At 60.3% G+C, this 222800-nt stretch carries 234 protein-coding genes, 1 tRNA gene, 3 pseudogenes and 2 riboswitches (1 of these 240 running past the window's edge); of the genes and pseudogenes, 127 read left to right on the top strand and 111 right to left on the bottom strand.

Translation table 11 applies throughout. The features are described from left to right. On the bottom strand, positions 1-626 hold the 5' portion of the coding sequence (locus tag H7847_RS01185; RefSeq protein WP_227267551.1) for a class I SAM-dependent methyltransferase. It extends 433 nt beyond the left edge of the window; the window shows 626 of its 1059 coding nt (coding positions 1-626); it begins with the start codon at positions 624-626; its stop codon lies off the left edge, out of view. Beyond that, positions 623-1507 (bottom strand): prolipoprotein diacylglyceryl transferase, encoded by an 885-nt coding sequence (gene lgt, locus H7847_RS01180; RefSeq protein ID WP_227267550.1) that lies wholly within the window; start codon positions 1505-1507, stop codon positions 623-625. Before lgt ends, H7847_RS01185 begins: the two co-directional genes overlap by 4 nt. A 93-nt stretch (positions 1508-1600) precedes the next feature. On the opposite strand from lgt, the gene H7847_RS01175 reads away from it, so the two are divergent. The 5 genes from H7847_RS01175 (at position 1601) to H7847_RS01155 (ending at position 4807) form a co-directional block, all read left to right on the top strand. Then, on the top strand, positions 1601-1843 hold the full coding sequence (locus tag H7847_RS01175; RefSeq protein WP_227267549.1) for an accessory factor UbiK family protein: 243 nt from the start codon (positions 1601-1603) through the stop codon (positions 1841-1843). 325 nt (positions 1844-2168) lie between these two features. Continuing rightward, positions 2169-2669 carry a type III secretion system chaperone family protein gene (locus H7847_RS01170; RefSeq protein WP_227267548.1) on the top strand — a complete coding sequence of 167 codons (501 nt, stop codon included), beginning with the start codon at positions 2169-2171 and terminating at the stop codon, positions 2667-2669. Between the two features lie 41 nt (positions 2670-2710). Further along, positions 2711-3526, top strand: coding sequence for a pyrroline-5-carboxylate reductase (proC, locus tag H7847_RS01165; RefSeq protein ID WP_227267547.1), 816 nt, complete (start codon positions 2711-2713; stop codon positions 3524-3526). Then, positions 3519-3857, top strand: coding sequence for a tRNA-binding protein (locus H7847_RS01160; protein ID WP_227267546.1), 339 nt, complete (start codon positions 3519-3521; stop codon positions 3855-3857). The genes proC and H7847_RS01160 overlap by 8 nt, the downstream gene beginning before the upstream one ends. 11 nt (positions 3858-3868) lie before the next feature. Continuing rightward, positions 3869-4807 carry a 2-hydroxyacid dehydrogenase gene (locus tag H7847_RS01155; protein WP_227267545.1) on the top strand — a complete coding sequence of 313 codons (939 nt, stop codon included), beginning with the start codon at positions 3869-3871 and terminating at the stop codon, positions 4805-4807. Between the two features lie 92 nt (positions 4808-4899). Here the strand turns inward: H7847_RS01155 and H7847_RS01150 are convergent, their stop codons facing one another. Further along, complete coding sequence (locus tag H7847_RS01150; RefSeq protein ID WP_227267544.1) at positions 4900-5493, bottom strand: thymidine kinase; 594 nt, start codon at positions 5491-5493, stop codon at positions 4900-4902. 285 nt (positions 5494-5778) lie between these two features. On the opposite strand from H7847_RS01150, the gene H7847_RS01145 reads away from it, so the two are divergent. Further along, complete coding sequence (locus H7847_RS01145; protein WP_227267543.1) at positions 5779-6243, top strand: hypothetical protein; 465 nt, start codon at positions 5779-5781, stop codon at positions 6241-6243. 16 nt (positions 6244-6259) lie between these two features. On the opposite strand, the gene H7847_RS01140 is transcribed toward H7847_RS01145, so the two are convergent. Both H7847_RS01140 and H7847_RS01135 read right to left on the bottom strand, forming a co-directional pair. After that, a complete protein-coding gene (locus H7847_RS01140; protein WP_227267542.1) occupies positions 6260-7384 on the bottom strand; it encodes a beta-ketoacyl-ACP synthase III in 1125 nt (374 codons plus the stop codon). Between the two features lie 100 nt (positions 7385-7484). Next, a complete protein-coding gene (locus H7847_RS01135) occupies positions 7485-7775 on the bottom strand; it encodes a hypothetical protein (protein WP_227267541.1) in 291 nt (96 codons plus the stop codon). Positions 7776-7973: 198 nt separating this feature from the next. Here H7847_RS01135 and H7847_RS01130 point away from each other — a divergent pair, with 198 nt between their 5' ends. Next, positions 7974-8195, top strand: a complete 222-nt coding sequence (locus H7847_RS01130) for a hypothetical protein (protein ID WP_227267540.1) — start codon at positions 7974-7976, stop codon at positions 8193-8195. Positions 8196-8269: 74 nt separating this feature from the next. On the opposite strand, the gene carB is transcribed toward H7847_RS01130, so the two are convergent. Continuing rightward, positions 8270-11629: a carbamoyl-phosphate synthase large subunit gene (carB, locus tag H7847_RS01125; RefSeq protein ID WP_227267539.1), complete on the bottom strand. Its 3360-nt coding sequence runs from the start codon at positions 11627-11629 to the stop codon at positions 8270-8272. 258 nt (positions 11630-11887) lie between these two features. Next, positions 11888-12643, bottom strand: coding sequence for an alpha/beta fold hydrolase (locus H7847_RS01120; RefSeq protein WP_227267538.1), 756 nt, complete (start codon positions 12641-12643; stop codon positions 11888-11890). 85 nt (positions 12644-12728) lie between these two features. On the opposite strand from H7847_RS01120, the gene H7847_RS01115 reads away from it, so the two are divergent. Beyond that, positions 12729-13097 carry a hypothetical protein gene (locus H7847_RS01115; RefSeq protein WP_227267537.1) on the top strand — a complete coding sequence of 123 codons (369 nt, stop codon included), beginning with the start codon at positions 12729-12731 and terminating at the stop codon, positions 13095-13097. A 90-nt stretch (positions 13098-13187) separates the two neighbouring features. Here the strand turns inward: H7847_RS01115 and glyA are convergent, their stop codons facing one another. Further along, on the bottom strand, positions 13188-14483 hold the full coding sequence (gene glyA / locus H7847_RS01110) for a serine hydroxymethyltransferase (RefSeq protein ID WP_227267536.1): 1296 nt from the start codon (positions 14481-14483) through the stop codon (positions 13188-13190). A gap of 222 nt (positions 14484-14705) precedes the next feature. On the opposite strand from glyA, the gene H7847_RS01105 reads away from it, so the two are divergent. The 3 genes from H7847_RS01105 to H7847_RS01095 all read left to right on the top strand — a co-directional run bounded on the left by H7847_RS01105 (position 14706) and on the right by H7847_RS01095 (position 17011). Then, positions 14706-15467, top strand: a complete 762-nt coding sequence (locus tag H7847_RS01105) for an NAD kinase (RefSeq protein ID WP_227267535.1) — start codon at positions 14706-14708, stop codon at positions 15465-15467. After that, a complete protein-coding gene (locus tag H7847_RS01100) occupies positions 15467-16675 on the top strand; it encodes a Coenzyme F420 hydrogenase/dehydrogenase, beta subunit C-terminal domain (protein WP_227267534.1) in 1209 nt (402 codons plus the stop codon). The genes H7847_RS01105 and H7847_RS01100 overlap by 1 nt, the downstream gene beginning before the upstream one ends. Before the next feature lie 126 nt (positions 16676-16801). After that, positions 16802-17011, top strand: coding sequence for a CsbD family protein (locus tag H7847_RS01095; RefSeq protein WP_227267533.1), 210 nt, complete (start codon positions 16802-16804; stop codon positions 17009-17011). Positions 17012-17065: 54 nt separating this feature from the next. On the opposite strand, the gene H7847_RS01090 is transcribed toward H7847_RS01095, so the two are convergent. From H7847_RS01090 to H7847_RS01080, 3 genes are all read right to left on the bottom strand, one after another. Further along, positions 17066-18958 (bottom strand): propionyl-CoA synthetase, encoded by a 1893-nt coding sequence (locus H7847_RS01090; protein WP_227267532.1) that lies wholly within the window; start codon positions 18956-18958, stop codon positions 17066-17068. A 253-nt stretch (positions 18959-19211) separates the two neighbouring features. After that, a complete protein-coding gene (locus tag H7847_RS01085; RefSeq protein WP_227267531.1) occupies positions 19212-19469 on the bottom strand; it encodes a hypothetical protein in 258 nt (85 codons plus the stop codon). Positions 19470-19576: 107 nt separating this feature from the next. Beyond that, on the bottom strand, positions 19577-21850 hold the full coding sequence (locus tag H7847_RS01080) for an NADP-dependent malic enzyme (RefSeq protein ID WP_227267530.1): 2274 nt from the start codon (positions 21848-21850) through the stop codon (positions 19577-19579). 172 nt (positions 21851-22022) lie between these two features. Between H7847_RS01080 and H7847_RS01075 the strand changes: the two genes are divergently transcribed. The 7 genes from H7847_RS01075 (at position 22023) to H7847_RS01045 (ending at position 28190) form a co-directional block, all read left to right on the top strand. Beyond that, complete coding sequence (locus tag H7847_RS01075; protein WP_227267529.1) at positions 22023-22691, top strand: hypothetical protein; 669 nt, start codon at positions 22023-22025, stop codon at positions 22689-22691. After that, a complete protein-coding gene (locus tag H7847_RS01070; RefSeq protein WP_227267528.1) occupies positions 22688-23779 on the top strand; it encodes a cupin domain-containing protein in 1092 nt (363 codons plus the stop codon). Before H7847_RS01075 ends, H7847_RS01070 begins: the two co-directional genes overlap by 4 nt. Positions 23780-23857: 78 nt before the next feature. Further along, the gene (locus tag H7847_RS01065) at positions 23858-24247 is read left to right on the top strand and encodes a cytidine deaminase (RefSeq protein WP_227267527.1); all 390 of its coding nucleotides are present in this window, start codon (positions 23858-23860) and stop codon (positions 24245-24247) included. A 1-nt stretch (position 24248) separates the two neighbouring features. Beyond that, entirely contained in the window at positions 24249-25559 is a 1311-nt protein-coding gene (locus H7847_RS01060) for a thymidine phosphorylase (protein ID WP_227267526.1), read from the top strand. Beyond that, a complete protein-coding gene (locus H7847_RS01055; RefSeq protein ID WP_227267525.1) occupies positions 25559-26749 on the top strand; it encodes a phosphopentomutase in 1191 nt (396 codons plus the stop codon). Before H7847_RS01060 ends, H7847_RS01055 begins: the two co-directional genes overlap by 1 nt. 71 nt (positions 26750-26820) lie before the next feature. Then, positions 26821-27453 carry a uracil phosphoribosyltransferase gene (gene upp, locus H7847_RS01050; RefSeq protein WP_227267524.1) on the top strand — a complete coding sequence of 211 codons (633 nt, stop codon included), beginning with the start codon at positions 26821-26823 and terminating at the stop codon, positions 27451-27453. Positions 27454-27545: 92 nt separating this feature from the next. Next, positions 27546-28190 (top strand): hypothetical protein, encoded by a 645-nt coding sequence (locus H7847_RS01045; RefSeq protein ID WP_227267523.1) that lies wholly within the window; start codon positions 27546-27548, stop codon positions 28188-28190. 16 nt (positions 28191-28206) lie between these two features. On the opposite strand, the gene H7847_RS01040 is transcribed toward H7847_RS01045, so the two are convergent. After that, positions 28207-29220: a hypothetical protein gene (locus H7847_RS01040; protein ID WP_227267522.1), complete on the bottom strand. Its 1014-nt coding sequence runs from the start codon at positions 29218-29220 to the stop codon at positions 28207-28209. A gap of 77 nt (positions 29221-29297) precedes the next feature. Continuing rightward, positions 29298-30923, bottom strand: coding sequence for an AMP-binding protein (locus H7847_RS01035; protein WP_227267521.1), 1626 nt, complete (start codon positions 30921-30923; stop codon positions 29298-29300). 132 nt (positions 30924-31055) lie between these two features. On the opposite strand from H7847_RS01035, the gene H7847_RS01030 reads away from it, so the two are divergent. Then, entirely contained in the window at positions 31056-31706 is a 651-nt protein-coding gene (locus H7847_RS01030) for a sulfotransferase family 2 domain-containing protein (protein ID WP_227267757.1), read from the top strand. Between the two features lie 190 nt (positions 31707-31896). Next, positions 31897-32562 carry a Hint domain-containing protein gene (locus tag H7847_RS01025; protein WP_227267520.1) on the top strand — a complete coding sequence of 222 codons (666 nt, stop codon included), beginning with the start codon at positions 31897-31899 and terminating at the stop codon, positions 32560-32562. Positions 32563-32649: 87 nt separating this feature from the next. On the opposite strand, the gene H7847_RS01020 is transcribed toward H7847_RS01025, so the two are convergent. From H7847_RS01020 to H7847_RS00985, 8 genes are read right to left on the bottom strand one after another with little or no spacing between them, the layout of a single operon-like run. Beyond that, positions 32650-34848 (bottom strand): 3-hydroxyacyl-CoA dehydrogenase NAD-binding domain-containing protein, encoded by a 2199-nt coding sequence (locus tag H7847_RS01020; protein ID WP_227267519.1) that lies wholly within the window; start codon positions 34846-34848, stop codon positions 32650-32652. Next, positions 34845-35336 (bottom strand): cupin domain-containing protein, encoded by a 492-nt coding sequence (locus H7847_RS01015; protein ID WP_227267518.1) that lies wholly within the window; start codon positions 35334-35336, stop codon positions 34845-34847. The genes H7847_RS01020 and H7847_RS01015 overlap by 4 nt, the downstream gene beginning before the upstream one ends. 4 nt (positions 35337-35340) lie before the next feature. Then, positions 35341-36552, bottom strand: coding sequence for an acetyl-CoA C-acetyltransferase (locus H7847_RS01010; RefSeq protein ID WP_227267517.1), 1212 nt, complete (start codon positions 36550-36552; stop codon positions 35341-35343). 40 nt (positions 36553-36592) lie between these two features. Next, positions 36593-37231: a glutathione S-transferase family protein gene (locus H7847_RS01005; protein WP_227267516.1), complete on the bottom strand. Its 639-nt coding sequence runs from the start codon at positions 37229-37231 to the stop codon at positions 36593-36595. A gap of 40 nt (positions 37232-37271) precedes the next feature. Then, positions 37272-38420: an acyl-CoA dehydrogenase family protein gene (locus H7847_RS01000; protein WP_227267515.1), complete on the bottom strand. Its 1149-nt coding sequence runs from the start codon at positions 38418-38420 to the stop codon at positions 37272-37274. Between the two features lie 18 nt (positions 38421-38438). Beyond that, positions 38439-38651, bottom strand: a complete 213-nt coding sequence (locus H7847_RS00995) for a hypothetical protein (protein WP_227267514.1) — start codon at positions 38649-38651, stop codon at positions 38439-38441. 49 nt (positions 38652-38700) lie between these two features. Beyond that, positions 38701-40482 (bottom strand): acyl-CoA dehydrogenase C-terminal domain-containing protein, encoded by a 1782-nt coding sequence (locus tag H7847_RS00990; RefSeq protein WP_227267513.1) that lies wholly within the window; start codon positions 40480-40482, stop codon positions 38701-38703. Positions 40483-40518: 36 nt separating this feature from the next. Beyond that, entirely contained in the window at positions 40519-40920 is a 402-nt protein-coding gene (locus H7847_RS00985; RefSeq protein ID WP_227267512.1) for a MerR family transcriptional regulator, read from the bottom strand. Between the two features lie 220 nt (positions 40921-41140). Here H7847_RS00985 and H7847_RS00980 point away from each other — a divergent pair, with 220 nt between their 5' ends. Next, a complete protein-coding gene (locus H7847_RS00980; RefSeq protein ID WP_227267511.1) occupies positions 41141-41887 on the top strand; it encodes a helix-turn-helix transcriptional regulator in 747 nt (248 codons plus the stop codon). A gap of 127 nt (positions 41888-42014) precedes the next feature. Next, the gene (locus H7847_RS00975) at positions 42015-42209 is read left to right on the top strand and encodes a hypothetical protein (protein WP_227267510.1); all 195 of its coding nucleotides are present in this window, start codon (positions 42015-42017) and stop codon (positions 42207-42209) included. Here H7847_RS00975 and H7847_RS00970 read toward each other — a convergent pair. Further along, positions 42206-42577 carry a MerR family transcriptional regulator gene (locus H7847_RS00970; RefSeq protein ID WP_227267509.1) on the bottom strand — a complete coding sequence of 124 codons (372 nt, stop codon included), beginning with the start codon at positions 42575-42577 and terminating at the stop codon, positions 42206-42208. The genes H7847_RS00975 and H7847_RS00970 overlap by 4 nt on opposite strands. A gap of 129 nt (positions 42578-42706) precedes the next feature. Between H7847_RS00970 and H7847_RS00965 the strand changes: the two genes are divergently transcribed. Genes H7847_RS00965 through H7847_RS00955 form a run of 3 tightly spaced genes read left to right on the top strand, consistent with a single transcriptional unit; the run spans position 42707 to position 44971 of the window. After that, positions 42707-43129 carry a PaaI family thioesterase gene (locus H7847_RS00965; RefSeq protein WP_227267508.1) on the top strand — a complete coding sequence of 141 codons (423 nt, stop codon included), beginning with the start codon at positions 42707-42709 and terminating at the stop codon, positions 43127-43129. Then, entirely contained in the window at positions 43126-43632 is a 507-nt protein-coding gene (locus H7847_RS00960) for a PaaI family thioesterase (protein WP_227267507.1), read from the top strand. The genes H7847_RS00965 and H7847_RS00960 overlap by 4 nt, the downstream gene beginning before the upstream one ends. Before the next feature lies 1 nt (position 43633). Further along, complete coding sequence (locus tag H7847_RS00955) at positions 43634-44971, top strand: MATE family efflux transporter (protein ID WP_227267506.1); 1338 nt, start codon at positions 43634-43636, stop codon at positions 44969-44971. 18 nt (positions 44972-44989) lie between these two features. Here H7847_RS00955 and H7847_RS00950 read toward each other — a convergent pair whose 3' ends face one another. Beyond that, positions 44990-46033, bottom strand: coding sequence for a quinone-dependent dihydroorotate dehydrogenase (locus H7847_RS00950; RefSeq protein WP_227267505.1), 1044 nt, complete (start codon positions 46031-46033; stop codon positions 44990-44992). Beyond that, positions 46030-46383 (bottom strand): DUF952 domain-containing protein, encoded by a 354-nt coding sequence (locus H7847_RS00945; protein ID WP_227267504.1) that lies wholly within the window; start codon positions 46381-46383, stop codon positions 46030-46032. The genes H7847_RS00950 and H7847_RS00945 overlap by 4 nt, the downstream gene beginning before the upstream one ends. Positions 46384-46521: 138 nt before the next feature. Here H7847_RS00945 and H7847_RS00940 point away from each other — a divergent pair, with 138 nt between their 5' ends. Together H7847_RS00940 and H7847_RS00935 are read left to right on the top strand one after the other, a co-directional pair. Next, a complete protein-coding gene (locus H7847_RS00940) occupies positions 46522-48078 on the top strand; it encodes a bifunctional metallophosphatase/5'-nucleotidase (protein ID WP_227267756.1) in 1557 nt (518 codons plus the stop codon). A 104-nt stretch (positions 48079-48182) separates the two neighbouring features. After that, positions 48183-48848, top strand: coding sequence for an SOS response-associated peptidase (locus H7847_RS00935; RefSeq protein ID WP_227267503.1), 666 nt, complete (start codon positions 48183-48185; stop codon positions 48846-48848). 43 nt (positions 48849-48891) lie between these two features. Here H7847_RS00935 and H7847_RS00930 read toward each other — a convergent pair whose 3' ends face one another. Then, the gene (locus H7847_RS00930) at positions 48892-49275 is read right to left on the bottom strand and encodes a hypothetical protein (RefSeq protein ID WP_227267502.1); all 384 of its coding nucleotides are present in this window, start codon (positions 49273-49275) and stop codon (positions 48892-48894) included. Between the two features lie 178 nt (positions 49276-49453). Continuing rightward, on the bottom strand, positions 49454-50341 hold the full coding sequence (locus H7847_RS00925; RefSeq protein WP_227267501.1) for a LysR substrate-binding domain-containing protein: 888 nt from the start codon (positions 50339-50341) through the stop codon (positions 49454-49456). A 113-nt stretch (positions 50342-50454) separates the two neighbouring features. Between H7847_RS00925 and H7847_RS00920 the strand changes: the two genes are divergently transcribed. The 17 genes from H7847_RS00920 to H7847_RS00845 all read left to right on the top strand — a co-directional run bounded on the left by H7847_RS00920 (position 50455) and on the right by H7847_RS00845 (position 67277). Further along, on the top strand, positions 50455-51678 hold the full coding sequence (locus H7847_RS00920; RefSeq protein ID WP_227267500.1) for an acyl-CoA dehydrogenase: 1224 nt from the start codon (positions 50455-50457) through the stop codon (positions 51676-51678). A 323-nt stretch (positions 51679-52001) separates the two neighbouring features. Then, positions 52002-53081 carry an ABC transporter ATP-binding protein gene (locus H7847_RS00915; RefSeq protein WP_227267499.1) on the top strand — a complete coding sequence of 360 codons (1080 nt, stop codon included), beginning with the start codon at positions 52002-52004 and terminating at the stop codon, positions 53079-53081. Positions 53082-53163: 82 nt separating this feature from the next. Next, on the top strand, positions 53164-54381 hold the full coding sequence (locus tag H7847_RS00910; protein WP_227267498.1) for an ABC transporter substrate-binding protein: 1218 nt from the start codon (positions 53164-53166) through the stop codon (positions 54379-54381). A gap of 129 nt (positions 54382-54510) precedes the next feature. After that, a complete protein-coding gene (locus H7847_RS00905; RefSeq protein WP_227267497.1) occupies positions 54511-55536 on the top strand; it encodes a carbohydrate ABC transporter permease in 1026 nt (341 codons plus the stop codon). Continuing rightward, positions 55536-56693, top strand: coding sequence for a carbohydrate ABC transporter permease (locus H7847_RS00900; RefSeq protein WP_227267496.1), 1158 nt, complete (start codon positions 55536-55538; stop codon positions 56691-56693). The genes H7847_RS00905 and H7847_RS00900 overlap by 1 nt, the downstream gene beginning before the upstream one ends. Continuing rightward, positions 56693-56824 carry a hypothetical protein gene (locus H7847_RS26660; RefSeq protein WP_264479410.1) on the top strand — a complete coding sequence of 44 codons (132 nt, stop codon included), beginning with the start codon at positions 56693-56695 and terminating at the stop codon, positions 56822-56824. Before H7847_RS00900 ends, H7847_RS26660 begins: the two co-directional genes overlap by 1 nt. Beyond that, positions 56821-57366, top strand: a complete 546-nt coding sequence (locus tag H7847_RS00895; protein WP_227267495.1) for an ester cyclase — start codon at positions 56821-56823, stop codon at positions 57364-57366. The genes H7847_RS26660 and H7847_RS00895 overlap by 4 nt, the downstream gene beginning before the upstream one ends. Next, entirely contained in the window at positions 57363-58691 is a 1329-nt protein-coding gene (gene hisD / locus H7847_RS00890) for a histidinol dehydrogenase (RefSeq protein ID WP_227267494.1), read from the top strand. The genes H7847_RS00895 and hisD overlap by 4 nt, the downstream gene beginning before the upstream one ends. Positions 58692-58747: 56 nt before the next feature. Beyond that, positions 58748-59794, top strand: a complete 1047-nt coding sequence (locus tag H7847_RS00885; protein ID WP_227267493.1) for an ester cyclase — start codon at positions 58748-58750, stop codon at positions 59792-59794. Beyond that, entirely contained in the window at positions 59791-60552 is a 762-nt protein-coding gene (locus H7847_RS00880; RefSeq protein WP_227267492.1) for an SDR family NAD(P)-dependent oxidoreductase, read from the top strand. The genes H7847_RS00885 and H7847_RS00880 overlap by 4 nt, the downstream gene beginning before the upstream one ends. Before the next feature lie 17 nt (positions 60553-60569). Next, on the top strand, positions 60570-61586 hold the full coding sequence (locus H7847_RS00875; RefSeq protein WP_227267491.1) for a LacI family DNA-binding transcriptional regulator: 1017 nt from the start codon (positions 60570-60572) through the stop codon (positions 61584-61586). Next, entirely contained in the window at positions 61583-62551 is a 969-nt protein-coding gene (locus tag H7847_RS00870) for a nuclear transport factor 2 family protein (RefSeq protein WP_227267490.1), read from the top strand. Before H7847_RS00875 ends, H7847_RS00870 begins: the two co-directional genes overlap by 4 nt. Before the next feature lie 24 nt (positions 62552-62575). Next, positions 62576-63181, top strand: coding sequence for a pyridoxamine 5'-phosphate oxidase family protein (locus H7847_RS00865; protein ID WP_227267489.1), 606 nt, complete (start codon positions 62576-62578; stop codon positions 63179-63181). Positions 63182-63184: 3 nt separating this feature from the next. Further along, positions 63185-64150: a cupin domain-containing protein gene (locus tag H7847_RS00860; protein ID WP_227267488.1), complete on the top strand. Its 966-nt coding sequence runs from the start codon at positions 63185-63187 to the stop codon at positions 64148-64150. 81 nt (positions 64151-64231) lie between these two features. Beyond that, positions 64232-65431, top strand: coding sequence for a hypothetical protein (locus H7847_RS00855; RefSeq protein WP_227267487.1), 1200 nt, complete (start codon positions 64232-64234; stop codon positions 65429-65431). 26 nt (positions 65432-65457) lie between these two features. Then, entirely contained in the window at positions 65458-66582 is a 1125-nt protein-coding gene (locus tag H7847_RS00850) for a cobalamin-independent methionine synthase II family protein (RefSeq protein ID WP_227267486.1), read from the top strand. After that, entirely contained in the window at positions 66582-67277 is a 696-nt protein-coding gene (locus H7847_RS00845; RefSeq protein ID WP_227267485.1) for an RraA family protein, read from the top strand. The genes H7847_RS00850 and H7847_RS00845 overlap by 1 nt, the downstream gene beginning before the upstream one ends. 28 nt (positions 67278-67305) lie before the next feature. Here H7847_RS00845 and H7847_RS00840 read toward each other — a convergent pair whose 3' ends face one another. The 10 genes and pseudogenes from H7847_RS00840 to H7847_RS00795 form a co-directional block, all read right to left on the bottom strand. Further along, positions 67306-68187, bottom strand: coding sequence for a lysophospholipid acyltransferase family protein (locus H7847_RS00840; RefSeq protein ID WP_227267484.1), 882 nt, complete (start codon positions 68185-68187; stop codon positions 67306-67308). Between the two features lie 267 nt (positions 68188-68454). Then, on the bottom strand, positions 68455-69687 hold the full coding sequence (locus H7847_RS00835) for a mandelate racemase/muconate lactonizing enzyme family protein (RefSeq protein ID WP_227267483.1): 1233 nt from the start codon (positions 69685-69687) through the stop codon (positions 68455-68457). A 34-nt stretch (positions 69688-69721) separates the two neighbouring features. Next, a complete protein-coding gene (locus H7847_RS00830; RefSeq protein ID WP_227267482.1) occupies positions 69722-70813 on the bottom strand; it encodes a zinc-binding dehydrogenase in 1092 nt (363 codons plus the stop codon). Between the two features lie 100 nt (positions 70814-70913). After that, positions 70914-72119 (bottom strand): TCR/Tet family MFS transporter, encoded by a 1206-nt coding sequence (locus H7847_RS00825; protein WP_227267481.1) that lies wholly within the window; start codon positions 72117-72119, stop codon positions 70914-70916. A gap of 105 nt (positions 72120-72224) precedes the next feature. Continuing rightward, positions 72225-72659, bottom strand: a pseudogene (locus H7847_RS00820) (adenylosuccinate lyase family protein); the annotation flags it as partial. A 42-nt stretch (positions 72660-72701) separates the two neighbouring features. Continuing rightward, positions 72702-73373, bottom strand: a pseudogene (locus H7847_RS00815) (alpha/beta fold hydrolase); the annotation flags it as partial. Continuing rightward, positions 73366-74169 (bottom strand): 3-oxoadipate enol-lactonase, encoded by an 804-nt coding sequence (gene pcaD, locus H7847_RS00810; protein ID WP_227267480.1) that lies wholly within the window; start codon positions 74167-74169, stop codon positions 73366-73368. The pseudogene H7847_RS00815 and the gene pcaD, both read right to left, overlap by 8 nt. Positions 74170-74199: 30 nt before the next feature. Then, a complete protein-coding gene (locus H7847_RS00805) occupies positions 74200-75186 on the bottom strand; it encodes a threonine ammonia-lyase (RefSeq protein WP_227267755.1) in 987 nt (328 codons plus the stop codon). After that, positions 75183-76007: an alpha/beta fold hydrolase gene (locus tag H7847_RS00800; protein ID WP_227267479.1), complete on the bottom strand. Its 825-nt coding sequence runs from the start codon at positions 76005-76007 to the stop codon at positions 75183-75185. Before H7847_RS00800 ends, H7847_RS00805 begins: the two co-directional genes overlap by 4 nt. Beyond that, positions 76007-76693, bottom strand: coding sequence for a haloacid dehalogenase type II (locus tag H7847_RS00795; protein ID WP_227267478.1), 687 nt, complete (start codon positions 76691-76693; stop codon positions 76007-76009). The genes H7847_RS00800 and H7847_RS00795 overlap by 1 nt, the downstream gene beginning before the upstream one ends. Positions 76694-76876: 183 nt before the next feature. Between H7847_RS00795 and H7847_RS00790 the strand changes: the two genes are divergently transcribed. Both H7847_RS00790 and H7847_RS00785 read left to right on the top strand, forming a co-directional pair. After that, positions 76877-77311, top strand: a complete 435-nt coding sequence (locus H7847_RS00790) for an FKBP-type peptidyl-prolyl cis-trans isomerase (RefSeq protein ID WP_227267477.1) — start codon at positions 76877-76879, stop codon at positions 77309-77311. Positions 77312-77468: 157 nt separating this feature from the next. Further along, on the top strand, positions 77469-77975 hold the full coding sequence (locus tag H7847_RS00785) for a hypothetical protein (RefSeq protein WP_227267476.1): 507 nt from the start codon (positions 77469-77471) through the stop codon (positions 77973-77975). Positions 77976-78000: 25 nt separating this feature from the next. On the opposite strand, the gene H7847_RS00780 is transcribed toward H7847_RS00785, so the two are convergent. From H7847_RS00780 to fabA, 4 genes are all read right to left on the bottom strand, one after another. Next, positions 78001-78333, bottom strand: a complete 333-nt coding sequence (locus H7847_RS00780; protein ID WP_227267475.1) for a hypothetical protein — start codon at positions 78331-78333, stop codon at positions 78001-78003. Positions 78334-78396: 63 nt separating this feature from the next. Beyond that, positions 78397-79188: an enoyl-ACP reductase FabI gene (locus H7847_RS00775; RefSeq protein ID WP_227267474.1), complete on the bottom strand. Its 792-nt coding sequence runs from the start codon at positions 79186-79188 to the stop codon at positions 78397-78399. Positions 79189-79194: 6 nt separating this feature from the next. Beyond that, positions 79195-80424 (bottom strand): beta-ketoacyl-ACP synthase I, encoded by a 1230-nt coding sequence (gene fabB, locus H7847_RS00770; RefSeq protein ID WP_227267473.1) that lies wholly within the window; start codon positions 80422-80424, stop codon positions 79195-79197. Between the two features lie 31 nt (positions 80425-80455). Next, positions 80456-80965, bottom strand: coding sequence for a bifunctional 3-hydroxydecanoyl-ACP dehydratase/trans-2-decenoyl-ACP isomerase (fabA, locus tag H7847_RS00765; RefSeq protein ID WP_227267472.1), 510 nt, complete (start codon positions 80963-80965; stop codon positions 80456-80458). Between the two features lie 193 nt (positions 80966-81158). On the opposite strand from fabA, the gene irr reads away from it, so the two are divergent. Next, the gene (gene irr / locus H7847_RS00760; RefSeq protein ID WP_227267471.1) at positions 81159-81578 is read left to right on the top strand and encodes a Fur family transcriptional regulator Irr; all 420 of its coding nucleotides are present in this window, start codon (positions 81159-81161) and stop codon (positions 81576-81578) included. Between the two features lie 98 nt (positions 81579-81676). Here the strand turns inward: irr and H7847_RS00755 are convergent, their stop codons facing one another. Then, the gene (locus H7847_RS00755) at positions 81677-82546 is read right to left on the bottom strand and encodes a hypothetical protein (protein ID WP_227267470.1); all 870 of its coding nucleotides are present in this window, start codon (positions 82544-82546) and stop codon (positions 81677-81679) included. A gap of 111 nt (positions 82547-82657) precedes the next feature. Here H7847_RS00755 and miaB point away from each other — a divergent pair, with 111 nt between their 5' ends. The 19 genes from miaB to H7847_RS00660 all read left to right on the top strand — a co-directional run bounded on the left by miaB (position 82658) and on the right by H7847_RS00660 (position 100949). Beyond that, entirely contained in the window at positions 82658-83983 is a 1326-nt protein-coding gene (gene miaB / locus H7847_RS00750; protein WP_227267469.1) for a tRNA (N6-isopentenyl adenosine(37)-C2)-methylthiotransferase MiaB, read from the top strand. Positions 83984-84041: 58 nt separating this feature from the next. Further along, positions 84042-84740 carry an OmpA family protein gene (locus H7847_RS00745; protein ID WP_319799733.1) on the top strand — a complete coding sequence of 233 codons (699 nt, stop codon included), beginning with the start codon at positions 84042-84044 and terminating at the stop codon, positions 84738-84740. An 11-nt stretch (positions 84741-84751) separates the two neighbouring features. After that, positions 84752-85060 (top strand): hypothetical protein, encoded by a 309-nt coding sequence (locus H7847_RS00740; RefSeq protein WP_227267468.1) that lies wholly within the window; start codon positions 84752-84754, stop codon positions 85058-85060. Positions 85061-85210: 150 nt separating this feature from the next. Next, the gene (locus H7847_RS00735) at positions 85211-86227 is read left to right on the top strand and encodes a PhoH family protein (RefSeq protein ID WP_227267467.1); all 1017 of its coding nucleotides are present in this window, start codon (positions 85211-85213) and stop codon (positions 86225-86227) included. Positions 86228-86257: 30 nt separating this feature from the next. Continuing rightward, complete coding sequence (gene ybeY / locus H7847_RS00730) at positions 86258-86752, top strand: rRNA maturation RNase YbeY (RefSeq protein WP_227267466.1); 495 nt, start codon at positions 86258-86260, stop codon at positions 86750-86752. A gap of 43 nt (positions 86753-86795) precedes the next feature. Continuing rightward, a complete protein-coding gene (locus H7847_RS00725; protein WP_227267753.1) occupies positions 86796-87692 on the top strand; it encodes a hemolysin family protein in 897 nt (298 codons plus the stop codon). Then, entirely contained in the window at positions 87689-89221 is a 1533-nt protein-coding gene (gene lnt, locus H7847_RS00720; protein WP_319799732.1) for an apolipoprotein N-acyltransferase, read from the top strand. Before H7847_RS00725 ends, lnt begins: the two co-directional genes overlap by 4 nt. 37 nt (positions 89222-89258) lie before the next feature. Continuing rightward, a riboswitch (SAM-SAH riboswitch) is annotated at positions 89259-89310 on the top strand. A gap of 4 nt (positions 89311-89314) precedes the next feature. Then, complete coding sequence (metK, locus tag H7847_RS00715) at positions 89315-90496, top strand: methionine adenosyltransferase (protein ID WP_227267465.1); 1182 nt, start codon at positions 89315-89317, stop codon at positions 90494-90496. Between the two features lie 137 nt (positions 90497-90633). Then, entirely contained in the window at positions 90634-91335 is a 702-nt protein-coding gene (gene trmB, locus H7847_RS00710; RefSeq protein ID WP_227267464.1) for a tRNA (guanosine(46)-N7)-methyltransferase TrmB, read from the top strand. A gap of 84 nt (positions 91336-91419) precedes the next feature. Then, on the top strand, positions 91420-92772 hold the full coding sequence (gene aroA, locus H7847_RS00705) for a 3-phosphoshikimate 1-carboxyvinyltransferase (protein ID WP_227267463.1): 1353 nt from the start codon (positions 91420-91422) through the stop codon (positions 92770-92772). 15 nt (positions 92773-92787) lie between these two features. Further along, positions 92788-93402, top strand: a complete 615-nt coding sequence (locus H7847_RS00700; protein WP_227267462.1) for a (d)CMP kinase — start codon at positions 92788-92790, stop codon at positions 93400-93402. A 113-nt stretch (positions 93403-93515) separates the two neighbouring features. Next, positions 93516-94061: a hypothetical protein gene (locus H7847_RS00695; RefSeq protein ID WP_227267461.1), complete on the top strand. Its 546-nt coding sequence runs from the start codon at positions 93516-93518 to the stop codon at positions 94059-94061. Positions 94062-94317: 256 nt separating this feature from the next. Then, positions 94318-95997 (top strand): 30S ribosomal protein S1, encoded by a 1680-nt coding sequence (rpsA, locus tag H7847_RS00690; RefSeq protein WP_264479409.1) that lies wholly within the window; start codon positions 94318-94320, stop codon positions 95995-95997. Between the two features lie 111 nt (positions 95998-96108). Beyond that, on the top strand, positions 96109-96849 hold the full coding sequence (locus tag H7847_RS00685) for a DUF4344 domain-containing metallopeptidase (protein WP_227267460.1): 741 nt from the start codon (positions 96109-96111) through the stop codon (positions 96847-96849). A gap of 240 nt (positions 96850-97089) precedes the next feature. Beyond that, positions 97090-97374, top strand: coding sequence for an integration host factor subunit beta (ihfB, locus tag H7847_RS00680; RefSeq protein WP_011569978.1), 285 nt, complete (start codon positions 97090-97092; stop codon positions 97372-97374). Beyond that, positions 97374-97724 (top strand): lipopolysaccharide assembly protein LapA domain-containing protein, encoded by a 351-nt coding sequence (locus H7847_RS00675; RefSeq protein WP_227267459.1) that lies wholly within the window; start codon positions 97374-97376, stop codon positions 97722-97724. Before ihfB ends, H7847_RS00675 begins: the two co-directional genes overlap by 1 nt. A gap of 40 nt (positions 97725-97764) precedes the next feature. Beyond that, the gene (locus H7847_RS00670; RefSeq protein ID WP_227267458.1) at positions 97765-98412 is read left to right on the top strand and encodes a phosphoribosylanthranilate isomerase; all 648 of its coding nucleotides are present in this window, start codon (positions 97765-97767) and stop codon (positions 98410-98412) included. A 122-nt stretch (positions 98413-98534) separates the two neighbouring features. Continuing rightward, positions 98535-99767 (top strand): tryptophan synthase subunit beta, encoded by a 1233-nt coding sequence (gene trpB / locus H7847_RS00665; RefSeq protein ID WP_227267457.1) that lies wholly within the window; start codon positions 98535-98537, stop codon positions 99765-99767. Between the two features lie 132 nt (positions 99768-99899). Next, a complete protein-coding gene (locus tag H7847_RS00660; RefSeq protein WP_227267456.1) occupies positions 99900-100949 on the top strand; it encodes a hypothetical protein in 1050 nt (349 codons plus the stop codon). Between the two features lie 62 nt (positions 100950-101011). On the opposite strand, the gene H7847_RS00655 is transcribed toward H7847_RS00660, so the two are convergent. From H7847_RS00655 to H7847_RS00640, 4 genes are all read right to left on the bottom strand, one after another. Then, positions 101012-101422, bottom strand: coding sequence for a DUF2237 family protein (locus H7847_RS00655; RefSeq protein ID WP_227267455.1), 411 nt, complete (start codon positions 101420-101422; stop codon positions 101012-101014). 79 nt (positions 101423-101501) lie between these two features. Beyond that, complete coding sequence (locus H7847_RS00650; protein WP_227267454.1) at positions 101502-102542, bottom strand: DUF2332 domain-containing protein; 1041 nt, start codon at positions 102540-102542, stop codon at positions 101502-101504. Further along, on the bottom strand, positions 102539-103237 hold the full coding sequence (gene pth / locus H7847_RS00645; RefSeq protein WP_227267453.1) for an aminoacyl-tRNA hydrolase: 699 nt from the start codon (positions 103235-103237) through the stop codon (positions 102539-102541). The genes H7847_RS00650 and pth overlap by 4 nt, the downstream gene beginning before the upstream one ends. A 101-nt stretch (positions 103238-103338) precedes the next feature. Continuing rightward, entirely contained in the window at positions 103339-103986 is a 648-nt protein-coding gene (locus H7847_RS00640; RefSeq protein ID WP_227267452.1) for a 50S ribosomal protein L25/general stress protein Ctc, read from the bottom strand. 149 nt (positions 103987-104135) lie between these two features. Here H7847_RS00640 and H7847_RS00635 point away from each other — a divergent pair, with 149 nt between their 5' ends. Beyond that, positions 104136-105308 (top strand): MFS transporter, encoded by a 1173-nt coding sequence (locus tag H7847_RS00635; RefSeq protein WP_227267451.1) that lies wholly within the window; start codon positions 104136-104138, stop codon positions 105306-105308. Here H7847_RS00635 and H7847_RS00630 read toward each other — a convergent pair. Both H7847_RS00630 and H7847_RS00625 read right to left on the bottom strand, forming a co-directional pair. Next, the gene (locus H7847_RS00630; RefSeq protein ID WP_227267450.1) at positions 105295-105909 is read right to left on the bottom strand and encodes a hypothetical protein; all 615 of its coding nucleotides are present in this window, start codon (positions 105907-105909) and stop codon (positions 105295-105297) included. The genes H7847_RS00635 and H7847_RS00630 overlap by 14 nt on opposite strands. Before the next feature lie 19 nt (positions 105910-105928). Continuing rightward, complete coding sequence (locus H7847_RS00625) at positions 105929-107098, bottom strand: alpha-hydroxy acid oxidase (protein ID WP_227267449.1); 1170 nt, start codon at positions 107096-107098, stop codon at positions 105929-105931. A gap of 132 nt (positions 107099-107230) precedes the next feature. On the opposite strand from H7847_RS00625, the gene H7847_RS00620 reads away from it, so the two are divergent. Further along, positions 107231-108352 (top strand): Acg family FMN-binding oxidoreductase, encoded by a 1122-nt coding sequence (locus tag H7847_RS00620; protein ID WP_227267448.1) that lies wholly within the window; start codon positions 107231-107233, stop codon positions 108350-108352. Next, the gene (locus tag H7847_RS00615) at positions 108345-108824 is read left to right on the top strand and encodes a MarR family winged helix-turn-helix transcriptional regulator (protein WP_227267447.1); all 480 of its coding nucleotides are present in this window, start codon (positions 108345-108347) and stop codon (positions 108822-108824) included. The genes H7847_RS00620 and H7847_RS00615 overlap by 8 nt, the downstream gene beginning before the upstream one ends. On the opposite strand, the gene trpA is transcribed toward H7847_RS00615, so the two are convergent. Further along, complete coding sequence (trpA, locus tag H7847_RS00610; protein ID WP_227267446.1) at positions 108816-109607, bottom strand: tryptophan synthase subunit alpha; 792 nt, start codon at positions 109605-109607, stop codon at positions 108816-108818. The two genes, H7847_RS00615 and trpA, sit on opposite strands and share 9 nt — an antisense overlap. A gap of 141 nt (positions 109608-109748) precedes the next feature. Between trpA and H7847_RS00605 the strand changes: the two genes are divergently transcribed. Continuing rightward, positions 109749-109940 carry a hypothetical protein gene (locus H7847_RS00605; RefSeq protein ID WP_227267445.1) on the top strand — a complete coding sequence of 64 codons (192 nt, stop codon included), beginning with the start codon at positions 109749-109751 and terminating at the stop codon, positions 109938-109940. Between the two features lie 70 nt (positions 109941-110010). Further along, positions 110011-111108, top strand: coding sequence for a redox-regulated ATPase YchF (gene ychF, locus H7847_RS00600; protein WP_227267444.1), 1098 nt, complete (start codon positions 110011-110013; stop codon positions 111106-111108). Here the strand turns inward: ychF and H7847_RS00595 are convergent. Both H7847_RS00595 and H7847_RS00590 read right to left on the bottom strand, forming a co-directional pair. After that, on the bottom strand, positions 111105-111524 hold the full coding sequence (locus H7847_RS00595) for a hypothetical protein (protein ID WP_227267443.1): 420 nt from the start codon (positions 111522-111524) through the stop codon (positions 111105-111107). The genes ychF and H7847_RS00595 overlap by 4 nt on opposite strands. 22 nt (positions 111525-111546) lie before the next feature. After that, positions 111547-112749, bottom strand: coding sequence for a pyridoxal phosphate-dependent aminotransferase (locus tag H7847_RS00590; protein WP_227267442.1), 1203 nt, complete (start codon positions 112747-112749; stop codon positions 111547-111549). A gap of 85 nt (positions 112750-112834) precedes the next feature. Here H7847_RS00590 and H7847_RS00585 point away from each other — a divergent pair, with 85 nt between their 5' ends. From H7847_RS00585 to H7847_RS00575, 3 genes are all read left to right on the top strand, one after another. Then, on the top strand, positions 112835-113242 hold the full coding sequence (locus H7847_RS00585; protein ID WP_227267441.1) for a helix-turn-helix domain-containing protein: 408 nt from the start codon (positions 112835-112837) through the stop codon (positions 113240-113242). Continuing rightward, positions 113226-113492 (top strand): FAD assembly factor SdhE, encoded by a 267-nt coding sequence (locus H7847_RS00580; RefSeq protein WP_227267440.1) that lies wholly within the window; start codon positions 113226-113228, stop codon positions 113490-113492. Before H7847_RS00585 ends, H7847_RS00580 begins: the two co-directional genes overlap by 17 nt. Before the next feature lie 92 nt (positions 113493-113584). Next, complete coding sequence (locus H7847_RS00575) at positions 113585-114097, top strand: MarR family winged helix-turn-helix transcriptional regulator (RefSeq protein ID WP_227267439.1); 513 nt, start codon at positions 113585-113587, stop codon at positions 114095-114097. Here H7847_RS00575 and H7847_RS00570 read toward each other — a convergent pair. Genes H7847_RS00570 through H7847_RS00560 form a run of 3 tightly spaced genes read right to left on the bottom strand, consistent with a single transcriptional unit; the run spans position 114091 to position 115944 of the window. Then, on the bottom strand, positions 114091-114840 hold the full coding sequence (locus H7847_RS00570) for a DUF1194 domain-containing protein (RefSeq protein ID WP_406675951.1): 750 nt from the start codon (positions 114838-114840) through the stop codon (positions 114091-114093). The genes H7847_RS00575 and H7847_RS00570 overlap by 7 nt on opposite strands. Then, entirely contained in the window at positions 114809-115522 is a 714-nt protein-coding gene (locus H7847_RS00565) for a DUF1194 domain-containing protein (RefSeq protein WP_227267438.1), read from the bottom strand. Before H7847_RS00565 ends, H7847_RS00570 begins: the two co-directional genes overlap by 32 nt. Then, entirely contained in the window at positions 115516-115944 is a 429-nt protein-coding gene (locus tag H7847_RS00560) for a VOC family protein (protein ID WP_227267437.1), read from the bottom strand. Before H7847_RS00560 ends, H7847_RS00565 begins: the two co-directional genes overlap by 7 nt. Before the next feature lie 182 nt (positions 115945-116126). Between H7847_RS00560 and thyX the strand changes: the two genes are divergently transcribed. Together thyX and H7847_RS00550 are read left to right on the top strand one after the other, a co-directional pair. Then, positions 116127-117056, top strand: coding sequence for an FAD-dependent thymidylate synthase (gene thyX / locus H7847_RS00555; protein ID WP_227267436.1), 930 nt, complete (start codon positions 116127-116129; stop codon positions 117054-117056). A gap of 88 nt (positions 117057-117144) precedes the next feature. Then, a complete protein-coding gene (locus tag H7847_RS00550) occupies positions 117145-117651 on the top strand; it encodes a hypothetical protein (RefSeq protein WP_227267435.1) in 507 nt (168 codons plus the stop codon). A 494-nt stretch (positions 117652-118145) separates the two neighbouring features. Here H7847_RS00550 and H7847_RS00545 read toward each other — a convergent pair whose 3' ends face one another. Together H7847_RS00545 and H7847_RS00540 are read right to left on the bottom strand one after the other, a co-directional pair. Next, complete coding sequence (locus H7847_RS00545; protein WP_227267434.1) at positions 118146-118703, bottom strand: hypothetical protein; 558 nt, start codon at positions 118701-118703, stop codon at positions 118146-118148. Positions 118704-119213: 510 nt separating this feature from the next. Next, positions 119214-119420 (bottom strand): cold-shock protein, encoded by a 207-nt coding sequence (locus tag H7847_RS00540; RefSeq protein WP_227267433.1) that lies wholly within the window; start codon positions 119418-119420, stop codon positions 119214-119216. 189 nt (positions 119421-119609) lie between these two features. Between H7847_RS00540 and H7847_RS00535 the strand changes: the two genes are divergently transcribed. Beyond that, positions 119610-119927, top strand: a complete 318-nt coding sequence (locus H7847_RS00535) for an arsenate reductase family protein (RefSeq protein WP_227267432.1) — start codon at positions 119610-119612, stop codon at positions 119925-119927. Between the two features lie 14 nt (positions 119928-119941). On the opposite strand, the gene H7847_RS00530 is transcribed toward H7847_RS00535, so the two are convergent. From H7847_RS00530 to thrS, 5 genes are all read right to left on the bottom strand, one after another. Continuing rightward, complete coding sequence (locus tag H7847_RS00530; RefSeq protein ID WP_227267431.1) at positions 119942-120490, bottom strand: DoxX family protein; 549 nt, start codon at positions 120488-120490, stop codon at positions 119942-119944. Beyond that, positions 120487-121245, bottom strand: coding sequence for an HvfC/BufC family peptide modification chaperone (locus H7847_RS00525; RefSeq protein WP_227267430.1), 759 nt, complete (start codon positions 121243-121245; stop codon positions 120487-120489). Before H7847_RS00525 ends, H7847_RS00530 begins: the two co-directional genes overlap by 4 nt. Next, entirely contained in the window at positions 121242-122096 is an 855-nt protein-coding gene (gene bufB / locus H7847_RS00520) for an MNIO family bufferin maturase (RefSeq protein WP_227267429.1), read from the bottom strand. Before bufB ends, H7847_RS00525 begins: the two co-directional genes overlap by 4 nt. A gap of 84 nt (positions 122097-122180) precedes the next feature. Then, positions 122181-122483, bottom strand: a complete 303-nt coding sequence (locus H7847_RS00515) for a BufA1 family periplasmic bufferin-type metallophore (RefSeq protein ID WP_227267428.1) — start codon at positions 122481-122483, stop codon at positions 122181-122183. 201 nt (positions 122484-122684) lie between these two features. Then, complete coding sequence (thrS, locus tag H7847_RS00510) at positions 122685-124643, bottom strand: threonine--tRNA ligase (protein ID WP_227267427.1); 1959 nt, start codon at positions 124641-124643, stop codon at positions 122685-122687. Between the two features lie 192 nt (positions 124644-124835). Here thrS and H7847_RS00505 point away from each other — a divergent pair, with 192 nt between their 5' ends. Continuing rightward, positions 124836-125081: a hypothetical protein gene (locus tag H7847_RS00505; RefSeq protein ID WP_227267426.1), complete on the top strand. Its 246-nt coding sequence runs from the start codon at positions 124836-124838 to the stop codon at positions 125079-125081. Here the strand turns inward: H7847_RS00505 and H7847_RS00500 are convergent. Together H7847_RS00500 and H7847_RS00495 are read right to left on the bottom strand one after the other, a co-directional pair. After that, positions 125078-125524: an MAPEG family protein gene (locus H7847_RS00500; RefSeq protein WP_227267425.1), complete on the bottom strand. Its 447-nt coding sequence runs from the start codon at positions 125522-125524 to the stop codon at positions 125078-125080. The genes H7847_RS00505 and H7847_RS00500 overlap by 4 nt on opposite strands. 3 nt (positions 125525-125527) lie before the next feature. Beyond that, positions 125528-126286, bottom strand: coding sequence for an ArsR/SmtB family transcription factor (locus H7847_RS00495; protein WP_227267424.1), 759 nt, complete (start codon positions 126284-126286; stop codon positions 125528-125530). Between the two features lie 120 nt (positions 126287-126406). Here H7847_RS00495 and H7847_RS00490 point away from each other — a divergent pair, with 120 nt between their 5' ends. Together H7847_RS00490 and H7847_RS00485 are read left to right on the top strand one after the other, a co-directional pair. Continuing rightward, positions 126407-127162: an alpha/beta fold hydrolase gene (locus tag H7847_RS00490; RefSeq protein WP_227267423.1), complete on the top strand. Its 756-nt coding sequence runs from the start codon at positions 126407-126409 to the stop codon at positions 127160-127162. Positions 127163-127306: 144 nt separating this feature from the next. Continuing rightward, a complete protein-coding gene (locus H7847_RS00485) occupies positions 127307-128017 on the top strand; it encodes an alpha/beta fold hydrolase (protein ID WP_227267422.1) in 711 nt (236 codons plus the stop codon). An 11-nt stretch (positions 128018-128028) separates the two neighbouring features. Here the strand turns inward: H7847_RS00485 and phaZ are convergent, their stop codons facing one another. Further along, positions 128029-129321 carry a polyhydroxyalkanoate depolymerase gene (gene phaZ / locus H7847_RS00480; protein ID WP_227267421.1) on the bottom strand — a complete coding sequence of 431 codons (1293 nt, stop codon included), beginning with the start codon at positions 129319-129321 and terminating at the stop codon, positions 128029-128031. Between the two features lie 111 nt (positions 129322-129432). On the opposite strand from phaZ, the gene H7847_RS00475 reads away from it, so the two are divergent. The 3 genes from H7847_RS00475 (at position 129433) to phaR (ending at position 132537) form a co-directional block, all read left to right on the top strand. Further along, positions 129433-131238: a PHA/PHB synthase family protein gene (locus H7847_RS00475; protein WP_227267420.1), complete on the top strand. Its 1806-nt coding sequence runs from the start codon at positions 129433-129435 to the stop codon at positions 131236-131238. 141 nt (positions 131239-131379) lie between these two features. Then, positions 131380-131826 carry a phasin family protein gene (locus tag H7847_RS00470; RefSeq protein WP_227267419.1) on the top strand — a complete coding sequence of 149 codons (447 nt, stop codon included), beginning with the start codon at positions 131380-131382 and terminating at the stop codon, positions 131824-131826. 135 nt (positions 131827-131961) lie between these two features. Further along, positions 131962-132537: a polyhydroxyalkanoate synthesis repressor PhaR gene (phaR, locus tag H7847_RS00465; protein WP_227267418.1), complete on the top strand. Its 576-nt coding sequence runs from the start codon at positions 131962-131964 to the stop codon at positions 132535-132537. Between the two features lie 11 nt (positions 132538-132548). Here phaR and H7847_RS00460 read toward each other — a convergent pair whose 3' ends face one another. The 18 genes from H7847_RS00460 to secG all read right to left on the bottom strand — a co-directional run bounded on the left by H7847_RS00460 (position 132549) and on the right by secG (position 150293). Then, positions 132549-133853 carry an NAD(P)/FAD-dependent oxidoreductase gene (locus H7847_RS00460; protein ID WP_227267417.1) on the bottom strand — a complete coding sequence of 435 codons (1305 nt, stop codon included), beginning with the start codon at positions 133851-133853 and terminating at the stop codon, positions 132549-132551. Positions 133854-133869: 16 nt separating this feature from the next. Then, positions 133870-135228, bottom strand: a complete 1359-nt coding sequence (locus H7847_RS00455) for a glutamine synthetase family protein (RefSeq protein ID WP_227267416.1) — start codon at positions 135226-135228, stop codon at positions 133870-133872. Further along, complete coding sequence (locus tag H7847_RS00450; RefSeq protein ID WP_227267415.1) at positions 135228-135905, bottom strand: type 1 glutamine amidotransferase; 678 nt, start codon at positions 135903-135905, stop codon at positions 135228-135230. The genes H7847_RS00455 and H7847_RS00450 overlap by 1 nt, the downstream gene beginning before the upstream one ends. A 3-nt stretch (positions 135906-135908) precedes the next feature. After that, on the bottom strand, positions 135909-137243 hold the full coding sequence (locus tag H7847_RS00445; RefSeq protein ID WP_227267414.1) for a glutamine synthetase family protein: 1335 nt from the start codon (positions 137241-137243) through the stop codon (positions 135909-135911). An 89-nt stretch (positions 137244-137332) separates the two neighbouring features. After that, positions 137333-138139 (bottom strand): ABC transporter permease, encoded by an 807-nt coding sequence (locus tag H7847_RS00440; protein ID WP_227267413.1) that lies wholly within the window; start codon positions 138137-138139, stop codon positions 137333-137335. Further along, complete coding sequence (locus tag H7847_RS00435; protein WP_227267749.1) at positions 138136-139020, bottom strand: ABC transporter permease; 885 nt, start codon at positions 139018-139020, stop codon at positions 138136-138138. Before H7847_RS00435 ends, H7847_RS00440 begins: the two co-directional genes overlap by 4 nt. A gap of 77 nt (positions 139021-139097) precedes the next feature. Continuing rightward, positions 139098-139823 carry a transporter substrate-binding domain-containing protein gene (locus H7847_RS00430; RefSeq protein ID WP_227267412.1) on the bottom strand — a complete coding sequence of 242 codons (726 nt, stop codon included), beginning with the start codon at positions 139821-139823 and terminating at the stop codon, positions 139098-139100. A 32-nt stretch (positions 139824-139855) separates the two neighbouring features. Then, positions 139856-140605: an ABC transporter ATP-binding protein gene (locus H7847_RS00425; protein ID WP_227267748.1), complete on the bottom strand. Its 750-nt coding sequence runs from the start codon at positions 140603-140605 to the stop codon at positions 139856-139858. A gap of 158 nt (positions 140606-140763) precedes the next feature. Next, positions 140764-141498, bottom strand: a complete 735-nt coding sequence (locus H7847_RS00420; RefSeq protein ID WP_227267411.1) for a phosphate/phosphite/phosphonate ABC transporter substrate-binding protein — start codon at positions 141496-141498, stop codon at positions 140764-140766. Further along, complete coding sequence (locus H7847_RS00415; RefSeq protein WP_227267410.1) at positions 141498-141935, bottom strand: tellurite resistance TerB family protein; 438 nt, start codon at positions 141933-141935, stop codon at positions 141498-141500. Before H7847_RS00415 ends, H7847_RS00420 begins: the two co-directional genes overlap by 1 nt. A gap of 37 nt (positions 141936-141972) precedes the next feature. Then, positions 141973-142410, bottom strand: a complete 438-nt coding sequence (locus tag H7847_RS00410) for a tellurite resistance TerB family protein (protein ID WP_227267409.1) — start codon at positions 142408-142410, stop codon at positions 141973-141975. 424 nt (positions 142411-142834) lie between these two features. Beyond that, positions 142835-143620: a 23S rRNA (adenine(2030)-N(6))-methyltransferase RlmJ gene (locus H7847_RS00405; RefSeq protein WP_227267408.1), complete on the bottom strand. Its 786-nt coding sequence runs from the start codon at positions 143618-143620 to the stop codon at positions 142835-142837. 261 nt (positions 143621-143881) lie between these two features. After that, a complete protein-coding gene (locus H7847_RS00400) occupies positions 143882-145714 on the bottom strand; it encodes a methyl-accepting chemotaxis protein (protein WP_227267407.1) in 1833 nt (610 codons plus the stop codon). Beyond that, positions 145711-146010, bottom strand: coding sequence for a hypothetical protein (locus H7847_RS00395; RefSeq protein WP_227267406.1), 300 nt, complete (start codon positions 146008-146010; stop codon positions 145711-145713). The genes H7847_RS00400 and H7847_RS00395 overlap by 4 nt, the downstream gene beginning before the upstream one ends. Before the next feature lie 144 nt (positions 146011-146154). Next, entirely contained in the window at positions 146155-147039 is an 885-nt protein-coding gene (locus H7847_RS00390) for a sulfotransferase domain-containing protein (RefSeq protein ID WP_227267405.1), read from the bottom strand. A gap of 114 nt (positions 147040-147153) precedes the next feature. Then, complete coding sequence (locus H7847_RS00385; RefSeq protein WP_227267404.1) at positions 147154-147864, bottom strand: VPLPA-CTERM sorting domain-containing protein; 711 nt, start codon at positions 147862-147864, stop codon at positions 147154-147156. A gap of 243 nt (positions 147865-148107) precedes the next feature. Further along, positions 148108-149751, bottom strand: a complete 1644-nt coding sequence (locus tag H7847_RS00380; RefSeq protein ID WP_227267403.1) for a CTP synthase — start codon at positions 149749-149751, stop codon at positions 148108-148110. A 176-nt stretch (positions 149752-149927) separates the two neighbouring features. Next, positions 149928-150293, bottom strand: coding sequence for a preprotein translocase subunit SecG (secG, locus tag H7847_RS00375; protein ID WP_227267402.1), 366 nt, complete (start codon positions 150291-150293; stop codon positions 149928-149930). A gap of 505 nt (positions 150294-150798) precedes the next feature. Here secG and nthA point away from each other — a divergent pair. The 3 genes from nthA to H7847_RS00360 are packed head-to-tail and all read left to right on the top strand — an operon-like array spanning position 150799 to position 152413. Then, on the top strand, positions 150799-151425 hold the full coding sequence (gene nthA, locus H7847_RS00370; RefSeq protein ID WP_227267401.1) for a nitrile hydratase subunit alpha: 627 nt from the start codon (positions 150799-150801) through the stop codon (positions 151423-151425). Further along, a complete protein-coding gene (gene nthB, locus H7847_RS00365) occupies positions 151422-152096 on the top strand; it encodes a nitrile hydratase subunit beta (RefSeq protein WP_227267400.1) in 675 nt (224 codons plus the stop codon). Before nthA ends, nthB begins: the two co-directional genes overlap by 4 nt. Further along, a complete protein-coding gene (locus tag H7847_RS00360) occupies positions 152093-152413 on the top strand; it encodes a nitrile hydratase accessory protein (RefSeq protein WP_227267399.1) in 321 nt (106 codons plus the stop codon). The genes nthB and H7847_RS00360 overlap by 4 nt, the downstream gene beginning before the upstream one ends. Before the next feature lie 7 nt (positions 152414-152420). On the opposite strand, the gene H7847_RS00355 is transcribed toward H7847_RS00360, so the two are convergent. After that, positions 152421-152816, bottom strand: coding sequence for a DUF6524 family protein (locus H7847_RS00355; RefSeq protein WP_227267398.1), 396 nt, complete (start codon positions 152814-152816; stop codon positions 152421-152423). Positions 152817-152991: 175 nt separating this feature from the next. On the opposite strand from H7847_RS00355, the gene H7847_RS00350 reads away from it, so the two are divergent. Then, positions 152992-154287, top strand: coding sequence for an adenylosuccinate synthase (locus H7847_RS00350; RefSeq protein WP_227267397.1), 1296 nt, complete (start codon positions 152992-152994; stop codon positions 154285-154287). 10 nt (positions 154288-154297) lie between these two features. Next, a complete protein-coding gene (locus H7847_RS00345; protein WP_227267396.1) occupies positions 154298-154522 on the top strand; it encodes a DUF2842 domain-containing protein in 225 nt (74 codons plus the stop codon). An 81-nt stretch (positions 154523-154603) separates the two neighbouring features. Here H7847_RS00345 and H7847_RS00340 read toward each other — a convergent pair whose 3' ends face one another. Continuing rightward, positions 154604-156736, bottom strand: a complete 2133-nt coding sequence (locus H7847_RS00340; RefSeq protein WP_227267395.1) for a hypothetical protein — start codon at positions 156734-156736, stop codon at positions 154604-154606. 137 nt (positions 156737-156873) lie between these two features. Here H7847_RS00340 and H7847_RS00335 point away from each other — a divergent pair, with 137 nt between their 5' ends. Next, a complete protein-coding gene (locus H7847_RS00335; protein WP_227267394.1) occupies positions 156874-157569 on the top strand; it encodes a thiamine diphosphokinase in 696 nt (231 codons plus the stop codon). Here the strand turns inward: H7847_RS00335 and H7847_RS00330 are convergent. From H7847_RS00330 to H7847_RS00320, 3 genes are read right to left on the bottom strand one after another with little or no spacing between them, the layout of a single operon-like run. Next, positions 157523-158428 (bottom strand): DMT family transporter, encoded by a 906-nt coding sequence (locus tag H7847_RS00330; RefSeq protein ID WP_227267393.1) that lies wholly within the window; start codon positions 158426-158428, stop codon positions 157523-157525. The two genes, H7847_RS00335 and H7847_RS00330, sit on opposite strands and share 47 nt — an antisense overlap. A gap of 50 nt (positions 158429-158478) precedes the next feature. Next, positions 158479-159855 carry an L-serine ammonia-lyase gene (locus H7847_RS00325; protein ID WP_227267392.1) on the bottom strand — a complete coding sequence of 459 codons (1377 nt, stop codon included), beginning with the start codon at positions 159853-159855 and terminating at the stop codon, positions 158479-158481. Position 159856: 1 nt separating this feature from the next. Beyond that, positions 159857-160546, bottom strand: coding sequence for a glutathione S-transferase family protein (locus H7847_RS00320; RefSeq protein WP_227267391.1), 690 nt, complete (start codon positions 160544-160546; stop codon positions 159857-159859). 201 nt (positions 160547-160747) lie between these two features. Here H7847_RS00320 and rpiA point away from each other — a divergent pair, with 201 nt between their 5' ends. From rpiA to H7847_RS00280, 8 genes are all read left to right on the top strand, one after another. Beyond that, positions 160748-161536 carry a ribose-5-phosphate isomerase RpiA gene (gene rpiA / locus H7847_RS00315; protein ID WP_227267390.1) on the top strand — a complete coding sequence of 263 codons (789 nt, stop codon included), beginning with the start codon at positions 160748-160750 and terminating at the stop codon, positions 161534-161536. A 116-nt stretch (positions 161537-161652) separates the two neighbouring features. Next, a complete protein-coding gene (locus H7847_RS00310) occupies positions 161653-163110 on the top strand; it encodes an FAD-dependent oxidoreductase (protein ID WP_227267389.1) in 1458 nt (485 codons plus the stop codon). A gap of 74 nt (positions 163111-163184) precedes the next feature. After that, positions 163185-164348 (top strand): FtsH protease activity modulator HflK, encoded by a 1164-nt coding sequence (gene hflK, locus H7847_RS00305; RefSeq protein ID WP_227267388.1) that lies wholly within the window; start codon positions 163185-163187, stop codon positions 164346-164348. After that, a complete protein-coding gene (gene hflC, locus H7847_RS00300; RefSeq protein ID WP_227267387.1) occupies positions 164348-165244 on the top strand; it encodes a protease modulator HflC in 897 nt (298 codons plus the stop codon). Before hflK ends, hflC begins: the two co-directional genes overlap by 1 nt. Beyond that, positions 165241-165438 (top strand): DUF2065 domain-containing protein, encoded by a 198-nt coding sequence (locus H7847_RS00295; RefSeq protein WP_227267386.1) that lies wholly within the window; start codon positions 165241-165243, stop codon positions 165436-165438. Before hflC ends, H7847_RS00295 begins: the two co-directional genes overlap by 4 nt. Before the next feature lie 183 nt (positions 165439-165621). Further along, a complete protein-coding gene (locus tag H7847_RS00290) occupies positions 165622-167085 on the top strand; it encodes a DegQ family serine endoprotease (protein WP_227267385.1) in 1464 nt (487 codons plus the stop codon). A 153-nt stretch (positions 167086-167238) separates the two neighbouring features. Continuing rightward, positions 167239-167562 (top strand): 2Fe-2S iron-sulfur cluster-binding protein, encoded by a 324-nt coding sequence (locus H7847_RS00285; protein ID WP_227267384.1) that lies wholly within the window; start codon positions 167239-167241, stop codon positions 167560-167562. Beyond that, a complete protein-coding gene (locus H7847_RS00280; protein WP_264479407.1) occupies positions 167559-168314 on the top strand; it encodes an FG-GAP repeat domain-containing protein in 756 nt (251 codons plus the stop codon). Before H7847_RS00285 ends, H7847_RS00280 begins: the two co-directional genes overlap by 4 nt. 12 nt (positions 168315-168326) lie before the next feature. Here H7847_RS00280 and purD read toward each other — a convergent pair whose 3' ends face one another. Further along, a complete protein-coding gene (gene purD, locus H7847_RS00275; RefSeq protein WP_227267383.1) occupies positions 168327-169592 on the bottom strand; it encodes a phosphoribosylamine--glycine ligase in 1266 nt (421 codons plus the stop codon). Between the two features lie 79 nt (positions 169593-169671). Here purD and xseA point away from each other — a divergent pair, with 79 nt between their 5' ends. Further along, positions 169672-171213: an exodeoxyribonuclease VII large subunit gene (xseA, locus tag H7847_RS00270; RefSeq protein ID WP_227267382.1), complete on the top strand. Its 1542-nt coding sequence runs from the start codon at positions 169672-169674 to the stop codon at positions 171211-171213. Between the two features lie 4 nt (positions 171214-171217). On the opposite strand, the gene H7847_RS00265 is transcribed toward xseA, so the two are convergent. Both H7847_RS00265 and H7847_RS00260 read right to left on the bottom strand, forming a co-directional pair. Continuing rightward, a complete protein-coding gene (locus tag H7847_RS00265; protein WP_406675950.1) occupies positions 171218-171643 on the bottom strand; it encodes a hypothetical protein in 426 nt (141 codons plus the stop codon). 6 nt (positions 171644-171649) lie between these two features. Beyond that, positions 171650-172717: an alkane 1-monooxygenase gene (locus H7847_RS00260; protein ID WP_227267381.1), complete on the bottom strand. Its 1068-nt coding sequence runs from the start codon at positions 172715-172717 to the stop codon at positions 171650-171652. Between the two features lie 219 nt (positions 172718-172936). Between H7847_RS00260 and H7847_RS00255 the strand changes: the two genes are divergently transcribed. The 4 genes from H7847_RS00255 (at position 172937) to H7847_RS00240 (ending at position 177704) form a co-directional block, all read left to right on the top strand. Next, a complete protein-coding gene (locus H7847_RS00255; protein WP_227267745.1) occupies positions 172937-174637 on the top strand; it encodes an NAD(P)H-dependent oxidoreductase subunit E in 1701 nt (566 codons plus the stop codon). 78 nt (positions 174638-174715) lie between these two features. Beyond that, positions 174716-176116, top strand: a complete 1401-nt coding sequence (gene ftsY / locus H7847_RS00250; RefSeq protein WP_227267380.1) for a signal recognition particle-docking protein FtsY — start codon at positions 174716-174718, stop codon at positions 176114-176116. Between the two features lie 49 nt (positions 176117-176165). Further along, entirely contained in the window at positions 176166-177074 is a 909-nt protein-coding gene (locus H7847_RS00245) for an EamA family transporter (protein ID WP_227267379.1), read from the top strand. Positions 177075-177089: 15 nt separating this feature from the next. Then, complete coding sequence (locus H7847_RS00240; protein ID WP_227267378.1) at positions 177090-177704, top strand: inner membrane-spanning protein YciB; 615 nt, start codon at positions 177090-177092, stop codon at positions 177702-177704. Here the strand turns inward: H7847_RS00240 and H7847_RS00235 are convergent. From H7847_RS00235 to H7847_RS00225, 3 genes are all read right to left on the bottom strand, one after another. After that, positions 177701-178432 carry a cyclic nucleotide-binding domain-containing protein gene (locus H7847_RS00235; RefSeq protein ID WP_227267377.1) on the bottom strand — a complete coding sequence of 244 codons (732 nt, stop codon included), beginning with the start codon at positions 178430-178432 and terminating at the stop codon, positions 177701-177703. The genes H7847_RS00240 and H7847_RS00235 overlap by 4 nt on opposite strands. 103 nt (positions 178433-178535) lie before the next feature. Next, the gene (locus H7847_RS00230) at positions 178536-179240 is read right to left on the bottom strand and encodes a glutathione S-transferase N-terminal domain-containing protein (RefSeq protein WP_227267376.1); all 705 of its coding nucleotides are present in this window, start codon (positions 179238-179240) and stop codon (positions 178536-178538) included. Continuing rightward, on the bottom strand, positions 179224-180216 hold the full coding sequence (locus H7847_RS00225; RefSeq protein ID WP_227267375.1) for an alpha/beta hydrolase family protein: 993 nt from the start codon (positions 180214-180216) through the stop codon (positions 179224-179226). The genes H7847_RS00230 and H7847_RS00225 overlap by 17 nt, the downstream gene beginning before the upstream one ends. Before the next feature lie 115 nt (positions 180217-180331). Beyond that, positions 180332-180408, top strand: a riboswitch (SAM riboswitch). Between the two features lie 64 nt (positions 180409-180472). Between H7847_RS00225 and metZ the strand changes: the two genes are divergently transcribed. The 5 genes from metZ to H7847_RS00200 all read left to right on the top strand — a co-directional run bounded on the left by metZ (position 180473) and on the right by H7847_RS00200 (position 186435). Further along, complete coding sequence (metZ, locus tag H7847_RS00220; protein ID WP_227267374.1) at positions 180473-181654, top strand: O-succinylhomoserine sulfhydrylase; 1182 nt, start codon at positions 180473-180475, stop codon at positions 181652-181654. Between the two features lie 166 nt (positions 181655-181820). Further along, positions 181821-182924 carry a GTP cyclohydrolase FolE2 gene (gene folE2, locus H7847_RS00215; RefSeq protein WP_227267373.1) on the top strand — a complete coding sequence of 368 codons (1104 nt, stop codon included), beginning with the start codon at positions 181821-181823 and terminating at the stop codon, positions 182922-182924. Between the two features lie 161 nt (positions 182925-183085). Continuing rightward, positions 183086-183322: a DUF1127 domain-containing protein gene (locus tag H7847_RS00210; RefSeq protein ID WP_227267372.1), complete on the top strand. Its 237-nt coding sequence runs from the start codon at positions 183086-183088 to the stop codon at positions 183320-183322. A 70-nt stretch (positions 183323-183392) separates the two neighbouring features. Next, complete coding sequence (locus tag H7847_RS00205; protein ID WP_227267744.1) at positions 183393-184841, top strand: TrkH family potassium uptake protein; 1449 nt, start codon at positions 183393-183395, stop codon at positions 184839-184841. A 1-nt stretch (position 184842) separates the two neighbouring features. Beyond that, complete coding sequence (locus H7847_RS00200) at positions 184843-186435, top strand: thiamine pyrophosphate-binding protein (RefSeq protein ID WP_227267371.1); 1593 nt, start codon at positions 184843-184845, stop codon at positions 186433-186435. A gap of 3 nt (positions 186436-186438) precedes the next feature. On the opposite strand, the gene H7847_RS00195 is transcribed toward H7847_RS00200, so the two are convergent. Together H7847_RS00195 and H7847_RS00190 are read right to left on the bottom strand one after the other, a co-directional pair. Continuing rightward, positions 186439-186714: a hypothetical protein gene (locus H7847_RS00195; RefSeq protein WP_227267370.1), complete on the bottom strand. Its 276-nt coding sequence runs from the start codon at positions 186712-186714 to the stop codon at positions 186439-186441. Positions 186715-186856: 142 nt separating this feature from the next. Then, on the bottom strand, positions 186857-188641 hold the full coding sequence (locus tag H7847_RS00190) for a serine protease (RefSeq protein WP_227267369.1): 1785 nt from the start codon (positions 188639-188641) through the stop codon (positions 186857-186859). Positions 188642-188800: 159 nt separating this feature from the next. Between H7847_RS00190 and H7847_RS00185 the strand changes: the two genes are divergently transcribed. From H7847_RS00185 to glmM, 8 genes are all read left to right on the top strand, one after another. Then, positions 188801-189742 (top strand): glycine--tRNA ligase subunit alpha, encoded by a 942-nt coding sequence (locus tag H7847_RS00185; protein WP_227267368.1) that lies wholly within the window; start codon positions 188801-188803, stop codon positions 189740-189742. Beyond that, complete coding sequence (locus H7847_RS00180; protein WP_227267367.1) at positions 189739-190260, top strand: DUF6446 family protein; 522 nt, start codon at positions 189739-189741, stop codon at positions 190258-190260. The genes H7847_RS00185 and H7847_RS00180 overlap by 4 nt, the downstream gene beginning before the upstream one ends. Continuing rightward, positions 190260-192575, top strand: coding sequence for a glycine--tRNA ligase subunit beta (glyS, locus tag H7847_RS00175; RefSeq protein WP_227267366.1), 2316 nt, complete (start codon positions 190260-190262; stop codon positions 192573-192575). The genes H7847_RS00180 and glyS overlap by 1 nt, the downstream gene beginning before the upstream one ends. A gap of 59 nt (positions 192576-192634) precedes the next feature. Next, on the top strand, positions 192635-195202 hold the full coding sequence (locus H7847_RS00170; RefSeq protein WP_227267365.1) for a putative PEP-binding protein: 2568 nt from the start codon (positions 192635-192637) through the stop codon (positions 195200-195202). A 226-nt stretch (positions 195203-195428) separates the two neighbouring features. Further along, on the top strand, positions 195429-195992 hold the full coding sequence (locus H7847_RS00165; RefSeq protein ID WP_227267364.1) for a cell wall hydrolase: 564 nt from the start codon (positions 195429-195431) through the stop codon (positions 195990-195992). A gap of 94 nt (positions 195993-196086) precedes the next feature. Beyond that, entirely contained in the window at positions 196087-197010 is a 924-nt protein-coding gene (locus H7847_RS00160) for a dihydroneopterin aldolase (RefSeq protein WP_227267363.1), read from the top strand. 3 nt (positions 197011-197013) lie between these two features. Further along, positions 197014-198027, top strand: coding sequence for a dihydropteroate synthase (gene folP / locus H7847_RS00155; protein ID WP_227267362.1), 1014 nt, complete (start codon positions 197014-197016; stop codon positions 198025-198027). Continuing rightward, positions 198020-199369, top strand: coding sequence for a phosphoglucosamine mutase (gene glmM / locus H7847_RS00150; protein ID WP_227267361.1), 1350 nt, complete (start codon positions 198020-198022; stop codon positions 199367-199369). The genes folP and glmM overlap by 8 nt, the downstream gene beginning before the upstream one ends. On the opposite strand, the gene H7847_RS00145 is transcribed toward glmM, so the two are convergent. Further along, positions 199366-200286: a DMT family transporter gene (locus H7847_RS00145; protein WP_227267360.1), complete on the bottom strand. Its 921-nt coding sequence runs from the start codon at positions 200284-200286 to the stop codon at positions 199366-199368. The genes glmM and H7847_RS00145 overlap by 4 nt on opposite strands. Before the next feature lie 69 nt (positions 200287-200355). Next, on the bottom strand, positions 200356-201378 hold the full coding sequence (ilvC, locus tag H7847_RS00140; RefSeq protein WP_406675949.1) for a ketol-acid reductoisomerase: 1023 nt from the start codon (positions 201376-201378) through the stop codon (positions 200356-200358). Between the two features lie 135 nt (positions 201379-201513). On the opposite strand from ilvC, the gene H7847_RS00135 reads away from it, so the two are divergent. The 3 genes from H7847_RS00135 to H7847_RS00125 all read left to right on the top strand — a co-directional run bounded on the left by H7847_RS00135 (position 201514) and on the right by H7847_RS00125 (position 203631). Next, complete coding sequence (locus H7847_RS00135; protein WP_227267359.1) at positions 201514-201969, top strand: Lrp/AsnC family transcriptional regulator; 456 nt, start codon at positions 201514-201516, stop codon at positions 201967-201969. Continuing rightward, positions 201966-202421: an Lrp/AsnC family transcriptional regulator gene (locus H7847_RS00130; RefSeq protein WP_227267358.1), complete on the top strand. Its 456-nt coding sequence runs from the start codon at positions 201966-201968 to the stop codon at positions 202419-202421. The genes H7847_RS00135 and H7847_RS00130 overlap by 4 nt, the downstream gene beginning before the upstream one ends. A gap of 82 nt (positions 202422-202503) precedes the next feature. Next, positions 202504-203631 carry an aminotransferase class V-fold PLP-dependent enzyme gene (locus H7847_RS00125; protein WP_227267357.1) on the top strand — a complete coding sequence of 376 codons (1128 nt, stop codon included), beginning with the start codon at positions 202504-202506 and terminating at the stop codon, positions 203629-203631. Here H7847_RS00125 and H7847_RS00120 read toward each other — a convergent pair. The 3 genes from H7847_RS00120 to H7847_RS00110 form a co-directional block, all read right to left on the bottom strand. Beyond that, entirely contained in the window at positions 203624-204823 is a 1200-nt protein-coding gene (locus tag H7847_RS00120; protein WP_227267356.1) for a UbiH/UbiF family hydroxylase, read from the bottom strand. The two genes, H7847_RS00125 and H7847_RS00120, sit on opposite strands and share 8 nt — an antisense overlap. Positions 204824-204886: 63 nt before the next feature. Further along, complete coding sequence (locus tag H7847_RS00115; RefSeq protein WP_227267355.1) at positions 204887-205135, bottom strand: hypothetical protein; 249 nt, start codon at positions 205133-205135, stop codon at positions 204887-204889. Between the two features lie 83 nt (positions 205136-205218). Then, complete coding sequence (locus H7847_RS00110; RefSeq protein WP_227267354.1) at positions 205219-205863, bottom strand: pyrimidine 5'-nucleotidase; 645 nt, start codon at positions 205861-205863, stop codon at positions 205219-205221. 108 nt (positions 205864-205971) lie between these two features. On the opposite strand from H7847_RS00110, the gene H7847_RS00105 reads away from it, so the two are divergent. After that, positions 205972-206619 carry a GntR family transcriptional regulator gene (locus H7847_RS00105; RefSeq protein ID WP_227267353.1) on the top strand — a complete coding sequence of 216 codons (648 nt, stop codon included), beginning with the start codon at positions 205972-205974 and terminating at the stop codon, positions 206617-206619. Here H7847_RS00105 and H7847_RS00100 read toward each other — a convergent pair. Together H7847_RS00100 and carA are read right to left on the bottom strand one after the other, a co-directional pair. Continuing rightward, on the bottom strand, positions 206604-208679 hold the full coding sequence (locus H7847_RS00100) for a glycosyltransferase family 2 protein (protein WP_227267352.1): 2076 nt from the start codon (positions 208677-208679) through the stop codon (positions 206604-206606). The two genes, H7847_RS00105 and H7847_RS00100, sit on opposite strands and share 16 nt — an antisense overlap. A 101-nt stretch (positions 208680-208780) precedes the next feature. Continuing rightward, positions 208781-209941, bottom strand: coding sequence for a glutamine-hydrolyzing carbamoyl-phosphate synthase small subunit (carA, locus tag H7847_RS00095; RefSeq protein WP_227267351.1), 1161 nt, complete (start codon positions 209939-209941; stop codon positions 208781-208783). Between the two features lie 220 nt (positions 209942-210161). On the opposite strand from carA, the gene H7847_RS00090 reads away from it, so the two are divergent. After that, positions 210162-210620 (top strand): GatB/YqeY domain-containing protein, encoded by a 459-nt coding sequence (locus H7847_RS00090; RefSeq protein WP_227267350.1) that lies wholly within the window; start codon positions 210162-210164, stop codon positions 210618-210620. 274 nt (positions 210621-210894) lie between these two features. Beyond that, the gene (locus H7847_RS00085) at positions 210895-211593 is read left to right on the top strand and encodes a helix-turn-helix transcriptional regulator (RefSeq protein ID WP_227267349.1); all 699 of its coding nucleotides are present in this window, start codon (positions 210895-210897) and stop codon (positions 211591-211593) included. A gap of 6 nt (positions 211594-211599) precedes the next feature. Here H7847_RS00085 and H7847_RS00080 read toward each other — a convergent pair whose 3' ends face one another. The 3 genes from H7847_RS00080 to ctaD form a co-directional block, all read right to left on the bottom strand. Next, the gene (locus tag H7847_RS00080; protein WP_227267348.1) at positions 211600-212082 is read right to left on the bottom strand and encodes a DUF2244 domain-containing protein; all 483 of its coding nucleotides are present in this window, start codon (positions 212080-212082) and stop codon (positions 211600-211602) included. 208 nt (positions 212083-212290) lie between these two features. Beyond that, a complete protein-coding gene (locus H7847_RS00075) occupies positions 212291-213166 on the bottom strand; it encodes a delta-class carbonic anhydrase (protein WP_227267347.1) in 876 nt (291 codons plus the stop codon). A 323-nt stretch (positions 213167-213489) separates the two neighbouring features. Continuing rightward, entirely contained in the window at positions 213490-215160 is a 1671-nt protein-coding gene (ctaD, locus tag H7847_RS00070) for a cytochrome c oxidase subunit I (RefSeq protein WP_227267346.1), read from the bottom strand. Positions 215161-215442: 282 nt separating this feature from the next. Between ctaD and H7847_RS00065 the strand changes: the two genes are divergently transcribed. Together H7847_RS00065 and H7847_RS00060 are read left to right on the top strand one after the other, a co-directional pair. Then, positions 215443-216732, top strand: a complete 1290-nt coding sequence (locus H7847_RS00065; RefSeq protein WP_227267345.1) for a sensor histidine kinase — start codon at positions 215443-215445, stop codon at positions 216730-216732. After that, positions 216729-217160 carry a response regulator gene (locus H7847_RS00060; protein WP_227267344.1) on the top strand — a complete coding sequence of 144 codons (432 nt, stop codon included), beginning with the start codon at positions 216729-216731 and terminating at the stop codon, positions 217158-217160. The genes H7847_RS00065 and H7847_RS00060 overlap by 4 nt, the downstream gene beginning before the upstream one ends. On the opposite strand, the gene lipB is transcribed toward H7847_RS00060, so the two are convergent. Then, a complete protein-coding gene (gene lipB / locus H7847_RS00055) occupies positions 217130-217834 on the bottom strand; it encodes a lipoyl(octanoyl) transferase LipB (RefSeq protein ID WP_227267742.1) in 705 nt (234 codons plus the stop codon). The two genes, H7847_RS00060 and lipB, sit on opposite strands and share 31 nt — an antisense overlap. 139 nt (positions 217835-217973) lie before the next feature. Between lipB and H7847_RS00050 the strand changes: the two genes are divergently transcribed. Further along, a tRNA-Leu gene (locus H7847_RS00050) sits at positions 217974-218059 on the top strand. Between the two features lie 223 nt (positions 218060-218282). Further along, positions 218283-218597, top strand: a complete 315-nt coding sequence (locus H7847_RS00045) for a hypothetical protein (RefSeq protein WP_227267343.1) — start codon at positions 218283-218285, stop codon at positions 218595-218597. 6 nt (positions 218598-218603) lie between these two features. Here the strand turns inward: H7847_RS00045 and H7847_RS00040 are convergent. From H7847_RS00040 to H7847_RS00025, 4 genes and pseudogenes are all read right to left on the bottom strand, one after another. After that, positions 218604-219587, bottom strand: a pseudogene (locus H7847_RS00040) (recombinase family protein); the annotation flags it as partial. Then, positions 219584-219880, bottom strand: a complete 297-nt coding sequence (locus H7847_RS00035) for a hypothetical protein (protein ID WP_227267342.1) — start codon at positions 219878-219880, stop codon at positions 219584-219586. The pseudogene H7847_RS00040 and the gene H7847_RS00035, both read right to left, overlap by 4 nt. A gap of 228 nt (positions 219881-220108) precedes the next feature. Next, positions 220109-220405 carry a type II toxin-antitoxin system RelE/ParE family toxin gene (locus tag H7847_RS00030; RefSeq protein ID WP_227267341.1) on the bottom strand — a complete coding sequence of 99 codons (297 nt, stop codon included), beginning with the start codon at positions 220403-220405 and terminating at the stop codon, positions 220109-220111. Further along, complete coding sequence (locus tag H7847_RS00025) at positions 220402-220653, bottom strand: type II toxin-antitoxin system ParD family antitoxin (RefSeq protein WP_227267340.1); 252 nt, start codon at positions 220651-220653, stop codon at positions 220402-220404. The genes H7847_RS00030 and H7847_RS00025 overlap by 4 nt, the downstream gene beginning before the upstream one ends. Positions 220654-220717: 64 nt before the next feature. Between H7847_RS00025 and H7847_RS00020 the strand changes: the two genes are divergently transcribed. Further along, positions 220718-220927 (top strand): hypothetical protein, encoded by a 210-nt coding sequence (locus H7847_RS00020; protein WP_227267339.1) that lies wholly within the window; start codon positions 220718-220720, stop codon positions 220925-220927. A gap of 91 nt (positions 220928-221018) precedes the next feature. Here H7847_RS00020 and H7847_RS00015 read toward each other — a convergent pair whose 3' ends face one another. Both H7847_RS00015 and H7847_RS00010 read right to left on the bottom strand, forming a co-directional pair. Next, on the bottom strand, positions 221019-221312 hold the full coding sequence (locus H7847_RS00015) for a hypothetical protein (protein ID WP_227267338.1): 294 nt from the start codon (positions 221310-221312) through the stop codon (positions 221019-221021). Positions 221313-221327: 15 nt separating this feature from the next. Next, entirely contained in the window at positions 221328-221834 is a 507-nt protein-coding gene (locus H7847_RS00010) for a hypothetical protein (RefSeq protein ID WP_227267337.1), read from the bottom strand. A 185-nt stretch (positions 221835-222019) separates the two neighbouring features. Here H7847_RS00010 and H7847_RS00005 point away from each other — a divergent pair, with 185 nt between their 5' ends. Beyond that, positions 222020-222541: a recombinase family protein gene (locus H7847_RS00005; RefSeq protein WP_227267336.1), complete on the top strand. Its 522-nt coding sequence runs from the start codon at positions 222020-222022 to the stop codon at positions 222539-222541. The last annotated feature ends 259 nt before the right edge of the window (positions 222542-222800 follow it).

Genomic DNA, 222800 nt, shown 5'->3' with positions numbered 1-222800 from the left:
TGTTCGACCAGATCACCGTCCTGTGTATCTGCCATCCGCCGATCCAGCGCGGGTTGCGCGGTTTCGGGCCCAAGACCGAAGGTCAGCGATCCGTCAGCCACACCGATCTGACGCTCTCTCCAAGCAGTGGGGGTGCGCAGGAACTGGCGGATCGGCAGCGCGTCGAAGAACTCGTTGGCGACGAGGAAGAGGGGAGCGTCAGGCAAATCCCCGGCAGAGCGCAGGAAGTGAACGGGATGTTCCTCAAGGCTCTGGCGCTGGATTTCTTGCAAGCGGGATGACGCTTCGACCAGCGAAACCTGTGCTGCTTTCCGAAAGCCCGGTATCCGGGAGGTTGCGCGCAGGATATCGGCCATGAGCGTGCCGCGTCCGGGCCCCAGTTCCGCCAGGGTGAAGGGGGCTGGACGGCCCTGGTCAACCCATGTTTGCGCCAGACAGAGGCCAATGACTTCGCCGAACATCTGGCTGATGTCCGGTGCGGTGATGAAGTCTCCCTCTGTGCCAAAAGGGGTCTGCGTCGTGTAGTAGCCAAGCGTTGGATGCAGCAGGCATTCGGCCATGTAATCCGCCACACTGATAGGGCCGCTTGCCAGAATGCGCCCCACGATGTGGTCGGTAAGGGTCATGCGGCTGGGCGGGCCCGAAAGATGAGCCACAGCCCCAAAAGGATCATCGGCGTCGAGAGGATCTGCCCCATCGTCAGACCCCAGCCACCGACATGCCACGCAAGGCCCAAAGGGTTTTCGGGGGTGATGAACTGCGCATCCGGTTGGCGGAAAAACTCGACGAAAAAGCGCGCCATGCCATAACCGGCAAAGAATGTGCCCGCGATCAGTCCCGGTTTTTTCAGCGCCCCGCGCCACCAGACGAGCCAGACGAGCAAAAGGCCGAGCACCAGACCTTCGAGCCCCGCCTCGTAAAGCTGTGAGGGATGGCGGGCGCAAAGGCCTTCGACGCCCGCGCAATCCTGCGCCGCAGCCCCCGGAAAAACCACACCCCAGGGCATCTCTGTCGGGCGGCCCCAGAGCTCACCGTTGATGAAGTTTGCCACCCTGCCCAGCAGCAGCCCGGCAGGGACGCCAAGAGCGATCAGATCGGCCGTGCTCAGCTGGGCGATCTGATGGCGCTTTGTGTATATCCACCCCGCACAGATTACCCCAAGTAAGCCACCATGGAACGCCATGCCCCCCTGCCAGACCGCAAGGATTTCCGCTGGGTTTTGCAGATAGTATCCCGGCTGGTAGAAAAACACATAGCCCAGCCTGCCGCCCAGAATGATGCCGAGAATGATCCAGGTCAGCAGGTCTTCGATCTGTGCCGCGCTCATGACGGGTGTTTCTGCGCGCCACAGGTTCGGCTGACCAGCCGCCCGCACCGCCAGCCGCCAGGCCACCACGATGCCCACGATATAGGCCAGCGCATACCAGCGCAGCGCCAGCTCAAAGCCGAAGACGGTGATCGAAAAAATCTCTGGTGAGATATCCGGAAAGGGGATCATGGCACGCATGGGGCATGCATGCCCCCGGTCATCGGCGGAAGTCAACCTTGCACATAAGGGGGTACGGGTCCATATAAAGGTCAGGCAAATCGGAGACAGCACATGCAAACGCGCAACAAGATGTTCGATGACATTTCGCAACTGATGACAAATGCGATGGGCGTGGCTCAGGGCGCGCGCGACGAAGCTGAAACAGCGATAAAAAGCATGATGGACCGCTGGTTGGCAGATCGCGATTTTGTGACCCGTGAAGAGTTCGACGCTGTTCGCGCCATGGCCCAGAAGGCGCGGGAAGAGAACGAGGCGCTCAAGGCACGTCTTGACGCGCTTGACGCCAAGGATTGATCCTGCGCTGATCATGTGGATATGACCCGCCTGTGCGGTCGGGTGATCCTTTCGCAACGTCTTCCTCCTGTATTTTATGAACGTTTGGTTACCGCCAGCGGCCTTTTGCCGTGATTTCTTAACACACGCCGAGAAATTGGGCCGGTTTTTGGGCTATCCACAACTTATTGTGTTTACCCACAAGAATAGGGGTTGCCAGATGCAGTTTGAGACCGCACCATATATTGTAGCAGATCGGGGGATCGCCCCGCACTGTAGAGCAGGCACCTAGGATTGGGGGCTGTCAAAAGCCTCAATCGCTAGAGCGATAAAAAGAGGTGGCACCATGGCCTTGTCCGAACAATACCTTGAAGACGACATTCACCCCATCGACATCGTTGAACATCTGGCAGCTCACCACGAGTGGGATTTTGACCGGATTTCCGACGAGCAGATCGCCATGGCGGTGGAGGGTCAGTGGCGAACCTATTCGCTGACCCTCGCGTGGTCGGCTTATGACGAGACGCTCCGCATGGTTTGCACCTTCGACATGGAGCCACCGGACGCAAAGCTGCCGGGGCTTTTTGAACTCCTCAACCACGTGAACGACCAATGCTGGGCGGGTGCATTTACCTATTGGGAAGAGCAGAAACTGATGGTCTATCGGTATGGTCTCATGCTCGCAGGGGGCAATGTGGCCAGCGCCGAGCAGATCGACACGATGATTACCGCCGCCGTCATGAGCGCGGAGCGGTATTACCCTGCGATGCAACTGCTGATCTGGGGCGATCAGTCGCCACAGCAGGCATTGCAGGTCGCCATTGCAGAGGCATACGGTCGCGCGTAACACTTTCCTCCGAAATATCTGATTTCGGGGGAGGTGCCTTCATGAAAGACAGCAGAATAGCAGCCGGTGGGCTGGTGCTTCTGGGCTGCGGTAAAATGGGATCCGCGATGCTGGCCGGCTGGCTCGAACAGGGCCTGCCGGTTGGATCCGTCTGGGTGGTCGATCCAAATCCCTCGGAATGGTTGCAAGGCACGGGCGTGGATCTGTCGGGCAATCTGCCTGAAAGACCGGCCATCGTGCTGGTCGCGGTCAAGCCGCAAATGATGGCAGAGGCGCTGCCGACGCTGAAGCGGATGGGCGATGGAGACACGCTTTTCGTCAGCGTCGCGGCGGGTATAACGCTTGCCTATCTTGAAGGGATTTTGGGGGCGAACACACCGGTTGTGCGCGCAATGCCAAACACTCCTGCGGCCATTTCTCAGGGGATTACGGCCATTGTGGGCAATAGTGCAGCGGGTGCAGACGCCATGGCGGAAGCGGAAACGCTTTTGGAGGCTGTCGGCCAGGTTGTCCGCCTGGAGGATGAGCAACAGATCGACGCGGTGACAGGGGTCAGCGGATCAGGTCCGGCCTATGTGTTTCACATGATCGAAACCATGGCGGCGGCGGGTGAGGCACAGGGGCTGGACGCGGAGATTGCCCTGCAGCTTGCCAAAGCAACCGTCGCAGGCGCAGGTGCTCTGGCGCTCACTGCGGAGGAAAGCCCGGCGCAATTGCGGGTGAATGTGACCTCGCCGAACGGGACCACCCAAGCCGCTCTTGAGGTCTTGATGGACCAGGAGCAGGGGTTTCCCGCTCTTTTGGCGCGGGCGGTCGCGGCTGCGGCAGATCGGTCGAGGGAACTGGCAAATGGATGAGATTACTTTTGACGACTTCATGAAGGTTGATGTGCGCACGGGCATCGTGACCCGCGCCGAACTCTTTCCCGAAGCGCGCAAACCCTCGCTCAAGCTTTGGATCGATTTTGGGCCGGAGATCGGCGAAAAGAAGACATCCGCCCAGATCACGGTACATTACACCCCGCAGACCCTTGTCGGCAAACAGGTGATGGCGGTTGTGAACTTTCCACCGCGCCAGATCGGACCGTTCATGTCCGAAGTGCTGGTGCTGGGTGTGCCGGATAAGGACGGTGCAGTGGTGCTGCTCAGCCCGGACCAGGACGTTCCTGCCGGAGGGCGCATGCATTGACCAGGGTTCTGATGACACGCCCCCTGCCTGAGAGCGTACAGGCCGCAGCCCGCGCAACCTATGATCTGACGGTCCGCGACATCACAACGCCAATGTCGCACGATGAAATGTGCGCCGCCCTGCGCGATTATGACGGTGTGGTGCCGACGCTGGGGGATATGTTCTCGGCAGAAGTTTTTGCGGCTGTCGACGCCCCGATGTGTCAGGTTCTGGCCAATTTCGGCGTGGGCTATAATCATATCGATGTGGCGGCGGCCAAAGCCGCGGGGATCGCGGTCAGCAACACGCCCGGCGCTGTGACGGATGCGACTGCCGATACGGCCATGTGCCTGATGCTGATGAGCGCGCGCCGCGCAGGTGAGGGGGAGCGGATGGTGCGGGCCGGCGATTGGACCGGCTGGCACCCCACGCAGCTTTTGGGCATGCATCTGAGCGGCAAGACCGTAGGGATTATCGGTATGGGGCGCATCGGGCAGGCGATTGCGCGTCGCTGCCACTTTGGCTTTGGCATGTCTGTCGCCTACCATAGCCGGTCTCGCAAGGAGTTGGATTTTCCAGCGCAGCCTGCAGCAGACCTCCTGTCTCTGGCTGCTGCGGTTGATGTTCTTGTGATTGCTGTGCCAGGCGGTGCCGAGACGCATCATCTGGTCAACGCCGAGGTGCTGGCCGCGATGCAACCGCACGCCCATCTCATCAACATCGCGCGGGGTAACGTGGTGGAAGAGGCAGCCCTTGTCACAGCCTTGCAGCGCGGCCAGATCGGGGGCGCCGGACTGGATGTCTATGAATTTGAACCGACCGTTCCCGACGCTCTGATTGCGATGGAAAACGTCACGCTGCTACCCCATCTCGGCACCGCCGCGCTGGAAGTGCGCGAAGATATGGGGATGATGACCCTAGCCAATCTGGACGCCTTTTTCGCCGGTGACCCTCTTCCGAACGCGGTATGAGACTGGCCAATCCGCGGGTCTTATCTGGGCGGGCAGGCCCGACCCTGCAGACTTCGCGGATTGGATGTGTCAGAGCCTTGCAGGTACGCCGCCTAGGACGTTGAGGCTCTGTCCCCCACCGCTTCGCGCCAATGGCGGCGACAGAGCGAGACATAGGTCTCATTCCCGCCAATCTGAACCTGCACGCCATCCTTCAGGGCAATGCCATCGGCGTCTTGCCGGATGACCATGGTGGCTTTCTTGCCGCAATGACAGATGGTTCGGACCTCCCGCATCTCATCCGCAAGGGCGAGCAGTGTGGCTGAGCCCGGGAAGAGCTTGCCACGAAAATCGACCCGCAGACCAAAGCACATGACCGGGACCTTCAGGTCATCGACTGCACGGGCCAGTTGCCAAACCTGTGCCTCGGTCAGGAATTGCGCCTCATCCACAAAGACGCAAGCGACAGCGCTTGTCTCCAGGCGCGCGGTCAGCCTGGCAAAGAGATCATCGGTGTCATCAAAGGTATCGGCTGGCTCCCCGATGCCGATGCGCGAAGCGATGCGCCCGTCGCCTGCCCGGTTGTCGAAGCGCGCGGTCAGCAGGTAGGGCGCCATCCCGCGCTCTTTGTAGTTGTGTGCGGCTTGCAACAGGACGGTCGATTTACCCGCGTTCATCGTAGAGTAGTGGAAATAGAGCTTGGCCATGGCGCTTGATAAGCACACGGGCGGGGCGCTGCAAGCGCGGGCCGTATCGGGAACAGGCCATCGCGCGACTGTCATTGTGGACTGACCTGCCGGTTCCCAGTCGGCAGAACGCGAAGTGGCCCCTAACCAAAACCGGCGGCGGGTCTTGCCGGTTACTCGTCATCCCCCGAACAGCTGGGATTATTGTTATAAACGACATTTCCCAAACATCTGATTAATGGGTGAAAGCGTTGCGTTCTGGCCGTAAAGAGGGCGTAATCGGTGCCGCATAGAGGAGACCCATGGATGACAGCTGTCGGCGGATATCTGAAAAAGCACACCGAAACACTGGTGAAAGACGTCGGCATCGAACAGGCCTGCGCCCTGACCGGAAAATCCAAGGCGACACTGGGGCGGTATTATTCGGATCATGACGAGCACCGAGATCGCTTTATGCCAATCGAAGCGGTGGCGCTGCTAGAAAAGGCGGCGCGGTATCCGCATGTCACCGGGGCATTGGCAGAGCTTTCAGGCACCTCGCTGCACTACGACGAACGGCGTCCCAATCAGGAGCGTCCGGGCGGCGTCAACGCTGATGTCATCGCCCTCAGCCAGCGCTTTGCGATGCTGATGGCAGAATATCAGCAGTCCATGGACGACGGTAAAATCACCGTGACCGAGGCCAAACGTCTGCTGAAAGAAACAACCCTGCTGCAACAGGTCCTGATCGACATCAAGCTGCATCTTGAGCAGGACCACGGGGCGGTGTGATCCTTTGCCGGCATCTTTACCCGTGTCTTTGGAGCACAACGGACCCTACAGAATACCCTGCACCGAATGAGCAGATCAGGCCCGTATCGCCTTCTGTCAAATCCGAGGAGTATTTGGAAAACGCGATGATCGACCCGGCGGAAGACGTGTTTGCATAGTCCTGCAGGATGTTAGGCTGCTCATGCGCCTTTGGTGTGCGGCTCAGAACCTTGCGGCCAATGAAATCATTCATCGTCTTATTGGCCTGATGCAGCCAGAGCCTTTTCAGATCGTCCGCCGCAACCCCTTCTGCCGCCATATGCGCTGCGATGTGATCGGAGACCATTGGCAGCACTTCCTTGAAAACCTTGCGTCCGTTTTGCATGAACTGCATGTCGCGCCGGTCTGCCATGCCGGCAGGACGGGATCGCCGCAGATATCCGTTGTTGTTGCGGATGTTATTGGAGAAAACCGTCGCACAACGTGTGGATTTGACCTCAAAGAACGCGCCTGAGGCCGCCTTAGCCCGTTCGATGAAGGTTGCTGTCGCCACGTCACCGAAAATGAAATGGCAATCCCTGTCGCGCCATTCCAGGTGGGCCGAGCAAATCTCGGGGTTGATGACCAATGCGCCGCGGATGCTGCCCGAGCGGATCATGTCTGCCGCGGCCTGAATGCCAAAAGTGGCGGACGAGCAGGCGACATTCATGTCAAAGGCAAAGCCCTGAACGCCCAGAAGCTCCTGTATTTCGATCGCAACCGCTGGGTAGGCCCGCTCCATGTTGGACGCCGCACAGATCACCAGATCGACGTCGGTGGCCGTTTTTCCCGCCTCCGCAAGGGCCTTGCGGGCCGCATCAAGCCCCATTTCGGCCATCAGAGAGGGGGCCTCATCTGCACGTTGTTCGAGCAGCGGGTGCATGACGTGCGGGTCGAGAATTCCAGATTTGTCGATCACATAACGTTGCTGAATGCCCGAAGCCTTGAGGATGAACTCCTCGGAGGAGTATTCCTTTGCTGCCAGCCTTCCTGCCGCGATGTCAGCCGCATGATCAGCGTTGTAGAGGTCCACATAGGCGTTGAAGGCCGCAACCAGTTCGGCGTTGCTGATCGTGTTTTCCGGTGTAAAGACACCGGTTCCGGTAATCGCTGGTGTATGCATATCTGGCCTCTGACAATCCAGCAGTTCTGACCGGATATCTGCCCTAGGGTCAAGCGGAAGTGCGATATGACGCAGCGTCGAGGGCGCGGTGTCTCAGAGGTTATCCGCCATTCGGTACCGAATAGACGATATAGCCGTCCTGGCGAAAGACCTCGATCGCGTCGGTCTCCGTTACGAAAACACCGAGGTTTTCCATCGCTTCGGGACACCCCACGAGGTCCGCCGTGTGATCGAGATATTCAGCCGTTGCCGCGCTCTCGCCCAGACGTCGACATTGGTCGCCGTCCGCACGGTAGCCGCCACCAAAGAAGGGGAGCGAAGTCTTGGTCAGGGGATCAGGGGCGCAGGCCAGAAGCAGGCCAAAGCTGGAGATGAACAATACCAATCGCACGGCAAGACCCTCTTTCAAATATCGGATTTTCAACGGGGCGACGCTGAGACGACCCCGCAGCTAGGCAGAAAGGTATTCCGGATTGCGCGGGATTCTGCTGCTTTGGGTCCAGTCTCCCGCAAGGAATTAACCAAGACTCGCCAATATTTGGTCATAAAGCGAGCCCAAGGTGAAAGAGCCTTTGAGGAGAATGCCTTGATGAAACGATCCGCTGATATATCCTTGTCCGACAACCTGATGGCTGGCCCTCGGCTCTATGCGGCATTCCGGGAGAACGACAGAGAGGCATTAATGCTCCGGGCATCTGTTGCCCTTTGCTGGGCCGGCGGTGCCGTTGCCGCTTTGCAGGTCGCCCACCATGTGTTTGACCTGCCGGGCCTGCAGTATGCCTGGGAACTTTTCCTGTCGCTTTGTGCCTGAGCAGCAGCCTTTTTCCGCATGCAGGTTTCGATGCAAGGGCGTGGCTGGCGTCACCAAGTCACCAAAACCGCCCCTCAGCCCTGCAAAGCCTTAACACCGACATCACCATCCGCCTGCGCATGGATCGCAAGCGCTGCTGCATAACTGGCCGCAGCCGTGGTGAAATAGGGGATTTTGTCGTAAAGCGCTATCGAGCGGATCGACCGTGAATCCTCCACCGCCTGCGCGCCTTCGGTGGTGTTCATCACCAGATGGATCGCGTCGTCCTTCATCATATCCGTGACATCGGGGCGTCCCTCGTAAACCTTGTTCACCACGCCGCAGGCCATGCCGTGATCGACCAGCCATTTGGCGGTGCCGCGCGTGGCCACAAGTGTAAAGCCCTGATCCAGCAGAATGCGCGCCGTGCTCAGCATGTCTTCGGTCTTGTCTGCATCCTTGATGGAGATGAACGCGCAACCCTCGGAGGGCAGCACCATGCCCGCGCCCATCTGTGCCTTGAGAAACGCGCGGGGGAAATCGCGGTCCCAGCCCATGACTTCGCCGGTCGAGCGCATCTCGGGACCAAGGATCGTGTCCACGCCGGGAAAGCGCGCAAAGGGCAGGACCGCTTCCTTGACGGAAAACCACGGCATGTTCGGATCGGCCAGCGTCATCGGATCGCCGAGCGGCAGGACATCCTCATAGGCCGCATTGGCATCATAGGGCGCGCGCTGGGGAAAGTTCGACAGCGGCTCTCCCGCCATGATCCGCGCGGCGATAGAAGCAATGGCACTGTCGGTCGCCTTGGCCACGAAGGGCACCGTCCGCGAGGCGCGGGGGTTGACCTCGATGAGGTAAATCTCACCCTCCTTGATGGCGAACTGAATGTTCATCAGGCCCACGACGTGCAATGCCCTGGCCAGCGCAAAGGTCTGTTTTTCGACCTCTGCGATGGTCTCACGCGAGAGCGAGTAGGGCGGCAGGGAGCAGGCGCTGTCGCCTGAATGTACCCCGGCCTCTTCGATGTGCTGCATGACACCGGCCACGTGCACATCCTTGCCATCACAGAGCGCATCAACATCCAGTTCAACGGCTCCCGCCAGATAGCTGTCGAGCAACACAGGGCTGTCGCCCGAGACCACAACCGCCTCAGAGATGTAGCGCTCAAGGTTGGCCTGATCGCGCACGATCTCCATCGCGCGCCCGCCCAGCACGTAGGAGGGGCGGATCACCAGGGGGAAGCCGATCTCTGCCGCGATCTCAAGGGCCTCTGCATCCGAGTGGGCAATCCCGTTGCGCGGCTGCTTGAGGCCAAGCCCCTGCACAAGCTGCTGGAAGCGCTCGCGGTCCTCGGCCAGATCAATGGCGTCGGGGGTGGTGCCCAGGATCGGGATACCCTCGGCATGCAGGGCCGCTGCAATCTTCAGCGGGGTCTGGCCGCCGAACTGCACAATGACGCCATGCAGCGTGCCATTGTCCTGCTCCACCCGCAGAATCTCCATCACATGTTCAAACGTCAACGGCTCAAAGTAGAGCCTGTCGGAGGTGTCGTAGTCGGTCGAGACCGTCTCGGGGTTGCAGTTCACCATGATCGTCTCAAAGCCTGCGTCGGTCAGCGCATAGCAGGCGTGACAGCAGCAGTAGTCGAACTCGATACCTTGCCCGATGCGGTTGGGTCCGCCGCCCAGAATGACAACCTTCTTGCGGGCTGTTGGGCGGGCCTCGCACTCCGCCTCGTCAAAGACCGGGGTTTCATAGGTGGAATACATGTAGGGGGTTTGCGCTTCGAATTCGGCGGCGCAGGTGTCGATGCGTTTGAAAACTGCCGTGACCCCGCGCGACAGGCGCGTCCGGCGCACGTCCTGTTCGGTCTGTCCTGTCAGCTCCGCCAGACGCGCGTCGGTGAATCCCATCATCTTGAGATGGCGGAGCCCCTTGGCGCTCTCGGGCAGCCCGTCGGCACGCAGCGCCTTTTCAACCTCGATGATCTCGCGGATGCGGGCAAGAAACCAAGGATCAAACATCGTGACCGCGTGAATGTCGTCATCGCTCAGCCCGTGACGCATGGCCTGCGCAATCGTGCGCAGACGGTCGGGTGTCTGTCGGCTGATCGCCTTGACGATGGCAGCCTTGTCGGCTCCTTCCGTCGCCCAAGGGCCTGCGTTGACACCGGGAATGTCGATCTCGTTGAACCCGGTGAGGCCTTCTTCCATGGAGGCCAGCGCCTTTTGCATCGACTCGTGGATCGTGCGCCCGATCGACATCGCCTCACCCACGGATTTCATCGCCGTGGTCAGATCGGGCGTGCTGCCGGGAAACTTCTCAAAGGCGAATTTCGGGATTTTTGTAACGACATAGTCGATTGTCGGCTCAAAGCTCGCCGGGGTCACCTTGGTGATATCATTGTCGAGCTCATCCAGCGTGTAGCCGACGGCCAGTTTCGCCGCGATCTTGGCGATGGGAAAGCCCGTGGCCTTGGAGGCCAGCGCGGAGGAGCGGGAGACGCGCGGGTTCATCTCGATCACCACCATGCGGCCATCGGCGGGGTTCACGGCCCATTGCACGTTCGAGCCGCCCGTTTCCACCCCGATCTCGCGCAGAACCGCGATGGAGTGGTTGCGCATGATCTGGTATTCCTTGTCGGTGAGCGTCAGCGCCGGGGCGACGGTGATGCTGTCGCCGGTGTGCACGCCCATCGGGTCCACGTTCTCGATGGAGCAGACGATGATAGCATTGTCCGCGGTGTCCCGCACCACTTCCATCTCGTATTCCTTCCAACCGAGCAGGCTCTCATCGACGAGGATCTGCCCTACGGGCGAGGCATCCATGCCAGATCGGCAGATCGCCTCATAGTCGTCCCGGTTATAGGCAACCCCGCCGCCGGTGCCGCCCATGGTAAAGGCGGGGCGGATGATGGCGGGCAGCCCCACCTCTTCGAGGATATCCATCGCCAGACGCACCCCTTCGGCCAGATCCTTTTTGCCATTCTTGTCCTTGGGGGCCGTGACAATCGCCGCCCGCGGGTTTTCGATGCCCAACCTGTCCATCGCTTCGCGGAAAAGCTTGCGGTCTTCGGCCATCTCGATGGCGTCACGCTTGGCACCGATCATTTCGACGCCGAATTTGTCCAGAACACCCATTTCCTCCAGCGCAAGCGAGGTGTTCAGCCCGGTTTGCCCGCCCATGGTCGGCAGCAGCGCATCGGGGCGTTCCTTTTCGATGATCTTGGCGACCATCTCGGGGGTGATGGGCTCGATGTAGGTGGCATCCGCCAACCCGGGGTCTGTCATGATCGTCGCGGGGTTGGAATTGACCAGAATGACGCGGTAGCCTTCCTCCTTGAGGGCCTTGCAGGCCTGCGCGCCGGAATAGTCGAATTCGCAGGCTTGCCCGATCACGATGGGGCCTGCACCGATAATCATGATGGAGTTGATGTCGGTTCTTTTCGGCATGGTGCGGCCCCTTGGTTTTTGAACACCCCCGTGTGTCCAAATTGTTCTGCGTTATAGGCAAGCGCAGGCCCGGCGCAAGGGGGACGCCGTATTTTTGCCTCTGCAGCCCCGAGGGATGCGTCAGGCGCCTCTTCCAACATCCCCTGGGGGCACCAAACGCGTGTTCGTTCTCTGCCAGAAAGGCGTTGTGATTGGCATATACAGGCTCGAGGTCGGGTCATCACAGCGACCCGGTCTGCCTGTCGGCAAATTCGGCACTCAGGCTGCCATGAAAGCGCGTACGGCCGCCTCAAAGGCACGCGGCTGATCGGCATGTAACCAGTGTCCCGCGCCTCGCAACTTGGCAAAGCGTGCCTTGGGAAATAGGGCTTTGATGGCCGGACGGTGCTCTGGCAGCACATAGTCCGATTGCGCGCCCGTCAGAAACAGGACCGGCTTTTCATAGCTGCCGGTGAGATCGGGAAAGGACATGATCTTGTCCATCTCGGCCGCGAGCGTGTCGAGGTTCAGACGCCAGCGTTTTTCGGTCAGATCCAGCGACTGTGTGAAAAAGCTGCACAAGGCAGGCGCGACGCCCTGTGCGGCCAGCTGCGCCTCGGCGTCGGACCGGCGGTTGACCGTGCTCAGGTCGACGGCTTGCATGGCGTGAATAAAGGGCATCTGGCTGTGCGTATAGGGGGCAGGGGCAATGTCTGCGACGATCATGCCCGACACCAGCGCCGGTTGGGTCAGGGTCAGGGTCATGGTCGCCTTGCCGCCCATGGAATGGCCCACCAGACGCATCGGACCGCCCAGATGCGCGATCAGCTCGGCAAGGTCTTGCGCCAGTTCGGGATAGCTGTGGGTCGCGGTATGGGGGCTGAGGCCATGATTGCGCAGATCAACCGTATAGACCCGCGCGGCATCGGACAGCCGCTTGGCAATCACACTCCAGTTGCGGCCCGATCCATAAAGGCCGTGCACGATCATCACCGGGGGCGCAGAGGGATCGCCAAATTCCGAATAGCTGAGCATGGGGCAGGGCTAGCGGATTTTACGCGGCTCTGCCAGAAGGATTGTGGCAGGGCGTGAAACGCGAGGTAGAGGAAAACTGATGCAAATGGCGAGTGATGTTGCACAGAAAGCGCAGCTGCTGCGGGCAATGATCGAAAAACAGATGGGGGTCAGCGCACCCAGTCTTGAACAGGCGGTTCGCCGCGCAGGCCGGCGGCTCCCCCGGCGTTTGCGAAAGCAAGCGGCACTCTGGGTGGAGGCCGAGACCTGGGCCGCGCATCCCAAGCTTGCCCGGCGGATCGATGGACCGCCGCTCGAGCAGGCCTATCAGGATCTCGCAACGCATCTGCAACAGCTTGATCCGGCGGAGGAGCGCAAGACCCGGCGGTTGAACACACTCGCCGGGATCGTGTTGAACCTGCTGCTCTTTGGGGGGCTGGTGAGTGTGCTGCTGCGATGGCGCGAGCTGATCTGAGGACCGGTCCCTTTCAGACAAACAGAAAGCCCCGCAACAAGGCTGCGGGGCTGATGGGGTTCCGGCGTCCTAAAGGTTAAGGCGCGAGGTTTACAGATTGGGGTACATCGGGAACCGGGCGCAGAGCGCCGCCACCTCGGCTTTGACCTTTGCCTCAACGGCCCCGTTGCCCTCCTCTCCGTTGGCGGCCAGACCGTCCACGACCTCGATGATCCAGTCCGCGATCTGACGGAATTCCGGCTCCCCAAAGCCACGGGTCGTGCCTGCCGGGCTGCCCAGACGGATACCGGAGGTCACCATCGGCTTTTCCGGGTCGAACGGCACGCCGTTCTTGTTGCAGGTGATATGGGCGCGGCCGAGCGCCTTTTCCGTGGCGTTGCCCTTCACGCCCTTGGGGCGCAGATCAACCAGCACCACATGGGTGTCTGTCCCGTGGGTGATCGTATCAAGCCCGCCTTTGATCAACTGATCCGACAATGCCTGCGCGTTGGTGATGACCTGGCTGATATAGCCTTTGAACTCGGGCCGCAGCGCCTCCCCGAAGGCCACGGCCTTGGCCGCGATCACATGCATCAGCGGGCCGCCCTGAATGCCGGGGAAGATGGCGGAGTTGAACTTCTTGGCCAGCGCCTCGTCGTTGGTCAGGATCATGCCGCCGCGCGGGCCGCGCAGGGTTTTATGCGTGGTTGTGGTGGCCACATGCGCGTGCGGGAACGGCGAGGGGTGCTCGCCCGCGGCCACCAGACCTGCAAAATGCGCCATGTCAACGTGCAGATAGGCCCCCACCATATCGGCGATCTCGCGCATGCGGGCAAAGTCGATCTGACGCGGGATGGCCGAGCCACCCGCGATGATGAGCTTGGGCTGATGCTCCTTGGCAAGGGCTTCGACCTGATCGTAATCGAGCAGGTTGTCTGCGCGACGCACGCCGTATTGGATCGCGTTGAACCATTTGCCCGACTGGTTCGGGCGCGCGCCATGCGTGAGGTGGCCGCCAGCGTCCAGCGACATGCCGAGGATCGTGTCGCCAGGCTGCAACAGCGCCTGAAACACCCCCTGGTTTGCCTGGCTGCCCGAGTTCGGCTGCACATTCGCAAACCCACAACCAAAGAGGTCGCAGGCCCGCTCAATCGCGAGGTTTTCGGCAACATCCACGAATTGGCACCCGCCATAGTAGCGCCGGCCCGGATAACCTTCGGCGTATTTGTTGGTCATGATGGAGCCTTGCGCCTCCAGCACGGCGGCCGAGACGATGTTCTCGGAGGCAATCAGCTCGATTTCGTCGCGCTGGCGGCCCAATTCATCCGTGATGGAGGCAAAGATCTCCGGATCACTCTGAGCCAGAGAGGTTGTGAAAAAACCGGGGGCGCGGTGCGGGGCATTCATAATGGTGTCTCCCTTGGACAGGATTGCAATGGGCCGTTTCCTATCGGAAACTAGGGTGCCGGGGAAGGTGGTAAAGCGGCGATTGCTGGAATAGCTGCGCCTTCTTTAAAGGGCGCGCCGCTGCGGTGCAATCCACTCAAAGGGAGAGGGACCGCAGCGATACTGGTCAACAGGGGGCATATGTGGTTGTTTCGGATCAATAAGACCCCGATCGGAAACCAGATGCTCGATAAGATCGCCTTTACCGCCAGCCGCGCGGATGTTGCCCAGACGGCCCGCGCGGCCCTCGTGACCCGCTATGGCGATGTGCCCATGAAAGAGGCAGAGGTGATCGTGGCGCTTGGCGGGGATGGTTTTATGCTGCAGACCCTGCATGCCACGCAGAAACTGTCCGCCCCGGTCTATGGCATGAACCGGGGCACCATCGGCTTCCTGATGAACACCTACGCCGAAAGCGATCTGACCGTCCGTCTTGCGGCGGCAGAAGAGGCTGTCATCAACCCGCTCAGCATGACAGCCGTGACGGCAGATGGGACGACCCGGCAGGCACTTGCCATCAATGAAGTGTCCTTGTTGCGCTCAGGTCCGCAGGCGGCCAAGCTCAAGATCACGGTTGATAACCGCTTGCGCATGGCGGAGCTGGTCTGTGACGGCGCGCTGGTCAGCACGCCTGCGGGCTCTACCGCCTACAATTACTCCGCGCACGGGCCAATCCTGCCCATCGGCTCTGAGGTTCTCGCGCTGACCGCGATGAGCGCTTTTCGCCCCCGACGCTGGCGCGGTGCTTTACTGCCCACCAATGCGGTTGTCCGCTTTGATGTGCTGGAGCCGGACAAACGCCCGGTGATGGCGGAGGCGGATGCACAATCGGTGATGGGCGTGACATCCGTTGAAATACGATCCGAACCGTCTGTGTCGCATCGCATCCTCTTTGACCCCGGTCACGGGCTGGAGGAACGGCTTATCAACGAGCAGTTTACCTGATGAAGACGCCCGCCTTCCGTGATCCGGCCCCGCGCGGTCTGTGCACCGATTGCGGGGTGTCGCGCATGGCCGACCCAAGTGCCTGCGGCAAAGCCTGTCAGTTCATTGCGCCCGACTATCCTGGGCTGGAGCAGGCCGTGCACGGTCGGGCGCGTGGCGGCGGTGACGAAACCTTTTTTGGCCCTTTCAGGTCGATGCACCGCGCCCGCATGGCGGCCCCGCAAGATGGCGCACAATGGACCGGGATCACCACCTCCCTGGCCGCAGATCTGCTGGCACGCGACAAGGTTCAGGCGGTGCTGACAATGGTCCCGGACGATACGGATGTCTGGCGGCCCAGACCTGCGATGATCACCGATCCGTCAGACATGGCGCGGGCGCGAGGGATGCGGATGGGCTACGCGCCGCTTTTGGCGCTGTTGGAGGAGGCGCAGGCGGAAGGCTTTACCCGGCTGGCTGTCATTGGAATTCCGTGCCAGATTTACGCGTTGCGCCAGCTCGAGGCAGACCTTGGGCTGGAGCGGCTCTATGTCATTGGCACGCCCTGTTCGGACAATACCACGACCGAAAACTTTCACAGCTTTCTGGCGCTGTTGGACGAAGAGCCGGGCAGCATCACCTATCTGGAGTTTCGCGCAGACTACAAGGTCGAACTGCGCTATGCCGACGGGCGTCAGCGGCTGATCCCGTTTCTGTCCTTGCCCATCTCCGATCTGCCGCGCGATTTCTTTCCACTGACCTGCCGGACCTGCGTGGATTATACCAATGTGCTGGCAGATATTACCGTCGGCTACATGGCGGGCGAAGGCGATCAATGGGTTGTGGTGCGCAACGCGCGGGGCGCGGAAATGCTGGAGGGTCTGGGCGACCGCGTTGTCTTGTCCGAACCGGGCTCGGCTGGCAAGCGCGCCTCGGCGGTTAAAGGGTTCATTGCAAATACGGCGCGGGCGGCGGGCGGGCTGCCGTTGCGCCGGATGCCAGACTGGCTGCGCCCGATTGTAAGCTGGCTGCAACCCCGGATCGGCCCGCGCGGTCTCGAATTCGCCCGCGCCCGGGTGGAGATGAAAGCCGCCGAGACGATCCTCCATCTGCGCCGGGAGGAACCGGCAAAGATGAAGAACATGGTGCCTGAGCATGTCTGGAAGATCGCGGCCCCTTATGATCTGACGCCAGAAGAAACAGAGCAACATCCTGAAAAAGAAGAGTAACTCTCTGGCCCGTTAATTGATGTCAGATTTCCGGGAACTTTTTGTCGGGCGCGCGGGTTGTCCTTCCAAGAGCATATGACGACCATGTGCTTGGCTCAACTGAGACGCAAGACGAAGGAGAGACCAATGAACTGGGATATTATCAAAGGCAACTGGTCGCAGCTGACCGGAGAGGTAAAGAGCACCTGGGGTAAGCTGACCGACGACGAAATTGATCAGGCCGCAGGCGAGCGCGAAAAGCTCTCCGGCCTTATCCAGGAAAAATATGGCATGCTGAGAGAAGACGCTGAGCGTGAAATCGACGCCTTCGTTGCACGCCATAAATCCGCCGCCTGAAGCAAAATGGCTCTTACGGGCCAGGGGCTGTCCTTCAATAGGACGGCCCCTTTTCTATCCCTTTGCGTAGCCGATGGTCTGCAGGGCTTCCTTGATTTCGTCCAGGATTGCAGGATCATCGATGGTCGCGGGCATTTTAAAGTCCTCACAATCCGCGATCTTGACCACCGTGCCCCGCAGGATCTTGCCCGACCGCGTTTTTGGCAGACGCTCCACCACCAGCGCGTTCTTGAAGGCGGCAACCGGGCCGATCTTGTCACGGATCAGCTTGACGCACTCTGACCGGATTTCGTCATGCGGGCGGTTGACGCCCGTCGTCAGGCACACAAGCCCCAGGGGCGATTGGCCTTTCAACTGATCCGTCACCCCCACGACCGCACATTCGGCGACGTCGGGATGGGTTGCCAGTACCTCTTCCATCGCACCGGTCGACAGTCGGTGGCCTGCCACGTTGATGACATCATCGGTGCGTGCCATGATGTAAAGGTATCCATCCTCGTCAACCATGCCCGCATCGCCGGTTTCATAGTATCCGGGGAAGGCATTGAGATAACTTTTCACAAAGCGATCCCGCGCGTTCCAAAGCGTCGGCAGGGTGCCGGGCGGCAACGGCAGCTTGACCGCAATAGCGCCCAGTTCGCCTGGTGCCACCGGATGACCCGCCTCGTCGAGAATCTGTACGTCATAGCCCGGCATCGCCACGGTCGGAGAGCCGATTTTCACCGGCAGCGCCTCGCACCCGGCGGGGTTGCCGGCGATGGTCCAGCCGGTCTCCGTTTGCCACCAGTGATCGTAGACCGGTACCTCCAGCAGATCGCTCGCCCACTCGATGGTGTCGGGGTCGGCGCGTTCTCCGGCCAGATAGAGGGCCCGCAGACAGGAGAGATCGTATTTCTGCCGTTCGACACCCTTGGGGTCTTCACGGCGGACAGCGCGGATCGCCGTGGGGGCGGTGAAAAAGCTGCGCACATTATGCTCTGAAATCACCCGCCAGAAAGTTCCCGCATCGGGCGTGCCCACGGGTTTGCCTTCAAACACGACCGTGGTGTTGCCGTGAATGAGCGGGGCGTAGCAGATATAGCTGTGCCCTACGACCCACCCCACATCCGAGGCCGCCCAGAACACATCGCCGGGATCGACGTTATAGATGTTCTTCATCGTCCAGTTGAGCGCGACAAGGTGGCCTGCCGTGGGGCGGACAACACCCTTGGGCGCGCCGGTGGTCCCCGAGGTATAAAGAATATAGGCGGGATGGTTGCCCTCAACCGGCACACAATCTGCGGGGGGGACGCCTTCTTGCGCTTCGTGCCAGTCCAGATCGCGGCCGGGTGTCAGCTCGGCCAGCTCCTCGGGGCGTTGCAAGATCAGACAAACCTCGGGGCTGTGCTCTGCGAGCTCAATCGCGCCATCCAGCAAGGGTTTGTAGTGAATGATCCGGCCCGGTTCGATCCCGCAGGAGGCGGCAAGGATCGCCTTGGGCTGGCAATCATCGATACGAACGGCCAGTTCATTGGCGGCGAAGCCCCCGAAAACCACCGAATGGATCGCCCCGATCCGGGCACAGGCCAGCATCGCTTCCAGCGCCTCCGGGACCATCGGCATATAGATGATGACGCGATCGCCCTTGCCAACACCCTGCGCTACCAGCGCCCCCGCCAAAGACGCGACCCGGGTCTGGAGCTCGGCATAGGTGAGCGTGGATTTGCTGTTCGTAATCGGGCTGTCGTAGATAATCGCGGGCTGGGCGCCGCGACCGGCCTCCACATGGCGATCCACGGCATTGTAGCATCCGTTGACGAGCCCGTCGGCAAACCACTCGTAGAGATGTTCGCCACGATCAAACAGGGCCTGAGAGGGTTTTCTGTCCCAGTCGATTGCCTCTGCCGCCTGCATCCAGAAAGTTTCCGGATCGGCCAGACTGGCCTGATAGATTTTCTTATACGTCACGGCTGAGATGCCCCCCCCTAAATCCTTTGGGGGTATGGTTACGCCTGCGATTCCCTCAGGGCAAGGCTATGGCGAGTCAATAGCGCCGCAATCTGCCACGTTAACGCTCGCAACCCGGAAACACGTGATTTCACCGGGTAAATCCTGTTGCCAATGCCTGTCAGCCCGCTTTGGGAACACGGGGTTCTTCAGGATCATCGGTCTGGGGGAAGAGATCGAGGCTGACGCAAGCCTTGACGATTGCGTCTTTGGGTCACCGGTCATCGAAGCGGTCCTTGCCATATCTCACGGCCGCCTCGCAATCGCCAGGGCTGTCGGGCCTGCAGGTGAACGGCAGGTTGCCCACGATCACATCCGTTTGCTCGAACGTGCCGCCCGCTCCTTCAATAACGCGGGTGCGTAGCTCGTAGATCTCACCATTCACCGAAACGGTGCCCGAGGTTTCGCTGACAACCGTGGCGCAAGCGGCCAGGGTGAAGGCGCCGAGCGTGAGCATAATTTTTGCGGTCATCAGTCTGTCCTCTCTCTTTTGGTTGCTTCCTTTAATGTAGGACGGGTCGCGCACCTAAAAACCCCACTGCACCGCAGATTCTGGCTGCCCCGACCCTCGTTTATGACTTAGCCGTAATGATCCACCGGTGTTCCGGCGATGGCGGACACGTTCAACAAGCCGCGTGCCGTGATGGACGGCGACACGATATGCGCACTGTTGCCCATGCCCATGAGGATCGGGCCAACTTCCAGCCCGCTGCCCTTCATTTTCAGGATGTTGCGTACCCCGGACGCCGCGTCCGCATGCGCAAAGATCAGCACATTAGCGGCCCCCTCCATCCGGTTTGACGGCAGGATTCGGGCGCGCAGTTCGGGGTCGAGCGCGGTGTCGATGTTCATCTCGCCCTCATAGCAGAAGTCATGACCGCCCGCGTCCAGCAGTTGCAGCGCGCCGCGCAGCCGCCCCCCGGTTCCTTCGCCCTTGTTTCCGAATTGAGACTGAGAACACAATGCAATCTTCGGCTCGATCCCGAAGCGGCGCACATGGCGGGCCGCGCCGATAGCGATTTCGGCGATTTCCTCGGGGCTGGGATGCAGGTGCACCTGTGTATCAGCAATGAAAAGCGGCCCGTCCTCAAGGATCATCATCGAGAGCGCCCCAACGGGGTGCAGGCTTTTGGTGCCAAGAATTTGCTGGATGTAGTTCAGATGCCAGCTAAATTCGCCGAATGTCCCGCAGATCAGGCTGTCGGCTTCTTCGCGGTGCACCATCACCGCGCCGATCGCGGTGGTGTTGGTGCGCATGATGGCGCGCGCCAGATCCGGCGTGACACCGTTGCGCGCGCGCAGGGTATGATAGCTTTCCCAATAGTCGCGGTAGCGCGGATCGTTCTCCGGGTTCACAAGGTCAACGTCCTGTCCCAACCGGATGGTCAGACCGGCCTTGGCGATGCGCATTTCGATCACCTCGGGCCGTCCGATCAGAATGGGTCGTTCGGTTGTTTCCTCCAGCATGGCCTGACTGGCGCGCAACACGCGCTCATCCTCGCCTTCGGCAAATACGATGCGGCGGGGCGATTGGCGCGCGGCATGAAAGACAGGCCGCATCAGCAGGGCAGATTTAAAGACCGATCCATTCAGTTTTTCGCGGTAGGCATTCAGGTCATCGATGGGGCGCGTGGCGACCCCGGTCTTCATCGCAGCCTCCGCCACCGCAGACGAGACAACACCGACGAGCCGCGGGTCAAAGGGCTTGGGGATCAGGTAATCGGCCCCGAATGTCATCTCTTCGCCCTGATAGGCGGCGGCGGCCTCAGCGGAGGTCGTGGCGCGGGCCAGTTCTGCGATGCCGTCGATACAGGCCAGTTGCATCTCGTCGTTGATGGTGGTTGCGCCAACGTCCAGTGCCCCGCGAAAGATGAACGGAAAGCACAGCACGTTGTTGACCTGATTGGGAAAATCCGACCGACCCGTGGCCATGATCGCATCCGGCACAACCGCGCGCACAGCGTCGGGCAGAATCTCGGGTGTGGGGTTGGCAAGGGCGAAAATAATCGGACGTTTGGCCATGCGGCTGACCTGTTCGGGGCTCAGAACGCCGGGGCCCGAAAGGCCAAGAAAAAGGTCCGCACCATCAATCACATCGTCAAGTGTGCGCAGATCAGAGGCTTGCGCAAATTCCGATTTGATCGGGTTCATATCGACATCGCGCCCTTGGTAGACCAGCCCGTGGATGTCGCACAGCCAGACGTTCTCACGTTGGACGCCGAGCTTGAGCAGCATGTTCAGACAGGCAATCCCCGCAGCCCCGCCGCCGGTGGAGACGATCTTGATGTCCTCGAATGTCTTGCCCGCCACATGAAGCGCATTCTTGGCCGCCGCCCCCACGACAATGGCCGTGCCATGCTGGTCGTCATGAAAGACCGGGATGTTCATTCGTTCGCGACAGATCCGCTCAACGGTAAAGCAGTCCGGCGCCTTGATGTCTTCGAGGTTGATCGCGCCAAAGGTCGGCCCGAGCGCGCAGACAATCTCGGCCAGTTTCTCGGGGTCCGGCTCGTCCACCTCGATATCGAAGCAATCGATGCTGGCAAACTTCTTGAACAGCACCGCCTTGCCTTCCATCACCGGTTTGGAGGCCAGCGCACCGATGTTTCCCAGACCCAGTACCGCCGTGCCGTTGGTGACAACGGCCACGAGATTGCCGCGTGAGGTATAGCGCGCCGCCGTGGCGGGGTCGCTTTGGATTTCCAGACAGGCCTCTGCGACGCCAGGGGAATAGGCGCGGGCCAGATCACGCCCATTCGCAAGCGGTTTGGTCGCGCGTATTTCCAGTTTTCCGGGCTTGGGAAACGCATGATAGTCGAGCGCGGCCTGCCGCAGATTCGGTGTGTCTGACATATGCGTCCCCTCCCGTTGAACGGATAGTTTAGTATTAAACTATCTTGTCGTTGGTGCCATCACACTGATTAAGTGACCCAGAGGCAAGAGTACAGCACATGTTTGCAATAGTGCGCCGGGCAGCTTAAGGATCTTCACACCAAAAGCGAGCCCAAAAGCAGCAGAGCGATTTATGACAAAACAGCAGGGCAGATCAGACGCGGATGGCGGCATCGGCTATCTGCTCAAAGCGTTCCTGTTGTGCTTGACGCTTATCTTCGGGTTCATCGCGGTTGATCTGGTTTTCTTTGCACAGGGCGCGTCCTTCAAACGCGAGGGTGGCGGTCTGGAGGCTGTCTCTGCCGTGCTGTATGGTGTTGCGACGGCCTTGTTCTTGGCAGTGGCCCCCAGACGCGTCTGGGTCTCTCTCTTTCATGTGCCTGCCGTGATGATCCTCTTTGCACTGCGCGAGCTGGATTACGACAAGGCCTTTACCGGGTCGGGTATCCTGTCGTTGCGCCTTTACAGTGGCGATGCACCTCTGGCGACCAAGCTTATCGGCGGGGCGGTGGCGGCATTTGCGGTCTATGTGATTTTACGCAACGCATGGCGTGGCACGCCGGCCGCATTCCGGGCGCTGCGCAACAAGGAGATTTGGCCGTGGTTTGCGATCCTGGCCGGCGTGCTGGTGGTGGGTTCCAAGTCCATCGACGGTCTGGGGCGCAAGCTTTTGGAATTTGGTATCGCCATCTCCGACGATCTGGATGCAACCGCTTCTCTCGTCGAAGAAGTGGCTGAAGCATTCATTCCGGTTTGCGCGATCCTGGCGATCCTGGCCTATTTCAAAGGCGCGCGCCGGTGACTGGCATCAAGGCCGAAATTCGGCTGCCCACACAGGAATTACGCGACGATATTCCGTTTTTCACCAAGGTGCTGGGGTTGCGTCTGGATATGATCTACCCGGCCGATAATCCCTCTGTCGCGGTCTTTTCCGGTTACGGGATCCGGGTGCGCATCGAAAAGGACGCGCCAGAGCCTGCCGGAACGCTCAGGATTTTGACCGATGATCCGGAAGGGTTTGCTGAAGGCGCACGTCGCCTGACGGCCCCCAATGGTACGCAGATCGAAATTGCGCCGCTGCGTGCGCCTTTGGTGTTGCCGGAGACGGTCCATGGCTTTGTGGTGCGCCGGCTGACCGATCAGGCCCCCTGGATAATCGGGCGGGCTGGCATGCACTACCGGGACCTCATTCCTGACCGGCTGGGCGGGTCGATCATTGCCAGCCACATCCGCATCCCCGATGGCGGGCCGGTGCCGGATATGGTGCATTATCACACGGTGGGGTTTCAGCTGATCTTTTGTTACCGGGGGTGGGTGGATCTGGTTTATGAGGACCAGGGTGCCCCGTTTCGGCTGCATGCGGGCAACTGCGTGATCCAGCCGCCGGAAATTCGCCACCGGGTGCTTTATGCCTCGGACAACATCGAAGTCATTGAGATCGGCGTCCCGGCGGAACATGTCACCACAATCGATCACGAGATGAGTTTGCCCAATGGACCGGCCAATCCGAACCGGGTGTTTCAGGGGCAGCGCTTTGTTCATCATCAGTCGGATCAGGCGGTCTGGGCTCCGTTCCGCATTGCGGGATTTCAAAGCCGCGACACGACCATCGCGGCCCATACGCAGAACGTCGCGGGTGTGCATGTGATCCGCCGCAGCGCGGGGGCAACCGACTGGAGCTCTCATGACAGCGACATCCTCTTTACCTTCGTGATGGATGGCACCATGACGCTTGAGGCCGAGGGGCGCGATCCGCATGCCTTGCAGGCAGGGGATGCTTTTGTGATTCCACCCGGCATGCTGGTGCGCTACGGCGGACCCTCCGACGATCTGGAACTTTTGGAGGTTTCGCTGCCCGGCGTCTTCAAAACGCATCTGGGGACGGGTTAAAAATTTGCCAGGGCTCTTGCATTGGGCCGCATTGACCGACACGCTGATGCGATGGTCTGACAAAGACGAGGAGGCACCATGTCCCTGAAAGAAGCCGCAACAAAGGTCCGGGAAAATGCCCATGTACCCTATTCGAAGTTCAAGGTGGGGGCGGCGGTGAGAACCGCGTCGGGGGCTGTCTTTGTCGGGTGTAACGTTGAAAATGTCGCCTATCCCGAAGGCACCTGTGCCGAAGCGGGGGCGATTGCCGCCATGGTCGCGGCGGGTGAGACGGAAATCGTCGAAGCTTATGTCATCGCAGGCTCGCCCATGCCGGTGACCCCCTGCGGCGGGTGCCGCCAAAAGCTGGCCGAATTCGCCAAGGGCGATGTCCCGGTCACAATGGCCACCACCGGCGGGCGTGAACAGAAGACGACCGTGGGCGACCTGCTGCCCGGTGTCTTCAGCTCCGCCCATATGGAAAGCTGACATGACGGATGCGCGTTCCGTTCTGGCGCGGTTGCGTCATGGCCTGCCGTTGTCGCAGGCAGATATGGTCTGGACGGCGGCCGCTCTGGCGGATGGCGTCTTGAGTGATGCACAGGCCGGTGCCTTTGCCATGGGGGTCTGCACGCGGGGCCTTGAGGAGCCTGAACGCGTCGCGCTGACCCTGGCGATGCGCGACAGCGGCAAGGTGTTGGCCTGGGATGTGAACGGCCCGGTGTTGGACAAGCACTCTACCGGCGGGGTGGGCGATTGTGTGTCTTTGCTGCTTGCGCCGGCCCTGGCGGCCTGTGGGGCTTATGTCCCGATGATCTCGGGGCGCGGTCTTGGGCACACTGGCGGGACGCTGGACAAGCTGGAGGCCATTCCGGGCCTTGTCACGCAACTGGATGAAGCGCGTTTTCACGCCGTTGTGGCCGAGGTCGGATGTGCCATCGTGGGGGCCAGCGCGGACATCGCCCCGGCAGACAAACGGCTCTATGCGGTGCGGGATGTCACCTCGACCGTCGACAGTCTTGATCTGATAACCGCGTCGATCCTGTCCAAAAAGCTCGCGGGGGGGCTGGAGGGGCTGGTGCTTGATGTCAAGGTGGGCAGCGGGGCCTTCATGAAAGACATCGGGGCGGCGCGGGATCTGGCGCAGGCGCTGGTCAGCACCGCCAATGCTGCGGGTTGCAAGACAACAGCCGTTATCAGCGACATGAGCCAACCGCTGGCGCCAAGTCTCGGCAATGCGCTGGAGGTTGCTGACGTGATGCGGGTTCTGACCGGCAAACCCACAGGACCGCTGGTGGAACTCTCGGCGGTGCTGGGGGGTATTCTGCTGGCCGATGCCGGGCTGGCAGAGGATGTCCAGGCGGGCGCGGACGCCGTCGTTGAGGTGCTGGGTGACGGGCGGGCTGCCGACCGCTTCGGACAGATGATTGCCGCAATGGGCGGCCCCGTTCATTTCGTTGACAACTGGCAGCGGTTCTTGCCGGAGGCCAATGTGATGCGCGAGATTTCAGCCCGACAGGCGGGATATGTCACCGCAATCGATGGCGAAGCGCTGGGGCTTGCGGTGGTGTCGATGGGCGGCGGACGTCGCGTTCAGGCGGACAGGATCGACCCTGCCGTGGGGCTGGGGCAGGTGGTGCGTCTGGGCCAACGGGTGGAGCGTGGACAACCCCTGGCGGTCGTCCATGCCGCGCGCCCGGATGCAGCGGACAGGGCCGCAGCGACGGTCCGCGCGGCGATCACCATCCATCCTGAGGATGCGGCCAAAGCGCCTGATCTCGTGCACGAAAGGATCGGCTGATGGCGCGTGCGTTTCTCGTGGTGATGGATTCTGTGGGCATCGGAGGCGCGCCCGACGCGGCGGATTACTTTAACGGTGACCTGCCCGATACCGGGGCCAATACGGTCGCCCATATCGCGCAGCTCTGTGCCCGTGGTGCGGCTTGCGAAGGTCGTGAAGGACCTTTGAACTTGCCCAATCTGGACCGTTTGGGACTGGGGCGTGCGGTGCAGCTGGCCAGCGGAGATATTGCAACAGGCCTGGGGCGCGAGCCAGAGGGGCTTTGGGGGGTGGCAACAGAGGTCTCTCTGGGCAAAGACACGCCATCGGGTCATTGGGAACTGGCCGGTTTGCCGGTTCCCTGGGCCTGGCATCACTTTGACCAAAAGGAAAATTCATTTCCCCAGGATGTCATCGACCGGGTCTGTGCGCTGGCAGAGACGGACGGCATTCTGGGCAACTGCCACGCCTCCGGCACGACCATTATCAAGGATCATGGTGCCGAACATATCCGGTCGGGCTGGCCGATTTGCTACACCTCTGCGGATTCGGTGTTTCAGATCGCGGCCCATGAAGAGCACTTTGGCCTCGACCGTCTGCTGTCGCTCTGCGCGGGGCTGGCTCCGATGCTGCATGAGATGAAGGTGGGCCGCGTGATTGCCCGACCCTTTGTCGGCACGGTCGAAGGGGGCTTTGCCCGCACAAAGAACAGGCGGGACTATGCGATGCGCCCGCCCGGTCCCGTGCTGACAAACTGGGTTCAGGAGGTCGGAGGGCGCGTCTATGCCGTTGGCAAGATCGGAGACATCTTTTCCATGCAGGGCATAGATGTGCTGCACAAGGGTACGGATGCGGAATTGATGACCCATCTGTCGGATCTGGTCGGAACCGCGGAAGACGGCAGCTTGACATTTGCGAACTTCGTGGAGTTCGACAGCCTCTACGGCCACCGTCGCGATGTGGCAGGGTACGCCCGTGCGCTGGAATGGTTCGACAGCCGGATCGGCGCGGTGATCGCGCGGCTGCGCCCAGGCGATATGCTGCTGCTGACGGCGGATCACGGCAATGACCCCTCATGGCGCGGCACGGATCACACCCGCGAGCGGGTGCCAGTGCTGATCGCGGGGCAGGGGACAGGCTCTTTGGGGCTCATCGGATTTCGGGATGTGGCAGGTCTTGTCGCAGGCCATCTGGGCGTGCGGGTGCCCTAGGCAGCGATGCGGTCTTGCGAGGCCCTGCCTTGCCGGACTAAACCAAGAGGTGAATTTGAAGGAAGTGCCCCATGTCTGACCATCTGACCGTCGTTGATCACCCGTTGGTGCAGCACAAACTGACGATCATGCGCGACCGGGAGACGCCCACGGCGGTCTTCCGGCAGCTGCTGCGCGAGATCAGTCAATTGCTGGCCTATGAGGTGACGCGGGGCCTGCCGATGACCACCAAAAAGATCGACACCCCGATGGAGCCGATGGACGCCCCGACACTGGACGGCAAAAAGCTTGCGCTGATCTCGATCCTGCGGGCGGGCAACGGGTTGCTTGACGGGGTGCTGGAACTGATCCCGTCGGCGCGGGTCGGCTTTGTCGGGCTCTACCGGGACGAAGAGACTCTGCAACCGGTCCAGTACTATTTCAAGGTGCCCGAAGCGCTCGAAGATCGTCTGGTGATTGCCGTCGATCCGATGCTGGCGACGGGCAATTCCTCGGTTGCGGCCATTGATCTGCTGAAAGGGGCAGGGGCCACCAATATACGGTTCCTCTGCCTGCTGGCCGCGCCCGAAGGGATCGCGCGGATGCAAGAAGCGCACCCGGATGTCCCGATTGTCACCGCTGCGGTTGATACCAAGCTCAACGAGGTTGGCTACATCGTGCCGGGGCTTGGTGATGCGGGCGACCGGATGTTCGGCACCAAGTGAGCCGACGGCCTGTCCGGGGGGCTAGGTGTCTGGTTCAGCTTGCCTGCGGGATTGGTTTCGGGCAGTGTCGGGGGATATATAGCGGGGAATTTATGAAAAAGACCAATGTGATCGCTGGTATTGCCCTGTCACTTTCCCTTACGGGGGTCAACTCGGCCAGCTGGGCACAGCAAACGCTGATGACACCGGCCGAACTGCCCCCGGCCTCGTTTGACGGACCGCAATATGTCGACAGCACCGGCTGCGCTTTCATCCGCGCAGGGGTGGGAGGGACCGTCACCTGGGTGCCTCGGGTGACACGAGACCGCCAGCAGGTCTGCGGCTTCCAGCCGAGCTTTCCAACAACGGCCAATGCCCCCGTGGCAACCCAACCGCCCGCGCCGGAGGTGCAGGTGCTGACCGTGCCGCAACCCCAGCCCCCGCGTGCAGATCCCGTGGTCATGCGACCTGCTTCAGTGGCGCGCACGCAAGCCAAAGCGCCGCCAACTGCCGTGGCCGGGCTGGTTGTCACCCCGTCAAATGCAGCGGCAAAGGGTGTTTCACCCCAGGCCCGGGTTTTGCCGAAGCACGTCTATGAGCAGCGCAAGGCCGTCCGCCCGGTTAAAACACCCAAAGGATATCGCGCCGCATGGCAGGACGACCGGCTCAACCTGCGCCGCGCAGAACAGACGCTGGCCGGGCACGCTGAGATGCGCCGTATCTGGACAAACACGGTGCCCCGCCGGTTGATCGACTGACGCAGGGGTCGGGCGCTCAGCCGCCACATATGCTTTGCAATCGCAGCCAGTCCGCATCGCTCAGCAGCGGCACCGGGGGTCGGCCTGCCATTGGATCGGCCTCGATCAGCGTCAGGACGGTTTCGCCGGTGACGTCGCGGGCATAGGCGTAGGGGGTGCTGCGCACCTCGCGCTCGGCAAATGCGGTCAACAGGGGACCCACAGCCGGTGGCAGGCGCTCCTGCGTCAGCAGGACTTCTGCATACCGATCCAGCGTTTCGCCTTTCAGACGCCCTGTGGTCAGCAGATGAAAGCTCGCCGCCGGTCCCATCGTTTCAAGCAGATCCCGCAGCGGGTCAGCGGAGGTGGCCAGCGTCTGCTCGGCCAGCACAAAACCCGCGGCAACATCCGGTTCTTCGAAATCCTCGACCAGGGCCTTGTCGAGCAGGATGACGCCACCGGGCAGGTGCAGGCTGGTCGAGATTGTCCCCGGCACGATATGGATCGGCCCGCTGCCAAGCCGCGCCCGCAGTTGTTGCAGCGCGCGTACCCCCGCAACATCCGCGCAGGACGGGCCGGTAATGCGTTCGATGCGCAGCAGGAGCGCCGCCCCGATCTCGGCGCGTTTGACAACCGGCACCACGGACACCGTGTGGGTCAAAAGCGCGCCCGGAAGCCAAAAGATGACAAGGGCCGCAACGACCAGCACCGAGGCCAGCATGCCCAGCCATCGCAGCCTGCCGGGGCGCGGGCGGGCGCGTTCCACCGCCCGCCGCAATTTCTCGATGGCGTCGATCATCTGCGCTTCCTCGGGGGCCAGCTCCAGCGTCTCGCCGGGGTCGCCTTCGGGATGGAAAATCGCAGGGCGCGTGCCCGGATTGGCGCGTTGCACCGCTGCCAGGGACCAATGTGTAATGGCCTGATCGCGCATGTCCGAAACGATCAGGGTAGCGTCCCCGATCGAGACGATCACCTCGCGCCGCTGGTCATCGGGCGAGGCCCGCCACAAGGCGCTGGCTTCAAGACGCGCGTATTTTTTCAGGGCCGTCATTGCGGAGTGCTGCTGCTCGGTTTTTGCTGCTGCATCTTAGCAGGTGAAAAGGTACGGGCAATGGCCCCCAAGCCGCGCTACAGGCTTGCGGCCAGCTTGCGCAGTTCGAACTTTTGGATCTTGCCGGTCGACGTCTTGGGCAGTTCCTGAAAAACGACCTGCTTGGGTGTCTTGAAACCTGCCAACGTCTGCCTGGCGTGGGCAATCAGCCCGGCGGCATCGACGGTCGCATCCGGTTTCAGCTCGACAAAGGCGCAGGGCACCTCGCCCCATTTATCATCGGGTTTGGCCACCACGGCGGCCAGCATCACGTCATCATGCGCCATCAACACGCCTTCGACCTCGACGGAGGAGATATTCTCGCCCCCCGAAATGATGATGTCCTTGGCCCGATCTGCGATCTGGATGTAGCCATCTGTATGTTGCACCGCGATGTCGCCTGAATGGAAATACCCACCGGCAAAAGCCTCCTGCGTGGCTTCCGGGTTCTTGTAATAGCCTTTCATGACCGAATTGCCGCGCACCATGATTTCGCCCTGGCTCTTGGCGTCGCGGGGGACCTTGCGCAACGCCTCATCCATGACGGTGATCTCTTCCATCATGGGAAAGGGCACGCCCTGCCGCGCTTTGATGGCGGCGCGTGCAGCGCTGTCCAGTGCATGCCAGTCCGAGGCGCGCCAGAGGCATTCGGTGACATGCCCGTAGGTCTCCGTCAGACCGTAGACCTGTGTCACGTTGAAACCCAGCGCTTCGATCTTGGAGAGGGTCGCGGGCGCAGGGGGCGCGCCTGCGGTAAAGATCTCCACCACATGATCGAATGCGCGCCGCTCTTTTTCGGGCGCATTGACGACCATGTTCAGAACAATGGGAGCCCCGCCGAAGTGGGTCACGTTTTCCTCGGCGATGGCGTCATAGATGGCGGCCGCCGTGATATCGCGACAGCACACCAACGTGCCGCCGATCAAGGGCATCATCCAGGCGTGGTTCCAGCCATTGCAGTGAAAGAGCGGCACAATCTGCATGAACGTCGGGTGCAGGACCATACGCCAGCTGATGACCGTGCCCATCGTCATCAGATAGGCGCCGCGGTGGTGATAGACGACCCCCTTGGGCCGCCCCGTGGTCCCGGAGGTGTAGTTCAGTGCAAGGCTTTCCCACTCATCTTCGGGCATGATCCATTCAAACCCCGGATCACCCGTTGCAAGCAGCGCATCGTATGTCAGATGCCGCCCGGAGGCCATCACCCCGGCCACCTCATCGGAGACTTCGACGAGGGTCGGGGGCCTGGCCAATCCGGCGCAGGCTGCCTCTGCCAGATCCAGAAACTGCGGATCGACCAGTACGTGCTTTGCCTCTCCATGCGCCAGAATGTAGTGGACGGTATCCACGTCGAGCCGGGTGTTGATGGTATTCAAGACCGCCCCGCAGGCCGGTACCCCGAAATGCGCCTCGACCTGTGCGGGGATGTTCGGCAGCAGGGTGGCCACCACGTCTCCGGGCCTGATGCCCTGTGCGGCGAGTGCTGAGGCCAGTCGCGAGCATTGCGCGTAAAAGGCTTTATAGTTTTGTCTGTGGGGGCCGTAGACAACGGCGGTGTAGTTTGCAAACACCTCTGCGGCGCGCTGCAAATGCGACAACGGCGTTAGCGGCACATGGTTTGCGGCGCATTTGTCCAGCCCGGTTTCATCGCTCATCCAGCCCATTGGTTCACTCCCCCCGTATCCCTTTGCGCCCTCTTCGCGCTGCGGCTAGTAAGATATTGCATTTGTCAGATTTGCAAAGCGAATTGTAAGACAATTGGAACCGTGTCGAAGGGACTGGGGGGAGACTATGCGGTGATCGTATCCAAAGGCCGCAACTACATCTTTGTTCACATCCCGAAAACCGGGGGAACATCGCTCGCACAGGCGCTCGAGGAACGGGCCATGCGGGATGATCTGTTGATTGGCGACACGCCCAAGGCGCGCCGCCGCAAGCGCCGTCTGCGGGGCATCAAGACGGCGGGGCGGCTTTGGAAACATGCGACCCTGGCGGATATTGACGGCTTGCTGAGCCCGGAGGAGGTGGCGGCGTTCTTTACCTTCACGCTGGTGCGGAACCCTTGGGACCGGGCGGTCAGCTACTACCACTGGCTCAGAGCACAGAGCTTTGCGCATCCGGCCGTCGGTCTTGCCAAAACCCGCGCTTTTGCGCCGTTCCTGAGAGAGCCGTCCATCCAGAAGGCCTTTGCTGAGACGCCGGCCCGGCGTTATATGACCGATGCGCTTGGGCACGAGCAGTGCGACGCCTACATCCGCCTTGAGCATTTCACGCAGGATGCGGCCCCGCTTTTTGACCACCTCGGTTTTGCCGTCACCCTGCCGCACGTAAACGCCTCCGCCCGCACGCAGGAGTATGGTACCTACTATGATGCCGAGACCTCTGCGATTATTGCTGACGTCTGCGCGGCGGATATCGCGCGCTTTGCCTACAGCTTTGACGGGTAGCATCAGCGCTTTGTTGCGCAAAACATGACAGTTTGTTGTTTGACGTAGGAATCCGCCGAAAACTAGGAACAATATCCCCAAATTGCCCATATGAAGGCCAAGAGCAGTCAAACTTTAACAATTAGTTAATACCCACGACCACAAAGCGTGATTGCGGGAACCGCGATGGCGCAGAACAAAGGAGCGCATTATGTACGGGTGGAGCATTTACGTTGGGGCCGACCCGATCACAACCGTACCCCTGCGCCGTGCAGGTTCGGGCGAAGAAGTTCACGGGGTCATGGCGGGCACGGCGATTGCATCCTGCAGCGGCTGGCGACCCGTCGAAGCGCTGGCGGTTGGTGATCGTGTCTGGACCTTTGACAACGGGCTGCGTCCTATCCTCGAGATCAGGCGGACGGTTTTTGGCCGGACCCAACTCGACCGCGAAAAGGCGCCCGCACCTTTGGCGATACCTGCGGCGGCCTTGGGAAACGAGGCCGATATCACCTTGCTCCCCCATGTCGGGTTGCTGCTGGAATGTGAAAACGCCAGCGATGCGATGGGCGATCCCTTTGCGGTCATCCCGATCGCCGCCCTTGATGGCATCTGCGGCATTCACCGTGCGCCAGCGCAGCGCAGGATGGAGATTTTTACACTGATATTTGCCGAGGAAGAGGTGATCTATATCGACAGTGGTCTTTTGATCCATTGCCCCCTGCCGGACGCGGATGGGTCATCTAACGAGGCGTTTTATGACGTGAAAACACCCCAGGCTGCCAAGGCGATATTGACGGATCTCGATTTGGCGGAACTGGCCCTGCGCGAAGCCAACGAAGAGTTTTTCGGCATACCGGACATCGAGCGTGTTGCCTGAAGCATCGCTCCGCTGCAGCGTTCTTTAGAATACACTGACTTAAAAAAAGGGGCCGGACCGCCCCCTTCTCATGGTATATTAAGGCCTCTAAGCCGCTTTGGACTGCTGGCCGAACCGCCCGTAGAAGCTTTGTTTCTTTGCGGCCATCTCGCGCAGGAGGTCCGGGCAGGCGAACCGCGCGCCAAAGCTGGCGGTCAGCGCGTCGCAGCGGTCTGCCGCATAGGCGGCACCCAGCATGTCGAACCAGCTTAGCGGGCCACCGGACCAGGGGGCAAACCCCCACCCGAGGATCGCGCCCACGTCGCCTTCGCGGATGTCCATCAGCACCCCTTCTTCCAGCGCGCGCACGGCCTCCAGGGACTGCGCAAAGAGCAGGCGATGCTGCACATCGATCAGATCAGGTTGCGTCTCGGCGACAGGGTATTTCGCGGCCAACCCGTCCCACAGCCCCTGCCGTTTGCCTTTGTCATCATAAGCATAGAAGCCCGCAGCCGATTTGCGGCCCAAGCGACCTTCGCCTTCCATCCAGAAGATGACCTCGTCGACGGCCGCGTCCGGATAGGTGTCGCCCATGGCCGCCTTGGTGGCACGCGCGATCTTGGCGCCCAGATCAATGGAGGTCTCATCGACCAGTTGCAACGGCCCCAGCGGCATGCCGACCAGCCGTGCGGCGTTCTCGATGAGCGCGGGTTCGACGCCCTCGGCCACCATGCGGATGCCCTCGTTGATGTAGGGGATGATGCAGCGGTTGGCGTAGAAAAAGCGCGCGTCGTTCACGACAATGGGTGTCTTGCGGATCTGGCGCACGTAGTCGAGCGCCTTGGCCACGGCGCGGTCACCGGTGCCCTTGCCCTTGATGATCTCGACCAGCAGCATCTTCTCGACCGGCGAGAAGAAGTGGATGCCGATGAACTGCTCTGGCCGGGCGCTCGCCTTGGCCAGCTCCGTGATCGGCAGGGTCGAGGTGTTGGAGGCAAAGATGCAATCCTCGGGGATCACCGCCTCGACTTTCTGCGTCATTTCCGCCTTGACCTTGGGGTCCTCGAAAACCGCCTCGATGATCAGATCGCAGCCTTTCAGCGCGTCCAGATCGGTGGTCGCGGTGATGCGGCTCAGGAGCTGTTCTTTCTTCTCAGGCGTGGTCTTCTTGCGCTGGATACCCTTGTCAGCGTAGCTGGCGGTATAGGCCTTGCCCTTGTCAGCGGCTTCCTGCGTCTGGTCGATCAGCACCACCTCGATCCCCGCCTGCGCGGACACCAGCGCAATCCCCGCGCCCATCATGCCAGCGCCCAGCACGCCGAGTTTCTTAACCCGCTGGTCTGGCACATCCGCCGGGCGCACGGCGCCTTTTTCAAGCGCTTCCTTGTTGATGAAGAGCGAGCGGATCATCGCCTCGGAGGAAGGGTTCATCAGCACGGAGGTGAACCAACGCGCCTCGACCTTCAAAGCTGTGTCAAAGGGTACCAGTGCCCCTTCGTAGACGGCCGAAAGCAGCGCCTTGGCGGCGGGGTACACCCCTTGGGTCTTGCCGTTGACCATGGCCGAGGCCCCCACAAAGGTCATGAAGCCCGCCGGGTGATAGGGCGCGCCGCCGGGCATCTTGTATCCCTTTGCATCCCATGGCTTGACCAGATCGGCATCCTTGGCGCTCAGGGCCCAAGCCCGCGCATCAGCCATCGGATCATCGGACACTTCGTCAATCAGCCCTGCCGCCTTGGCCGCCGCAGGCGCGACAAGCTTGCCTTCGAGCAGGAAGGGCGAGGCCGCCATCGCGCCCATCTTGCGTACCAGCCGGGTTGTCCCACCCGCACCGGGGAAGATACCCACCATGATCTCGGGTAGGCCGATCTTGGCCTTTGGGTTTGGTGCGGCAAAAATGCGATGTGTCGAGAGCGGGATCTCCAGCCCGATGCCCAGGGCGGTCCCCGGCAGAACGCAGGCCGTCGGTTTGCCGCCCTTGAGGGTCTTGGGGTCCATGCCTGCACGTTCGATTTTGCGCATGATGCGGTGCGCGTTCATGATGCCGTCAAAGAGGCCGCGCGCCGGGTCGTCGCCTGCCATCTCTTTCATCTTGGCGATGACGTTCAGGTCCATCCCGCCGGCAAAGCTGTCCTTGCCGGAGGTGATGATGATACCCTTGACCTCTGTGTCGGCGAGCGCCGTGTCGATCAGGCCTTCCAGCAGGTCCCAGGCCTCCAGGGTCATCACATTCATGGACTTCGCCTTGACGTCCCAGGTGATGGTCGCGATGCCCTCTGCATCAGTGTTCATGGTGAAATCTGTCATTCTTGATCTCCTGCCGGCGATGGCCGGTCGTTGTCTTCCCATGGCTGCCCGTCCAGATGGACAAAGCCGTCAGGCGTGGCTTTCAGATCCAGCCCAGGGTAGTTGCAGATGTCTTCTTCGGTGTTGCGGGTGCCCACGATCAGGTAGCGCACGGGGGTTTGCGTGTGATTGCGCAGGCAATGCGCGGTCTCGTCCCCCGCTTTCCAAGCACAGGCGTCGCCCGGGACGATCTGTGTTTCCACCCCGTTCTCTACCACGGTCAGCGTACCGTCGAGCACGAAGAGAAACTCGTCCTCATGGCTGTGCCAGTGCATCTGTGAGGATTGCTTGCCCGGGTGCAGTGTCTCCACTGAGGCGCCGTATTGCGTCAACCCGCCCGCGTCCGAGAGCGGCAGGTAGCTAAGGAAACCGCGCCCCAGATTGTAGGGGCCGGGATAGCCGCTGACCGCCTCCACGGGGTCGACAGACCCTTTGCGGATGATCGCCATGCGCTCAGACCCGCTCGATGATGGTGGCGGCTCCCATGCCGGAGGCGATGCAGAGCGTGGCAAGGCCAACTTCCTTGTCAGCGCGCTCCATCTCGTCCAGCAGGGTACCGATGATGATCGCACCGGTGGCACCAAGGGGGTGCCCCATGGCAATCGATCCGCCATTCACGTTGACCTTGTCATGGTCGACCTCAAAGGCCTGCATGAAGCGCAGCACCACGGAGGCAAAGGCTTCGTTGACCTCAAAGAGATCGATGTCCTTGATGTCCATGCCATTGTCCGCGAGAATCTTCTGCGTCACAGGCACCGGGCCGGTTAGCATGATCGTCGGATCGGTGCCGATCTTGGCCGTGGCGCGGATGCGCGCGCGGGGCTTCAACCCATGCTTTTCGCCGAAGCCCTTGCTGCCGATCAGCACCGCAGCAGCCCCGTCCACGATGCCCGAGGAATTGCCCGCATGGTGGATATGGTTGATCTTTTCCAGATGCGGGTACTTCATCAGCGCCACCTTGTCGAAGCCGGGCATGACTTCTCCCATGGCCTGAAAGGCGGGGTTGAGCGCGCCGAGGCTCTGCATGTCGGTTTGCGGGCGCATGTATTCATCATGATCGAGGATTTTCAAACCGTTCTGGTCGCGAATTTCGATGATGGATTTGGCAAAGCGTTTCTCGTCCCAGGCCTGTTTGGCCCGGCGCTGCGATTCAACGGCCAGCTGATCGGCCGTGTCGCGGGTAAAGCCGTATTCGGTCGCGATGATATCCGCGCTGATGCCTTGGGGGACAAAGTATTGCTCCATCGCGATGGAAGGATCAACGGCAATTGCGGCGCCGTCGCTGCCCATCGGCACCCGGCCCATCATCTCGACACCGCCGGCGATATAGGCCTCGCCCGCGCCGCCCTTGACCTGATTGGCCGCAAGGTTGACGGCTTCCATTCCGCTCGCGCAGAACCGGTTGATGGCCAGGCCGGGGATACTTTCGTCAAGATCAGACGCGAGCACCGCAGAGCGCGCCAGGCAGCCGCCTTGTTCCATCACCTGCGTGACGTTGCCCCAGATAACATCCTCAACGGCGTGCCCTTCGAGGTTGTTGCGTTCCTTGATGGCATTCAGCGTCTGGGCCGACAGCCGCAGGGCGGTTACCTCATGCAGGCTGCCGTCCTTGCGGCCCTTGCCACGAGGGGTTCGGAGCGCATCATAGATGTAGGCTTCGGTCATTCTGATCTCCTTTCGGTGCCGGGTCTGGCACCAATGCGTGTTACGTGTGGTCGGCAGGGGAGCCGGGCATCAGGTCGTAGGGGGCTTTCCAGCCCGGTGTTTCAGACAACCGCGTGAGCCACGCGTCGATGTGGGGCCAGTCGGCGCGCACAAAGCCGAAGGGTTCGGGATAGTAGAGATACCCGCAACAACTGATGTCGGCGTTGGTCAGCCCGTCGCCTACAATCCAGTCGCGCCCCGATAGATGGTCGTTGAGCACCTGATAGGCCGCCTTCAGGCGCGCCTGGTGGAAGGCGATGACTTCAGCAGGGCGTTTGTCTTCGGGCAGAAAGTTCATCAAAAAGCGGGTCATGCCCGCGCCTGAACTCAATTTATGATTGTCCCAGAGCACCCAGCGCAGCACTTCGCGCGCCTCGGTGGCATCCTTGCCACCGAATTTGCCGGATTTTTCGCTCACATATTGCTGGATCACACCGGACTGGGTCAACTTGATGTCGCCGTCAATCATCACCGGCGCTTCACCCATTTCATTGATATCCTTGCGGTATTCGGGGCTGCGCGTCTCGCCGCCAAAAAAGTCCACCTTCACAGGTTCCCAATCCAAACCGGAAAGTTCCAGTGCGAGGGCTGCTTTATAGGCGTTGCCGCTTTCGCCAAAGCAGTAAAGTTTGATCGTCATTTGGTTGTGCCCCTCCCCGTGGCGGATGGTGATGTGCCGATCACAGGGATCGCGCAATCAGTTCTTTCATGATCTCGTTGGTGCCGCCGTAGATGCGCTGCACCCGTGCGTCTGTCCACATCTGCGCGATGTCGTATTCCTGCATGAAACCGTAGCCCCCGTGCAGTTGCAAGCAGTCGTCGATCACTTCGCCCTGCGTATCGGTCAGCCAGTACTTGGCCATTGCGGCTTTCTCGACCGAAAGCGCGCCGCGCAGGTGCTCGGCCATGCATTCGTCCAGAAACGCCCGCGCCACGGCGGTCTTGGTCTTGCATTCGGCCAGTTTGAAACGCGTGTTCTGGAACTGCGTGAGCGGTCCGCCAAAGGCTTCGCGTTCCTTGCAATAGGTAATGGTCCGTTCAACCGCCCCCTCCATCGCGCCGACCGCGCCGCAGGCGATGATCAGGCGTTCCTGCGGCAGTTGCTGCATCATCTGGTAGAATCCCTGACCTTCGGTGCCGCCAAGAATGTTCTCAGGCGGGATTGCCACATCGTCAAAGAAAAGCTCTGACGTGTCAGAGGCATGCAGCCCGATCTTTTCAAGATTGCGGCCGCGTTTGAACCCCTCGGCCCCCTCGGTTTCGACCACAACAAGCGAGACACCTTTGGCGCCTTCGGCTGGGTCTGTCTTGGCCGCGACAACAATCAGGTCGGCGTGCTGCCCATTGGTGATAAAGGTCTTTTGCCCTGACAGCCGATAGGCATTGCCGTCGCGCAGCGCCCTGGTCTTGATGCTTTGCACATCAGAGCCGGTGGAGGGCTCCGTCATCGCCAGCGCCCCCACCATCTCGCCGGACACCATCTTGGGCAACCAGCGTTTTTTCTGATCCTCGGTCCCGTAGGCCAGCACATAGTGGGCCACGATCCCGGAATGGATCCCATGACCCCAGCTTGACAGATTGGCGCGCGCGGCCTCGATCAGGATGGCCGCCTCATGGCCAAAATCACCGCCCGCCCCGCCGTACTGTTCCGGGATCGACGGGCAAAGCAACCCCAGCGCGCCCGCCTCAAGCCAGGTGTCCCGGTCCATCTGACCCTGTTCCCGCCACCTGGCGAATTTCGGAGACCATTCGTTGCTGATGAACTGCGCGGTCATATCGGCAAGCATCTGATGCTCGTCGGTCATCCAGGTGGACACATGCTGGTTCATGACGACTCCCCGTTCTCTTTATTTCTTGCGTGCATCAAGTTCGGCATTGAACAGACGCAGCCTGTGGCCAAAGGTTTCCTCGTTCAGCACGCTGTCGAAATTCTCGAACAGAAATGACAGCGCCTCCCCTTCATCAAGACCGGCCTCCGCCGAGAACCGTTTCAGCCTGCGGTAACCGTCCTCGGTCATTGCGACATTGAAACGGCGGGTGGCACGAAAGCGTTTTGGCATCGGTCAGATCCTTGCTGTGGAGCGGGAAGGGCATGTGCCCACCCTTGCCTCAGAAGTTCGCCGCGTCCAGTGCCATCACAGGCTCGGCTCCCGACTGAATGCGGCTCAAATGCAGCGCTGTCGCCGGCAATTGCCGCGCCATGTAGTACCGACCCGTGGCGATCTTGGTCTCGTAGAACCCCGTATCGCTCGTGCCGTTTGCCAGCGCCTGCTTTGCCGCCTTGCCCATTTTGGCCCACATGAGCCCGAGGCAGACATGCCCGAACATATGCATGAAATCATAGGAGCCCGAGAGCGCGTTGTTGGGGTTCTTCATGCCGTTCTGCATGAAGTACATGCCCGCCGCCTGCAGGTCCTTGGAGGCCGCTTTCAACGGATCAAGAAACGCGCGGTCGAATGCCGCATCCTCGCCTGCGGTCTCCTTGATGAAGGATTTGACCAGGTCAAAGAAGGCCATCACATGCTTGCCGCCATCCTGAGCCAGTTTGCGGCCCACCAGATCAAGCGCCTGCACGCCATTGGCTCCTTCGTAGATCATGGCGATCCGCGCATCGCGGGTGAACTGGGACATGCCCCATTCCTCGATGTAGCCGTGCCCGCCATAGACCTGCTGAGCCTTGATGGTCATGTCGTAGCCCTGATCGGTCAGAAAGCCCTTGATGACCGGAGTCAGCAGGGACACCAGACCGTCCGCGGCCTGGTCTTCCGCGCGGTGCGCGGCGTCGATCAGTGTCGCCCCCCAGAGGATAAAGGCGCGGCCCGCTTCGGCAAAACTTTTCTGGTCCATCAGCGCGCGGCGGACATCGGGGTGAACAATGAGCGGGTCCGCAGGCCCTTGGGGGTTTTTCACGCCCGTCACGTCGCGGCCCTGCAACCGATCCTTGGCGTATTCCAAGGCGTTCTGGTAGGCGACCTCTGCCTGGCTGAGCCCTTGCATGCCCACGCCAAGGCGCGCCTCGTTCATCATGGTGAACATCGCGCGCATGCCCTTGTGTGGCTCGCCCAGCAGATAACCTGTGGCTCCGTCATAATTCATCACGCAGGTTGAGTTGCCGTGAATGCCCATCTTTTCTTCAATCTTGCCGACGGCCACCGGATTTCGTTCGCCCAATGTGCCATCTTCCTTGACGATGAACTTTGGCACGATAAAGAGCGACACGCCCTTGATCCCTTCAGGGCCCCCCGCGATCTTGGCCAATACCAGATGGATGATGTTGTCGGACATATCGTGCTCACCGGCGGAGATGAAGATCTTCTGGCCGGTGATCTTGTAGCTGCCGTCGTCCTGCGGCTCGGCCCTGGTGCGCATCAGACCCAGATCGGTGCCGCAATGCGGCTCGGTCAGGTTCATCGTGCCGGTCCATTCGCAGGACACCATCTTGGGCAGGTACTGGTCCTTCTGCGCGTCGGTCCCATGCGCGAGAATGGTCGACGCCGCGCCATGGGTCAGACCCTGATACATGGTAAAGGCCATATTGGCCGAGGAAAACATCTCGCCCACTGCGGTGCCGATCACGCAGGGCATGTTCTGCCCGCCGTAGGCTTCGGGCATGTCCAGACCCGGCCAACCGCCTTCACGCACCTTGTCAAACGCCTCTTTGAATCCTGTCGGGGTGCGCACGACACCGTTTTCAAGCCTGCAGCCCTCGGTGTCGCCAACCACGTTCAGGGGGGCAAGCACCTCGGACGTCAGCTTGCCGGCTTCTTCGAGAATGGCAGAGGTGAAATCCGCCTCGAGATCCTCATAGCCGGGGATCGGTTGAGTGGTGACCTTCAAAACATCGTGCAGCACGAATTGCAGGTCTTTGGTGGGGGCGGTGTAGCTTGGCATGGTGTTCTCTCCCTGAAAACGTCCGGAGGTTTTAACTTATTCGGCAGCCTCACGCGGGTTGCGCAGGGAGGTAACCATCTCCTCGCCCCACTTCAGCTGTTCCTTGAGCTCTTCGATGGCGCCATTCAACTCGTCGCGCTGATCGATCAGGTCCGCGAGCCGGTCTTTCGCGATTTCAACGGCGCGGGACAATTGGGTCTGTTGCTGGTCGCCCATGTCGTAAAGGTCGAGCAGCTGGCGAATCTCTTCGAGGCTGAAACCAAAGCGCTTGCCGCGCAGAATCAGCTTGAGCCGCGCGCGGTCGCGGCGGGTAAACAGGCGCTTCTGGCCTTCACGGATCGGGAACAGAAGCTCCTTGGATTCGTAAAAGCGCAGCGTGCGTGGCGTCACCTCGAAGGTGTCGCACATTTGGCGGATCGTCATAATCTCATCGGTCATCAAATTCGTCTTTCATCATCGGGATGACATAAAGGTATGGGCTGAGGGAGGTGCTACAACACTTGCGCAGGTTTACGTAACTCAGACGTTGCGTCACTTTGCGAGACCTGTGGGCTGGGGGATTTCGGCATTTTTTTGCAGTTTGTGCAATTTTATGCTGAAATGGCCTGAAAGAGTTCTCGTAATAGGAAGGCCTTCGGAACAAAGGGGCACCTTGGCCATGGCTGTATTTCCAACCCTGAATGACTTTGTCATCAAATGTCGTGAGATCACCCGCGTCTCTGAACTTTGGCACAGTTCGTTGGACTTCCTATATGAGCGCAAGATAAAAATGGTCAGCTATCACAGTGACGATGCCCAAAAGCCGGGGTCCAAGCCTTTGGGAATGGTGATCGACGGCTTTCCCGACGCCTGGATTTGCGAGTACCTCGAAAAGGAGCTTTTCCGGATCGATCCGATACCGCATCTGGCCTCGGTAACGTCGCGTCCTTTCCGCTGGTCCGAGGCCTCCGAGCTCGTCCGCCTGACGCCCGAAGGCCGACAATACATGAAACGGCTGGCGACTGCCGGAATTGGCGATGGGTTGGCGATCCAGGTCTTTGGGCCCAACATGCGGAACGCTTACGTGGGTCTGGGCTTTGGACCGGACGATCCCAACATGACCGCCGATGAAATCTTTGAGCTGCAATGCGCCGCGCAGATCGCCCATCTGCGCTATTGCGAGCTGACAGAGCAGCGCCAGCAATCCAGTGAACACCTCTCACCGCGCGAGATCGAGATCTTGCAGTGGATTGCGCGGGGCAAGAGCAACTCGGTGATTGCCGATATTCTTGGGATCTCACGCCACACCGTGGACACCATCACCCGGCGGATATTTGACAAGCTCGACGTCAACGACCGAACCACCGCCGCGATCCGGGGACTTGGCTCGGGGCTGGTGCGATACCGGCGCGGCGGCGTGGTGTAACGTAACTGCGTGACAGACGGTTCTGGGGCAACTGACTAGGAAAACAGCTTGTTGCATCAGTTGAACAGAGTGTATCATGTCTTCATATCGACCCATACCCCGAATTGTATTTTCAGCAGCAGATCCAATGACGGGTCCAAGCGTCAGCGACAGACAGGACAGTGGTGCCAGCGCCCTGCGTCGGGCCGCCAAACTGGTCGAGAACACAGCATTTTCCGAAGCAGGCGATCAGCCGGCGTCGGTGATCTCGCAGCTTATTCTGCTCTCTGCCGACCTGGAACGCCTGGCCCAGACGCTGGAGCGGTCGGAGCCCGATCGCTAGGTCTCAAGGGCCGCGGCCGTATCGTCGCGCAGGCGTTTCAGCTCGTTTATCGCCTCATCGAGCTGCGCGCGCTCTTCTGCCAGTTGATCCAATTGCCCATTTGCAAGTTCGATCCAGGCCCGCATCTGCGCTTCGGTGCCTTCCTTTTCATAGATAAGCAGCCATTGCCGGATGTCTTCGAGTTGAAAACCGAACTTGCGGCCCCGTAAAATCAGCTTCATGCGTGCCCGCTCCCGGGGACCATAAAACCGGGATCGGCCTTCGCGATCCGGTGTCAGCAATTCGATATACTCGTAATATCGCAATGTCCGAGGCGTGACGTCAAATTCGGTGCACATTTCCTTGAACGTCAAACGATCCGATGTCATGTCGTGTCTCTCCCTTGCAGCTAGGCTAGGGCTCAATTTCGGTGAGCGCAACAGCGCCTCTTGCTCTCTGGCGCGGACTGCGCTGATAAAGGGGCCTCAGTATTTTGCGGAAACCGGGCGGGGCCGACCATGGTAACGAAAGATAACATCGCGAGACAGTTCATCGAGGCGATTCCGCACAGCCGGGCGCTGGGGATGCGACTGACCGAGATGCAGGATGGCGAAGCCACCATTGACATGCCTTATGACGAAAAATTGGTAGGGGACCCTGAAACAGGCGTAATCCATGGCGGGGCGGTGTCGGCCCTGATGGACACCTGTTGCGGGGCAGCGGTTATGTGCCATCCAGACAATCGGGGCGGGACGGCAACAATTGATTTGCGCATCGACTACATGCGCGCCGCCACCCCCGGACAGCGGATCAGGGCGCATGCGGTGTGCTATCACGTCACGCGCACCGTCGCCTTTGTGCGCGCCACTGCGACCGATGATGACGCCGAAAATCCGGTTGCTGCTGCAACCGGCGCGTTCACGGTGGAGGGCACCTCATGAGAGCACCGCGCAGCAAGCCAGAGCCGGTGCAGGTGATCAAAAAGCGCCGCGACGCGACCCTGCGCGCGCTGGTGGATGGGGTACCCTACATCCGGTTTCTGGGGATCGAATTGGAGCGTCGGGGGGACGAGTTGACAGGCATTTTGCCGTTCGACCCCAAGTTGATCGGGAACCCGCTGCTGCCGGCGATCCATGGCGGTGTGACGGCGGCCTTCCTCGAGGTAACCGCCATCATCACCCTCAGCTGGACCTACCTGTGGGAAGATGTCGAATCCGGTGCGATTGACGCGACGGGTCTGGCCGAAAAAGGCCTGCCACGGCTGCCAAAAACAATCGATATTTCAACTGACTACCTACGCTCCGGCTTGCCGCGGGACGCCTATGCGCGGGCCCGGATCACCAGATCCGGGCGGCGATATGCCAGCGTGCATGTGGAGGCGTGGCAGGATAACCGCGACCGCCTCTTTGCACAGGCAACGGGTCATTTTCTGATGCCACAATAACGTGACCCAGACCGCTAGCCCCTCGCCCGCAGAAGTCACCCACAAGCGCGTGCTCAAGATCGCGCTGCCGATTGTTTTGTCCAATGCAACGGTGCCGATCCTCGGGGCAGTGGACGTTGGTGTCGTGGGGCAGATGGGGGAGGCCGCGCCCATCGGGGCTGTGGCGCTGGGCGCGATCATCCTGTCCAGCGTGTACTGGATATTCGGCTTTCTGCGCATGGGCACGGTGGGCCTTGTCGGTCAGGCCGAGGGGGCGGGCGACAAGGCCGAGGTCTCCGCCTGGCTGACACGGGCGCTGGTCGTCGCCCTCTGTGGAGGGCTTTTGCTGATTGTCCTTCAGCCGCTGATCTTCTGGGGGGCGATGCGGCTGGCCCCGGCCAGCGCCGAAGTGGAGAGCCTCGCCCGGCAGTATCTGATGATCCGGATATGGACCGCGCCTGCGGCCATTGCGGTTTATGCGCTGACCGGGTGGCTCGTCGCGATGGAGCGGACCGCAGGCGTTTTCTGGGTCCAGCTCACCATGAACAGCGTCAACATCCTGCTCGATCTGCTTTTCGTACTGGTGTTCGATTGGGGGGTGCCGGGCGTGGCCATTGCCACGGTGATTGCAGAGATTACCGGGGCTGCGCTCGCGCTCTGGTTCTGCCGCAATGCCTTCAGCCGTCCGGACTGGCGCGACTGGCCCAGAATCTTCGATCGCGCCAAGCTGATCCGCATGGCGCTGCTGAACACCGACATCCTGATACGGTCGGCGATGTTGATGATTATCTTCTCTTCCTTCGTTTTTATTGGCGCGCGGTTCGGCGACGTGACCCTGGCAGCGAACGAAGTGCTCATTCAATTCATGTATGTCACGGCCTATGCGATGGATGGTTTTGCTTTTGCCGCAGAGACGCTGATCGCGCGGGCTGTCGGGCGCGGTGATCGTGCACAGGTCCGGCGCAGCGCGGTGATGACCAGCGCCTGGGGGGCCGTGATCTGCGTTGTGATGGCGTTGTCCTTCGCCTTGGCGGGGGAGTGGATCATTAATGTGATGGCCAAGAACGTTGAGGTGCAACGCGCCGCGCGCGCTTTCCTACCCTATATGATCGTGGCGCCGCTTGTGGGATGTGTGGCATGGATGATGGACGGTATCTTTATCGGCGCCACGCGCAGCAAGGACATGCGCAATATGATGGCGCTGAGCTTTGCGATCTACTGGGCGGCTATTTTCATCCTGTTGCCGGTGCTGGGAAATCACGGGCTCTGGCTGGCCCTGCTGATTTCCTTTGCCGCGCGGGGGATCACCTTGACGGCGCGGTACCCTGCCTTGGAACGCGAGGTGCAGAACGCGGGCTGAAACGCGGCCAGCCCGAGGTCAGAGCCACCGCTCCCGATCTGTTCCGCAAGCCTCGGCCACCGTGCCAAATCCGTCTTCTTGCAGCAAGGTCTCAAGGTCTGTCGCGATACGTCTTGCCAGCGACAGACCACCGTAGACAAGGCCCGTGTAAAGTTGCACAGCCGACGCGCCCGCGCGGATTTTCGCATAGGCCTGCGCGCCGCTGGCCACGCCGCCGACACCGATCAGGGGGATGTCTGTCAAGGTCGACAGACGTGCGAGAACCCGTGTTGATTTGTCAAACAGAGGCTGACCTGACAAGCCACCGGCTTCGGTTTTGTGGGGGCTCCGCAGCGCCTCGCGATCCAGCGTGGTGTTGGTGGCAATGATCGCGGCCACACCGCTGTGCTGCGCGACCCTTGCAATCTGCTCAAGCTCCGCTTTGGTCAGGTCGGGGGCAATCTTGAGGAAAACCGGTGTGTCGCCCCGCACCTTCATCACCCCCTCGAGCAAGGCCGACAGCGCCTCCGGCCCCTGCAGATCGCGCAGTTTTTCTGTATTGGGCGAGGAGACATTCACCGTGGCAAAGCTCACATGAGGCGCCAGATGCGCCATCACGGTAGCAAAATCGGCGGCCCGGTCGGTGCTTGTCTTGTTGGCTCCCAGGTTGATGCCGACAGGGACCTGCGCGTGTTGTGTGGCCAGCCTCTCGCCGATGACGGTCATGCCGTCGTTGTTAAACCCGAACCGGTTGATCGCCGCTGCGTCCTCGGTCAGCCTGAACAGCCGGGGTTTGGGATTGCCCGGTTGTGCCAGCGGTGTGGCGGCACCCACTTCGATAAAGCCGAAACCTGCGCGCGACAGGGCCGGGATTGCTTCGGCGTTTTTGTCGAAGCCAGCGGCCAACCCCACCGGGTTGGGCAAATCCAGCCCTGCAATGCGCGTTCGCAGCCTTGAAGAGGTCACCGGGCCCGGCTGACTTGCAAGACCCGCCTTGAGCGCCTTGAGCGCCAGCCCATGCGCTGTTTCGGGATCCAGCCTGCGCAGAAGGCCGAGCCCGAGCGCTTCGGCGGTGCGCCTCATTCTGCGCTGGCCTCACCCAGCCCTGCGGGAAACTGGTGCAGGCCGCCCACGAGCGGCAAGGGCTGTGCCCAGGCCACGTCCTCCAGTCGCAGGTCGCGATAGAGATGCGGGAACAATTGCTCGCCCCGCGATTTTTCCCATTTGAGCGCCTCGCCGAGAGGCCCGACCTCAATCCCCAGCAGCATCAGCCCGTCCTGGCCTGCAAAATGCTTTGTGGCGGTCTCTTCTACCTGTTCCGCGGTTGAGAAATGCACATAGCCGTCCGCCACATCAATCGGCGCGCCTTGGGTTGTCCCGTCGCGGCGCAGTGCGGCCCATTCGTCGGTGCGAAAAATCTTGAATATCATCATGGAGGGCGTGATGCCCCGCACATGGTGCCGGGTCAAGAGGCAGGTGACGTCAGGATAGCGCAGATCTTTCCATTGAAGCTTTGACAGTGCCCTTCGCGCGCGCCACCATGAGGTATTGCTATTTTGAGGGGAAAAATGATGAGATACTTCCTGACCGCCACGGCCGCCCTGGCCGTGACCAGCAGCATGGCAGCGGCGGACTACACGCTGACGATCCTGCACACAAATGATTTCCACGCGCGCTTTGAACCGATCAGTCGGTTCGACAGCGGATGCTCGGCGGAGGATGACGCGGCCGGCGAATGCTTTGGCGGCTCTGCCCGCCTTGTCACGGCAATTGCCGAGGCCCGCGACCGTGCTGAAAATTCGATCCTCGTGGATGGCGGCGATCAGTTTCAGGGCACACTCTTTTACACCTACTACAAGGGCGCGCTGGCCGCCGAGATGATGAACAAGATGGGCTATGATGCGATGACCGTGGGCAACCACGAGTTCGATGACGGCCCCGAGGTGTTGCGCGGCTTCATGGACGCGGTGAACTTCCCCGTTCTGATGTCGAATGCGGATGTCACGCGTGAACCTTTGCTGGCCGACAAGTTGCCAAAGTCGATTGTGATCGAGCGTGGCGGGGAAAAGCTGGGGCTGATTGGTCTCACCCCGGAGGACACTGATGAGCTGGCTTCTCCGGGGGATAACATCACCTTTTCTGACCCGGTTGCGGCGGTGCAGGGGGAAGTCGACAAGCTGACCGCAGAGGGCGTGAACAAGATCATCGTGCTCAGCCATTCGGGTTACGGGGTCGATCAACGGGTCGCTGCCGAGACCACGGGCGTCGATGTCATCGTCGGCGGACACTCCAATTCGCTGCTGTCCAACACCGCTGAGGATGCGGTCGGACCCTATCCGACGATGGTGGGCGATACTGCGATCGTGCAGGCCTATGCCTATGGTAAATTTCTGGGCGAGTTGAATGTGACCTTCGACGATCAGGGCAATCTGACCGAAGCTGTGGGCGAGCCCCTTATCATGGATGCGGCGGTCCCGGCGGATGCGGCAACCGCACAGCGAATTGCCGAGGCCGCAAAGCCCCTGGATGAGATCCGCAACCGTGTCGTGGCCGAAACCGCAACCGAAATTGTTGGTGTGCGCGAAGAGTGCCGCGCGCAGGAATGTGCGATGGGCAATCTGATTGCAGATGCGATGCTGGCCCGCGTGAAGGACCAGGGCATTGACGTGGCAATCCAGAACGGGGGCGGCATTCGCGCCAGCATTGATGCAGGCGAGGTCACGATGGGGGAGGTTCTGACCGTTTTGCCTTTCCAGAACACGCTGAGCACCTTTCAGGTGACAGGGGACACGATTGTTGCAGCTCTCGAGAATGGCGTCAGCCAGCATGAAGAGGAGGCAGGACGTTTTCCGCAGGTCGCAGGCATGAGCTACGCCTTTGACATCACGCAGCCCGCAGGCAGCCGGATCAGTGATGTGATGATCGGTGGCGCGCCGATCGAGATGGATAAGCTCTATGGCGTTGTGTCAAACAATTACATCCGCAATGGCGGGGATGGTTATGATATGTTTAAGGATGCGCAAAACGCATATGACTTCGGTCCTGACCTTGCCGATGTCACAGCGGAGTTTATCGCGGCGAACGCCCCATACACCCCTTACCTAGATGGGCGGATCACCAAGAAGTAACGGGATATCGGTGCAAATTCGAAGCGCGTCCGGTCAAAACCGGTCGCGCTTTTGCATACCAAAGGCTCTGGTCTGCGCCACCCCGCCGTACTACCAAAGGTGCTATGTGCGGACGATTTTCCATCACCATGCCCAGCGACGAGATCGCGCAGCTGTTCGAGGCGATACCGGATAACAACCTGCCGGACGTGCCGAACTACAATGTCTGCCCGACGGTGGACATCCATGTGGTCACCGGGGGCAGTGAGGCACCGCGCCGCCTGACGGCCATGCGGTGGGGATTTGTGCCCGGGTGGTATAAAAAGAGCAATGATGGTCCGCTGCTGATCAATGCGCGCGCTGAAACCATCGCGGAGAAACCGGCCTTTCGCGAGGCGGCACGGCAGCGGCGCGGGCTGATCGTTGCATCCGGGTTTTACGAATGGACAAAAACACCGGAGGGCGCGCGCGCGCCCTGGTACATCTTTGCGCGAAGCGGTGCTCCTTTGGTGATGGCTGCGGTTTGGCAGGTCTGGACGGGGCCTGACGGGGCGGCCCAGCGGACCTGCGCAATCGTGACCACCAAGGCAAATGAAACAACGCGCCATATTCACCACCGGCTGCCTGTACTGCTCGAACCGGCGGAATGGCCGCTCTGGCTTGGAGAGGCGGGGCATGGGGCCGCGCGCCTTATGCGTCCCGCCCCTGAGGACGCGCTGCAGGTGCACCGGGTAGACCATGCCGTCAATTCGAACCGGGCGGTGGGCGCAGATCTGATTAAGCCGATCTGAAAAACGGGAAACTGGCCCCACACTGCGGCAGGGCCGATACTCGTTACTCAACCTGTTTGTCTGTTGCATCCCCCTGCAACAGATAGAGCTGTCCTGTGATCCACCGCTTGGCCACGCCATGAAACGCGCCTGTCATCCCCGGCTCGATCAAAACCAACAACTCGTCACCTGGCGCGATGGGGGCTGTCGCCCATCGGCCATTTGTATGGAAAATCTCGTGCGCCGACCCGCTTTCATTGACGAAGCGCACGACATCCCCATGTTCTAAAATGATTTTCTGGGGAAAATAGGTGGCCTCCAGAATAATCACGATATGCTCTTCCGCCTGGCTCTGAAGAGCGCTCAAAGAGGCCAACCCAAGAGATAACAAGGCAACTCGCGGAACAAACTTAAACAACACAACACACAGCCCTTGGATCGGCCCCACCCAAAAGCGGATGCCTCTTTTCTAGCCTTGAATTGAGACGGAATATGGTCTGGCCAGCGGCGTGGCAGCGGCAAAACCCACTGGTACAGAGTGTTTCCAAAAAGCGGATAATTGCGCAATTGTGGCGGCAATACCCGACAGACGGGAAAACGATGCGCCGCCCGTCCAAATGCTGTGGTTATGTGTCGGTTTGGTGGCACAACCACGTGCGAAATGAGGTGAGCGCGGGGCTTTCCGACCGCTCCAGGGGCCAGACCAGAAAGTAGCTGCCGATGCTTTGGGTGGTGTGAGGAGAGGCCAGCACAAGCTGGCCCCCCTTGAGATAGGGGTCTGCAAAGAAAGTCGGCAAAAGGGCGATGCCAAGACCGTGGATCGCCGCCTGTGCCATGGTAGCGAATTGATCAAAGATCATGCCGGGGGGCAGGGGCTCTTCAATATCGAGGGCCTGCAACCAGCGGGCCCAGCCGCGCGGACGGGTATCCAGATGCATCAGATCAAAGCCGAGCACGTCGCGCGGGTTTGTCAGTGGCGCGGGAACCAGAGACGGGGCGCAGACAGCCACAACGGTTTCCGGCATCAATGGCAGATAACCGACGCCGGGCCAGTCCCGGCGTCCGAAATGAATGGCGGCGTCAAAGGGTGCGCCGCGGAAGTCGAACGGCGCCAGCCGGGTCGAGAGGTTCACCGTGACCTCGGGATGCTGGCGGGCAAAACCGCTCAGACGCGGGGCCAGCCAATGCATGCCAAAGGCGGGCAGGATCGACAGGTTCAGCGGGCCGCCCCCGGCCTCTGTCCGCACCCGGATCGAGGCCTGCGTCAGCTTTTGCAGGATATCGCGGACCTCCCGGACGTAGGTCTCTCCCTTGGGTGTCAGGCTCAGCCGCCGCCCGTGCCGGGCCAGCAGGGGCGCGCCCAGTTGCGCCTCCAGCGTTTTGAGCTGTCGACTGACAGCACTTTGCGTCAACGACAGTTCGGCTGCGGCACGTGTCGCAGTCCCCAGACGTGCCACGGCCTCAAAACACATCAGCGCCGAGACAGAGGGCAGAAACCGTCGGGACTGGTTCATATGAGTTTTTCTCATGTATTTCAGACTAAACCGTCGTTAGCCTTTTGCTGCCGGATTTGCAATAATGGCAAGAATTCACCTGTTGTGGTCTGCCAGGAGCGAAAGGAAACGTCATGAATGTCGAAGCCCCCATTCTCAAAGCAAAGGACGCGCCGGATCTTGGGGCGTTCGATTGGTCTGATCCTTTCCGCCTGAACGGCCAACTGGCCGAAGATGAGCGGATGATACAGCAAAGTGCGGCGGCCTACGCACAGGAAAAGCTGCAACCGCGGGTGATTGATGCCTATGCGACCGAAGCGGTCGAGCCCGAGGTTTTTCGCGAGATGGGCGAGATGGGGTTGCTGGGCATCACCCTGCCCGAAGAGTACGGGGGGCTGGGCGGCTCCTATGTGTCTTATGGCCTTGTCGCGCGCGAGATTGAGCGGGTCGATTCCGGTTATCGTTCCATGATGTCGGTGCAGTCGTCGCTGGTGATCTATCCGATTTATGCCTACGGCTCGGAAGCGCAGCGCAAGAAATATCTGCCCAAGCTCTGTTCTGGTGCGTGGATTGGATGTTTCGGTCTGACGGAACCGGACGCAGGCTCCGACCCGGCGGGGATGAAAACCCGCGCTGAGAAGACAGCGACCGGATACAGGATCACAGGCTCCAAGATGTGGATTTCAAACGCGCCCATCGCGGATGTTTTCGTGGTCTGGGCCAAGTCTGACGCGCACGATGGCAAGATCCGGGGCTTCGTGCTGGACAAAGGCACGCCGGGGCTGTCCGCGCCCAAGGTGGGCAATAAGCTCTCGCTCCGCGCATCCGTGACGGGAGAGATTGTCATGGACGGTGTCGAGGTGGGCGAGGAGGCGCTGCTGCCCCATGTGCAAGGTCTCAAGGGTCCCTTTGGCTGTCTCAATCGGGCGCGCTATGGCATCAGTTGGGGCGTCATGGGTGCGGCTGAGTTCTGCTGGCATGCGGCGCGGCAGTATGGGCTCGACCGGCATCAGTTCGGCAAACCGCTTGCGGGCACACAGCTTTTTCAGAAAAAACTGGCGGACATGATGACCGAAATCGCGCTGGGGCTACAAGGTGCCTTGCAACTGGGCCGGCTGATGGATGCAGCCCAGGCGGCCCCTGAAATGATCAGCATCATGAAGCGCAACAATTGCGGCAAGGCGTTGGATATCGCGCGCCATGCGCGTGACATGCATGGGGGCAACGGCATCAGCGGCGAGTTTCAGGTGATCCGCCATATGATGAACCTTGAAACGGTCAACACATATGAGGGTACGCATGATATTCATGCCCTTATCCTGGGCCGCGCGCAGACGGGTATTCAGGCCTTTGTCTGACCGTCCGACATGGCCCTTCTGTCCCGCCTGTAGCAGAGATGAGAGCCTGCCGATGCACGGCTGAACCGCGACTCGATTCGCGTCTTTGGTGTATCTGAGATAGTCTGCGCAGGGTGCTTTTGCGCAGCCTGACGCTGTTGATGTCTTGAATTCTGCGCCACGAGCCTCTGACAGGAAAGCTGTTTAATGCCCTGAAAAAGGGCAAAAAATACCAATACAACGCACCCTTGCACACGTGTGCAAATTTTCCTTGCCAAAGACCTTCCAAGGTGACTAGCGTCAGAGATGGCGTGCAGAAAGCAGCCAGCGACAGTGGGGGCACTATGGCTGAGATACAACTGCGTAAAGTCAACAAGCGCTGGGGCAGCTTTGTCGGCGTCGACAATTTTGACCTTACCATTGCGGATCAGGAGTTTCTGGTGCTGCTGGGGCCGTCGGGCTGTGGCAAGACCACAACGATGCGCATGATCGCAGGGTTGGAGGATGCCACAGACGGCGAGATCATCATCGATGGAAAGGTCGTGAATGATCTCGATCCAAAGGACCGCGATGTGGCGATGGTGTTTCAGTCCTACGGGCTCTACCCAAACATGAACGTCTACGAGAACATTCGCTTCCCGCTCAAGGTGCGCAAAGTGCCGGAGGCCGAACATGACGAGCGGGTGCGCCGGGCCTCCGCCATGGTCGAGCTCGACGATTTCCTGCACCGTAAACCTGCGGAACTGTCGGGCGGGCAGCGCCAGCGCGTTGCCCTCGCCCGTGCCATCGTGCGCGAACCAAATGTCTTTCTGATGGACGAGCCGCTGTCGAACCTCGACGCAAAGCTGCGCGTCTCGACCCGTGCTCAAATCAAGAACCTCAGCCACGAACTGAAGGTCACCACCGTCTATGTGACCCACGACCAGATCGAGGCGATGACACTGGCCGACCGCGTGGTGGTGATGAAGCAGGGCAAGGTCCAGCAGGTGGGCACGCCCACCGATATTTATGACCACCCCGCCAACACTTTCGTGGCGAGCTTCATCGGCAGCCCCGCCATGAACCTGATGGAGGGTGAGCTGCGGGCCGGTACATTTACCGGCGACAACGTCTCCATCTCGGGGCTGACAGGTCCCGATGGTCCGGTCACGCTGGGCTTTCGGGCGGAAGACGCAGCGCTGGCGACAGATGGCGCAGGTCAGATCACCGCGCCGATTTATACCATCGAGCTTTTGGGCGACGCCACGATGCTGACGGTCCGCGCGGGGCGCCAGCTGGTCTCGGTCAAGGCACATAAGGAATTCCGAGCCGCAATCGGCGACATGGTCTCCTTTACCGTGCCAGTGCCGATCTGCCATTTGTTTGATCAGCAAAGCGGGATGCGGATCGACCAGCAACCCGGGATGCGGGTTGCCGCGACCTGAGTTTCTAACGCCCTTTCGGGGCCAACAAGGGGGTGCAGCCTTGCAAGATGCACCCGACCCAACTGCAACAGGGAGTTTGCATATGTTTTTGAGAAAAATTGCACTGGCGGGCGCCGTCTCGCTGATGGGAAGCGGGGCGCTGGCGTGTTCTTACGAAAACGAGGTGCCGATCAAATCGCTGAGCGCGGGCTTCGAAGCATGGAAAGCCCTCACCGACGCGATGGCGGAATGCGGGAATTTCCAGGCCGAGCTGGATCAGGAGTTCCGCACCAAGCAACCGGCGGCTTTCGAAGCCAATCCCGCGCTTTATCAGATCGGGGGCGTGGCGAACGGCACCATCACGCCTTTGTTGAATGCGGGCACGATCCGCCCGTTGGATGATCTGGTTGAAAAGTACGGACAAAACCTCAAACCCAATCAGCTCATTCGCATCAACGGTCAGATCATGGCGGTGGCGATGATGGTGAATACGCAGCACCTGATGTACCGCTCCGACGTGCTGGCGGATCTGGGGATCGAGACGCCGACGACCTGGGACGAGGTGCTTGCCGCCTCCGCCAAGATCAAGGAGGCGGGGGTGATGGAGTATCCGCTGGGGGCGACGTTGAAGTCCGGCTGGAACATCGCCCAGGATTTCAACAACATGTACACCGGGTTTGGCGGCACGTTTTTCAATGAGGACAACACGACGGCGGTGAACAGTGACGCGGGGATCAAAGCGCTGGAGATGATGAAGGCGATGACGGAATATACCGATCCGGAAGTTCTGGTGTCGGATTCCACCTATGTTCAGCAACAGTTCCAGCAGGGCAAGATCGCGATGGCAAACCTCTGGTCGAGCCGGGCAGGTGCCATGAACGATGAAACAGAGAGCCAGGTGGCCGGAAAAGTGGTCATGGCGGCGGCTCCCAAGGCAATGGAGGGCGGCGCGCCTGCAACCACGATGTGGTGGGACGGTATCGTGATTGCCAAGAACATCTCTGACGCAGAAGCCGAGGCCGCCTTCCGCCTGGCGATGGAAGGGATGAACGCGGAAATGGTGCAGGGTGCCAACGACGCTGCGATCTGGCTGGTCGAGGGGTACGAGCCCAATGACCTCGCCCAGGGTGTCATTGAAACCGCAACAGCAATCCCCCCGCCCCCTGCCTATCCGTCGACCACGCAGATGGGTCTGCTGCACTCCGCCTTGGGCAATGAGTTGCCAGCCTTCTTTACCGGCGAGCGGGACGCTAAGGCGACACTGGTGGCCATCACGGAAGCCTATACGACCTCTGCAAAAGAAGCGGGCGTTCTCAAGTAATCAATAACGCGGGCCGGGGGTATCTCGGCCCGCGTGTTTCCACCGGGACGTTTTGTCAAACGCGAAACGGCATGCGTTTTGCAAAGCCTGCCGGGCAATTTGCAACCGTGCTGCCGCGAGGAGTGCACCATGAAATTCAAGACATTTGCCGCCTTTGTCGGCCCATCGGTCTTTATGATGCTTTTGTTCATCGCGGCGCCGCTTGTCAGCGTGCTCATCCAGAGCTTTCAGGTAACGCAGCCCATTCTGGAACAGGTGGAGGTGGAGACCTGCACCCCCGGCTTTCTGACGCAAACCTGCGTCACGGAGGTGAAAACGGTACCGGTGCTGGATGAGAATGGCGCGACAGTGACCGAAACCCGCTGGGTTGGTCTGCAGAGCTACCAAAACGTGCTGCAGATGAACAAGGTCTGGGAAGCTGTCGGTAACGGCAGCTGGAACGACATCATGCAGATCGACTTCTGGAAGGCGCTGCGCTTCACCTTGACCTTTACGCTGCTTACCCTGCCGCTTGTGATCGGCGTCGGTCTCGCCATTGCGCTGGCGGTGAACAACGCGACGCGTGCGATCCGGGGGCCGGTTATCTTTATCTCGCTCTTGCCCTTTATCATCACACCCGTCATCGGCGCGCTCTCGATCTACTGGCTCTTTGTGGGCGACGGCATCCTGACGGCGATGCTGGAGCGTTGGACGGGCACAAATATTTCGATGTTCGCACAGGGCTGGACCATCGAGATATTGATGTATTTCTTCCAGGTCTGGCACGTGGCCCCCTTTGCCTTCGTGATCTTTTATGCCGGGCTGCAGACCGTGAACATGGACACCCTGGAATCCGCCGTGATCGACGGGGCCAGCCGCTGGGAGCGCCTGCGCCATGTGATTGTGCCGCATCTGATGCCGCTCATCATCTTCATCGCGCTCATCCATCTGATGGACACCTACCGCGCCTTCGAGGTCATTGTCGGCTTCCGCAGCCAGGCGCATGTGATCTCGCTGCAATGGCTGACTTATGACTTCATGACGCCGGACGATGCGGGCAACCGTGCAATCTCGCGCGCTTCGGCCTCTGCCATGCTGACCATGATCGGCATCGTTTTCCTGCTGATCCTGCCACTGCGCCGCACCTGGCGTGACCACAAGGGGAGTGCGCACTGATGTCGACCTCAAAAGCCATGCAGCAGTCTTTCGCACTGCGGTTTTCGTCCGGTGCCTTTCTGGCCTTCTGGTGCCTTTTGGCCGCTTTCCCGATTTTCTGGATCGCGATCATGAGCTTTAAATCGCCGGTGGATGCCTTTGCGGCGAGCCCCTGGGATGTGATCACCGGGCCTGCAACCCGTGCAAATGGCGATGGCCTTTCGATCCTTGATATCGTCCTCGGGCTTTGCGTGCTCTATTTCGCTGTCCGCTGGGCCTTTACCCGCTTGCCGGAGCTGGTGCGGCACTACTGCCCGCCTGGGATCATCGCCCTGGGCTGGATTTTTGGCGCCTTGATTTATGCCATCGGCTTTGTGCTCATCTTCTTTGGTCTGCTGCCTCTGATCCTTGGCCCGTTAAACGGCCTGCTCGGTCCCTTGGGCACGCCGGTCCTGGGCCTGACCACCGAACATTACGTTGCGGTCTGGGCCGAAAACGAATTCTACCGCAATTTTCTGAACTCCATGCTGGTCACGGCCGGTGTCGTGACGGTCTCGCTCACGGTCGGCACCCTTGCCGGCTACGGGCTGGCGCGCTCAGGCTCTGATCTGGCGTTCTGGCTGCTCATTCTCGCGCTGATCTTTCGCGCGTTGCCGCATTCGGTTCTTGTGGCGGGCTATCTGCCGGTGTTCATCAACTCCTCTGAAATCCTGGCTCCCATCTTCGGCGAGGGCGCGCCCACCCTCTATGGCCAGCCCTGGGCCGTTATTGCGGTTCTGGTCGCGATCAACCAGCCCTTCACCATCTGGATGCTGCGGTCGTTCTTTCAGAATATTCCTGCGGAATTGGACGAGGCCGCGCGGGTCGACGGGTGCTCGCATTTTCAGGCGTTCCGCCGGGTCATCATGCCGGTGATGTGGCCGGGCGTTATCACCACGGGGCTGTTTTCGTTCCTGCTGGGATATAACGACTTTCTGGTGACCTCGCTGCTGCTGGATGCACAAAATCAGACCATGGTTCCGGCCATTGCAGGCTATTTCAACCGCGAGACAACCACCACCGACCAGGTCGAGGCCGTGGCCGCCGCCGTGTCGATCACCGCGCCGCTGTTTTTGCTGGTCATGATATTCCAGCGCCAGATCGTCAGCGGTCTGACAGCGGGGGCGGTGAAGGGCTGATGAGCAAACAGGCCAGATCCGGGCTGATGCAGCGCCACCCTGCGCTCAACCGGCTGCTCAGGGATTTCATCTTGAAGCGTGCGGGGGCTGCCGCGCGTTTTCAGGTTCAGGATGAAGGGAAAACCCCATGAAGGGATCAAGACCAGAGCAGGCCGTGCTGACCAAAGACACGGATATGAGCAAGACAGACGAGACCCGTGCCGTGATCGAAGCGATGGTCGACGGGCTCAACGACCACCGCATCGACGATATCGGGGCCTTTTTTGCGGAGAATTTCCGTTGGAGGGGCAATCAGGGCTGCGGCACGAAAAACGGGTTGCAGCAGTTTCAGGACAACTGGCAGCGCCCGTTTCAGGCGGCCTTTTCCGACAAGGTCTGCGTGGATGAGGCGCGGCTTTACATGGGCGAGTGGGCGGCGGCCTTTGGTCGTCAGGAGGCGACGCATTCGGGAGCTTTTATGGGGCTGGCCCCAACCGGTAAGCGGGTTGAGATCCGCTATATGGATTTCTGGAAAGTCGAAGACGGGCGCATCACCGACAATTGGGTGATGGTCGATTTTCCGCATGTGTTGGCCCAGTTGGGCTGTGATGTATTTGACGGGATGGGGTGGGAGACCTTTGATCAAGGGCGCGCGGTACCGCCCCGCCCCGAAGAGGGAGGCGCAGAGAGATGACAATCGATTATCTGAAAAGCGGCAAGCCGGAAGCGGCACGCGCCGAAGATGACGCAAAGGTCCGCGCGTCGGTGGAGGCCACGCTGGCGGATATCGAGGCGCGGGGCGATGCTGCGGTGCGGGCGCTGAGTGAAAAGTTCGACAGCTACGCGCCTGCGTCCTTCCGATTGAGCCCGCAGGAGATCGACGATCTGATCGCGCAACTCAGCCCGCAAGAGCTGAAAGATATCAAATTCGCGCAAGAGCAGGTGCGCAATTTTGCCCGGGCCCAGCGGGATTCGATGCTCGATATCGAAGTGGAAACCCTGCCCGGCGTGATCCTGGGGCACAAGAACATCCCCGTACAATCGGTGGGCTGTTACGTGCCGGGCGGCAAATTCCCCATGGTCGCCTCGGCGCACATGTCGGTGGCCACGGCCAGCGTGGCCAAGGTGCCGCGCATCATCGCCTGCACGCCCCCCTTCAAGGGTAAACCCAACCCGGCGGTAATTGCCGCGATGCATCTGGGCGGTGCGGATGAGATTTACGTGATGGGCGGTATTCAGGCGGTGGGGGCCATGGCGCTCGGCACCGAGACGATTGACCCCGTGCATATGATCGTGGGGCCAGGCAACGCCTTTGTGGCCGAGGCCAAACGCCAGCTTTTCGGGCGTGTCGGCATCGATTTGTTCGCAGGCCCGACCGAGACCATGGTCATCGCGGATGACACCGTGGATGCGGAGATGTGCGCCACCGACCTGCTGGGCCAGGCGGAGCATGGCTATAACTCGCCCGCCGTGCTCCTGACCAATTCGCGCAGGCTTGCCGAGGACACGCTGGCCGAGATCGACCGCATCCTGCAGATCCTGCCGACCGCGGAGACAGCCCGCGTAAGTTGGCAAGACTACGGTGAGGTGATCCTCTGTGATACCTATGACGAGATGTTGAAGGTGGCCGATGACGTGGCCTCTGAACATGTGCAGGTCATGACCGACCGCGATGACTGGTTCCTGGAGAACATGACCTGCTATGGGGCACTCTTTCTGGGGCCGCGCACGAATGTGGCCAACGGCGACAAGGTGATTGGCACCAACCATACGCTGCCCACCCGGAAGGCGGGGCGCTATACCGGCGGGCTCTGGGTCGGCAAGTTCCTCAAGACGCACAGCTACCAAAAGGTCACCACGGATGCCGCTGCTGCAGAAATCGGTGCCTACGGCTCACGCCTGTGCATGTTGGAGGGGTTCGTGGGACATGCGGAGCAATGCAACCTGCGGGTCCGGCGCTACGGCGGGCAAAACGTACCCTATGGCGCGGGGGCGGAACCGCTGGAGGCTGCGGAGTAGGGCGACGCCCAAGGCGCATGGTCGTCTTTCCCAACTGCTGAAGAACAGAGAAATAGATGGACAGGCATTCCACCCATAAAGACCTGATCGCCCCGCTGCGGGTGGCAATGTATGATTTCGAGCTCCAGGCGGTGCGCGCGCTCCTGCATGAGATTTGTGCGCCGGATGTGGTCTTCCGGCTGGCCTTTCCGTTTGAGACGATCCAGGGCGTGGACGCTTATGTGGACCGGGCCTATGCGTCGCTTGCGCGGGCCTGGCCCGATCTGGAACGGCGCGATTACATTGTGATGGCGGGACCCACGCCCGAGGGCGCGGACTGGATCGGCTGCGGCGGGTATTACACCGGAGCGTTCATGACCCCCTGGCACGACATCCCCGCGACAGGCCACATGGCGCATATGCGGTTTCACGAGTTTTACCGCTTTGAGGACCGCAAGATCACCGAGATGCAGGCGCTTTGGGACTTGCCCGAGGTGATGATGCAGGCGGGAGCCTGGCCGATGAGCCCGTCTTTGGGGCGCGAATGGCATGTGCCGGGGCCTGCCACCTGCGATGGTTTGGTGCCTGCGCCTCATGACGCCGCGCAGGGCACCGCGACCTGCGCCCATATCATCGAGATGCTTGAGTACCTCAAGAAGCACCCCGGCGAAGGCGGGCCGGAGGTGATGGAGATGGACCGCTTCTGGCATCCGCGCATGTCCTGGTACGGGCCTGCGGGGATTGGCACCGGACGCGGACAGCGCGGGTTCCGGCATTGGCACCAGATCCCCTTTCTCAAGGCGATGCCGGATCGGGGGCAACATCTGGATGAGATCGCGTACCACTTTTTCGGGGATCGCAATTACGCTGCCGTCACCGGCTGGCCGGACATGGTGCAGTCGATCACGCAGGGCGGCTGGCTTGGGATTGCGCCGGTGGGTAAGAAGATCGAGATGCGCTCCTTGGATTTCTGGCGGGTTGAGGCCGGTTTGATCCGGGAAAACTGGGTGATGGTTGATCTGCTGCATATGTATGACCAGATCGGTGTTGATGTGTTGGGACGCCTGCGCGAATTCAACAAGGCAAGACCGGGATTCGATCCCGAAACGGGAGAGGCGCTGTGACCAATCTGCCAAGAACGCCACGGTTCGATCTGACCGGCAGCCGGGCGCTTGTGACCGGGGCGTCCTCCGGTATCGGGCTGGGCTGTGCGGTGGCTTTGGCTGAGGCGGGCGCGCATGTGGTCTGTGCCGCGCGGCGATCCGGGCCCTTGCAGGGCTGCGTCGATGCCATCGCATCCGGGGGCCTGTCCGCCGAGGCGATGACTTTCGACCAGACTGACCTTGACGCCATGGCGGAGGCCTTTGAGGCGCCTTTTGACGTGGTGATCAACTCCGCAGGGCTCGCGCGGCACACGCCCGCGGTGGAGACGACCCCCGCAGATTTCGACGCGGTGATGAACATCAACCTGCGCAGCGCCTATTTCCTCTCGGCCTCTGCCGCCAGAGCGCTGCAAGCGGCAGGGCGGCCCGGATCGATCATCCATATCTCAAGCCAGATGGGCCATGTGGGTGGGGTCGACCGGGCGGTCTATTGCGCGTCCAAACACGCGCTCGAAGGGATGGTGAAAGCAATGGCCATCGAATGGGGAAAATCAGGCATCCGCATCAACACGATCTGCCCGACCTTCATCCGCACGCCCCTCAGCCAGGCCACCTTCGACGACCCGGACAGGCTGGCGTGGATCATGGACAAGATCAAGCTGCCCCGCGTCGGCGAGGTCGAAGACATCATGGGGGCGGCCGTCTTTCTGGCCTCTGATGCCTCGGCGATGGTGACAGGCACCTCGATGCTGATCGATGGCGGCTGGACGGCGGGCTGATGGGCAGGGAAGACAAAATGGGTAAAGTGACTTCCCTCGACGTGGCTGCAAAGGCAGGCGTCAGCCGCTCCGCGGTGAGCCGGGTGTTCACGCCGGGTGCCTCTGTCAGCCAGAGCACGCGCGACAAAGTGCGCCAGGCCGCCGCTGATCTGGGCTACCGGCCCAATGTGCTGGCCCGGTCGCTCAACACCGGGCGCAGCCGGATCATCGGGTTGGTGGTCGCCTATCTCGAAAACCAGTTCTACCCCGAAGCGATCGAACGGCTGTCCAAATCGCTACAGGCGGAGGGCTACCATGTGCTGGTCTTCATGGCCTCCAACGATCATGCGGCGACGCAATCTGTCATTGATGAATTGCTGGACTATCAGGTCGACGCGATCATTGCAGCCTCGGTGGGTCTGTCCAATGATCTGACCCAGCGTTGCGAGGGTCTTGGCATTCCCATCATCCTTTTCAACCGCCACCAATATGATGATCGCATGACATCCGTCACGTCTGACAATGTTGCGGGCGGGCGCAAACTGGCGGCGTTTCTGGTGGCCGCCGGGCATCAGCGCATCGCCCATATCGCGGGCTGGGAAGGAGCGTCGACCCAGATCGACCGGGAAGCAGGCTTTCGGACAGGTCTTGAGCAGGCGGGCGTCACGCTTTACGCACGCGGGCTAGGGAATTTCGACTTCGAAACCGCCAAAGCTGCCGCCCGCGACATGTTCAACGGCCCAGAGCACCCCGATGCGGTTTTTGTGGCCAATGACCACATGGCCTTTGCCGTGATGGATGTCCTTCGGTTCGAGCTTGGCCTGCGTGTGCCCGACGATGTCTCGGTCGTGGGATATGACGATGTGACCTTGTCGTGCTGGCCCAGCTATGACCTCACCACAGTGCGCCAACCGGCCAACCGCATGGTGGCCGAAACGACACGGGCCCTGATGGCACGTCTGGCCGGGCAGGATGAAGCCCCGCAGCGCATCGTGCTCGATGGCCCTTTGATGATCCGCGGCTCTGCCCGCCTACCCAAGGACACCTCCTCATGAAAGGCTTCGATCCGAAGTTCAAGGACTTCCCCGACTACATCATCGGCATTACCAAGGAGATCTGGGAGGATCGCGGCATCGCGACCCTGCATCAGTATTACGCGGAGGATATCGTTGTCCGCTCGCCCGCTTCGGTTGTGGTCGGCAATCAGAATGTCATCGGGGCGACGATGGCCACACTGGCGGAGTTTCCCGACCGCACCCTGCTGGGCGAAGACGTGATCTGGTCCGGCACCCCCGAAGAGGGGATGCTGTCGTCGCACCGGCTGTTGAGCACCGCCACCCATGCCCGTGACGGGGTCTACGGTAAAGCCACCGGCAAGAAGCTGACCTACCGCATCCTCGCGGATTGCCACGCGATCAACAACCAGATCAATGACGAATGGCTGATCCGCGATCAGGGGGCCATCGTGCGGCAATTGGGCTGGGACCCCAAGGCCTATGCCGCTGACCTGATCGAGAACGAGGGGGGCGCGGAGGCCTGCACCCGCCCACTTAGCCCGGCAACGGACCAGCCCGGTCCCTACAAAGGCCGGGGCAACGAGAACGAATGGGGTGCAAGATATACCGATATCCTGACCCGCATCATGGGCGCGGATATGGCCGCAATCCCCGTGGCATATGACCGGGCGGCGCATCTGGAATACCCCGGTGGTGTCACCGGCCACAGCCACGGCGATGTGGATCAGTTCTGGATGGGTCTGCGGGCCTCCTTTCCGGATGCAACATTCCAGATCGACCACCAGATCGGGCGCGAGGACCCGATGATGCCACCGCGGGCTGCCCTGCGCTGGTCGCTGACGGGCAAGCACAGCGGATGGGGGGCCTTCGGCGCACCGACAGGGGCCGAGATCTATCTGCTGGGTATCTGTCATGCCGAGTTCGGGCCTTGGGGTCTGCGCCGCGAATACGTGATTTATGATGAAACCACGATCTGGAAACAGATCCTGCTGCACACGGGCTAGGCGATGGATCACTTCGGAACCCTGATGTTTACGCCGGCCGTGCAGGCCAAACAGACCGCCCAAGGCTCGCGCGAGACCTACGCACGCATCACCGAACGCCCCGCCCCGCAGGGTCTGGGCGCGGATGAAGTTGCGTTTCTTGCCTCACGCAGCTCGTTTTATATGGCAACGGTGACGGAAACGGGCTGGCCCTACGTGCAGCATCGCGGCGGGCCGGTCGGATTTCTCAAGGTGTTGGACCCGCAGACCATCGGTTTTGCCGACTACCGGGGAAACCGTCAATATGTGAGCGCCGGCAATCTTGCGGGCGATGATCGCGTGTCGCTCTTTGTGATGGACTATCCGCGCAAGGCAAGGCTGAAGCTGCTGGGCCACGCCACGATGCAGGAGGCAGAGGCCTCTCCCGATCTCGTGGAACAGCTCGCCACCGAGGGCGCGGGCAAGGTCGAGCGTGTGGTGACCATCAAGATTGCAGCCTTCGACTGGAACTGCCCGCAATTCATCTCGCCGCGCTTTGACACAGAAGAGCTTGCCGTCCTCGTGGGGCCAGAGATATCGCGGCTCGAAACAAAGGTCGCAGAGCTTGAGGCCGAACTGGCCAGCCTGCGCGCAACCAAGGAAAGAGACTGACCCATGACACCTGCCGAGATGGAAGCCCGAATTGTTCGCTATGGTGATTTGCGCCCGTGTAAAACGGCCTTTATCGATGCGCATACCCCCGGCTCTGACCAGAAGGAGAACTTCACCATCATCGGCGGCGGTGTATCCGAAAGCCCCGACCAGCACGTGCATATCGTACTGCCGCATGGCTTCAACATCGGGGCTGCGGGTCAGCCTCCCAAATGCCGCAACTCCCTGCACAGTCACCGCACGGCGGAGGTGTTCTTTGTGCTCAAGGGCCGCTGGCGCTTTTTCTGGGGGCGGTGGGGCGATGCCGGAGAAGTTGTGCTGGAAGAGGGCGATATCATCAACATCCCCACGGGCATTTTCCGCGGCTTCGAGAATATCGGCACCGACTACGGTATGATCATGGCCGTGCTGGGCGGGGATGATGCCGGCGGCGGCGTCATCTGGGCCCCGCAGGTCATCGAGGAGGCGCAGGCCCATGGGTTGATCCTTGGCGCAAACGGGCGGCTTTACGACACCAAGCGTGGCGAGACGCTGCCCGATGAGGTCAAACCGATGCCGGTCCTCTCAGGGGAGGAGTTGCAAGACTTTCCCGAAATGACGCCGCAGCAGGTCGTGGGATATGGCGTGCGGCGCTACAACGATCTGATGGCGCTGGCAAACAAGGAGCCGGTCGAGGTCATCGGTGAAACCGGCGTCATCCGGGACAAGCCGGGGTTCGAGATCACGTTTCTGACCCGCGCCTCTGCCAGCCCGGTGATGCACGCACACGACCGGGCGTCGGTCCTGATGCCGGTGCGCGGTCATTGGCGGCTGCGTTGGGAGGGCGGCGAGGCCACCTTGAACCCTGGCGATACCTGTTCGGTGCCTGCCGGGTTGCGACACACTTCTGTTCCGGCCATGACAGGCGAGGCGAGCCTTTACCACATTGTAGGAACAGATGATCCGGCCGGGCCGACATGGCTGGGGTAATTTGAACATCGTTCACAAACGTGTTGTATTTAATCTGCCAATCCATTACCAAGAATATGAACAACGTTCATAGAGGTGAATATGCACAGGTTAGCAAATACAAAATCACTGGTAGAAGAAGGTGTTATCACCCAAACTGCCGCGCGGCTGATCGAATCGCGGTCGCGCAGCACCATGGTGACCCTGGCGATCAATGCAGTACTGTGCCTGGGCATTCTCTTTGCCACCGGCGGGCTGATTTTCTGGCTTGCGGACGCGGTTCTCGTTGCCGTTTTTGGCCTGCTGCTCCTGGGGGGCGGCGTCGTCATTCTCAGCAGCGGACATGATCTTTATGCCATGTTCGGCAAGGCTGCGGCCCTCATCGGCGCGGGCATGCTGATCGGCGGTGCCGGGGTGGAGCTTGCAGACAAGCACGAACATATCGCCGGGACGGTGATGGCCCTCGGCGGGGCGGCGATTGCGACCGTGGCCGCCTGGGCCCTGACAGCGCGGCGTCTGGCGCCACGCTTTGTCACCGGGGCCGTCATGCTGATGGCAGGTACGCTTCATCTTGTGGGGGTCGAAGTCCTCATATCGGATGCCCGGATCACTGGTCTCCCGGTACATCTGTTCTGGCTCTATGCGGCGGGCGCCGTTGCGCTGGCGGGCTGGATCGTGGACCTGCGGGTCGTCTCGGCGCTGGCCATCGGCCCCTTCGCCCAGGCGCTCGACACCAGCACGGCCTATTTTCATGCCGCCTATGTGTTCTATTCGCCCGAAGCCACGCTGTCGGTTTTGCAAATGACGCTTCTGGTGCTGCTGGGCCTTGCCGTGGCCCGCCGATGCGATGAGCGCACCGCCCGCCATGCCCGTATCCATGTCATCATGGCCTTTATTGTTGCGAACCTCTGCGCGCTGGTCGGCAGCCTTTGGGGCGATGTCGTGGGCGAACATGTCTGGGGACCCGGCGCGCGCCCCGCAGAGGGCGTCAGCTACGACATCTGGCGCGATCAGGTCGCAACCTTCAGGGCCTCGGCGCTCGTGATCCACGAACATGTGTTTTCGGTCCTGTGGGCCGTGGTGTTGGCGGGGACGATCTTTTACGCCGCCCACCGCAATCTGCGCGGATTGTTCAATGCTGCGGTGACCTTTGCCGGCCTCCATGCCTATACACAGGTCTTTGAGACCTTCTACGATGAACCGCTGGCCTATGTCGTCGGGGGCTTTGCCGCGATCCCGCTGGCCTGGGGGATGTGGCGGTTGAACACGTGGTTCATGCTGCGTCATCCGGCGCAGAGCTGACACAGGACCCAAGGAGGGAGATCGAAATGATAAAGACAACCCATGTCGGCAGTTTGCCCCGGACACAGGAGGTCGTGGATTTCATATTCGCCCGGGAACGCGAGGAACCCTATGATGTCGTCGCTTTCGACAGGGCGATGCAAAGGGCGGTGTCCGACACGGTGGCCAAACAGGTGGCTTCCGGCGTGGATATCGTCAGTGATGGGGAGACATCCAAGATCTCCTACGCCACCTATGTCAAGGATCGCTACACCGGGTTTTCAGGCGACAGCCCGCGCAATGCGCCTGCGGATCTCAAACAGTTCCCCAGCTTTCTCAAGCGGCTGGCAGAGGATGGCGGTACGCCGAAATACGCGCGCCCGATGTGCACGGGCGAAGTGCGGTCCAAAGGGCAGGGCGAGCTGGGCAAGGATATCGCCAACCTCAAGGCGGCGATGGCAGCGCACGGGGTTGAGCGCGGCTTCATGAATGCGGCGTCTCCGGGGGTGATTTCGCTCTTCTTGCAGAACGATCACTACCCGACCCGTGATGCCTATCTGGCCGCCCTCGCGGATGCGATGCGCGAGGAATACGAGACGATTGTGGCAGCGGGACTTGATCTGCAGCTCGATTGCCCGGACCTCGCCCTGTCGCGCCACATGCTGTTTCATGATCTGACCGATGCCGCCTTTCTCAAGATCGCAGGGGCCCATGTGGAGGCACTCAACCATGCTTTGGCGAATGTCCCGCAAGACCGGGTGCGCATTCACATCTGCTGGGGCAATTACGAGGGGCCGCACACCTGCGACATCGGGATGGAGAAGGTCTTTGATACCCTGATGGCGGCCAAGGCGCGCTATCTGCTTTTTGAAACGTCAAACCCGCGTCATGCGCATGAATGGACCGTCTTTCGGGATCGCAAGGCGGAGATCCCGGACGACAAGGTGCTGGTGCCGGGTGTGGTGGATACAACAACAAATTTTGTCGAGCACCCGGAGGTGGTGGCCCAGCGGATCGAGCGGTTCACCGCGATTGTGGGCCCGGACCGGGTGATTGCCGGGTCGGATTGCGGCTTTGGGACTTTTGCGGGCTTTGGCTCGGTCGATCCCGACATTGCCTATGCCAAGCTTGGGGCTTTGTCGGAGGGGGCCGCGCTGGCGGCGGCCCGCTGATGGATAACGCTCTGCACAAGCTGTTGACGCAAGTGGATACGCCGACCATCTGCAACGCGATCGAAGTGGCGCAGGGTCAGCGGGGCTTTGATCTTTTTACCCGCGGCACGATGCTCAGCTCAGCACCGCAGGCGGCTGCCATGGTGGGGTATGCCCGCACCGCCCGCATCCGCGCGGTCGACCCACCCACCGAGCCGCCCGAGGTTATCAAGGCACGGCGCATGGCCTACTATCGCCATATGGCGGAGGGGCCGCGCCCGGCATTGGCGGTGGTGCAGGATCTGGATGTGCCCAACGCCATCGGGGCCTATTGGGGTGAGATCAACACCAATATCCACAAATCCTTTGGTCTGTCGGGCACGCTGACCGACGGGGTGATGCGCGATCTCGGCGACCTGCCCGAGGGCTATCCGGTGGTGGCGGGCTCCATCGGGCCAAGCCACGGGTTCGTGCATGTGGTGGATATCGGCCAGCCGGTCGAGATTTTCGGCCTGCCGGTGTCAGATGGCGATCTGATCCATGCGGACCGGCACGGTGCGCTTGTTGTTCCACCCGATGTGATCCCCAAGCTGGCCCTGGCGATTGAGACCTTGATGACCTCCGAGCGGATCATCTTTGACGCTGTCAAAGGCCAACGGCTGACCTTTGCAGAATTTGAAGATGTCTGGGCCGCTTTTGAGGCCGCGCGGACGTGAAGCAATGACATGAAACAGCACCAAGAGCCTAAGTCAGGAGCCGTGTCGGCAATGTCTTGATCCATCTGAGTGTCGCTGCATGCGCCTCGGTTGATGGCTCGATCTGAGGATTTCCCGCCTCCAAGGTGGACCGTCTGATGGTTTTTGTGGCCATCTCGGGGTCGGCGGCCAGTGACGCCGGAAAAATCTGCCGACCGATGGTGATCCGGAACGGCTGGCGGGCCTTATTCAGGGTTTCATGGAACAGGGTAATGTCGCGCAGCGTCGGGTGGATCAGGTCAAAGAGATAAAAGATGCCGGAGTTTCGGGCCTGAATGTTGATGGGTACCACGGGCAGTTCGAATTTGCGCGCCAACGTGGCGGCGGAGGTCATCCAGGGCCTCTCATGCAGCGTCAGACCGCGACGCTTTGCAAGCCTGCCGGAGGGGAATATCACTCCCAGCTTTCCGGCCTCGAACGCCTTGCGCGTATAGCGCATCGTCTTTCGGGTCTTGGTGTGGGTCCGCTTTTCATGCCGCCATTCTACCGGGGCGATCACATCATGCATCTGCGGAAGGACGCGCAGGATATCCGAGTTTGCGTAAAAGAAGATATCCGGCCGGATGCGCGACAAGGCATGCCACAGCATGACCCCGTCACCGATCCCCGTCGGGTGATTGGCAACGACAAGGGCAGGGCCGGTGGATGGGATGTTCTCAAGCCCGGTCACATAGACCTTTTTGGCAAGCCGTTTGGCCACGGTATTCATGATGCCCGGTGCTGTTTCACCTGCCAGAGTATCAGCCAGACAGACCGCGTCGTCGTAGCTCAGAACCCTGTCGAGCACAGTGCGTGCGGACCTTGGCAGGAGCCCCGGCGCCATCAGCCATGGCGCACGTTCAGCGATCAATATCTCGATACGCTCTTCCATGCGCGAGAGATATGCATGGAGACACGACAATGCGATGACAGTTTGGCGCAGGAGCGGGGTCAGAGGAGAGGCTTGGCATTGCCACTCGGACCCTTTCCCGCCTCATCACATCACAAGCGATCTGAATTTGTCTTTTTGTTGCAAACCTTAAGCGGAACTCTCAATTGGCACCGCAACGCTCCCGGACCAGTTCCGCGGGCTTCGGTCTCGGCTGTTTCCTGCTCGTTCTGGAGGACCCCGTGGCAAAAAAAAAGCCGTTTTGACGGGCTAGTCCTTGGGTGTGGGGGCCCCGCCCTCGAAGGCATTTCCATGAATGTAGTCGCAGGGGGCCTCGCGCATTTCCAGATGCAGCCCGTCGCCGCGGTAGGGGTGGGCGCGGGCCAGTGCTTCGTCCACCTCGATGCCAAGGCCCGGCGTGTCAGGTGGTGTGATGAACCCACCCTCGACCCGCAGACCGCCTTTGATCAGGGCCTCGTGAAACGGCGTTTCGATGGTTTCGGCCATCAGGAGGTTCGGGATGGACGCCGCCAGGTGTATATTGGCGGCCCATTCCACGGGCCCTGCATAAAGATGCGGGGCCAGCTGCGCGTTGTAGACCTCGGCCATGGCGGCGACTTTCTTCATCTCCCAGATGCCGCCCGCCCGGCCCAGGGCCGGTTGCAGGATACTGGCCGCCCCGGCCCGCAGCACCTGTGCAAACTCGGCCTTGGTGGTCAGGCGCTCGCCTGTGGCCACGGGAAGGCGGACGGCGCGGGCGACCTTGGCCATCTCACTGGCGGCATCGGGGGGGATGGGTTCTTCGAACCACAGCGGGCTATAGGGCTCAAGCGCCTGACCAAGCCGGATCGCCCCCGCCGTGGTGAATTGCCCGTGGGTGCCAAAGAGCAGATCCGCCTTGTCCCCGACCGCCGCGCGGATCGCTTTGCAAAAAGCCACGGAGAGAGAGATGTCGCGCATCGCGGGCATATGCCCGCCCCGCATCGTATAGGGGCCCGCAGGGTCGAATTTAATCGCCGTGTAGCCCTTGCCCACCATCGCCAGGGCGGCTTCGGCGGCCATCTCGGGTGAGGTCCAGAAGGCGCTCGGATCATGATCGGGCAACGGGTAAAGGTAGGTATAGGCACGGATGCGGTCGTTCATCCGGCCGCCCAGCAGTGCATAGACAGGCCGCCCCCGCGCCTTGCCCAGGATGTCCCAGCAGGCGATCTCCAGCCCCGAAAAAGCGCCGATCACCGTTAGGTCAGGGCGCTGGGTAAAGCCGGAGGAATAGACCCGCCGGAACATCAGCTCGATGTTTTCGGGGGTCTCGCCGCGCATGTGCCGGTCGAAGACATCCTCGATCACCGCCCGCATTGCATCCGGGCCGACGGAGGATGCATAGCATTCCCCCCAGCCGGTGATCCCGTCCTCGGTGCTGAGCTTGACCAAAATCCAGTAGCGCCCGCCCCATCCTGGTGCCGGGGGGGCGGTAACGATCACGTCCAGGTCCTTGAGCTTCATGGCTCCTCCGAAAATTTTACGGGTGGGGTCGCAGCTACCGATCAAAGACGATCACATTGCGCCGGGCGGCCCCGGCCTTGGTATCGGCGATGGCCTCGTTGATCTCTTCAAGCTGCCAGCGGCCGGAAATCAGCTCGTCCAGCTTGAGCCGCCCCTGGGTATAAAGATCAACCATCCACGGAATATCCCGCTGGATCACGACATCGCCCATTTTGGAGCCGACCATGCCCTGACCGACCGCCGCCAGCACCACAGGCTCGTAAGTCGCCGTGGCCCCGGAGTGGGGCATGCCGACCATCACCACGGTGCCGCCCCGACCCAGATAGCGCGCTGCTGTATCATAGGCCGGGATCGCCCCCACGGTGACAATGACCGCATCTGCCCCGCGTCCGCCGAGCGCCTTGAAGGCTGTGCGCCAAGGCTTTTCCTGTGTCGCCAGAATAGCGTCCGTTGCGCCAAAATCCCTGGCGGTTTGCAGTTTCGCGTCGCTCATGTCCACAGCCACGATCCGCCGTGCCCCGGCGATGCGCGCGCCTTGAATGGCATTGAGGCCAACACCCCCCGCACCGATCACGACGACGTCCTGACCCGCACGCAGCCGGGCGGCATTCACCACGGCCCCTACGCCCGTGATGACGCCGCAGGCGATCAGGCTGGCGGCGTCTTTGGGAATGTCAGCGCTGATCCGCACGACCTGCTTTTGGTCGACCACGACCTTTTCAGCAAAGGCAGCCGTGGCCATTGCCTGATGCAGCTTGCCGCCCTGCACCGTTGTGATCGGCCCTTTGTCACCATCATAGGGTGTCTCGCATTGCGTCGGTTGACCGCTTGCACAGCTGCAACAGGTGCCGCAGGCGCGGATCAGCGTCACGACAACACTGTCGCCAACCGCAAGACCCGCCACACCGGACCCAAGGGCAGAGACACGCCCCGCGGCCTCATGCCCGTAGACGGCGGGCAACGATCCGCCCCAGGCCCCGTCGGCGTAGGAGATATCCGAATGGCAGATCGCCACGGCATCCAGTGTGACTTCGATCTCGCCCCGCTCCGGCGCGCGGATCTGGATATCTTCGATGCGGAGGGGCGCCCCGAATGCGTGGCATACTGCGGCTTTGATCGTCTGCATGGTGGTAAGGTCTTTCCTGTGCGGTCACGGGTCCTGCCTAAGCGTTAGCGGAGCTGCCGTCATGCGCAAGTCATAACGCGACAGATTGGCCTCAAAGCCGTCAGGAAAACGACCTTGCGGGTCTGCGGATCAGAAAGACAAGCAGGCCGACCACGATCAGTCCTGCGGATAAAACGAAGGGGGCTCCCGGAAAGTAAAGTCTCGCATCCGCACCGGTAAAGGTTGCGAATGTGCCTGTCATCAGCAGCGGAGAGAGGATCATCGCCAGCGCGCCAAGCGAGGTCAGCGCGCCTTGCAGCTCTCCCTGGGCATCCGGGCCGACAGCCCTGGACATGATGCCCTGCAAGGCGGGCGTGATCACTGCCGCCAGTGCCGCAAGCGGCGTGAGGATCAGGGCCAGCCCGCCGCTGGTCACGAAGGCCAGCGCCAGAAAGGCGCAAATGTCAAAGAGGTGACCGTAAAGCACGGTGCCCCGTTCGCCCAACAGCCGCATGACTGGTCGGATCAGACCGCCCTGCACGATGGCCATCATGATGCCGAAAAGCGCTAGGCTCAGCCCAATCGTCGAGGGCTCCCAGCCAAAGCGCTCCTTGCCGAAAAACGACCAGATGGCCGGATAGACCGCAAAGGCCACCTGATAGAGGAAAAACACCACGAGAAGCGGCGCGATGCCGGGCAGGGCCGCCAGATGCCGAAAGCTGCCCAGCGGGTTGGCACGCCGCCATGAGAACCGACGGCGCTTTTCAACAGGCAAGGTCTCTTTCAGAACGAAATAGCCAAAGATGGCGTTTAACCCGGCAAGCGTTGCGGCGGCATAAAACGGCGCGCGGGTGCCGAACTCTGCCAGCAGCCCGCCAATCAGCGGCCCCAGCACAAAGCCTATGCCAAAGGCCGCGCCGATCAGGCCAAAGTTGGCGGCGCGGTCTTCCGGGGCTGAGATATCCGCCATATAGGCGTTTGCGGTGCCCTGGGTCGCGGCGGTGATCCCGCCAACGAGGCGGCCCAGCAAGAGCAGCCAGATGCTGCCCGCGACGGCCATCACCAGATAATCAAGCGCCATCACCACCAGCGATATCAGCAGCACCGGCCTGCGTCCGAACCGGTCAGACAGCCCGCCGATTACTGGGCCAAATAGGAACTGCATCACTGCAAAGGCCGTTGCCAGAACGCCTCCCCAAAGGGCGGCAGTGCTGAGATCCCCGGCCCCCACCTCCTGGAAGAGATCGGGCATCACCGGGATGATGAGGCCAATGCCCATCGCGTCGATCATCATGGTGATGAGGATAAAAACGACCGCCGGGCGCATCCGCTAGAGCGCCCGGACACGGGCCACGAACCGCCGCGCATTCTGAGGGGCGTGACCAAGCTGTGCGTGCAGGTCAAAGAGGTTGTCGGGCAGGGTCGGATACTCTGTCTTGGCCTGATCGGCCAGCTTGCCCAACAGCGCCGTGAGCGCCGTCTCGGCCAGCGCGAGGAGCTGCCGAAGGCGCAGCATCAACCCGGTGTCGATAATGTCCTGGGAGGTCGCGCCCCAGTGAACGTATTGGGCGTGCTCCGGCGCGTTCATTTCCTTGCGGAAAGTCGCGACAAGTCCTGGCACGCTGACCCCGTTCCAACCGGTTTCGGATGCGATCGCACCGGGGTCGATCTGAATCTCCAGCGTGGCCCGGTGGATCGCTGCCGCGCTGATCTGAGGGATCACGCCGGCCTCACCCTGCACCTTGGCCAAAGCCCCCTCGACCAACAGCATGGCGCGCAGCGCGGCACTGTCTGAAAACAACCGACCCGCTTCCCCCGTTGGAAAGAGTTTTGCATAAAGTGGGCTGTCAAAAACGCTGGCTGCCATGGGCCATCCTGTTATCGCCTGATCGAGGCGTCTGGCAAGGCCGTCGGGAGCGGCGAAAAACGGTGAATGCCCGCAGCCCATTTCCTGCACCTCCTTTTCGGGCCAGTCCGCAGTCATGGTGACCTGAAACGCGGGCGGGATCGTCCGGTCCTCAAGGCACCGGATGTAGCGCCGGGGGATGGTGGCGATCCGCGCCAGGTTGTGCAGCGCCGTCTCGGTGGGCGCGATGGGCTGGGGGCAGAGCCGGGGCAGGGCGAAGGCGACATGCTCCGGCGTGCAGTCGTGATAGAAAATACCCGGTGCCAGTGCCGGATCAACCGTAAAGCTGTGCCCGTCCGCTGCCTTCCGGATGGCCGGGAGCAGCGGTTGCGTGGGCGCTTTTCCACGCATCTGGGCCAGGGTGACACCGTCTTGCGGCACGTAGGCGCACAGATAGACAAGCCGGGTGATCTGATCCGGGACCAGAAGGGCCGCAGCCGTGATGGCATAGCCGCCCATCGAATGGCCGACCAGAACCGTCTGGTCCGCACAGGCGACCGCAATGGCCTGTGCATAAGCCTCCAGCGTCACCTGGCCTATGGGCGTTTGATCCGCGCCGTGCCCCGGCAGATCCAGCACGCGCACCCGGTGGCCCCGGGCGGTGAGGCGGGGGACCACCTCGTACCAGCACCACGCGCCGTGGCAGGAGCCATGGACCAGCAGGATGTCAGCCACGGCCGCCCCCGATATGACCCATGCCGGTCAGAAAGTCGGTCAGCACACGGGCGTATTCCTCGGGCTGCTCGACGCAGGGCAGATGCCCGGCCTTGCGGATCAGGTGGAACTGGCTGCCGGGGATCAGATCAACGGTTTCACGCACCAGATCGGGCGGGGTCGAGCCATCTTCGGCCCCCGCGATGCCCAGCGTGGGCAGGCGCAACCCGCTGGTGGGCGTGTAGAAGTCGGTGCCGGAGATGGCCGCCGAGCAGCCGATGTAGCCTTCGTCTTCCTGCCGGGTCAGCATGTTGCGCCAGAGCTCCAACGCAGGCGTGGCACGGAAGGCGGCAGAAAACCACCGCTCCATCACCGCATCGGCCAGTTTTTCGATCCCGCCGCTCTGCACCTCTGCGATGCGCGCTTCCCAAAGCGCGGGGGTGCCGATCTTGGCCGCCGTGTTGGACAGTACCATCGCGCGGATCAGGTCCAGCCGCTTCACCGCCAGGCCCTGTGCGATCATGCCCCCGATGGACAGGCCCACGAAAACGCAGTTTTTAACCTCCAGATAGTCCAGCAGTTTTTCGGCATCGCTGACCAGGGTGCCCATCCCGTAAGGGCTTGGCGGGCAGGTGGACAGCCCATGGCCGCGTTTGTCGAACCGGATGATCCGCAGGCCTTCCGGCAGGAGCGGCATGATCGGATCCCAAAGGCGCAGATCCGTGCCCAGCGAGTTGGCAAAGACAACGATGGGCCCCTCTTGAGGTCCCTCATCCCGGTAGTGCAGTGCGATACCGTCAAAGCGGGCGATTTTCATCAGGCGGTTCCTTTTCAGCGGAGCTATTCGTCAGGCGTGGTCCGCACCGAAACGGCTCAGCGCCATCTGAAAGACCTCCGCATCGACGTTACCGCCAGAGATGGTAACGATCACATCTTCGGTTTCAAACGCCTGAGCCTGAAACAGGGCGGCGGCCAGCGCCACGGCACCTCCCGGTTCGGCCACGACTTTGAGCATGTTGAAGGCCACCGCCATGGCGTGCAGGGCCTCATCATCGGTGACTACCAGACCGGGCCCGGCCAACCGTTGGAGAATGGGGAAGGTCAGCTCCCCCGGCGTGGGCGAAATGATCGCGTCACACAGACTGCCCGAGGTCGCCGCATTGCTGAGCCGCGTGCCTGACCTGAGCGAGCGGGCCATGTCGTCGAAATGCGCAGGCTCCGCCGGGCGGACCCGCAGACCGGGGGCCTCCGCTTCCAGTGCGAGGGCGATGCCGGAGGCAAAGCCGCCACCGCCGCAACATACCACCACATCGGCCTGCGCGATCCCGGCTGCCGCTGCCGCCTGCGCAATCTCCAGCCCCGTGGTGCCCTGGCCTGCGATCACTTGGGCATTGTCGAAGGGCCTGATCAGCGTCAGCCCCCTTTCCTCCGCGAGACCGGCACCGATGGCCTCGCGGTCCTCCCCCGCCACCCGGTTGTAGAGCACCACCTCCGCGCCCAAAGCACGGGTGTTGCCGATCTTGATGCGGGGGGCGTCCGCTGGCATGATGATGACCGCAGGGGCCCCGACCTGCCGGGCCGCCAGGGCGACCCCCTGCGCATGGTTGCCGCTGGAATAAGCGAGAATTCCCTTTGCGCGGTTTTCAGGCGCAAGCGCCGAGATCGCGGACAGTGCCCCACGGTACTTGAAACTCCCGGTGTGTTGCAGGCACTCGGCCTTGACCCAGACCCGCCGGCCTGCAAGCTCATCGAGAAAAGGCGAATGAAAAAGGGGTGTGTGCCGGATGTGCCCCTCAAGCCGCCGCGCTGCGGCGCGTATCATATCGATGTTCATTTCATCAACTCGACCCATGTCTGCAACGCCGCCACGGCTTCAGGCTCGTCCAGAAAGGGGACATGGCCGCGACCGACCGCAACAGCCGATATCATGTCGGGGCGGCATTCCTGCATCTGGGCAAGTGTTTCGCGGGTCAGCAGATCGGAGTTCTCGCCGCGGATGGTGGCCAGCGGCAGCCCCTTCATGGCATCAAAGAACGGCCAAAGATCCGGGGCAGCCTGTGCGCCCTGCTCTTCGACCGCAGAGCGCAGTTTGGGGTCATAGGTGATATCAAGGCCGTCATCGTTTCTGACGTAGTGTTTGACGGCCTCTTCCATCCACCGCGAAAAAGGCACATCCACGAAACCGTTCAGGCCCCGTTCGAGCGCGCGTGCGGCTTGGACGTGGTTTGCCGCGCCGGGTTTGCGCCCCAGATACCCCATGATAAAGCTGAGCCCCTTGGGATCGATCACCGGGCCGATATCATTGAGGGCCACCCCGATCAGCCTTTCTCTGGCCCCCATTGCAATCCCCATGGCCAGCAATCCACCGCGTGAGGTGCCCAGGATCGCCACCCGGTCCAGCTTGAGATGATCCAGAAGCTCCAGGACATCTCGGGCCTCAACACTCAGATTGTAGTTCTGCCAGGTTTGGTCCCAGTCCGACTTGCCCCTGCCGCGATAATCGAGCTTGATAAGCCTGCACCTTGCCAGATGTGGCGTGATGTAGTCGAAATCGGCCGTGGTACGGGTCAACCCTGGCAAACACAGGATCGGGATGCCCGATCCATCGTCCGTATAATACAGCGATAACCCGTCTGATGTGGTGAAATGCGCCACTATCCGCCTGCCAGTTCAGGAACTTTTTGCAGATCGGAGAGGCTGTGTGACGGTCTCCAGGGGAGCCTGTCTGGCGGGTCTCCCGCGCGATTGACCCAGACCGTTTCAAACCCGTAGCCGGTTGCGCATGCCGCATCCCATCCGTTTGACGACACAAACAGTACCTCCTCTTTTTCGCATCCAAAGCGTTTGCTCACCAGATCGTAGACCTGCGGCGCGGGTTTGAACACGCCAACCGTTTCAACGGAGAGGGTGTCATCCAGCACGTCCTCGATCCCGGCGGAGCGCACTGCCCCCTCCAGCATCTGCGGAGAGCCGTTGGACAGGATGGCAGTCTTCATACCCATCTGCTTGAGACTATGGAGCATTTCCGGCACTTCGGGATAGCTTTGCAGCTCCCAATACAGCGCCAGCAGTCTTTCACGCAGGGCCGCATCCTGCCCGACCCCCTGTTTCTGCATGGCCCAGTCGAGGCCCTCTTGGGTCACCGTCCAGAAATCCTCATGCGCGCCGACGACCGCGCGCAGCCAGGTATACTGCAGTTGTTTTTGTCGCCAGTGTTCCGCAAGGACAGGCCAACTGTCGGCGATCGCGGCAAATTCAGGCTCCGCCGCGGCCTGACGCGCGGCGGCGGAAACATCGAAAAGCGTCCCGTACGCGTCAAAAATACAAGTGGTGATAGGCATCTGCATCGTCCTCCCACGGATCTGCTGCGCAGAGTGTCATGCCACAGGGTGAGGGAAAAGGGCGAAATGACCGTCTTTTCGGGTTTACTCGCCCTGTTATCGCGGGCAGTCTTGGGCCCAAGACGAAGAACCCGCCGATACGCGGCCTTCAACATCCCTTTTCTCAACATGATTGGATAGAGAATGACCCAGGTCAAGACGGGCGATACAGTTGCCATCCACTACACCGGTACCTTGCTGGACGGGACCACGTTTGACAGCTCCGAAGGTCGTGACCCGCTGGAATTCGTTGTCGGGTCTGGGCAGATTATTCCCGGGCTTGATGTTGCCCTGCCGGGGATGGCTGTCGGGGACAAAAAGAAGGTTCAGATCGCCTGCGATCAGGCCTATGGACCTGTGAACCCCGAGATGCGGCAGGCCGTGCCACGCGAGGGCATCCCGGACGACATCCCGCTCGAAATCGGCGTGCCGTTGCAGGTGCAGACGCCGGAAGGGCAGGCGATGAAGGTGATGGTCGTCGATGTCGATGAGGCAACGGTCACCTTGGATGGCAACCACCCCCTGGCAGGCAAGGACCTGACCTTTGACATCGAACTCATGCGCGTTGACGCTGCTTGACCCGTGCTTGGTTAACAGGTCGGTCAGATGTATTAATCAAGATACGGGCAAGCTGTTGAAATCTGGACTGCGCGTTTTTACAACCATGCATGTGAAAATACTATGAACCGCCATCGGATCAGAAGGTCCTCTACCTCACTTTTGAGCAGAGACCGCCATGACCCGAAACCGCATCCCAGACGATACCTCCCGCCCCGTTAATCCATTGCAGTTTGTGGCATTGAACGCCCTTGCGACACTTGGAGTGGTGGCAGGACTAAAGCTTGCCGGAATGAGCTGGGCCGGTGCCCTTGTGGCCGGGTGGGTTGGGGGCAGTTTACTAACGCTCGCGGGGAGCTTTCTGGCTGTCACCATTTGTGAACGTCGCAGATCGTTGAGATCAGCAAACCTTAACCCGGCGGCCCAGGCAGAGAGTTTTTCAGCCCCCGCTTTGGTGCCTTCTGAAATCTCTGATCCGATGCAGGTCTGGGCCATCGACCAGCAGATCGAGCAGGGGTTTGCCAGAAAACGCAGCGCTGGTGCTGGCGGCGAAAGGCAGACGGACCGGGGCGATGTCCAGGTCATGCCAGAGAACGGATTGCCTGCCGGGGCGGAAGTGTCTGAGCTGAGCGATGCGGAGCACTGTCGCTCGCAGCGGCAGCGCGCGTCAACCAAAGCATGTTAAGTCAGGCGGTCCTGCCGTCTCACGTTCAGTTGCGATTGATCGGAACGACCGACGGGGGTAGCGATGTCGAGGCCGTGACGCGGCCTTCCACGTCTGCCGCGTCGACCGTGTCTTCCGTTGCCGGGGCGGGTCCCAGGATATTTTCAAGCGGTGTATCCACGAGATAGCTTGCGGCAATTGGTCGGATCTCCTCCAGACCTTGCACCAGTTGAGGACCGACGACCGGGTCCGACCAGAGGCCGGTTGCCAGCACAAACACTGTGACAGGCATCAGCAGACGCGCGTAAAGACGAGCGCTGGATGCGCGTTGCCGGTAGGCCACCTGGCGAAGGTCGCGTCTGCTGATCGGTTTCCTCATACGGCAAGCGTGCCGCGTCAATGCGGCACGATTAGGGCGGAACTGTGCAGGCGTCGCGACCGCCTAGAGGTTTTCGCCCTGCGGCATGCCGAGGATGTGGTAGCCGCCATCAACGCGGATGATCTCACCCGTGGTGCAGGCCCCCGCATCAGAGGCGAGATAGACTGCCGTACCGCCAACCGCTTCCAGTGTTGCATTCGACCGCAGGGGGGCGTTTTGATCGGTGTGTTTATAGGTCTTGCGCGCGCCGCCGATTGCCGCCCCGGCCAGCGTTTTCATCGGGCCGGGCGAGATCGCATTGACCCGGATGCCTTCCGGCCCGAGGTCATTGGCCAGATAACGCGTCGCACTTTCCAGCGCTGCCTTGGCCACGCCCATGACGTTGTAATTCGGCACAACGCTGTTGCTGCCCTGATAGGTCAGGGTCATCAGCGTGCCGCCGTTCTCCACCATCAAGGGATGCGACCGGCGCGCCACTTCGACAAAGGAATAGGCGCTGATATCCATCGTCTGCTTGAAATTGTCGCGGCTGGTGTTGAGGAACCGACCGGTCAATTCTGTCTTGTCGGAAAACGCAATCGCGTGCACCACAAAATCAATCGTCGGCCAGCGCGCGCCCAGTTGCGCAAAAGCCGCATCGAGCGAGGCGTCATCGGTGACATCCACATCCACCCTGAAATCTGATCCGACCGAGGCTGCCAACGGGGCGAGCCGTGACCCGAACGCCTCTCCTTGGTAGGTAAAGGCGAGCTCGGCCCCGGCCGCCGCCATGGCTTTTGCAATGCCCCACGCGATGGAGCGTTCATTGGCCACCCCCATGACCAGCCCGCGTTTTCCTTGCAACACTCCCGACATACTCAACTACCCCATATACCTGGACAGGATCATCGACCCATTGGTCCCGCCAAACCCAAAAGAATTGGTCATAACGCTGTCAAGCCCGGCCCCTTCGATCAGCGATGTCGCGATTTCCCCCTCCTTGAACGCAGGGTCGAGGGTGTCGACATTGATGGAGGGCGTGATGAAGTCATGCTGCAACATCAAAAGGCAATAGATCGCCTCCTGCGCCCCGGCGGCCCCCTGGCTGTGCCCGGTCATGGATTTGGTGGAGCTGACAGGCGGTTGCCGCTTGCCCTGAAAACTGCGCCGGACGGCCTCGATTTCCGGCTGGTCCCCGGCCGGGGTCGAAGTGCCATGGGCGTTGATGTAGTCGACCGACCGCCCCTCGGGCAGCGTGGCCAGCGCCAGACCCATCGCCCGTTCCGCGCCTTCGCCTGAAGGTGCCACCATATCGGCCCCATCGGAGGTGGCCGCAAAGCCGGTCACTTCGGCGTAAATCTTTGCGCGGCGGGCCAAAGCGTGCTCCAGCTCTTCCAGCACGAGAATGCCGCCCCCGCCTGAGATCACGAAGCCATCGCGGTCCGCGTCAAAGGCGCGGCTCGCCTGCTCGGGCGTATCATTGTATTTGCTGCTCATGGCGCCCATGGCGTCAAAAAGGCACGACAGCGTCCAGTCCAGCTCCTCCCCGCCCCCGGCAAACATCACATCCTGCTTGCCCATCATGATCTGCTCTGCCGCATTGCCGATGCAGTGCAGCGACGTCGAACAGGCGGAGGTGATGGAATAGTTGATGCCCTTGATCTTGTAGGCCGTGCTCAGATTGGCGCTGACGGTCGAAGACATGCATTTAGGCACCGCGAAGGGGCCGATACGCTTGGTGGCGCCGGTCTTGGCCACCACATTATGCGCCGTCAGCATTGCGCTGGTGGATGGCCCGCCAGAGCCTGCCACCAGGCCGGTGCGCGGGTTCGATATCGTGGCCTCGTCCAAGCCTGCGTCCGCAATGGCCTGGCCCATGGCGATATGGGCGTAGGCGGCCCCCGGTCCCATGAACCGCAGCGTCCGTTTGTCCACATGCTCGGTCACGTCCAGCTTCAGGCTGCCGGCAATCTGGCTGCGGAACCCGTGCTCGGCCATTTCAGGGTTCGCCACGATCCCGCTTTTGCCCGCTTTGAGGGCGGCGAGGACCTCTGTGGCGTTGTTTCCGATGGATGAGACGATGCCCAGACCTGTCACGACGACGCGGCGCATGGCGCACTCCTTTATTCCCGGTGGGTTTGCCTCAGTTTTCTGAGAGCGCAACCTTCATATCTGTCACTTGATAGATGGTTTCCCCATCTGCCTCCACACGGCCATTGGCCACCCCCATTGTCAAGCGGCGGGTTTGGATCGCTTTGGTGAAATCCACAAAGTAGGTCAGCATTTTCCGGTCGGGCCGGACCATACCCGTCAGTTTCACCTCGCCCACGCCCAAGGCGTACCCGCGGCCCTGCCAGCCGCGCCAGCCCAGATTGAACCCGGTCAGCTGCCACAGACCGTCCAACCCAAGACAGCCGGGCATGATGGGATTGCCTGGAAAATGGCAGTCGAAAAACCACAGATCTGGCGTGATATCGAACTCTGCCACCACATGGCCCTTGCCATGCTCGCCGCCGTCTTCGGAGATGTCGGTGATCCGGTCCATCATCAGCATTGGCGGCTCGGGCAACTGCGCGTTACCGGGGCCAAAGAGCTCGCCTCGGGCGCACTTCAGCAGGCCTTCCTTGTCAAAACTTGTGGGGTATTGGGCCATTCTGGCGCGTCTCCTGCTCGGCATCTTTTAAGGTCGAACTCCTCTAGCACCGTGTCGCCACGTCCTGCAAGGGTGCGCTGAATGCGCGCAGTCGGGGCAATCTGGACCCACTTGGCCTGCCGGGATCAGGTTTCCAATTGAAAACGGTTCGCGAAATCCTTTATATAGATACAAGTTTGCAGATGAGGCTTTCATGACCAACGCGCAACATGAACGGGGAATGGCCTGGCTGGCAACGGCTGATCTGCGCCCGACCCGTCAAAGAGTGACGCTGGCGGCGTTGTTGATCGGTGACGGAAATCATCGTCACGTGACCGCAGAGAGCCTTTTCGAGGCCGCCAAGTCGCAGGGCGAAGCCGTATCACTTGCGACCGTCTACAACACGCTGCGTGCGTTTTGTGACGTTGGTCTGGTGCAGGAGGTGACAGTCGATGGCTCCAAGAGCTACTTTGACACGAACACGCACGATCACCCGCATTTTTATTGGGAAGAAGATGCGACACTGACCGATGCACCTTCTGATCAGTTGATCATTTCCCAGTTGCCCGACGCGCCGGAGGGGGCGGAGATCGCCTCCGTCGATGTCGTGATCCGGCTGCGTAGCACGAGCTGAACTGACCATCCCCCCCGGCCACGGCATGACAGACACTCAGCGACCGCGCGAAGACCGGTGGCAGATCATCTTTCGTCAGCCCACAGGCTCGGCAAGGCTCAGAACCACTGGCCGGGCTCCATCAGACCCAGATCCAGCAATTGCCGTGAGTGCCATTCGAAGGCTTCGGAATTGTGCCATTTGAAGGTCGTGATCGCCTGCGCGCTGCCGGGGTTGCTTTTCAGCGCCTTCGCGGTTCGGAAAGAGCAGATCGCTGTGGTCAGGTTGTGATGCCAGGGGCAGGCATAGGTGTTGTATTCCTCGTCTGACAGCGTGTGATCGCTGCGCAGCATTAGTCCGGGTTTGGCGCGAAAAAGGCTGATCCGGTCAATTTTCCGACGTGTGTAGGGAACGTGCTCTTCGAAACGCCAGCGCAGCCCGCCGTAAAAATCAAGCTGCCGGTCTTTTGGGCGGTCGTTGTCCTGCGCATCCGTGCGCGCCAGGGCATAATAGCCCGACCGGTCGAGATGCGCGCGTTCAAGCGATACCGCATCCGGAAACAGCGAGAGATCATCGGCATAGAGATCGACCACATAGCTCAACATCGCCTCTCGCCGTTCTTCTGCATGAAAGGTCAGCATTTCGCTGACGCTGCGCGTTTCGCAAAAGGGGAAAAAAAGATATTCGGCGTTAAAGCAGTAATAGATCCACTGACCCGGTGCGGCGGCAATGATGCTGTTGACGGCCGTTTCAACAGCCCCGTCAGCGCTCGTGTCATAATCGATCCGGTGCACGGCGGCGGCGATGTCCTGCGGCAGATCAAAGCGGGCCGGCATCAGCGCCAGAATGGTGGCAAACCCTGCCTTTTCGTGGTGGCGCAGGGTTGTGGCAACCTCCACGTCGTCTTCGACAAGAACGATGGCGATGGGGCCTTCTGACAGGGCGCTGCCCGCGGTTTTCACAAAGTCGCCGAGGCTTTTTGAGCGCATCCGTTTCTCCGCTGTTTTAACCTGCGCAGCGTCGGGTAATTGCAGGCGCATTGCAAGCCCTGCGTGCGGCTGATACTCAGCTTTGCACAACTCATCGAATGGACCCGGATCATGACTGCGCCCAAGAAGCTTTTCATCAAGACTTACGGCTGCCAGATGAATGTTTATGACAGCGAACGCATGGCCGAAGCCCTTGGGGGCGAGGGCTATGTGGAAACGAAAGTGGCGGAGGAGGCGGATATGATCCTGCTCAATACCTGCCACATTCGCGAGAAAGCCGCCGAAAAGGTTTATTCGGAACTGGGCCGGCTGAAACCGCTCAAAACCGTCAATCCGGATCTCAAGATCGGGGTGGCTGGCTGTGTGGCACAGGCCGAGGGCGAAGAGATCATGCGGCGTCAGCCTGCTGTCGATCTGGTGGTGGGGCCACAGTCCTACCACCGTCTGCCGCAGATGGAGGCGCGGCTGCGGCAGGGCGAAAAGGCGCTCGATACCGATTTCCCGCCGGAAGACAAATTTGAGGAGATGCGCGCCCGTCCCAAAGCCAGGCGGGCGCCATCGGCCTTTCTGACCGTTCAGGAGGGCTGCGATAAATTCTGCGCTTTTTGCGTGGTACCCTATACCCGTGGAGCCGAGGTCAGCCGCCCGGTGACACGGGTGCTGGACGAAGCCCGCGATCTGGTCGCGCGCGGCGTGCGCGAAATCACCCTGCTGGGGCAGAACGTCAATGCCTATCATGGCCTGGGCCCGGACGGGGTGGAGCAATCGCTCGCCCAGCTGATCTGGGCCCTCAATGACATCGACGGGCTGGAGCGTATCCGCTTTACTACATCGCATCCCAATGACATGCAGGACGATCTGATCGAGGCGCACCGCGACTGCCCCAAACTGATGCCCTATCTGCATCTGCCGGTGCAATCGGGGTCCGACCGGATCCTCAAACGGATGAACCGAAGCCACACCGCCGAGAGCTATCTGAGGCTGATCGAGCGCATTCGTGCAGCAAGGCCCGACATTCTTCTGTCCGGTGATTTCATCGTTGGCTTTCCCGAAGAGACCGAAGCAGACTTTCAGGCGACGCTCGATTTGATCGAGTCGGTAAATTATGGCTACGCTTATTCGTTCAAATACTCCACCCGTCCGGGCACGCCGGCGGCGGAACGCGCGCAGGTTGACCCGGAAGAGGCCGACGCCCGCCTGCAGCGCATCCAGGCGCTGATCACCCAACAGCAGCAGAACATCCAGAAGGAGATGGTTGGCCGGGATGTCCGCGTTCTGGTTGAAAAGAAAGGAAGATTTGACGGTCAGATGGTCGGCAAATCCGAGTATCTGCACGCGGTTCATATCGACGGCTGTACCGCCGCGATCGGCGACATTCTTCCTGTCAGAATCACTGAAGCGAAACGCAATTCCCTTGCGGCGATACAACGTACATAATGGTAAATGGATTCAATGATTTCCGGAATTTCGCCTATCGATGGAGATTGACTAAAAATTGGAGAAAATTGTTGTGATTGAAAACGTGATATTCCGTTCATTTTTATTTAATATCAGACAATGTTTTCTGCCCGTCAGGCTTGGTGCAAGCGCGGGCATTTGTTTGGTAAGGGATAAAGTAATGGTGAAACGGTTTTCGAAAGGTGCGCGGGGCGCGGTATGCGTCATTGCAAGCGCAGTCTTTGCGCTGCAGGCGGGGGCTGCCGCGGCGCAGTCATCCTCACGACCGGGTCTGGAGAGTGAGCAATATGTGCCCAATATCTGGATAGATCCCGATGGCTGCGAGCATTGGGTGATGGACGATGGGGCCGAAGGGTTCATGACCCCGCATGTGAACAGAAACGGGATTCCGGTCTGCCGCGAAGGCAGTGTCTGCGGCCTGGTCGAATCAGACACGTTTTTTGCCCCTGGCAGCTTTGCGATCAGCGATTTTGGCCGGACCAAGTTGGTGCAGTTTTTCCGGCAATCCGAATTTCGAACCTTTTCGGTCGCAGGCCACACTGACAGCGTCGACTCCGACGCGGCCAATATGGAACTCTCACTCAACCGCGCGAATGCTGTAGCAGCAATTGCAAGAGAAGCCGGCGTGCGTATTTCAACGGTACAGGGTTACGGCGAGCGTAAACCCGCAGCCTCCAACGATACAGCTGCGGGACGGGCCCAGAACCGCCGCGTTGAAATCATTTGCGTCAGCTAAGGAGAGTGGACATGTCACGTATCAGATATTTCGCAATTGTCGCGGCGCTTTCCGTCGCTGGCTGCACCGAGGTCGGACCCAGCAAGACCTCTGATTTTGGATTGTTCGACCAGAAAGAGCTCTCCAGCCTGAGAGCCGGGATATGGGTTGATCCCAATGGTTGCGACCACTGGATCATCGATGACGGTATCGAAGGATATCTGTCGGCACGTCTTGATCGCCGCACCGGCAAGCCTGTCTGCTCGGGGATCGCGCCCCCTACCCAGGTCGTGGGCGATTTCAAGGGTGGTGGTGCCACGGTCCTTGGCGACGCGCTTTAAAGTATTGGCCGGAGCGCCTTGAGACGCCGGCGGGATTATACCTGCCGGCTTTTTTTACGAGCGGCTGGGATCAAATAACGGCTCTGGCGCTTGCGTTGCCCTCTTGGAATTGGCACCGTCAAAACGACTCATATGCGCGAGGAGCAGCTATTGCCGCCCAGTGACCCAAGCCCGACCGACACATTGACCGCTGCTTCCGGAGGGACGGTTGAGTTTCCGGACAATCGTTTGCTGATCGACCTTTGTGGTCCTTATGACGCGAACCTTACACAGATCGAAAAGTCACTTGGCGTGCAGATTATCCGGCGCGGCAACCAGCTTGCCGTGATGGGCGAGCCACCTGCGCAAACGGATGCGGTGCGCGTGTTGCATGCCCTATATGCGCGGCTGGAAAGCGGTCGCGCGGTCGAGCCGGGCGATGTGGACCGGGAGTTGCGCATGGGGCCTTTCGATGAGGTCGCGAGCCCGGAAGATGGTGACCAGTTGGAAATGCCCATTGGCAACCGCGTCGAGATTCAGACCCGCAAGAAACGGGTCGAGCCGCGAACGGATGCGCAGAAAGCCTATGTGCAGTCGCTCTTTGAACATGAGCTTGCCTTTGGGATCGGCCCTGCGGGCACGGGTAAGACCTATCTGGCGGTTGCCGTGGGGGTGTCGATGTTTTTGTCAGGGCAGGTGGATAAGATTATCCTGTCGCGCCCGGCGGTCGAGGCGGGGGAGCGTCTGGGCTTTTTGCCCGGTGACATGAAAGACAAGGTCGATCCCTACATGCAGCCGCTTTACGACGCTTTGGGGGATTTTCTGCCGGGCAAGCAGCTGGCCCGCCTGATCGAAGAGAAACAGATCGAGATCGCACCCCTGGCCTTCATGCGCGGGCGCACGCTGTCGAATGCCTTTGTCGTGCTGGATGAAGCGCAGAACGCCACCTCGATGCAGATGAAGATGTTCCTGACGCGATTGGGCGAGGGGTCTCGCATGGTGATCACCGGGGACCGCACGCAGATCGACTTGCCGCGCGGCACAGCCTCGGGCCTTGCGGATGCGGAGCGTCTCCTCAGGACCATTCCCAAGATCAGCTTCAACTACTTCACCTCCAAGGACGTCGTGCGTCACCCGCTGGTTGCGGCGATCATCGAGGCCTATGAGGCCGACCCGCCCGCGACCTGACCCCGCCAAAGGAGCTTGCCCGGCTGGCCCATGGAGATCGACATACTCATCGAAGACGACCGTTGGAACAGCCTGGATTTCAACGGGTTGGTGGAAAAGGCGCTGGCGGCAAGCTTTCTCCACCTGGGGATTGACGCAGAGGCTGCCGAGATTTCCGTGCTGGCCTGCGATGACACGCGCATTGCCACCTTAAACGGTGAGTTTCGCAGCAAGCCGGTGGCCACAAATGTCCTCAGTTGGCCTGCTGCGTCGCTTGCGCCGGATGTGGCGGGTGGCACACCGTTTCCCGTTTTGCCGGGACCTGATGGCAGCCTGGCGCTCGGAGATATCGCAATCGCCTATGACACCTGCGCGCGCGAAGCCGCCGAGCTGCATAAATCGATGGCAGACCATGTGACGCATCTCGTTGTTCATGGAACGTTACATTTATTGGGGTATGACCATGTTCGTGACCCTGATGCCACGCTGATGCAGAGAATTGAGACCGAAATACTTGGCAAACTGGGGCTTGATGACCCATATTGATACAATCGGCGGGGTGGCCCGCTTTAATTCAGAACAGGACCCAATGGGCGACAACGACGGATCATCTGACGCAGCGCAGCGCGCGCGCGACGAACAAAACCCTTCCCAAGATACCGAAACCTCCCGCCAAGGTGGCTTTTTCAGCCGCGTCATTGGCGCACTCAGCCCCTCGGAAGAGGAAGGCAAGGCACCGCGTGCCTCCGCCAGCACAGAGCGTCATCAGACCCATGGCATGATGAACCTGCGCAGCATGCGGGTTGAGGATGTCTCGGTTCCCAAGGCGGACATCATGGCAATCCCGGCCACCAGCACGCTGGACGAAGTGGTGGCTGTGTTCAAAGAAACCGGGCTGAGCCGTCTGCCGGTCTACGATGGTACGCTGGACACGCCGGTGGGGTTCTTGCACCTCAAGGACCTGGCGCTGACCCATGGCTTTAACGGCACCTCCACAAAGTTCGATATGCGGGCCATGCTGCGCCCGCTGCTCTTTGTGCCGCCCTCGATGACGATTGGCGTGTTGCTGACCAAGATGCAGGCGGAACGGCGTCACATGGCGCTGGTGATCGATGAGTACGGTGGCGTCGATGGATTGGCCACCATTGAAGACCTGATTGAACAGGTCATCGGCGAGATCGAAGACGAACACGACGTGGATGAGGCGCTTTACTTCACCGAAGAGAAACCCGGATGTTATCTGGCGCTTGCCAAAACGCCGCTGGATGACTTCGAGGCCGAGATTGGCCAGTCGCTGACCGCCCATGATGAGGTGGACGAAGAAGAGATCGACACGCTGGGGGGGTTGGTCTTTATGCTCTCGGGCCGGGTGCCGGCCCGCGGTGAAGTGGTCGTGCATCCAGATGGCCCCGAATTCGAAGTGATTGACGCCGATCCCCGTCGGATCAAGCGATTGCGCGTGCGCACCGTCGCGCAGTCTGCGTGAGCCTGCAAATCTCGGGTGTCGCGCGTCGGTTCTCGCAGGCGCCGCGCGCCCTGCGCCTCGCCTTGTCGGCCGCCATGGGCGCGGTGGCGGCGCTGGGCCAGGCGCCCTATGAGTATCCCCTCGCGCTTTTGCTGGCCCTGTCTGCAGGGTTTGCCATGTGGCGGGCTCAAGGGACGCGGATCGACGCGGCCTTGACAGGATGGGCCTTCGGGGTAGGGTATTTTGCCCTCTCGCTGATCTGGATTGTGGAGCCGTTTCAGGTGGATGTGGCACGTCACGGCTGGATGGCCCCTTTTGCCCTGCTGTTTCTCAGCATGGGGCTTGCCTTGTTCTGGGGCCTTGCGTTCTGGGTGGCCCGGCTCCTATCGCCCGCAGCCTTTGGCCTGGTGCTGTGCTGGGCAGGGACCGAGATGTTGCGGGCCTATGTGTTCACCGGCTTTCCCTGGGCGAGCCCTGCGCAGGTCATGATCGAGGGACCCGTGTCGCGTCTTCTCGCCTGGGGCGGTCCGCATGGGGCAACGCTGGTCCTGATGTTGCTGGCGTGGCTGCTGTCGATCCCACCGGGCACGGCCTCAAAGACGTCGTTGCGGTTGGGCCAGATCGCGCTCTTTGTTGGGGTGGCGCTGGCGTTTCACCTGCCGCAGGCCCGTCCACCGAGCGAGCTTACCGGGCAATGGGTGCGGCTGGTGCAACCCAACGCTGCACAACACCTCAAGTGGCAACCCGACATGGCAGAGGTCTTTTTCCAACGCCAGCTCGGCTTCACGCGTGCGGCCCCGCGCGCGCCGGATCAGGCCCCTGATCTGATCGTCTGGCCGGAAACGGCGATCCCGTGGCGTCTTGATACAGCAGAGCCTGTTCTGGTGGAGATCTCCGCGGCCGCGGCGGGTCGGACGGTAACCCTTGGCGCACTGCGGTTTGACGGCGACAGGCTACGCAATGCGCTGGCGGTGCTAGGGCCCGACGGTCGCGTCCGCGATATCTATGACAAGCACCATCTGGTGCCTTTTGGGGAATACATCCCCTTTGCGCATCTTGCGGATCGCTTGAGTCTGACCGGCCTTGCAGCCAATGGCGCGGGGTTCGCCAGCGGTCCTGGCGCTGTCATTCTGGAATTCGGCCCCTTGGGTCGGGGCCTGCCGTTGATCTGCTACGAGGTTGTCTTTGCCCATGGCGTGAATGGTGCGCCCGAACGGCCCGATTTTCTGTTGCAGGTCACCAATGATGCATGGTTCGGGCAATATGCCGGGCCCCAGCAGCATCTGGCCCAGGCCCGTATGCGCGCCATCGAACAGGGCCTTCCCCTGATGCGGGCAGCTAACACAGGTATTTCGGCGATGATCGACCCCTTTGGTCGGGTCATGGCCGCGTTGCCACTGGGCGTGGCGGATTTTCTGGATGCGCCCTTGCCCCGCCCGATGCCGCCCACGCTTTACAGCAAGATAGGGGATGCGCCGATTGCGATACTGATCCTGCTGGGACTGGTTGCGGGCGCTGCGTTGAGATTGCGTAAAGTGCCGCGCAGTTAGAGATTGACGCCCCCAGAACGCGCACGTATGCAAGCGCGACGAACCACAACGGCTTCCTGACGTGGTTCACTAATCGATGTATCGGAGCATAAAATGTCACGCAAAAACTTCACGTTCACGTCGGAGTCCGTCTCAGAAGGGCATCCGGACAAGGTCTGCGACCGCATTTCGGACGCAGTCCTTGATGCGTTTCTGGCGGAAGAGCCCGAAGCCCGCGTGGCAGCCGAAACCTTCGCCACAACCAATCGGGTTGTGATTGGCGGCGAGGTGGGTCTTTCCGACAAGACCAAACTCGAAACCTATATGGGCCGGATCGAAGAGATCGCGCGCGCCTGCATCAAGGACATCGGATACGAGCAGGACGAGTTTCATCACGCGACCTGCGAGATCACCAATCTGTTGCACCAGCAATCGGCGCATATCGCGCAGGGTGTCGATGCCAGCGGCAACAAGGACGAGGGTGCCGGCGACCAGGGCATCATGTTTGGATTTGCCTCAAACGAGACGCCGGAATTGATGCCCGCACCGATCCATTATGCCCATGCCATTCTGCGGCGTCTGGCGGAGGTCCGCAAGGACGGCACCGAGCCGACCCTGCGCCCGGATGCAAAGAGCCAGCTTTCCGTGCGGTACGAGGATGGCAAGCCGGTTGGTGTGAGCTCTATTGTGCTCTCCACCCAACATGCAGATGAAAGCCAAAGCTCTGACGATATCCGCGCCATTGTTGAGCCCTACATCCGGGAAGTTCTGCCGCAGGGTTGGATCACCGACACCACGGAATGGTGGGTGAACCCGACGGGCACCTTCGTGATCGGCGGGCCGGACGGGGATGCGGGGCTGACCGGTCGCAAGATCATCGTGGACACCTACGGCGGGGCTGCGCCGCATGGCGGCGGGGCGTTCTCGGGCAAAGATCCGACCAAAGTCGACCGCTCTGCGGCCTATGTGTCGCGCTATCTGGCCAAGAACGTTGTGGCTGCCGGGCTGGCAGACAAATGCACCATCCAGCTCAGCTATGCCATCGGGGTTTCCAAGCCGCTGTCGATCTATTGCGATACCTTCGGCTCCGGAGAGGTGGACGATGAACAGATCGAACGCGCCATTGGAGAGATCATTGATTTGACGCCGCGCGGTATCCGCGAGCACCTGGACCTCAACCGACCGATTTATGCGCGCACCGCAGCCTACGGGCACTTTGGGCGTGCGCCGGACAGCGATGGCGGCTTTAGCTGGGAAAAGACGGATCTGACGGAGAAGCTGAAAAGCGCGATCTGACATCGTTTCCAAGGGGTCTTTAACTGCTCCGGCAGTCGGCCCGCGAGCGATCGAAAGCAGGCCGTCTGGACAAATCCGGGCACGCAGCCAACCCAGCCCCGTTGCAGTACCGCCGCCTGCCCGCTAAACGGCCCCGCATGACTGATCGCAAACGCCCGCACCGGAATTTCTACGGCCGCCTGAAGGGCAAGACCTTGAAGGCCTCCCAGCGAACCTATCTGGACGAAGACCTCGACCGTCTCTCGCCCGGCCCGGTCGATTGGGCGCTTAATCCAGAGCGGAGCCCTTTGGACCTTGGCAAGCTTTTCGGCCCCAAGCCGGTCTGGCTGGAGGTCGGTTTCGGCGGGGGCGAGCATCTGGTGCATCAGGCACAGCAGAACCCGCAGGTCGGTATCATCGGGGCGGAGCCCTACATCAATGGGGTTGCAATGCTGCTGGGCAAAATTCGCCGCGCCGGGGTCGAGAACCTTTCGGTCTATCCGGGGGACGCGCGCGACCTGATGGACGTGCTGCCCGCGCAGTCCCTTGACCGGGCCTTTCTGCTCTATCCCGACCCCTGGCCCAAATCACGCCATCACCGTCGGCGCTTTGTGACCCCCGAGCATCTGGAACCGTTGGCACGGGCCTTGAAACCCGGCGCGGTCTTTCGCGTGGCCACGGACATTGAGGATTACGTGCGCCAGGCGCTGCAGGAGATACCGCGTTGCGGCTTTGACTGGACAGCCCGGCGGCCCAATGACTGGCGCGCGCCCTGGGACGACTGGATTTCCACGCGCTATGAGCAAAAGGCCCTGCGCGAAGGGCGCACCCCCCACTATCTGACCTTCGTGCGGCGCTGATGCGCCGACCGGCGATTGGGGTGGACGCGGCACGGGCTTGTCGGTAATTCACCTCCCAGGACCGACCCCAGATAGAGAAGACATATGTCCAGCCACGGCGCACCGATCCCGATGACCTCTCACGCTTGCGGGCCGCTCACCGGCGAGGCGCAGGTGCCGGGGGATAAATCCATTTCTCACCGGTCCCTGATCCTCGGTGCGCTCAGCGTGGGTGAGACGCGGATTTCGGGTCTGCTGGAGGGGCAGGACGTGCTCGACACGGCCCAGGCGATGCGGGCCTTTGGCGCGGAGGTGACCGATCACGGCGGCGGCGACTGGTCGGTTCACGGTGTCGGTGTCGGTGGTTTCGCGGAGCCTGAAAACGTGATCGATTGCGGCAACTCCGGCACGGGCGTGCGGCTGATCATGGGGGCGATGGCGACTTCTCCCATTGCCGCGACGTTTACCGGGGATGCGTCTTTGAATGGGCGACCGATGGCGCGGGTCACCGACCCGCTGACGCTTTTCGGCACGCAGGCCTTTGGCCGGGCAGGGGGGCGGTTGCCGATGACCGTCATCGGTGCGGTGCATCCGGTGCCGGTTGAATACACCGTGCCGGTGCCGTCCGCGCAGGTGAAATCTGCGGTGTTGCTGGCAGGGCTGAATGCGCCGGGCAAAACCATCGTGATCGAGGCGGAGGCCACGCGCGATCACACCGAACGGATGCTTGCAGGCTTTGGCGCGGAGATCACGGTGGAGGAGACCGAGGCGGGCCGGGTCATTACACTGACCGGACAGCCCGAACTGACGCCGCAGCGTATTGATGTGCCGCGTGATCCTTCCTCGGCGGCCTTTCCGGTATGTGCAGCCTTGATTGTGCCGGGCTCGGACGTGCGGGTGCCGGGGATCGGCCTGAACCCCACGCGCGCCGGTCTCTTTACCACGCTGCGCGAGATGGGGGCGGACCTGACCTACGAAAATGAGCGGTTCGAAGGCGGGGAGCCGGTCGCGGACCTGCGCGCACGGTTTTCACCGGACCTCAAAGGCATTGAGGTCCCGCCAGAGCGCGCCGCGAGTATGATCGACGAATATCCGGTGTTGTCGGTCGTGGCGAGTTTTGCGCGCGGGCAGACAGGGATGCGGGGCGTCAAGGAACTGCGGGTCAAGGAAAGCGACCGGATCGATGCGATGGCCAAGGGTCTGCGCGCCAATGGCGTCAGTGTGGACGAAGGGCCCGACTGGTGGACCGTGACGGGGCTTGGACACGGGAATGTGCCGGGCGGCGGCCTCTGCGCCAGCGCGCTGGATCACCGGATCGCCATGTCTTTCCTGGTGCTGGGCATGGCCACGCAAAAGCCGGTGCGGGTTGACGATGCGGGGCCGATCGCCACGTCCTTTCCGATCTTTGAGCCCTTGATGGCGGGTTTGGGCGCTCAGATCAAGCGCATCAATCGGTAAGCGCGACGGGATTCTATGACAGCGGCTTTTACCATCGCGATTGACGGACCGGCGGCGGCTGGAAAGGGCACCATTTCCAAAGCCGTTGCGGCGCATTTTGGGTTCAAGCATCTCGATACAGGTCTGCTCTACCGCGCGGTCGGGGCAAAGACATTGCTGGGGATGGACCCGATCAAAGCGGCACAGGCGCTGAAGGCTGAGGATTTGCACGCCAGCGATCTGCGCAGCCCCGAGGTCGCCCAAGCCGCCAGCCGGGTTGCCGTACTTGCCGAGGTGCGCGCGGCCCTTGTCGATTTTCAGCGCAGTTTCGCGCGGCGGCAGGGCGGGGCCGTTCTGGACGGTCGTGACATCGGCACGGTGATCTGCCCCGACGCAGAGGCAAAGCTTTTTATCACCGCCGATGCAGATGTGCGCGCCCGGCGCCGCTATGAAGAACTGGCGGGCAAGGGCGGTGGCTTGCGCTACGAGCAGGTGCTCGCAGAGGTGCGGGAGAGGGACGCGCGGGATCGCGACCGTGCCGCAGCACCACTGGTGCCTGCCAAAGACGCGGCGCTCATAGACACTTCTCAGATGAGCATTGAAGACGCGATCCTTGCGGCAATCTCTGTGATCGAAGAACGCAGATCGTAGCGCAGGTCGCAGCCTCAGGGTTGCTTTGTTGCAGGCTCATCACCAAAGGGTGCTTGGTGTTTGAGGCCATCCGGGGCTAGCCTGTCGCTATATAGACGGCGAAAGGCATTCCCATGGCACGACTTCTTTTAACCTTGATACTGAGTGTTTTCGGCAGCTTGAGCGTCGCGCAGCAAAGCGATATCCCCGCCCCTGACCCGCAGCTTGAACCCCCCATGACACTGGAGCGGCTGGCAGATATCATTCTGGCCATCGATGAAGAGGCGCAGCTGCGCGGCGGCACCATCGAATTCACCATTGAGGATATCCCGGTGCTTGTCGTGACGGATCCACGCGCTGATCGCATGCGGGCGATGGTCCCCATCCGGTCCGCAGAAGGCCTGGAGGCGGAGGAGTTGCTGCGTCTGATGCAGGCCAATTTCGACACCGCCCTTGATGCCCGCTATGCCGTGGCGCAGGGCAGGCTCTGGGGTGTATTCATTCACCCGCTGGCCGCCCTTGAGCAGGACCAGTTGCTTTCGGCCCTGGTACAGACGGTGAATGTTGCCCGGACCTACGGCCAGACCTATTCAGGCGGGGCTCAGGTCTTTGGCGGCGGAGACAGCAACGAGATATATCAGGATCTGCTGGACGAACTGCGCAAAGGTCAGACGCTCTAGGCCAAGGGCCTGACGTGTTAGAAAGACCTGCTCTGAGGTTTGCCCTTGCGGCAGCATAAATAAGGTTAAGGCTTGCAGGCACGGCCAAATGCGCCTATACGCGCACCCGTTGAAGCGGGGAAAACACCGCAAGGGCGAGCAGGGTCGGTTTTACCGGCCCTTCTTTGTTGACTGCTTTGGCCAAATGGAAACCCCAAAGACCGGCGGAGACAACCGCACGGCCGGAAACAAACGCTAGTTAGGAAAAACACGCCATATGGCAAATATGATGGATGAGTTTGAAGCACTCTTAGAAGAAAGCTTCGAAATGGACACACCCGAGGAAGGGTCTGTCGTCAAAGGCAAGGTGATCGCAATCGAAGCGGGTCAGGCCATTATCGACGTCGGCTACAAGATGGAAGGCCGCGTCGAACTCAAAGAATTTGCAGATCCCGGTGAAGCACCGAAAATCGACGTGGGCGACGAAGTCGAAGTCTTCCTGCGTCAGGTCGAAAGCTCGCGCGGCGAAGCGGTTATCTCTCGCGAAATGGCCCGCCGTGAAGAAGCATGGGATCGTCTGGAAAAAGCCTATGCCGACGAAGAGCGCGTCGAAGGCGCGATCTTTGGCCGTGTCAAAGGCGGCTTTACCGTTGATCTCGGCGGTGCCGTGGCCTTCCTGCCCGGCAGCCAGGTTGACGTGCGCCCTGTGCGCGACGCGGGCCCGCTGATGGGTCTCAAGCAGCCGTTCCAGATCCTGAAAATGGACCGTCGTCGGGGCAATATCGTGGTGTCGCGCCGTGCGATCCTCGAAGAATCCCGCGCAGAACAGCGCGCCGAGGTGATCGGCAACCTGACCGAAGGCCAGACGGTCGACGGTGTGGTCAAGAACATCACCGAATACGGTGCCTTTGTGGACCTGGGCGGTGTAGATGGATTGTTGCACGTCACCGATATGGCATGGCGCCGGGTGAACCACCCGTCCGAAATCCTGGCGATTGGCGAGACGATCAAGGTGCAGGTCATCAAGATCAACAAGGAAACACACCGTATCTCCCTCGGTATGAAGCAGCTGCAGGAAGATCCCTGGGATCTGGTGGCCGCGAAATACCCGCTGGAATCCGTGCATACGGGTCGCGTGACCAACATCACCGACTACGGGGCCTTTGTGGAACTGGAAGCCGGTGTCGAGGGTCTTGTGCACGTTTCCGAGATGTCCTGGACCAAGAAGAACGTGCATCCGGGCAAGATCGTGTCGACGTCCCAAGAGGTCGAAGTCATGGTGCTTGAAATCGACGGGGCCAAGCGCCGCGTGTCTCTGGGCCTGAAACAGACCATGCGCAACCCATGGGAAGTCTTTGCAGAAACGCACCCCGAGGGCACGGAAGTCGAAGGCGAGGTCAAGAATATCACCGAGTTCGGTCTGTTCGTGGGTCTCGACGGCGACATCGACGGTATGGTGCACCTCTCCGATCTCAGCTGGGACCAGCGCGGCGAAGAGGCGATCCAGGACTACCGCAAAGGCGACATGGTTCAGGCCGTTGTCTCCGAAGTGGACGTCGAGAAAGAGCGCATTTCTTTGTCGATCAAGGCGGTTGGCGGCGACAAATTCGCCGAAGCGGTGGGCGGCGTGAAGCGTGGCTCCGTTGTGACTGTGAACGTCACGGCGATCGAGGACGGTGGCATCGAGGTGGAATACGAAGGTATGAAATCCTTCATCCGCCGCTCCGACCTGAGCCGTGACCGTGCAGAGCAGCGCCCCGAGCGGTTCTCGGTGGGAGATAAGGTCGACGTCCGCATCACCAATGTGGACAACAAGGCGCGGCGTCTGGGCGTATCGATCAAAGCACGCGAGATTGCCGAAGAGAAAGAGGCCGTGGAACAATATGGCTCCTCCGACTCCGGTGCGTCCCTTGGCGATATTCTGGGGGCTGCGCTGAAAGGCGACGACGAGAAGTAATCTCGCCACTTTCGAATTCAAAAGCCCCGCAGTGTATTCTGTGGGGCTTTTTTGGTTGGATTTTTTGCACTATCCAGACGGTGTATTTGAAACTACCTGAGGTATTTTATAATGAAGCGACGCAGTGCCCTTGCAACGCTTGCATATGCCGTTTGCACCCTGAGCGCTCAGGCGGATGATGCCCAACAGGCCTTTGTCGAGGCAAACATTCTGGCGATTTTCTACCATGAACTTGGCCATGCTGTTGTTGATTTGATGGAAGTGCCGATCTTTGGCCAGGAGGAAGACGCTGCGGATGTTATGGCTGTGCTTTTGATTGATTGGCTGTTTGAAGAAGAGACGGCTCAGAGCATCGCCTACGACAGCGCTTTCGGATACATCAATAGCACCGAACAGATCGAAGAGACCGAGTGGTGGGGGTTGCACGGTCCGGATGAGCAGCGTTTTTTTAACCATGTTTGTCTGTTTTACGGTGGCAACCCCGAGAACCGCGCCGAATTTGCCGAGGACCTTGGGTTGCCCGAAGAACGGGCTCTGACCTGTCCGGATGAGTATGACCTTGCCGCCGAAAGCTGGGGCAGCGTTTTTGACAAGATGGACGCCCAGTCACCTGGTGTGGAGATGCGTTTTGTGGCGGGCACGGGCGTGGACGCCGACATCGTAAACAGTGTTTTGCGCGCAGAGATTCGTAGTATGAGCGGTGAGATAACGCTGCCTGAGCAGGTCAGCGTGCGCGTTGAAAGCTGTGGCGAGGCGAATGCATTCTACGATCCCAGCGATCTCTCCATCACTTTTTGCACCGAGTTCGTACCGCATCTGAACGATCTCTTCGAAAGCAGCTCTGAAGGGTGATCGAACCTTCCTGACGGCCCCCGAATCATCCCCTTACGCTGCGTCGCGGCATGATGACCCTGCAGGCAGGCAATCGCTAACAGCGAAAAGCCTGCGCAAAAAAGCGCTATAATACAGCGTGTTCTGCGGCAAAAAAGATCAAACTCGGCCACGCGCTCACTTTCCGACAGCGTTGTTTCTTTCTATAGTTCACGTCAGGGGTGCGCCAAGAGCACCGATAACCATTAAAGGGATGTTGCCATGATCCGGTCCGAGCTGATTCAAAAGATCGCAGATGAAAATCCACATCTCTATCAGCGTGATGTTGAGCGTATCGTGAACACCATCTTCGAAGAAGTAACTGGCGCGATGGCACGCGGCGACCGGGTGGAGCTCCGGGGCTTTGGCGCTTTTTCCGTCAAGAAACGCGACGCGCGGATTGGTCGTAACCCCCGGACCGGTGAGACGGTTCATGTGGAGGAGAAACACGTGCCTTTCTTCAAGACCGGCAAGCTGCTGCGTGATCGTCTCAACGGGAAATCCTGATGCGCTATATCAAATACACGCTGATTGCGGTTTTTGGCGTGGCGCTGATCGCCGTGGCACTGGCCAACCGGGGCATGGTGTCTCTGCAATTGATCCCAACCGAGGTTGCGGGCTGGTTTGCTATGAACCCGCAGATCGAACTGCCGCTCTTTATCGTGATTTTCGGCGGTATTGTCGTGGGGCTCTTCGTCGGTTTTGTCTGGGAATGGATCCGCGAACATGGCCACCGGGCGGAGGCCGCCCGTCAGGCCCGCGAACGGCGCCGGTTAGAGCGTGAAGTGACGCGGTTGAAGGGTGAAAAGCACGAGGGCAAGGACGAGGTGCTCGCCCTGCTGGACGAAGCAGGCTGACACCCTTGCACCGCTTGGCTTGCCGTGCTCAAAGCAGCGCATGAGCAATACCGTTTCCGTCAAAATCTGCGGGCTGTCCGACCTTGCCCACGTCGAAGCGGCGGCCAGGGCAGGGGCGAGCTACGTCGGCTTTACATTTTTTACCAAGTCACCTCGCAACGTCACACTGGATCAGGCCCGGGCACTGGCTGTCGAAACCCCTGTGGGGGTGGCCAAGGTCGCGCTGACGGTGAATGCAGATGATGCCTTTCTGGACGCCTTGACCGGCCAGGTCCCGCTTGACATGTTGCAGCTTCACGGAGCCGAAACACCGGAACGCGTGGCGGAGGTCAAGGCCCGCTATGGTCTGCCGGTGATGAAGGCAATTGGCCTTGCAGCCGCAGAAGACCTTGACGAAATTGATAAATTCAGCCCGATCGCCGATCAGTTGCTGATTGATGCCAAACCGCTGCAAGAGGCTGATCTGCCTGGCGGCAATGGGCTGACGTTCGACTGGCGCTTGTTGGCGGACCGCAGATACTGGACGAGACCCTGGATGCTCGCGGGTGGCCTGACCCCGGAGAACGTGCACGAGGCGATCCGGTTGACCGGCACACGGCAGGTTGATGTGTCCTCTGGCGTGGAAAGCGCGCCGGGGCGGAAAGACCCTCGGATGATCCGCGATTTCGTAGCGGCGGCGCGGGGCTGACGGCGGGGTCCACAACCGCCTGCCCGACAAAAATGCCGCGGTCGCGGGGCGGTCAAAGCGCCTTGTTTCCAATCACGGTGCGGGATAGTCAGACGGGCAGCTATCGGACAAAGGGGTACGCAATGGCCAATGATCTGTTCAACTCTTTCATGACCGGCCCGGATGAGCGGGGTCGCTTTGGTGATTTTGGCGGGCGCTTTGTCTCCGAGACGCTGATGCCGCTGATCCTGGAGCTGGAAGAGCAATACGAGCACGCCAAGACCGACGACAGTTTCTGGGCCGAGATGCATGATCTGTGGACCCATTACGTGGGCCGTCCCAGCCCGCTGTATCTGGCCGAACGGCTGACCGACCACCTGGGCGGTGCCAAGGTCTACATGAAGCGGGACGAGCTGAACCACACGGGCGCACATAAGATCAACAACGTGCTGGGCCAGATCATCCTCGCCCGCCGCATGGGCAAGACCCGGATCATTGCCGAAACAGGTGCGGGCCAGCATGGGGTGGCGACGGCGACGGTCTGTGCCAAGTTCGGGCTGAAATGCATCGTCTACATGGGCGCGCATGATGTGGAGCGTCAGGCGCCGAATGTCTTCCGCATGAAGCTTTTGGGGGCCGAAGTAGTCCCGGTTACCTCCGGACGCGGCACACTCAAGGATGCCATGAACGACGCGTTGCGCGACTGGGTGACGAATGTGCGCGATACGTTCTACTGTATCGGCACGGTTGCGGGCCCGCATCCCTATCCGGCGATGGTCCGGGATTTCCAGTCGATCATTGGCAAGGAAGTGCGTGAGCAGATGACGGCCGCCGAAGGGCGATTGCCCGACACGTTGATCGCGGCCATCGGCGGCGGGTCCAATGCGATGGGGCTGTTCTATCCCTTTCTCGACGACAAAGATGTCGGCATCATCGGGGTCGAGGCCGGGGGCAAGGGCGTCAATGCCAAGATGGAGCATTGCGCCTCCCTCACCGGCGGACGACCCGGCGTGCTGCACGGCAATCGCACCTATCTGCTGCAGGATGATGACGGGCAAATCCTCGAAGGGTTCTCAATCTCGGCGGGGCTGGATTATCCGGGTATCGGACCCGAACACGCCTGGCTGCATGACGTCGGGCGGGCACAATATGTCGCGATCACCGACAAGGAGGCGCTGGAGGCGTTTCAGCTCTGCTGCGAGTTGGAAGGCATCATTCCGGCGCTGGAACCCAGCCACGCCCTGGCTCATGTGATGAAGATCGCACCGGAGCTGCCCAAGGATCATATCCTCTGCATGAACATGTGCGGACGCGGCGACAAGGACATCTTTACCGTCGCCAAGGCGCTTGGTTTCGAGATGGGCGAATTCGCCTAACGGTCGGGTCGCGGTCCTTGGTCTGTGGAAGCCTGCCGCCCCTGTCTTTTTCGTTTGACCGGGTTGGCGGAACATCAGATCTAAGGTGACACCGGGGCACGTCCCCTGACACCATCACAGATAAGGTTTTATATGACATCTCGTTTCGCGCGCGCGCTTTCGATCTGCTGCGCCTGCGGCACTGCCCAGGCTTCGGACAATCCGGCAGAGCGCTATCTCAACGCGCACGAGGCTTACGCGCAGGCCACGTGCCCTATCGCGGACACCGACATCACGCATTTTGTCTATTTCGCGCGGGACCGGGACGCCGTGCGGGGGCACCCGCTACTGACGTCCGCCCGGTTTGAGGGAGCGCAGATCATGTATCCCTGGCGTCAGCTGGAACCCCAAAGGGGCGTCTATGATTTCTCTGAAATCCGCGCGGATATCGCGTATCTGAACAGTTTTGGAAAGATGCTGTTCCTGCAGTTGCAGGATGCCTCCTTCAACCCGGATTTCAAGCCGGTGCCGGATTACCTGCTTGACGCGGCGTACGGCGGTGGGGTGACGGCGCAGTATCTCGACACGGGCGAGATAGAGGGCTGGGTGGCAAAGCGCTGGTCGCCCGAGGTTCAGGCGCGCTTTGCCGCATTGCTTGATGCTCTGGGTGCGGAGTTTGACGGCGTGATCGCGGGCATCAACCTGCAGGAATCCATCATCGGGGTGTCGATGGAAACCGACCCCAGCTTTTCTCCCGCTCCCTATGCCGAGGCGCTGAAGACCAACATGCGTGCGCTCAAAACCGCGTTTCCCAGCGTCACCACCCTGCAATACGCAAACTTCATGCCGGGCGAATGGCTGCCGTGGGAGGATGAGGGGTTTCTGCGCGGCATCTATGCGTTCGGCGAAGAGATTGGCGTCGGTCTGGGCGCGCCTGATCTGATGGTGCAGCGCAAAGGGCAGCTCAACCATGCGCTGGCGATGATGCATGAGCAAAGCTTTACCGCGCCCCTCGGCATCGCGGTGCAGGACGGTAATTATATCGGCCAGACCAATACCCAGAAACGCGTGACCGACAGGCAGAACATCGTGCCTTTGCTGCACGCTTTCGCAGATGATTTCCTGAAGGTCGACTACATGTTCTGGTCGAATCAAGAACCGTATTTCGCCGAAGATGTGCTGCCCTGCATGCAGGGTGAATGAGGCGCTGTTGGCCCAAGAGCCACAGGGTTACGATGATTGTGCGCGCCCGAAGCGAGCGCAGCCTAGAGGTCGGGCCCGGTGCGCCGGTCCCTGGTGCCCGGACCTGGGGTCGCATGATCCTTGAGCACCTCCAGCGGCACGATCTCAAGGGCGCGCCTGTGCGTCGCGGCCAGATACACTTGCGGCGCGCAGCCCTCGTCATGGGCCTGTAAAAACCGCCCCGCACATAAGCACCAGCTGTCTCCGGCCTTCAGGCCCTCGAACCCGAATTCGGGGCGCGGCGTGCTCAGATCGTTTCCCACATATTTGGAAAAGGCGAGAAACTCGTCGGTCATCACCGCACAGACGGTGTGGTTGCCGCGGTCCGCCGCGCAGGTGTTGCAGTGCCCGTCCCGGAAAAAACCGGTGACTGGATCGCTGCCGCAAAGGGCCAGGCGTTCACCCAGAACATTCACGCTGTCGTCCTGTTCCATCCCGGTCTCCCTTTTGTTGTTTGCCCTGTCATAACATAGGGTCCGGTGGCACGATGGCCAACGCCGCGCTGCCCGGCGGCTACGCCGACCCCGTCCAGTGAACCCAGCGTCCGTGAAAATCTGCCCGCCCCAGTGACAGCGTCACATCACCGGGCCAGAGCCTGAGCACGAGGGCCGCGCCGATGCCGCCTGTCATGTCTCCATCTGTCTCCATCGAAAGCCAGGCCACAGGACGCGTGTATGTAGCCGCAGCGCCCGCCTCCTCGATCATCGCGCGACCCCGCGCCTGGACGTCTTTTGGAAAGTATTGCCAGGCCACGGTGTGCTGGATCAGATGCAGATGAGCATCCGGTGCGTGCGTCAGGCGCCGGCCCAGCCAGGCGATGGCATCGCCGCGATGCAGAGGGGCCTTCATGATCGCGGCTGCGGCTCGGGTCAGGGCCAACCTGTCGGGCTGATCCGGCCAAAGAAAGGCAGTCAGGCGCAGCAGGTCCTGCGGATTAGCCGGATTGAGCGGGTTGAGATCAACACCGGCGCGCGCCGCAACCACTGGCAGCTCGGGCTGGGGCAGGGGGCCGCGCCACTCAGGTTTCAGGCTCAGAACAGGGTCTGAGGCCCCAAGGGTGAGGGCCCCGAGATCCAGCGCATAGTGGTCCCACATCAGGTTCAGCCCACCGCTGGCGCCAAGCTCGGATAGCCAGACCGGCAGGTCGAACCGTCCCGCGAGCACTGTTGCACCTGCGATCAGGGCAGCGGACCTGCGCACCTCATTGGTCTGGGGCGGGCTTTCCACCCAATCGAGCAAAAACGCCTCATGTGCCGAAAGCGCGGACAGAACGGCCACCCGCAGCGCCGCATCCGAGGATGCCTCAGGCGGGTAGACCGCTGCCAGGTCAGGCGCCCGTCCGCTGAGCACAAGCGCATGCAGGCCACCCGCAATGCGTAGCGGCAGAGATGCCCCGGCCGGACCGACATCCCCTGAAAACGCTGCAAACCGCCTGCCGAGTGTGCTTTTTTCCGGCCAGCAATCCGCCAGCAAATCAAAGAGCTGCCCCATGAAAGGGGACCCCAGCCGGGCGCAACTGATGGCCTGATACTCGAAAGCCTCCGAGAGTGTCACTTGAAGCGCTCCACCAGCCTTTGCAGGGCGGATCGGGGCTCGGTCTTGGGTGCGGGCGGCGTGGCGTCCGGGGCAGGATTTGCGGCCGGCTTCTGTGCAGGTTTCTTTTCGCCCGTGCCGGAGCGTGCGGGTGCCGTGCGCAAGGCCACCGCATTGCTGAATTTTGCAGCATCTCCGGATGCCAGATAGGGGGCGCCGTCGCTGACGCCGCGCAGAACATCGTCCAGCCAGTCCTGGTCTGCCTTGGAGAAATCATGCAGGACATAACCCGGCACGCGGTCCTTGTGACCGGGATGGCCAACGCCGAGCCGCACGCGGGCATACTCGGGACCGATATGGGCGTGAATCGACCGCAGCCCGTTATGACCGGCATGCCCGCCGCCGACCTTGTACTTGACCTTGCGCGGGGCCAGATCAATCTCGTCATGCAGCACGACGACATCCGCGGGGTCCAGCTTGTAAAAGCGCATGGCGGCCTGCACCGATTGGCCGGAGTTGTTCATGAACGTCTCGGGCTTGAGCAATACTGCCCGCTCCGACCCGAAGCGCCCCTCACTGAGGCTGCCCTGATGCTTGCCTTTCCACGGCGCAAAGCCATGGTCAGCGGCGATCCGGTCCAGGGCCATAAATCCGATGTTGTGCCGGTGACCTGCATATTTCGGGCCGGGGTTGCCCAAGCCCACGATCAGTTTCATGCCTTTGCTCCTATACTGCAGCGCAGCATAGCGCAGCCATCCCGGAAACGAAATACGGGGCCGCAAAGGGCCCCGTATCCAACAGTTTTCTGCTTCGAAGCTTACTCTTCTGTTGCTTCTGCTTCTGCCTCTGGGGCGTCTTCGCTCTCATCCTCGTCCTCGTCGTCAGAAGACGACAGGCCAGCAGGGGCAGAGAGTTGCGCAATCACAAAGTCACGGTCGATCGTTGGCTTTGCGCCTTCGGGCAAGGTGACCGACGAGATCGTGATATTGTCGCCGATCTCCATCTCGGAGATGTCGATGGTGATGTGATCGGGGATATCGCCCGCGGTCACGATCAGTTCGACTTCGGGGCGGATCAGCGTCAGAACACCACCCTTTTTCAGGCCGGGGGCCACGTCTTCTCCCTCCACTTCAACCGCGATGAAGAGGTTGATCTTGGTGGTGCGCTTGAGACGCATGAAGTCGATATGTGTCGGCAGATCCTTGACCACATGACGCTGGACGTCGCGGCAAATCACCCGCACATCATCGTGACCCTCAACTTTCATGTTGAACAGGGTCGACTTAAACCGACCGGCCCGCAGTTTTTTGATCAGCACGTTGAACGGAATGTTGATGGGCAACGGGTCCGTCTCGCCACCAAATACGATGCCAGGAACCATGCCGTTGCGACGTGCCTGACGAGCGGCGCCCTTGCCTGTCCCCGTCCGTTCCTGAGCGACAAGATCCGGAATTTCTCCAGCCATTGATACTCTCCAATATGTAAAGGCGGGGCTCCTCCAAGGCTGTAGCCCCGCGTGAAGCCGCGCGTATAGACCGCTTTTGTCCTCTTGGAAAGAGGGTTTTTGAGATCGCCCGTCTTGTGGGTTTCCTCTGCGCGTGTCAGGGAAATGGGATGGGACTGTTAACCGATCTTTGGGTGTCGCGCAAACCGCTGATGGGCTTTGCCCTTATGGCGTCGGCCTGGGCTGCGTTCTTTGCGCAGATGCCGGTCATCAAGCAGGCGATCTCGGCCTCGGACGGTGTGTACGGGGCGGCGATGCTGCTGGCTTCGCTGGCCGCTGTAGCGGCAATGTGGGTTGCCCCCTTTGCCGACCGCGTGGCAGGCCGCCTGGCGCTGCCGTTTTTCTCTTTGATAGTGGTTTCGGGTATGATCGGGGCCGGGGCGTCCTCGGGGCTGGTCACCTTTACGCTGGCCATGATCGTGGCGTCCATTGCGGCGGGGGTCGTCGATGTGCTGGCCAATGTACGCATTTCGGAGGCCGAGCAAGCCTCTGGTCGCCCTCTAATGAACCTCAACCACGCGTGTTATTCGCTGGCCTACGCCGCCGCCGCCTTTGCGACCGGGGCGTTCCGGGAGCTGGGCTGGACCCCGGTCGAGATCTTCGCGTTGCTGGGGGTCATTACCCTCTCGCTGGCCTGGGTGATGATCGAGCCTGCCAGCAAACCAAAACCCGTCTCTGCATCGGAGGCGCGCGCCTCGGTGTCCGTGGCGCGGCTCTTGACCGTGCTGGGGGGTGCTGTGGTGTTGGTGGCCTTTCTGGTCGAAGCCAGTGCCGAAGGCTGGTCCGCGCTGCATCTGGAACGCACGTTGGGCGGGGATGCCTCCGAAGGCGCGCTGGGGCCGGCGATCCTCGGCCTGACCATGGGCGTCGGGCGGCTTGCAGGGCATTTCCTGTCCCGCCATCTGCCCGAGCTGAAACTGATGGGGATCGCGGCGCTGGTTTCTGCGGCAGGGCTTGCGCTGGCGGGCAGCGCCCCCAGCCTGACAGTCGCTTATCTGGGCTTTGGCCTTGCGGGGATCGGCGTCTCGGTTGTGGCGCCGCTGGCCCTTGCCCTGATCGGCCGCACGGTCGCCCCGGAGGCGCGGCTGGACGCCATCAGCAGGGTGTCGGTCATGGGTTACGGAGCCTACTTCTTTGGGCCCCCGCTGATGGGTTTTACCTCCGAGGCGCTGGGTCTGCGGGCGGGTTTCATCCTCATCGCCGGGATCATGGTCGTCACAGCCCTTTTGCTGGTGCCGGCCCTGGGCCGCAGTGCCGCGACCCATCCTGTCAGGGACGTTTAAGATACCCGCCTGCCGCCATCAGCCTGTCATAAAGCGCGAATTCCTTGGCCCGCGCGGCCTTCAGAAGCGCTGTCATGTCGGGGGAGAGAGGGGCCTTGAGCGCAGGCGACACGTTCCGGCGTTTGAGCGTTATGTCCGTGTCCAGCCGATCTGAAAGGAACGCCAGCAGTGCTTCCTGCGCGGTATAGGCAAAGAGATGATCGACAGCCAATTCGCCTGCCTTGTTGGTCAGAAACCCGCGCTGGGTGCCGATCCTTGCGTGCTCTCGCGGCGTGTCTGACACGACCTCTTTGATATAGTCGTCAAAAGAGATGTCCCGCGTCGAGCGATCAAGACCGGCAACCGCGTCGCGGGCGCGGTATCTGTACCAGCTTCTGATCTGGTCCAGCGGTTCGCGCATGACAGCGACGGTTTCCGTCTCGACCCCGAAGGCGCTTTTAAGAAACGGGGCGATCTTGCTTTGGTAGCGCTTTGCGTTGAGATGTTTGCGCTCCTTGGTAAAGATGATCTCGGCCCGTCCGCCTAACGCTGTTTCAATTGCTGTTGTGCCGGTCTTGGGGTTTGCAAGGAAGGTCAGACGCTTGTCGATGAAAATCAGCATGGCGCGAGCTTACCGCCTGTCAGGTTTTCTGCCAACGCCCTTCGAAATCTTCGGGGATCAAGAGGTTATGCCGTCCCAGATCTGCCACCTTGGTCTCCCCGCAGAGCGCCATCGTCGTGTCGAGTTCCTTGTGGATGATCTCAAGCGCCTTGGTCACGCCGGGTTGTCCCATGGCCCCCAGCCCGTGGATAAACGCCCGCCCGATGTAGGTGCCCTTCGCGCCAAGGGCCAGCGCCTTGAGCACATCCTGACCTGAGCGGATACCGCCGTCCATATGGACTTCGACCTTGTCACCGATCGCATCCAGAATAGCCGGCAATGCCCGGATCGACGAGAGCGCACCGTCCAGTTGCCGCCCGCCGTGGTTGGAGACAACGATCGCATCGGCCCCCATCCTGGCGGCCATCCTGGCGTCCTCCACATCAAGCACGCCTTTCAGGATCAGCGGCCCGCCCCACATCTTCTTGATGGTTTTGACCTCGTCCCAGTTGAGCTGCGGATCAAAGCTTTCCGAGGCCCAGACCGACAGAGAACTCATATCGCTGATGCCGTCGATATGCCCCACGATATTGCCGAACTGGCGCCGCTTGGTCTGTGCCATACCTGAAATCCAGCGCCATTTCGTGGCCAGATCTATCAGGTTGGGCAAGGTGGGTTTGATCGGCACGGTCAGCCCGTTCTTGATGTCCTTGTGCCGCTGCCCGAGGATTTGCAGGTCAAGCGTCAGCACCAGCGCCGAGCATTTGGCGGCCTTGGCCCGCTCAATGATGTTCTTGACGAAGGTCTTGTCGCGCATGGCATAGAGTTGGAACCAGAACGGCTTGGTGGTATGGGCGGCCACGTCCTCGATCGAACAGATCGACATCGTGGACAGCGTAAAGGGCACGCCGAACTTTTCTGCTGCCTTTGCCGCCAGGATCTCGCCGTCCGCGTGTTGCATCCCGGTGGAGCCCACCGGCGCAAGCGCCACGGGCATGGCCACATCCTGCCCGATCATCTGGCTGGCGGTGCTGCGCCCGGTCATATCGACCGCGACCCGTTGGCGCAGCCTGATCTGTTCAAAGTCGGTCGTGTTCTCGCGAAACGTCTGCTCGGTCCAGCTGCCTGATTCCGCGTAATCGTAGAACATCCGGGGCACCCGGCGTCTGTGCATTTCCTTGAGGTCCTGGATCGTGGTGACGGCTGGCATGGCAACTCCCGCTTACTCTTTCGCTTCGGGTATCAAGGCCTAGACGCAATTTCAATCTATCAGTGAGGACAGGGATTGATTGGTTCGATATCGTACTATATATAGTGCAATATCGAACCAAATGAAAGCCAGATGAAAGGATACCTCATGTCTCTCTCTCGACGTAAAACACTGACTTTGATCGGCGGCGGTACGGTTCTGGCAGCCTCAGCAGCGGGGGCCGGGTTTATGGCGACCCGAACACCTTATGTGGCGCAAGCGCCATGGGGCGCTGCGGGCACATATGAGGACCCGCGACTCAATGCCCTGAGCTTTGCCCTGCTGGCCCCCAATCCACATAATCTGCAACCTTGGCAGGTGGCACTGGAGGGTGACGATGGCGTGGCGTTGTTTCACGACCAGACGCGCCGTCTGCCTGAAACGGACCCGTTTGATCGGCAGATCACCATTGGTCTGGGTTGTTTTCTGGAACAGATGGTGCTCGCCGCGGGGGCCGCCGGATATCAAGTGACCCTGGAGCTCTATCCCGAGGAGCCAGACGGCCCTGTGGCGCGGGCGCGGTTTGCGCAGGGCGGCAGCGCTGATCCGCTCTCCGCGCACATCCTGGACCGGCGCTCGTGCAAGGCGCCTTTTGCCGATCAGCCACTGACCCCGGCACAGGCGAATGAACTGGAGCTCTATGCGGATATCTACACTGATGGCGGAACGGTGGGAGCCCTGAAAACACTGACATGGGAGGCCTGGCAGGTTGAGGCCCACACACCGCGTACCTTGCGGGAATCGGTTGATCTGATGCGCTTTGGCAAGGCCGAGATCAACGCCTCCCCCGACGGGATCGATCTGGGCGGGCCGGTCCTTGAGGCCTTGATGCTGGCGGGGGTTCTCACCCGCGAAGGCCAGTTGGAGCCTGACAGCGAGGGGTTCAAACAGGGCGTCGCGATCTACAACGAAATGCTGGCCGCCACGCCCGCCTACGCGGCCATCGTGACGCAGACGAACACCCGTGCCGATCAGATCGAGGCTGGCCGGCGCTGGTTGCGCCTGAACCTCAAGACGACGGCAATGGGGCTGGCGCTGCACCCGGTCAGCCAATGTCTGCAAGAGTTTCCCGAAATGGAGCGGCACAAACAGTCGGCACATCGTCTTCTGGCACAGCGCGGGCAAACGGTTCAAATGCTGGGCCGCTTGGGCTACGGTCCGGATGTGGCACCAACGCCGCGCTGGCCGCTGGAGGCGAAACGACTGGATGCCTGACCAAACACACGCCGATCTTTTTGAATTGTTCAAGGAGATCAGCATCATTGAGCAACTCAGTCGCGTCTTGCTGGAGGCGCGGCTGCCCGAGGGGTTGATCGCCCCGCATTTTACGGTGCTCAACCACATGATCCGGCTGGGGGACGGGCGCGCGCCGATCGATTTGGCGCGGTCGTTTCAGGTGCCCAAGACAACCATGACGCACACCCTGAAGGGGCTGGAGCGGCACAAGCTTGTGGAGATGCGGCCCAACCCCGACGACGGGCGCTCCAAGCTGGTCTATCTCACCGATGCGGGGCGGTCCCTGCGCAGTGAGGTCATCACGGCCCTTGGCCCCGATTTCGAGCATTTTGCAGCGGGGTTCGACATGCGAAAGGTCTCGGCGATCCTGCCGGTTCTGACGGAGCTGCGGATCTTTCTAGACGAGGACCGGAACGGCAGCCCGCCGCGATCAGACCGGCGGTCAGGCTGAATGGGCGCCGTCAGAGAGTGATTTCACAAAGGCCAGAACATCCCCAACGCTGTCGCCCGCCGCAATCTTGCTCACGATGGCGGAGCCCACCACGACGCCGTCTGCCACTGCGGCAATGGCGCGGGACTTCTCCGGTGTGTTGACGCCAAAGCCCACGATGACCGGCAGGCCGCTGGCCGCCTTGATCCGCGCGACTTCGGGGCGGACGTCACCCGCTTCAGCTTCGGCGGCCCCGGTGATGCCGGTGATCGAGACGTAATAGACAAAGCCGGAGGTGTTTTGCACAACCTGCGGCAGGCGCTTGTCATCGGTCGTTGGCGTGGCGAGGCGGATAAAGTTCAACCCTGCAGCCTGCGCAGGCAGACAGAGCTCTGCGTCTTCTTCAGGGGGCAGATCGACGACGATCAGCCCGTCGATTCCGGCGTCTTTTGCCGCCACCAGAAAGGAGTCGACCCCACGGCTGTAGATCGGGTTGTAGTAGCCCATCAGCACGATGGGGGTGGTTTGATCCCCCTCCCGGAAGGCCCGCGCCAGATCGAGCGTCTTTTGCAGGGTCATGCCTCCTTCGAGGGCGCGCTGACCGGCAAGCTGAATGGTGGGGCCATCCGCCATCGGGTCGGTGAAGGGCAGGCCCAGTTCGATGATATCGACACCTGCGGCGGGCAGCCCTTTGACCACCGCCAGCGAGGTTTCGAAATCAGGATCACCCGCCATGATGTAAGAGACAAAGGCTTTCCTGCCCTGTCGGGCCAGATCAGCAAATTTATCATCAATGCGGGTCATAGAGCGTCCTTTTGCGTTCCGGCCTCCAATGCCCAAATCCGTGCTGGAAATCAATGCAGCAATGCTGCAAGTCGTCGGGGTGGGCGATTTTTCCTGATTTTGCCCCTAAAAATCAGGAGCCCTCATGCCCATTTCAGCGTCATGAACTATATTCTTGCGATACTGTTGCCACCGTTGTCGATCCTGCTGGCCGGGCGCCCGATCCTGTCGATTGTCGTGTTTCTGATCTGGATTCCGGCATTGTTCTTTTCGGGGGGACTCACACACCCGATGTTCATCCTGCTGGCCTGGGCACTGATCTTTCATGCCCGTGAGGATGCGCGCAGCCGCTAGCCCTGCCACAGCCCTTGTGTTGCCGCGCCATTCGCCCTAGGAGATGCGCCAGCTGAAGAGGGACGCGGACATGGGTTTCAAGATGGGTATTGTGGGCTTGCCGAATGTAGGCAAATCCACGCTGTTTAACGCGCTGACGCGGACAGCTGCCGCGCAGGCCGCCAATTTTCCGTTTTGTACGATTGAGCCCAACGTGGGCGAGGTGGCGGTACCCGACGCGCGGCTGGACGCGCTGGCGGGCATTGCAAGCTCAAAACAGGTGATCCCGACGCGCATGACTTTCGTGGACATCGCAGGCCTTGTGAAAGGCGCCTCAAAGGGCGAGGGGCTTGGCAACCAGTTTCTGGCCAACATCCGCGAAGTGGACGCCATCGCCCACGTTCTGCGCTGCTTTGAAGACGGTGACGTGACCCATGTGGAAGGCCGGGTGGACCCGGTGGCGGATGCCGAGACCATTGAGACGGAACTCATGCTTGCCGACATCGAAAGCATCGAAAAACGGCTGCAAAACATCCTGCGCAAGGTGCGGGGCGGCGACAAGGAGGCCGTGCAACAGGAACGGCTGATGCGCGCGGCCCTTGAGGCGCTGGAGGCGGGGCAACCGGCCCGCGTGGTCGCGGTGGATGAGGAAGACGCCAAGGCCTGGAAGATGCTGCAACTGCTGACGACCAAGCCCGTGCTCTATGTCTGCAACGTCGGTGAAGCGGAGGCCGCTGTGGGGAACGCGCATGCGGCGAAAGTGGCGGAAATGGCGGCCAAGCAAGGCAACGCGCATGTCATTATCTCGGCCCAGATCGAGGAGGAGATCAGCCAGCTTGAACCGGATGAGGCGGAGATGTTCCTGGAAGAAATGGGGCTGTCCGAGGCTGGGCTCGACCGGCTGATCCGCGCGGGCTACGAATTGCTGCATCTTGAGACCTATTTTACGGTTGGTCCCAAAGAAGCACGCGCCTGGACCATCCGCCAGGGCACCACGGCACCCAAAGCGGCGGGCGTGATCCATGGCGATTTCGAAAAGGGGTTTATCCGCGCCGAGACGATTGCCTACGAGGATTTTGTTTCGCTGGGCGGGGAGAATGCAGCCAAGGACGCAGGCAAGATGCGCGCGGAAGGCAAATCATATGTCGTTAAGGATGGCGATGTGTTGCACTTCCTCTTCAATACCTAGCGGTCGGGCGTTTCGTCTCGGGCTTCGGTCAGGCGGTCGGCCTTTTTGCGCACAAGCACATGGCGCAGGTCATGCATCGCCAGCAGCAGACTGTCGGTGATGGCTTCAAGCTCTGCTTCTGATGCCTTGGATTGCGCCCATTGCGTTGTCAGGTTGAGGTAATCTATCGTCCGCGCGATGTCATCCAGCGTGCGCGCGGCCAACAGCGCCGTGCGCTCCGCCATCCAGCGGCGGATTGCGTCCGTATCTTCCGCCGACAGGGTGCGGTCGCCCTGCGGTTTGATCTCACCATTGCGCACGTTGAGCACGGCGATCTGGTCCATCTCGATCCGGCGCTGACGATTTTGCGTGTCGACCCGGAACACGGCGGCCCCGTTTTCGCGCACCCGGAAGTAATAGTCGGGGAGGTCGGTCATATCGTTGCTCCTTCCGCGCAGGTCACGTCAGGCTGCTGCAAAAGGCCTGCAACCGCGTGCAGGCTTCCTTGAGCAGGTCGTCCGAGGTCGCATAGCTGATCCGGAAGTTCGGCGACAGGCCAAAGGCCGCCCCAAAGACCACCGCCACCCCGGTATCCTCAAGCAAGGCGGTGGCAAAACTCTCATCGGTGTCGATAACCGTGCCGGCTGGCGTCTTCTTGCCGATGAGCCCGGCAATCGACGGATAGACGTAAAACGCGCCTTCGGGTGTGGGGCAGACAACACCGTCAATGTCGTTGAGCATGGAGACCACAAGATTACGCCGCCGGACAAACAGGGCGTTATTGGTGGCGATGTAATCCTGTGTGCCATTCAGCGCCTCGACCGCGGCCCATTGCGAGATCGTGCAGGGGTTTGATGTGCTTTGGGACTGGATCTTGCGCATTGCGGCGATCAGGTGCTCGGGGCCTGCAGCATAGCCGATCCGCCAGCCGGTCATCGCATAGGCCTTGCTGACACCGTTCACGGTGAGTGTTCGGTCATAAAGCGCGGGCTCCAGCTCTGCGGGTGTGCAGAACGTAAACCCGTCATAGGCCAGATGTTCATACATATCGTCCGTCATCACCCAGACATGCGGATGTCGCAGCAGCACATCTGTCAGCGCCTTCAATTCGTCTCGGCTATAGCCTGCCCCCGTCGGGTTGCTGGGCGAGTTGAAGATAAACCACTTTGTTTTCGGGGTGATCGCGGCTTCGAGCGCTTCTGGCGTCAGCTTGAAGTCCTGCTCCAGCGTCGCCGCGGCCACGACCGGTTTCCCGCCCGCGAGCAAGACCATATCCGGGTAGCTGACCCAATAGGGCGCAGGGATCACAACCTCATCGCCGGGGTTGAGCGTGGCCATCAGCGCGTTGTAAAGGATTTGTTTACCCCCCGTGCCGACACTGACCTGCGAGGGGAGGTAGGAAAGCCCGTTGTCGCGTTGCAATTTGTCGCAGATGGCAGTTTTTAGCTCAGGTATCCCGTCAACGGCCGTGTATTTGGTCTTTCCATCGTGTATGGCTGCTACCGCAGCATCTTTGATGTTTTGCGGCGTGTCGAAATCCGGCTCTCCGGCGCCCAGTCCGATGACATCGCGCCCGGCGGCCTTCAGTTCGCCGGCCTTTGTGGTGACAGCGATCGTTGGGGACGGTTTGACGCGCGCGAGTGTCGTAGACAGAAATTCCATGAGAGCCTCGGTTTTATAAAACTAAGGCGTTCATAGGGGGCTGCGTAGCCCCGATCAAGCGCGTTGGCGTGTAGGAGAGTGCAAGATGGACGATAGTAAAGACTGGTATGGGCCTGAGACAGCGACATTTGGGGATCGGCTGGCCGCGGCGCGAGAAACGGCAGAGATGACGCAGCCCGAGCTTGCGCGTCGCCTCGGCGTACGCGTCGCGACCCTGCGGTCGTGGGAAGACGATCTGAGCGAGCCACGTGCCAACCGCCTGTCCATGATGGCCGGGCTTTTGAATGTCTCGATGATGTGGCTTATTAACGGTCAGGGCGAGGGTCTCGATGCGCCTTTGGAGGAAGCAACGTTGCCAACCTCCGCCAGCGAGATACTCAATGAGCTGAGAGACTTGCGTGCGGATATGATCGCCCGGGTCGAACAGATGGGCCGTCTGGAAAAGAAGTTGCGCACGGCATTGCGGGAAGAGGCAGATGACAGAGCTGCCTGAAAATCGCATAAAGCGGCTCAGGATGCGGTCCATGCGGCGCGGCATCAAGGAGATGGATCTGATCCTGCAGCGCTTTGCCGAGGCCCATTTGGACGTCATGGATGACGCGGGCTTGAAGCTCTACGATGAGATGCTCAGCGAGAACGATCACGACCTCTATCAGTGGGTTACAGGTCAGGTGCCGCCCCCCGAAGCTTATGCCAAACTGATTGAAGACATCATCGCGGATTTACCCAAAACCAGCGCCTGAAACACAATGTGCGCATGTTTTTCTAGTTTTTAACGAAATATTGGGCTTTCTCACGCAATTTCCGGCCAAACAAGATTTGTCGGAGTGCGTATATGAGTATTCAGGATCCCATCAAGTCCGAAGAAGCCCGCGCTGGTCAGCACCAGGGGTTTATGATCGGTTATCTCGAAGCCTTGTCGCTGGTCGAGCGTCTTCACAGGCTTCTGCTCGACGTTATCAAGGATGAATTCGAACGGGTTGGCGTGCTTGAAATCAATGCCGTCCAGGCGCTTTTGCTGTTCAATATCGGGGACAACGAGGTCACTGCCGGTGAATTGAAAAGCCGGGGCTACTACCAAGGCAGCAATGTCAGCTACAATCTCAAAAAACTGGTTGAGATGGGGTATATGCACCACCAACGCTGTGAAATCGACCGCCGCTCCGTTCGGGTAAAGCTGACCGACAAGGGTCGTAAGATCCGTGATGTTGTGTCGACCTTATTCCTGCGCCATGCGGAAGGTCTGGAGCATAAAGGGGTGCTTGGCCCTGAAGGGATCGACGACATCACAAGGTCCCTCAAGCGCATGGAGCGTTATTGGTCAGACCAGATCCGGTACATCTACTGAAGCCTGCCCATTACAAAGTCTTCCAACTCTCGTCTCAGTTTTCGTGTCATCGCGTCTGCATAATCTTCGAAGCCCAGGGACGTTTGCACGAATGCCCCGGGGCCGGTGATGACTTCAGCTTGGAAGTATGCGGAAAGCTCACCGATTTCGGTCTGGCGTCTGTCATCTGATGCCGGGGCGTCGGTTCCAATGACAAGAGCATTCACCGTGATGCCCCGCGCGCCGATGGCGTCTTTGAGATGTCGTGGCCGAGGCCCCAGATTGGATTTCCCGTCCCCCGATATATCGAGGGTGCGTTTCCAACAGTGAGCGCGTTCGTCAAGAAACTGTGCTCCAACTGTCATCGCAACACCTAATGCGGTGCCTGGTGTTGCGGACCGCCGTTCTGTACGGGCAAGTTTTTCGCTGATCGCAGAAATCGAGTTCAAGTCTGACAGAGTCGTCCAGGGAACCAAAATGGCTTGATCCGTTGGCCCGCTCCATTCGAAAATGAGGATGTCGATTGGTGCGCTTGGCATCGCGAGGATGGTGCGAACCACATCGGGACTATTGAGCGCCGTGACGAGGCCGTCCAATTGCAGACGGTACTCGTGCAAATCCACTGAGCCAGATACATCCAGCCCCAAGGCTAGAGCCTGGCGGCAGTTGGCCTGTGCAAGCTGGGGTATCAAGCCTACGGTCAGGGCGAGGAGGAGGCCACGGGGAGACACCTTAACCCTTCGACTCTGTGTCGGGAATAGCATTCCCGATCACCGGTGGCGTCAATTCCCGTTCCAGCTTCCGCCGCATCGCGCGCTCATAGTCTTCAAATCCCTGCGCAATCTCGACAAAAGCGCCGGCTCCGCGGATAACCTGCCCTTTGTAGAACGCGATGAGGCCTGTTTCAGCCTCGTAATCCGCACCATTCACCACCAGCCCGTTGACGGTAACGCCGTCAAACGGGAAGGCGGCATAGGCTTGAGCGGGGCTGAACCCTTCATTGTTTTGTCCGTCCCCGGCCATGTCGAGCGTCTTGTATAGACAATCCGGAGCGCGTTCCAGCATTCCGGCCCCATAGCCAAGCGCGTATCCCATAGCCGTCGGAAAATCATTGTGACTGCGCTTGCTCTGCGCGATCACCTCAGCGGCATGCAGCAGGACAGAGGGGCGGTCGATCAGTGTCCAGTTCAGCAGCACCTCCTGATTGTACCTCCCGGACCACTCATAGACCGCCAAAGCGACCGGTTGATCGGTTGCGAAAAACGCGGCGCGTACTTCGGGAGAGGTCAGGGCGGCCACCATGCCACCCCGCTGCAACACGTCTTCGCGCGCATCAACCGAGCTGGACACATCCATCGCAAGCACCAGCGCAAGACGGCATTCCGCCGCTTCAACCGCCGGTGCGATCAGGCTGCCCAGCCCGGCCAATGCCGCAAACCTCACCAATGCCCGGTGTTTTCCATACTGGACCACGGCTCGGCCGGGGCGAGGTTGTCGCCCTCCTGCAAAAGCTCGATCGAGATGTTGTCGGGGGAGCGGACAAAGGCCATGTGCCCATCGCGCGGGGGGCGATTGATCGTGACGCCATTGTCCATCAGGTGCTGGCAGGTCTCGTAAATGTTGCCCACCCGGTAGGCCAGATGGCCAAAATGGCGGCTGTCGCTGGGCAAGGCGTCATCGCCGTCCCAATTGTAGGTCAACTCCACCGGGCACTCCTCCTGCCCGGGTGGTGCCATGAACACCAGCGTGAAGCGCCCGCCTTCACTGTCCATCCGGCGGGTTTCTTTCAGGCCCAGAAGTTCGTAAAATGCGATCGACTTTTCCAGATCTTTTACCCGAACCATCGTGTGCAGATACCTGAGGCTCATTCATTCTCTCCTGACTGATAAATTGTTAAGATAGCTTAGCATGACAATCTGCTTGCGCCAGCACCATCCCGCAGACGTGATGGGGGGCTGATAGTTTTGCCCTCTACCCTATATAGCTGTTCCGCCCCGGCATTTGCCCAGATATAGTTGCGGGCGACTCACGCCCCTTGAAAGGACAGCTCATGCCGCTCAGCCCGGACCAACAAGCCGAAATCGACGACCTTCGCGCAACGCCTGCGCCGACCCTGCGCGCGGTCGCGCCGGGCATGGAGGCACATCTTTACAAGGCTGTCCCCGTTCTCGATCACGGTTTTGTCCGGGTGATCGACTACATGGGTGACGATGCGGCCATCTGTCAAGCGGCGCGCGTGTCCTATGGAAAGGGCACAAAATCGGTCCAGAACGACGAAGGGCTGATCCGCTATCTCATGCGTCACTGGCACTCCACCCCCTTCGAGATGTGCGAGATCAAGCTGCACGTGAAACTGCCCGTCTTCGTCGCGCGCCAGTGGATTCGCCACCGCACTGCCAACGTCAACGAATACTCCGCCCGCTACTCGATCCTCGACCGCGAATTCTACATCCCCGCGCCCGAACACATCAACGCGCAATCCGTGGTCAACAATCAGGGCCGGGGCGGTGTGCTCGAAGGCGCCGAAGCCGCCCGGGTCCTCGAAATCCTCAAGGCCGACAGCAATCGCGCCTATGATCATTACGAATCCATGATCTCTCAGGATGGGCCAGATGGTGAAAAGCAAGACGGCCTGGCCCGTGAACTCGCCCGCATGAACCTGCCCGCCAATGTCTACACTCAATGGTACTGGAAGGTGGACCTGCACAACCTCTTCCACTTCCTGCGCCTGCGCGCCGACGCCCACGCCCAATATGAAATCCGGGTCTATGCGGACGCGATTTGCGCCATGGTCGCCGACTGGGTCCCGGCGGCTTACGGTGCGTTTGAGGATTACCGCCTGGGCGGGGCCACCATGTCCGGCAAGGCGCTGGACTGTGTGAAGCGTATGCTGAAAGGCGAGGACGTGACGCAGGAGACGAGCGGTATGAGCAAGGGCGAATGGCGGGAGTTTATTGGGGTTTTGAATGACCCCGCGTAGTCGGGGTTGAAAGGCTCCAAGAGAGCGTTTCAATTGGAAAAATGGGTGCGCCGGGAGACGTGGCCAGATGTTTTCAGGAAACAAAGTAATGGCGATAAAGTATTCCTGCGGGTATTGCGGTGTTGTTTCTATAGGTAGATTGCGAGGGCATCACACTCGTAAATCTGAAAGCATAAATATGCGTTCATTTTGTCTTGTCGCGTGTGATAGTTGCCAACGGGGTTCATTTATTAGCTTTCATTTGAATTCAGGTTATTGGCATCGTTTTGAAGGTTATCAGGAAGACAAGGTAGTTATTGATTTTGAAGAATTATACGAGGCCGCCCAGTTTCCAAAGCCTGATTTGAAAGTACCGGACTTTCTACCCGATGTTTTGAAGAACACCTATTTGGACGCTGAATTCAACTTTGCGGCAAAAAGGTGGAAAGCTGCAGTGCAACTATATCTGCAAGCGCTCGAATTTGCATGTATTACGATTAAATCTGGCGTTGGCGAAACGCAGGCCGCGGATGAGTCAGCTGAAAAGATAGATCTGACGCGTCGAATAAACGATTTGGCGTCTGACGGATCGATAACCGATGCATTGAAAGAATAGGCGCATCAAATCAGGGTAATTGGACAGTATCACAAGCATCGCTACGTTGAAGCATACGAAGGTGATTGCAACGAGTTGCGAGGCTTTGTTGATATGTTTCTTCAGTACTCAATCTCCATGCCCGGAAGACTTGAGGCAAGGCGCCAGCGACTAAAAAATCACTAAAGTTTCCAAGGATGGTAGTGCCCAATCTGTGATTGGGCAGCGCCCGAACCGCCCCCACGGGGCGGACGCTTCGCTTCCTGCCCCTCGGTTCGGGCGCGGTGCCATGTTGAAAATGTATTGCTTGTCACTCCCTTTCCAAGACGCCACTCACCCCATCGGTTGAGACGCGCTGGGGCCAATTGACGGCGCCGCTTGTATCTCCGGGCCGTGTCCAGAAGGCCATTCCTTTCAGTTCTGAAGCCAGATGTCTCAACCGAGAGGATCACTTTCAGGTAACGAGAATGCTCGGGCCATGGTGAGCAACTTGCCCGCGCGCAGGGAAAAGCCTCTCAGCATTCGCCCTTCCGCTCGCGACCGGGGGTACAGCGCTTCGCCCTGTCTTCCTCCTCTTCTTCCAGCTCGGCGAAATCACCGTCGCCGCCACCGTCCCCACGATCATTGTCCTCATTGTCATTGTCCGCGTCACTGCCTCCGTTGGAGGCTGTGTCCGTCCCGCTGGGATTGGTATCGCCAGCATCCGTCGCTGTGTCTGCGGTTTCAGTCCCGGCATCCTCGGAATTCTGGTCCGCATCTGCGGTTTCCTGATCGCCTGTCTCGGCGTCGGATCCGGTCGCCCCGCCGTTCTGCCCGCCACCGGCCTCTCCGTTATCTGAGGATTGCTGGCCTGAGTTATAAGAGTCTTGGCCGTTGTATTCGCCCGAGTAGGAATTGTCGTCCTGCGCGCTGTTGAATTCGCGGGCCACTGCCCGTTGCCCTTCCCTGAGCTTTCCGAACATCGTCGTATTGTTCTGCTCCAAAGATGCCGCTGTTTTGGTTGTGCTGACCTCGGCGCCATCGCGCGTCATGGCGACCGTTACGGCCGCCAGCGCGACGCCCATAGCAGCCATGATCACAAAATCTGTGGTTGTCGCGCCGCTCTCACTGGCTCGAAAAGCGCGCAGATGACGTGTTAAGGCGGGCAGACCAGGCAGCGGACGGGGAGTAAAAACATACTTCATAGCGCGGGCACTCTTTCTATGATCACCAAATTGTGTGGAATCTGTCTAGAGCGGGCGCGTGTCGGGAAAAGGATCGAGTTCTGGTTTCTTTTGAGCAAAATTGTGGTGTAGCGGCTTTTTGCGCAACAATAATGGATCCACTGCAGGGATTGTTCAAAAAAGCTGCCTCTAAATGCGGCCTATTCTTTGATCCACGGGTCGCAGAAAATACGCATGACACAGTAGGCGCGTCACAAAAAAACGCGTTGCGCCAGACCTAGGACGGGAAGTATGCTGTGCCATCTGGATCTTCAACATCGCTGTTTGATGCCGTCGTTGCGTCGGTCAACGCAGGGCACTTACACGGTATATCGGTGCATGTCGCTTGCATGCACCGTCTCATAGGCTGAGCTGTCAGGTTTAAAGAAGCTTGAGATCACTTGCCATTTGTCGGCCGTCGCGGCCTTCGCTGAGCTCGAAACTGACTTTTTGGTCGTCTGCGAGCCCTGTTAGTCCAGAACGTTCAACGGCGGAAATGTGAACAAAAACGTCAGATCCCCCGCCTTCGGGTGCTATGAAACCATAGCCTTTGGTTGTGTTAAACCACTTAACGGTGCCAGTTGGCATCTGTTCCGGGCCTCCTTTTACATTGCCACAACGTCCCTTGATCGACGTTGTCTTCTTTCCAGCGCAACCGGATGTAATCCGAACCTGCAGTACGATTAAGAAGATTGTACTTTGTTGGAAAAAATCAACCCACTGGCCGTGTAAACCGATCAAAACTGCTTTAGGACAGAGATGAAGCGGGGAATAATTATGCAACTTTACGGGCTGAAAAACTGTGATACATGCCGCAAAGCGCTGAAAGCTTTGCCGACTGCGCAACTGTTAGATGTGCGGTCGGAGGGGGTGCCGTCCGAAGTATTGGGAGCCGCCCATGCAACCTTTGGGGACGCCCTTTTAAACACGCGATCAACGACCTGGCGGGGACTATCTGATCAAGAGCGCACCGGGCCACCGCTGGCGCTGATCAAGGCGTATCCTGCCTTGATGAAACGCCCTCTGATTGTCGATGAAGACCGGATGTATCTGGGTTGGACCGCAGAAGTGCGGGCCGCTCTGGGAGCGGCCTGACGGGCCCTTCGCATTCAGGCTTCTGCCGTGCGGCGGCGCAGCGCGTTATCGAGCGACAGGGGCCCGGCGCCTTTGATGACAATCACCAGCAGCAAAAAGACCCAGAAGGCCCGCTGGTCCAGAATGACACTGTCGGGAAAGCGGTCGAACCATGCGCCGAAAGTCTCCGTGTGTTCAAAGCCGCCGTGACCGTAGAGGTCGGTCAGTGACTGCACGACAAGAAAGCCAATCATGCCCAGGGCAGACAGGCGGGTCAGCAGGCCGATCACGATCAGAGCGGGCAGGATGAACTCCGCCAGGGTTCCGGCCGTGACAACAGCCCAGTGCCAAAGCGACAACTGTGTGATGTCAAAGGTGACCGCTTCCATGGCTTTGGGAAAGATCTGTGCATATGCGCCAACGGAGGGTTGGAAAACCCCCAGTGCTCCATCGCCAAGCTTTGTCATGCCAGACACCCAGAAATACATCAGCAGCGTACCTGCAAAGACAAGACGCGCCAGCGTCGTGAGGACCCAATCAGCTCGGGAGAGGCGATCGGTGAGGGTGGAGTATAGCGTAATCATTGTATTTCCTTTGTCGTGTTTTCCGTCAGCGCGGCAGTGCTGAGCGCCAGCGTCAGGGTAGAGGCCAGATCGAACGTGGGGTGCGTGGCGGCCGCTTTTTCGCTGGCGGCACCAAGGCTGTGACCTGCGGTCAAGGCGTCAAGCCAAAGAGCCGCCCCTGAAGGCAAAAGGTGAGGCTGGGGATCAAAATCGGCGCGCGTCACCATCACGTCCTGCGGAACCGCTTCGGGCTTGGGCGCATCCGGTATCATGTTGAAGCGCCAGATGTCGAAGAGCGGCCAGTTTGAGCAGAGAACCTGGGTCGCGGGGCTCGGCGATATCTGCAATGCCATCACAGCGCGTGGGTCTTGTTGCAGCCGGAGGGGATCAAGTGGCTCAGCATCGCCGGCGTGATAGGATCTGCGTATCGCCAGATCGAGCCGCGCACAGTCCGACAGATACCCAATATGCGCTAAAGGCTCGAAGCTATCCAGGAAATCTGGCAGCGCTGCGCCATAGTGCATCATCAGTGGTGACCGGGGGGGATGGGCGCGGACGAAAACACCTGCCAAACGATCAAACGTCTGGCTTCCCAGCAGTTTATGCACCAGCGGGAAGCCTGTAGAGAGCGCTTCGGTCAGCGACAGCACGACATTATTTCTATAGACGGCAAAGCGCGCTCCGGCGGGGGCGCCCCGGCCATCTTTCAGGCCTTCGGGCACTGCAAGATCTGCGTCTATCAGAGCGTTCCTGAAACCTGATTGGGTAACAGTCATGACGCAGGGATCAATGCGCGCGCTGCCCGGTTGGCCTCTGCCCGAAGGGTGGACCAGTCGGGGACATCCGTATCCCATTCGACCAGCACGGGGCGCGGACCGGTCTTTGCCAGCGCATACGCCAACAGCCCCCAAACCGGGTCGACCACCGGTTTGCTATGGCTGTCGATCAAGAGTGGCGCGCCATGATCGTCGGTGTCTTCGTCATGCCCGCCGACATGGATTTCCCCAACGGCGGCAAGCGGATAGGCATCGATATAGCCCTGGGGTGAATATCCCAGATTGGTGGCCGAAATGAAGACGTTGTTGACATCGAGCAAAAGCCCACAACCGGTACGTCTGACCAATTTGGCGAGAAAATCAGTCTCGCTCCAGGTGCTTTCTGCAAAGGCCAGGTAGCTTGACGGGTTTTCCAAGAGCATCTGGCAGCCCAGCGTTTCCTGCACCTCATCTATATGGTCTGCCACGCGGTCAAGCGTCGCGTTCGTGTAGGGCAGGGGCAAAAGATCGTTTAGGAACTCGGCCCCATGCGTTGACCAGGCCAGGTGCTCTGAAAAGCTGGCAGGTTTTGTCCACGCGACAAGGTCCTTGAGCCGCGTCAGATGTGCCTTGTCCAAAGGGTCCGCGCCGCCAATGCTGAGCCCGACACCATGCACAGAGAGGGCAAACCGCTCCCTTAGCGCGCGCAGTTGCGCGTGGGGCCTGCCACCATCGCCCATGTAGTTCTCGGCATGGATTTCGAGCCAGGCCACGGGGCCGGGATCTTCCATCACATCGTTGAAATGTTGGGATTTGTATCCAACGCCCGGCGCCAGAGGCAGGCGGTCAGATCCTTGGGATGTGTCAAGCATTGGGCTCTCCGGATATTGCGGTCAGCCGACTATTTCAAAAGCGGCGCCCGGCGGACTGACCGTCGGGCGCACCACTTGTTTCAGTTATGCCGGCAGGTCGCGCTCAAGCTCTTCGAGCGAGCCCTGACGCGGTGTGCCATCGGCCATATCGGGCAGTTCAATTTCTGCGCAGGTGCCTGCGTCGACCAGCGTCCATGCGTTGCCTTGGTAGTCAACCGTAGATGTGCCAGCGCAGGTTGTGCCAGGGCCGGCGGCGCAGTCGTTCGCACCAGCAACGGAAACACCGTAGCATTTTTCCTTGGCGGCAGCTTGTGCAGTTGTCGACTGCGCAACAAAGGCGGCAGCCACGGCACTTGCGATTGCAACGGTTTTCATCGTGTTTGACATCTATTCTTTCCCTTATTTGCGACCTGTCGGTCAGTTGCCCGCTAGTTGTAACAAAGCTCGTCCAACATACCATTCACGAGCCTGTGTGTCACATCTGTGTCAGCAAAGGGTGAGTGATTGGCGGGGAAATTCGAAAAACTCAGGCAAAATGTTTCAAATTCACCTGAGTTTTCCGATTTTACGGTGAAGCCGGTTGTTTTGTTACAAAAGATCAGGAGGCGTTGCCTCGCGACCCAAGGCTTGTGTTACAGCGTTCAACGACTCGACCGAGGTCTTTTTCTCCCCGAGGCGCCGCAGCGTGACTGTCCGCTGTTCGACTTCACGGGCCCCGACGGCCAGAATAACCGGTACTTTCCCAACGGAGTGTTCGCGGACCTTGTAGTTGATTTTTTCGTTCCGCAGATCGGCCTCGGCGCGCACACCTGCGGCTTTCAGCGCGTCCACAACCTCCACCACATAGTCATCCGCATCCGAGATGATCGAGGCCACGACCACCTGCCGGGGGGCCAGCCAGAAGGGCAGCTTGCCCGCCGAGTTCTCGATCAGGATGCCGATGAACCGCTCGAAGGATCCCAGACAGGCGCGGTGCAGCATGTAGGGCCGATGCTTGCCGCCGTCCTCGCCGATATAGGTGGCGCCCAGACGCTCGGGCAGGTTCGGATCCACCTGAAAGGTGCCACACTGCCAGACCCGGCCGATGGCGTCGGTCAGGTAGAAGTCAAGCTTGGGGCCGTAAAAGGCACCATCTCCGGGCTCCAGGGTAAACTCGCGCCCGGTGGCCTTGATCGCGGCCTCCAGCGCGCCTTCGACGTGATCCCAGCTCTCGTCGCTACCCACGCGCTTTTCAGGCCGGGTGGCGAATTTGATCTCGAACTTCTCGAACCCCAGATCATCATAGATATCGGCGAGGAAATTGATGAACTTCGCGCATTCCGCCTCGATCTGATCTTCGGTGCAGAAGATATGCGCATCGTCCTGCGTGAACCCGCGCACGCGCATGATGCCGTGCAGCGCGCCTGAGGGCTCATATCGGGTGCAGGCGCCGAACTCGGCCAGGCGCAGCGGCAGGTCGCGATAGGACTTGAGGCCCTGATTGAACACCTGCACGTGGCAGGGGCAGTTCATCGGTTTCAGCGCGTTCACGGCTTTCTCAGCCGCGTGCTCCTCCTCCACCTCAACGATGAACATGTGCTCCTGGTATTTCTCCCAGTGACCCGAGGCTTCCCAGAGCTTGCGGTTCACGACCTGCGGGGTGTTGATCTCGCGGTAGCCGCCTGCGCGCTGCTTGCGGCGCATGTAGTCCTGCAGAGTGGTGTAGATGGTCCAGCCGTTGGGGTGCCAGAAGACCTGGCCCGGCGCCTCCTCCTGCATGTGGTAGAGGTCCATCTCGCGGCCCAGCTTGCGGTGGTCGCGCTTGGCGGCCTCTTCCAGCATGTTGAGATGCGCGCGCAGCTTCTCCTTGCCGGTGAAGGCCACGCCATAAATCCGTTGCAGCATCGCGCGGTCGCTGTCGCCACGCCAATAGGCGCCCGCAATGGACATCAGCTTGAAGGCATCACCCGGGACCTGACCGGTGTGCTGCAGGTGCGGACCACGGCAGAGATCCTGCCAGTCGCCGTGCCAGTACATGCGCAGCGGCTCATCGCCCGGGATCGCCTCGATCAGCTCGACCTTGTAGGGCTCGCCCAGGTCCTCATAGTGCTTGATCGCGCGGGCGCGGTCCCAGACTTCGGTGCGCACGGGGTCACGCTTGTTGATGATTTCCTTCATCTTTTTCTCGATGAGGCCGAGGTCTTCGGGGGTGAAGGGCTCCGCCCGGTCGAAGTCGTAATACCAGCCGTTCTCGATCACCGGGCCGATGGTGACCTTGGTGTCCGGCCAGATCTCCTGCACTGCGCGGGCCATGATATGGGCAAGGTCGTGTCGCACGAGCTCATTGGCCTGCTCTTCATCCGCCATGGTGTGGATGGCGATGGAGGCGTCTGCGTCGATTGGCCAGGCCAGATCGTAATGCGCGCCGTTCACGGTGGCCGAGATGGCTTTCTTGCGCAGCGAGGTGGAGATGCTGGCCGCCACATCGCCTGCGGTCACGCCAGCGTTGTACTCACGTGCATTGCCATCGGGAAAGGTGAGGGAGATTACACTGTCTTTTGGGGCCATCTCGGGCGCTCCTCGTCGGTTTGGCGCCTACGAGACGCCCGGTTGCGGGTATTTGGGAGGTGAATGAACCTGCGCAGACAGGCTGTCAAGCCGCTGAGGGCTGTATACCGAAGAATACGTTGACTGCGACATCTCGTGTGGTATTTCCGACATGTTTCCAATCGGAAACCGGGCGTTCAAAAGAGGACTGCAATGGCACGGTACAATAAAACTTTCGAACTGAGCATTCATGATGTCGATCTCATCGAAGAGGCCTTGCGGGCGCGGTCTCGCGAGTTGTGCAAGATGCGCCGGGCTTTGTCTGATGAAAACCCTGCTAATATGGAGTCTGTCAGTGTCATCGAGGCCGACCAGCGCGAAAATGAAGAGCTGCTGGGCCGTTTGCATAATCAAAAGATATTTTACCGTCCCGGCGCGACCCCTTACGTCAGCGGCTAGTCACGCCGGGCTGCTGTGTTTACGCCGCGTATGCGGCGCAGGCCATCAACAGGCAGCACACCCACCCGCCGGTGAACAGGATCGGGCGCAGCGGAAATCACGCAACCCCCGAGATCATCCCTGCGGCATGTCCCACCCTGAGCCCGAAAAATGCAATCGCCGTCCAGTAGGTGAGCGGTGAGTACCCATCCAACCGGTCCACGATCAGGACAAGGGACAAGGACTGCAAAGGGCAACAGCTGCTCCAGCAGGTTCAGATGTGCGCGGTGCGCACGGTGGACCCAATCCCGAAATCCAACCAGCGGGGCAGGGCGGGCGAAGGGATCAATGCCAGCCTGCGGATACGTGTTGACCCCCACGATGTACGAGATCCACAGGGAGGCGGCAAAAACTGCCAGCATCACGACAATACCCAGTTCGGTCGACAACGTTGCCGGTTCCACAGGTCAGGCCTCCATCTCGGCATGCGCAAACTTGATGGTCTGACCGGTCTCGAGCCATGTTTTGAGCCCTGCAAGCGTTCTGTGCCAGCCATCCGCAACGCCTTCCTGACCGGCTGGAATGTCGAAATGCTCCAGCGTCAGCAGACAGTTGTCGCCCTGCGGCTCGATCAGATAGACAAACCGGGACTGGTCCAGCTGGACATCTGGCCCCGCCCAATGCGGCTCAAAGGTGCTCTCGATCCGTGTTTTTGGGGTCAGCTGCGTTTCGGTCAGGACCAACATCTTGCGGCCATCCTCGAACTTCAGGATCAGTTTGTTGTCCTCGCGCACGCAGCTTCCGGCCACGAAATTGAACGCTGCATTGGCCTCCGGATCGGTCAGCGCATGCCACAGGGCGTCCTGGGTGCAGTGGATGTAGGTTTGCATCATGAAATCGGGTTTTGACATCTTGGGTGTCCCTTCAAGTTGAGTTTTGAGATTGATCACCGCTCGTGCCGCCGGTTGTTCGAGCAAGGGCTCGATCCAGCGATCTATTGCGTCCTGCAGGGGCAGGGCATTCAGGTAGTGGTATTTGAACCGGCCTTTCCGATGGGTCACGATCAGCTTGGCCTCTTCCAGCACGCCCAGGTGCTTCATCACGCCAAAGCGCGACATATCGAGCTGTCCCTGCAGGTCGAGCAGGCTCTGCCCGGGTTTGGCCCGCAGGCTGTCAAGCAATGCGCGGCGTGTCGGATCGGCCAGAGCTTTGAAAATCGAATCCATGAGAGATCTTATAAGTTACTAACTAGTCACGTGACAATATAGTAACGTATAAAATCTGAAATCGGGGGATTGCAGCGGTGATCTGCTTGCGCGCATGATCGTTGAAAAAGGAAACCTCTCGTGACCACAGCAGAATTCTTTGACAGCCCGAACGGACGGCGGCTGGCCTATCACCGCAGCCCCGGGGGCGGTCCCTGGATCGTGTTTCTGGGCGGTCTGAAATCCGACATGGAAGGCACCAAGGCGCTGCACCTGGAGGCGTGGGCAAAACGTCAGGGCCGTGCGTTTTTGCGGTTTGACTATTCCGGGCACGGGCAGTCCTCGGGCCGGTTTGAGGAGGGCTGTATCGGCGATTGGGCACAGGACAGCTATGAGATTATTTCTGCTCTGACGGATGGGCCGATTGTGCCGGTCGGATCCTCGATGGGGGGGTGGCAGGCGCTGTTGCTGGCCAAAAGGCTGGCCGCGCGGATGGCGGGCATGGTGACGATTGCCGCCGCGCCCGATTTTACCGAAGATGGGTATTGGGCGGGGTTTTCGGATGCGCAAAGGACACAAGTGATGAATGAGGGGCGCGTTGAGCTGCCATCGGACTACATGGAACCCTACATCGTGACGCGCCGCATGATTGAAGACGGGCGCCGCAACCTCGTGCTGCGCAGCCCGCTAACGCTTCCGTGCCCGGTGCGCTGCCTGCAGGGCACGGCGGACACCGCAGTCAGCACCGAGACCGCGTTGCGCCTTCTGGACCACGCCACCTGTCCGGATATGCAGTTGACGCTGGTGAAAGACGCCGATCACCGCTTCTCGGACGGCCCCTGCCTTGGTCTGATCGTGGAGGTTTTGAAAGAGGTTCTGGCCAAGGCGCGGACCTGAACGACCGGCGGTCTGTTGCCGGTGTGGGGGGATAACCGGGTTTGCCAGGACGCGTTATGCGGGTAACACTCTTCCAAAAGCAACTGAGCAGTACAAGGTCCCCGATGACACATCTATTTTCGCCTGACGTCAGGGTCAGCACGGATGGCTGAACCCCTGGTTTTGTTGCCCGGTATGATGTGCGATGCGCGTCTCTTTGGCCCGCAGATCGCCGAGCTGTCCGCGGATACTGCCGTTATGGTCGCCCCGATCACACAAGGGGAACGGGTCGAGGAGATCGCGTCAAACCTCCTCGATCAGTTGCCGCGTAAGTTTGCCCTGGCCGGGCTGAGCATGGGCGGGATTGTCGCGATGGAGCTTTTGCGGCGCGCGCCTGATCGCGTCACGCGGCTTGCGCTGATGGACACCAACCCGCTGGCCGAGACCCCGCAAATCGCCGCCGCCCGCGAGCCGCAGATTGTCGCGGCCCGGGCAGGGCGGATGCTGGACGTGATGCGTGACGAGATGAAGCCAAATTACCTGGCCCCGGGGCCACGTCAGACAGAGGTGCTCAACCTGGTGATGGAGATGGCCGACACGCTGGGACCGGAGGTCTTCGTGCGGCAGTCACGCGCGCTGCAGCGCCGCCCGGATCAGCAGACGACGCTGCGCAAGTGCAAGGTGCCCACCTTGGTGCTCTGCGGGGCGCATGACGCGCTTTGCCCTGTCAAACGGCATGAATTTATGGCGGAGTTGATCCCCTATGCCACGCTCAAGGTGCTGGACAATGCGGGTCACTTGCCACCTCTTGAACAGCCCGAAGAGACCACAAAGGCGCTGCGCGACTGGATGTCCCAGCCTTACGTGTTGCGGTAAAGGGCCTGATCTCAGGCGGCCGCGTTTTTATTGGCTGCCTTTTTGGTTTTGCCTGCGGCTTTCGGCGTCGGGGCTGCGCTGTTGGCATCAATGAAATCCAGAACCAGCGGGCGGATATTCCGACGCCAGCTCTTGCCTGCGAAAATACCGTAATGCCCCGCACCCTCTTCCAGATGGTTTGCCTTTTTCTCTGCCGGCAGGCCAGTGCAGAGATCAAGCGCGGCAACACATTGGCCGGGAGCAGAGATGTCGTCATTCGATCCTTCGACTGTCTTTACAGCGACCGTCGTGATCTTGCCGATATCAACTTTTTTGCCCGCAACAGTGAATTCGTTTTTCGCAATTTCGAGATTTTTGAAGATCCGCTCTACGGTGGAGAGGTAAAACTCTGCGGTCATGTCCATCACGGCGAGATATTCATCATAGAACTTGTTGTGCTTGTCGTGGTCCGCGGCTTCGCCCTGTGCCACCCGCGTGATCTGATTGACGAAAGCCTTTGCATGGGTTTCGCCGTTCATCGAGATGAACGAGCTGAGCTGCAGCAACCCCGGATAGACCATGCGCCCGACGCCGGAATACTTGAAGCCGACCCGCTGGATCATCATCTCCTCGAGCTGGCCCATTGTCACGCGGCGCCCGAAATCAGTTACATCCGTGGGGGTGGCGTCCGGGTTGACCGGGCCCCCGATCAGGGTCAGGCTGCGCGGCTGCGCAGACGGGTCCTCTTCGGCCAGATAGGCCGTTGCCGCCAACGCCAGTGGAGCGGGCTGACAGACCGCAATCACGTGGGTGTCAGGGCCAAGCTCCCGCAGGAAGTCGACGAGATAGAGGGTGTAGTCTTCGATATCGAACTTGCCCGCGCTGACGGGGATGTCGCGCGCGTTGTGCCAATCCGTGATGTAGAGATCGGCATCGGGCAGCAAGCTTATCACGGTGGACCGCAAGAGCGTCGCATAATGCCCGGACATGGGGGCCACCAGCAGCACTTTGCGCTTGGGGACGGGACGGTCCGCAACCACAAAATGCAGCAAGTCGCCAAAGGCCTTTTGAACCACAATCTCCGTGGAAACAAGGTGGTCTTGTGCGTCCTGTGACGGGACCGGCGGGATGTTCCAATCCGGCTTCACAATCATCCGCTGAAAGGTGCGTTCGGTTACTTCACCCCAGGCGGTCAGCCAGCTGAAAGCAGGGTTTGGTATTAGCGCAAAGGCGGGGTATGATCCCATAGCGAGCGCGGATGCGCCCAGCCACTGGTTCGTATTTCGGATCGTTTCCATGAGGTCGTAGGTGGCCATGAAGCGCATAGGGGTCTCCTTCATCAAATGCCCGGACAAATCCGAGACAGTAAGTCGCTTCGCCCCCTGAAAGCCAACGACGTAATGCTGCACCTGCAAACATAGGAGGGAAAACTTCAGATGACAACAGAAAGTGACGCAAGCGTTACCCCAACCGGGGAAACGCTTGAGAAAATGACCCAGAACCTCAAAAAAGTTGAGGCGTTGTCTGAACGTTTGCAGCGTGTTTTTTTAAATAAGCAAGGTCATAACGCCGCGCTGGATGGCCCGAATCAAGGGCTTTTTGGCCGTGCGGCTCATGTCTATTGGGCAGAGATGGTGAACAATCCCGCCAAGGTTCTGGAACACCAGATGAGCTATTGGTCAGAGACGATGAAACACTTTGTGCAGGTGCAGCAAACGCTGGCCAAAGGCAAGCTCCAGGCGCCCGAAGACACCGGCCCCACAGATAAACGTTTTGCAAACCCTCTGTGGGACACCCACCCCTATTTCAATTATGTCAAGCAGCAGTATCTCATCAACGCGCAGGCGCTGGCCAAAGCCGTAGAGGATGTGACCGATCTGGAGCCGGTGGAAAAGAACCGGCTCAATTACTTTGCCAAGCAAATCATCGATATGATGTCCCCCACAAACTTCCTGGCGACCAATCCCGACGCGCTGGAAAAGGCGATCGAGACCGAAGGACAGAGCCTTGTGCAGGGGCTCGAAAACCTCATCAGCGATCTGGAGGCGAACAAGGGCGAGCTGGTGGTCAAACTGGCGGATGAGGACGCTTTCAAACTTGGGCATAATATCGCAACCTCACCGGGAAAGGTGGTCTACCGGAACCGGATGATGGAGCTGGTGCAATACGCCCCGGTGACTGAAGAGGTCTACAAAACGCCGCTGGTGATCTTTCCGCCCTGGATCAACAAGTTCTACATCCTTGATCTGAAAGAGCAGAACAGCCTCGTGAAATGGCTGGTGGAGCAGGGGCACACGGTTTTCATCGTCTCGTGGATCAACCCCGACCCGACCTACAACGACATCGGGATGGAGGACTACATCGAGGACGGCTACCTGGCCGCCATTCGGGAAGTACAAGAGATCACCGGAGAAAAGCAGATCAATGCGGTAGGATACTGTATTGCGGGTACGACGCTTGCGCTGACACTGTCGTTGCTCAAGCAGCGCGGCGAGAAACCGATCAAGTCTGCCACGTTTTTCACCGCCCTGACGGATTTTTCGGATCAGGGAGAATTCACACCCTTTCTGACGGATGATTTCATTGACGGGATCGAGGCGGAGATCGCGGATAAGGGGGTTTTGCCCTCGGTCATCATGGCGCGCACCTTTTCATTCCTGCGGTCCAACGACCTGATCTACGGGCCCGCGATCAAAAGCTACATGATGGGACAGACACCGCCGGCCTTTGACCTGCTCTACTGGAATGGCGACGGGGCCAATCTGCCGGGCAAGATGGCCATGCAGTACTTGCGGGGCCTGTGTCAGCGCAATGAACTCGCCGATGGCGGGTTTGAACTTCTGGGCCACAAGCTCACCCTTGGCGACATTGACCTGCCGCTTTGCGCCGTGGCCTGCGAGACCGATCACATCGCGGCCTGGAAGGACAGCTATCGCGGCATCCAGCAGATGGGATCGAAAGACAAGACCTTTATCATGGCGCAGTCAGGCCATATCGCCGGGATCGTCAACCCGCCGAGCAGAAACAAATACGGGCATTACATGAACCCTGACATGAGCCTTGAATATAGGGATTGGCTGTCAGGGGCGCGCTTTCATGAAGGATCATGGTGGCCCAACTGGGGCGGCTGGCTGAAAAAGCGCTCCGGCCGCAAAACCAAGGCCCGTATTCCGGGTGATTCCACGCATCCTGCCTTGTGTGATGCCCCCGGCACCTATGTCGCGATCAAGGCAACGCTCTGATAAAACTTGGATTTCTGCACCGCGGTGCCAATTTATGCTGCAGTGCAGAAAAAATGCTTGCAATGCTGCACTGCAGCATCTATATTCATATCAGACGCAAAGAGCCGAGATGTCCTCGGAAGGCGATGAAAGGATATTAAAATGAGCAAGACACCTGATATGTCCGCAATGTTCAAAGACGTAATGGGCGCGTTCCCGGTGGATGCATCCGCGTTCGAAGATGCGTTCAAAACATCTGCAACACTGAACGAAAAACTCTCTGCTGTTGCATTGACCGCTGCTGAGAAATCGACAGACATCTCCAGCAAATGGGCGCAGGACACACTGACCAAGCTGTCCGAGATGTCCAAAGCCAAGGCAGACCCTGCCGACTACGCAAAAGCGGTCACAGACTTTGCCTCCGCCTACTCGGAGTCCGCCGCAGAGCACATGGCCGCTTTCGCCGAGATTGCGAAAAAAGCCCAGATGGACACGGTTGAGCTGATGATGGCCGCTGGAAAAGACATGGGCGAAGATGCTTCTGCCGCTGTCAAAAAAGCGACAAATGAAGCAACCGCCGCTGTCAAAAAAGCAGCTAAAGCCAGCTAAGTCTGGAAAGATATTTGCGCCAGATCCTCCCTGACGGGCGCAAAAATACGGGGCGGGCTTGTGAAAGCTCGCCCTTTCTTTTTTCATTTCGGTCGCCTAAGCTTGGGCGCGGCGCTTTATTCTGGGGGACCACCTGTGGTTGAAAAAGAAAAACCTTTACTTATCAAGCGCTATGCAAGTCGCCGACTGTACAATACCGAGACCAGCGATTACGTAACCCTGGACGATATTGCCGGTTTTATCCGGGGAGGTCGCGAGGTGCAGATCGTCGATCTGAAGTCCGGCGACGATCTGACGCGGCAGTACCTTTTGCAGATCATTGCCGAGCATGAAAGCCGGGGCGAGAATGTCCTCCCTGTGGATGTCCTGAACGATCTGGTGCGCAGCTACATGACACCGGGTGCGAGTGTGGTGCCGCAGTTTCTGCAAGCCTCCTTCGAAATGCTGCGCAATGGTCAGAGCCAGATGATGGATCAGATGACCGCCATGAACCCGATGGCCAAGATGCCTGGATTTGAACTGATGCAGGCGCAGCAAAAGGCCTTTATGAAGGCGATGACAGGCGGGCTTGGCGGATCCTCCGGCTGGAAAGGGGCGCCGGGCGCGGAAGACGAAGACGGTGCCGAGACACCTGCCGAACAGGGCGAAGATCTGGACGCGATCAAACAGCAACTCTCCGAGCTTCAGGACAAACTGTCCAAACTCAAATAGGCGGGTCGCGGTCAGACCCCGAGCCGGTCTCGCAACGCATACCACGTCATGGCCAGAACCAGCAGTGGCGTACGTAAAGCGCCGCCGCCCGGAAACGCAGGCGTCGGAATGCATTGCATCGTTTTGAACCCGCTGTCTTCGCCCTCGATCGCACGGGCCATGAGTTGGCCTGCATGGGTTGCCGTTCCCACGCCGTGGCCGGAATAGCCGGAAGCCGACAAGACATTGGGCGCGACCCGCGCCAAATAGGGAAAGCGTTTCATCGTGATGCCCAAGGTGCCGCCCCAGGCATACTCCACGCGCACGTTCTTGAGATGGGGGAACACCATCTCCATCGGTTTGCGCACAACGGCGGCGATGTCTTTGGGGAAGCGGTAGCCATAGCTTTCCCCGCCGCCAAAGAGGAGCCGACCGTCGTGAGAGAGGCGAAAGTAGTTCACCACGAACCGGCTGTCCGCTACGGCCACATCGCGGGTCAACACCTCTTTTGTTCTTGCGCCGAGCGGTTCCGTTGCCACGATGAAGTTATTGATCGGCATGACCCGGGCGGTCACTGACGGGGCGAGGCCCGATAAATACCCGTTGCAGGCCAGGATCGCATGGTCCGCCGTCACATCCCCCTCTTCGGTCCGAATGCGGACCTTGGCGCCGTACTCAAGCGCAATGACGCGGGATTGCTCGCAGATGGTGACACCGGCGGCTTCTGCGGCGCGGGCCAGACCCAGCGCAAAGGCCAGCGGATGCAGGTGGGCCGCCCCCATGTCGAGTATCCCGCCCTTGTAGTCGGGGGAGGGGCAGAGCGCGTGGCAGCCTTCGGCGCTCAGCGGTTCGACCTGATCGTAGTTGTATCTGCTTTGCAAGAGCCCTGCATAGTCGTGCAGATGCTGCACCTCAGCGGGGCTTGATGCGGTCCAGGCGACTCCGGGTTTGAGATGACAGGCGATCTTGTGATCGGCAATCAGACCTTTGACCAGATCTTTCGCCTCCTCGCCCAGGGTCCAGAGGGCACGCGCCTGATCCAACCCCACCATGGTTTCGAGCTCTTCCTGATCGACGCGCTGACCGCTGCCCAGCTGCCCACCGTTCCGACCCGACGCCCCAAATCCCACGCGTTGCGCCTCCAGCAGCACAACCCGCCGCCCGGCCTGAGCAAGATGCAGGGCCGCAGACAGCCCGGTATAGCCTGCCCCGATCACGCAGATATCCGCCCGTTCCGATCCGGTGAGCACAGGGTAGGGCGCAAGCGGCTCGGTCGTGGCTGCGTACCAGCTTTGCGGGTAGGCGCCTTGCGTGTCATTGGCGTAGAGCAGGTCCATGCTGTCCAACCCGCGCCTAGACGTTCAAGAGCAGATGCTCGCGCTCCCACGGCGAGATCACTTGCAGAAATTCGTCGTATTCCGCGCGTTTCACGATGGAATAAACTCGTGCGAATTCGGGTCCGAGCACGTCATGCAAATCAGTTGCCTCTTCAAAGAGTGAAAGCGCCGTGCCCAGGACCCGTGGGATATCACCGTCCCCATCATAGGCGTCCCCTTTGAATTCCGCTTCGGGCTCTTGCTGCGCCACCATGCCGATGTAGCCGCAGGCCAGGCTTGCCGCGATGCCCAGATAGGGGTTGCAGTCCATCCCGGCGAGGCGGTTTTCAACCCGGCGCGCCTCGGCGCTCGACAGCGGAATGCGAATGCCGGTGGTGCGGTTGTCGCGCCCCCAGTTGAGGTTGATGGGGGCGGCGTGATCCTTGACGTAGCGCCGATAGCTGTTCACGTAGGGCGCAATCACGGCCAGGGCGGCGGGCATTTGGTTTTGCAGCCCGGCGATGAAATGGCGGAAGATATCCGTTTCGCTGGCATCCTCGTTGGAAAACACATTGCGTCCGGTTTCGGTGTCAAGCACGGAGTGGTGGATATGCATCGCACTGCCGGGCTCATCCGCGATAGGTTTGGCCATGAAGGTCGCAAAACAATCGTGGCGCAGGGCGGCCTCCCGGATCAGGCGCTTGAAATAGAAAACCTCGTCGGCAAGCCTGACTGGATCGCCGTGCCGAAGGTTGATCTCCAGCTGACCGGCCCCGCCTTCCTGTGTGATCCCGTCGATCTCGAAGCCCTGGGCTTCGGCAAAGTCGTAGATGTCATCGATGACCGGCCCGAATTCATCCACCGCCGTCATCGAATAGGCCTGCCGCGCCGCTGCCGGACGGCCAGAGCGCCCCATCATCGGTTTGATGTCGTGGGCCGGATCGATGTTGCGCGCGACCAGAAAGAATTCCATCTCGGGCGCTACCACCGGTTCCCAGCCCTTGTCGCGGTAAAGCTGGCAGACCCGTTTGAGGACATTGCGCGGGCTGAAGGGCACCGGTGTGCCGTCGCGGTCCTCGGCGTCGTGGATCACCTGCAAGGTCCAGTCGCCGGTCCAGGGGGCGGCGGTCGCGGTTTCCATGTCCGGTTTGAGGATCATGTCCTTTTCAATAAACCCGTCCTCGCCTGCGGCCTCCCCCCAGTCGCCCGTGATGGTCTGGTAGAAGATACTGTCGGGCAAATGGAAATAGTCCTGCCGCGCGAATTTGGAAGCCGGCACCGCCTTGCCGCGGGCGATGCCCGGCAGGTCCGAGATGATGCATTCCACCTCGTCCAGCCGACGCCCCTCAAGGTAGCTTTGGGCAGCACTCGGCAACTCATCCATCCAGTTGGCCATCAGGCCCTCTCTTTCTTGAAAAAATCCGCCATCATCTGTGCGATTTCCATACGATCACTGGGTGCATCCAGTGTTGCTTTTGCGGCCGCGAGCAGGTCATCGGGCACGACACCCTTGCCACGGTGCTCGATCAGACCGGCGATGAAGTCGGCGTCGTATTCGGGATGCGGCTGGATCGTCCAGATGAGATCGCCATAGAGCAGGCCTGCGTTTTCGCAAAAGTCAGTGCGGGCAATGACATCTGCGCCGGACGGACGCTCCACGACCTGATCCTGATGCCAGGCGTTGATGGCGTAGGTGCGGCCACTCATATGGTAATCTGTCAACCCGACAGACCATCCCTTTTCGTACTTTTCAACGCGACCCCCCATGGCCTGTGCAATGATCTGATGGCCAAAGCAGACCCCGATCATCGGGCGGCCTGCAACATAGGCGGCGCGGACGAAGTCTTCGAGCGGCGGTATCCAGTCGTGCGGTTCGTAAGCCCCGTGTTTGGAGCCCGTGATAAGCCAGCCGTCCGCCTGTTCGACAGTCTCCGGGAAAACGCCATCCACCACGGGCCACCCCTCAAGGGTAAACCCGTGGCCCTCCAGCAGACGGTCAAAGTACCGATCATAAAGGCCCTGTTCCATCATCGTATCGGGCGGATGCCCTGTCATCAGAATACCGATTTTCATGGCTCACACCGTATCAAGATAAAGGCCTCCCTGCTCATCAGGTGTTAAATCCTGCATGGATTGCAGTTCCTGCCGCTTGGTCAGCACAAAGTTGCGAATGAGATCGGGGGCAAAGATACGGGCAACCTCTGCGTCCCCGTCGAAAGTGTCTATTGCGGTTTGCCAATCCCCCGGCAGCTGTGGCAGGTCGGTGGCATAGGCATTGCCGGTTATCGGTGCCGGGGGCGTTGCGGCATCCTCGATCCCGCCGATGGCCGCCCCCAGCACCGCCGCGAGCATCAGATAGGGGTTTACATCGCCGCCTGAAACCCGGTGCTCGATCCGGCGCGCGGCAGGGTTTCCCGACGGGATCCGCAGCGCCGCAGTGCGGTTTTCATAGGCCCAGCTGATGCCCGTGGGCGCATGGGCGCCGGGCACCATCCGCTCAAAGCTATTGGCATGCGGAGCAAAAACCAGCGTGCAGCCCGGCATGGCTTTCAGGCATCCCGCCACGGCCTGGCGCAGCAGCGCGCTGCCTTTGGAGCTGCCGTCATCAAACACATTGCGGCCCGCCTGATCGAGCACCGAAAAATGCGTGTGCAGGCCAGAGCCTGAGGTCTCCTGATAGGGCTTGGCCATGAAACTGCCGGCAAAGCCATGACGTCTTGCCAACCCCTTGACCAGCATCTTGAAAAGCCATGCATCGTCAGCCATTCGCAGCGCATCGTCGCAATGCATCAGGTTGATCTCAAACTGACCCATGCCCGATTCAGAAATGGCTGTATCGGCGGGGATATCCATCGCCTCGCAGGCATCATAGAGATCGGTGAAAAAGGCGTCGAACTGATCAAGCGCGCGGATCGACATCGTCTCGGCTGCGGTGCGGCGCTTGCCGGAATGTGGCGAGACCGGTACCGCCAGCGCGGGCCCGGAATCGTCGATCAGGAAAAACTCCAGCTCAACGGCGCAAACCGGGGTCAGCCCGCGCGCCCTGTACCGCTCGAGCACAGCCCGCAAGGCGTGTCGCGGATCCCCATCATAGGGCCGCCCGTCATCGTGAAACATCCAGATCGGCAGCAATGCGGTTGGCGAGGCGAGCCACGGCATCGGAACAAAGCCCCGCTCGGTCGGTTTCAGCACGCCGTCCCGGTCGCCCGTCTCGAAGACCAGCGGGCTTGCGTCAATGTCCTTGCCCCAGATGTCGAGGTTCAGAACAGACATCGGGAAGCGGGTGCCATCCTGCAATACACTGTCAGCAAAGCGGGACGGGATACGTTTACCGCGCGCTTGCCCATTGAGGTCAGAAGCGGCAACGCGGATCGTGCGAACCTCAGGATTCTTGCGAAGCCAGTTTTTCATAGATCACCCGTCTTGTGAGCTGAGGTGACACCGGGATCCGCTCTTTTGCCGCAGCCAGCGTCACCCCTAATTTGATCAAATTATGGATACTACCGGATCAGGTTTGGACGCAACCTCAATTTGGGCTTGGCTTCGCGGGGTAAATGGCGGTTCAGGCGGCCATTCACATAGCCAAAGATCGCCACGATGATCAGGGTCAGCAAGATGAAATATCCGGCCAGAATGGGATAGGGCACAAAGGGGTTAAAGGTCTTGTCCGCAAAGTAATTCGCGTAATAGAGGGCATCGCCGCGTTGCTGCCAGGCCGGAAAGCCGGAGAAGAACACCAGGGCGGTCGCATGAAACAGAAAGATTGCCTCATTGGTATAGGCCGGCCAGGCGAGCCTGAGCATCGTGGGCCAGATCACCCGCCGAAAGCGGGCCCAGCCGGTCATCCCGTAGGCATCTGCGGCCTCGGTGTCGCCTTTTGGTATGGACAAGAGAGCGCCGTAGAAAATCTCCCCCGAATAGGCGGCCGTGTTGAAAAAGAGGACAATCAGCGCTCCAAGCCAGGCCGCCGTAAACGGATCAAAGAAGGGCGAGACGGATTTGAGGTTCAGGAACAGAAAGTAGCCAAAGAAGAACTGGATGAAGAGCGGCGAGCCGCGAAAGATAAAGATGAACCACTCCGCGGGTTTGCGGAATATCTTGCGGGGTGAAGCTTTGCCGACCGCCAGGGCCGTGGCCAGAAAGAAGCCCGTAATCAGGGCAAAGACGCCGAAGTAGACATTCCAGATCATGCCGGATCCGATCAGTGTAACCTGTTGGCAGAGCGTGAAATCTTCACGCGGCAATAGCCGCTCCCCGATGCCGATGGCCCGCAGGCCGTAGTCCTGAATTGTGTCCCAACAGCTCACGCGGCAGCCTTTCGCTGCGCTTCACCGCCCGCTGTTGCCTGCCCATGGGTGAGCCGGTTCATGATCTTGTCGAGAACGACTTCAGACACCCGGGTGAACACCAGATAAAAGACCAGCAGCGCCAAAAAATACCACATGCGCCAATCCCCGTGAGGGTATTCGGTAAAGCGCGACGTTTTGGTGCCACCCAGTTCGCGTGCCCAGTAAACGATATCTTCGACCCCCAACAGAAACAGCAGCGGGGTGGCCTTGATCAGCACCATCCACAGATTGGAAAGACCCGGCAGGGCAAAGACCCACATCTGCGGCACGAGGACCCGCCAGAAGGTCTGCCGTCGGGACAGACCGTAGGCGGCAGCGGTCTCAAGCTGCGCATGGGGGACCGCGCGCATCGCGCCAAAGAGCACATTGGCGGCGAAGGCCCCGAAAACGATGGCAAAAGTGAAAACCGCGAGGGTGAAGCCATAGGTTTCATGCACCCACTGCGGCGCTTCGCCCAAGGGCATTTTTGCCGCTTGGCACACCACGAAATCATTGCCCTGTCGGATCGGTTCCGACCAGTCCGGGCAGAGCGCCCGATGCCTGAGGTATTCAATACCTTGATCCAGAGCGATGACGAAAAACAGAAAGAACGCAATATCGGGCACACCGCGCACAATTGCGATGTAGCTTTTGCCGAACCAGCGCAGAGGCGCAATTGAGGATCGCGCGGCGGACGCTCCGCCAAACCCGAAGGCCAGGGCCACCGGAGCCGTCACGGCCAATAGCAACAAAACGGTCAGTACCGACCAATAGAGCGACATGTGCTTTGGCGTTGTCAGATAGCACGCCATCCATTGCCACTCGGGCAGGGTACTTGGGTCTGTGCAAAAACTGAAAATATCGAGCCTCAATGCAGTCTTAAAAAACGCGGATAAGGACGGGAGGGCGCAACGCTCTCCCGTCTGGTTTCAAAGACTTAGAAGCCGCCGCCGATTTCCCACTTGGCGATCAGCGCGTTCAGCGAGCCGTCTTCCTTCATCGAAGTGATGGCCGCGTTGAATTTCTCTTTCAACTCAGTATCGCTTTCACGCAGACCCAGGCCGATACCGCCGCCGATCAGCTCTTCCTTGTCGAGCATCATCAGGTCGGGGTCTTCATCCGCGATCGGCGTCAGGAAGGCTTTGTCGGCCAAAACCGCGTCTGCTTCGCCATTCTTGACGGCTGCGATGGTCTCTTCGGGCGTCGCAAATTCAACCAGCGTGGCGCCCGAAGCGGCAATAAAGGCCGCTTGAATGGTGTTGGCCTGTGCTGCCAGCACACCGCCTTCGATGTCCGCATCTTCCGAGGTCACGACATAGGCAGAGGGATCAGGTAGCGTATAGTTTTGTGTGAAATCAATGACTTCATCCCGTTCGTCGGTAATCGACATCCCTGCAATGATTGTGTCGTAGTTGCCCGATACGAGGTTTGGGATGATGCTGTCCCACTCATTCGTGACCCATTCGCAGGTCAGTTCGGCCCGCGCGCAAAGTTCGTCGCCCAACTCACGCTCAAAACCGTCGACCTCACCGGCGTCATTGATGAAGTTGTAGGGAGGGTAGGCGCCTTCGGTGCCCATGCGGATGGTTTTACCGTGGCCATCCGCGAAGGCCAGGCCAGCGGTCAGCGCCAGCGCTGTGGTTGTCAGGATCAGTGTTTTCATTTTTGATACTCCCGTTTCGTTTCTTATTGGGGTTACGCTGCGAGAGTGGCTGAAAGAAAGCCTCGCAAACGTTCTGATTTGGGCGCGCCAAAGAGTGTCTCTGGCGGGCCCTGTTCTTCGATCCGTCCGTGATGCAGAAAGACCACGTGGTCTGATACATCAGCAGCCAGTTTCATATCGTGGGTCACGATCAGCATCGTCCGCCCTTCGGCGGCAAGATCCTTGATGACACGGACGACCTCCTGCTCCAGTTCAGGATCGAGCGCGGAGGTCGGTTCGTCAAACAGCAGGGCCTCCGGCTCCATGCAAAGACCTCTGGCAATGGCGGCGCGCTGCTGCTGGCCGCCGGACAACTGCGCCGGATACATATCGCATTTATCGCTGATCCCTACCTTTTGCAGATAGCCGCGTGCGGCCTCTTCGACCGCTTTGCGGTCTCGTTTCAGGACAGTGACAGGGGCCTCCATCACGTTTTCAAGGACCGTCATGTGTGACCAGAGGTTGAACTGTTGAAACACCATGCTGAGATTGGTCCGGATGCGCATCACCTGATCTCCATCCGCTGGTCTGCGCGCATGGCCCGATCCTTTCCAGATGACCGGTTCCCCCTTGAAAACAACCTCGCCCTGCTGGCTGTCTTCGAGCAGGTTGCAACACCGCAGCAAGGTGGATTTTCCGGACCCCGAGGACCCGATCAGCGAAATAACTTGGCCTTTTTGGGCCGTGATGTCGACGCCCTTGATCACCTCAAGTGACCCATAGGCTTTGTGCAGGTTTTTCATCTCGATGACGGGGGGCTGAAGGTCCACGGCGCCAGTCTCATTATTGTTTCAATGCGATATAAGGGAGGAAAAATGCCCCCTTTGCAACTTTGAAAGCATCATTTCGCAGTTTCCGCAGGGTCAGATTACCCTTTTGCCTGTTTCGCAGCAGCAAACTGTCAGGGTGTCGGCACAGAAAGATACGCGCGCGCAGGGATTTCAACGACCCCCTTGAGATGTAGCAGCTTTCGGTCCTGCACTCCAAGCCGTGAGATGGCAGTGCGGACTGCGCGTAAAATCAGTCTGGCGTCCTGATCCGGCCCGCTGATAAACGGCAGCCCGGGCGTAGGCCCGGTCGATTGCAGCACACGCAGGCTTTTGGTGACCGGATCATCGCGTTCCAGCAGTGCCCAGGTGACAGCATCAATCGCCGCAATATCTGCCCGACCTTCCGCAACGGCATGCACAGAATGGGCATGGCTGCCGGTCTCAAGGACCCGATCTGCAAAGCTGAACGGCAGCTTTTCCTCAACAAGCTGTTGCTCAATAGCCGCCCAACCAGATTGCGACCGAGGATCGTTCCGCGCCAGTCGCGCATCGGCATAGTCCGACAGCGTCTGGCGCGGATCATCCGCCGACACCACAAGATGTGATCTGTAGTACCCTGCGGGGCAACCGCTCAGCCCATAGTCAGGGGTGCCCACAAGCTGTGTATTTGTATGAAGTTCGGTCCGAAAGGGCAGGCCGCAGGTTTGAGACAAAAGCAGATCCGGATCTGCCCACACCGCATGCGGATCGCGGACCCTGTCCAGCTTTTCCGGGCCAAATCCGATTTCTTCCCTGATGCTGTGCCAGAATCTGTCGTTTGCCTCCCGCGTGGCTGCGGTGTCGTACATCGGCAGGCTGGCAATCATCAGTCGCCCGCAACCTCCTGCCGGGCAAGTGCACTGTCTCGATCACTGACGCCCAGAAAATTCGTCACCATGCGGACAAGCGCGTCCTCTTCCTGCGCCCGCGCCCCATCGGCCAGGACGACCTCCCACAGTGCTTTGACAACCGCCAGGCGATCATCATAAGGAACAGCATCCTTTATCGCGCGGGTAAAACGCACGGTGTCGGGTGCCTCGGCCTCGAGCGCCTCGGCCTCTTCGCGCAGGGCGCTGACGGCTCCTGGGCCAAGACCGTAGCGACGGGCGTTGATCCGGTCGATCCGGTCCTTTTCGCCTGTGCTATAGTCGTGGTCTGACCGGGCAATGCGGACCAGAAGGGCTGTCAAAGCAAGCCGCGCATCCTCGTCCGGAAGTTCGTCAATTTCGGGCTGTGTGAGTTTTTTCAGAAATTCTGCAAACATGGTGGCGATATAGTGTGATTTGAGGAGGCTGCCAATATCAATCGTTGCGCAGCGCCTTTTTGCGCGCCGCGTCGATATCGGCCTCGCTCAACCCCAGTGCTGCTTCGATCTGGTGGAGCATGTCCTCTTCGTCCGTATCCTGCTTGCCATCCACCAATGCGACAGACCACATGGCGTCCGCCAAGGCACGCCGATCCGCGTAGTTGACCTCCTCGCGCAGGATGCGGGCGAACTCAGGGGTCCCGGGGGCATGCCTTTCCAAGGCTTCGCAAGTGGCGCGGAGTTTTGCAGCCTCCAGCGGTTTGAGATTGAAAGTCGCGGAGAGTATCCTGTCAATCTGCCCAACCTCGGCTGCGCGGTACTGACGGTCTGCCAAGGCAACGCGTACCAACAATGCGCCGAGCGCCAGCTGTGCGTTGGGTTGCGGCAGCGGTTTCGGGTCGGGCTTGCGGCGGGGAAAGAGGCGTTCGAACATGTTTTGCAGTTAGCTCAGATCAGGACCTTTTTCAAAGCGGATATTGTTAAGGGCAATTCCTTGAGGATCAGTGTTGTGACAATAACACCGGTAATATCTGTTGCCACGTTTGGCCGGGTGAACCGATAAGCATGCTCGCTCGCGGGCAGCAGATCAAGTCACGCGGCAACCGCACAATTGCACGCCAGAAAGGCCGCGCTGTTCATGACCGGATCTCTTTTACCTGATAACGAGGCCTCGTGCCCGACTGCGCGTCTGCAAACGTGGTGATGCTTGTGCGCGCGAGCCGGTCCGGGTCAACGATACGAACCGGCATCTTGCAAGGAGGTTGCGGGCTGTGTGCTCAGAGCGACAAAGATGATCTGTCCCAAATGCATTATGCGCCTCCGTCAGCTCTCGCACCCGGATCAACCCGCTGGACTTCTTATCTGGATATGGATGCTTCAAACTGTTGCCCCAACCGTTCTGCTGCGTCGCGAAGACCGTAAGGCGGATTGACCACGAACAGCCCTGACCCCACCATGCCGTGTCCGTCTTTTGCGGTGGGAAACTGTACCTCGTGTCGCAGAGCATCAGCGTAATGTTCACCCAGTTGGGCTAGCATCCCCTCGTGCCTGCGATCTTTCAGAATTGGGTACCAAAGGCAGAGGACACCCACATTCCAGGCTTTGGCGATCTTTTGGATGTGTCTTGGAATGTCGTGATAGTCCTTTTTGACCTCAAAGCTTGGATCAATGAGCATCAGCCCTCGACGCGGCTCTGGGGGGCAGAGCGAATGAGCAAGCTCAAAACCGTCCCGGCGATAGCATTTGGCCGGAAAGGCGGACATCGCGTAGCTCAGAGCATCGTGTTCGGTTGGGTGAAGTTCCGCAAGATGCAAGCGATCCTCTGCGCGCAGCAAATGTGCCGCGATCATCGGAGAGCCGGGATAAGCCTGCGGTCCGAAATCGGCGCGAAATCGTGCAAGGAGCTTTGCATAGGGGTGGTCAGGTCCGAAAAAGCCCATCGCGCGTTCGATACCCCTGGCCGCTTCGCCCGTCTTTTGAGCTTCCGGCGACCGAAGATCATAGAGCCCGCGACCGGCATGGGTTTCTATGTAGGTAATGGGTTTGTCTTTGCGCAGCAGATAGGCAAGCATCCAGGCGAGCAACGCATGCTTATGCACATCTGCGAAATTCCCTGCATGGTAGATGTGTTGGTAGCTGAGCATACCATGGGTCTATCGAAATTAGGGGCGGCTGCAACATCAAAGCCGGAGGAACGCGGGCCACAGACCTCTATGGTTTTGCTGGAAGAGGTCTCGAACTTCCGAAAAGCTGTGCGCGGGGCAATTTCCCATCGGCTTAACGTTGGCGCGGCGCATATCTTTGTGCATCCCGTCTCGACATGTTGCGATTTGGGGGCGGGCGCAAGCCGATGTTGCGCCCGTCGATGGTGCGCGCAGAGCGCCGCTGTTCATAGCTGGCAGTTGTCAGAATTCTTCCCATCCGGTTTTACCGGTATCGGGTGCAGTCAGTGCGAGGTTACCTTGCACGGCAGGTGGCGTAGCAGCGCTTGCCGAAGGTTTGCTGGTGGCACGCCCGGCTCTGGTCGATGCCGGTGCAGGACCGGCATTGTCGCTCAGCTGAAACCCTGCCATCGCTTTGGCAAGCTGGTCGGCCTGCTGAGCCAGTGACTGTGTGACCGCATTGGTCTCCTCGAACATGGCAGCGTTCTGCTGTGTGACACCGTCAAGTTGCTGAATGGCGTCATTTGTTTCCAAGATGCCTCTGGACTGTTCTTCGGCGGCCTTGGCGATCTGGGACACATGCGTGCAGATATTGTCGACGGCGTCGGCAATCTGGGTCAGCGCCTCGCCGGTCTGCTGCACCAGATCGACCCCGCTTGAGACCTGGCGCCCGCTTGCATCTATCAAACCACCGATTTCCTGTGCCGCCTCAGAGGATCGGCGCGCCAAATCTCTGACCTCCGACGCTACCACGGAAAAACCACGCCCCGCTTCCCCGGCCCGTGCCGCTTCAACGCCGGCATTCAGGGCCAGTAGATTGGTTTGGAAGGCAATATCTTCAATCAATTGAACAATCTTTGAAATCTGCCCTGACGACGTCTCAATCTCAGACATGGCTGATACTGCATTATTCACGATAACCGCAGATCTATCGGTTTTCGTCTTGGCGTCCGCCACAGCCTCATCCGCACTGCGGGCGCTTTCCGCCGTATCTTTGGAGCTGTTTGCGATCAATGAAATCGCAGCGGATGTTTCTTCAAGCGTTGCGGCCTGCGCCTCGGTCCGCTTGGCCAAGCTGTCTGCCGCTTGTTCGATGGCAGATATGTCCGTCGCAATGGTTTGTGCGTTCTGATTCACCAGTGACATTGCCCGGTCCAACCCATCGATCGCGGTGTTGTAAGTGTGCCGCAGTTCTTCGTAATGGGCGGGAAACTGGGTGCTGATCGCCTGAGAAAGGTCTCCTTTGGACAGCACACCGAGGGCCGCGTGCAGTGTCTCCACCACACGGGTCTGCTCCGCTTCGATCTCGGCGCGTTTTTCCCGCTCTTGAACTTCAAGCTTTCGGGCATTTCTGTCCACTTCCAGGGCTTTGGCGGTCTCCTGTTCTGCTGCTTGCCGGGCTTCTTGCGCTGCATGTTGGGATTCTTCAGCCTCGGCAAGGGCGGCATTTGCCTTCGACTTCTCCGCCTCAGCAATCTCAACGGCGCGCTGCGCTTCGGCTTCCGAAGCTCTTATCGTCGCGTTCGCCGCAAGGCTTTCGTTATGGGAACGATTTCTACTGCGTAGCGCAGACCAAAGAACGACCGCTTCTGCCACCACAATCGCGCCATGAACTGCGGTGCGTTGCAGGTTAAAAAGAATGTCGGGCGACGGGTAGACCAATGCGGGCATCGCGATGGACAGACCCAGATGATGCACTGCAATAACCACTGCTGCAGAAACAATCACCACCGGTTCTGACATCACCATACAGGCGGCCAGAAGGGCGAAAAACAACATGTGAGCGTCCAGTTGCCAGGCGTGGCCGGACAACGCGGCCGTGATGCAAATCGCTTGGCCGATCAACCCGAAGGCAACGAGAACGCGCCCGGAGGTTGTCCCCAGTTTCGCACCAAATAGGGCGAGAGCTGCAAAGATCAGGGCTGTGACGGTCACGATCATGATCGCGTTCGCAGCCGCCCAGGCCGCAACGGCGGAGAGCGGCACCATCGCGCAAGCGCCAACTGCAAGGTTCCAAGCGCCGCTGCGACGTGACTTTTCCATCGTGTCGTGCTGCAGCGTTGCCGTATCGGTCATATCTCTATTCCACATATCGACGCGATGGATTTGCCATCCACAACGAACCAAGCGCCATTTGATCTTAAACTTTTTGCAAAACCGGGGTCGTCGGAAAGCGCCAATGTACCAAAGGCACTGGTCATCGGACCGATCGGGCGCCCATTGCTGTCAGCGACGATGTGCAGACTGTCACTCCAAGGCGGAACAACAACAAGCATGATGTCGCCGGGAACGGGTTGGGCGTTGGCAAATGCCAGGACCGGGCCCACGCAGCAGGCTGCCGCGACAACGGAACCATGGAGATAAAGGGACATGTTCACCTCATTTTCTAAGATGAGGTGTAGTTGCTTCTTCCTAACAAGAGCCTAACCAGTTTTGATCTCGGTGATCTCGGTGATCTCGGTGATCTCGGTGATCTCGGTGATCTCGGTGATCTCGGGTGACGGAGTGGGGCGGATTCAAATACTCTGATCGCCGCGTTCAAGCCACGCGATCTCCGCCGGCGTTGCAAGCTCCGCAAACCTGGCGTGGTAGTCTTTCATTTCCTGCTCGGTCAACCGGCCTTGCCATTTGTTGCTGCTGGCGGAATCGAAAAATTTGGTCTCGTCGACAAAAGCGCCCTTGCCGGCAGAGCGTTGATTGTGCCGGGTCACCTCTTTCATGGAGGAAAAGGAGCTGGCCTGCGCAATCTCATCAACAAATGTGTCGGACACAGTCATGTTCATGGCTGCCGCGTAGCGCTTGATTGTGCCCGGCGTGTTTCTGCGCAGGTCCGCGTAATGGAAACAATGCACGTTGGGCAACTGCGACCACGCCCTGAAGCTGCGATAGTGATGAACCAAAGAGGCAAGGGACAGGTCATCCGTGCCGGCACGGCTGGCGGGGGCGGTCAAAAACCGCTCAAACGCCGCACCGGGGCTGCCGGGGTACATGAAATCGAGAATATCAGACACCATGTTTTCCACATGCTTTTGCAGTGAGAAATGAACGTCGATGGGGTGGCGGTACACCGTCAGGTAGGTGACATCGGGATCAAAGGGAATGCCGTCAAACGGCGTATGAGATTTGATACAGCGCCGATGGGTTTGGTCATCAAGCAGCCCCTTGGTTACGACCTGATCGCGAAACCCACAGTCAAGCCAGTGCGAGTCGTACCAGACAGGGCGATCTGTTTCGGCGCGTCCATGAATGAGCATCATGATGATCGCCTGGCTCCAGGTCGTGCCGCATTTGGGGGGTGTGCTCAGGATTATGTCGTCCGACCGCAAGGCAAAGGCGTCCCAGATCTGCGTATCGGTGACCGGGCCGATATAGTCACAGGTTCGGGCAGGGGGGTGCGGCATATGCGTTTCCTTTCACGACAGCTTAGTTGCCTGGTTCGATATCGTCCAATGAAAGGCGCAAAAAAATGCCCGCACAAATTGTGAGGGCATCTTTGTTCCGTCCGTCGGAATGGATCAGGCGGTCTGCTTTGCCTTGCGGCGACGCGCAACGCCACCCAGAGCCGCGATGCCACCGATCAGCAACAACGAGGACGCAGGCAAAGGCACCACGTTGATCGCCGCACCGTCAATGGTGAAACCGTCGTTTGCCGAGGTGCGGATGTTAATTGTCGCGCTGGATACATCGGCACCAAAGTCGATGAACACAAGCTGCTCGTTGTTATTTGGCAGCGCGCTGAAAGTCTGTGTCTGACCGCCCGCCGTGATGCTCAGGATCTTTTGACCAGCGTCGGCCGCGTCCTGGATCGCAAACACAACCGACTTGAACAGGGCACCGCCAAGATCAGCAACCCACGCCATGCCTTGCGTGTCGTTGGAGTTCAGGGACCAAAGACCATTGTCAGGGACGATATTGCCCTGGCCATTTTGACCCGGATCTTTCTGCAAGGCCAACTGATGGCACCCATCGCCATTGAGATCAAAGGTCCCGCAGGTGGTGCCGGACCCGATCGGGCCGAGGGAAGTGAAAGTACCGACAGCGGTCGAAATACCGCCCTGCAGTTCGCCTTTGATCGTGCTGGTGCCGGTGAGGGCATCGCCGTTCTCAAAAGTACCGCTCAGGGCGCCGGGGTTTTCAAAGTCTTCAATAACCGCCGAGGCCCCAACTTTGGAGTTCCAGTCAGCGTAGCTGAAAGTGGAGACAGAGATAGTGGCCGCTTGTGCCATGCTTCCTGCAATAAATGCTGCGAGAGCGACAGAAGTTGTTTTTAACATGTTTCACCTATACAAATTTGAATATGTATTGCTTACCGCATTCTTAACATACTGCAAGCCTTTAACTGCCAATTTAGTTAAAAAAGCGATTTAAATGAAGGGCTTACAAACCTCCGGTTGAATCTTTCCCTTCCAGCTGTCCGACCCGAAACAATTCAAGTGGGCCCGTTGCGAGCCACAAGCACCCGTCAGGAACTAAACCAGCCTGCTGATCTCTTTTGCAGCGCGGATGAAATCTGCAAACAGCGGGTGCGGATCAAACGGTTTGGATTTCAGCTCCGGGTGGAACTGGACCCCGATAAACCACGGATGATCGGGCCACTCGATGATCTCGGGCAGCTTGCCGTCGGGAGACATGCCGGAGAACGTCAGGCCGGCGGTTTCCAGTTGCTCTCGATACTTGACATCGACCTCGTATCGATGCCGGTGGCGTTCGTCGATGGCGGTCGTGCCGTAGATCTCTGCCACCCGCGTGCCGGCCGTGAGCGCTGCGTCGTAGGAGCCAAGGCGCATGGTGCCGCCTTTGTCATCCCCCACCTTGCGGGACACCTTGGCATTGCCCTGCACCCATTCCTTCAGGTGATAAACAACTGGCTCAAAGCGCTTTTTGCCGGCCTCATGGTCGAACTCCTCGGAGCCTGCGGTCTTGATGTCGGCGACATTGCGGGCGGCTTCGATCACCGCCATCTGCATGCCCAGACAGATCCCCAGATAGGGCACCTTGTGTTCGCGCGCATATTGCGCGGCCTTGATCTTGCCCTCTGTCCCGCGCTCGCCAAAGCCGCCGGGCACCAGAATGGCATGGAACCCTTCCAGATGAGGGGCGGCGTCCTCGGTGTCGAAAATCTCTGCGTCGACCCACTCCACCTTGACCTTGACCCGGTTCGCCATGCCGCCATGGGTGAGCGCTTCCGCGATTGATTTATAGGCGTCTTCAAGCTGCGTATATTTCCCGACGATGGCAACACTGACCTCGCCTTCGGGATTGTGGACCCGGTCCGAGACGTCGCGCCACACGCTGAGGTCCGGTTTCGGGGCGGGTGAGATATCAAAAGCGTCCAGGACCGCCTGATCCAGCCCCTGTTCATGATAGGCCAGGGGGGCATCATAGATTGTGGGCAGATCATAGGCCGCAACCACCGCTTCCTTGCGGACATTGCAAAAGAGGGCGATCTTTTCGCGTTCTTTCTCGGGGATCGGATGCTCGGACCGGCAAACCAGGATATCGGGCGCGATGCCGATGCTTTGCAGTTCCTTCACCGAGTGTTGCGTGGGCTTGGTTTTCAACTCGCCCGAGGCTGCCAGAAAGGGCAGCAGCGTCAGATGCATGAAAATGCACTGCCCGCGGGGTTTGTCATGGGTGAACTGACGGATCGCTTCAAAAAAGGGCAGGCCTTCGATGTCGCCGACCGTGCCGCCGATCTCACACAGCATGAAATCAACCTCGTCGTCACCGATGGCGATGAAATCCTTGATCTCGTTCGTGACATGCGGGATCACCTGAATGGTTTTGCCCAGATAATCGCCACGGCGTTCCTTTTCGAGCACGGTGGAATAGATCCGACCCGAAGAGACGGAATCGGTGGTGCGCGCCGCGACACCGGTAAAGCGCTCATAATGGCCCAGATCGAGGTCCGTCTCTGCGCCATCATCCGTGACAAAGACCTCGCCATGTTCAAAAGGCGACATCGTGCCGGGATCAACGTTCAGATAGGGGTCGAGCTTGCGCAGGCGCACCGAAAAACCACGCGCTTGCAACAACGCGCCCAAGGCGGCCGAGGCCAGACCCTTGCCAAGCGAGGAAACCACCCCACCGGTGATGAAAATGTAGCGCGCCATGTCTTGATCTGCTCCCGTGAGTCGATGCGGAATGTGTTGAAAGCCGCCCTGAATTTGCCTCGGCAAAAGCGCGGCACCACGGGATTTAAGCCTAACAGGATTCGTTATGATAAGGCAAGAGCGCCGCAACATGCTGTTGCCGTTTTCAGCCCTGCCTCAAGGTCTTGTGGTATGGATCAGTCCAGCGTGGGCACAAGCGGCGCGTTGTCATCCGGCCCCGGAGGCAGCAGCAAATCCCCCTCCGGAACATCCGGCGTATCAACGTCAGCTGCCGGTGGGGTCACGCCCAACCGGTCAATCACCGACGACCCGGAGGCATTTTCAGCCGCAAAGATCGTCAGTGTCATGGAGGTGCAGATGAAGGCGATGGCCAGCAGCCACGTCAGTTTCCCCAACGCCGTTGCCGCGGCACGTCCGGTCATGGCACCGCCGCCACCACCGCCGCCCATGCCCAGCCCACCCCCTTCGGAGCGCTGCAACAACACAACGGCGATGAGGCTCAACGCAAGGATAAGGTGGATGATCAGGACGACGTTTTCCATAAATAACCTGTAGGGCTCGGAATGACTTTGGGGGTATCTAGGCAAGTTTGCGACCGCTCGCAAGGGAGGATCCGGTGTTTCGAGACCCCTTAACCCGCTTGCGCTGTGGGAGCCGGTCCGGGCTGCCTCCTCTCTTTGCGGCTTTTGAACGCTCTTTCGACGATCAGCCGGGGCGCGTCTTGATTGTTTATGACCCGCGCTGACAAGACGTCTCTAATTCCGGCGGCGGCGTCTCATGCGAAGACCGCCGCGCGGGGCGCAGCGGTCGTGCAAAGCTTCATGTTCTCACGCTAGCTCTAAGAGGGTTATCCTGGAAATGAGGCGCAACAGGTCAGCTTTCACATATCATAGCATATTTTATCGGATTCAGGCATGATTGTTTCGCCGCAATTTCGAGATCTTAGCCGAAGTCTTGCGTGGGCACCCCCGGCAAGACGGGTAGGGCGCGGGTCTCTCTGTTAAAATCCACTGGACAATGCAATCAGCAAACAGCCATTGTCCCGCCATGCCGCACGATCATTCTGACCACCCGCATAGCTTGCTGCCGCCGGATCCCGCGTTGCGCGTCAAGGCGCTAGAGACCCTGTTGACCCGGAAAGGGCTGGTGGATCCCGCAGCCCTCGATGTCATCATAGATACTTACGAGAACAAGATCGGACCCCGCAACGGCGCACGGGTTGTCGCAAAAGCCTGGAGGGACCCCGCGTTTCGACAGGCGTTGCTGGAGGATGCGACCCCTGTTGTCGCCGACTTGGGATATTATGGGCGGCAGGGCGAACATGTGGTTGTCGTCGAAAACACGGCCCAGACGCACAATATGGTCGTTTGTACCCTGTGCAGCTGTTATCCTTGGCCGCTGCTGGGAATTCCACCTGCGTGGTACAAATCTGATGCCTATCGCGCGCGCGCCGTGCGCGAACCCCGCAAGGTCTTGCAGGACTTTGGGGTCACCCTTGCCGAGAACACCGCCGTACGGGTCTGGGATAGCACCGCCGAGGTGCGTTATCTGGTGCTGCCGGAGCGGCCTGCGGGCACCGAGGGGCTTGATGAGGCTGAACTGATGGCACTTGTGACCCGCGACAGCATGATCGGAACAGGTTTTCCACGCACGCCGGATCAGGCGGCGCCATGACCAGACCCCATGATATGGGCGGCCGATTTGGCGACGGTCCTGTTCTGCCCGATCAAGACGCGCATGTCTTTGAAAAGGACTGGCACGCGCGGGCGCTGGCTGTCACATTGGCATCGGGCAGTCTGGGGCAATGGAACATTGACATCTCGCGCCATGCCCGCGAAAGGCTCAGCCCCAAGGATTATGCCCGTTTTTCCTATTACGAGAAATGGATGGCGGGGCTGGCGGATTTGCTGGTCGAAAGGGGCGTTGTGACCCCGGATGAGATGGCCGGCGGCACGCCAACGTCCAGCCCCTTGGCGGCCCGGATGCTGAAAGCAGAGCGCGTGCCAGCGGTGCTCGCATCCGGTGGGCCGGCGGACCGGCCAAGCGATGTGTCTGCGCTGTTTTCGGTTGGGGATTGGATTGTCACGCGCAAGATTGCCGCGAACCGGCTGGTTGAGGGGGGGCATACCCGTCTGCCCCGTTACGCGGCGGGGGCCCGCGGCCAAATCCTGCGGTATCACGGCACACATGTGCTACCTGATAGTGCGGCACACGGGCTTGGCGACGCTGCCGAGCCGCTTTATGCAGTTGTCTTTCCCGCGACCGAGCTTTGGGCGCATCCTGAATATCCAGCAGACGAGGTGGTGCTGGATCTGTGGCAAAGCTATCTGAAAGCCGTCGAATGACCGCGCCTGAGCCTGCCTTTTCCGAAAGCTGGCACGCGCAGGTCTTTGCCGTGACCGTCCATTTGAACGAAACAGGGCGGCTGGACTGGTCCGATTGGGCCACAGCCTTTGGCGCAACACTGAAACGGCATGGGTTGGATCGCAGTCTGAACGGGGGCGACGACTATTTCATCGCCTGGCTGGAAACGCTGGAAGACATCCTTGCCGCGCTTGGTATTGCCGAAGCCGAAGAGCTGTCGCGCCTGAAGGAAGCCTGGGCGCAGGCCTACCTGAGCACGCCGCATGGGGCGCCTGTGCGGTTGGCGCACCCGAGCTGACGGTGTGTCATTCGTCGACGTCGTCGATGTCTGCCTGACCTGAGAGCGCGCGCCGGACATGGCTCCACCCCAGACCGATGCCAAGCACGCCTGAAAGCGAAAAAATACCCAACCACACATTCAGGGTCTGATTGTCGAGCGTGAGTACACCGAAATCATAAAGAACCCAGAGCAGCGCGCCGACGATGGCAAGGATCAGGACCATGCCAACCGGGCCGATGGAACGCAAGGTTGCGCGCAGAAAGATAATGTAGCCGACCCCCAGCAGCAGCCCGACCAGAACCGCGATCGACAGGTTCTCCGACCCGTAATCGCGCGCCCAGGAGACGTAATTATAGTCGGTCGGGTTGAATGTCACCGCCAGCAGCCCAAAGGCGGCCAGCCATCTTGTCAGTATGCCCATTGCGGCAAGCTCCTGCCTTCGTCTTTCGCCCGTCCAGAGTTACCCCCGCCGGGGACAGAAAGTCCATGGGCCCCATGCCTCCGGTCACATCACTGCCCGCGCATTTAGAGGTTTCGCCTCTCGCGCGGCCTCGCTATACCGGCGCGGGTTTGAACCGGATCGAAAAGGACCAGGCATGGCAAACGTCGTCGTAGTCGGCGCCCAGTGGGGTGACGAAGGAAAAGGCAAGATCGTGGACTGGCTGTCGGAACGCGCCGACATCATCGCACGGTTTCAGGGCGGGCATAACGCGGGCCATACGCTGGTCATTGATGGCAAGGTCTACAAGCTCAATGCGCTGCCTTCGGGGGTGGTACGTGGGGGCAAGCTGTCGGTCATTGGCAACGGTGTCGTGCTGGACCCCTGGCATCTGGTGACGGAGATTGAGACGATCCGTGGGCAGGGGGTCGATATCTCTGCCGACACGCTGATGATCGCGGAGAATACACCGCTGATCTTGCCGATCCATGGCGAGTTGGATCGCGCGCGCGAGGAGGCCGCCAGCAAAGGCACCAAGATCGGCACCACCGGCCGAGGTATCGGGCCGGCCTATGAGGACAAGGTTGGCCGCCGGTCCGTGCGGGTGGCCGATCTCGCCGATCCGGCCACGCTGGAGGCGCGGGTCGACCGGGCCTTGCAGCATCATGACCCATTGCGAAAGGGGCTTGGCATCGCGCCCGTGGACCGTGACGCGCTGCTGCAACAGCTCAAGGATATAGCCCCCGATATTTTGCAATTTGCCGCGCCGGTCTGGAAGGTGCTCAACGAAGAACGGCGCGCGGGAAAGCGTATCCTGTTCGAAGGGGCGCAGGGCGCACTGCTGGACATCGACTTTGGCACCTACCCGTTTGTGACCTCGTCAAACGTGATCGCGGGGCAGGCGGCCACGGGGGTGGGTATCGGCCCCGGCTCGATCAACTATGTGCTCGGGATCGTCAAAGCCTATACGACACGCGTTGGCGAAGGACCTTTCCCGGCCGAACTTCAGGACGCGGATGGTCAGCGTCTGGGGGAACGTGGGCGTGAGTTTGGGACCGTGACGGGGCGGCAACGGCGGTGCGGCTGGTTTGATGCGGTGCTGGTGCGGCAGACCTGTGCGACCTCCGGCATGAACGGGATTGCCTTGACCAAGCTGGACGTGCTGGATGGTTTTGAGACCCTGAAAATCTGCGTAGGCTACGACCTTGATGGCATGCGTCTTGACCATTTGCCAACGGCTGCCGATCATCAGGCGCGGTGCACGCCGATCTATGAGGAGATGCCCGGCTGGTCTGAATCCACCGAAGGCGCGCGCAGCTGGGCGGACCTGCCCGCGAATGCGATCAAATACGTGCGTCGCGTTGAAGAGTTGATCGACTGCCCCGTCGCCCTACTTTCAACCTCGCCGGAGCGGGAAGACACTATTCTGGTCACGGACCCCTTTGCTGACTGATAGGAGCCCCATGTCGCTCAGTTACAAATCGAGACGCCGCCTGTCCCTGCTGATCCTGCTTGTGGGTCTGCCAGCCTACATCATCCTGTCGATCACGGTGGTGAACTGGCTGGAACGGCCCTCAATCTGGGTGGAGCTTGTTGTATATGTGGTGCTGGGGCTGATCTGGGCTTTGCCGTTCAAGTTCATCTTCAAGGGGGTCGGTCAGGCGGACCCTGACAACCCAGACCCCTGATCGCCCTTCTTATCTCGCAAAATACAGAGCAGCGTGAGTGCTTTGAGGCACCACTTCTCTTTGTTTTAACCGCTACTTGTTTTATCCGGCGGCGCGATGATCGGGCTTGTAGCCGATGGCCTGAGAGGCCGCAAATCGACCGCCTTTGATCTTTTCGATCTTGCCGGCCCGCAGCAGTTGGCCGAAAGAGCGCAGACCGTCCTCACGGCTGAAATCGCCGCAATCGGCTTGCCGCACACGGGCCATCAGCTGCGGTCGGGAAAACTGCTCGTGCCCTTCGACGAAAGACAGGTAGGACGCCGCCGCTTCCAGCAACTCGGGCAAGGAAGAAGCGCCGCGTTCCTCGGCATATTCCGCAAAGGCTGAGTCCTCGGCCAGATCGATGTCTTCGTCCGTCCCCACGCGGCGCGGTGCGACAGGCCCGCGGGCGCTGATTTCCTCGGCGTTGATGCGCTGTTCGGCGACCAGCTTCAGAGGTGCCGCGCCTGCCTCGGTCGGGCGTTCCGACCGTGTTGACGATGCAACGGGGCGGCGCGGTTTGACAACTTCCGCAAGGTCGCTGCGGTAAGCCTCCGCGTTCTGTGCGCCTTTTGTGTCTTGCTCTTCCATGGAGCGGTCTGCAAAGCGGGCCGCAACAGCTGCGCGCAGATGTGCAAAGGCACTGCGACGGGTGCGTCCTTCGGGCTCCTGCATGTGCTGGTCGGCTTCCGCCATGAGGCGGGAAAGGTCCTGGCTCGGATCAGTATCGATTTCCGGCAGGCCTCCGCGAGCTGATGATGCTGGTGTGTGCTCTTGGTGCTCCTTTGGAATTTCTCCGTCAAGAGCGGACAAATCGCCCCCTTCCTCAATGGCATCATCGCCGTATTCTTCCAGGTCGCCCGATTCCAGTGCAGCTTCCAGATCGGCCCGGTTCACTCTCAAAACCCGGCCATGAACCTCAGGCGCGTCAGCTTCCGGCTCATCCGACGCATCAAAGAGGTTTTCGGCAGGCTCGTCGTCGTCAATGTCGGCTGACAGATCAACAGGGGTGTCCAGTTCATCGTCGTCGTCACCCCCCTCGATCCGCTTGAGGATCGCATCCAGATCATCTTCTTCATGGATCGCAATCTCGGACGCGGATATCCGGGCCTCGGACGCATCGTCAAATTCCAGAGCGCTGGTAATGTCCTTGGCGGCCTCCGCGACAGCTTCGTTTTCCTCTTCTTTGGCAAGGTCAGACGTGACCGCCTGCTTGACAATCACCTCAGCTGTTGCGGTGTCTTCTTCCTCATAGGCGGCGTCTGGCGCGGCATCTTCCTGCTGGGCCACGACGGCCCGGATGCGGTCAAGCTTTTCAACAATGCTTTCTGTTGATCCGACAGGGCCGGGTCTGGCGACATCTTCTACCGTGAAGTCCTGCAGGTCATCGGAGGGGGGGGGCGCATCTGCGTCCATCCTTGCAGTGTAGTTGGCGAAGTCTCCGACAGAGATTGCCTCCTCCGCATCCGGTTCATCGGCATCAACAACGGTGCTGTCCGCAAAAAAGGCGGCGGCGGCATCAACGGTGTGATCAGCGTCATCCACATCCGTTTCAGAAGGTTCCGCGCGCTCGGCACCTTCGGTTGTCGCCTGCGGCGCCCCGGTGCCCGAAGGCGTTTCCGCAGGCAAAGATGCGTCTGAAACCTGAACGGTGTTAATCCCTTCTGCCTTGGTCTCGGGGGCGAGCACATCTGCTGTCGGCGCATTCTGCTGAGCACGCAGCGCAGGGGCGGTTTCTTCGGCAACAGGCTCAAAGGACGCTTTTGCTTGGAGTTCCGGGGGCAGCGCGGCCGCGTCCTTTGTCGCAGCGGCTGCGTCATTTTCCGGTGCGCCGGTTTGCGCTGTGGGGGCGGGTTCTGTGGCTGTTTCGCGCGCTTGCGGAGCGTCCTCGGCCTCGGCCGCTGCCTCAGAGGTCGGTGCGGGTGTATGGGCGACAGTTTCTTCATGGGCCTTAAGCATGATCCGACCGTCGTGCTCCCGCGCTTCGACCCGACGCTCAACTTTGCGCTCGGCGATACGGGCCAGCATTTCCGCATCCGGTTGGGGTGGCTCTGCGCCGAAATACCGGTCATCTGCCGCGAGGTCGCGGAAGTACTCCGCAATCGCCTTCATCGTGTCAAAGGAATCGTCAAAGCCTTCCAGCGTACAGGAAAATGTCCCATAAGAGACCGTAAGAATCTTGTTATTATTGTTCATCGGATGCTCGTCCTCTGCCTTCTTTCAAAAAGATGTCTAGCATTTTAACCAAGTCCAAAGGGGTCCGAATCGTGTTCTTAATCGTATCATTTCGTGACGAGAATGTGGTCTGTTTCGGGGAAGGACATTAAACTTCGGTGAAAACTAAAATTGTAGACATCTCTGAACCGTTAACTTTACTGGGCGGCGGCGATGCCAGTCTGAAAGACCTGCAGATCGCTTTATCCCTTGCGCCGACCTGTGTTGCGGCGGACAGCGGTGCCCATTTGGCCCTTGCCCAGGGCATCGAGCTTGCGGCTGTCGTCGGCGACATGGATTCAATCTCTGACAGGGCGCGGGCCCAGATTCCGCAAAGCCGCTTTCACCACATCTCCGAACAGGACAGCACAGATTTTGACAAGGCATTACGCAGTGTCAAAGCTCCGGTCGTCCTGGCCGTGGGCTTCACGGGGGGGCAGATCGACCATGCGCTGGCGGCCCTGCATACCATGGTGGTTCACCCTGATGCTGCGGTGGTATTGCTGGGGGAAAACGATATTGTATTTCTGTGTCCGCGCCGTTTTACCTTGCCAATGCAGGCTGGTACACGTGTCTCCTTGTTTCCGATGGGGGCCGTTTCGGGGTGGTCGGAAGGCCTTTATTGGCCCATCGAGGGGCTGGACTTTGCACCGGGTGCCAGGTCCGGCACGTCAAACCAGGCCACAGGGGATCTGCAGCTGGCTTTTGATGCGCCTTGCATGCTGTGCATTCTGCCGCGCGACTTTATCTCTCAGGTTGTCTCAATGCTCATGCAACTGCCAGAGCACGGGCGTTGGCCCGCTCGCGCAGAATAATGTAGAGACCGGCAGCGATTGTAATCGCGATCCCGAGGCTGGCTGTCGGATTGGGCAAATCGCCAAAAACGATAAAGCCGATGACCGTTGCGAACGGGATTTCAAGGTATTGCATCGGCGCGAGCGTCGCCGAGGGCGCATACCGCAGGGACCATGTCATCAGCAGGTGGGCAACCGTCCCCAGCACGCCGATCCCAAGCAGCAGTGTCCATTCCATCTGCGACACCTGAACAAGCTGGAGCTGCGCAAGATTGCTCCCCTGCAGCACCAGCAGCACCGGCAGCATGACCGCGACGGCCATCATGCCGCTGACGGCTTGCAGGCTGATCGGGTCCGTTTCTTTGGCGATCTGACGCGTGACAAGCATGAAAAGCGCAAAGTTGAAGGCCACGACAACCGGTAGCAGGGCCGGCCACCCGACCTCGGCAAAGCTGGGCTGCACGACCAGGAGCGTGCCGATGAAACCCACCGCACAGGCAAAGAAGCGGCGTGCGCCAACCTCCTCTTTCAGCGCGAATTTGCCCAGCAGCAGCATGATGAAGGGCATCACGAAAGCAATGGCAATCGCGTCGGCAAGCGGCAGGTACTTCAAGGCAGTGACCATGGCCCCAATGCCAAAGATATGCAGCAGCGTGCGCAGGAAGGTCAGTAAAGCGATCCGCTGCGTCATACGCCAGACACGATTTGTCGCCCAGACCAGCGGGATCAGCAGAACGGCCTGTACCGCAAATCTTATCAGCACCAACTGCCCGATGGGCACCGTTTGCCCCAGAACCTTGGCCACAGCATCGCCAATCGGTGCAAGCACGCAAAATCCCAGCATCAGCATGATACCGAGCAAGGGGCGATCAACTGTCATGGGCAAAATCTAGGCCGTGGCTTGAGCCAATGCAAGCAATGGTTGTGGACTCAGCAATTTGGGATATTGACCGCCAGCCCGCCGAGCGAGGTCTCCTTATACTTCTCCGACATGTCCAGACCGGTCTGGCGCATCGTCTCGATGCAGGCGTCCAGCGGGACCAGGTGCGTGCCGTCGCCGCGCAGCGCCAAGGAAGCGGCTGAAACAGCCTTGATCGCCCCCAGACCGTTGCGTTCGATACAAGGCACCTGCACCAGACCTTTGACCGGATCGCAGGTCATCCCGAGGTGATGCTCCAGCGCGATCTCGGCGGCGTTTTCCACCTGCGCAGGGGTGCCGCCCATCACCGCGCACAGCCCCGCGGCGGCCATGGCAGCGGCAGAGCCGACCTCCGCCTGGCACCCGGCTTCGGCTCCTGAAATCGAGGCGTTGTATTTGACCAGCCCGCCAATGGCGGCAGCGGTCAGCAGAAAATCCTCGATATGCGCCTCGGACGCGCCGGGCACGTGGTCCAGATAATACCGCAGGGTTGCCGGCAGAACACCTGCCGCCCCGTTGGTGGGGGCGGTGACAACCTGACCGCCGGCGGCGTTCTCCTCATTCACGGCCATGGCGTAGACGCTCATCCAGTCGTTGATGGTATGGGGCGCATGCAGGTTCATGCCGCGTTCCGCCATCAGTGCGTCGTGAATGCCCTTGGCCCGGCGTTTGACCTGCAGACCGCCGGGCAGGATACCTTCCGTGGTCATGCCGCGTTCAATGCAGTTGTTCATGACCTGCCACAGCCGCTTTGTGCCTTTGGACAGATGCTCGATCCCGCAGCGTGCGGCCTCATTGGCGCGTTTCATCTCGGCGATGTTCTTGCCGGAAGAGACGGACATCTCCAGCATCTGGGCTGCGGATTTGAAGGGGTAGGGAATGGGCGGGCCGTCCTCGCTGGTGTCCTGACCAGCAGCCAGTTCGGCCTCGGTCATCACGAACCCCCCGCCGATGGAATAAAACACCTCGCGCAGGGTGACGTCACCCTGCGCGTCCGTCGCCAGCAGCGTCATCCCGTTGGCATGTCCGCTGAGCGGTGTCTCATAGTCAAAGATCAGATCCACGGTCGGGTCGAACTGCAATCGCGGCAGGCCCTCTGCGGCGATCTGCTTGGTGGCCCTGATCTCATCCAGCGTGGCCTCGGCCCGATCCGCGTCATAGGTTTCGGGCACAAAGCCCGCCAGACCCAGGATCGTGGCCCGGTCGGTGGCATGGCCGACACCGGTAAAGGCAAGCGATCCATGCAGGGACGCCCGCACCCCGTGAAACTCAAAAGGAGAGCTGCGCATCATGTCGAGAAACCGGGCCGCCGCCACCATCGGCCCCATGGTGTGCGAGGAGGACGGGCCGATACCGACCTTGAACATATCAAAGACAGAGAGAAACATCTTAGGTGGCACTTCCTTCCGGGGGTGAGGGCAACTGCGGCGCGCTGAAGGGGGTGACCCCCAGCCCTTCGGCCTCTTGGGCGGCCCCGACAGAGGCACGGCTTTCCAAGGCTTTGGTGGTCTTGAGTAACGCAGGATAGTCCCGAAGATCAAACCAGCTCTTGTCGTCTGAGACCGGGTAGAGCGCGAGCCACCGCAGCAGTGCGCAAAGATAAAGATCGAGCCCCAGTGCCCGCGGTTCTTGCCATCGCGTATCGAGTATTCCCAGATGTCGTGTCACCTGCGTTCGGGTCGCCCTGGCCAATTGCGCCAGATGGGCGGGATCGGTTCCGATACAGTTGACCGGGTAAAACAACATCCGCAGCGCAGGATGCAGGGTGTTGGAGAGAAAAAACAACCATTTGAGAAAATCCCCGCGGCCCATGTCGGCGGGCGCAGGGGCCAACCCTCCATGCCGGTCCGCCAGCCAGAGCAGAACGGCAGCGGTCTCGAATAGCGGGCCCTGATCGGTTTCCAGAACCGGGATCAGCCCGTTGGGGTTCAGCGCCAGATAGGCGGCACTGCGCTGTTGCGTTTGGTGGCGATCCACCAGATGCGTCCGGTAGTCCGCGCCGATCTCTTCCAGCGCCAGCCGGATTACCAGCGATGCGTTATCTGGCGCATAGTGCAAAATGTAAGTTGGCCGGTTCATGCTGCCTCAATAGAGGATTCGCGCCCTGCTGCCCGGTTGAAAACGACAGTCACGGGTGAAAACCGCAGTGAACAAACCCAGATACCGACCCCTCATACCGCTATCTTTCGTCTCAAATGCGGACGCGCAATACAAAATCGGCCTCGCACCTGCCGGACATGTTTCCTATAAGGCCCGCAGATCAGTCCAAGGAGCATCCGGATGTCCTCAGAACTCTCGCCTATCGACAAAGCGAAATTCGTCTGTGCCAAGCGGGCGGCGCAATTTGTCGAAAGCGGGATGCGGGTCGGGCTGGGCACGGGCTCAACGGCGGCGTGGCTGGTGCGGTGTCTGGGTGAAACGGTGCGCAACGAGGGGCTGTCGATCAAAGCGGTGCCGACCTCGACCCGCACGGCGGAGCTGGCCCGACGGGTGGGCATCGAGGTCATCTCGCTCGATCAGGCGAAATGGCTGGATCTGACCATCGACGGTGCGGATGAATTTGACGCTGAGCTGAACCTCATCAAAGGCGGCGGCGGCGCATTGCTGCAGGAAAAGATCGTGGCGACCGCCTCGGACCGCATGATCGTGATCGCCGATATCGGCAAAGAGGTTGAAACGCTGGGGGCTTTCCCTCTGCCGATCGAGGTCATCCCTTTTGGCTGGCAGACAACCCAGGCGCTGGTTGAGGAAACGCTTGTGTCGATGGATGTGCTGGGACGCGAGAGTACCTTGCGGATGAACGGGGATGCACCCTTTGTCACGGATGAAGGCAATCATATCATTGACCTGCACCTCAAGCGGATCGGGAATGCGCGGCAGCTTGCGCTGATCCTCAATCAGATGCCGGGCGTTGTGGAAAATGGCCTCTTTATCGACATCTGCGATACGGTTGTTGTGGGATATGGCGACGGCAAGGTCGAAGTGCGGGACATCAACGATGGGACGGTCGCAAAAGAGCAGGTGGAATTTGGGGAAACGCAAAACCTCTTCAGCGATTTAACAGATTGACAGGCTTGCACCCTGCCACACGCTTTGGTGAGCGTTCGGTGGCACTGCTGGTCAGCCAGGCATCACCTGCTATAACCGCCTCCTGAGTGTTCGCAGACCGAAGAAAGGCCGCAAAGATGAGTGAATTTGACTACGATCTGTTTGTGATTGGAGGCGGCTCCGGCGGGGTGCGGGCGGCCCGTATGGCCGCAGGCGAGGCCGGGGCGAAAGTGGCCCTCGCCGAGGCGGACCGCTACGGCGGGACCTGTGTCATTCGCGGCTGTGTGCCGAAAAAACTGATGGTCTTCGCCTCTGAATACGCAGGCATTCCCGAAGAGGCGCAGGCCTATGGCTGGGAGATGACCCGTGGAGCCTTTAACTGGCCCGCCTTTCAGCACCGTCTGAACACGGAACTGGACCGGTTGGAACAGATTTACCGCAATCTGCTCGCAGGCTCCAACGTTGAAACCTTTGACGCCCGCGCGACCCTGTCCGGGCCGCATCAGGTGACCCTGTCGACCGGCGAGACCAGGACCGCCAAACACATCCTCGTGGCCACCGGTGGCCATCCGGTACGGCCAGATCTGCCGCATGCAAATCTGGGGATCGTGTCGGATGATATCTTCAACATGCAGGCGCTGCCGAAGTCCATTCTGATTGTTGGCGGCGGCTACATCGCCTGTGAGTTTGCCGGCATTCTCAATGGTCTGGGGGTCGAGGTGACGCAGTATTACCGGGGCGCGCAGATCCTGCGCGGTTTCGACGACGAAGCCCGGGGCATGGTGGCCGAACAGATGCGCGAACGGGGCATTGACCTCAAAACGGGAACGAACATCCTCGAAATGGCCCCGGCAGAGGGGCGCCGGGCGGCAGGTGAAACCGGTGCCATGGGGGGCACGGCGCAGGAACGGGCGGAACTGGCAGAGCTGACCCGTGAGGAGGATACCGCAACCGGTCCGATCTGGGTCAAATCAACCACCGGCACAGAGGGTGTTTTTGACACCGTGCTCTTTGCGACGGGGCGTGACCCCAACACCAAGGGTCTTGGTCTTGAAGAACTGGGCGTGAAACTCGGGCGACGGGGCCAGATCGAGGTCGATGAATACAGCCAGACGGCGGTGCCGTCGATCTACGCCATCGGCGATGTCACCGACCGCGTCAATCTCACACCGGTCGCGATCCGCGAGGGGATGGCCTTTGTCGAAACGGTTTTCAAGGGCAATCTGACGGCCGTGGATCACGAGCTGATCCCGAGTGCCATCTTCACACAGCCCGAGATGGGCACCGTGGGCCTGAGCGAAGAAGATGCCCGCGACCAGGAACCGGTGGAGATTTACTGTACCTCTTTCCGCGCGATGCAGACAGCGTTTGCGGAGAAACCGGATCGGGTCCTGATGAAATTGATTGTCTCGCAGAACACCCGCAAGGTCCTTGGGTGTCACATTGTCGCCCCCAATGCGGGTGAAATGATCCAACTGGCTGGTGTGGCTGTTAAAATGGGCGCAACGAAAGAAGATTTTGACCGGACAGTCGCGGTTCATCCCACGATGTCCGAAGAAATCGTAACTATGAGATCTCCTGTCCGCACGGCTTGAATTCCGCGCGGGGGAGCGTACCTATGACGTGATTTAATCGTAATGTAATACGGTTCAGAAGGGGAAAGAACTTAATGGCTGGCAATAATGGCGGCCCCTGGGGGGGCGGCGGAAATTCGGGTGGTGACAGACCGAATGGGGGCTCAAACGGTGGCAATCGTGGATCGGGCGGGGGCGGCCCGCGTGGTCCGCGTGGCGAAGGCCCGCAAATCCCGGAAATCGATGAGTTGGTCAAGAAAGGTCAGGAACGTCTGCGTGTCCTGATGGGTGGCAAAGACGGTGGTGGTGGCAATCGCGGCACAGGCGGCGACGGCAGCGGTGGTCCGGCCTTTACCCGCGGCACGTTTGGAATGATCGCGCTGGGCGCGGTCGGGGCATGGCTTTTTGCCAGCTTCTACACGGTCGCCCCCGAAGAACAATCGGTTGAGCTTTTTCTTGGTGAGTATTCTGCCACCGGAAACTCGGGTTTGAACTTTGCACCCTGGCCTTTGGTCACCGCTGAAGTCCTGCCGGTGACGCGAGAGCAGACCGAAGACATCGGCAGACAGACCGACACTGGTTTGATGCTGACGACCGATGAAAACATCATTGATATTGATTTTCAGGTCGTCTGGAACATCAATGATCCTGCAAAGTATCTTTTCAATCTGGCTGAGCCGCAGGAGACCATCCGCGCTGTGTCCGAATCGGCCATGCGCGAGGTGATCGCGCGCAGTGAACTGGCGCCGATTCTGAACCGGGACCGGCAGGTCATCGCGGATGAAGCTCAGCAGTTGATCCAGCTCACGCTGGATCAGTACGACAGCGGTGTGAATATCGTCCGTCTCAACCTCGACAAGGCCGACCCGCCGCGCGAAGTTATTGACAGCTTCCGCGAGGTGCAGGCCGCGGAGCAGGAACGGGACCGTCTGGAAAGGCAGGCCGACGCCTATGCAAACCGTGTGACCGCGGGTGCACGGGGTGAAGCGGCCAGCCAGCTGGAGCAAGCGGAAGCCTACCGCGCCCAGCAGGTGAACGAAGCAACCGGCGAGGCCGCACGCTTTACGTCTGTCTTGGAGGAGTACGTTCGGGCACCTGAAGTGACACGCAAGCGGCTCTACCTCGAAACAATGGAGCGCGTGTTGTCGGGTGTCGACAAGATCATCCTTGAAAGTGACCTTGGCGGCGCGGGAGGCCAGGGGGTTGTCCCGTATCTGCCGCTGAATGAATTGCGCCGCTCTGCTGGAGGGACAAACTGATGAAAGCCACTAAATTTCTGATACCGATCGGCGTCGTGGCGCTTGTGGGTGTGTTGAGCTCTGTCTTTATCGTGGATGAACGCGAAAAAGCGCTGGTGCTGCAATTTGGGCAGATCAAATCCGTCAAGGAAGATCCGGGGCTGGCCTTTAAAATTCCGTTTATCCAGGAAGTTGTACGCTACGATGACAGAACTTTGTCTCTGGATACGGATGTCACCGAGGTCACGCCCTCAGATGACCGTCGGCTTGTTGTAGATGCGTTTGCGCGGTACCGCATTTCTGATGTGGTGCAATTTCGGCAAGCGGTCGGGGTTGGCGGGTTGCGCGCTGCCGAAGACCGTCTGGAGGGCATTCTAAACCCCACGATTCGGGCGGTATTGGGTTCTGAAGGTGTGACATCGAACACCATCCTCTCTGCTGATCGGGCGACACTGATGGCGCGGATCACCGCTCAGGCGCGCCAGCGGGCGTTGCCTCTGGGCCTCGAAGTGGTTGACGTGCGTCTCAAGCAGACGAACCTGCCCGAGCAAAACCTGGATGCGACCTTTGCGCGGATGCGGGCAGAACGCGAACGCGAAGCGGCAGATGAGATTGCCCGCGGTGAGGAAGCCGCCCAGCGTGTGCGCGCCCTTGCGGATCGGACGGTGATCGAGCTGACGTCCGAGGCTATACGTGAAGCGGATATCGTGCGCGGTCAGGCCGATGCCGAACGCAACGCGATCTTTGCCAATGCCTTTGGCGCGGACCCGGAATTCTTTGAATTCTACCGGTCGATGACGGCGTATGAGCGCTCGCTGCGCGGGGCGAATTCGACGATGGTCATGTCGCCGGATTCGGAGTTCTTCAACTACCTGCGCAGTGATCAGGGTCTGCGGTCGGCTGAGGGCGAGCGGTGAGCACGCTTCTTCTGGCCCTCGGGTTGGTGATGATTGTCGAGGGGCTGGCCTATGCGCTGGCCCCTTCGCTTGTGGAACGTATGCTGGAGATGCTGCGCAGCCTGCCCGAAACTGCCGTGCGGCAGATCGGATGGCTGGTGGTCGTGAGCGGTGCGATCCTGATCTGGTTGGCGCTGCAACTCGGCGCGGCGTAACACTAGTTGGCTGTTCAGCCACTGTCCCTGCTTATTTCAACAAGGTCACAGGGAGTTGAAACCCTGCGATACAGGCCCATCTTATTCTTGCGAAGCTGCATTGCTACATGCAGTCTGAGATGCAAGTCTTATAAAGAAGTACATCCGGCCTGTGAGGCCGTCGCGAATTTCAGGAGAAGAGGCATGAAACCGACCCCGGTATCCACGTCCACAATAATTTCATCAGTCATGCAGATGCGATTGCTGGTGCTGGCGATTTTGACACTGGCTTTTTTGCTGGTCGCGCCATTGACCGCCTTTGCCCAACAGGCGAGCCTTGCGCCACTTGCTGAAGAGATCAGCCCTTCGGTGGTGAATATCACGACATCCACCACGGTTTCACGCCGGACCGGGCCACAAGGGATTGTTCCCGAAGGCTCCCCGTTTGAAGATTTTTTTCGTGACCGGAACAACGGGCCAGAAGGGAGCCCGCGTCGCTCCTCCGCGCTGGGTTCCGGATTTGTCATCTCCGAAGACGGCTATGTCGTGACGAACAATCATGTGATCGATGGTGCTGATGAAATTCTGGTCGAATTCTTTGATGGTACCGAGTTGAGCGCCGAGGTGGTGGGCACGGATCCGAACACCGATATCGCGCTGCTCAAGGTGGAAGCGGACGAACCGTTGCCCTTCGTGTCCTTTGGCGACAGTGATAGCGCCCGTGTCGGCGACTGGGTTATCGCGATGGGCAATCCGTTGGGTCAGGGATTCTCGGTCTCTGCAGGTATCGTATCGGCGCGTAACCGTGAATTGAGCGGACGGTACGACGACTACATCCAGACAGATGCAGCGATCAACCGAGGCAATTCGGGCGGGCCGCTGTTCAACATGAATGGTGAAGTGATCGGGGTGAATACCGCGATTCTGTCGCCAACGGGCGGTTCCATCGGATTGGGATTCTCGATGGCGTCAAACGTGGTGACCCGTGTTGTCGATCAGCTGCGGGAGTTTGGCGAGACCCGGCGCGGATGGCTTGGGGTGCAAATCCAGGATGTGACCGAGGACATGGCTGAGGCGATGGGTCTCGCCTCGACCGACGGTGCCGCCGTGAACGGTGTGCTGGAGGGTCCAGCCTCCGAGGCCGGCATTGAGATCGGCGACGTGATTGTCAGCTTTGACGGCCGCACCGTCGAAAGCACGCGCGATCTGGTGCGTCAGGTGGGCAACACGCCAGTGGGCGAAGCTGTGCGGGTTGTCGTGCGTCGTGGCGATGAAAGCATGACCCTGTTGGTGACGCTTGGTCGACGTGAAGACGCCGAAGAAGCGACACCCGCCGTGGCGCAAGGCCCCGAAGAGGATGCGCCGACAACCTCTGAGATGCTGGGGCTGACCCTGAGGGTTCTGACCGACGAGCTGCGCGAGGAACTGGGCACAGGGGGCGACGCGCAGGGACTGGCGGTGACCGAAGTGGATGAAGCCTCCGAGGCTTTTGAGAAAGGGTTGCGGGCTGGCGATGTCATCACCGAGGCGGGCCAGCAAAAGGTCAACAGCATTGCGGATTTGCAAACCCGGGTCGAAGAAGCCAAGGAAGCCGGGCGCAAATCCCTGCTGTTGCTCGTGCGCCGGGCAGGTGATCCGCGCTTTGTCGCGCTTTCCCTCGCGGAATAGAAACCGGTACCAGTTCGAAAAGGGGCGTCTTTAAGGCGCCCTTTTTTTGTCTTAAAAAACCTCAGCCGGTGGGAGAGGGGTCGCAAAAGAGATTGGCACGCTTTATATCGCCCGGGAGACAGAGGCAAAACCATCGAAAAGGAATGCACGGACGTGGCCAAGATCACTTATATCGAACACGGCGGAACTGAACATGTGGTGGAGGTCGCCAATGGCCTGACCGTGATGGAAGGCGCGCGCGACAACAACATTCCCGGGATCGAGGCCGATTGTGGCGGCGCCTGTGCCTGTTCGACCTGCCATGTCTATGTTGACCCGGCCTGGGTCGAAAAGCTGCCTGCCAAAGATGATATGGAAGAAGATATGCTCGATTTTGCGTATCAGCCCGATCCGGCCCGGTCGCGCCTGACCTGCCAGTTGAAAGTCACCGATGCGCTGGAAGGGCTTGTGGTTCAGATGCCTGAAAAGCAGATATGATCCTGAAGGGCGCGCGGCGTCTGCCGGCGCGCTCCTGGCTCGCGACCGCCCGCCGCGCGCTGCTGGCGTTGTGCCTGTGGCACGGGACGGCGGCGGCTGAGGCTGAGGGCCCGATCATCGCGGCAGACTATGCCGGTTCAACCGACCGATATCCCCATGCGGTGCTGGGCGATGCATTTGAATATGGCGCGCTCGTTTTAACGTTTTCGAATGGCGAGAGACGGCGCTTTGTTTTGCCGGAAAGCTCTGTTTTCGAGGACACCGCGCCGCGCCTCGCGGATCTCGAGGGCGACGGACACCCGGAAGTCATCGTGGTCGAAAGCGACCGGACCCGCGGCGCGCGTCTTGCGATCTATGGCGCGCAGGGGATCCTTGCCGCCACATCCGATATCGGCACGCGCTTTCGGTGGCTGGCCCCGCTGGGTGCCGCGGATTTGGATGGCGACGGGCGGGTAGAGATCGCCTACATCGACCGCCCGCATCTGGACAAGACCCTGCGCGTCTGGCGGTTTTCGGGTGGCACGCTGGAGCCTCTCGCCGACTTGCCGGGGGTGACCAACCACCGTATTGGGGAACGCGATATCGCAGGCGGTATGCGGGCTTGTGGCGCGCGTCCCGAGATGATCGTGGCAAGTGCAGACTGGTCCGCGCTTTTGGCCGTGACATTCGGATCAGAAGGCTTTTCCACGCGCCGGATTGGAAATGACACCTCGCGCGCTGCCTTTGCCCGCGCCATGCGATGCCAGGACTAGCGGCGCGCGCGGCTAGTCAAGCGCCCGCCAGCCGATATCGCGCCTGCAGAACCCCTCCGGCCAATCAATGCTGTCCACCATTTCATAGGCTGTTTTCTGAGCCTCTTTGAGGCTTTCGGCCCGCGCGGTGACAGCCAGCACCCGTCCGCCATTTGCCACGTAGCGCCCATCCCGCCGGGCCGTGCCCGCATGAAAGACCATGCGGTGACTGTCCTGCGGCTGGTTGTCGAGACCGCCAATGACAGAGCCCTTTTCGTAGCGGCCCGGATAGCCCCTTGCGGCCATCACCACCGTGAGTGCGTGATCGTCGGCCCAGTTGACCTGGGCCTGATCCAGACGGCCCTCCGCGACGGCCTGCATCAGGTCCAGTACCTGCGCGCCGAGGCGCATCATAAGCACCTGACACTCCGGGTCGCCAAAGCGCACGTTGTACTCCACCAGACGGGGCACCCCGTTTTGGATCATCAAGCCGACAAAGAGCACGCCCTGATAGGGGGTGCCTCTGCGTGCCATCTCAGCCATGGTCGGGCGCACGATCGTGTCAAGCGCGGTCTGGGTCACCTCGGGCGTCATCACCGGCGCGGGAGAATAGGCGCCCATGCCGCCTGTGTTGGGGCCGGTGTCGCCTTCGCCCACGCGTTTGTGGTCTTGGGCCGTTCCGATAGGCAGCACGGTTTCGCCGTCGCAAAGCACAAAGAATGACGCCTCTTCACCCTCCATGAATTCTTCGATGACGACCTCTGTTCCCGCCGCGCCGAAGCTGCCGCCGAACATATCGCCAAGAGCTGCCAGAGCCTCGTCCTGGGACTGCGCGATGATGACGCCCTTGCCCGCGGCCAGCCCGTCCGCCTTGATCACGATGGGGGTCGGCTGTGCCTGCACATAGGCGCGGGCGGCGGCGTGATCTGTGAAATGCGCATAAGCCGCGGTCGGCGCATCTGCCGCATCGCAAATCGCCTTGGTGAAGGCCTTGGAGGCTTCTAGCTGGGCCGCCGCTGCACTGGGGCCGAAAACCGCGACCCCGGCATCGCGCAGCCGGTCGGCGACCCCGGCGGCAAGGGGGGCTTCAGGCCCGACAATGACAAAATCGATTGCGTTTTCATCCGCGAAACCGGCCACGGCCCCGCCATCCTCTATATCAAGGCGGGCGCAGTCGGCAATCTCCGCGATCCCGGCATTGCCGGGGGCCACGATCAGCCGATCACATTTGGGGTTCTGCAGGACCGCCCAGGCCAGGCTATGCTCGCGCCCGCCACTGCCCAGAATAAGAATGTTCATGTGGCGCTCCTGATCTGCTTGGCCTTCCCGTCAGGGCGTTCTAAGCTGGTGGGCAACCCGTGACAACACCCGAGGATCTATGGACCTGCTTGACGACCCCGCACCGGGCCAGAATACCCCTGAATTCACCGTCAGCGAGATCTCGGGCGCGGTCAAGCGCACGCTGGAGGGGGAGTTCGGACGCATACGGGTGCGCGGTGAGGTCAGTCGCGTGGTCAAGGCGCGCTCAGGGCACATGTATTACGACATCAAGGATGACCGGAACCAGCTCGCCTGCACCACCTGGAAGGGGCAGGTCGCCCGGCTGAACGTGATCCCCGAAGAGGGGCTGGAGGTTGTGGTGACGGGCCGGATCACCGCCTACGGCGCGCAGTCGAAGTACAACATGAACGTCGACGAGGTCGCGGTCGCGGGCAAGGGCGCGCTGATGGCCTTGTTGGAAAAGCGCAAGAAGACGCTGGAGGCCGAGGGGCTGTTTGATCCTGCGCGCAAAAAGCCGCTGCCTTACCTGCCCGAGATCATCGGGGTCGTGACCTCGCCCTCGGGGGCGGTGATCCGCGATATTCTGCACCGGCTCCGGGACCGGTTTCCGCGCAAGGTGCTGATCTGGCCCGTCGCGGTGCAGGGCGAGAAATGTGCCCCCGAGGTGGCAAGGGCCATTGCCGGTTTCAACGCGATGACGCCAGGCGGGGCGTTGCCCCGGCCGGATTTGCTGATCGTCGCCCGGGGGGGCGGGTCGGTCGAAGACCTCTGGGGATTTAACGAGGAAACCGTGGCCCGTGCGGCGGCGGCGTCCGAGATCCCGCTCATCTCCGCCGTGGGGCACGAGACCGACACCACCCTGATCGATTATGTCTCGGATCGGCGGGCCCCGACGCCGACCGCAGCGGCTGAATTGGCGGTGCCGGTGCGCCACGAACTGATCGCCTGGGTCGAACAGCAGGACGCACGCATGCGGCAGGCGCTCAGCCAGGGGCTGACGCGCCGGGACCAGCGTTTGCGGGATATGGCCCGCGCCCTGCCGCGCCCCGACACGTTGCTGGACACCCCGCGCCAACTGGTGGATACCCGTGGCGCGCGGTTGGCCCCGGCGCTGATCGCGGGTGTGCAGCGGCGCAAGGTCCGGCTTGCGGATGTCAGCGGCAGCCTGCGCCCCTCGACCTTGCAGCGGGCATGGGCCAGTGAAGACAAGAGATTCCAGACCATATCGTCTCGGTTGGACCCGGCCCTTGCCCGCGCGCTGCAGGTGAAAAAAAACAGCTTTGCGGCGCAGGCACCGCGCTTTCGGCCTGAGGCCCTGCACCGGGATCTTGACCGCAAGAAGGAGACCTTCCGGGCCTTTGTGCAGCGGCTCTCAGAGGCCGGACATCGCCAGACGGCTGCCTTGCGCGACAAGATCGAGGCGGCCGAGAGGCTCCGTCTGACTTTGGGGTATGAGGCCACGCTGCAGCGCGGGTTTGCCGTGGTGCGCAGCGATGGGGTTCTTGTCACGGGCAGCGAAGCGGCCCGCAAGGCCGCCCGGCTGGAGATCCAGTTTGCCGATGGCCGCGTCACGGTCGGCGGGAAGGCTCCCGGGCGCAAAGGGTCTGCGAAACCGCCGCAGCAGGGCTCGCTGTTCTGACGCGCTAGACGCCGACCTCGGGCCCGAGGCAGACCATCTCTTCGCCCACGTCCTGCGCTTCATAAAGCTCCGTGGCGCCGGGCAGATTCTCAAATCGGGCGATCAGCCTGCCGTTTTCCGTATGAAAGGCCCAGCATTGCGGGTCAGGGTTGTCTTCGTAGACAAAGCAAATCTGGTTGCCTTGCTCGTACCAGAAGCCTTCCTTGCACTGGCCGTCCAGAAACGACCATCGCACCCGACGGTTTTCCAGATAGACCTCGGCACCGTAGGCCTGACCGTTCTGACCGTAGAACAGCGTCTTGCCACGGGTGTAGGCGTCGAAAGCCGCCCCATCCATCGGCTCAGGCTCGGCGGCCAGCACGATGTCGGCCCCTGACAGACCAACAAGAAGAAAGGGGAGGATCAGCATTCTTTTGAAACGTGAAAACATGAGAACCTATTTTGCTGAGAGGGGGGAGGAAACGGGATCTGTGACCGGGTGCGATTGCGGTTGAGGGTACCAGGCCCGCACACGCGGGTCCATCAGACGCCGCCACAGGGGAGGCAGCAGCGCAATGACCCCCATCAGGGGCACAGAATAGGGCAGCACCGGCATCTGTGCGGGATTGAGGCGCAGGTCTGCGAAAGCGCGGGCGGGATGCATGTGGTGGTCAGAATGGCGCGGCGCATTCAGCATCATCGCGGCGGAATAGGCTTGCGGCGCATTCCAACTGTGCTGCGGGCCCATGGGTTCCGGTTTGCCGCGCGCGGTTTCGCGACGGCGCAGACCGTAGTGTTGCACATAGTCCGAGAGCAGCAGCTGCATCTGGGCGTGCAGCGCGATGACGATCAGCGCCAAAACCCCGGCCCCGCCGGCCAGCCCGGTCGCTGCCAGAAGCGACAGGGCCGCGCCGCCCAGATAGGCAACATAGGGATGGCTCAAGGGGGAGTTTCCACGCCGGCGGCGCGTTTCGGCCCGCAGGCCGTCTGTAAATTCTGCCACGGTCGCGGACAGGGCGTAGCGGTAAAACCCGCGCCCCAGAGGTGCCGAATTAGGGTCACGCGCCGTCCCGGCATGCACATGATGGATCAGAAGGTGCGCGGAAACATGCTGACCATTGAGGATTGAGCAATAGACGGCGGTGCCCAAAGCGCGACTCAGCCGATCAGTGCGGTGGATCAACTCATGCGCGCAGGCGTTCGATACCTGTCCCGCATAAAGCCCCATAGCAATGACGAGGAGCACGCTTTGCCCGGTGTCCAAATGGGCCGGTGCCCCCAAGACCCAGAGGGTCACGGCCAGGCTCGCAAAATGCATCACGCCTATGGCGCGCGGCAGCCTGTTGCTCAGGGCGGGGTTGGCTTTGGCGTCTGGTCCGATGCGGTCCATCAGGCTGACAAGAACGGTGACGCTGAACAAGGCGATCAGCGGCCAGAGACCGCCGCGCACGGCCCCCGCAATCAGCAGAACTGCCGGAAGCAGGCTGGCGATTGCAAAGAAGACTGTGGCACGATGCTCGGTCATGTTAACACTCTGTTTACCGTATAGATGCTCCCGCTCAAAGCGTCGCAAAATGACGCGGTTAATGGCGCAAGTTTCGGATCGGACACAGATGTGTCGTTTCTGGCTGCCTGGAGCACCGTGTTTGGCGCTACCCTGCCGGTGCCGGGGCTGATAGGCCTTGAGGGCAGAAAACATCACACTTGGACCCGCGACACGCCAGCGGGCAGGGAGACGCGGCGCATGGCACTCGACAGCGGCAACAAGGCCAAAAGCAAAGGCGTCTGGAAATCAGGCGCGGGCAAAGGGCGGCGACATACCAAAGGCCGCCAGGTGCAGGATCAGGCCTGGGGCGAGGTGCGTGCGCTGCTGGGCGAGGCCCCCCGCCGCGCCGATTTGCTGATCGAACACTTGCACAAAATCCAGGATCGCTATGGTCACCTCTCGGCGGCGCATTTGCGCGCCCTGGCCGAAGAGATGCGGATGTCGATGGCTGAAATCTATGAAGTGGCGACATTCTACGCCCATTTCGACGTGGTCAAGGAGGGGGAGACCCCGCCACCTGCGCTGACGATCCGGGTGTGCGACTCGCTCTCCTGCGAGCTGGCCGGGGCTCAGGCGCTGAAAGCGGCGCTGGAAGAGGGACTCGATCCGGCGGAGGTCCGCGTGCTGCGCGCGCCCTGCATGGGCCGCTGCGACACTGCCCCGGTATTGGAACTGGGTCATGCCCACATCGACCATGCAACGCCTGAAAAGGTTGCGGCAGCTCTTGCCGCAAACGATACGCATGCGCATGTCCCCGACTACCAGACCTATGCCGATTATGTGGCAGAGGGCGGCTACGTCGCCCTGCGGTCCTTGCGCGAGAAGGGCGATTGGGAGGCGGTCCAGGAGCAGGTTCTGGCCTCGGGCCTGCGGGGGCTTGGCGGGGCTGGTTTCCCGTCGGGCAAGAAATGGGGCTTTGTGCGCGCCAATGAAGGCCCGCGTTATCTGGCCGTGAACGGGGACGAGGGCGAACCTGGCACCTTCAAGGACCGCTACTACCTTGAGCGGGTGCCGCATCTGTTCCTGGAGGGCATGTTGATTGCTGCCTGGGCGGTGGAGGCGGAAACGGCCTTTATCTACATGCGCGACGAATACCCGGCGGTGCTGGAAATCCTCACGCGCGAGATCGAGGCGCTGGAAGACGCAGGGCTGGTGGCCCCCGGCTATGTTGATCTCAGACGCGGCGCGGGCGCCTACATCTGCGGTGAAGAAAGTGCGATGATCGAAAGCATCGAGGGCAAGCGCGGCCTGCCACGGCACCGCCCGCCCTTCGTGGCGCAGGTCGGTGTTTTCGGGCGTCCAACGCTGGTGCACAATGTCGAGACGCTGCATTGGGTCGCTCGGGTCTGCCGCGAGGGGCCCGAGGTGCTGTCGTCGACCGAGAAAAACGGGCGTAAGGGGCTGCGCAGCTATTCGGTGTCAGGCCGTGTGGCCAAGCCCGGCGTCTATCTGCTGCCTGCGGGTTCCACGATCACCGATGTGATCGCAGCGGCAGGCGGTATGGCTGAGGGGCACATCTTTAAAGCGTACCAACCGGGGGGGCCGTCTTCGGGCCTTCTGCCGGCGTCGATCGACGATGTGCCGCTGGATTTTGACACCTTGCAGCCGCTGGGGTCGTTCATCGGGTCTGCCGCCGTTGTTGTGCTGTCGGATCAGGACAGCGCGCGGGCCGCAGCACTCAACATGCTGCGGTTCTTCGAGGATGAAAGCTGCGGGCAATGCACGCCCTGCCGGGTGGGCTGCGAAAAGGCCGTCAAGCTGATGCAGGCGGAGACATGGGATCAGGGATTGCTGGAGGAATTGAGCACCGCGATGGTGGATGCCTCGATCTGCGGTCTGGGGCAGGCGGCGCCAAATCCGATCCGGCTGGTGATGAAACATTTCCCCGAGGAAATCTGACCCAAAGACCCGCGGGCCTTTTGTTTCTGCCGAAATCCCCTTAGATGGGCCATAAGCGATGAACAGACGGGCCCGCGCATGGCGTTTTTCAAGAAACTAAAAGACCGGCTTTTCAAGTCCTCCTCCAAGATCGATCAAGGTCTGGAGGCGATCGTCGAGGAAGGCGGGGTAGAGGAGACGGTGTCGGCTGGGGTTTCTCTCTCCGACGCGCCGCCAGAGCAACCCGATACACCGCCTCAGCAAGAAGCCGTTTCAGCGCCAGACCCTGAGCCTGAACCGGTCGTGTCTGACACGGTTGAGGAAATACGCCCGACCGATGAAATCGCGGCATCGGATATTGCATCTGAAGGTCAGGATCAGTCCACCTATCCAGAGCCAGAGCCAGAGCCAGAGCCAGAGCCAGAGCCAGAGCCAGAGCCAGAGCCAGAGCCAGAGCCAGAGCCAGAGCCAGAGCCAGAGCCAGAGCCAGAGCCAGAGCCAGAGCCAGAGCCAGAGCCACCGGTCGTGCCGCCCGCAGCGATTGAGGTGCCCCGGTCTCCGGCCCCGATGGCGCAGGATTTGATCGAACCGGCACCGGAGACACCATCCAAGCCGGGTCTGTTGGGCCGTCTGATGGGGCGCGGTTCGCCTGCAACGGTCGTGCGGCGCACATTGGACGACGACATGCTGGAACAGCTCGAAGAGCTGCTGATCTCCTCCGATATGGGGGTCGATACAGCGCTGCGGGTCGTGGCCAATATGGCCGAAGGGCGCATCGGGCGGAAACTGTCCGTGCAGGAGATCAAGGAGCTGTTGTCGGGTGAGATTGCGCGGATCATGGAACCTGTTGCCAAACCCTTGCCGCTCTACCCGCGTACCCCGCAGGTCGTGCTGGTTGTGGGGGTGAACGGCTCGGGCAAGACCACGACCATCGGCAAGCTTGCCAGCCAGTTCCGGGCGGCAGGCAAGAAGGTGGTGATTGCTGCAGGTGATACATTCCGCGCCGCCGCGGTAGAGCAGTTGCAGGTCTGGGGAGATCGGGCAGGCGTGCCCGTGCTGACCGCGCCCGAAGGGTCAGATCCCGCGAGCCTCGCCTTTGAGGCTATGACCCAGGCGCAGGCCGAGGGGGCCGATCTGTTGCTGATTGATACGGCGGGGCGCTTGCAGAACCGCACCGACCTGATGGAGGAACTGGCAAAGATCGTCCGCGTGATCCGCAAGAAGGATGAAACCGCGCCGCATAATACGCTGTTGGTGCTGGACGCGACCACGGGCCAGAATGCGCTTAATCAGGTGAAGGTGTTCAGCGACATCTCGGATGTCTCGGGGCTTGTGATGACCAAGCTGGATGGCACCGCCAAGGGTGGCGTGCTGGTTGCCCTGGCCGACAAATTCGGCCTGCCGATCCATGCCATCGGTGTGGGCGAGCAGATCGACGATCTGGACGCCTTCGACCCCGAAGACTTCGCCGATGCCCTGATGGGGCTGGAGCGCCGTTGACATCCGGGTTTCCTGTTTGCCGGCATCGCACCCGGCACCCTGCACGCCGGTGACAGACTGGCTGATTTCCATCGAAGGCACAGAGGCAGGTCACCGCATGGCGCTGATCCTCGCGCTGATGGCAGCCTTTTTGCATGCGGTTTTTGGCGCGCTCCAGAAAGGCCGGCATGATCCTTGGCTGACGCGCGGGGCAATCGATTTCTCCTATATGGTGATGGCGGCCCCCTTTGCCTTTTTCGTGGTGCCCTGGCCCGAGCCGCATATGTGGCTGATCTTTGTCGGGGCGTGGATCATTCACACGCTCTACAAGCTCTTGCAGGCGATGGCTTACACGCGAGGCGCCTACACGGTGGTCTATCCGGTGGTGCGCGGCACAGGCCCGCTTTTCGCGGTCATCGGAGCCTATCTGATCTTTGGCGAAACCTTTACCCTGACCCAATGGGGCGGCATTGCGGTGTTGCTTGCAGGCATCTTCGGGCTCGCGGTCTACAACATGATCTACCTCACGTCAGAGCGCGACACGCTGCATGCTGCCTTGGGGCTTGCCGTGCTCACCGGATTTTTTGTGGCGCTCTATACGACCTATGACGCCTATGGCATCCGCGCGACGGCCAATCCCTTTACCTTTCTGGCGTGGTTTTTTCTGATCGACGGGTTCTTCATGCCGATCCTGGCGGCGCGGCGCTGGTGGGTCATGGATGTCAGGACGCGGCCCACGCTGCCCCCACTGATGACACGCGGTGTGATCGGCGGGGTGGTGGCCTTTTTCAGCTTCGGCAGCATCATGCTGGCGACCCGGCTCGACAAGGTGGGTGAAGCGGCGGTCCTGCGGGAAACCTCCACCGTGTTTGCAGCCCTCATCGGCTGGGTGTTTCTGAAAGAAACCGTGGGGCCCCGGCGAATTGCTCTTATGGGATTGATTGCGCTGGGGGCCGTGATAGTTGAGATGGGCGGATAAAAGAGAGACGACGACGTGGCAGACGCAAAACCCATCAACCCGATTGTCAAACAGGTGCTGGAACTGGGGCCGACAATTGCCTTCTTCCTGATCTATCTGCGGATCAAGGAGGACAGCTTTGTCATCGGCGGCACGGAATATACCGGCTTCATCGTGGCGGCGCTGATCTTCGTCCCGATCCTGCTGGTGGCCATGGCGATCCTGTGGATGCTGACGGGTAAGCTCAGCCGCATGCAGGTGTTTACCGCCTTCATGGTGATCTTTTTCGGCGGGCTGACAGCATGGTTCAACGACGAGCGTTTCTTCAAAATGAAGACGACAATCGTTTATGGGCTCTTTGCCCTGCTCCTGGGCATTGGCCTGCTGCGCGGGCAGTCTTACCTCGCGTTAGTCATGAACGAGCTGATGCCGATGCGGGAGGAAGGCTGGATGATCCTGACCCGCAGGCTCTGTGCGGCATTTGCAGGCCTTGCAATCGCCAACGAGATCGTGTGGCGCACCATGTCCACCGATGCCTGGGTCAAGATTGAGACCTTTGGTTTTCCCGTGGTGCTGATGGCGTTTCTGATGTGGCAGTTCATTCGGCTACAGGAATACATGATCGCGGATGAGACAACAGACGAGACCTAGACCTGCCCGACCCGTGACAACGCCTCGATCATCGGTTTTGGTATGTCATCCACATGCACCGAATTCCGACCCATTGAGCGCGCGACCTTGGCGGCGAGATCCAGCGAGATCGCAGCCTCCAGCGCCAGTCTGAACCTTGGGGTACGGGCGCATTTTCGGCGCAGGTCATCAAACCGCCACTCCAGCACCTCCACACCTTCCTCCAGCCAGGCGGAGGCGGAACTGGGGACGCCGGTCAGAAAGGCCACCTCGCCCAGAAACAGCTTGGAGGGCAGCACAAAGGCCTGCTCCCCTTTGCGCACCAGCGTGGCGCCTTTCAGCACGAAGTAAAGCCTGTCACCCGCCTCGCCTTCGGTTGTGACCTGCTTGTCCCGGGTCACGGTATAGCGTTTGGCCCGCTTCATCAGGGCCCGGAAATCACCCGGTGGCAGGTGGGGAAAATCATCGTAGATATCCGCATGCGCGCGCGGGATGGCAAAGCGGGATCGCCGGGCAATCAGGCTGGTCAGTCCGCCAAGATTGGCCAGTCCGATCAGCATGCTGACATATATCGCCTCCCAAAGCGGGCTCTCACCGAGAGTTGCATAGTAGATCAGGTAGATACCGGTCCCGGCCAGAATGAACAGTCGCAGGATAATCTGGTGGGTGATCGCCAGCCCGGCCACATAGAATGCACCCGCGAGATAGACGAGGTTCTCCGGCGTCAGCGCGCCCCCATAGAGATTCACAAGTTGTGCCCCTTTGCCTTGCCCTGCAACTTTTGGCGAAAAAGCGCCTCTTTGCAAAGATAATTATCTCAGGGGAAACAGTTGTTCCCAAGCGGGCGTGAGCCTAAGGTTTTGAGAAAAGCTGCCTTTGTGCGTATTTGTCCTGGCGAAAGTCTCCGCGTTTCTCCGCATGGAGCGCGCGTCCGGCTTTCACGCCTGCGCGACCCGAGACAGCTTCAAGCCAGCGCGCCATGTGGGGTTTGTCGTCCAGCGTCTGCTGTTGCCCCTCCCATAGCGATGCCCAGCCCCAGATCGCCATATCGGCAATGGAATAGAAATCGCCCGCAACATATTCGACCTCTGCGAGCCGCCGGTCCAATACGCCATAAAGCCGCGCGGTTTCGTTTCTGTAGCGATCCTTGGCATAGGGAAGGTCATTGGGCGGATCCATCGCGGGGGCATATTTCAGAAAGTGATGTGCCTGTCCGGCCATTGGACCCAGACCGCCCATCTGCCACATCAGCCATTCGGTCACGGCTACCTTTTCGCGCGGCGTCTGCCCGCCGAACCTGCCGGTCTTCTCTGCCAGGTATTGCAGGATCGCCCCGGATTCAAAAATGGAGATCGGTGCGCCGTCCGGTCCGCCAGGATCAACAATCGCGGGCATGCGGTTGTTTGGCGCGATTTTCAGAAATGCCGGTGCGAACTGATCGCCCGCGCCGATGTTGACGAGATGGGTGTCGTATGCCAGCTCCATCTCTTCCAGCGCGATGGAGATTTTCCACCCATTGGGGGTTGGCCAAAAATACAGGTCAATAGGCTGGCTCATCTGGTTCTCTCCGCAGCAGGGGGGCATTCAACTCATGTCCCAGAGAGCCTAACCGACGGGGCGTCGGGGGCAAGGCGATACCTGCCGCGGCGGACCTGTCCGGCCAGCGGGACAGGAGGCGGGACCAGCGGGGTGATCTGGTGCCCGGCAGATTATCCTGCAAGTCGCGCAGCAGCAGGTCAGCAGGCCTGCGCAGAAACCTGTTGTAGAGCGCCATGACACCGGGGCGCCGATAGGCTGACCAGTGGCAGATACGCCGGGTTGGGTCGGCCACCTGTGCGCCCAGGCGGCGCAGACCCAGCAGTGTTTCGGTGCAATCAAGTTCGATGGTGGCCACGTTGGGTGCGGCGATCCCCTGGCCGATTGCGCGATCTCCGCGAGTGGGCGGAGGGACCAAACGCTCAAAGATTGCATCAAAAAGGTCGTTCTCGCGACTGGTGACATTCAGCACCTCTGCGGTGCGCCCGGCGGGTGAGCCAAGCATCCGCTCCGCGTGGCGGGCAAAGCTTGCACCGGTCATCAGCACCATGCGGTCCACACTGCCTGACGGCAGATGCCCCAAAGCGCTCAGGGCAATCTCGCAGCCCAGCGAATGCGCGACAATATGCACGGGCCGCTCAGGTCTGTGCGCGCGCAGCTGCGAGATGACAGCGGCGAGGCTTTCGCCCAGATCGGCCGCGCGCCGGTAGACTTTGTGCAAGGGTCCCCGCGCGGACCATCCAAAAGCAATGCCCAGCCCGTCAGCGCGGTGGGTCGGCTCAAACCCTAGCTGGTGAGGCCAATTGTGGAGAGCACCCCCGAGAATGCGCTGATGCGGACAACGTCCGGGCAGATGGGGCGTATACTTGTACCCGTGCACCATCACGATGGCAGGTCCCGCGTGACAGCTCATGGCGCTGAGCCTCTGACGGGCGGATTGCGGGCTGTCATGCAAGGCCAATCCCGCCGAAGTTGCGTTGATCCTGAGCAGCGGCATTGCACTCTCCCAATACCAGATGTTGTGGGGCACCGGTACCAAGGGCATATGCTGTTTTGGTGAACTTTGTGTTACAGCATCGTGACGGTGTTGACGTGCAACACCCTTTATTCTAGGACGCTCTCGTGGCGATTTGATACCGGATTGCGGGCCACGTTAAACATCCCGCTAAAAGGTCACTCGATGAGGGAACCCCGTCGCTTTGACCGCGTCTGGGGTTTTTTTTATGCCCGATAGGGCAGGAGAGAGAAAGACAATGACCAAAGACCTGAGCCCGCGCACGCGCGCTGTTCATGCAGGCACCCGCCGCAGCCAATACGGCGAAGTGTCCGAAGCGATCTTCCTGACCCAAGGGTTTGTCTATGACAGCGCTGAACAGGCCGAGGCACGCTTTATCGAGGCAGGCCCGGATGAGTTTATCTATGCGCGCTACGGCAACCCGACGGTTGCGATGTTCGAAGAGCGCATCGCAGCCCTTGAAGGGGCGGAGGACGCCTTTGCCACCGCTTCCGGCATGGCGGCGGTGTCGGGCGCGCTCAGCGCGATGCTGAAGGCAGGGGACCATGTGGTTTCCGCCCGCGCGCTGTTCGGCTCCTGCCTTTACGTGTTGGAAGAAATCCTGACCCGCTACGGTGTTGAGGTGACCTTCGTGGACGGCACGGATCTGTCGCAATGGGAGGCGGCCATTCGCGAGGACACGGCGGCGGTCTTTTTTGAATCGATCTCGAACCCGACGCTTCAGGTGGTGGATATCGCGGCCGTGGCCCAGCTCGCGCACGCCAAAGGGGCGATGGTGGTCGTGGACAACGTCTTTGCCACACCGGTCTGGTCCAGGGCCCTGTCGCAGGGGGCTGACGTCGTGATCTATTCCGCCACCAAGCACATCGATGGGCAGGGTCGTGCACTGGGTGGCGTCATCCTCGGGACGCAAGCGTTCATCCGCAAAACGGTCGAACCCTATATGAAACACACCGGCGGATCGATGAGCCCCTTCACGGCCTGGGTCATGCTCAAGGGACTGGAGACGCTGGATCTGCGGGTCCGGGCGCAGACCACAAATGCCAGCACGCTGGCGGAGGCGCTGACCGGGCATGACAAGCTGCACAAGGTGATCTACCCCGGCCATGCTGACCACCCTCAGCACGATCTGGTGCAACGGCAGATGGGGCAGGGCGGGACGGTGCTGTCCCTCGACCTCAAGGGCGGGAAAGAGGCCGCATTTCGCTTTCTCAACGCCATTGAGGTGGGGGTGATTTCAAACAATCTGGGGGATGCCAAAACCATTCTGACCCATCCCGCCACCACTACGCACCAGCGGTTGCCTCAGGACCAGAAAGATGCTTTGGGGATCACGCCCGGCCTTGTGAGGATGAGCGTGGGGATCGAAGACGCCGATGATCTGGCGGCGGACGTGCTGCAGGCGTTGTCGCAGGCATAAAAAGATTCTCGGCGATATGACGCGCGGGTAGATTAATTCCCCTTGCCAAGCAACCTGTTAAAATCTGATCCTCTGTATAAAATGTGACGTATATGCGAGTATAATTGGCAGTATAAAAATGCGGCCCTATGTAGTCGTTCCAGACGTCGTCACGAGGGACTTAGCGATGAATATCCACACACCCGGCCTTGATCTCACCCCCGACAGGGAAGAAGCGCAAGCAGCTCTGGATGTGCTGCGGCAGTGGGCCAAAGGGGCAACACCAACTGAAATCCACGAGCTTGACCCGTCGGTTGCCCGGCTCGTGCCGGGACTGGAGGGTGTGGACTATCCTGCATTGTCGCGCGACTATCCCGAAGGATTTGCCGCCGACGACGATTACAAAGCTACATTGCCGGACCTTCAGAACGGGCCGTCGAGCCTGATCCGCGGCTCAAAGCAACAGATCCAGCATGTGGGCATCTCCAATTTCCGCCTGCCGATCCGCTTTCACACCCGGGACGCTGGGGACATGACGCTCGAGACGTCCGTAATGGGCTCCGTCAGTCTGGAGGCGGACAAGAAGGGCATCAATATGTCCCGGATCATGCGCAGCTTTTACAAACATGCCGAAGCCACCTTCAGCTTTGAGGTGATCGAGGCTGCGCTTGATGACTATATCAACGATCTGGAGAGCGTTGACGCACGCATCCAGATGCGTTTCAGCTTTCCGATGAAGGTGGAGAGCCTGCGGTCGGGTCTGTCGGGGTATCAGTATTACGACATCGCCCTTGAGCTGATCAATCAGTCCGGGGTGCGTAAAAAGATACTGCACCTTGACTATGTGTATTCTTCGACCTGCCCCTGTTCGCTAGAGCTGTCGGAGCACGCGCGCGCCACGCGCGGGCAGCTTGCCACGCCACATTCTCAACGCTCCGTCGCGCGCATTTCCGTCGAGGTGGAAAAGGACGCAGGCTGTTTGTGGTTTGAGGACCTCATAGAGGCGTGCCGCCGCGCTGTACCGACCGAAACACAAGTGATGGTCAAGCGTGAGGATGAACAGGCCTTTGCCGAATTGAACGCCGCCAATCCGATCTTTGTCGAGGATGCCGCCCGGCTGTTTTGCCAGCAGTTGCAGGCAGATGTGCGTATCGCTGATTTCCGTATCATCGCCAGCCACCAGGAAAGCCTGCACAGCCATGACGCTGTCAGCATTCTTGTCGAAGGCGAGACGTTCAAGGCCGAGAGCCTCGACCCTAAACTCTTCAACACGCTGTTTCACGTCGGCTAAAGGCCTGATCCTAAATCAAGAACCCGCCCCGGCCAGACGGGTTCCCGACCTTGCTGAAGTGCAGCGGGCAGCGGCTATGCAAAAGCAGCAATTCTCATCGACATGGTCCCTCTTATATTTGGGTCAAGACAAATGACCCGATAGACGTGAAAGGGACCAAAATGGCCTATCATGACACACATTCCACACCGGCAGATGCTCTGCCGCACCGCTTGCTGGCTGGGATCAAAGCGCTCTTTGCGACGTTCGGCAGGGCGATGATCGCCGCCGCCAGCGCAAACCGGCGCGTGAAGCTGGCCGAACAGCTGCAGGACAAGTCCGACCAAGAACTTGCCGCGCTCGGTATTCGGCGCGAAGACATCGTACGCTACGTTTTTCGCGATATGCTGGACGTTTAAGGGAGCCCCATCCTGAAAGCGGGTGGCGGAGCGCTTGACACCACCTGCCGGGCGCGCCAACCCTGCGCATATGTTGGACTTGCGCCCCGTCGGATATGTGATCGGATTGCTGGTGGCTGTGCTGGGGGCGGCCATGATCCTGCCGATGTTGATCGACATCGCCGAAGGGCGCGATCATTGGCCGGTTTTTCTACAATCGGCGCTTTTCACGATCCTTTCTGGCGGTCTGATCGCCGTCGCCTGTTCGAACGGGGTCAAGGAAGGGCTGACCATCCAGCAGACCTTTATTCTGACGACAGGTGTCTGGGTCGCCCTGCCGCTCTTTGGCGCGATCCCTTTTGTACTTGGCGAGACCGAAGCGCGGTTTGTCGACGCCTTTTTTGAGGCTATGTCGGGCCTTACAACGACCGGATCAACAGTGCTGAGCGGTCTTGAAGAGTTGCCCAAGGGGCTGTTGCTGTGGCGCGGCATCCTGCAATGGCTGGGCGGCATCGGTATCATCGTTGTGGCGATGGTTTTCCTGCCGGAACTGCGGGTGGGGGGCATGCAGATATTCAAATCGGAATCCTTTGACACAATGGGTAAGATCCTGCCGCGGGCGACACAGATTGCCAGCCAGATCTCCAGCATTTATCTTGGTCTGACAATGGCTTGCGCGCTGTGCTACCTGGCCCTGGGCATGAACGCTTTCGACGCCACCGTGCATGCCCTCACGACAGTGTCCACGGGCGGTTTTGCGAATTACGATGCCTCCTTTGGGACCTTTTCGGGCAACATGGAGTATGTCGCCACGCTCTTCATGATCCTCGCGGCACTGCCCTTTGTGAGATACGTTCAGATGCTGAACGGCCAGAATGAACCGCTTTTTCGGGACAGTCAGGTACGTGTTTTCATAGCCACCCTTGCGGTCCTCGTCGGGGTGATGACCGTGGTGTTGACACAGGCTTTCCCACAGGGTGTTGAACGCTCACTGCGCGAGGCGCTGTTCAACGTCACCTCGATCATGACAGGCACGGGGTTTTCATCGGTGGACTATATGGGGTGGGGTCCCTTTCTGGTCTCCACGCTGTTTTTCGTCGGGTTGATTGGCGGATGTGCGGGCTCGACCAGCTGTTCGATCAAGATCTTCCGCTACCAGTTGCTTTTCGCCTCGATCCGGATGCAGCTGGGCAAGATCCGCAGCCCGAACGGTGTTTTCGTGGTGCGCTACGACAAGCGGCCCGTTGACGAAGAGGTGCTAAGCTCGGTGATGTCGTTTTTCATGTTCTTCGTGCTCACCCTGGGGCTTTTGGCGGTCGCCCTCAGTCTCACGGGGCTCGATTTCATCACCTCGCTCTCCGGGGCTGCCACGGCTTTATCCAACGTCGGGCCGGGGCTCGGGGATGAGATCGGCCCGGCGGGTAATTTCGGGGGCCTGAACGATACGGCCAAATGGCTGTTGTCGCTTGGCATGCTGTTGGGGCGTCTGGAACTGCTGGCGGTCTATGCCATGCTTACCGTGTCTTTTTGGAGAGACTGATATGCAACGACCGCTTGGCGCCCAAATCTCACACATGCTGAAGGACCGGGGTGTTGAGGTGATCTTTGGCATCCCGGGGGTCCACAATCAGGAAATGTACCGCGGGATTGAGGAGGCCGGGATAACCCATGTGCTGGCGCGCCATGAGCAGGGCGCGGGTTTCATGGCGGATGGCTACGCCCGTGCCACGGGCAAACCCGGTGTGGCCTATGTCATCACTGGTCCGGGGGTGTGCAATATCCTGACCCCAATGGGGCAGGCCTATTCGGATTCAGCCCCGATGCTGGTGATTGCCTCCTGTCTTGACGAGGTCGCGGCCCAAAAAGGTCAGCTGCACCAGATGAAAGATCAGCGTGCCGCTGCCGCGAGCGTTGCCGATTGGGCCGAGGAGGCGCAATCGGCTGCCGCAGCCTATCATCTGATTGATCGCGCTTTCACCGAATTCAGCACCATGCGGGCGCGGCCCAAATATATTCAGGTGCCGATTTCGCAGCTGGAGGCGCAGGCACCGCCGCCCCCGGCGCGGCTGCCCCCGGCCGTTCTGGGTCACGGCATCCGAGAGGCCCAAACCGTGCCGGATATCCTGGATGCTTTGAAATCCGCAAAGCGCCCGCTGATAATCCTCGGCGGTGGCGCGGTGCCCGGCGCCTCCCTCTATGGCAAGTTGGCGGCGCGGGCGGGGGCGGCGGTGTTTTGCACCTACGCCGGGCGCGGGATCATCCCGACCGATCACGCCTTGTATTACGGTTCGATGTTGGCGCGCAGCGAGTCTGCGCAGGTTTTGGCGTGCGCTGACCTGCTGATTGTGGTTGGCTCCGAACTGGCAGAAGTGGACCTGTGGCGCAGGACACCGGGGCACGACTGTCCGATGATCCGGGTGGACATCGACCCCGCACAGATGACCGGCCAGCGGCAGAAGGGCGATATGCAGATCGTGGCTGACGGGTCGGAGGTGATGCAAGCGGTCTGCGATGGGTTGGAGGGGCATCTGCCCCAGACCGAATGGCGCGCGCAGGATGTTGCGGCGACCCGTGCCCGATGGCTTGCAGAGATCGATGCGGAGCGGCCCGGCATTGTCCCGGTCTGTGATGCCCTGCGCGCGGTTTTACCCGTCGATACGATGATTTACTCTGACATGACGCAGTTCGCCTATGCCGCCAAGGAGGTCTGGGATATGGACCGGGCCGGGCATTGGCACCATCCCTTTGGGTTCGGAACGCTGGGTTATGCAACGCCGGCCGCAATCGGCGGGGCTGTCGCCCGGCGCGGCAAGCCGACAATGGCCATCATAGGGGATTATGGCTTTCACTACACAATGCAGGAACTTGGCGTTGCAGTCGAGTTAGGTCTCAGCTTGCCGATCCTGCTTTGGGACAACGGCAAGCTCAAAGAAATCGAAGACAGCATGGTTCGCGCTCAGATCGCGCCGAATGCGGTGGTCGCGCACAACCCTGATTTCTGCAAGCTGGCAGAGGCGTTCGGGGCCTGTTCAGCGGCCCCGCAGACCCTTGAGGCCCTGCAAGCAAGCGTGATGGCAGCTTTCGAGACCGATGGCCCCACACTGATTCACATCACACCGGGTATTGCGACCTGACGCTCAGTTGTAGTCCGAATAGGCGCGCTGGATCAGACGGACGGGGCATTTTGCATGCGCTGTATTCGAGATCAGATACCAGACGGTTTCGCCCGGGCGTCCCGCGCGCGAATACTCGCACGCCTGCGGCGACGTCCACCACTGGCCTTTGTAGTTGTCCGGCGGCAACATAGGAGAGCTGTAAGTGATCAGCTTTGCACTTTGACCGTTGCTTGTTGTCTGTCCGACGACGGGCATGGCGAACGCACATACCAAGGTCATGGCGATAACGAATTTCATTAGTTCCACTCCATTTTTGAACCAAGTAAAGGTGCGTCCCCACACGAGGAGGAAGATGGAGTAGAGGTCTTAAGGCAGTGCAAACACCGGCAGCGGAACCGCCCGATCTTTGCACCCGATTTTAGGTGAATTTAGGGAAAAACTATTCCCAGCAGCTGACCAACACGGTCATGCCAATGCCGCGGTCGGTGATATCCTCAGGGTCAAGGCTGGCGGTTTCCACGCCCTCGCTGAGGGACAGCCCCGCCTGCACCATGACACTTGAGATCGCCTCACCCGTGAGGGCAAAGCGGACCTCTTCGGGCAACTGGCGCGTGCCCTCGACGCGGGGCAACAGCATCCCCAAAACGTTGCCACTGCGATCCAGCACCGGACCCCCTGCGTCTCCGGGCAGTGTTTCCAGCGCGAGGCGGCTCACGTCAGGTTCTCCGCGCAGCCCTTTCAGGTCGGACAGCGTGCCGAAGGTCATGGAGGGCGCACCCAGCTGGCCTTCAAATGAGTAGCCCGCCACCGCGATTTCCGACTGGAGCCGGGGCGGCACGGGGCTAAAGCGCGCGACAGCCGGCGGAGCCAGTGTCTGCTTGGGCTTGAGGATGGCAATGCCGCGATCGGTGTCGACACCGCTCAGCATTGCGTCATACCGTTCGTCCAGTGTGATCCGCGCACAGCTTTGTACAGCGTCCGACGTGGTCACGACAGCGCCCGCTGCGTCGACAAAAAAGCCCGAGCGCGACAGGATGGGTTTGCGAACCTCCAACCCGGCAACAAGGTCGATTTGCTGATCCGCTGTCTCACCCGCTCCCGGATCAAGCACACCGCTGCGCCGCACGAAACTGTTTTGCATCTCTTGCAGCACGCGGCTGCGGCGCTCTTCATCTCCGGCGGGCCAGATCAGGGTGAAGCCCTTTATCTCGCCGGAGGCGAGCGTCACCTGCGTTTCACTCACGATCTCGGCATTGCGGCCCACAAGGGTAAAACTGTCTCCCGAAAGGGACCGGGGCCCGTCGAGCGGAACAATCGTCAGGGTCTGCATGACCTCGTAAAGCCCGGCCAGCGTGGTGCGGTCGCCGGGTTGGCTTATCAAAAGAACGCGTGCGGCCAGATCGCCGGCGGCATTGTACTGGGCAAAGGGGGGCTCGTAGCGCTCAAAAGCGACCACGGCGGTCGGCAGCCTGACCTCGATGCCGGCGTCAAAATCCTGAACGATCTGCATGTCCAGACCTTCCAGCACGGCATTGTACTGGCCTATCAAAACCGCCCGCTGGCGCGTTGTCAGAACGCCTGTGGGATCATAGCCATTGGCCCCCTGCCAGGCAGCCATCGAATTTCTGGTGCCCCGCCCAAAGGCCCCGTCAATGGCGGCATTGTAGAAACCGGCCCACTGCAACGCCGTCTGCAACGCGCGCTTCTCTGCGCGGCTGAGAAGGCTTTCGCTGCGCTGCGCCTGTGCGCGTGTTTCGGTATCCGGCTCCGTCTGCGGATGGGCCGCCGTCTCGGATGCGGTCGGGGCCGTCTGCACGTCGGGCGCGGGTGCCTGGCTTTCAGGCTCGGACGGGGTCTGGATCGCGGCGACAGCCCCCCCATCAAGCCCATCGGCATCCGGCGGGAAATACTGCTGACCATAGGTGGCGCTGAGGGCGATATAGCTGTCGTTCGGGATCAAACCTTGCACCCTGTAGCTGCGCAGAACCTGTTGGGCATCTTCGGGCGTGTAGGGGCCAAGGGCGATGGCATACCACCCGCCCGACAAGGCAAATCCGTTTACGTCAGGTAACGTCACGGCATAGCTTTTTACGCGTTCAAGTGCCGTCTCAAGTGTCGGGCGGGCCTCGATCTGAACCCAGACCACCTCTCGCGCTGTCTGTGCGGAAACCGCCTGAGGTACAAGGTTGCACAGAACCCAGAACAGCAAAACAAGACGCTTCATTTCAACCGATATCCCCATGGTCCAAGTTACGGCGCCAAATAAACAGGAAATCACATGCTTGACCATAAGCCACGGGGCAATTTATGCGCCTTGCCGCAATTGACGCTTCTGGAATGCGCAGGTAGCTAGAGCGCGCAAGATTATCTTGAGGTTGCGTATATGCCCGACGACGTGCAGGCTCCGAAATCCTTTCAGGAAATCATCCTGAGGCTCCAGACGTACTGGGCGGGCAAGGGCTGTGCCGTGCTGCAACCCTACGACATGGAAGTGGGAGCCGGCACCTTTCATCCGGCCACCACGCTGCGCAGCCTTGGCACGCAGCCCTGGGCGGCGGCCTATGTGCAGCCTTCGCGGCGTCCGACCGATGGGCGCTACGGCGAAAACCCCAACCGGCTGCAGCACTACTATCAGTATCAGGTGCTCATCAAACCGAGCCCGCCGGACTTGCAGGAGCTTTACCTGGGCTCGCTGGAGGCTATTGGCGTCGACATGGCGTTGCACGATATCCGTTTTGTCGAGGATGACTGGGAAAGCCCGACACTAGGGGCCTGGGGCCTGGGCTGGGAGGTCTGGTGTGACGGTATGGAGGTCAGCCAGTTCACCTATTTCCAGCAGGTGGGCGGGCATGATTGCCACCCGGTCTCGGGCGAGCTGACATACGGTCTGGAACGTCTGGCGATGTATATTCTGGGCGTCGATCACGTGATGGACATGCCGTTCAACGACCCGCAAACGCCGATTGCGCTGAGCTATGGTGACATCTTCAAGCAGACTGAAGAGGAATACGCCCGCTGGAATTTCGACACGGCGGATACGTCGGTGCTGCTGCGCCACTTCGACGAGGCCGAAGCCCACTGCCGCGAAATTCTCGACGCTCCGCATCGGGATCCCAAGACCGGCAAGCGGATCGTCATGGTGCATCCCGCCTACGATCAGTGCATCAAGGCAAGTCACCTCTTTAACCTTTTGGACGCGCGCGGCGTGATCTCTGTCACCGAACGGCAGGCCTACATCGGGCGGGTGCGCACGCTGGCCAAACACTGTGCGGATGCCTTCGTGCAAACCCGTGCGGGCGGCTGGCAGCCGGAGAGCGCCGCATGAGCGGCAAGATCGTTGGGCTGGCTATCATGATTTCGGCGTTATTCGCAGGGGGCGCGCTCTACTATCTGCAGGTTTACGGCTTTTACGAAGAAGTTTCCGCGGAGGCGGCCGAGGTGCGGTTGATGCCGCTTGGATCAGACGTGCCGGTGCGCATTCTGGCCGAGAACATCGAAGCCATCGATGCCGAGAGCTCTCCGATCCGGTTCCGCGCCTGTTTCACCACCCCCTCCAGTCTGGCGATGCTGAGCGAAACCTATGTCGGGCTGGCGCGTGCCGTGCCCCGCAACGCCCCCGGCTGGTTTGACTGTTTTGACGCCGAAGCCATCGCGGCAGAGCTCAAGGCCGGCACGGCGCTCGCCTTTCTGGGCGAAAAGAATGTGGATTTCGGTGTCGACCGGATTGTGGCCATCACCGAGGACGGGCGCGGTTATGTCTGGCATGAGTTGAATGATTGCGGCGAAAAGGCCTATGACGGCACGATTGTCGGCGAAGAATGCCCCGGAAGAGAAGAGAACTGATGCCTGACCTTTTGATCGAACTCTTCTCCGAGGAGATCCCCGCGCGCATGCAAACACGTGCGGCAGAGGATCTCAGGAAACTGGTGACAGAGGGCCTGGTCGAGGCGGGGTTGACCTATGCCTCGGCGGCGGCGTTTTCCACTCCGCGACGGCTCACGCTCACGGTTGAAGGGCTGCTGGCGCAAAGCCCTACCACGGTGGAAGAACGTAAGGGTCCGCGTGCGGATGCACCCGAGAAAGCCATTGAGGGGTTTTTGCGGGGGGCGGGCCTGACCCGCGCGGAGCTGGAAGAGCGTGACACCCCCAAAGGTCGGGTGCTCTTTGCCAGGATCACCAAGACCGGACGCCCCGCATCGCAGATCGTGGCCGAGGTGCTGGAGCGGGTCATTCGCAACTTTCCCTGGCCCAAATCGATGCGCTGGGGCGAGGGCGCGCTACGCTGGGTGCGCCCGTTGCAGTCCATCCTCTGTCTGCTGAGCGATGAGGCCGGGGCCGAAGTGGTGCCGCTGACCATGGAGGGGATCAGTGCGGGCGACACGACCGCAGGCCACCGCTTCATGGCCCCTGACCGCTTTACCGTCACGGGGTTCGATGACTACGCGGCCAAGCTGAAACGCGCTTTCGTGGTGCTGGAGGCGGCGGAGCGGGCCGATATGATCTGGCATGATGCCACCAATCAGGCCTTTGCCACCGGGTTGGAAGTCGTCGAGGACAAGGGCCTTCTGGCCGAGGTGGCAGGGCTGGTGGAATGGCCCGTGGTCCTGATGGGGCGGATTGGCGATGATTTCCTCGACCTGCCACCGGAGGTGTTGCAAACCTCCATGAAAGAGCACCAGAAGTTCTTTTCGGTGCGCAACCCCAAGACGGGCCGGATCGAGCGCTTCATCACCGTGGCCAATCGCGAAACGGCGGACAACGGCGCGACCATTCTGGCGGGTAATGAAAAGGTCCTTGCCGCCCGTCTGGCCGATGCGAAGTTCTTCTGGGACAATGATTTGCGTATGATCAGTGCGGTCGGTCTGGAAGGCATGGCCAAGTCGCTGACGCAGGTCACGTTTCACAACAAGCTGGGCACTCAGGCCGAGCGGATCGCGCGCATCGAGGCGCTGGCGCGCGAGATTGCGCCCATCGTCGGTGCCAAGCCCGATCTTGCGGCCGAAGCTGCGCGCATCGCCAAGGCCGATCTCACCTCGGAAATGGTCTATGAGTTCCCCGAGTTGCAGGGTCTGATGGGCCGATACTATGCTGAGGCCGCAGGCCACGACGACGGAGTGCCGCAAGCCTGCGAGGAGCATTACGCGCCTTTGGGCCCCTCCGATGACGTGCCGACGGCACCGGTGTCTGTCGCCGTCGCGCTGGCCGACAAGATCGACACACTGACGGGGTTTTGGGCGATTGACGAGAAACCGACAGGGAGCAAGGACCCCTTTGCGCTGCGGCGGGCGGCTTTGGGGGTGATACGGATTGTTTTTAACAGCAGCGCTCGGTTGACATTATTCAGTTTGTTTCTGGAACCTGTGCGTCGAAATTTATACGAACAAGCCAAGCACTACAAATTTGCGGTGCTGATTAAGGATGAAAATAACAAGGCAATATGGGTAAGTCCTTGGACTGAGCAGAGCGATGGCAAGCGTGATGAAATCACTGGAGAGGCACCTCGCGTAATCTGGCCATATACAGAACTCTCTACCAAATTTGATCGTGGGGAGTATGCTTACGCTGCAGGCGCTTTTTTTAATCAAAAGGACGGAAAAGAAGTAGAAACCCTTCCACCGTCATCAAAAATAGTGTCGGACCTCCTCGCCTTCTTCCACGACCGCCTCAAAACCTACCTGCGCGATCAGGGCATTCGGCACGAGGTGATCGACGCCTGCATCGCCATGCCGGGCAATGACGATCTGACGCTGCTTGTGAAGCGCGCGCGGGCGCTTTCTGACGTGCTGGCCACCGAAGACGGGGAAAACCTGATCCAGGGCTTCAAGCGGGCCAACAACATCTTGAGGCAGGCGCAAGAGGCCGATGGGGTGGAGTATTCCTATGGTGCGGATGTCAAATTTGCGGAAACCGATGCGGAACGCGCCCTCTTTGCGGCTCTCGACGCGGCGGAGGCGGAGATCCAGCCCGCCATGAAGGCGGAGGACTTCACCACCGCGATGGCAGCCATGGCCACCCTGCGCGCGCCCATCGATGCCTTTTTTGAGGCCGTGCAGGTCAATGCGGACAATCCCACCATTCGGCGCAACAGGCTCAACCTGCTCAGCCGGATTACCCAGATTTGCCTGTCCGTTGCGGACCTCACAAAGATTGACGGCTGAGGCGCAGGCTGTCCTCGGCAGGGGGCCAGACAGTGCTTGTCACACCATTGGATACCCCTATGCTGCATCCGAACCAAAAGGATGCCGCAGTGCAGAATAACCCGAATACCACGCTTGTGACCGCGCAGGCACCCATCGCAAACAATACCCATGGCGGGCGGGCCAAGTGCCTGCAACGGCTGGTGCGTCTTGACCTGCCGGTGCCGCGGACGGTGGCGCTCTCCTTCGATGCGGTGCAGAAAATTGCCAAGGGTGACATGCCCGATATGCAGGCCATCGTGTCGCAGTTCGAAGCGGGATCGCTGCTTTGCGTGCGCCCGTCGTCGGAGGATCCTGATTGGGGCGGGCCGGGGGCCGTTCTGAACATCGGGATGAACGAGGACCGGTTCGAGGCCTTGGCGCAGGAGTTGGGCGAGGTGGCCGCCAGCGCCGTCTACACCCGTTTTGTGCAGTCTTATGCGGTGGATGTGGCCCGGCTTGACCCGGATATGTTCGACGATGTGCCACGCAAGGGGCGCGCCGCCTTGCTGGACTCTCTGCGCGCCTATGAAGCGGAAATGGAAGAACCGTTCCCCGCAGACCCCGGCGATCAGCTTGCGGCTGTCTTGCGGTCCATGGCGCGGGCGTGGGATGGCACCTCTGCACGGCTGTTGCGGCAGGCCAAGGGCGCGCCTGCCGATGCGGGGCTTGGCCTCGTGGTGCAGCAGATGGCCCTGGGGGTCGGCCTGGGTGAATGCGGCTCGGGCGTGTTGCAACTCGTTGACAGCGATACGGGTCTGCCGCAGATCACCGGACGGTATCTGAGCCAGAGCCAGGGCCGTGACGCGCTGGAGGGCGACGCCTCCGCGCTGTATCTTGGGCGGGACCCGCGCGGCCCCTCGCTCGAAGACCTCGTGCCTGATGCGTTCAAGGCGCTGAAGGACCATGCCGCGCTGATGCGGGTCAAGCTGCGGGCGGAGATGCAGGTCGAATTCGCGATTGAAAACGGCACGCTGCATATCCTTGATGGGGTGCGGGTCGCCCTTTCCAGTCAGGCGGCTGTCCGGATTGCGGTGCGGCTTGCCGAAGAGGGGATCATCTCACGCGAAGAAGCGCTGATGCGGGTCGAGCCGCGCACGCTGACCGAACTCCTGCACCGGCAGGTGAGCCCGGACGCAAAGCGAGACGTGATCGGCAAAGGGATCGCCGCAAGTCCGGGGGCGGCCACCGGGGCGATCGTTTTCACCGCCACCGACGCGCAGGCCAGTGCCTCCCGCGGGGAGCCCTGCATTCTGGTGCGCCGCGAAACAGCACCTGAGGACATCCGGGGTATGCATGCCGCCCAGGGCGTTCTGACCGAACGGGGGGGCATCACCAGCCATGCCGCCGTGATCGGCCGGGGTATCGGGCTGCCCTGTGTTGTGGGGGCCTCGAACATGCGGTTCAACCGCCGCCGCAAGCAGCTTGTCGCCCAAGACGGGCGTGTCTTTGCTGAGGGCGAAATCATCACCATCGACGGGACCCGCGGCCAGGTGCTGGCCGGCGCGCCGCAGATGCGTGAGGCGGCCTTGGATGAGAGTTTTCAGACCCTGATGGAGTGGGCGGATGCCGCGCGCGACATTGCGATCCGGGCCAATGCAGACACGCCTGCGGATGCTCAGACAGCGCATAACTTTGCCGCCGAAGGCATCGGTCTTTGCCGCACGGAGCACATGTTCTTTGAGCCGGGCCGCCTGACGGTCATGCGGGAAATGATTTTTGCCGAAAGCTCGCAAGACAGGCGCGCGGTGCTTGAGCGGCTGTTGCCCATGCAGCGGGCCGATTTCACGCAGCTTTTCCAGATCATGGAGGGTAAACCGGTGTGTATCCGGCTCTTTGATCCGCCATTGCACGAATTTCTGCCGGCGGACCGGGCCGGACAACGGGATCTGGCAGACGCGCTTGATCTGCCGCTGTCGGATGTGACACGCCGTATCGATGCGATGACGGAATACAATCCGATGCTCGGGCTGCGCGGTGTTCGTCTGGGCATCACGGTGCCGGAGATATACGAGATGCAGGCGCGCGCCATCTTTGAAGCGACACTGGATGCCAGCACCCCGGATGCACCGGTTGTGCCTGAGATCATGATCCCTCTGGTGTCGGCGCGGCGCGAGGTTGAACTGGTCAAATCGTCGATAGATTCTGTCGCCTCCGCCCTGCGTCTCGAGCGCGATCAGGACTTTCACTACCAGCTCGGCGTCATGGTGGAGACCCCAAGGGCCGCCATCCGGGCCGGAGATATCGCCCCGCACTGTGCATTTCTGAGTTTCGGGACGAATGATCTGACGCAGATGACCTATGGTTTGTCCCGCGATGATGCAGGGCGCTTCATGTCTGATTATGTGCAGCAAGGCGTCTTTCCCGAGGATCCTTTTCATACGCTCGATACCGATGGCGTTGGCGAGCTGTTGCAGATTGGGGCAGAAAGAGGGCGGGCGGCACAACCCCGGATCACGCTGTCGATCTGCGGGGAACACGGCGGCAACCCCGAATCGATTGCCTTCTGCAGAGAGGCCGGATTCAACTATGTGTCGTGTTCTCCCTTCCGCGTGCCGGTAGCGCGACTAGCTGCCGCACAGCTTGCGATTAACGACAAAATAGAGTAGTTTTTTGGATTTAAAATACCACATGTTGTGCGTATTGGGTGTGAAAAGGGACTGAAAAGCTGACCCATTAACCACTTTTGACCCCGTAAACTTTACGTAAACGCTTTAAGCCGGTAGAGAGCGCTCATTGAAAACTGGGTGGGGGAATGCGGTTGTGCGTTTATTCTGCAAAAAGACTTTAGCGGTTGTACTGGGGCTGAATTTTGGCATTTTTGGGGCAACAGGGGTGTTCGCATCCGGCGAGCGGTCGTTTTCTGATCAGGAAGCCGGTCTTGTTTCGGTAACGCTTCTGCGCATGCGTGACACGGGCCTTATGGGACCGAATTTGCAACCTGTTGAGTTTTCGCGAGACTGGATCGACGCGCAGCCCGAAGCGTCGGGCGGCGACGACTGGCAATGCCTGGCGGAGGCGCTCTACTTCGAGGCGCGCGGCGAAACGGTCAAGGGCCAGTTTGCAGTGGCCGAAGTGATCCTGAACCGTATGACATCGGAACGTTTTCCGCAGTCTGCCTGCGGCGTCATCAACCAGGGCACCGGCAAGAGATATCAATGTCAGTTCACCTATACCTGTGACGGGCACAAGGAGGTGATTGCCGAGCCGCGCGCCTTTGAACGTGTCGCCAAGGTGGCGCGAGCCGCGCTGGACGGTGTTGCGCCAGACCTGACAGAGGGCGCGACGCACTATCACACCAAGGCGGTCAAGCCGCGGTGGAGCAAAGTCTACACCAAGACCGCCGCCATCGGCACGCACATCTTTTACCGTCACACCTGGCGGACGGCCAGCAACTGACGCAATCAGGGCTTGGACCGGCGGTCTGGAGCTTGTTAAAGGGCGTGCACCGCTTAAGATGGCGGGCACTGCCCAAGACAAAAAGGCCTGGCTGATGAGTTCCGAGATAAGACTGGCGTTTGCGCACCCTTCAGAGCGATCCGAAGCCACGGCACTGGCCACGCCGCTGGACCGCATCTCGCTGCGCGATCATATCGTCGAGGTTGAGATCGGTGCCTTTCAGGCCGAACGTGGTGTCACGCAGCGGATCTGTTTCAATGTGGTCGTTGAGGTCCAGCCCCTCACCGGGCCCATCGACGATGACGTCGACCGTATCCTGAGCTACGACCGGGTCACAGAAGCGATTGCCTATGAGCTTTCGGATGAACGCCTCAATCTGCTGGAGACGCTGGCCGAGCGCGTTGCGGAACGTATTCTCGTTGAGCCTCAGGCCATGCGCGTTTTTGTGCGCATCGAAAAGCTGGACCGGGGTCCGGGCGCGCTCGGGGTCGAGATCGTACGCGCCCGGGGCAGCCACAGCCCCCCCCGAGACGATGACGAACAGGCCTTGCAGCCTGAGTTGGTCTATCTCAGCAACGCTGCGATTTCATCGCCTCATCTGACGGGTTGGATTGACCAACTGACCAAGGGCGCGCGCCCGCTGATCTTTTGTGTTGGCGCCTCTGATACGACAGCCCCGCAGATCAATCACCGCATGGCGCAACGTCGGATCGATCTCTTGGCGATTGAGCAGAACGCCTGGGTGCTGGCGTCGAAAGATGACCGTTGTGTTGTCGTGGCCACGCGGACAGAGCTCGATTGGGCCATGAAAAATGGGCAATCCTGCGTTTGGGCGCCCTCCAAGATCGTGCTGGATGCGGTGGATGGCCCCTCGGCCCAGCCGCGCGATGCGGTGGCTCTGGCGGCCTGGTTTGCGTCGACCTTCGGAGCCGGCGAGATGTTGGTCATCGGCGCGGAACTGCCCGCCAATGCGTCGCTGCCGCTGCGCTGCATCAGCCCGGACAGCCCTACCCTCTAGCCCATGACGCAGTATTTCCGCCCTCTTCCGCAATCCGGACCCGCACGGCCAGAGGGCGCGCAACCCCTCGCGGGGGGCTGGACATGGTTTAGCCATGTCGAAGTGTTGGAACGGGGCAGGCCACCGGCGGTTGTGCCGGTCTCGGACGTCCCCGCCGCCGCGATAGAGAGGCTGACCGTACCACGCCCGCCGATCACCGGTCTGACGTTTTCAAGGCCGCGGGTGATGGGTATTCTGAACGTGACGCCCGACAGCTTTTCTGATGGCGGCAAACACCGTTCGGTCGCGGCGGCACTGGCGGGGGCGCAGGTCATGGCGGCCGCTGATATCCTCGATATCGGCGGCGAGTCCACTCGGCCCGGTGCCCGTCTGATCCCCGAGGATGAGGAAACCCGGCGCACGGCGCCCGCGATCACGGCGATCCGCGCGGCAGGTATCACAACACCGATCTCCATCGATACCCGCAAGGCAACGGTGGCGCGGGCAGCGCTGGAGGCAGGGGCGCAGATCGTCAACGATGTCTCTGGCTTTAGCTTTGATCCCGCACTTGCGCCGCTCTGTGCAGGTCGTGCCGCGCCTGTCTGCGTTATGCATGCGCAAGGAGATCCGGCCACGATGCAGAAGGCCCCGACCTACGACGACGTGCTGCTGGACGTGTATGACTTTCTGGAAAGCCGGATTGCCAGCCTCATCGGCCTGGGACTGGCACGGGACCGGATCATCGTCGATCCCGGCATCGGCTTTGGCAAAACGCTTGAGCACAATCTGGCGCTGCTGGCCCGGATCTCGCTGTTTCACAGCCTCGGTGTGCCGGTACTGCTGGGGGCGTCGCGCAAACGGTTCATCGGCACCCTTGGTGGGGCGGAGCAGGCCGCCGCCCGGATGCCCGGGTCTCTGGCCGTGGCGCTCGCGGCCCTGAAACAAGGGACACAAATTGTGCGCGTGCATGACGTGCCCGAGACGCTTCAGGCCATTGCACTCTGGCAGTCGGTCGTGGCAGGACAGGTGGATGGATAAGCTTTTTGGAACCGACGGGGTGCGCGGCACTGCGAACCAGTACCCCATGACGGCCGACATGGCACTGCGCATCGGGGCTGCCGTGGGCCATTATTTTCGCCGCGACGGCTCTGCCGCGCACCGGGTGGTGATTGGCAAGGACACGCGTCTTTCGGGCTACATGTTTGAAAATGCCTTGACCGCGGGCCTGACCTCAACCGGTATGAACGTACTGCTGCTGGGGCCGGTGCCAACCCCGGCGGTGGGGCTGTTGACCCGGTCCATGCGTGCGGATCTGGGCGTCATGATCTCGGCCAGCCACAATCCGGCCGAGGACAACGGGATCAAGTTTTTTGGACCGGACGGGTTCAAGCTCTCCGATGAGGTCGAACAGGATATCGAAGCGCTGATCGCCGAAGGGATCGACCCTGCGCAGGCAGGCAATATCGGGCGTGCCAAACGCATCGACGATGGGCGGTTCCGCTATATCGAACGGCTCAAGACCTCCTTTCCGCGCCAGATGCGGCTGGAGGGGCTCAAGGTCGTGATCGATTGTGCCAACGGGGCTGCCTACCGGGTCGGACCCGAGGCATTGTGGGAGCTTGGCGCCACGGTCATCCCTGTCGGGGTCGCCCCCAATGGGACCAATATCAACCAAGGCTGCGGATCGACCCAACCGCAAACCGCTGCCGAAGCGGTGGTGGCCCATGGCGCGGACGTCGGCATTTGTCTGGACGGGGACGCAGACCGCGTGATCCTGATCGATGAGAAGGGCAAGGTCGGCGATGGGGATCAATTCATGGCCCTGATGGCAGAGCGTTGGGCCGCTGACGGTCTGCTGGCCAAGGATGCCCTGGTGGCCACCGTCATGTCGAACCTGGGGCTTGAGCATTTTCTGGCAGGCAAGGGGCTGCGGCTGGAACGCACCGCCGTCGGCGACCGCTACGTGGTTGAGCGGATGCGCAGTGGCGGGTTCAATCTGGGGGGCGAGCAATCGGGCCACATCGTCATGACGGATTATGCGACAACAGGCGACGGGCTCATGGCGGGCCTGCAATTTCTGGCCGCAATGATAAGCTCCGGCACCCCTGCGAGTAGCTTGCTGCATCGGTTCGAGCCTGTGCCGCAGGTGCTGAAAAACGTCCGCTTTGCGGCCGGCCAGACACCGCTTGACGCCCTCTCGGTCAAATCCGCCATCGAAGATGCTGAACGTATTCTGGCGGGTCGCGGACGGCTCCTGATCCGTAAATCCGGGACCGAACCCCTGGTGCGGGTCATGGCCGAGCATGAGGATGCCGCTCTGCTTGAACAGACGGTCGACAGCGTCGTCGAGGCGGTGGCGGATGCTGTCGCGCTGCCCTAGGACCGTCGAAACAGCCGGGTCAGTGCGCCGTATTGGCTGAGGCCGACCCCTGTGAGGATCAGGGCCATGGCCCAAAGCAATGAGGGTGGTAAGGGCTCCGCGAGGAACACGGCACCCAGAACCACCGACCAGACCGGCACCTGGTAGTTTACCAGGGTCATAAACACCGGCCCCGCCGTGCGCACCACCCGGACCCGCAGCAGGTTGGCGGCGGCAGTGGGCACCAGCCCCAGGAAAACAATGACCCAGAGCGTCTTGGTGCCCGGAAGCGGTGGTGGCCCTTCGACGATCAGGGCCGCAGGCAGGACGATGCAGGCGCCGATCAGCAACAGCACCGTCGCCAGACCGATCGTATCGACAGGGGGCAACCTGCGCATCAGCACCGAAGAGATGGCGTAGCAAGAGGCCGCCCCAAGGCAGGCAATCCGCCCCGGTGTCTCAAGCGCGGCCCCGCTGGAGGTAAAAGCCTGCCCGCCGATCAGGATGCAGACCCCGACGAACCCGATAACGAAGCCCACAGCCTTGCGCGGGGTCAGCCGCTCTCCCGGCACCAGAAAATGCGCGAGCGGCAGCACGATCAGCGCCACGGCAGCCATGGATACCCCGGCAAACCCGGATGTCACGAACTGCTGGCCCCACGCCAGCAGGATAAACGGAACAGCAGAGCTCAAGGCACCGATCACGATGGCGGCGCGCCAGATACGGGCCGGGGCCGGGGCGGCGAACAGAGCAAACCCGTTCGCCCCCCAGATCGCCGTCATCAACAGGGCCGCAAACCCGATCCGGCCTGCGGCCAGCCAAAAGGGGGTGATCCCCTCCAGGGCAATTTCGGTCACCATGAAAGTGCCCCCCCACGTCAGGCCCAGAACGGCGACCATGAGCCAGCTGGCGGCGGTAATCTGGGGGGCGGGTGTCATAAGGGCTTTCGTGAAAAGGTGCCTCCGGCGCAGGGGCCGGAGGGACGCGGTGGTATTAGGTGCAAGAGCTTAGTTCTTGGCTTTATCGACCATTTTGCCAGCAGAAATCCAGGGCATCATGCCGCGCAGGGTTTCGCCTGTCGCCTCGATCTGGTGTTCGTCGTTGATCCGACGTGTGCCTTTGAAGAAGGGCTGCCCAACGGCGTTTTCCTGCATGAAGTCGCGTACGAATTTGCCGGTCTGGATGTCGGTCAGGATGTCCTTCATCCGCGCCTTGGTCTCGTCATAGGGCAGGACACGGGGGCCGGAGACATATTCGCCGTATTCAGCCGTATTGGAGATCGAATAGTTCATGTTGGCGATGCCGCCCTCATAGATCAGATCCACGATCAGTTTCACCTCGTGCAGACACTCGAAATAGGCCATCTCGGGCGCGTAGCCCGCTTCGACCAGGGTCTCAAAGCCCATGCGGATCAGCTCGACCAGGCCACCGCACAGCACCGCTTGTTCGCCAAAGAGGTCGGTTTCGCATTCCTCGCGGAAGTTGGTTTCGATGATCCCGGAGCGACCACCGCCGATGGCAGAGCAATAGCTCAGCCCGATTTCAAGTGCGCGACCGGAGCTGTCCTTGTCGACCGCCACGAGGCAGGGGACGCCGCCGCCCTTGGTGTATTCGCCGCGCACCGTGTGACCCGGGCCCTTGGGGGCCATCATCACCACGTCGATGCCCTCTTTGGGCTCGATCAGACCAAAGTGCACGTTCAGCCCGTGGGCAAAGGCGATTGCAGCGCCTTCCCGGATGTTGTCATGCACATATTTCTTGTAGGTCTCGGCCTGCAATTCATCGGGCATGGTGAACATGATGAGATCAGCCCAGGCGGCGGCTTCCGCGATCCCCATGACTTTCAGACCTTCGCCTTCGGCCTTTGCCTGGCTGGCGGAGCCTTCGCGCAGGGCGACCACAAGGTTTTTGGCGCCACTGTCACGCAGGTTCAGCGCATGAGCGTGGCCCTGGCTGCCATAGCCGAGAATGGCGACTTTCATGTCTTTGATGAGGTTCACATCGCAATCGCGGTCGTAATATACGCGCATTTGATCGGTCCTTTGGTTGGTTTGAAACTGGCGACATACTACGTGTCCCCAAAAGGATGAGCATTGCGGAGGTTTCCGAATTCTGCGATATATTCGAATATATCATTCGTAGTATGCAGATTTTTTGGAAAAAAAATGCTTGACGATCTGGATCGCCGTATTCTGCGGCATTGGCAGGCTGACGCCAGCCTCAGCCCGGCAGAACTGGCGGAGCGGTGCGCGGTGGCACCCGGCAAGGTAGCCCGCCGGATTGCGCGCATGCAGGAAAACGGTGTCATCAAAGGTGTGGCAGCCGTGGTGGATTGGGCGGCTCTGGGATATGCGGTGGAGGTCGCGCTGCGGGTCACGCTCGACAAGACGGTGTCGCGGGCTTTCGACGATTTTATCGAAGCCGCGCGGGAGGTTCCCGAGGTGATTGAAATCCAGACCTTTCTGGGCCGCGTTGACGTGCGGTTGAACATCATTGCGCGGGATATGCCGCATTATCAGGACATCTACCGGGACCGTATCCTCACCCTGCCGCATATCGCCGACATCGAAGCCTTGATGCAGATTGCCCGGATCAAGGCGGATGAGGCGCTGCCGCTGTGACCGATCTGGATGATATTGACCGGGCCCTGGTCCGCGCGCTTGCGCGGGATGCGAGCCAAAGTGCAGGCGCGTTGGGACGCCGCCTTGGCCTGTCGCAGCCCGCGACCTGGCGGCGCATCCGCAAGCTCGAAGCAACCGGTGTGTTGCGCGGACGGCAACTGCGGCTCAACGCCGAAGCCCTGGGGTTTGGCGTGACGGTCTTTCTGGGGGTGAAGCTGGCCACCAAGGGCCGTGTCAGCCTGGAGGATTTCGAGCGCGCCGTCAGCGCCATCCCCGAGGTGCAACAGGTTGAACATGTATTGGGGCTCTATGATTACCGGCTGCGGGTGGTGGCGCGGGACTTGCCTGATTTTGAACGGGTGCTGCGGCGACGGATCATGACACTGCCGGGCGCCGGTGAGGTGGAGGCCAATGTCATGCTCAGCGAAGAACGGCGTCCCGGCCCGCTTTAGCGCGGCAAGCTGCGGCAACACAGGCTTTGCTCTGATCTCAAGGACAGGCTAAGGAACAGGTCAAGGAACGCAGGAGGACAAAATGGCTGCTTTGCTCGATAGTGTTGATCCCGAAGGTCTTGAGGAGTTTTCGGTTGTCTTTACCGACCGGTCGCTGAACTCCATGAGCATCGCCTTTCAGCAGGTCATGAACGATATCTCCTCCCTGCTGAAGGAGGTTTACAAGGCGGATGCCGTGGCCTTGATCCCCGGTGGCGGTACCTACGGGATGGAGGCCGTCGCGCGCCAGTTTGCCCGTGGAGCCGAGGTCCTCGTGGTGCGCAACGGCTGGTTTTCCTACCGCTGGAGCCAGATTTTCGAGACCGGTGGCCTGACCGCAAACACGACAGTGCTAAAGGCCCGCCAGACCGGCAATGCCAGCCCGTCGCCCTTCGCCCCCACACCGATCGAAGAGGTTGTCGACGCAATCAAAACCCAAAAACCCGATGTGGTTTTTGCCCCCCATGTCGAGACAAGCGCCGGGGTGATCCTGCCCGACGCCTATATTGCGGCGATGGCGGAAGCCGCGCACGCGGTTGGCGGGTTGATGGTACTGGACTGCATCGCCTCGGGCTGCGCCTGGGTGGATATGCGCAAGCTGGGCATTGATGTGCTGATTTCAGCGCCGCAGAAAGGCTGGTCCGCCTCTCCCTGCGCGGGCCTGGTGATGATGTCGGCGCGGGCGGAGACGCGACTGGCTGATACCCGGTCCGACAGTTTTGCGATTGATCTCGGCAAGTGGCACAGCATCATGAAAGCTTATGAGAACGGGGGCCATGCCTATCACGCGACCATGCCCACGGATGCGCTGCGGGCCTTCCGGGACACGATGCTGGAGACAGAGGAATACGGCTTCGACCGCCTGAAAGAGGCCCAGTGGGAGCTTGGTGACCGGGTCCGGACGCTGCTGGCCGAGAAGGGCGTTGTCTCTGTTGCCGCCGAAGGCTATGGCGCGCCGGGCGTTGTTGTGAGCTATACGGCAGACCCCGATATCCAGAATGGCAAGAAATTCATGGCCCATGGCATGCAGATTGCCGCAGGTGTGCCGCTGCAATGCGATGAGCCTGCGGATTTCCGAACCTTTCGTCTTGGTCTTTTCGGGCTCGACAAGCTTTATGACGTGAACGGCACCGTGGCGCGTCTGGGCCGGGTGCTCAACAAGGTTATCTGACGCCTAGCCCCATCTGCATCAGCGTGCGCCGCACCGGGCCCAGTGAATAGAGCGCGTTCAGCCCCAGCGCGCGGGCATCCCGCAAAGCCGGGGTGCTGACCTGACTGGCGCGGTTCAGCAGGTCAATGCCCTGCACCCGCAGGGACACATCGTTGTAGCGCGCCTTGTGGTAGGCGTCGAGCATCTGGCGGTCGCCCAGACCTTCGGGTCGCTCCTGTGCCAGCTCAAGCAGCTTGGCGGTATCGGCCAGGCTCATGTTGAGCCCCTGCGCGCCGATGGGGGGCACGACATGAGCCGCCTCGGCGATCAGCGCCAACCGCTCCCCGGACAGGCGGTCCGCCTTCTGGCTGATGATCGGCCAGATGGATCGGTGTGAGGCAAGCGTCAGGGGGCCAAAGAGGTGGCAGCTGCGCACCGACATTTCCGCCTCGAATTCTTCTACCTCCAGAGACAGTCGCGCCTGGGAGAGCGGGCCATCATCCATCCACACGATGGCAGAGCAGGGCAGGCCGTCCCGGTCGGGCAGGGGCACCAGGGTGAACGGCCCGCCTGTGCGGTGAATCTCGGTAGAGACGTTTTCATGCGGGATCGGATGGGTGACGGCAAAGGCCAGCGCTTTCTGCCCGTAGCGCTTGGTGCTGACCTCGATCCCTGCAGCCTGCCGCATGGGGGAATTGCGCCCATCCGCCGCCACAACCAGACGCGTGCGGACCCGGCTGCCGTCGGTCAGGCCGACCCGGGCTTCGCGCTCGCGGGTAAAGAGCGTGGTTGTTCCGGTGCCGGAGCGAAAATCCACATTGGCCAACTCGTCCAGCCGGGCGACCATCTCGCGCCGCAAAAGCCAGTTCGGCAAGTTCCACCCAAAAGGCAGATCGGAGATATCGGAGGCGTTGAATTCCTTGGTCAGCCGCGCCTCGGGATCAGATCCGCCTGCATCCACAATGCGCATGATCTGCAACGGTGAGGCATGTGGCTCCAATCGCGCCCAAAGCCCGGCGGCGTTCAGAACATCGCGGGCAGGCTGCAGCATGGCGGTGGTGCGCATATCTGCCCTGGCGTCTTCTTGATCGGTCACCGGGGCCGCGGGGTCGACGCAGATCACGTCAAACCCGGCGGTACCAAAGGCCGCCGCAGCCGTGAGGCCGGCAATCCCGCCACCGGAAATCAGCACATCAGATGTTTGATCGGCCATAGTCGCCTCCGTTCGGGGTCAGGCACAGCCTAGGGCGTGCAGGCTCAAAAGGCCATGGGACCATTAGCCTCGGGTGATCAGAAGCAGCAGCACAAAGATCACAGGCACCAACATCACCGCGGGGAGATACAACCCCGGCAGACCGAACACGAGCGCCGAGGACAGCCAAAGGCTGACAAATCCGATAAGGGCGAACCAGACATTGTTCTTATCACCGAACAACAGATCTTTTGCGATCCAGCCAACGACCGGAACAGCAAAGAAAAGGCGTTGCCAAAACGGCATTGGTGTTGGTGTGGCGGCAAGGGTCATCCGGTATCTCCTGAATACGATTAGGTTCTCAGATAAGGCACCCGGAACGGGACGGGATGAGCCCGATTGTCGCATCTGGAAGGTTAAATAATTCTTGCCAGAAAACCGCTCAGGTCGTCGGTGTGAAAGTGAATGTGATCGCCCCGGCCGGGTGTCTCTGCCACATGCACCGTGCGCATGCCCATGGCGTGTGGCACATGCAGATTGCGCGGGTCGTCTTCGAACATCGCGGCCTCGGCCGGCTCCAGCCCATCGGCGCGAAAGACCTGTTCAAATGCCGCCCGGTCCGGCTTGGGCATGAAGTTGGCATGCTCCACCCCGTAGACTGCGTCAAAGACGCCTGCCAGCCCGCGGGCGTTCAGCACACGTTCGGCGTAGGGGGCGCAGCCATTCGTATAGACGATCCGTCGCCCCGGCAGATCACGTAATTGCGCCGCAAGCTCGGGATCAGGATCGAGGCGGTCCAGCGGGATGTCGTGCACATCGCTCAGATAGGGGGCGGGGTCGACGTCATGCTCTCGCATGAGACCGGCAAGGGTCGTCCCGTGTTCGGTCCAGTACTGCGCGCGCAGCCTGTCGGCCTCGGCATGGTCAACGTTCAGCGCGTCCATGACAAAGGCTGTCATCCGGACTTCGATCAGGTCAAAGAGGCGCGCAGAGGGCGGATAAAGCGTATGATCGAGGTCAAAGACCCATTGGCGGACATGTGAAAAAGCGGCTTTGACCATGCCTTTGTCCTAGGCGCGAGGGGCGCTCAATGCAAGCCCTCGGGCTTGCGCCCGCACCCCCGGCGTCGTTAAGGTGTTGTATTGAATGTCACAAGGCAGATCCGCGCCATGCAAAAACCCCAGCACACCGACGCCTACAGCATGATCCTGGATGCTATCGATCTGGGGCTCTACCGGCCGGGGGACCGATTGGTCGAAAGCGAGCTGGCAGAGCGCTTTGGCGTTTCCCGCACCCCGATCCGTGAGGCGCTACAGCGGCTGGAGACACAGTCCTTGCTGGCACGCGACGGGCGCAGCCTGATTGTCGCCTCCCTTGATCACAACCAGATGGCCGAGCTCTATGTGGTGCGCCGTGAACTGGAAGGCCTGGCCGCGCAACTGGCGGCACAGCATGCCACGCCGGAAGAGGTCCGCATCCTGCGGGAGATGGTCGAGGCGGATAATGCGCTTGTGGATGACCCCGTGGCGCTGGCGCGGGCGAACCGGCGGTTTCACAAGCAGATCCATCTTGCCTCGCATAACCGCTATCTGGTGCAGCAGCTCGATCTTGTGCACCGGACCATGGCGTTGATGGCCACGACATCTCTGGCCGCTCAAGGTCGGGGGGCGATTGCCCAGTCCGAGCATGAAGGCATCGTGCGGGCGATCGAAGAGAAGAACGAGAAGGCGGCCCATGCGGCGTTGCGCGAACATATCTCGGTGGCTTTCATGACCCGGCTCAAGCAGGATGCACAGCGCCGTCAGGAAGAGGTCTGACGGCTCGCTGTTTCAGCGGACCCGGGGGCCAGGTCGGTGAGCGCGCTGACGCCGTGCTGGGTCTTGTCCCAGAAAAAGGGCGCCTGGACGATTTCCCACAGGGCCTTGTAGGCGGCAAAGGTTCCAAGCGTGAAGTAAAGTCCCATCGTCGGCAAAAAGGGAATGAGATGCCGACGTGGCTTATCCGCGGTTGCGACCAGCCCTGCGGTCATGGTCAGGAGTTCTGAAAAGACAAATAATGCAATCATTGCCGTAACCACCCCTGAGGTCAGAGTGGTCGAGACCGGATGGTCAAACCCAGCCAGTATCAGCCAGAAGGACCAGAGCACCGGCGCCAGCGCAAACTGCGTGACTGTCGCGAAAAACAGGGTTTGTACGCCCATAAAGCGCGCGGGCCCAAGATCGCGCCAAAGTCGGCGCACATCACGCATATGAACGAAGTAAGTGATCAGAAAACCCTTGAGCCAGCGCGAGCGTTGTCGCACCCAGGGCCAGCTGCGGCTGGTTGCTTCCTCATGGGTCACGGTCGGCAGAAGCTCTGTGACATAGCCGTGACGAGCCAGCCGCAGGCCGAGGTCTGCATCCTCGGTTACGTTATGGGCGTCCCAGCCCCCCAACGCCTCCAGCGCGCGCCGCCGGAAAAACAGGGTCGTCCCACCCAGCGGCACGACGAGACCCAGGTTGGCGATTCCCGGCAACAAGACCCGCCACCACGTTGCATATTCGATTGAAAAACAGCGTGTGAGCCAGTTCGTGCGCGAGTTGTAGTAGTCCAGCACACCCTGAATGCACGCTGTTTTGGCCGGTGCTGCCTGGAAGCGGGTCACGACCCGTTCGATCTGGTCCGCTTCGGGCCAATCCTCGGCGTCCCAAACACCGATGATTGAGCCGCGGCAAAAATCCAAAGCGTAGTTGAGCGCGCGTGGTTTTGTGGTAAGATCGCCTCCCTCCGGCACCTCGATAACACGCATCCAGTCCGGCAGGCTGGTCCGGGCGATGGTTTCGCGCGTGAGCGTATCGCTGGCCTCAAGCACGAGCACGACCTCCAGCAGTGACTTCGGGTAGGTCAAGCGCGATAGCCGGTCAATCAACTGACCCGCAATCTCGCGTTCGTGTAGCAATGGTACAAGAACCGACACGCGCGGCAACCGAAACCGATCACCGCTGTTTATCGTTGGCAGTCCCGCACCGCCAAAGGCCCGTGCCGCCCCAGCGATGCGCAGCGCCGCGTCCGCACGGCTTTGGGGTAGCAAGACAAGCTCTTGCACGGATTTTGCGGGCTTGGAAGACGGCCAAAGCCTGCTGAACGTGCGCGCCAGCTCAGCCGGTGCGAGCCGTTGTTTCGCCGACGCGGGCATCACATGCACGACCAGCGCAGCAAGTTTCAGAACGGTCGTCATCAAGAGGGTCACCGTCGCCAGCAGCGCAAGCATGGTGATCAATAAGGCAGGTGCGCTCAGTCCGAACAGCACACATCCGAGCACCACCGCAGTACACCAGCGAGATCGAACTGTTGCCAGGCCTGCCCAGTCCCGGCAGCTTTCCGCGGCAGGTACGCGCCGGGCTGCCTTGCATACCAGTTCTGCACCGTGAAGCCGACCGACATGGCTTTGAATCTGGGCCTCATCAACAATGACAGGAAAGAGCGGTTTTTCCATTGGCCCAAGTTCTGCGCACAGGGCGGTAAACTCCGCCGGGCTGCTCGTCGCGATATAGAGTGCGCGGGCGTCTTCGCGCCAGGGCACAACGCCGTAGCGCAGACATAAAGCGGCAGGCAACCGTGCGGCCATCTCGGGCAGCGGGGGATCAAGCGCAAGGTCGGCCCCTTCCGCGCGGGCTTGCGTCGCAAGCGCGCTGAGCACGTCTTGCTTTTCGACCAGCCCTTCGGAAATCATGATGTCGCCGAGAGGCGCGTCAATCCGGGTTTGCAGATTGAGCGCATGCTGCAAATCTCTTGGTGCAATTTTTCCGATGTCGACAAGCAATCGCCCGATCGGCGGGTGAGAGACGGGGGGGCCCAATGTCTCCCGATCTGCCAAACCCAGGTGAAGGTCGTTCATCTTCGATTGCCTTGCGTGACTAGCGGACAGGGCAATCTCACAGATCAGGGTTAATGAACTGTTAAATCTGAATTATTCAACCCACACGGGAGGCCGGGCTGTCAGGCGGCACGCTCCGCCATGGCCTTCGCGAACCGTTCAAACAGGTAGTAGCTGTCCTGTGGTCCGGGGCTTGCCTCGGGGTGGTGCTGGACAGACCAAACCGGTCGGCCATCGACACGTATGCCGCAGTTTGATCCGTCAAAGAGCGAGGTATGGGTCTCCAACACACCAGCGGGCAGCGTCTGCGCATCTACAGCAAAGCCGTGGTTCATCGATGTGATCTCGACCTTGCCCGTGTCATGATCCTTGACCGGATGGTTGGCCCCGTGATGGCCGTGGTTCATCTTGATTGTCTGCGCGCCCAGAGCAAGCGCGAGCATCTGGTGCCCGAGGCAGATACCGAACACCGGCAGGGTTGTCTTGTCCAGGACATCGCGGATCATCGGCACCGCATAGGTGCCCGTTGCCGCAGGATCGCCCGGACCATTGGACAGAAAGACGCCATCAGGGTCATGCGCCATGACCTCGTCAAAGGTGGCGGTCGCGGGCAGCACGGTGACATCGCACCCCGCACTTGCCAGACAGCGCAGAATGTTCCGCTTGGCCCCGTAATCCACGGCGACGACCTTGTATCTCGGATCATTCTGCGGGATGTACCCGTCAGGCCAGGCCCACCGCATCTCATTCCAGCGGTAAGACTGTGCGCAGGTCACTTTCCGGGCCAGATCAAGCCCCTCCAGCCCGCTGAACGCGCGCGCGGCAGTCACCAGCGCCTCGACATCGAAAACGCCGTCGGGGTTATGCGAAAGTGCCACATGCGGGGCACCGGATTGGCGGATCGCTCGTGTCAGACGCCGGGTGTCCACACCGCCCATGGCAATGCGCTCGCGCGCGGCCAGCCAGGCGCTCAGACCCTCAAGCGCCCGCCAGTTTGACGGCTCTGTCGGCATCCACTTGACGACCATGCCGGCGGCCACCGGATCGGCGGTCTCGTCATCCTCGGGGTTGACGCCTACATTGCCGATATGCGGAAAGGTAAAAGTAACGACCTGCCCGGCATAGGAGGGATCGGTCATGATCTCCTGATAGCCCGTCATGGCGGTGTTAAAGCACAGTTCGGCCACGGTCTGCCCTGTGGCCCCGAACCCCATGCCGTAGAACAGCGTCCCATCCGCAAGAGCCAGACAAGCGGTGGGGCGGTCGGGCGCAGGGACGGTCATGACGCGGTCCTTTCAGAGGTTGAGAGCAGGCAAAATCTGGCGATACCTAGACGGGTGCCCGGAGCGGGTCAAGGCCCCCCCACGCGATATGTGGGGTCGGCGTGGCGCGGGGGCGGGTGTTGCGGGTTCTGCGGGGATTGGATAAGGTCCAAGGCTTATGACAGGCCTTTCGGTCCTGTCGGAACCGGCCCTCGAAGGGCCCAGCAAGAGGATGTGAGCATTGGATTTGCGCACCAGAGTCTCCACGGCGTTGAAACAGGCCATGAAGGACAAGGCGGCGGACAGGCTGTCGACGCTGCGTCTGATCAATGCGGCCATCAAGGACAAGGACATTGCCGCGCGCGCCGACGGCAACGAGGACGGGGTGGGCGATGATGACGTTCTGGCGATTCTTGGCAAGATGGCCAAGCAGCGGATGGAAAGCGCACGCGCCTATGAAGAGGGCGGCAGGCTTGATCTGGCCGAACGCGAGCGCGAAGAAGTCACGGTCATCGAAGAGTTCCTGCCGGAGCAGCTCACCGAAGCGGAAACCATTGCTGCGGTGGAGGCTGCCATCACCCAGATCGGTGCGGACAGCATCCGCGACATGGGCAAGGTGATGGGCGTGCTGAAAGGCCAATACACCGGACAGATGGATTTCGGCAAAGTCGGCCCGATGGTCAAGGACCGGCTCAGCTAGTCCCGCAGCGCTATGCGGCGTGACAGCAACCGTGATTTCAGGTGGCGCAGAAGCCTTGGAGCGGAGGGGCGCTTGCGCCCTTTGCAGGCTGTGTATTTTTTGATCTCCGGGGTCTCATGGCCAGACCAGCGCCCCAGACCAAGCCGCAACATTGTATAGTCGTCATATGAATACATGGTAGAACCTCACTTTTCGCCACTTTGGCAAAAGCCTGCTGACAGCACGCTGTCAGTGGCGGGTGCTAGGGTGTCAGCAGAGAAAAAGGTGACCAAGAATGCCCCGTTCCGACCGATTGTTCGAGATTATCCAGATTTTGCGCGCAGCCCCGTCACCAATGACGGCAGAGGCGCTTGCCGCCCGGCTGGAGGTGTCCAAGCGCACCGTCTACAGGGATATCGCCACGCTGCAGGCGCGGCAAACTCCGATCGAAGGCGAAGCGGGGATTGGGTATGTTATGCGCTCAGGCTACGATCTGCCGCCCCTGAATTTCGATGACGAAGAGATCGAGGCCTTGAGGGTTGGATTGGCACTGCTGACCCGCACCGGGGACAGCGGACTGCAGTCAGCCGCCTTGCGCATTCATCGCAAGGTGGATGCCCTGCACGGGCCTGCGGACTGGTTGCAGGTGTCGCCCTGGGGTGCGCCGCTGGACGATCCTGAAAAGGGGTGTGTCTCGCGCTCGGTTCTGCGCGAAGCGATCAGGCGCGCGACCAAGCTTCGGCTGACCTATCGGAATGCCGACGGTGAGGACACCGACCGCATCATCCGCCCGATCGCACTTGTCTATCATCTGGAATGCGTTCTGCTGGCGGCATGGTGTGAGTTGCGGGGCGGTTTCAGACATTTTCGAACCGACCGTATCTATGCCTGCGCGGTTCTGGAGGCATCCTTTGCAGAGCAGACCGACACCCTGCGCGCACTCTGGAATGAAGAAAACAGATGGGACGGCGCCGACATCTCTGCGGCTGGATAGACCGCCTTACCGGCGCCAGGCACGCTGAAGCTCGTCGTAAAGCGCCACGCGTTCCTCTTCGCTCAGAAAAGCGCCAATCTCGACCTCTCGTCCCATGCCTTGCAGCGTCACGTAGTGCGGGATCGGGCCGTCCTTTTCGTATTTCTTGATCGTTGTCCAATAGCGGTTGCAATCCCATTCCTTGACCGCACCGGAGGGCTCGGTCCGCACCAGCTGCGCGGCTTCGGTGTCCAAGGTCAGGACTTCGACGATCCGGCGCGCATGATGATTGCGTTGCAGCGCGTGATACATCCCCCACACCGCCAGCAAGGCAAAGGGCAGCAACCCCCAGAGCACGGGCGAGCCCAGAAGCGTCACGACGGGGATCAGGATCATCGCAAAGGTTGCCAGGATGAAGGCCGCCATGCCACGTGCGGGCAAGGATTGATGGGGCCAGAGGCGCAGGGTTTGCGGCACTTCCCCGGGTTCTGATGTCCATTGATAGGGCATGGCTGGCATCTGAGTTGCGTTGATACTTCTTATAGCGCGTCCCGGCGGAGCGGAGCAATGCGGCATCCGGTGCGGCGGGCTTTTTGGCCACAATATGAGCAGGGGCGCCGTTTTAAGGGGCAAGGGGCACTGTCCATGGCACAACAGCCCGCCGCACATTGCGGCAGGGCTTAAACGGCCAAAGATGTGGCCGCACCTGTCGGTGTGCTTAACCCCCGATGGCGGTGATTTCGGAGAGCAGGTCGGGGTTTATCACTAGGTTGCGTACGCCATGGGCTTGGGTTTCGTCAAAGATGTTGTCCTGCAACCACCTGTCGACCGAGCTGATGGATACTTTTGCGACCTCGGGGCGGACGCTCCAGGTGACCTTCAAAGGAGATCCTGCCTCGTTAAAGCTGGGACCCGTTGTGGAGCCTGCGTAAATCACAGGCGTCCCGGTGTCTTGCGGGATCGCGGTGGCCTGATGCAGGCCATCGACGAGGCTATGCCGGGTCAGCGTCCCGAAATCCAGAGCGCTGTCGTCATTGACCAGTACATAGACCTGCGCTTCGACCCGAAGCTGCGGGTTCATGACTGCTTCGCTCAGGCAGGACCCAAGGGTCGGGCCCGGGGTGACCTGTGCGGTTGTATAGACGTAATGCACCTCGATGGTGTCGCCCGGTTGCAGATTACCTTGCGCGGTTGCGCCCGCGGGGCGTTCATATGGGGCGCGTTCAGCCTCTGTCAGCTCTCCATCGTATTTAAAGCCAGTGCCATACCCCAGACCGTCGCCATTGCCTGCAAAGGTGGTGAATTGCCCACCCTTGTGTTCTGCGTTCTTGTGAAAATGGATGTTGCACAGGTTCATTTCGGTATGGGCGGGGGCGGTTGCAAAGGCCCGCTCGTTGTTGCCTGCCAGAACATCGATGTCGCGGGGGGACTGTGGGCCAAATCCAGCGCCCGATGTGGCCTCGGCAAGGGCTGCCCGCTGCGCGGCGACAACGTCGTCGGAGACCGTTGCCTGATCTGCAGACCCGGCCAGGGTCGGTGTACTTGACAAGAGCAGGCAGGCACCTGTCGCGAGTGCCAGAGAAGACTTTGACATAGATGGATCCTCAAAAATGGAAAGCGGACCGGTGCAGTGATTTACACCGGATGTTCAGTCCCTTGAATTTAAGGGTAATCTAAACGTCTTTAAAGGAAATACCGTCTCGTTTGACGCAGGATATGCGTCTGAAACAGACAGCTGGATCGCGCACGCCTCGGCCGGCTCGTCACCGGCTTGTCTTGCGGTCCGGATCTGTGCGGAGTGCCCAAAGAACCTCTGGAGTGGGCGGTTCTGCTGACAGGGGACAAGGATCAGAAGGGACAGAAGGAAAAAAAGGCCCCGGTCAGTCCGGGGCCCTTTTTTGATTTTCGTCTCACACGTCAATGTGCGTGTTTGTTATCCCAGTCTTCCTGTTTTGGAAGCTGCTCGAACGTGTGTTCGGGCGGTGGGGAGGGCAGGGTCCATTCCAGCGTATCCGCATATTCGTTCCACGGGTTGGCCTCTGCGGACTTCCTGCCATAGCGCAGGGAGTAGGCGATCACGCCAAAGAAGAAGAGGAACGAGGCAAAGGACAGGAATGCGCCCAGGCTCGACCACCAGTTCCAGTAGGCAAAAGCCTCCGGGTAGTCGATGTAGCGGCGCGGCATGCCCTGACGGCCCAGGAAGTGCTGGGGGAAGAAGGTCAGATTGGAGCCGATGAACATCGCCCAGAAGTGCAGCTTGCCGGCCCATTCCGGGTACATCTTGCCAGTCATCTTGGGGAAGTAGAAGTAGATCCCCGCAAAGATGGCAAAGACGGCACCAAGAGACATCACGTAGTGGAAATGCGCCACGACGTAGTAGGTATCGTGGTAGTAGCGGTCCACGGCAGCCTGTGACAGAACGATGCCGGTCACGCCGCCCACGGTGAAGAGGAAGAGGAAGCCAAAGGCCCAGAGCATGGGCGTTTTGAACTCCACAGATCCGCCCCACATGGTGGCGATCCAGCTAAAGACCTTCACGCCGGTGGGCACGGCGATCACCATGGTCGCGAGCATGAAGTACGCCTGCTGGTTGAGGCTCATGCCAACGGTGTACATGTGGTGCGCCCAGACCACAAAGCCAAGAGCGCCGATTGCGATAATCGCCCAGACCATCGGCAGGTAGCCGAAGACCGGTTTGCGCGAGAAAGTCGCGATAACATGGGAGATAATGCCGAAACCGGGCAGGATGATGATATAAACCTCCGGGTGGCCAAAGAACCACAGGATGTGCTGGTAGAGCACAGGGTCCCCGCCGCCTGCAGGATCAAAAAAGGTAAAGCCGAAGTTCCGGTCCATCAGCAGCATGGTGATCGCGCCCGCCAGAACCGGGAGGGACAAGAGGATCAGCCAGCTTGTCACAAAGATCGACCAGGAGAACAGCGGTACCTTGAAGAGCGTCATGCCCGGCGCGCGCATGTTCAGGAAGGTGGTGATCATGTTGATCGCACCTAGGATCGACGACGCTCCCGAGACGTGCACGGCAAAGATCGCAAGGTCCATCGAATAGCCACCTTCATTGGTGGAAAGCGGCGGATAGAGGACCCAGCCGACCCCGGACCCGGCCTGGTCGTTGCCACCGGGTGCCAGCACCGAACAGATCGCCAGCGCGGTCCCCGCAACATACATCCAGAAGCTCAGGTTGTTCATCCGCGGAAACGCCATATCCGGCGCACCGATCTGCAAAGGCATGAAATAGTTGCCAAATCCGCCGAAAAGGGCGGGAATAACAACAAAGAACATCATTAGAATACCGTGACCGGTGATCAGTACATTCCAAAGGTGTCCGTTCGGTGTGCAGAGGGCGTCGCTCGCCATGAGCCGTGCGCCTTCCATGCACATGTATTGAACGCCGGGCTCCATCAGCTCAAGGCGCATGTAGACCGTGAATGCGACTGATACAAAACCGACAAGCGCCGATGTAATCAGGTAAAGAATACCAATATCTTTGTGGTTTGTGGACATGAACCACCGGGTAAAGAACCCGCGTTCGTCCTTGTGATCGTGGCCGTGGATGGCTGCGTCTGCCATGCGGTGCCTCCTGAATGTTTGTGTTTACGCAGCAGCGTTCCCGAACTGATGCGCAGATTCCTTCCTTTTCTAGAGGCTGTTGACGCGCGGGGCAATGACACTAATGACGCAGCCCTCACAATTATTTCATGTCATGCCCTATGTTTTCGATTATCACGCAGATTGGTGGCTAAATCCTTAAAATGCACGGGGCATTTTTTGCAACGCCGGGGACGGGCGCGGTCATTTTAACGGGCACTTAACCTGCGTTGTTCATACTGTTTTCCGAGGATTGTTCTGAGCATGGGAGCTTCCTTTGACAAGGTAAGGATCGAAATGGTGCCGGTTGAGGTTCCCATACAGGCAGAGACCTACGCTCCCGTCGATGTGGAGAGCTTGGAGTTTCTAAGCAAGATGGCGGCACTGGTGCCGGGCATCATCTACGTTTTCAATCATCAAACCATGAGCAACGAATACGCCAACCGGTCAATTGCCGAGCTGCTTGGTTACGGTCCCGATGAAATCAAGGCAATGGGTGACGAATTGCTGCCGACAATCGTGCACCCGGACGACTTTGATCGGCTGGCCAATCATGTGGCGGCCCTACAGATGCTTGCCACCGGTGACCAAGCGGTGTTGGAGTATCGCGCCGTAAGGCGGGACGGGCGCGAGGTCTGGCTGCGCTCCATCGAAACTGTCTTTAGCCGCGCGGCGGACGGTGGCGTCTTGCGCCACATCGGCATTGCCTTGGACATTACAGCAGAGAAAACTTCTGAAATCCGCCTGCGCAAACTCAATACCGAACTTGAGGCGCGTGTTCTCCAGCGCACGCGGGAACTGGAAACCCTGAACAACGAGCTGGAGGCGCGGGTAGAGGCTCGGACGAAAGAGTTACGAGATGCCAACAAAGAGTTGGAGCAACTGGGCTACATCGCGACGCATGACCTGAAAGTACCGATCAATAATATGTCGAGCCTCACCCATATGCTGAGCGAGGGGCACGACCCCTTGCCGCCTGAGCATGAGGAAACGCTTCGGTGGATGCGTGATGTCTGTCGTCAGGCCTCCGAAAAGCTGGAGGCGCTGGTCTGTGTCGCACAGGCGAATTCTTTTCCGGTCGAACCGTTTCGACCCGTTGATCTGGCGGCTGTCATGGAACGCGTTCTCACCAATCTGCACTATCAGATCGCGGAGGCCCGGGCGGTTATCAAAACTGAGTTTTCTCAGGAGCACGTACATTTTTTGCCGCTGGAGGTGGAGAGTATTCTGCAAGCGGTTTTGTCAAATGCCATCAAGTACCGCTGTCCCGACAGGCGCTTGCGTATCTTGGTATGCGCGGATGGTGACAGCGACATGACGTATTTGACCGTCGCCGACAACGGCACCGGACTTGATCTTGCCCAGGACGAGGAGAAGGTCTTTGCGCTGTTTCAGCGCGCTCACGTGACGCCGGAAGGGGCGGGCGTTGCACTTTATACAATTCGACGGATTATGAGCCGGATCGGAGGCTCGATCAGTGTGGAAAGCGAAGCAGGCAGCGGTGCGACGTTTACCCTGCGGTTTCCGCAGGCCGGTCTGCAGGCGGGACAATGACAGCACCCGCCCTGAATAGAATACTGCTGGTCGACGACGACAAGGTCACCAACCTGATGCACAAGCGCCAGATTACCCGTCGCGGATTGGCGCGCTGTGTGGATGTTGCAACCGATGGACGCGCCGCCTTGGACTACTTCCGAGAGAGGGAACGCGAGGGCGAAGAACAACCCGAACTCGTTCTGCTCGATATCAACATGCCCCGGATGAATGGTTTTGAATTTCTGGCCGAATATGCCCATCTGCCGGAAAAGATGCATCAGCACCAGAGGGTTGTGATGGTGTCGACTTCAACATTCCGCAAAGATAAAGCTATTGCAGACCAGAACCCCCATGTTGCAGCCTATGAGACAAAACCATTGAGCGACACGGACCTGGAACGGATCGTTCGCAATACTCATAGGGGCGTGAGTTGCGGGTCGGAATAATCTTTCCAGGCGGTATCGACGGGGGTGTCGCCAAAGATCGGTGTAAATGTTTTCCGCAAGGCGCTGTCAAGATCTGGCATTGCTACCGGTAGCCCCAAGTCCACAAGGCTGGTGACCCCGTGATCGGCAATGCCGCAGGGCACAATTCCCGAAAAATGCTGCAAATCCGGACCCACGTTGATGGACAACCCGTGAAAGCTGACCCACTTTCGCAGCCGAATACCGATCGCGGCTATTTTGTCTTCGGCGACCACACCTGACGGTGATCGAGGCTTTTCCGGGCGTGGGACCCAGACGCCAACACGACCGTCCCGGATTTCCCCATCAACATTAAATTCCGCAAGCGTCGCGATGACCCAGGCCTCCAGCTGCTTTACGAATTGCCGCACATCCCGCCCGCGTTTGCCGACATCAAGCAGCGTGTAGGCCACCCGCTGACCCGGACCATGGTAGGTATACTGCCCTCCCCGCCGGGTCTGGTAGACCGGAAATTGTTGGGCGTCGATCAGATCATCAGATTTGGCACTGGTCCCGGCGGTGTAGAGCGCCGGGTGCTCGAGCAACCAGATACATTCATCGGCCTGCTGTTCCGCGATTGCTTGCGCCCGCCGCTCCATCCAGCTTTCGGCGAGCCGGTAGTCCGTAAGCCCGGGAGTTATGATCCATTCCACCATTGCAGAGCCATACCGCAGGGAGGCAGTGGAGCAAAGCCCCATCCGTTTTTTTGAGGCCGACGCAGAGCTCTGCCGAAATGTAAAATACCTCTTCACAAGCGGGCTTTGGCAGGCTAAAGACCGCTCACCATTCAAGTGTGCGGATGTGGCGGAATGGTAGACGCGCAGCGTTGAGGTCGCTGTGGGGTAAAACCCGTGGAAGTTCGAGTCTTCTCATCCGCACCATTTCACATTTCGATGTGATGTTCTCCAAAAACCTAAATACTATAGAGGTTTGTGGAGTTCGAAAGCCCTCTTTCCGGTCGTATGCCAATGGTGCGACGAAGACCGTTTTGAGCACTGTTTTCTTCACCATTAGGTTGCCTTTCTCGTAGATATTCCAAGGACTTGACAGGAATGTCGTCAAAAGTTCGAAAATTCCCTCCAAGGTCAGGCGCGGTTTGGTGTTTTGGCCCATTTTTTCCGTCAGGATGAGCTTCTCGTCTTCCAGCTTGGCGATCTTGGTTTCAAAGGCGGCGATGGCCTTTGCGGTCGAGGTTTCGACCAATCGTTCCAGCAGGGCATCCTGTTGTTTGTCCAGTTTCGCGATGTCGCGCTTAAACGTCTGCTTGGCGGTGCTCGCCTGATCCAGCCGTTGATCCCATGCGGCCTTGAGCATAGCTTTGACGATGGAGAGCAGGCCTTTCGTGGGTATCATGCCTTTCAGGATGTCTTCGAAGGCGGCGTCAACTTTCTCGGCGCGGATGTTTTTGCGATACTCTGAGCAATCGCGGGTCTGGCACCAAAAGTAAGGATAGCGTTTGCCCGTGGCACTCTTGGACCAACAGGAGGTCATTGGTTGGTCGCAGCAGGCGCAGGTGATCGCGCCACGCAACGGGAAGTCTTCATTCAGGTCCTTGCGCATCGGCGCAACCGCCTTAGAAGTTTTGCGGTCCTGAATCTTGGTGAAGGTTTCTAGCGAGATGAGGGGAGTGTGGTGACCTTTGCGCCGGGAAATGCCCCATGGTCCGTGTTCGATGTAACCCGCATAGAGAACGCGCCCCAGCATATCGCTGACGCGCTGTTGTCTGATCTGGCTACCCGGCAGGTCCTTGGGATAATCCGGCTGCGCTTCAAGAAAGCGTTTCACTTCGGCTTGTGAGGTGAACCGACCCGAGGCGAAGCCTTCCATCGCTTCTTTTACGATGGAGGCAATCGGTTCATCCGGTGTGAGCAGTTTCCCATGCGGGCCGGTCTTTTTGTATTTATAGCCTACGGGGGCCGCGAAGACGGAATAGCCGTTCATCATCCGGCCTTTCATCCGGTTGGATGTTTGCTCCGCGTTCTTTTCCCGCTGGTGCTGCGCCACCGAGGCCAGCATGTGTTCGACAAGACGAGAGTCGCTGTCTTCGCCAAACTCAATCGACGGGCTTTCCAAGATGCCGCCTGCATCCGCCAAGGTCTCCCGCAGCTTGATATGAGCCTGCACATTGCGGGCAAATCGGCTGATGTCATCAATGATGACAACAACATTCTTCTTCTTATTGAGACGCAGAAAGGCCAGCATACGGTCCATGGCAGGACGGCGTTCAAACTTGCCCGACATATCGTCGCTGAAGACTTCAACCACATCATAGTCTTTGTAAGTGGCATATTCCCGGCAGCGATTTTCCTGTGAGGCCAGACCATCACCTTCGCGCACCTGTTTGGCACCGGAGACGCGGGTGTAGATGACCGCCTTGCTTGGTGAGTCGTGGTGTATTGCTGCTGTCATGCGTCCTCCTCATGGTTGTGGGGCATACCCAAGTGTTCGTTCATCAAATCTACAACATCCGTTAGTGTCTCATCATCCAGAAGCTCATCTTCTCCACAGATTTGACCAACGGGGTTCACATCAAAGCCAAGATCGACAAACATCACGACAATTGACCACAGGGTTTCGATTAGCTCCTTTTGCTGCGCCATGGTCATATCGCTTTCTTCTAACAGGGCGGCATAGACTTCCCAGTCGATGCTGAGACTGGGACGTGTGTTTGAGGAGTCAAAATGAGGCTGCGGACGGGGCATGGCCGTGGTTTCCTTTCTTCAAATGTTTGGTGATGGGTTCGTTCCGCTATGGTCTGTCCATAGGATGGAGTGAGAACAAATATAGAACATAAAACCACATCATCTTGCATCACGCAAGAAAAATTATCCAATTATCCTATGCGCTTAGATGTGACCATACCGTGGCAAGCCAGAGGTAGTCTCAGGTGTAATGAGGGTGTAATCGGGTGATTGAAGCAGCTAAACCCGTTATCCGATGGGGTTCTCAGGCCAGTTCTCACGGCTGTGACGCACCCGCAAAATGCGCACCATACGATTGTCGTCAACAAGGTAGATGATGACATGTGCATGCACCGGGTGGATGCGCACGGGCGGGCTGATCTCGTCCCGCAAGCGCGCCATCTCGGGGTTGTCCCCGATCAAACCAATCGTTTGATCAATTTTGTCCTGATACGCCTCGGCTTGCACGACACCGAAGTCAGCAACGCCATCAATGTAGATTTGGATCAGATCGGCTTCTGCCTTTGAGGAGAGCCGATAGTTCATTCCGAGGCAGCAAGTCCTGCCTGTTGTCGGGCAATTGCGCGGATTTCAGAGAGGGATTTGTCGCTGTCTTCACTTGTCATGGCTTCATCCACCAAGCGTTGCATCGCGGCTATTTTGGAGGCGCGATCCTGATCGTGACGAATGAGGTCACGCATATATTCGCTAGCGTTGTCGTAACGCCCGGACTTCATCTGTTGCTCCACCCAATCCCGCATTGGGCTGGGGAGGGAAATATTCATACTGGCCATATCTGGTCCTCCTATGGATAGTATGTCACAAAATGACAAATATTGCCATAGGAAGATAATCCTGATGTCGTTCGATCCCAAGAGCAAGGAGCATAAAGCCAGCCTCTACAAAGCGTTAGTTGCGGCGGCGGAACTGGCAAATGAACCGTTCGATCAGTTTTTACAGACGCCGTTCGATCCGCCTTGGAATTTGGCCGTCAATTATCGGCGCAACCTGCAAAGGGGCGAATACTCAGCTATCCGGGCCAAACCGAAATCGCGGGCGACACTCTGATTTACCGTGCCGCGTGATTGTGAGCAATCTTGCGACGAAGGTAGAGTGCCAAGACAGCCGGAAAGCTGGGGGTCTTGGCGTTCCGATTTTCCTAAAGCTTTGCTTTATCGTCGCTGGGTTGCTGCGTTGGTTTCGTATCTGATGCCTGATCAATGAGCGCAGATTCCACAACAAAGCGGTAATCACCGATGTTGACCTCCAACGCAGCAAGCAACCCGTCAACGGCGGGCGTTTCGATGGTCATCGCGCCCGTACACATTTCTGAAAAGGGCAGTTTTGGATTGAGCGGCGTATATGAACGTCCGTTTTGAATGAACTCTATGGTGTTGCTGCACCGAGATAACTCAAGGCTCGCCGTTGAATCTAAGCCTTTCGCTTTGGCCAATGCAGAAAATCCATACTACTCCCATTTGTCTACATTAATCAGTGATCGTATTTCATCATCCGTGCCGAGCAGGACAACGTCATTCGCATCGTACTTGTAAAACAGAGTGTGACCGCCTGCTTGGGTCGGTAGTCCATATTTTGCGAGTAACTGTTGACGTGTATCGAACGCCGAGGGGCGATTCCCAGCTTTGAACTTCGCTTCGCGTTTTAGCGAGAAGAGGCGATTGCCTGAAAAGTGACCCGTAAAATAGAACCAGAGCTTTTCGCCGTCCGCGATGACTTGGATTGAGTAGATGAATTCTTGTCTTGAGTTTTGACGGCGGGTGTTGGTGATGCGCGGCCTAGAATTTGGGAACTCGGATTGAATTTGCTCCAACACTTGGTCGGAGGTCATGCCAATGGAAAACCCTCGCGTTTCGGCATCAATCGTAGGTGTCGGCAGATCTTGTGCCAAGACCGAGCTGGCAAAGGAAATCGCCGCGCAAAGACTAGCTGCGGTTTTATTCAGGATGAAGTTCATGGATGCGCCCTTTCAACTGGTGAGCGATACGAATCCACAGGCACTCCATTGGGAAAAGGGTCCCTTTTGATAGACGTACCACACTCACCCCATCGGAGTCCGCGACGGTTGTTTTTCCACAACTTTTTGAGCAGAGTTCGACCTATAGAAACAAGCCTATCCGCGACTTCCAAAGGGACCCCTCTATGGAAGAGGAAAACGGCTATGATTGCTGCTTGTTTAGGAGAAAAATCTGCGCACACTTTGGATATGAATACAGGCGCATCAAAAGAAAAAAAATTGGGTATGTTCGTGTCTCTGACGCCGATCAATCGGAGGCTTTGCGGATCGATGCGTTGAAAGCCGAGGGGTGCGTGGCGATCTACCGCGATCATGGCGTTTCAGGTACCAACACCGCGCGTCCTGCCTTAGATCAGATGATGGGGAAGCTCAAAGCTGGCGATACATTAACGGTTTGGAAACTGGATAGATTGGGGCGGTCTACCATCCACCTTTTGCAAATTTTGAACGATTTGCGCGACAGGAATGTCCACTTTCACGCAATCACCCAAGGTATTGACACTTCGACGGCGGTAGGAAGGATGATCTTCGGTCAGCTGGCCGTTTTTGCAGAATATGAACGCAGCCTCATATCTGAACGAACTAAGGCTGGTATGGCAGCAGCAAGAGCTAGGGGCGTTCATGTTGGAAGGCCAGCGAAGATTTGACTCAAACATCTTCTTCACTAGCGCTAACGCGGACAGGATCATACTTGTGCTTGAGAAACCCTACCAAAGTTGCTGTTGCGCCTTCGCTTGCAAAAGTTCTAAACACATCGTCTGACTTCACATGACAGAGATTGACGTGCTCCCCTGAAAAGTCCTCGATTTAGGGTTAGTCTGTTCTCCAACTGAGGAGACAGATGATGAAGAGAAGCCTTCAGTGAGTTGGAATGGGACCGTGGCCCCAGTGGGGCCGCGTAAGCCC

The sequence above is a fragment of the Roseobacter weihaiensis genome (assembly GCF_020622345.1).
GTDB classification, from domain to species: domain Bacteria; phylum Pseudomonadota; class Alphaproteobacteria; order Rhodobacterales; family Rhodobacteraceae; genus Roseobacter; species Roseobacter weihaiensis.
The sequence above is the reverse complement of the archived record's forward strand: the minus strand, read 5'-3'. Positions and strand labels throughout refer to the sequence as shown.

Coding starts and splice junctions, on each gene's coding strand:
- lgt (WP_227267550.1), bottom strand. CDS start 1,507: ATGCGTGCCATGATCCCCTTTCCGGATATCTCACCAGAGATTTTTTCG.
- H7847_RS01175 (WP_227267549.1), top strand. CDS start 1,601: ATGCAAACGCGCAACAAGATGTTCGATGACATTTCGCAACTGATGACA.
- H7847_RS01170 (WP_227267548.1), top strand. CDS start 2,169: ATGGCCTTGTCCGAACAATACCTTGAAGACGACATTCACCCCATCGAC.
- proC (WP_227267547.1), top strand. CDS start 2,711: ATGAAAGACAGCAGAATAGCAGCCGGTGGGCTGGTGCTTCTGGGCTGC.
- H7847_RS01160 (WP_227267546.1), top strand. CDS start 3,519: ATGGATGAGATTACTTTTGACGACTTCATGAAGGTTGATGTGCGCACG.
- H7847_RS01155 (WP_227267545.1), top strand. CDS start 3,869: ATGACACGCCCCCTGCCTGAGAGCGTACAGGCCGCAGCCCGCGCAACC.
- H7847_RS01150 (WP_227267544.1), bottom strand. CDS start 5,493: ATGGCCAAGCTCTATTTCCACTACTCTACGATGAACGCGGGTAAATCG.
- H7847_RS01145 (WP_227267543.1), top strand. CDS start 5,779: ATGACAGCTGTCGGCGGATATCTGAAAAAGCACACCGAAACACTGGTG.
- H7847_RS01140 (WP_227267542.1), bottom strand. CDS start 7,384: ATGCATACACCAGCGATTACCGGAACCGGTGTCTTTACACCGGAAAAC.
- H7847_RS01130 (WP_227267540.1), top strand. CDS start 7,974: ATGAAACGATCCGCTGATATATCCTTGTCCGACAACCTGATGGCTGGC.
- carB (WP_227267539.1), bottom strand. CDS start 11,629: ATGCCGAAAAGAACCGACATCAACTCCATCATGATTATCGGTGCAGGC.
- H7847_RS01120 (WP_227267538.1), bottom strand. CDS start 12,643: ATGCTCAGCTATTCGGAATTTGGCGATCCCTCTGCGCCCCCGGTGATG.
- H7847_RS01115 (WP_227267537.1), top strand. CDS start 12,729: ATGGCGAGTGATGTTGCACAGAAAGCGCAGCTGCTGCGGGCAATGATC.
- glyA (WP_227267536.1), bottom strand. CDS start 14,483: ATGAATGCCCCGCACCGCGCCCCCGGTTTTTTCACAACCTCTCTGGCT.
- H7847_RS01105 (WP_227267535.1), top strand. CDS start 14,706: ATGCTCGATAAGATCGCCTTTACCGCCAGCCGCGCGGATGTTGCCCAG.
- H7847_RS01100 (WP_227267534.1), top strand. CDS start 15,467: ATGAAGACGCCCGCCTTCCGTGATCCGGCCCCGCGCGGTCTGTGCACC.
- H7847_RS01095 (WP_227267533.1), top strand. CDS start 16,802: ATGAACTGGGATATTATCAAAGGCAACTGGTCGCAGCTGACCGGAGAG.
- H7847_RS01085 (WP_227267531.1), bottom strand. CDS start 19,469: ATGACCGCAAAAATTATGCTCACGCTCGGCGCCTTCACCCTGGCCGCT.
- H7847_RS01080 (WP_227267530.1), bottom strand. CDS start 21,850: ATGTCAGACACACCGAATCTGCGGCAGGCCGCGCTCGACTATCATGCG.
- H7847_RS01075 (WP_227267529.1), top strand. CDS start 22,023: ATGACAAAACAGCAGGGCAGATCAGACGCGGATGGCGGCATCGGCTAT.
- H7847_RS01065 (WP_227267527.1), top strand. CDS start 23,858: ATGTCCCTGAAAGAAGCCGCAACAAAGGTCCGGGAAAATGCCCATGTA.
- H7847_RS01060 (WP_227267526.1), top strand. CDS start 24,249: ATGACGGATGCGCGTTCCGTTCTGGCGCGGTTGCGTCATGGCCTGCCG.
- H7847_RS01055 (WP_227267525.1), top strand. CDS start 25,559: ATGGCGCGTGCGTTTCTCGTGGTGATGGATTCTGTGGGCATCGGAGGC.
- upp (WP_227267524.1), top strand. CDS start 26,821: ATGTCTGACCATCTGACCGTCGTTGATCACCCGTTGGTGCAGCACAAA.
- H7847_RS01045 (WP_227267523.1), top strand. CDS start 27,546: ATGAAAAAGACCAATGTGATCGCTGGTATTGCCCTGTCACTTTCCCTT.
- H7847_RS01040 (WP_227267522.1), bottom strand. CDS start 29,220: ATGACGGCCCTGAAAAAATACGCGCGTCTTGAAGCCAGCGCCTTGTGG.
- H7847_RS01035 (WP_227267521.1), bottom strand. CDS start 30,923: ATGGGCTGGATGAGCGATGAAACCGGGCTGGACAAATGCGCCGCAAAC.
- H7847_RS01025 (WP_227267520.1), top strand. CDS start 31,897: ATGTACGGGTGGAGCATTTACGTTGGGGCCGACCCGATCACAACCGTA.
- H7847_RS01020 (WP_227267519.1), bottom strand. CDS start 34,848: ATGACAGATTTCACCATGAACACTGATGCAGAGGGCATCGCGACCATC.
- H7847_RS01015 (WP_227267518.1), bottom strand. CDS start 35,336: ATGGCGATCATCCGCAAAGGGTCTGTCGACCCCGTGGAGGCGGTCAGC.
- H7847_RS01010 (WP_227267517.1), bottom strand. CDS start 36,552: ATGACCGAAGCCTACATCTATGATGCGCTCCGAACCCCTCGTGGCAAG.
- H7847_RS01005 (WP_227267516.1), bottom strand. CDS start 37,231: ATGACGATCAAACTTTACTGCTTTGGCGAAAGCGGCAACGCCTATAAA.
- H7847_RS01000 (WP_227267515.1), bottom strand. CDS start 38,420: ATGAACCAGCATGTGTCCACCTGGATGACCGACGAGCATCAGATGCTT.
- H7847_RS00995 (WP_227267514.1), bottom strand. CDS start 38,651: ATGCCAAAACGCTTTCGTGCCACCCGCCGTTTCAATGTCGCAATGACC.
- H7847_RS00990 (WP_227267513.1), bottom strand. CDS start 40,482: ATGCCAAGCTACACCGCCCCCACCAAAGACCTGCAATTCGTGCTGCAC.
- H7847_RS00985 (WP_227267512.1), bottom strand. CDS start 40,920: ATGACCGATGAGATTATGACGATCCGCCAAATGTGCGACACCTTCGAG.
- H7847_RS00980 (WP_227267511.1), top strand. CDS start 41,141: ATGGCTGTATTTCCAACCCTGAATGACTTTGTCATCAAATGTCGTGAG.
- H7847_RS00975 (WP_227267510.1), top strand. CDS start 42,015: ATGACGGGTCCAAGCGTCAGCGACAGACAGGACAGTGGTGCCAGCGCC.
- H7847_RS00970 (WP_227267509.1), bottom strand. CDS start 42,577: ATGACATCGGATCGTTTGACGTTCAAGGAAATGTGCACCGAATTTGAC.
- H7847_RS00965 (WP_227267508.1), top strand. CDS start 42,707: ATGGTAACGAAAGATAACATCGCGAGACAGTTCATCGAGGCGATTCCG.
- H7847_RS00960 (WP_227267507.1), top strand. CDS start 43,126: ATGAGAGCACCGCGCAGCAAGCCAGAGCCGGTGCAGGTGATCAAAAAG.
- H7847_RS00950 (WP_227267505.1), bottom strand. CDS start 46,033: ATGAGGCGCACCGCCGAAGCGCTCGGGCTCGGCCTTCTGCGCAGGCTG.
- H7847_RS00945 (WP_227267504.1), bottom strand. CDS start 46,383: ATGATGATATTCAAGATTTTTCGCACCGACGAATGGGCCGCACTGCGC.
- H7847_RS00940 (WP_227267756.1), top strand. CDS start 46,522: ATGAGATACTTCCTGACCGCCACGGCCGCCCTGGCCGTGACCAGCAGC.
- H7847_RS00935 (WP_227267503.1), top strand. CDS start 48,183: ATGTGCGGACGATTTTCCATCACCATGCCCAGCGACGAGATCGCGCAG.
- H7847_RS00925 (WP_227267501.1), bottom strand. CDS start 50,341: ATGAACCAGTCCCGACGGTTTCTGCCCTCTGTCTCGGCGCTGATGTGT.
- H7847_RS00920 (WP_227267500.1), top strand. CDS start 50,455: ATGAATGTCGAAGCCCCCATTCTCAAAGCAAAGGACGCGCCGGATCTT.
- H7847_RS00915 (WP_227267499.1), top strand. CDS start 52,002: ATGGCTGAGATACAACTGCGTAAAGTCAACAAGCGCTGGGGCAGCTTT.
- H7847_RS00910 (WP_227267498.1), top strand. CDS start 53,164: ATGTTTTTGAGAAAAATTGCACTGGCGGGCGCCGTCTCGCTGATGGGA.
- H7847_RS00905 (WP_227267497.1), top strand. CDS start 54,511: ATGAAATTCAAGACATTTGCCGCCTTTGTCGGCCCATCGGTCTTTATG.
- H7847_RS00900 (WP_227267496.1), top strand. CDS start 55,536: ATGTCGACCTCAAAAGCCATGCAGCAGTCTTTCGCACTGCGGTTTTCG.
- H7847_RS26660 (WP_264479410.1), top strand. CDS start 56,693: ATGAGCAAACAGGCCAGATCCGGGCTGATGCAGCGCCACCCTGCGCTC.
- H7847_RS00895 (WP_227267495.1), top strand. CDS start 56,821: ATGAAGGGATCAAGACCAGAGCAGGCCGTGCTGACCAAAGACACGGAT.
- hisD (WP_227267494.1), top strand. CDS start 57,363: ATGACAATCGATTATCTGAAAAGCGGCAAGCCGGAAGCGGCACGCGCC.
- H7847_RS00885 (WP_227267493.1), top strand. CDS start 58,748: ATGGACAGGCATTCCACCCATAAAGACCTGATCGCCCCGCTGCGGGTG.
- H7847_RS00875 (WP_227267491.1), top strand. CDS start 60,570: ATGGGTAAAGTGACTTCCCTCGACGTGGCTGCAAAGGCAGGCGTCAGC.
- H7847_RS00870 (WP_227267490.1), top strand. CDS start 61,583: ATGAAAGGCTTCGATCCGAAGTTCAAGGACTTCCCCGACTACATCATC.
- H7847_RS00865 (WP_227267489.1), top strand. CDS start 62,576: ATGTTTACGCCGGCCGTGCAGGCCAAACAGACCGCCCAAGGCTCGCGC.
- H7847_RS00860 (WP_227267488.1), top strand. CDS start 63,185: ATGACACCTGCCGAGATGGAAGCCCGAATTGTTCGCTATGGTGATTTG.
- H7847_RS00855 (WP_227267487.1), top strand. CDS start 64,232: ATGCACAGGTTAGCAAATACAAAATCACTGGTAGAAGAAGGTGTTATC.
- H7847_RS00850 (WP_227267486.1), top strand. CDS start 65,458: ATGATAAAGACAACCCATGTCGGCAGTTTGCCCCGGACACAGGAGGTC.
- H7847_RS00845 (WP_227267485.1), top strand. CDS start 66,582: ATGGATAACGCTCTGCACAAGCTGTTGACGCAAGTGGATACGCCGACC.
- H7847_RS00840 (WP_227267484.1), bottom strand. CDS start 68,187: ATGGAAGAGCGTATCGAGATATTGATCGCTGAACGTGCGCCATGGCTG.
- H7847_RS00835 (WP_227267483.1), bottom strand. CDS start 69,687: ATGAAGCTCAAGGACCTGGACGTGATCGTTACCGCCCCCCCGGCACCA.
- H7847_RS00830 (WP_227267482.1), bottom strand. CDS start 70,813: ATGCAGACGATCAAAGCCGCAGTATGCCACGCATTCGGGGCGCCCCTC.
- H7847_RS00825 (WP_227267481.1), bottom strand. CDS start 72,119: ATGCGCCCGGCGGTCGTTTTTATCCTCATCACCATGATGATCGACGCG.
- pcaD (WP_227267480.1), bottom strand. CDS start 74,169: ATGAAAATCGCCCGCTTTGACGGTATCGCACTGCACTACCGGGATGAG.
- H7847_RS00805 (WP_227267755.1), bottom strand. CDS start 75,186: ATGAACATCGATATGATACGCGCCGCAGCGCGGCGGCTTGAGGGGCAC.
- H7847_RS00795 (WP_227267478.1), bottom strand. CDS start 76,693: ATGCCTATCACCACTTGTATTTTTGACGCGTACGGGACGCTTTTCGAT.
- H7847_RS00790 (WP_227267477.1), top strand. CDS start 76,877: ATGACCCAGGTCAAGACGGGCGATACAGTTGCCATCCACTACACCGGT.
- H7847_RS00785 (WP_227267476.1), top strand. CDS start 77,469: ATGACCCGAAACCGCATCCCAGACGATACCTCCCGCCCCGTTAATCCA.
- H7847_RS00780 (WP_227267475.1), bottom strand. CDS start 78,333: ATGAGGAAACCGATCAGCAGACGCGACCTTCGCCAGGTGGCCTACCGG.
- H7847_RS00775 (WP_227267474.1), bottom strand. CDS start 79,188: ATGTCGGGAGTGTTGCAAGGAAAACGCGGGCTGGTCATGGGGGTGGCC.
- fabB (WP_227267473.1), bottom strand. CDS start 80,424: ATGCGCCGCGTCGTCGTGACAGGTCTGGGCATCGTCTCATCCATCGGA.
- fabA (WP_227267472.1), bottom strand. CDS start 80,965: ATGGCCCAATACCCCACAAGTTTTGACAAGGAAGGCCTGCTGAAGTGC.
- irr (WP_227267471.1), top strand. CDS start 81,159: ATGACCAACGCGCAACATGAACGGGGAATGGCCTGGCTGGCAACGGCT.
- H7847_RS00755 (WP_227267470.1), bottom strand. CDS start 82,546: ATGCGCTCAAAAAGCCTCGGCGACTTTGTGAAAACCGCGGGCAGCGCC.
- miaB (WP_227267469.1), top strand. CDS start 82,658: ATGACTGCGCCCAAGAAGCTTTTCATCAAGACTTACGGCTGCCAGATG.
- H7847_RS00740 (WP_227267468.1), top strand. CDS start 84,752: ATGTCACGTATCAGATATTTCGCAATTGTCGCGGCGCTTTCCGTCGCT.
- ybeY (WP_227267466.1), top strand. CDS start 86,258: ATGGAGATCGACATACTCATCGAAGACGACCGTTGGAACAGCCTGGAT.
- H7847_RS00725 (WP_227267753.1), top strand. CDS start 86,796: ATGGGCGACAACGACGGATCATCTGACGCAGCGCAGCGCGCGCGCGAC.
- metK (WP_227267465.1), top strand. CDS start 89,315: ATGTCACGCAAAAACTTCACGTTCACGTCGGAGTCCGTCTCAGAAGGG.
- trmB (WP_227267464.1), top strand. CDS start 90,634: ATGACTGATCGCAAACGCCCGCACCGGAATTTCTACGGCCGCCTGAAG.
- aroA (WP_227267463.1), top strand. CDS start 91,420: ATGTCCAGCCACGGCGCACCGATCCCGATGACCTCTCACGCTTGCGGG.
- H7847_RS00700 (WP_227267462.1), top strand. CDS start 92,788: ATGACAGCGGCTTTTACCATCGCGATTGACGGACCGGCGGCGGCTGGA.
- H7847_RS00695 (WP_227267461.1), top strand. CDS start 93,516: ATGGCACGACTTCTTTTAACCTTGATACTGAGTGTTTTCGGCAGCTTG.
- rpsA (WP_264479409.1), top strand. CDS start 94,318: ATGGCAAATATGATGGATGAGTTTGAAGCACTCTTAGAAGAAAGCTTC.
- H7847_RS00685 (WP_227267460.1), top strand. CDS start 96,109: ATGAAGCGACGCAGTGCCCTTGCAACGCTTGCATATGCCGTTTGCACC.
- ihfB (WP_011569978.1), top strand. CDS start 97,090: ATGATCCGGTCCGAGCTGATTCAAAAGATCGCAGATGAAAATCCACAT.
- H7847_RS00675 (WP_227267459.1), top strand. CDS start 97,374: ATGCGCTATATCAAATACACGCTGATTGCGGTTTTTGGCGTGGCGCTG.
- H7847_RS00670 (WP_227267458.1), top strand. CDS start 97,765: ATGAGCAATACCGTTTCCGTCAAAATCTGCGGGCTGTCCGACCTTGCC.
- trpB (WP_227267457.1), top strand. CDS start 98,535: ATGGCCAATGATCTGTTCAACTCTTTCATGACCGGCCCGGATGAGCGG.
- H7847_RS00660 (WP_227267456.1), top strand. CDS start 99,900: ATGACATCTCGTTTCGCGCGCGCGCTTTCGATCTGCTGCGCCTGCGGC.
- H7847_RS00655 (WP_227267455.1), bottom strand. CDS start 101,422: ATGGAACAGGACGACAGCGTGAATGTTCTGGGTGAACGCCTGGCCCTT.
- pth (WP_227267453.1), bottom strand. CDS start 103,237: ATGAAACTGATCGTGGGCTTGGGCAACCCCGGCCCGAAATATGCAGGT.
- H7847_RS00640 (WP_227267452.1), bottom strand. CDS start 103,986: ATGGCTGGAGAAATTCCGGATCTTGTCGCTCAGGAACGGACGGGGACA.
- H7847_RS00635 (WP_227267451.1), top strand. CDS start 104,136: ATGGGACTGTTAACCGATCTTTGGGTGTCGCGCAAACCGCTGATGGGC.
- H7847_RS00630 (WP_227267450.1), bottom strand. CDS start 105,909: ATGCTGATTTTCATCGACAAGCGTCTGACCTTCCTTGCAAACCCCAAG.
- H7847_RS00625 (WP_227267449.1), bottom strand. CDS start 107,098: ATGCCAGCCGTCACCACGATCCAGGACCTCAAGGAAATGCACAGACGC.
- H7847_RS00620 (WP_227267448.1), top strand. CDS start 107,231: ATGAAAGGATACCTCATGTCTCTCTCTCGACGTAAAACACTGACTTTG.
- H7847_RS00615 (WP_227267447.1), top strand. CDS start 108,345: ATGCCTGACCAAACACACGCCGATCTTTTTGAATTGTTCAAGGAGATC.
- trpA (WP_227267446.1), bottom strand. CDS start 109,607: ATGACCCGCATTGATGATAAATTTGCTGATCTGGCCCGACAGGGCAGG.
- H7847_RS00605 (WP_227267445.1), top strand. CDS start 109,749: ATGAACTATATTCTTGCGATACTGTTGCCACCGTTGTCGATCCTGCTG.
- ychF (WP_227267444.1), top strand. CDS start 110,011: ATGGGTTTCAAGATGGGTATTGTGGGCTTGCCGAATGTAGGCAAATCC.
- H7847_RS00595 (WP_227267443.1), bottom strand. CDS start 111,524: ATGACCGACCTCCCCGACTATTACTTCCGGGTGCGCGAAAACGGGGCC.
- H7847_RS00590 (WP_227267442.1), bottom strand. CDS start 112,749: ATGGAATTTCTGTCTACGACACTCGCGCGCGTCAAACCGTCCCCAACG.
- H7847_RS00585 (WP_227267441.1), top strand. CDS start 112,835: ATGGACGATAGTAAAGACTGGTATGGGCCTGAGACAGCGACATTTGGG.
- H7847_RS00580 (WP_227267440.1), top strand. CDS start 113,226: ATGACAGAGCTGCCTGAAAATCGCATAAAGCGGCTCAGGATGCGGTCC.
- H7847_RS00575 (WP_227267439.1), top strand. CDS start 113,585: ATGAGTATTCAGGATCCCATCAAGTCCGAAGAAGCCCGCGCTGGTCAG.
- H7847_RS00570 (WP_406675951.1), bottom strand. CDS start 114,840: ATGCTATTCCCGACACAGAGTCGAAGGGTTAAGGTGTCTCCCCGTGGC.
- H7847_RS00560 (WP_227267437.1), bottom strand. CDS start 115,944: ATGAGCCTCAGGTATCTGCACACGATGGTTCGGGTAAAAGATCTGGAA.
- thyX (WP_227267436.1), top strand. CDS start 116,127: ATGCCGCTCAGCCCGGACCAACAAGCCGAAATCGACGACCTTCGCGCA.
- H7847_RS00550 (WP_227267435.1), top strand. CDS start 117,145: ATGGCGATAAAGTATTCCTGCGGGTATTGCGGTGTTGTTTCTATAGGT.
- H7847_RS00545 (WP_227267434.1), bottom strand. CDS start 118,703: ATGGCTGCTATGGGCGTCGCGCTGGCGGCCGTAACGGTCGCCATGACG.
- H7847_RS00540 (WP_227267433.1), bottom strand. CDS start 119,420: ATGCCAACTGGCACCGTTAAGTGGTTTAACACAACCAAAGGCTATGGT.
- H7847_RS00535 (WP_227267432.1), top strand. CDS start 119,610: ATGCAACTTTACGGGCTGAAAAACTGTGATACATGCCGCAAAGCGCTG.
- H7847_RS00530 (WP_227267431.1), bottom strand. CDS start 120,490: ATGATTACGCTATACTCCACCCTCACCGATCGCCTCTCCCGAGCTGAT.
- H7847_RS00525 (WP_227267430.1), bottom strand. CDS start 121,245: ATGACTGTTACCCAATCAGGTTTCAGGAACGCTCTGATAGACGCAGAT.
- bufB (WP_227267429.1), bottom strand. CDS start 122,096: ATGCTTGACACATCCCAAGGATCTGACCGCCTGCCTCTGGCGCCGGGC.
- H7847_RS00515 (WP_227267428.1), bottom strand. CDS start 122,483: ATGTCAAACACGATGAAAACCGTTGCAATCGCAAGTGCCGTGGCTGCC.
- thrS (WP_227267427.1), bottom strand. CDS start 124,643: ATGGCCCCAAAAGACAGTGTAATCTCCCTCACCTTTCCCGATGGCAAT.
- H7847_RS00505 (WP_227267426.1), top strand. CDS start 124,836: ATGGCACGGTACAATAAAACTTTCGAACTGAGCATTCATGATGTCGAT.
- H7847_RS00495 (WP_227267424.1), bottom strand. CDS start 126,286: ATGGATTCGATTTTCAAAGCTCTGGCCGATCCGACACGCCGCGCATTG.
- H7847_RS00485 (WP_227267422.1), top strand. CDS start 127,307: ATGGCTGAACCCCTGGTTTTGTTGCCCGGTATGATGTGCGATGCGCGT.
- phaZ (WP_227267421.1), bottom strand. CDS start 129,321: ATGCGCTTCATGGCCACCTACGACCTCATGGAAACGATCCGAAATACG.
- H7847_RS00475 (WP_227267420.1), top strand. CDS start 129,433: ATGACAACAGAAAGTGACGCAAGCGTTACCCCAACCGGGGAAACGCTT.
- H7847_RS00470 (WP_227267419.1), top strand. CDS start 131,380: ATGAGCAAGACACCTGATATGTCCGCAATGTTCAAAGACGTAATGGGC.
- H7847_RS00460 (WP_227267417.1), bottom strand. CDS start 133,853: ATGGACCTGCTCTACGCCAATGACACGCAAGGCGCCTACCCGCAAAGC.
- H7847_RS00455 (WP_227267416.1), bottom strand. CDS start 135,228: ATGGCCAACTGGATGGATGAGTTGCCGAGTGCTGCCCAAAGCTACCTT.
- H7847_RS00450 (WP_227267415.1), bottom strand. CDS start 135,905: ATGAAAATCGGTATTCTGATGACAGGGCATCCGCCCGATACGATGATG.
- H7847_RS00445 (WP_227267414.1), bottom strand. CDS start 137,243: ATGAAAAACTGGCTTCGCAAGAATCCTGAGGTTCGCACGATCCGCGTT.
- H7847_RS00430 (WP_227267412.1), bottom strand. CDS start 139,823: ATGAAAACACTGATCCTGACAACCACAGCGCTGGCGCTGACCGCTGGC.
- H7847_RS00425 (WP_227267748.1), bottom strand. CDS start 140,605: ATGAAAAACCTGCACAAAGCCTATGGGTCACTTGAGGTGATCAAGGGC.
- H7847_RS00420 (WP_227267411.1), bottom strand. CDS start 141,498: ATGATTGCCAGCCTGCCGATGTACGACACCGCAGCCACGCGGGAGGCA.
- H7847_RS00415 (WP_227267410.1), bottom strand. CDS start 141,935: ATGTTTGCAGAATTTCTGAAAAAACTCACACAGCCCGAAATTGACGAA.
- H7847_RS00410 (WP_227267409.1), bottom strand. CDS start 142,410: ATGTTCGAACGCCTCTTTCCCCGCCGCAAGCCCGACCCGAAACCGCTG.
- H7847_RS00405 (WP_227267408.1), bottom strand. CDS start 143,620: ATGCTCAGCTACCAACACATCTACCATGCAGGGAATTTCGCAGATGTG.
- H7847_RS00400 (WP_227267407.1), bottom strand. CDS start 145,714: ATGACCGATACGGCAACGCTGCAGCACGACACGATGGAAAAGTCACGT.
- H7847_RS00395 (WP_227267406.1), bottom strand. CDS start 146,010: ATGTCCCTTTATCTCCATGGTTCCGTTGTCGCGGCAGCCTGCTGCGTG.
- H7847_RS00390 (WP_227267405.1), bottom strand. CDS start 147,039: ATGCCGCACCCCCCTGCCCGAACCTGTGACTATATCGGCCCGGTCACC.
- H7847_RS00385 (WP_227267404.1), bottom strand. CDS start 147,864: ATGGCACAAGCGGCCACTATCTCTGTCTCCACTTTCAGCTACGCTGAC.
- H7847_RS00380 (WP_227267403.1), bottom strand. CDS start 149,751: ATGGCGCGCTACATTTTCATCACCGGTGGGGTGGTTTCCTCGCTTGGC.
- secG (WP_227267402.1), bottom strand. CDS start 150,293: ATGGAAAACGTCGTCCTGATCATCCACCTTATCCTTGCGTTGAGCCTC.
- nthA (WP_227267401.1), top strand. CDS start 150,799: ATGCCGCACGATCATTCTGACCACCCGCATAGCTTGCTGCCGCCGGAT.
- nthB (WP_227267400.1), top strand. CDS start 151,422: ATGACCAGACCCCATGATATGGGCGGCCGATTTGGCGACGGTCCTGTT.
- H7847_RS00360 (WP_227267399.1), top strand. CDS start 152,093: ATGACCGCGCCTGAGCCTGCCTTTTCCGAAAGCTGGCACGCGCAGGTC.
- H7847_RS00355 (WP_227267398.1), bottom strand. CDS start 152,816: ATGGGCATACTGACAAGATGGCTGGCCGCCTTTGGGCTGCTGGCGGTG.
- H7847_RS00350 (WP_227267397.1), top strand. CDS start 152,992: ATGGCAAACGTCGTCGTAGTCGGCGCCCAGTGGGGTGACGAAGGAAAA.
- H7847_RS00345 (WP_227267396.1), top strand. CDS start 154,298: ATGTCGCTCAGTTACAAATCGAGACGCCGCCTGTCCCTGCTGATCCTG.
- H7847_RS00340 (WP_227267395.1), bottom strand. CDS start 156,736: ATGAACAATAATAACAAGATTCTTACGGTCTCTTATGGGACATTTTCC.
- H7847_RS00330 (WP_227267393.1), bottom strand. CDS start 158,428: ATGACAGTTGATCGCCCCTTGCTCGGTATCATGCTGATGCTGGGATTT.
- H7847_RS00325 (WP_227267392.1), bottom strand. CDS start 159,855: ATGTTTCTCTCTGTCTTTGATATGTTCAAGGTCGGTATCGGCCCGTCC.
- H7847_RS00320 (WP_227267391.1), bottom strand. CDS start 160,546: ATGAACCGGCCAACTTACATTTTGCACTATGCGCCAGATAACGCATCG.
- rpiA (WP_227267390.1), top strand. CDS start 160,748: ATGTCCTCAGAACTCTCGCCTATCGACAAAGCGAAATTCGTCTGTGCC.
- H7847_RS00310 (WP_227267389.1), top strand. CDS start 161,653: ATGAGTGAATTTGACTACGATCTGTTTGTGATTGGAGGCGGCTCCGGC.
- hflK (WP_227267388.1), top strand. CDS start 163,185: ATGGCTGGCAATAATGGCGGCCCCTGGGGGGGCGGCGGAAATTCGGGT.
- hflC (WP_227267387.1), top strand. CDS start 164,348: ATGAAAGCCACTAAATTTCTGATACCGATCGGCGTCGTGGCGCTTGTG.
- H7847_RS00290 (WP_227267385.1), top strand. CDS start 165,622: ATGAAACCGACCCCGGTATCCACGTCCACAATAATTTCATCAGTCATG.
- H7847_RS00280 (WP_264479407.1), top strand. CDS start 167,559: ATGATCCTGAAGGGCGCGCGGCGTCTGCCGGCGCGCTCCTGGCTCGCG.
- purD (WP_227267383.1), bottom strand. CDS start 169,592: ATGAACATTCTTATTCTGGGCAGTGGCGGGCGCGAGCATAGCCTGGCC.
- xseA (WP_227267382.1), top strand. CDS start 169,672: ATGGACCTGCTTGACGACCCCGCACCGGGCCAGAATACCCCTGAATTC.
- H7847_RS00265 (WP_406675950.1), bottom strand. CDS start 171,643: ATGTTTTCACGTTTCAAAAGAATGCTGATCCTCCCCTTTCTTCTTGTT.
- H7847_RS00260 (WP_227267381.1), bottom strand. CDS start 172,717: ATGACCGAGCATCGTGCCACAGTCTTCTTTGCAATCGCCAGCCTGCTT.
- H7847_RS00255 (WP_227267745.1), top strand. CDS start 172,937: ATGGCACTCGACAGCGGCAACAAGGCCAAAAGCAAAGGCGTCTGGAAA.
- ftsY (WP_227267380.1), top strand. CDS start 174,716: ATGGCGTTTTTCAAGAAACTAAAAGACCGGCTTTTCAAGTCCTCCTCC.
- H7847_RS00230 (WP_227267376.1), bottom strand. CDS start 179,240: ATGAGCCAGCCTATTGACCTGTATTTTTGGCCAACCCCCAATGGGTGG.
- H7847_RS00225 (WP_227267375.1), bottom strand. CDS start 180,216: ATGCCGCTGCTCAGGATCAACGCAACTTCGGCGGGATTGGCCTTGCAT.
- metZ (WP_227267374.1), top strand. CDS start 180,473: ATGACCAAAGACCTGAGCCCGCGCACGCGCGCTGTTCATGCAGGCACC.
- folE2 (WP_227267373.1), top strand. CDS start 181,821: ATGAATATCCACACACCCGGCCTTGATCTCACCCCCGACAGGGAAGAA.
- H7847_RS00210 (WP_227267372.1), top strand. CDS start 183,086: ATGGCCTATCATGACACACATTCCACACCGGCAGATGCTCTGCCGCAC.
- H7847_RS00205 (WP_227267744.1), top strand. CDS start 183,393: ATGTTGGACTTGCGCCCCGTCGGATATGTGATCGGATTGCTGGTGGCT.
- H7847_RS00200 (WP_227267371.1), top strand. CDS start 184,843: ATGCAACGACCGCTTGGCGCCCAAATCTCACACATGCTGAAGGACCGG.
- H7847_RS00195 (WP_227267370.1), bottom strand. CDS start 186,714: ATGAAATTCGTTATCGCCATGACCTTGGTATGTGCGTTCGCCATGCCC.
- H7847_RS00190 (WP_227267369.1), bottom strand. CDS start 188,641: ATGAAGCGTCTTGTTTTGCTGTTCTGGGTTCTGTGCAACCTTGTACCT.
- H7847_RS00185 (WP_227267368.1), top strand. CDS start 188,801: ATGCCCGACGACGTGCAGGCTCCGAAATCCTTTCAGGAAATCATCCTG.
- H7847_RS00180 (WP_227267367.1), top strand. CDS start 189,739: ATGAGCGGCAAGATCGTTGGGCTGGCTATCATGATTTCGGCGTTATTC.
- glyS (WP_227267366.1), top strand. CDS start 190,260: ATGCCTGACCTTTTGATCGAACTCTTCTCCGAGGAGATCCCCGCGCGC.
- H7847_RS00170 (WP_227267365.1), top strand. CDS start 192,635: ATGCTGCATCCGAACCAAAAGGATGCCGCAGTGCAGAATAACCCGAAT.
- H7847_RS00160 (WP_227267363.1), top strand. CDS start 196,087: ATGAGTTCCGAGATAAGACTGGCGTTTGCGCACCCTTCAGAGCGATCC.
- folP (WP_227267362.1), top strand. CDS start 197,014: ATGACGCAGTATTTCCGCCCTCTTCCGCAATCCGGACCCGCACGGCCA.
- glmM (WP_227267361.1), top strand. CDS start 198,020: ATGGATAAGCTTTTTGGAACCGACGGGGTGCGCGGCACTGCGAACCAG.
- H7847_RS00145 (WP_227267360.1), bottom strand. CDS start 200,286: ATGACACCCGCCCCCCAGATTACCGCCGCCAGCTGGCTCATGGTCGCC.
- ilvC (WP_406675949.1), bottom strand. CDS start 201,378: ATGCGCGTATATTACGACCGCGATTGCGATGTGAACCTCATCAAAGAC.
- H7847_RS00135 (WP_227267359.1), top strand. CDS start 201,514: ATGCTTGACGATCTGGATCGCCGTATTCTGCGGCATTGGCAGGCTGAC.
- H7847_RS00125 (WP_227267357.1), top strand. CDS start 202,504: ATGGCTGCTTTGCTCGATAGTGTTGATCCCGAAGGTCTTGAGGAGTTT.
- H7847_RS00120 (WP_227267356.1), bottom strand. CDS start 204,823: ATGGCCGATCAAACATCTGATGTGCTGATTTCCGGTGGCGGGATTGCC.
- H7847_RS00115 (WP_227267355.1), bottom strand. CDS start 205,135: ATGACCCTTGCCGCCACACCAACACCAATGCCGTTTTGGCAACGCCTT.
- H7847_RS00110 (WP_227267354.1), bottom strand. CDS start 205,863: ATGGTCAAAGCCGCTTTTTCACATGTCCGCCAATGGGTCTTTGACCTC.
- H7847_RS00105 (WP_227267353.1), top strand. CDS start 205,972: ATGCAAAAACCCCAGCACACCGACGCCTACAGCATGATCCTGGATGCT.
- H7847_RS00100 (WP_227267352.1), bottom strand. CDS start 208,679: ATGAACGACCTTCACCTGGGTTTGGCAGATCGGGAGACATTGGGCCCC.
- carA (WP_227267351.1), bottom strand. CDS start 209,941: ATGACCGTCCCTGCGCCCGACCGCCCCACCGCTTGTCTGGCTCTTGCG.
- H7847_RS00085 (WP_227267349.1), top strand. CDS start 210,895: ATGCCCCGTTCCGACCGATTGTTCGAGATTATCCAGATTTTGCGCGCA.
- H7847_RS00080 (WP_227267348.1), bottom strand. CDS start 212,082: ATGCCCTATCAATGGACATCAGAACCCGGGGAAGTGCCGCAAACCCTG.
- H7847_RS00075 (WP_227267347.1), bottom strand. CDS start 213,166: ATGTCAAAGTCTTCTCTGGCACTCGCGACAGGTGCCTGCCTGCTCTTG.
- ctaD (WP_227267346.1), bottom strand. CDS start 215,160: ATGGCAGACGCAGCCATCCACGGCCACGATCACAAGGACGAACGCGGG.
- H7847_RS00065 (WP_227267345.1), top strand. CDS start 215,443: ATGGGAGCTTCCTTTGACAAGGTAAGGATCGAAATGGTGCCGGTTGAG.
- H7847_RS00060 (WP_227267344.1), top strand. CDS start 216,729: ATGACAGCACCCGCCCTGAATAGAATACTGCTGGTCGACGACGACAAG.
- lipB (WP_227267742.1), bottom strand. CDS start 217,834: ATGGTGGAATGGATCATAACTCCCGGGCTTACGGACTACCGGCTCGCC.
- H7847_RS00035 (WP_227267342.1), bottom strand. CDS start 219,880: ATGCCCCGTCCGCAGCCTCATTTTGACTCCTCAAACACACGTCCCAGT.
- H7847_RS00030 (WP_227267341.1), bottom strand. CDS start 220,405: ATGAACTATCGGCTCTCCTCAAAGGCAGAAGCCGATCTGATCCAAATC.
- H7847_RS00025 (WP_227267340.1), bottom strand. CDS start 220,653: ATGGCCAGTATGAATATTTCCCTCCCCAGCCCAATGCGGGATTGGGTG.
- H7847_RS00020 (WP_227267339.1), top strand. CDS start 220,718: ATGTCGTTCGATCCCAAGAGCAAGGAGCATAAAGCCAGCCTCTACAAA.
- H7847_RS00010 (WP_227267337.1), bottom strand. CDS start 221,834: ATGAACTTCATCCTGAATAAAACCGCAGCTAGTCTTTGCGCGGCGATT.
- H7847_RS00005 (WP_227267336.1), top strand. CDS start 222,020: ATGGAAGAGGAAAACGGCTATGATTGCTGCTTGTTTAGGAGAAAAATC.